This window comes from Leuconostoc garlicum (assembly GCF_001998805.1).
GTDB classification, from domain to species: Bacteria; Bacillota; Bacilli; order Lactobacillales; family Lactobacillaceae; genus Leuconostoc; species Leuconostoc lactis.
The window spans coordinates 625,001-855,686 of record NZ_CP016329.1 but is presented as its reverse complement, the minus strand read 5'-3'; the positions used below and the strand labels follow the sequence as shown (position 1 = coordinate 855,686).

The 230,686-nt window shown below is 44.0% G+C and carries 231 protein-coding genes, 11 tRNA genes, 1 other RNA gene, 3 pseudogenes, 2 riboswitches and 1 other annotated feature (1 of these 249 only partly in view); of the genes and pseudogenes, 47 read left to right on the top strand and 199 right to left on the bottom strand.

All coding sequences use genetic code 11. The annotated features are described in order from the left end of the window. Together A9176_RS04415 and A9176_RS04410 are read left to right on the top strand one after the other, a co-directional pair. Positions 1–921, top strand: the 3' portion of a protein-coding gene (locus A9176_RS04415) for a thymidylate synthase (protein ID WP_077282231.1). Its footprint begins 48 nt before the window's first position; the window shows 921 of its 969 coding nt (coding positions 49–969); the start codon falls outside the window, past its left edge; the stop codon is at positions 919–921. Positions 922–952: 31 nt separating this feature from the next. Then, positions 953–1,453, top strand: a complete 501-nt coding sequence (locus A9176_RS04410; RefSeq protein ID WP_029509617.1) for a GNAT family N-acetyltransferase — start codon at positions 953–955, stop codon at positions 1,451–1,453. A 206-nt stretch (positions 1,454–1,659) separates the two neighbouring features. Here the strand turns inward: A9176_RS04410 and alsS are convergent, their stop codons facing one another. The 9 genes from alsS to gatC form a co-directional block, all read right to left on the bottom strand. Beyond that, positions 1,660–3,345 carry an acetolactate synthase AlsS gene (alsS, locus tag A9176_RS04405; RefSeq protein WP_029509616.1) on the bottom strand — a complete coding sequence of 562 codons (1,686 nt, stop codon included), beginning with the start codon at positions 3,343–3,345 and terminating at the stop codon, positions 1,660–1,662. Between the two features lie 223 nt (positions 3,346–3,568). Beyond that, the gene (gene obgE / locus A9176_RS04400; RefSeq protein WP_077283238.1) at positions 3,569–4,888 is read right to left on the bottom strand and encodes a GTPase ObgE; all 1,320 of its coding nucleotides are present in this window, start codon (positions 4,886–4,888) and stop codon (positions 3,569–3,571) included. Between the two features lie 174 nt (positions 4,889–5,062). Further along, positions 5,063–6,856, bottom strand: coding sequence for an excinuclease ABC subunit UvrC (gene uvrC, locus A9176_RS04395; RefSeq protein WP_077283236.1), 1,794 nt, complete (start codon positions 6,854–6,856; stop codon positions 5,063–5,065). Between the two features lie 74 nt (positions 6,857–6,930). Beyond that, entirely contained in the window at positions 6,931–8,547 is a 1,617-nt protein-coding gene (locus A9176_RS04390; RefSeq protein ID WP_077282229.1) for a CTP synthase, read from the bottom strand. 185 nt (positions 8,548–8,732) lie between these two features. After that, positions 8,733–10,127 (bottom strand): 23S rRNA (uracil(1939)-C(5))-methyltransferase RlmD, encoded by a 1,395-nt coding sequence (rlmD, locus tag A9176_RS04385; protein WP_077282227.1) that lies wholly within the window; start codon positions 10,125–10,127, stop codon positions 8,733–8,735. A 53-nt stretch (positions 10,128–10,180) separates the two neighbouring features. Then, positions 10,181–11,170 (bottom strand): diacylglycerol kinase family lipid kinase, encoded by a 990-nt coding sequence (locus tag A9176_RS04380; RefSeq protein ID WP_077282225.1) that lies wholly within the window; start codon positions 11,168–11,170, stop codon positions 10,181–10,183. A gap of 137 nt (positions 11,171–11,307) precedes the next feature. Then, positions 11,308–12,747 carry an Asp-tRNA(Asn)/Glu-tRNA(Gln) amidotransferase subunit GatB gene (gene gatB, locus A9176_RS04375; RefSeq protein ID WP_029509611.1) on the bottom strand — a complete coding sequence of 480 codons (1,440 nt, stop codon included), beginning with the start codon at positions 12,745–12,747 and terminating at the stop codon, positions 11,308–11,310. Between the two features lie 53 nt (positions 12,748–12,800). After that, entirely contained in the window at positions 12,801–14,273 is a 1,473-nt protein-coding gene (gatA, locus tag A9176_RS04370; RefSeq protein ID WP_077282223.1) for an Asp-tRNA(Asn)/Glu-tRNA(Gln) amidotransferase subunit GatA, read from the bottom strand. Positions 14,274–14,275: 2 nt separating this feature from the next. Further along, positions 14,276–14,584, bottom strand: a complete 309-nt coding sequence (gatC, locus tag A9176_RS04365; protein WP_029509609.1) for an Asp-tRNA(Asn)/Glu-tRNA(Gln) amidotransferase subunit GatC — start codon at positions 14,582–14,584, stop codon at positions 14,276–14,278. Between the two features lie 229 nt (positions 14,585–14,813). On the opposite strand from gatC, the gene rpsO reads away from it, so the two are divergent. Beyond that, complete coding sequence (gene rpsO / locus A9176_RS04360) at positions 14,814–15,083, top strand: 30S ribosomal protein S15 (RefSeq protein WP_010000131.1); 270 nt, start codon at positions 14,814–14,816, stop codon at positions 15,081–15,083. Positions 15,084–15,134: 51 nt separating this feature from the next. Then, positions 15,135–15,386: a 30S ribosomal protein S20 gene (rpsT, locus tag A9176_RS04355; protein ID WP_010000129.1), complete on the top strand. Its 252-nt coding sequence runs from the start codon at positions 15,135–15,137 to the stop codon at positions 15,384–15,386. 40 nt (positions 15,387–15,426) lie between these two features. On the opposite strand, the gene holA is transcribed toward rpsT, so the two are convergent. From holA to A9176_RS04340, 3 genes are all read right to left on the bottom strand, one after another. Further along, positions 15,427–16,425: a DNA polymerase III subunit delta gene (holA, locus tag A9176_RS04350; protein ID WP_077282221.1), complete on the bottom strand. Its 999-nt coding sequence runs from the start codon at positions 16,423–16,425 to the stop codon at positions 15,427–15,429. Then, positions 16,388–18,499: a DNA internalization-related competence protein ComEC/Rec2 gene (locus A9176_RS04345; protein WP_242943196.1), complete on the bottom strand. Its 2,112-nt coding sequence runs from the start codon at positions 18,497–18,499 to the stop codon at positions 16,388–16,390. The genes holA and A9176_RS04345 overlap by 38 nt, the downstream gene beginning before the upstream one ends. 181 nt (positions 18,500–18,680) lie before the next feature. Further along, positions 18,681–19,325 (bottom strand): helix-hairpin-helix domain-containing protein, encoded by a 645-nt coding sequence (locus A9176_RS04340; protein WP_077282219.1) that lies wholly within the window; start codon positions 19,323–19,325, stop codon positions 18,681–18,683. Between the two features lie 374 nt (positions 19,326–19,699). Between A9176_RS04340 and A9176_RS04335 the strand changes: the two genes are divergently transcribed. Continuing rightward, entirely contained in the window at positions 19,700–19,960 is a 261-nt protein-coding gene (locus tag A9176_RS04335; RefSeq protein WP_048700752.1) for a hypothetical protein, read from the top strand. Here the strand turns inward: A9176_RS04335 and A9176_RS04330 are convergent. From A9176_RS04330 to A9176_RS04260, 15 genes are all read right to left on the bottom strand, one after another. After that, positions 19,957–20,436: a hypothetical protein gene (locus tag A9176_RS04330; RefSeq protein WP_077282217.1), complete on the bottom strand. Its 480-nt coding sequence runs from the start codon at positions 20,434–20,436 to the stop codon at positions 19,957–19,959. The genes A9176_RS04335 and A9176_RS04330 overlap by 4 nt on opposite strands. Positions 20,437–20,534: 98 nt before the next feature. Then, entirely contained in the window at positions 20,535–21,908 is a 1,374-nt protein-coding gene (gene glmU, locus A9176_RS04325) for a bifunctional UDP-N-acetylglucosamine diphosphorylase/glucosamine-1-phosphate N-acetyltransferase GlmU (protein ID WP_077282215.1), read from the bottom strand. A 6-nt stretch (positions 21,909–21,914) separates the two neighbouring features. Then, entirely contained in the window at positions 21,915–22,748 is an 834-nt protein-coding gene (purR, locus tag A9176_RS04320; protein WP_029509603.1) for a pur operon repressor, read from the bottom strand. A gap of 95 nt (positions 22,749–22,843) precedes the next feature. Further along, entirely contained in the window at positions 22,844–23,635 is a 792-nt protein-coding gene (locus A9176_RS04315; protein ID WP_077282213.1) for a metal ABC transporter permease, read from the bottom strand. After that, positions 23,622–24,344: an ATP-binding cassette domain-containing protein gene (locus tag A9176_RS04310; RefSeq protein WP_029509601.1), complete on the bottom strand. Its 723-nt coding sequence runs from the start codon at positions 24,342–24,344 to the stop codon at positions 23,622–23,624. Before A9176_RS04310 ends, A9176_RS04315 begins: the two co-directional genes overlap by 14 nt. Further along, positions 24,344–25,198: a metal ABC transporter solute-binding protein, Zn/Mn family gene (locus tag A9176_RS04305; protein WP_077282211.1), complete on the bottom strand. Its 855-nt coding sequence runs from the start codon at positions 25,196–25,198 to the stop codon at positions 24,344–24,346. Before A9176_RS04305 ends, A9176_RS04310 begins: the two co-directional genes overlap by 1 nt. Before the next feature lie 48 nt (positions 25,199–25,246). Further along, positions 25,247–25,480 carry a Veg family protein gene (locus A9176_RS04300; protein WP_029509599.1) on the bottom strand — a complete coding sequence of 78 codons (234 nt, stop codon included), beginning with the start codon at positions 25,478–25,480 and terminating at the stop codon, positions 25,247–25,249. 103 nt (positions 25,481–25,583) lie between these two features. Continuing rightward, positions 25,584–26,471: a 16S rRNA (adenine(1518)-N(6)/adenine(1519)-N(6))-dimethyltransferase RsmA gene (gene rsmA, locus A9176_RS04295; RefSeq protein ID WP_077282209.1), complete on the bottom strand. Its 888-nt coding sequence runs from the start codon at positions 26,469–26,471 to the stop codon at positions 25,584–25,586. After that, positions 26,455–27,036, bottom strand: coding sequence for a ribonuclease M5 (rnmV, locus tag A9176_RS04290; protein ID WP_077282207.1), 582 nt, complete (start codon positions 27,034–27,036; stop codon positions 26,455–26,457). The genes rsmA and rnmV overlap by 17 nt, the downstream gene beginning before the upstream one ends. Beyond that, entirely contained in the window at positions 27,029–27,826 is a 798-nt protein-coding gene (locus A9176_RS04285) for a TatD family hydrolase (protein WP_077282205.1), read from the bottom strand. The genes rnmV and A9176_RS04285 overlap by 8 nt, the downstream gene beginning before the upstream one ends. 119 nt (positions 27,827–27,945) lie before the next feature. Further along, a complete protein-coding gene (gene nusB / locus A9176_RS04280) occupies positions 27,946–28,362 on the bottom strand; it encodes a transcription antitermination factor NusB (protein ID WP_077282203.1) in 417 nt (138 codons plus the stop codon). Beyond that, the gene (locus tag A9176_RS04275) at positions 28,362–28,823 is read right to left on the bottom strand and encodes an Asp23/Gls24 family envelope stress response protein (RefSeq protein WP_010005610.1); all 462 of its coding nucleotides are present in this window, start codon (positions 28,821–28,823) and stop codon (positions 28,362–28,364) included. The genes nusB and A9176_RS04275 overlap by 1 nt, the downstream gene beginning before the upstream one ends. Before the next feature lie 148 nt (positions 28,824–28,971). Next, positions 28,972–29,532 carry an elongation factor P gene (efp, locus tag A9176_RS04270; RefSeq protein ID WP_010000108.1) on the bottom strand — a complete coding sequence of 187 codons (561 nt, stop codon included), beginning with the start codon at positions 29,530–29,532 and terminating at the stop codon, positions 28,972–28,974. Between the two features lie 94 nt (positions 29,533–29,626). Then, positions 29,627–30,094 (bottom strand): MarR family winged helix-turn-helix transcriptional regulator, encoded by a 468-nt coding sequence (locus A9176_RS04265; RefSeq protein ID WP_077282202.1) that lies wholly within the window; start codon positions 30,092–30,094, stop codon positions 29,627–29,629. 24 nt (positions 30,095–30,118) lie between these two features. Continuing rightward, complete coding sequence (locus tag A9176_RS04260) at positions 30,119–30,664, bottom strand: TIGR00730 family Rossman fold protein (RefSeq protein WP_077282201.1); 546 nt, start codon at positions 30,662–30,664, stop codon at positions 30,119–30,121. 153 nt (positions 30,665–30,817) lie between these two features. On the opposite strand from A9176_RS04260, the gene A9176_RS04255 reads away from it, so the two are divergent. From A9176_RS04255 to A9176_RS04240, 4 genes are all read left to right on the top strand, one after another. Next, positions 30,818–31,030, top strand: coding sequence for a DNA-directed RNA polymerase subunit epsilon (locus A9176_RS04255; RefSeq protein WP_010000105.1), 213 nt, complete (start codon positions 30,818–30,820; stop codon positions 31,028–31,030). A gap of 3 nt (positions 31,031–31,033) precedes the next feature. Then, a complete protein-coding gene (gene rnjA, locus A9176_RS04250; RefSeq protein ID WP_077282200.1) occupies positions 31,034–32,716 on the top strand; it encodes a ribonuclease J1 in 1,683 nt (560 codons plus the stop codon). 162 nt (positions 32,717–32,878) lie between these two features. After that, complete coding sequence (gene ppcA, locus A9176_RS04245) at positions 32,879–34,396, top strand: phosphoenolpyruvate carboxylase (protein WP_077282199.1); 1,518 nt, start codon at positions 32,879–32,881, stop codon at positions 34,394–34,396. A 70-nt stretch (positions 34,397–34,466) separates the two neighbouring features. Further along, positions 34,467–35,396 (top strand): diacylglycerol/lipid kinase family protein, encoded by a 930-nt coding sequence (locus tag A9176_RS04240; protein ID WP_077282198.1) that lies wholly within the window; start codon positions 34,467–34,469, stop codon positions 35,394–35,396. Positions 35,397–35,437: 41 nt separating this feature from the next. Here the strand turns inward: A9176_RS04240 and A9176_RS04235 are convergent, their stop codons facing one another. Continuing rightward, on the bottom strand, positions 35,438–36,376 hold the full coding sequence (locus tag A9176_RS04235) for an ADP-ribosylglycohydrolase family protein (RefSeq protein WP_077282197.1): 939 nt from the start codon (positions 36,374–36,376) through the stop codon (positions 35,438–35,440). A 32-nt stretch (positions 36,377–36,408) separates the two neighbouring features. Then, positions 36,409–37,566: a methionine adenosyltransferase gene (metK, locus tag A9176_RS04230; RefSeq protein WP_077282196.1), complete on the bottom strand. Its 1,158-nt coding sequence runs from the start codon at positions 37,564–37,566 to the stop codon at positions 36,409–36,411. A 96-nt stretch (positions 37,567–37,662) separates the two neighbouring features. Continuing rightward, positions 37,663–37,765: riboswitch (SAM riboswitch) on the bottom strand. Between the two features lie 99 nt (positions 37,766–37,864). Here metK and A9176_RS04225 point away from each other — a divergent pair. Continuing rightward, a complete protein-coding gene (locus tag A9176_RS04225; RefSeq protein WP_077282195.1) occupies positions 37,865–38,686 on the top strand; it encodes a hypothetical protein in 822 nt (273 codons plus the stop codon). A 34-nt stretch (positions 38,687–38,720) separates the two neighbouring features. On the opposite strand, the gene A9176_RS04220 is transcribed toward A9176_RS04225, so the two are convergent. Further along, entirely contained in the window at positions 38,721–39,320 is a 600-nt protein-coding gene (locus A9176_RS04220; protein WP_077282194.1) for a DUF1054 family protein, read from the bottom strand. Next, on the bottom strand, positions 39,313–40,182 hold the full coding sequence (locus A9176_RS04215) for a YihY/virulence factor BrkB family protein (RefSeq protein WP_077282193.1): 870 nt from the start codon (positions 40,180–40,182) through the stop codon (positions 39,313–39,315). The genes A9176_RS04220 and A9176_RS04215 overlap by 8 nt, the downstream gene beginning before the upstream one ends. A 146-nt stretch (positions 40,183–40,328) precedes the next feature. On the opposite strand from A9176_RS04215, the gene A9176_RS04210 reads away from it, so the two are divergent. After that, positions 40,329–40,736, top strand: coding sequence for a Fur family transcriptional regulator (locus A9176_RS04210; protein WP_029509585.1), 408 nt, complete (start codon positions 40,329–40,331; stop codon positions 40,734–40,736). Positions 40,737–40,776: 40 nt separating this feature from the next. On the opposite strand, the gene A9176_RS04205 is transcribed toward A9176_RS04210, so the two are convergent. From A9176_RS04205 to A9176_RS04195, 4 genes are all read right to left on the bottom strand, one after another. Then, a complete protein-coding gene (locus A9176_RS04205) occupies positions 40,777–41,982 on the bottom strand; it encodes an FAD-dependent oxidoreductase (RefSeq protein WP_077282192.1) in 1,206 nt (401 codons plus the stop codon). Beyond that, positions 41,961–42,113 carry an NAD(P)-binding protein gene (locus A9176_RS08725; protein ID WP_157093695.1) on the bottom strand — a complete coding sequence of 51 codons (153 nt, stop codon included), beginning with the start codon at positions 42,111–42,113 and terminating at the stop codon, positions 41,961–41,963. The genes A9176_RS04205 and A9176_RS08725 overlap by 22 nt, the downstream gene beginning before the upstream one ends. A gap of 198 nt (positions 42,114–42,311) precedes the next feature. Further along, on the bottom strand, positions 42,312–45,530 hold the full coding sequence (locus A9176_RS04200) for a mucin-binding protein (protein ID WP_077282191.1): 3,219 nt from the start codon (positions 45,528–45,530) through the stop codon (positions 42,312–42,314). A 198-nt stretch (positions 45,531–45,728) separates the two neighbouring features. After that, on the bottom strand, positions 45,729–47,864 hold the full coding sequence (locus A9176_RS04195; protein ID WP_077282190.1) for a pectate lyase-like adhesive domain-containing protein: 2,136 nt from the start codon (positions 47,862–47,864) through the stop codon (positions 45,729–45,731). A gap of 267 nt (positions 47,865–48,131) precedes the next feature. Between A9176_RS04195 and A9176_RS04190 the strand changes: the two genes are divergently transcribed. After that, positions 48,132–49,325: a YSIRK-targeted surface antigen transcriptional regulator gene (locus tag A9176_RS04190; protein WP_077282189.1), complete on the top strand. Its 1,194-nt coding sequence runs from the start codon at positions 48,132–48,134 to the stop codon at positions 49,323–49,325. 151 nt (positions 49,326–49,476) lie between these two features. Here A9176_RS04190 and A9176_RS04185 read toward each other — a convergent pair whose 3' ends face one another. Both A9176_RS04185 and A9176_RS04180 read right to left on the bottom strand, forming a co-directional pair. After that, complete coding sequence (locus A9176_RS04185; protein ID WP_029509582.1) at positions 49,477–49,920, bottom strand: hypothetical protein; 444 nt, start codon at positions 49,918–49,920, stop codon at positions 49,477–49,479. Positions 49,921–49,926: 6 nt separating this feature from the next. After that, positions 49,927–52,590, bottom strand: coding sequence for a cation-translocating P-type ATPase (locus A9176_RS04180; protein ID WP_077282188.1), 2,664 nt, complete (start codon positions 52,588–52,590; stop codon positions 49,927–49,929). 394 nt (positions 52,591–52,984) lie between these two features. Between A9176_RS04180 and A9176_RS04175 the strand changes: the two genes are divergently transcribed. The 6 genes from A9176_RS04175 to A9176_RS04150 all read left to right on the top strand — a co-directional run bounded on the left by A9176_RS04175 (position 52,985) and on the right by A9176_RS04150 (position 59,067). Next, positions 52,985–53,668: a YoaK family protein gene (locus A9176_RS04175; protein WP_077283234.1), complete on the top strand. Its 684-nt coding sequence runs from the start codon at positions 52,985–52,987 to the stop codon at positions 53,666–53,668. 397 nt (positions 53,669–54,065) lie between these two features. Continuing rightward, positions 54,066–54,914: a MetQ/NlpA family ABC transporter substrate-binding protein gene (locus tag A9176_RS04170; RefSeq protein WP_077282187.1), complete on the top strand. Its 849-nt coding sequence runs from the start codon at positions 54,066–54,068 to the stop codon at positions 54,912–54,914. Between the two features lie 116 nt (positions 54,915–55,030). Further along, complete coding sequence (locus A9176_RS04165; protein WP_077282186.1) at positions 55,031–55,876, top strand: MetQ/NlpA family ABC transporter substrate-binding protein; 846 nt, start codon at positions 55,031–55,033, stop codon at positions 55,874–55,876. 62 nt (positions 55,877–55,938) lie between these two features. Then, entirely contained in the window at positions 55,939–57,285 is a 1,347-nt protein-coding gene (locus A9176_RS04160) for a M20/M25/M40 family metallo-hydrolase (protein ID WP_077282185.1), read from the top strand. A gap of 4 nt (positions 57,286–57,289) precedes the next feature. Continuing rightward, complete coding sequence (locus tag A9176_RS04155) at positions 57,290–58,369, top strand: methionine ABC transporter ATP-binding protein (RefSeq protein ID WP_077282184.1); 1,080 nt, start codon at positions 57,290–57,292, stop codon at positions 58,367–58,369. 2 nt (positions 58,370–58,371) lie between these two features. Further along, positions 58,372–59,067, top strand: a complete 696-nt coding sequence (locus tag A9176_RS04150; protein WP_077282183.1) for a methionine ABC transporter permease — start codon at positions 58,372–58,374, stop codon at positions 59,065–59,067. 159 nt (positions 59,068–59,226) lie between these two features. Here the strand turns inward: A9176_RS04150 and A9176_RS04145 are convergent, their stop codons facing one another. From A9176_RS04145 to A9176_RS04135, 3 genes are all read right to left on the bottom strand, one after another. Beyond that, entirely contained in the window at positions 59,227–59,934 is a 708-nt protein-coding gene (locus A9176_RS04145) for a GntR family transcriptional regulator (RefSeq protein ID WP_077282182.1), read from the bottom strand. Further along, a complete protein-coding gene (gene nagA, locus A9176_RS04140) occupies positions 59,934–61,079 on the bottom strand; it encodes an N-acetylglucosamine-6-phosphate deacetylase (protein WP_077283232.1) in 1,146 nt (381 codons plus the stop codon). The genes A9176_RS04145 and nagA overlap by 1 nt, the downstream gene beginning before the upstream one ends. Before the next feature lie 157 nt (positions 61,080–61,236). After that, the gene (locus tag A9176_RS04135) at positions 61,237–61,737 is read right to left on the bottom strand and encodes a phosphatidylglycerophosphatase A family protein (protein WP_019041383.1); all 501 of its coding nucleotides are present in this window, start codon (positions 61,735–61,737) and stop codon (positions 61,237–61,239) included. Between the two features lie 111 nt (positions 61,738–61,848). On the opposite strand from A9176_RS04135, the gene A9176_RS04130 reads away from it, so the two are divergent. Continuing rightward, positions 61,849–61,920, top strand: a tRNA-Gln gene (locus A9176_RS04130). A 98-nt stretch (positions 61,921–62,018) separates the two neighbouring features. On the opposite strand, the gene A9176_RS04125 is transcribed toward A9176_RS04130, so the two are convergent. Further along, positions 62,019–63,356, bottom strand: coding sequence for a dihydrolipoyl dehydrogenase family protein (locus A9176_RS04125; protein WP_068851741.1), 1,338 nt, complete (start codon positions 63,354–63,356; stop codon positions 62,019–62,021). Between the two features lie 127 nt (positions 63,357–63,483). Next, positions 63,484–63,573, top strand: a riboswitch (TPP riboswitch). Between the two features lie 140 nt (positions 63,574–63,713). Between A9176_RS04125 and A9176_RS04120 the strand changes: the two genes are divergently transcribed. Genes A9176_RS04120 through tenA form a run of 4 tightly spaced genes read left to right on the top strand, consistent with a single transcriptional unit; the run spans position 63,714 to position 67,038 of the window. Then, on the top strand, positions 63,714–64,295 hold the full coding sequence (locus tag A9176_RS04120) for an ECF transporter S component (RefSeq protein ID WP_029509570.1): 582 nt from the start codon (positions 63,714–63,716) through the stop codon (positions 64,293–64,295). Continuing rightward, entirely contained in the window at positions 64,288–65,697 is a 1,410-nt protein-coding gene (locus tag A9176_RS04115; protein WP_077282181.1) for an ABC transporter ATP-binding protein, read from the top strand. Before A9176_RS04120 ends, A9176_RS04115 begins: the two co-directional genes overlap by 8 nt. Beyond that, positions 65,694–66,356, top strand: coding sequence for an energy-coupling factor transporter transmembrane component T family protein (locus A9176_RS04110; protein WP_068851735.1), 663 nt, complete (start codon positions 65,694–65,696; stop codon positions 66,354–66,356). The genes A9176_RS04115 and A9176_RS04110 overlap by 4 nt, the downstream gene beginning before the upstream one ends. Before the next feature lie 10 nt (positions 66,357–66,366). After that, positions 66,367–67,038, top strand: coding sequence for a thiaminase II (tenA, locus tag A9176_RS04105; protein WP_068851732.1), 672 nt, complete (start codon positions 66,367–66,369; stop codon positions 67,036–67,038). 30 nt (positions 67,039–67,068) lie between these two features. Here tenA and A9176_RS04100 read toward each other — a convergent pair whose 3' ends face one another. Further along, positions 67,069–68,424 carry an MFS transporter gene (locus A9176_RS04100; protein WP_077282180.1) on the bottom strand — a complete coding sequence of 452 codons (1,356 nt, stop codon included), beginning with the start codon at positions 68,422–68,424 and terminating at the stop codon, positions 67,069–67,071. 153 nt (positions 68,425–68,577) lie between these two features. Between A9176_RS04100 and A9176_RS04095 the strand changes: the two genes are divergently transcribed. Next, positions 68,578–69,537 (top strand): Dyp-type peroxidase, encoded by a 960-nt coding sequence (locus A9176_RS04095; RefSeq protein ID WP_077282179.1) that lies wholly within the window; start codon positions 68,578–68,580, stop codon positions 69,535–69,537. Positions 69,538–69,559: 22 nt separating this feature from the next. On the opposite strand, the gene A9176_RS04090 is transcribed toward A9176_RS04095, so the two are convergent. Continuing rightward, entirely contained in the window at positions 69,560–71,644 is a 2,085-nt protein-coding gene (locus tag A9176_RS04090) for a DNA topoisomerase (protein ID WP_077282178.1), read from the bottom strand. A gap of 370 nt (positions 71,645–72,014) precedes the next feature. Here A9176_RS04090 and A9176_RS04085 point away from each other — a divergent pair, with 370 nt between their 5' ends. Then, entirely contained in the window at positions 72,015–72,338 is a 324-nt protein-coding gene (locus A9176_RS04085) for a hypothetical protein (RefSeq protein ID WP_068851720.1), read from the top strand. Between the two features lie 93 nt (positions 72,339–72,431). Further along, a tRNA-Glu gene (locus tag A9176_RS04080) sits at positions 72,432–72,503 on the top strand. 63 nt (positions 72,504–72,566) lie between these two features. Here the strand turns inward: A9176_RS04080 and A9176_RS04075 are convergent. From A9176_RS04075 to A9176_RS04060, 5 genes and pseudogenes are all read right to left on the bottom strand, one after another. Further along, a complete protein-coding gene (locus A9176_RS04075; RefSeq protein ID WP_077282177.1) occupies positions 72,567–72,839 on the bottom strand; it encodes a hypothetical protein in 273 nt (90 codons plus the stop codon). Between the two features lie 175 nt (positions 72,840–73,014). Continuing rightward, positions 73,015–74,745: a DNA/RNA helicase domain-containing protein gene (locus A9176_RS04070; protein ID WP_242943243.1), complete on the bottom strand. Its 1,731-nt coding sequence runs from the start codon at positions 74,743–74,745 to the stop codon at positions 73,015–73,017. 66 nt (positions 74,746–74,811) lie between these two features. Beyond that, positions 74,812–74,964 (bottom strand): annotated as a pseudogene (locus tag A9176_RS09045) (helix-turn-helix transcriptional regulator); the annotation flags it as partial. Between the two features lie 96 nt (positions 74,965–75,060). Then, positions 75,061–76,452, bottom strand: coding sequence for a DUF2130 domain-containing protein (locus tag A9176_RS04065; protein WP_077282175.1), 1,392 nt, complete (start codon positions 76,450–76,452; stop codon positions 75,061–75,063). A 131-nt stretch (positions 76,453–76,583) separates the two neighbouring features. After that, a complete protein-coding gene (locus tag A9176_RS04060; protein WP_029509556.1) occupies positions 76,584–77,906 on the bottom strand; it encodes an APC family permease in 1,323 nt (440 codons plus the stop codon). Between the two features lie 290 nt (positions 77,907–78,196). On the opposite strand from A9176_RS04060, the gene A9176_RS04055 reads away from it, so the two are divergent. Then, positions 78,197–79,378 carry an MFS transporter gene (locus tag A9176_RS04055; protein ID WP_077282174.1) on the top strand — a complete coding sequence of 394 codons (1,182 nt, stop codon included), beginning with the start codon at positions 78,197–78,199 and terminating at the stop codon, positions 79,376–79,378. Positions 79,379–79,455: 77 nt separating this feature from the next. On the opposite strand, the gene A9176_RS04050 is transcribed toward A9176_RS04055, so the two are convergent. The 12 genes from A9176_RS04050 to pth form a co-directional block, all read right to left on the bottom strand. Next, positions 79,456–79,528, bottom strand: a tRNA-Thr gene (locus tag A9176_RS04050). Between the two features lie 27 nt (positions 79,529–79,555). Then, positions 79,556–79,628: transfer RNA gene (locus A9176_RS04045), tRNA-Asn, on the bottom strand. 127 nt (positions 79,629–79,755) lie between these two features. Beyond that, positions 79,756–79,828, bottom strand: a tRNA-Asn gene (locus tag A9176_RS04040). Between the two features lie 83 nt (positions 79,829–79,911). Continuing rightward, positions 79,912–81,393 (bottom strand): lysine--tRNA ligase, encoded by a 1,482-nt coding sequence (gene lysS / locus A9176_RS04035; protein WP_029509554.1) that lies wholly within the window; start codon positions 81,391–81,393, stop codon positions 79,912–79,914. 116 nt (positions 81,394–81,509) lie between these two features. After that, entirely contained in the window at positions 81,510–82,406 is an 897-nt protein-coding gene (gene hslO, locus A9176_RS04030) for an Hsp33 family molecular chaperone HslO (RefSeq protein ID WP_010003864.1), read from the bottom strand. A 101-nt stretch (positions 82,407–82,507) separates the two neighbouring features. Next, positions 82,508–84,583 carry an ATP-dependent zinc metalloprotease FtsH gene (gene ftsH, locus A9176_RS04025; RefSeq protein ID WP_077282173.1) on the bottom strand — a complete coding sequence of 692 codons (2,076 nt, stop codon included), beginning with the start codon at positions 84,581–84,583 and terminating at the stop codon, positions 82,508–82,510. A 23-nt stretch (positions 84,584–84,606) separates the two neighbouring features. Beyond that, positions 84,607–85,146: a hypoxanthine phosphoribosyltransferase gene (gene hpt / locus A9176_RS04020; RefSeq protein WP_077282172.1), complete on the bottom strand. Its 540-nt coding sequence runs from the start codon at positions 85,144–85,146 to the stop codon at positions 84,607–84,609. Next, on the bottom strand, positions 85,146–86,453 hold the full coding sequence (gene tilS, locus A9176_RS04015; RefSeq protein WP_077282171.1) for a tRNA lysidine(34) synthetase TilS: 1,308 nt from the start codon (positions 86,451–86,453) through the stop codon (positions 85,146–85,148). Before tilS ends, hpt begins: the two co-directional genes overlap by 1 nt. Positions 86,454–86,481: 28 nt before the next feature. Beyond that, positions 86,482–86,877 carry an FtsB family cell division protein gene (locus A9176_RS04010; protein WP_029509550.1) on the bottom strand — a complete coding sequence of 132 codons (396 nt, stop codon included), beginning with the start codon at positions 86,875–86,877 and terminating at the stop codon, positions 86,482–86,484. Positions 86,878–86,958: 81 nt separating this feature from the next. Then, positions 86,959–87,249: an RNA-binding S4 domain-containing protein gene (locus A9176_RS04005; RefSeq protein ID WP_077282170.1), complete on the bottom strand. Its 291-nt coding sequence runs from the start codon at positions 87,247–87,249 to the stop codon at positions 86,959–86,961. Positions 87,250–87,276: 27 nt separating this feature from the next. Next, positions 87,277–90,807 (bottom strand): transcription-repair coupling factor, encoded by a 3,531-nt coding sequence (gene mfd / locus A9176_RS04000; RefSeq protein ID WP_198150939.1) that lies wholly within the window; start codon positions 90,805–90,807, stop codon positions 87,277–87,279. A 38-nt stretch (positions 90,808–90,845) separates the two neighbouring features. Then, entirely contained in the window at positions 90,846–91,415 is a 570-nt protein-coding gene (gene pth / locus A9176_RS03995) for an aminoacyl-tRNA hydrolase (RefSeq protein ID WP_010000053.1), read from the bottom strand. A gap of 119 nt (positions 91,416–91,534) precedes the next feature. Here pth and cbpA point away from each other — a divergent pair, with 119 nt between their 5' ends. Next, a complete protein-coding gene (gene cbpA, locus A9176_RS03990; protein ID WP_055307429.1) occupies positions 91,535–92,182 on the top strand; it encodes a cyclic di-AMP binding protein CbpA in 648 nt (215 codons plus the stop codon). A 28-nt stretch (positions 92,183–92,210) separates the two neighbouring features. Here the strand turns inward: cbpA and A9176_RS03985 are convergent, their stop codons facing one another. The 10 genes from A9176_RS03985 to A9176_RS03940 form a co-directional block, all read right to left on the bottom strand. Beyond that, positions 92,211–93,098: a prenyltransferase gene (locus tag A9176_RS03985; RefSeq protein WP_077282169.1), complete on the bottom strand. Its 888-nt coding sequence runs from the start codon at positions 93,096–93,098 to the stop codon at positions 92,211–92,213. Between the two features lie 123 nt (positions 93,099–93,221). Further along, complete coding sequence (groL, locus tag A9176_RS03980; RefSeq protein ID WP_010004261.1) at positions 93,222–94,841, bottom strand: chaperonin GroEL; 1,620 nt, start codon at positions 94,839–94,841, stop codon at positions 93,222–93,224. A gap of 84 nt (positions 94,842–94,925) precedes the next feature. Beyond that, positions 94,926–95,210, bottom strand: coding sequence for a co-chaperone GroES (gene groES / locus A9176_RS03975; RefSeq protein ID WP_010000805.1), 285 nt, complete (start codon positions 95,208–95,210; stop codon positions 94,926–94,928). Between the two features lie 147 nt (positions 95,211–95,357). Beyond that, positions 95,358–96,191, bottom strand: a complete 834-nt coding sequence (locus tag A9176_RS03970) for a YitT family protein (RefSeq protein ID WP_077282168.1) — start codon at positions 96,189–96,191, stop codon at positions 95,358–95,360. Further along, positions 96,191–96,568: a DUF956 family protein gene (locus A9176_RS03965; protein WP_077282167.1), complete on the bottom strand. Its 378-nt coding sequence runs from the start codon at positions 96,566–96,568 to the stop codon at positions 96,191–96,193. The genes A9176_RS03970 and A9176_RS03965 overlap by 1 nt, the downstream gene beginning before the upstream one ends. Before the next feature lie 135 nt (positions 96,569–96,703). After that, the gene (locus A9176_RS03960; protein WP_029509539.1) at positions 96,704–97,615 is read right to left on the bottom strand and encodes a PTS system mannose/fructose/sorbose family transporter subunit IID; all 912 of its coding nucleotides are present in this window, start codon (positions 97,613–97,615) and stop codon (positions 96,704–96,706) included. Positions 97,616–97,629: 14 nt separating this feature from the next. Further along, positions 97,630–98,439 (bottom strand): PTS mannose/fructose/sorbose transporter subunit IIC, encoded by an 810-nt coding sequence (locus A9176_RS03955; protein ID WP_029509538.1) that lies wholly within the window; start codon positions 98,437–98,439, stop codon positions 97,630–97,632. A gap of 37 nt (positions 98,440–98,476) precedes the next feature. After that, the gene (locus tag A9176_RS03950) at positions 98,477–99,439 is read right to left on the bottom strand and encodes a mannose/fructose/sorbose PTS transporter subunit IIA (RefSeq protein ID WP_029509537.1); all 963 of its coding nucleotides are present in this window, start codon (positions 99,437–99,439) and stop codon (positions 98,477–98,479) included. A 194-nt stretch (positions 99,440–99,633) separates the two neighbouring features. Continuing rightward, positions 99,634–100,614 carry a type I phosphomannose isomerase catalytic subunit gene (locus tag A9176_RS03945; protein ID WP_077282166.1) on the bottom strand — a complete coding sequence of 327 codons (981 nt, stop codon included), beginning with the start codon at positions 100,612–100,614 and terminating at the stop codon, positions 99,634–99,636. A gap of 171 nt (positions 100,615–100,785) precedes the next feature. Beyond that, a complete protein-coding gene (locus A9176_RS03940; protein WP_077282165.1) occupies positions 100,786–101,526 on the bottom strand; it encodes a nitroreductase family protein in 741 nt (246 codons plus the stop codon). A 116-nt stretch (positions 101,527–101,642) separates the two neighbouring features. On the opposite strand from A9176_RS03940, the gene A9176_RS03935 reads away from it, so the two are divergent. After that, entirely contained in the window at positions 101,643–102,131 is a 489-nt protein-coding gene (locus tag A9176_RS03935; RefSeq protein ID WP_077282164.1) for an aromatic acid exporter family protein, read from the top strand. A 24-nt stretch (positions 102,132–102,155) separates the two neighbouring features. Here A9176_RS03935 and A9176_RS03930 read toward each other — a convergent pair whose 3' ends face one another. The 13 genes from A9176_RS03930 to A9176_RS03870 form a co-directional block, all read right to left on the bottom strand. Continuing rightward, the gene (locus A9176_RS03930; RefSeq protein WP_077282163.1) at positions 102,156–102,986 is read right to left on the bottom strand and encodes a Cof-type HAD-IIB family hydrolase; all 831 of its coding nucleotides are present in this window, start codon (positions 102,984–102,986) and stop codon (positions 102,156–102,158) included. Positions 102,987–103,142: 156 nt separating this feature from the next. Further along, positions 103,143–104,180 (bottom strand): lipid II:glycine glycyltransferase FemX, encoded by a 1,038-nt coding sequence (locus tag A9176_RS03925; RefSeq protein ID WP_077282162.1) that lies wholly within the window; start codon positions 104,178–104,180, stop codon positions 103,143–103,145. Positions 104,181–104,188: 8 nt separating this feature from the next. Further along, positions 104,189–104,836 (bottom strand): redox-sensing transcriptional repressor Rex, encoded by a 648-nt coding sequence (locus A9176_RS03920; protein ID WP_095653136.1) that lies wholly within the window; start codon positions 104,834–104,836, stop codon positions 104,189–104,191. Positions 104,837–105,005: 169 nt separating this feature from the next. Continuing rightward, positions 105,006–106,016 carry a tRNA (adenosine(37)-N6)-threonylcarbamoyltransferase complex transferase subunit TsaD gene (tsaD, locus tag A9176_RS03915; RefSeq protein ID WP_077282161.1) on the bottom strand — a complete coding sequence of 337 codons (1,011 nt, stop codon included), beginning with the start codon at positions 106,014–106,016 and terminating at the stop codon, positions 105,006–105,008. 34 nt (positions 106,017–106,050) lie between these two features. Next, complete coding sequence (gene rimI / locus A9176_RS03910) at positions 106,051–106,461, bottom strand: ribosomal protein S18-alanine N-acetyltransferase (protein WP_077282160.1); 411 nt, start codon at positions 106,459–106,461, stop codon at positions 106,051–106,053. Then, positions 106,436–106,993, bottom strand: coding sequence for a ribosomal protein S18-alanine N-acetyltransferase (gene rimI / locus A9176_RS03905; protein WP_077282159.1), 558 nt, complete (start codon positions 106,991–106,993; stop codon positions 106,436–106,438). Before rimI (A9176_RS03905) ends, rimI (A9176_RS03910) begins: the two co-directional genes overlap by 26 nt. Then, positions 106,977–107,687 (bottom strand): tRNA (adenosine(37)-N6)-threonylcarbamoyltransferase complex dimerization subunit type 1 TsaB, encoded by a 711-nt coding sequence (tsaB, locus tag A9176_RS03900; protein WP_077282158.1) that lies wholly within the window; start codon positions 107,685–107,687, stop codon positions 106,977–106,979. The genes rimI (A9176_RS03905) and tsaB overlap by 17 nt, the downstream gene beginning before the upstream one ends. Before the next feature lie 52 nt (positions 107,688–107,739). Beyond that, positions 107,740–109,455 (bottom strand): phosphoenolpyruvate--protein phosphotransferase, encoded by a 1,716-nt coding sequence (ptsP, locus tag A9176_RS03895; protein ID WP_077282157.1) that lies wholly within the window; start codon positions 109,453–109,455, stop codon positions 107,740–107,742. Between the two features lie 2 nt (positions 109,456–109,457). Further along, positions 109,458–109,727: a phosphocarrier protein HPr gene (locus A9176_RS03890; protein ID WP_010006425.1), complete on the bottom strand. Its 270-nt coding sequence runs from the start codon at positions 109,725–109,727 to the stop codon at positions 109,458–109,460. Between the two features lie 252 nt (positions 109,728–109,979). Continuing rightward, on the bottom strand, positions 109,980–110,987 hold the full coding sequence (locus A9176_RS03885) for an L-threonylcarbamoyladenylate synthase (protein WP_077282156.1): 1,008 nt from the start codon (positions 110,985–110,987) through the stop codon (positions 109,980–109,982). 38 nt (positions 110,988–111,025) lie between these two features. Further along, positions 111,026–112,033 carry a peptide chain release factor N(5)-glutamine methyltransferase gene (gene prmC / locus A9176_RS03880; protein WP_077282155.1) on the bottom strand — a complete coding sequence of 336 codons (1,008 nt, stop codon included), beginning with the start codon at positions 112,031–112,033 and terminating at the stop codon, positions 111,026–111,028. Positions 112,034–112,035: 2 nt separating this feature from the next. Then, a complete protein-coding gene (gene prfA, locus A9176_RS03875; RefSeq protein ID WP_077282154.1) occupies positions 112,036–113,109 on the bottom strand; it encodes a peptide chain release factor 1 in 1,074 nt (357 codons plus the stop codon). Positions 113,110–113,210: 101 nt separating this feature from the next. Continuing rightward, a complete protein-coding gene (locus tag A9176_RS03870; protein WP_055307443.1) occupies positions 113,211–113,816 on the bottom strand; it encodes a thymidine kinase in 606 nt (201 codons plus the stop codon). Positions 113,817–114,040: 224 nt separating this feature from the next. Between A9176_RS03870 and A9176_RS03865 the strand changes: the two genes are divergently transcribed. Together A9176_RS03865 and A9176_RS03860 are read left to right on the top strand one after the other, a co-directional pair. After that, a complete protein-coding gene (locus tag A9176_RS03865; RefSeq protein WP_077282153.1) occupies positions 114,041–115,399 on the top strand; it encodes a Mur ligase family protein in 1,359 nt (452 codons plus the stop codon). Next, positions 115,399–116,130, top strand: a complete 732-nt coding sequence (locus A9176_RS03860; RefSeq protein WP_068851648.1) for a type 1 glutamine amidotransferase — start codon at positions 115,399–115,401, stop codon at positions 116,128–116,130. Before A9176_RS03865 ends, A9176_RS03860 begins: the two co-directional genes overlap by 1 nt. 46 nt (positions 116,131–116,176) lie before the next feature. Here A9176_RS03860 and A9176_RS08805 read toward each other — a convergent pair whose 3' ends face one another. From A9176_RS08805 to A9176_RS03810, 11 genes are all read right to left on the bottom strand, one after another. Next, entirely contained in the window at positions 116,177–116,350 is a 174-nt protein-coding gene (locus tag A9176_RS08805) for a hypothetical protein (protein ID WP_198150938.1), read from the bottom strand. Positions 116,351–116,410: 60 nt separating this feature from the next. After that, positions 116,411–118,255, bottom strand: coding sequence for an APC family permease (locus A9176_RS03855; protein ID WP_029509519.1), 1,845 nt, complete (start codon positions 118,253–118,255; stop codon positions 116,411–116,413). A 192-nt stretch (positions 118,256–118,447) separates the two neighbouring features. Next, positions 118,448–119,170 (bottom strand): gamma-glutamyl-gamma-aminobutyrate hydrolase family protein, encoded by a 723-nt coding sequence (locus A9176_RS03850; protein ID WP_077282152.1) that lies wholly within the window; start codon positions 119,168–119,170, stop codon positions 118,448–118,450. An 18-nt stretch (positions 119,171–119,188) separates the two neighbouring features. Next, on the bottom strand, positions 119,189–120,793 hold the full coding sequence (locus A9176_RS03845; RefSeq protein ID WP_077282151.1) for a peptide ABC transporter substrate-binding protein: 1,605 nt from the start codon (positions 120,791–120,793) through the stop codon (positions 119,189–119,191). A gap of 123 nt (positions 120,794–120,916) precedes the next feature. After that, positions 120,917–122,050, bottom strand: coding sequence for a 5-methyltetrahydropteroyltriglutamate--homocysteine S-methyltransferase (locus tag A9176_RS03840; RefSeq protein WP_077282150.1), 1,134 nt, complete (start codon positions 122,048–122,050; stop codon positions 120,917–120,919). A gap of 187 nt (positions 122,051–122,237) precedes the next feature. Next, positions 122,238–122,714: an S-ribosylhomocysteine lyase gene (locus tag A9176_RS03835; protein WP_055307405.1), complete on the bottom strand. Its 477-nt coding sequence runs from the start codon at positions 122,712–122,714 to the stop codon at positions 122,238–122,240. After that, complete coding sequence (locus A9176_RS03830) at positions 122,714–123,568, bottom strand: MetQ/NlpA family ABC transporter substrate-binding protein (RefSeq protein WP_077282149.1); 855 nt, start codon at positions 123,566–123,568, stop codon at positions 122,714–122,716. The genes A9176_RS03835 and A9176_RS03830 overlap by 1 nt, the downstream gene beginning before the upstream one ends. Positions 123,569–123,601: 33 nt before the next feature. Next, on the bottom strand, positions 123,602–124,729 hold the full coding sequence (locus A9176_RS03825) for a vitamin B12 independent methionine synthase (protein WP_077282148.1): 1,128 nt from the start codon (positions 124,727–124,729) through the stop codon (positions 123,602–123,604). Beyond that, positions 124,726–125,889, bottom strand: coding sequence for a trans-sulfuration enzyme family protein (locus A9176_RS03820; RefSeq protein ID WP_077282147.1), 1,164 nt, complete (start codon positions 125,887–125,889; stop codon positions 124,726–124,728). Before A9176_RS03820 ends, A9176_RS03825 begins: the two co-directional genes overlap by 4 nt. After that, on the bottom strand, positions 125,886–126,995 hold the full coding sequence (locus tag A9176_RS03815; protein WP_077282146.1) for a trans-sulfuration enzyme family protein: 1,110 nt from the start codon (positions 126,993–126,995) through the stop codon (positions 125,886–125,888). The genes A9176_RS03820 and A9176_RS03815 overlap by 4 nt, the downstream gene beginning before the upstream one ends. 20 nt (positions 126,996–127,015) lie before the next feature. Further along, entirely contained in the window at positions 127,016–127,897 is an 882-nt protein-coding gene (locus A9176_RS03810) for a homoserine O-acetyltransferase/O-succinyltransferase family protein (RefSeq protein WP_077282145.1), read from the bottom strand. A gap of 519 nt (positions 127,898–128,416) precedes the next feature. Between A9176_RS03810 and A9176_RS03805 the strand changes: the two genes are divergently transcribed. Beyond that, positions 128,417–128,746 (top strand): thioredoxin family protein, encoded by a 330-nt coding sequence (locus tag A9176_RS03805; RefSeq protein WP_029509510.1) that lies wholly within the window; start codon positions 128,417–128,419, stop codon positions 128,744–128,746. Between the two features lie 35 nt (positions 128,747–128,781). On the opposite strand, the pseudogene A9176_RS03800 reads toward A9176_RS03805, so the two are convergent. The 5 genes and pseudogenes from A9176_RS03800 to A9176_RS03780 form a co-directional block, all read right to left on the bottom strand. Then, positions 128,782–129,173 (bottom strand): annotated as a pseudogene (locus A9176_RS03800) (VOC family protein). A gap of 11 nt (positions 129,174–129,184) precedes the next feature. Further along, positions 129,185–130,524 (bottom strand): annotated as a pseudogene (fucP, locus tag A9176_RS03795) (L-fucose:H+ symporter permease). Positions 130,525–130,692: 168 nt separating this feature from the next. Continuing rightward, positions 130,693–131,562 (bottom strand): S1C family serine protease, encoded by an 870-nt coding sequence (locus A9176_RS03790; protein ID WP_077282144.1) that lies wholly within the window; start codon positions 131,560–131,562, stop codon positions 130,693–130,695. Between the two features lie 54 nt (positions 131,563–131,616). After that, on the bottom strand, positions 131,617–132,900 hold the full coding sequence (locus A9176_RS03785; RefSeq protein ID WP_077282143.1) for a sensor histidine kinase: 1,284 nt from the start codon (positions 132,898–132,900) through the stop codon (positions 131,617–131,619). Next, positions 132,893–133,582: a response regulator transcription factor gene (locus A9176_RS03780; protein ID WP_029509505.1), complete on the bottom strand. Its 690-nt coding sequence runs from the start codon at positions 133,580–133,582 to the stop codon at positions 132,893–132,895. Before A9176_RS03780 ends, A9176_RS03785 begins: the two co-directional genes overlap by 8 nt. A gap of 205 nt (positions 133,583–133,787) precedes the next feature. On the opposite strand from A9176_RS03780, the gene A9176_RS03775 reads away from it, so the two are divergent. Continuing rightward, positions 133,788–134,243, top strand: coding sequence for a hypothetical protein (locus tag A9176_RS03775; RefSeq protein WP_068851608.1), 456 nt, complete (start codon positions 133,788–133,790; stop codon positions 134,241–134,243). A gap of 82 nt (positions 134,244–134,325) precedes the next feature. Continuing rightward, positions 134,326–135,615, top strand: a complete 1,290-nt coding sequence (locus tag A9176_RS03770; protein ID WP_077282142.1) for a hypothetical protein — start codon at positions 134,326–134,328, stop codon at positions 135,613–135,615. 58 nt (positions 135,616–135,673) lie between these two features. On the opposite strand, the gene A9176_RS03765 is transcribed toward A9176_RS03770, so the two are convergent. The 3 genes from A9176_RS03765 to A9176_RS03755 are packed head-to-tail and all read right to left on the bottom strand — an operon-like array spanning position 135,674 to position 138,732. Further along, a complete protein-coding gene (locus A9176_RS03765; protein ID WP_077282141.1) occupies positions 135,674–136,993 on the bottom strand; it encodes a DEAD/DEAH box helicase in 1,320 nt (439 codons plus the stop codon). Positions 136,994–136,996: 3 nt separating this feature from the next. Continuing rightward, entirely contained in the window at positions 136,997–137,998 is a 1,002-nt protein-coding gene (locus tag A9176_RS03760; protein WP_077282140.1) for a Gfo/Idh/MocA family protein, read from the bottom strand. After that, complete coding sequence (locus A9176_RS03755; RefSeq protein ID WP_077283228.1) at positions 137,995–138,732, bottom strand: GH25 family lysozyme; 738 nt, start codon at positions 138,730–138,732, stop codon at positions 137,995–137,997. The genes A9176_RS03760 and A9176_RS03755 overlap by 4 nt, the downstream gene beginning before the upstream one ends. A 179-nt stretch (positions 138,733–138,911) precedes the next feature. Between A9176_RS03755 and A9176_RS03750 the strand changes: the two genes are divergently transcribed. Beyond that, positions 138,912–140,141, top strand: coding sequence for an aminopeptidase (locus A9176_RS03750; RefSeq protein WP_029509499.1), 1,230 nt, complete (start codon positions 138,912–138,914; stop codon positions 140,139–140,141). 55 nt (positions 140,142–140,196) lie between these two features. Here the strand turns inward: A9176_RS03750 and proC are convergent, their stop codons facing one another. The 29 genes from proC to A9176_RS03610 all read right to left on the bottom strand — a co-directional run bounded on the left by proC (position 140,197) and on the right by A9176_RS03610 (position 159,918). After that, complete coding sequence (proC, locus tag A9176_RS03745; protein WP_077282139.1) at positions 140,197–140,964, bottom strand: pyrroline-5-carboxylate reductase; 768 nt, start codon at positions 140,962–140,964, stop codon at positions 140,197–140,199. Between the two features lie 46 nt (positions 140,965–141,010). Continuing rightward, positions 141,011–141,655, bottom strand: coding sequence for a deoxynucleoside kinase (locus A9176_RS03740; RefSeq protein ID WP_019041830.1), 645 nt, complete (start codon positions 141,653–141,655; stop codon positions 141,011–141,013). A 225-nt stretch (positions 141,656–141,880) separates the two neighbouring features. Beyond that, a tRNA-Lys gene (locus A9176_RS03735) sits at positions 141,881–141,953 on the bottom strand. A 131-nt stretch (positions 141,954–142,084) separates the two neighbouring features. Next, positions 142,085–143,077, bottom strand: a complete 993-nt coding sequence (galE, locus tag A9176_RS03730) for a UDP-glucose 4-epimerase GalE (protein ID WP_077282138.1) — start codon at positions 143,075–143,077, stop codon at positions 142,085–142,087. Between the two features lie 45 nt (positions 143,078–143,122). Next, positions 143,123–143,854 (bottom strand): acyl-[acyl-carrier-protein] thioesterase, encoded by a 732-nt coding sequence (locus tag A9176_RS03725; protein ID WP_077282137.1) that lies wholly within the window; start codon positions 143,852–143,854, stop codon positions 143,123–143,125. Positions 143,855–143,894: 40 nt separating this feature from the next. Then, positions 143,895–144,770 carry a 16S rRNA (cytidine(1402)-2'-O)-methyltransferase gene (gene rsmI, locus A9176_RS03720; protein WP_077282136.1) on the bottom strand — a complete coding sequence of 292 codons (876 nt, stop codon included), beginning with the start codon at positions 144,768–144,770 and terminating at the stop codon, positions 143,895–143,897. A gap of 1 nt (position 144,771) precedes the next feature. Further along, a complete protein-coding gene (locus A9176_RS03715; protein WP_077282135.1) occupies positions 144,772–145,692 on the bottom strand; it encodes a DNA polymerase III subunit delta in 921 nt (306 codons plus the stop codon). Then, positions 145,692–146,021, bottom strand: a complete 330-nt coding sequence (locus A9176_RS03710; protein ID WP_077282134.1) for a cyclic-di-AMP receptor — start codon at positions 146,019–146,021, stop codon at positions 145,692–145,694. The genes A9176_RS03715 and A9176_RS03710 overlap by 1 nt, the downstream gene beginning before the upstream one ends. Then, positions 146,018–146,671: a dTMP kinase gene (gene tmk, locus A9176_RS03705; RefSeq protein WP_010004629.1), complete on the bottom strand. Its 654-nt coding sequence runs from the start codon at positions 146,669–146,671 to the stop codon at positions 146,018–146,020. The genes A9176_RS03710 and tmk overlap by 4 nt, the downstream gene beginning before the upstream one ends. Before the next feature lie 47 nt (positions 146,672–146,718). Further along, positions 146,719–146,979, bottom strand: coding sequence for a YaaL family protein (locus A9176_RS03700; protein ID WP_010004630.1), 261 nt, complete (start codon positions 146,977–146,979; stop codon positions 146,719–146,721). Next, positions 146,976–147,581, bottom strand: coding sequence for a recombination mediator RecR (gene recR / locus A9176_RS03695; protein ID WP_010004631.1), 606 nt, complete (start codon positions 147,579–147,581; stop codon positions 146,976–146,978). The genes A9176_RS03700 and recR overlap by 4 nt, the downstream gene beginning before the upstream one ends. Positions 147,582–147,617: 36 nt before the next feature. Then, the gene (gene dnaX / locus A9176_RS03690; RefSeq protein WP_077282133.1) at positions 147,618–149,396 is read right to left on the bottom strand and encodes a DNA polymerase III subunit gamma/tau; all 1,779 of its coding nucleotides are present in this window, start codon (positions 149,394–149,396) and stop codon (positions 147,618–147,620) included. A gap of 74 nt (positions 149,397–149,470) precedes the next feature. Next, positions 149,471–149,558, bottom strand: an RNA gene (gene ffs, locus A9176_RS03685) — signal recognition particle sRNA small type. Between the two features lie 23 nt (positions 149,559–149,581). Further along, the gene (locus A9176_RS03680; protein WP_029509491.1) at positions 149,582–150,100 is read right to left on the bottom strand and encodes an HD domain-containing protein; all 519 of its coding nucleotides are present in this window, start codon (positions 150,098–150,100) and stop codon (positions 149,582–149,584) included. A 62-nt stretch (positions 150,101–150,162) separates the two neighbouring features. Then, entirely contained in the window at positions 150,163–150,672 is a 510-nt protein-coding gene (gene tadA, locus A9176_RS03675) for a tRNA adenosine(34) deaminase TadA (RefSeq protein WP_029509490.1), read from the bottom strand. Continuing rightward, the gene (locus A9176_RS03670; RefSeq protein ID WP_077282132.1) at positions 150,650–151,291 is read right to left on the bottom strand and encodes a class I SAM-dependent methyltransferase; all 642 of its coding nucleotides are present in this window, start codon (positions 151,289–151,291) and stop codon (positions 150,650–150,652) included. The genes tadA and A9176_RS03670 overlap by 23 nt, the downstream gene beginning before the upstream one ends. Before the next feature lie 120 nt (positions 151,292–151,411). Continuing rightward, entirely contained in the window at positions 151,412–151,777 is a 366-nt protein-coding gene (gene rplL, locus A9176_RS03665; RefSeq protein ID WP_010001475.1) for a 50S ribosomal protein L7/L12, read from the bottom strand. Positions 151,778–151,833: 56 nt separating this feature from the next. Further along, a complete protein-coding gene (gene rplJ, locus A9176_RS03660) occupies positions 151,834–152,409 on the bottom strand; it encodes a 50S ribosomal protein L10 (protein ID WP_077282131.1) in 576 nt (191 codons plus the stop codon). 28 nt (positions 152,410–152,437) lie between these two features. After that, positions 152,438–152,556: a sequence feature (ribosomal protein L10 leader region), on the bottom strand. Positions 152,557–152,595: 39 nt separating this feature from the next. Then, complete coding sequence (gene rplA, locus A9176_RS03655; RefSeq protein WP_010001473.1) at positions 152,596–153,288, bottom strand: 50S ribosomal protein L1; 693 nt, start codon at positions 153,286–153,288, stop codon at positions 152,596–152,598. Next, positions 153,288–153,752, bottom strand: coding sequence for a 50S ribosomal protein L11 (gene rplK, locus A9176_RS03650; protein ID WP_010001472.1), 465 nt, complete (start codon positions 153,750–153,752; stop codon positions 153,288–153,290). Before rplK ends, rplA begins: the two co-directional genes overlap by 1 nt. A gap of 112 nt (positions 153,753–153,864) precedes the next feature. Beyond that, entirely contained in the window at positions 153,865–154,491 is a 627-nt protein-coding gene (gene nusG / locus A9176_RS03645) for a transcription termination/antitermination protein NusG (RefSeq protein WP_029509488.1), read from the bottom strand. A gap of 119 nt (positions 154,492–154,610) precedes the next feature. Continuing rightward, complete coding sequence (secE, locus tag A9176_RS03640; protein WP_029509487.1) at positions 154,611–154,784, bottom strand: preprotein translocase subunit SecE; 174 nt, start codon at positions 154,782–154,784, stop codon at positions 154,611–154,613. A gap of 15 nt (positions 154,785–154,799) precedes the next feature. Beyond that, complete coding sequence (gene rpmG, locus A9176_RS03635) at positions 154,800–154,949, bottom strand: 50S ribosomal protein L33 (protein WP_010001468.1); 150 nt, start codon at positions 154,947–154,949, stop codon at positions 154,800–154,802. 52 nt (positions 154,950–155,001) lie between these two features. Next, positions 155,002–155,592, bottom strand: a complete 591-nt coding sequence (locus A9176_RS03630; protein WP_077282130.1) for a TetR/AcrR family transcriptional regulator — start codon at positions 155,590–155,592, stop codon at positions 155,002–155,004. 71 nt (positions 155,593–155,663) lie between these two features. Further along, positions 155,664–157,211: an ABC transporter permease gene (locus tag A9176_RS03625; RefSeq protein WP_029509486.1), complete on the bottom strand. Its 1,548-nt coding sequence runs from the start codon at positions 157,209–157,211 to the stop codon at positions 155,664–155,666. Between the two features lie 132 nt (positions 157,212–157,343). Beyond that, a complete protein-coding gene (gene hpf / locus A9176_RS03620; protein WP_029509485.1) occupies positions 157,344–157,892 on the bottom strand; it encodes a ribosome hibernation-promoting factor, HPF/YfiA family in 549 nt (182 codons plus the stop codon). Positions 157,893–157,974: 82 nt separating this feature from the next. Continuing rightward, positions 157,975–158,112, bottom strand: a complete 138-nt coding sequence (locus A9176_RS08885; RefSeq protein ID WP_242943242.1) for a ComF family protein — start codon at positions 158,110–158,112, stop codon at positions 157,975–157,977. Further along, on the bottom strand, positions 158,093–158,644 hold the full coding sequence (locus A9176_RS03615) for a ComF family protein (RefSeq protein WP_242943241.1): 552 nt from the start codon (positions 158,642–158,644) through the stop codon (positions 158,093–158,095). Before A9176_RS03615 ends, A9176_RS08885 begins: the two co-directional genes overlap by 20 nt. Beyond that, positions 158,641–159,918, bottom strand: a complete 1,278-nt coding sequence (locus A9176_RS03610) for a DEAD/DEAH box helicase (RefSeq protein WP_077282129.1) — start codon at positions 159,916–159,918, stop codon at positions 158,641–158,643. Before A9176_RS03610 ends, A9176_RS03615 begins: the two co-directional genes overlap by 4 nt. A 17-nt stretch (positions 159,919–159,935) precedes the next feature. On the opposite strand from A9176_RS03610, the gene A9176_RS03605 reads away from it, so the two are divergent. Then, a complete protein-coding gene (locus A9176_RS03605) occupies positions 159,936–160,571 on the top strand; it encodes a YigZ family protein (RefSeq protein WP_029509482.1) in 636 nt (211 codons plus the stop codon). Positions 160,572–160,822: 251 nt separating this feature from the next. Here the strand turns inward: A9176_RS03605 and A9176_RS03600 are convergent, their stop codons facing one another. The 13 genes from A9176_RS03600 to A9176_RS03540 form a co-directional block, all read right to left on the bottom strand. Beyond that, positions 160,823–161,806: a Ppx/GppA family phosphatase gene (locus tag A9176_RS03600; RefSeq protein ID WP_029509481.1), complete on the bottom strand. Its 984-nt coding sequence runs from the start codon at positions 161,804–161,806 to the stop codon at positions 160,823–160,825. Beyond that, the gene (locus A9176_RS03595) at positions 161,803–163,947 is read right to left on the bottom strand and encodes an RNA degradosome polyphosphate kinase (RefSeq protein ID WP_242943240.1); all 2,145 of its coding nucleotides are present in this window, start codon (positions 163,945–163,947) and stop codon (positions 161,803–161,805) included. The genes A9176_RS03600 and A9176_RS03595 overlap by 4 nt, the downstream gene beginning before the upstream one ends. Further along, positions 163,947–165,440, bottom strand: coding sequence for an HD domain-containing protein (locus A9176_RS03590; protein ID WP_077282127.1), 1,494 nt, complete (start codon positions 165,438–165,440; stop codon positions 163,947–163,949). Before A9176_RS03590 ends, A9176_RS03595 begins: the two co-directional genes overlap by 1 nt. Before the next feature lie 104 nt (positions 165,441–165,544). Next, positions 165,545–166,129 carry a DNA-3-methyladenine glycosylase I gene (locus tag A9176_RS03585; RefSeq protein ID WP_029509478.1) on the bottom strand — a complete coding sequence of 195 codons (585 nt, stop codon included), beginning with the start codon at positions 166,127–166,129 and terminating at the stop codon, positions 165,545–165,547. Between the two features lie 204 nt (positions 166,130–166,333). Next, positions 166,334–167,659 carry a phosphopyruvate hydratase gene (gene eno, locus A9176_RS03580; RefSeq protein ID WP_010003319.1) on the bottom strand — a complete coding sequence of 442 codons (1,326 nt, stop codon included), beginning with the start codon at positions 167,657–167,659 and terminating at the stop codon, positions 166,334–166,336. Positions 167,660–167,754: 95 nt separating this feature from the next. Next, positions 167,755–168,309 (bottom strand): RNA polymerase sigma factor, encoded by a 555-nt coding sequence (locus A9176_RS03575; RefSeq protein ID WP_077282126.1) that lies wholly within the window; start codon positions 168,307–168,309, stop codon positions 167,755–167,757. A gap of 83 nt (positions 168,310–168,392) precedes the next feature. Beyond that, complete coding sequence (gene rlmB, locus A9176_RS03570; RefSeq protein WP_029509476.1) at positions 168,393–169,154, bottom strand: 23S rRNA (guanosine(2251)-2'-O)-methyltransferase RlmB; 762 nt, start codon at positions 169,152–169,154, stop codon at positions 168,393–168,395. Further along, positions 169,151–169,558 (bottom strand): Mini-ribonuclease 3, encoded by a 408-nt coding sequence (locus A9176_RS03565; RefSeq protein ID WP_010003348.1) that lies wholly within the window; start codon positions 169,556–169,558, stop codon positions 169,151–169,153. Before A9176_RS03565 ends, rlmB begins: the two co-directional genes overlap by 4 nt. 195 nt (positions 169,559–169,753) lie before the next feature. Further along, on the bottom strand, positions 169,754–173,416 hold the full coding sequence (gene rpoC / locus A9176_RS03560; RefSeq protein WP_029509474.1) for a DNA-directed RNA polymerase subunit beta': 3,663 nt from the start codon (positions 173,414–173,416) through the stop codon (positions 169,754–169,756). Between the two features lie 144 nt (positions 173,417–173,560). Then, the gene (locus tag A9176_RS03555; protein WP_029509473.1) at positions 173,561–177,175 is read right to left on the bottom strand and encodes a DNA-directed RNA polymerase subunit beta; all 3,615 of its coding nucleotides are present in this window, start codon (positions 177,173–177,175) and stop codon (positions 173,561–173,563) included. A 270-nt stretch (positions 177,176–177,445) separates the two neighbouring features. Continuing rightward, the gene (gene tpiA, locus A9176_RS03550; RefSeq protein WP_068853061.1) at positions 177,446–178,258 is read right to left on the bottom strand and encodes a triose-phosphate isomerase; all 813 of its coding nucleotides are present in this window, start codon (positions 178,256–178,258) and stop codon (positions 177,446–177,448) included. Continuing rightward, positions 178,258–178,599: a hypothetical protein gene (locus A9176_RS03545; RefSeq protein WP_029509471.1), complete on the bottom strand. Its 342-nt coding sequence runs from the start codon at positions 178,597–178,599 to the stop codon at positions 178,258–178,260. The genes tpiA and A9176_RS03545 overlap by 1 nt, the downstream gene beginning before the upstream one ends. Positions 178,600–178,702: 103 nt before the next feature. Continuing rightward, positions 178,703–178,787 (bottom strand) — tRNA-Leu (locus tag A9176_RS03540). Positions 178,788–179,135: 348 nt separating this feature from the next. Between A9176_RS03540 and A9176_RS03535 the strand changes: the two genes are divergently transcribed. Both A9176_RS03535 and gpmA read left to right on the top strand, forming a co-directional pair. Further along, a complete protein-coding gene (locus A9176_RS03535; RefSeq protein ID WP_010001709.1) occupies positions 179,136–179,336 on the top strand; it encodes a cold-shock protein in 201 nt (66 codons plus the stop codon). A gap of 108 nt (positions 179,337–179,444) precedes the next feature. Continuing rightward, positions 179,445–180,158: a 2,3-diphosphoglycerate-dependent phosphoglycerate mutase gene (gene gpmA, locus A9176_RS03530; RefSeq protein ID WP_029509470.1), complete on the top strand. Its 714-nt coding sequence runs from the start codon at positions 179,445–179,447 to the stop codon at positions 180,156–180,158. Positions 180,159–180,253: 95 nt separating this feature from the next. Here gpmA and A9176_RS03525 read toward each other — a convergent pair. Next, positions 180,254–180,325, bottom strand: a tRNA-Gln gene (locus tag A9176_RS03525). Positions 180,326–180,363: 38 nt separating this feature from the next. After that, positions 180,364–180,446, bottom strand: a tRNA-Tyr gene (locus tag A9176_RS03520). Positions 180,447–180,638: 192 nt separating this feature from the next. Here A9176_RS03520 and A9176_RS03515 point away from each other — a divergent pair. Beyond that, the gene (locus A9176_RS03515) at positions 180,639–181,307 is read left to right on the top strand and encodes a phosphatase PAP2 family protein (protein WP_077282125.1); all 669 of its coding nucleotides are present in this window, start codon (positions 180,639–180,641) and stop codon (positions 181,305–181,307) included. Positions 181,308–181,341: 34 nt separating this feature from the next. Here A9176_RS03515 and nrdF read toward each other — a convergent pair whose 3' ends face one another. From nrdF to nrdH, 4 genes are all read right to left on the bottom strand, one after another. Further along, a complete protein-coding gene (gene nrdF / locus A9176_RS03510) occupies positions 181,342–182,319 on the bottom strand; it encodes a class 1b ribonucleoside-diphosphate reductase subunit beta (protein ID WP_068851551.1) in 978 nt (325 codons plus the stop codon). Between the two features lie 2 nt (positions 182,320–182,321). Continuing rightward, positions 182,322–182,762: a class Ib ribonucleoside-diphosphate reductase assembly flavoprotein NrdI gene (locus A9176_RS03505; protein WP_029509467.1), complete on the bottom strand. Its 441-nt coding sequence runs from the start codon at positions 182,760–182,762 to the stop codon at positions 182,322–182,324. Positions 182,763–182,792: 30 nt separating this feature from the next. Next, the gene (gene nrdE, locus A9176_RS03500) at positions 182,793–184,964 is read right to left on the bottom strand and encodes a class 1b ribonucleoside-diphosphate reductase subunit alpha (protein WP_068851547.1); all 2,172 of its coding nucleotides are present in this window, start codon (positions 184,962–184,964) and stop codon (positions 182,793–182,795) included. Between the two features lie 103 nt (positions 184,965–185,067). Further along, positions 185,068–185,298 (bottom strand): glutaredoxin-like protein NrdH, encoded by a 231-nt coding sequence (nrdH, locus tag A9176_RS03495; protein ID WP_029508861.1) that lies wholly within the window; start codon positions 185,296–185,298, stop codon positions 185,068–185,070. 426 nt (positions 185,299–185,724) lie between these two features. On the opposite strand from nrdH, the gene A9176_RS03485 reads away from it, so the two are divergent. The 3 genes from A9176_RS03485 to hflX all read left to right on the top strand — a co-directional run bounded on the left by A9176_RS03485 (position 185,725) and on the right by hflX (position 189,413). Continuing rightward, positions 185,725–187,119 carry a hemolysin family protein gene (locus tag A9176_RS03485; protein WP_029509465.1) on the top strand — a complete coding sequence of 465 codons (1,395 nt, stop codon included), beginning with the start codon at positions 185,725–185,727 and terminating at the stop codon, positions 187,117–187,119. Positions 187,120–187,250: 131 nt separating this feature from the next. After that, positions 187,251–187,916 (top strand): histidine phosphatase family protein, encoded by a 666-nt coding sequence (locus tag A9176_RS03480; RefSeq protein ID WP_077282123.1) that lies wholly within the window; start codon positions 187,251–187,253, stop codon positions 187,914–187,916. Positions 187,917–188,114: 198 nt separating this feature from the next. Continuing rightward, positions 188,115–189,413 (top strand): GTPase HflX, encoded by a 1,299-nt coding sequence (gene hflX, locus A9176_RS03475; RefSeq protein ID WP_077282122.1) that lies wholly within the window; start codon positions 188,115–188,117, stop codon positions 189,411–189,413. Between the two features lie 82 nt (positions 189,414–189,495). Here the strand turns inward: hflX and A9176_RS03470 are convergent, their stop codons facing one another. After that, complete coding sequence (locus A9176_RS03470) at positions 189,496–189,690, bottom strand: hypothetical protein (protein ID WP_077282121.1); 195 nt, start codon at positions 189,688–189,690, stop codon at positions 189,496–189,498. Between the two features lie 326 nt (positions 189,691–190,016). On the opposite strand from A9176_RS03470, the gene A9176_RS03465 reads away from it, so the two are divergent. Next, positions 190,017–190,259 carry a transposase gene (locus tag A9176_RS03465; RefSeq protein WP_004912700.1) on the top strand — a complete coding sequence of 81 codons (243 nt, stop codon included), beginning with the start codon at positions 190,017–190,019 and terminating at the stop codon, positions 190,257–190,259. Positions 190,260–190,304: 45 nt separating this feature from the next. After that, positions 190,305–191,111 carry an IS3 family transposase gene (locus tag A9176_RS03460; RefSeq protein WP_198150937.1) on the top strand — a complete coding sequence of 269 codons (807 nt, stop codon included), beginning with the start codon at positions 190,305–190,307 and terminating at the stop codon, positions 191,109–191,111. 397 nt (positions 191,112–191,508) lie between these two features. Here A9176_RS03460 and rpsI read toward each other — a convergent pair whose 3' ends face one another. From rpsI to A9176_RS03430, 6 genes are all read right to left on the bottom strand, one after another. Continuing rightward, positions 191,509–191,904 carry a 30S ribosomal protein S9 gene (gene rpsI / locus A9176_RS03455; RefSeq protein WP_009999817.1) on the bottom strand — a complete coding sequence of 132 codons (396 nt, stop codon included), beginning with the start codon at positions 191,902–191,904 and terminating at the stop codon, positions 191,509–191,511. 18 nt (positions 191,905–191,922) lie between these two features. Continuing rightward, positions 191,923–192,366 carry a 50S ribosomal protein L13 gene (rplM, locus tag A9176_RS03450; RefSeq protein ID WP_009999818.1) on the bottom strand — a complete coding sequence of 148 codons (444 nt, stop codon included), beginning with the start codon at positions 192,364–192,366 and terminating at the stop codon, positions 191,923–191,925. Between the two features lie 194 nt (positions 192,367–192,560). After that, positions 192,561–193,346 (bottom strand): tRNA pseudouridine(38-40) synthase TruA, encoded by a 786-nt coding sequence (gene truA / locus A9176_RS03445; protein ID WP_077282119.1) that lies wholly within the window; start codon positions 193,344–193,346, stop codon positions 192,561–192,563. A 36-nt stretch (positions 193,347–193,382) separates the two neighbouring features. After that, positions 193,383–194,183, bottom strand: coding sequence for an energy-coupling factor transporter transmembrane component T family protein (locus A9176_RS03440; RefSeq protein ID WP_068851529.1), 801 nt, complete (start codon positions 194,181–194,183; stop codon positions 193,383–193,385). After that, the gene (locus tag A9176_RS03435; protein ID WP_068851526.1) at positions 194,176–195,033 is read right to left on the bottom strand and encodes an energy-coupling factor transporter ATPase; all 858 of its coding nucleotides are present in this window, start codon (positions 195,031–195,033) and stop codon (positions 194,176–194,178) included. Before A9176_RS03435 ends, A9176_RS03440 begins: the two co-directional genes overlap by 8 nt. Further along, the gene (locus tag A9176_RS03430; protein ID WP_068851522.1) at positions 195,009–195,830 is read right to left on the bottom strand and encodes an energy-coupling factor transporter ATPase; all 822 of its coding nucleotides are present in this window, start codon (positions 195,828–195,830) and stop codon (positions 195,009–195,011) included. Before A9176_RS03430 ends, A9176_RS03435 begins: the two co-directional genes overlap by 25 nt. 187 nt (positions 195,831–196,017) lie before the next feature. On the opposite strand from A9176_RS03430, the gene A9176_RS03425 reads away from it, so the two are divergent. Next, positions 196,018–197,688, top strand: a complete 1,671-nt coding sequence (locus tag A9176_RS03425) for an FAD-dependent oxidoreductase (RefSeq protein ID WP_077282118.1) — start codon at positions 196,018–196,020, stop codon at positions 197,686–197,688. A 100-nt stretch (positions 197,689–197,788) separates the two neighbouring features. Beyond that, the gene (locus A9176_RS03420; RefSeq protein WP_068851516.1) at positions 197,789–198,787 is read left to right on the top strand and encodes a polyprenyl synthetase family protein; all 999 of its coding nucleotides are present in this window, start codon (positions 197,789–197,791) and stop codon (positions 198,785–198,787) included. Between the two features lie 52 nt (positions 198,788–198,839). Here the strand turns inward: A9176_RS03420 and rplQ are convergent, their stop codons facing one another. From rplQ to rpsL, 36 genes are all read right to left on the bottom strand, one after another. Then, positions 198,840–199,223 (bottom strand): 50S ribosomal protein L17, encoded by a 384-nt coding sequence (gene rplQ, locus A9176_RS03415; RefSeq protein ID WP_009999828.1) that lies wholly within the window; start codon positions 199,221–199,223, stop codon positions 198,840–198,842. A 37-nt stretch (positions 199,224–199,260) separates the two neighbouring features. Continuing rightward, entirely contained in the window at positions 199,261–200,205 is a 945-nt protein-coding gene (locus tag A9176_RS03410; RefSeq protein WP_009999829.1) for a DNA-directed RNA polymerase subunit alpha, read from the bottom strand. 46 nt (positions 200,206–200,251) lie between these two features. Then, positions 200,252–200,638 carry a 30S ribosomal protein S11 gene (gene rpsK, locus A9176_RS03405; RefSeq protein ID WP_009999830.1) on the bottom strand — a complete coding sequence of 129 codons (387 nt, stop codon included), beginning with the start codon at positions 200,636–200,638 and terminating at the stop codon, positions 200,252–200,254. Between the two features lie 130 nt (positions 200,639–200,768). Then, on the bottom strand, positions 200,769–201,140 hold the full coding sequence (gene rpsM / locus A9176_RS03400) for a 30S ribosomal protein S13 (RefSeq protein WP_009999831.1): 372 nt from the start codon (positions 201,138–201,140) through the stop codon (positions 200,769–200,771). Between the two features lie 84 nt (positions 201,141–201,224). After that, positions 201,225–201,344, bottom strand: a complete 120-nt coding sequence (gene rpmJ, locus A9176_RS03395) for a 50S ribosomal protein L36 (RefSeq protein WP_009999832.1) — start codon at positions 201,342–201,344, stop codon at positions 201,225–201,227. Positions 201,345–201,389: 45 nt separating this feature from the next. Then, positions 201,390–201,605: a translation initiation factor IF-1 gene (gene infA, locus A9176_RS03390; RefSeq protein ID WP_002816015.1), complete on the bottom strand. Its 216-nt coding sequence runs from the start codon at positions 201,603–201,605 to the stop codon at positions 201,390–201,392. Positions 201,606–201,713: 108 nt separating this feature from the next. After that, a complete protein-coding gene (locus tag A9176_RS03385; RefSeq protein WP_077282117.1) occupies positions 201,714–202,277 on the bottom strand; it encodes an adenylate kinase in 564 nt (187 codons plus the stop codon). After that, positions 202,270–203,604 (bottom strand): preprotein translocase subunit SecY, encoded by a 1,335-nt coding sequence (secY, locus tag A9176_RS03380; protein WP_077282116.1) that lies wholly within the window; start codon positions 203,602–203,604, stop codon positions 202,270–202,272. The genes A9176_RS03385 and secY overlap by 8 nt, the downstream gene beginning before the upstream one ends. Next, entirely contained in the window at positions 203,604–204,038 is a 435-nt protein-coding gene (gene rplO / locus A9176_RS03375; RefSeq protein ID WP_009999848.1) for a 50S ribosomal protein L15, read from the bottom strand. The genes secY and rplO overlap by 1 nt, the downstream gene beginning before the upstream one ends. A gap of 28 nt (positions 204,039–204,066) precedes the next feature. Next, complete coding sequence (gene rpmD, locus A9176_RS03370; protein ID WP_029509449.1) at positions 204,067–204,249, bottom strand: 50S ribosomal protein L30; 183 nt, start codon at positions 204,247–204,249, stop codon at positions 204,067–204,069. Positions 204,250–204,260: 11 nt separating this feature from the next. After that, positions 204,261–204,767 (bottom strand): 30S ribosomal protein S5, encoded by a 507-nt coding sequence (rpsE, locus tag A9176_RS03365; protein ID WP_009999850.1) that lies wholly within the window; start codon positions 204,765–204,767, stop codon positions 204,261–204,263. Between the two features lie 18 nt (positions 204,768–204,785). Further along, positions 204,786–205,139 carry a 50S ribosomal protein L18 gene (gene rplR / locus A9176_RS03360; RefSeq protein WP_009999853.1) on the bottom strand — a complete coding sequence of 118 codons (354 nt, stop codon included), beginning with the start codon at positions 205,137–205,139 and terminating at the stop codon, positions 204,786–204,788. 99 nt (positions 205,140–205,238) lie between these two features. After that, complete coding sequence (rplF, locus tag A9176_RS03355) at positions 205,239–205,775, bottom strand: 50S ribosomal protein L6 (protein WP_009999854.1); 537 nt, start codon at positions 205,773–205,775, stop codon at positions 205,239–205,241. A 24-nt stretch (positions 205,776–205,799) separates the two neighbouring features. Then, complete coding sequence (gene rpsH, locus A9176_RS03350; protein ID WP_009999855.1) at positions 205,800–206,198, bottom strand: 30S ribosomal protein S8; 399 nt, start codon at positions 206,196–206,198, stop codon at positions 205,800–205,802. A 142-nt stretch (positions 206,199–206,340) separates the two neighbouring features. After that, the gene (gene rplE, locus A9176_RS03345; RefSeq protein WP_009999856.1) at positions 206,341–206,883 is read right to left on the bottom strand and encodes a 50S ribosomal protein L5; all 543 of its coding nucleotides are present in this window, start codon (positions 206,881–206,883) and stop codon (positions 206,341–206,343) included. Positions 206,884–206,906: 23 nt separating this feature from the next. Then, entirely contained in the window at positions 206,907–207,215 is a 309-nt protein-coding gene (gene rplX / locus A9176_RS03340) for a 50S ribosomal protein L24 (protein ID WP_009999857.1), read from the bottom strand. 23 nt (positions 207,216–207,238) lie between these two features. Continuing rightward, positions 207,239–207,607 (bottom strand): 50S ribosomal protein L14, encoded by a 369-nt coding sequence (rplN, locus tag A9176_RS03335; RefSeq protein ID WP_009999859.1) that lies wholly within the window; start codon positions 207,605–207,607, stop codon positions 207,239–207,241. 52 nt (positions 207,608–207,659) lie between these two features. After that, positions 207,660–207,926 (bottom strand): 30S ribosomal protein S17, encoded by a 267-nt coding sequence (gene rpsQ / locus A9176_RS03330; RefSeq protein ID WP_009999860.1) that lies wholly within the window; start codon positions 207,924–207,926, stop codon positions 207,660–207,662. A 22-nt stretch (positions 207,927–207,948) separates the two neighbouring features. Then, entirely contained in the window at positions 207,949–208,155 is a 207-nt protein-coding gene (gene rpmC, locus A9176_RS03325) for a 50S ribosomal protein L29 (protein WP_002816028.1), read from the bottom strand. After that, positions 208,155–208,568 carry a 50S ribosomal protein L16 gene (gene rplP, locus A9176_RS03320; RefSeq protein WP_009999861.1) on the bottom strand — a complete coding sequence of 138 codons (414 nt, stop codon included), beginning with the start codon at positions 208,566–208,568 and terminating at the stop codon, positions 208,155–208,157. The genes rpmC and rplP overlap by 1 nt, the downstream gene beginning before the upstream one ends. Positions 208,569–208,582: 14 nt before the next feature. Then, positions 208,583–209,254, bottom strand: coding sequence for a 30S ribosomal protein S3 (rpsC, locus tag A9176_RS03315; protein ID WP_009999864.1), 672 nt, complete (start codon positions 209,252–209,254; stop codon positions 208,583–208,585). Further along, positions 209,254–209,610 carry a 50S ribosomal protein L22 gene (rplV, locus tag A9176_RS03310; protein WP_004899456.1) on the bottom strand — a complete coding sequence of 119 codons (357 nt, stop codon included), beginning with the start codon at positions 209,608–209,610 and terminating at the stop codon, positions 209,254–209,256. Before rplV ends, rpsC begins: the two co-directional genes overlap by 1 nt. Positions 209,611–209,626: 16 nt before the next feature. Further along, positions 209,627–209,908 (bottom strand): 30S ribosomal protein S19, encoded by a 282-nt coding sequence (gene rpsS / locus A9176_RS03305; protein WP_004899458.1) that lies wholly within the window; start codon positions 209,906–209,908, stop codon positions 209,627–209,629. 17 nt (positions 209,909–209,925) lie between these two features. Next, complete coding sequence (gene rplB, locus A9176_RS03300) at positions 209,926–210,759, bottom strand: 50S ribosomal protein L2 (RefSeq protein WP_009999865.1); 834 nt, start codon at positions 210,757–210,759, stop codon at positions 209,926–209,928. Between the two features lie 22 nt (positions 210,760–210,781). Continuing rightward, on the bottom strand, positions 210,782–211,069 hold the full coding sequence (gene rplW / locus A9176_RS03295; protein ID WP_009999866.1) for a 50S ribosomal protein L23: 288 nt from the start codon (positions 211,067–211,069) through the stop codon (positions 210,782–210,784). After that, entirely contained in the window at positions 211,069–211,692 is a 624-nt protein-coding gene (gene rplD, locus A9176_RS03290; protein ID WP_009999867.1) for a 50S ribosomal protein L4, read from the bottom strand. Before rplD ends, rplW begins: the two co-directional genes overlap by 1 nt. Before the next feature lie 32 nt (positions 211,693–211,724). After that, positions 211,725–212,411, bottom strand: coding sequence for a 50S ribosomal protein L3 (gene rplC, locus A9176_RS03285; RefSeq protein WP_009999868.1), 687 nt, complete (start codon positions 212,409–212,411; stop codon positions 211,725–211,727). A gap of 69 nt (positions 212,412–212,480) precedes the next feature. Further along, positions 212,481–212,789, bottom strand: coding sequence for a 30S ribosomal protein S10 (gene rpsJ / locus A9176_RS03280; RefSeq protein ID WP_002816040.1), 309 nt, complete (start codon positions 212,787–212,789; stop codon positions 212,481–212,483). Positions 212,790–213,089: 300 nt separating this feature from the next. Then, complete coding sequence (locus A9176_RS03275) at positions 213,090–214,169, bottom strand: ABC transporter substrate-binding protein (protein ID WP_077282115.1); 1,080 nt, start codon at positions 214,167–214,169, stop codon at positions 213,090–213,092. 1 nt (position 214,170) lies between these two features. Then, positions 214,171–214,998: an ABC transporter permease gene (locus A9176_RS03270; RefSeq protein WP_048702189.1), complete on the bottom strand. Its 828-nt coding sequence runs from the start codon at positions 214,996–214,998 to the stop codon at positions 214,171–214,173. Between the two features lie 4 nt (positions 214,999–215,002). Then, entirely contained in the window at positions 215,003–215,830 is an 828-nt protein-coding gene (locus tag A9176_RS03265) for an ABC transporter permease (RefSeq protein ID WP_029509445.1), read from the bottom strand. Next, positions 215,817–216,932 carry an ABC transporter ATP-binding protein gene (locus A9176_RS03260; RefSeq protein ID WP_172412932.1) on the bottom strand — a complete coding sequence of 372 codons (1,116 nt, stop codon included), beginning with the start codon at positions 216,930–216,932 and terminating at the stop codon, positions 215,817–215,819. The genes A9176_RS03265 and A9176_RS03260 overlap by 14 nt, the downstream gene beginning before the upstream one ends. A 76-nt stretch (positions 216,933–217,008) precedes the next feature. Beyond that, the gene (locus A9176_RS03255) at positions 217,009–218,202 is read right to left on the bottom strand and encodes an MFS transporter (RefSeq protein WP_077282114.1); all 1,194 of its coding nucleotides are present in this window, start codon (positions 218,200–218,202) and stop codon (positions 217,009–217,011) included. Positions 218,203–218,326: 124 nt separating this feature from the next. Next, positions 218,327–220,441 carry an elongation factor G gene (gene fusA / locus A9176_RS03250; RefSeq protein ID WP_010004482.1) on the bottom strand — a complete coding sequence of 705 codons (2,115 nt, stop codon included), beginning with the start codon at positions 220,439–220,441 and terminating at the stop codon, positions 218,327–218,329. A gap of 201 nt (positions 220,442–220,642) precedes the next feature. After that, positions 220,643–221,113 carry a 30S ribosomal protein S7 gene (gene rpsG, locus A9176_RS03245; RefSeq protein ID WP_009999877.1) on the bottom strand — a complete coding sequence of 157 codons (471 nt, stop codon included), beginning with the start codon at positions 221,111–221,113 and terminating at the stop codon, positions 220,643–220,645. A gap of 15 nt (positions 221,114–221,128) precedes the next feature. Beyond that, the gene (rpsL, locus tag A9176_RS03240; RefSeq protein ID WP_009999878.1) at positions 221,129–221,542 is read right to left on the bottom strand and encodes a 30S ribosomal protein S12; all 414 of its coding nucleotides are present in this window, start codon (positions 221,540–221,542) and stop codon (positions 221,129–221,131) included. A 275-nt stretch (positions 221,543–221,817) separates the two neighbouring features. Here rpsL and A9176_RS03235 point away from each other — a divergent pair, with 275 nt between their 5' ends. Further along, positions 221,818–222,486: a prepilin peptidase gene (locus A9176_RS03235; RefSeq protein WP_077282113.1), complete on the top strand. Its 669-nt coding sequence runs from the start codon at positions 221,818–221,820 to the stop codon at positions 222,484–222,486. Between the two features lie 9 nt (positions 222,487–222,495). Here the strand turns inward: A9176_RS03235 and A9176_RS03230 are convergent, their stop codons facing one another. The 6 genes from A9176_RS03230 to A9176_RS03205 all read right to left on the bottom strand — a co-directional run bounded on the left by A9176_RS03230 (position 222,496) and on the right by A9176_RS03205 (position 230,658). After that, positions 222,496–224,970: an ATP-dependent Clp protease ATP-binding subunit gene (locus tag A9176_RS03230; protein ID WP_077282112.1), complete on the bottom strand. Its 2,475-nt coding sequence runs from the start codon at positions 224,968–224,970 to the stop codon at positions 222,496–222,498. A 129-nt stretch (positions 224,971–225,099) separates the two neighbouring features. Beyond that, positions 225,100–226,218 carry a peptide chain release factor 2 gene (gene prfB, locus A9176_RS03225; protein ID WP_029509440.1) on the bottom strand — a complete coding sequence of 373 codons (1,119 nt, stop codon included), beginning with the start codon at positions 226,216–226,218 and terminating at the stop codon, positions 225,100–225,102. Between the two features lie 79 nt (positions 226,219–226,297). Continuing rightward, entirely contained in the window at positions 226,298–228,712 is a 2,415-nt protein-coding gene (gene secA, locus A9176_RS03220) for a preprotein translocase subunit SecA (protein WP_048702205.1), read from the bottom strand. Between the two features lie 129 nt (positions 228,713–228,841). Further along, on the bottom strand, positions 228,842–230,152 hold the full coding sequence (gene serS, locus A9176_RS03215) for a serine--tRNA ligase (protein WP_029509438.1): 1,311 nt from the start codon (positions 230,150–230,152) through the stop codon (positions 228,842–228,844). 336 nt (positions 230,153–230,488) lie between these two features. After that, positions 230,489–230,562 (bottom strand) — tRNA-Ile (locus A9176_RS03210). Between the two features lie 25 nt (positions 230,563–230,587). After that, positions 230,588–230,658: transfer RNA gene (locus A9176_RS03205), tRNA-Gly, on the bottom strand. Positions 230,659–230,686 lie beyond the last annotated feature (28 nt).

The window sequence follows — 230,686 nt, the reverse complement described above, 5'->3', positions numbered from 1 at the left end:
GCTGAAGGTAACCTCAAAGGCGACCGTACTGGAACGGGTACGCACTCCCTCTTTGGTACGCAAATGCGCTTTGACTTACAAGAAGGCTTTCCCCTTCTCACAACCAAGAAAGTTTTCTTTGGGTTAATCAAATCCGAACTACTCTGGTTTTTGCGCGGTGATAACAACATTCGTTTCCTACTACAACATAACAACCATATTTGGGACGAATGGGCCTTTAAAAACTGGGTAGAATCAAGCGATTATACCGGTCCTGATATGACCAACTTTGGTCATCGCGCAGAAACTGATCCTGAATTTGCAGCCGTCTATCAAACGCAAAAAGCGATTTTTGTCGACAAGATTTTAAACGACGATGCCTTCATGGAAAAATTTGGTTACGTGGGTGACGTCTATGGCAAGCTCTGGCGTGGTTGGGAAACGAGCAGTGTGACAGCTGGTACCGAGACTGTTGATCAAGTTGCGCGCTTAGTTGAAGAGATTAAAACAACGCCTGACTCTCGTCGCCTTATTTTGACAGCCTGGAATGCTGATACAACGCCGCAAGCCCCCTTGCCTTCATGCCACGTCTTAAGTCAATTCTATGTCGCTGATGGCAAATTAAGCCTTCAGTTGTATCAACGTTCGGGTGATTTCTTCTTGGGTGTGCCGTTCAACATTGCGTCATATTCACTTTTGTTGCATATGATGGCCGCACAAACAGGTTACGAGGTCGGTGACTTTGTGCATACAATCGGTGACACGCACATTTATAACAACCACGTGGCTCAAATCACAGAACAACTCTCACGCCCGATGCATCCCCTACCAAAATTATGGTTAAATCCGGATGTTAAATCTATTTTTGATTACACCATGGCTGACATTAAGGTGCTTGATTATGAAAGTGAAGCTCCAATTAAGGCACCGGTCGCTGTTTAAGGCGTTATCGACCAACTGAAAGGACCTCATCATGAAAATTAGACCGTTGGAAAAAAGGGATTTACCTTATATTTATCAACAGGAAAATTCCCGAAAAGTCATGGCGCTGTGGTTTCAAGAAGCTTATACATCATTTGAAGAACTGCAACTGCTCTATGAACGCCATATCCTAGATCAGACTGAGCGTCGGTTTGTTGTGGAAGATGACGACCAATTTATCGGCGTCGTCGAGTTAATGTATATCGACATGTTACACCGACATACAGAAATTCAAATTATTATTCACCCCGACCATCAAGGCCTTGGCTTTGCGCAAGCAGCTATTCGGGCGGGCGTTGAATATGCTTTCCAAGTGTTGAACATGCACAAGGTCTATCTGTACGTTGATGTAGATAATGCCGCAGCCATCCACATCTACAAGAAGGTTGGTTTCAAAGAAGAAGGTATTTTACGCGAACACTTCTTTGCCGAAGGTCAATATCACGACAGTATGATGATGGGTATTTTAGCAACAGAATTTACCACTAATTAGCAAAAAGACTGAACACCAATATGGTGTTCAGTCTTTTTTTGTCAATCTTTACGGTAGCCTATCCCAATAAAAAAAACTTGTTTCTCAGGAAACAAGTTTGAGATTCAGAACTTCTCGGCGAACTGAATAATCGTAAACACTGAAAGCGTTTACAATACTATTATATCAATTTTTAATAAATGGTCAACCCGCTAAATACGATTCGTTTAGCCTTGGGCATCAATCATTTGTGACCCTAATTCAAAGTTATGTGAGTAGTCAACTGGGATGTCCACCACTACTGGGCCTTCAGATGCAAAGGCTTCATCAAGTACCGCATTCAATTCATCTGGTGTGTTGACACGCAATCCCTTTGCGCCAAAACTTTCAGCATACTTCACCAAGTCGATGTTCCCAAAATCAACACCGGCTGAGCGACCGTCATACTTCATTTCTTCTTGGAACTTGACCATGTCATAGTGGGCGTTGTCATTCCACACAATATGCACGGTGTTCAACTTCAAACGAACAGCTGTTTCTAATTCCATTGATGAGAAGAAGAAACCACCATCACCAGAAACCGACACTGCCTTGGCATTTGGACGCAACATCGCTGCTGTCATTGCCCATGGCAAACCAACACCAAGCGTTTGCATACCATTTGAAATCAAGAAGTGACGGGCAACGTATGACTTGAAGTGACGCGCCATCCAGATGTAGTGTGAGCCAATATCAGTTGCCACAGTCATATCATCCGTCACATGCGCTTGAATCGCTTTGATGATGTTTAATGGGTGGTTCAAATGACCTTGCGCTGGCGTGTAAGTTGGTTCGTCTGACGCGCGCAAATCCGCCTTCAATGTCTTCAAAACGGCTCGACTATCCACAGGTAATTCATAACCAGCCACACGTTCTGTTAATAAGTCTAAGCTTTGACCCAAGTCACCCACAAGTTGACGCTTTGGCACAAAGTTATTGTCGATTTGGACTGGTGTTGTATCCAACGCCACAATGTTCAAATCATTTTCTTTATTCCAGTTACGTGGTTCGTATTCAATCGCATCATAACCAACCGTGATGACCAAGTCAGATTGCTTCAACAACTTGTCCCCTGTTTGGTTACGGAAGAAGCCAATACGGCCAAAGAATGTTTCTGGTTCCAATTCACGAGAAATAACGCCTGAACCTTGGAATGTTTCTACGACTGGCAGTGTCGTTTGCTTCAACAACTTGTGCAAAGCGGCAACCGTATCATCGTCAGAACCACGCGCGCCAACCAACAAAACTGGCAACTTAGCTTGCTTGATTTGTTCAGCTAACCAATCCAAATCAGCTAAGGCTGCTGCCCCTTGCTTGGCATAAGGCATTGGTGGCAAAGCTTCAACTGACACGGGGGCATCATCCACATCTTGTGGCAATGAAACAAAGGCTGCCCCTTTTTTAGCGCCATTAGCAGCCGCAAAAGCGTTCGCAATAATTTCTGAAATGTTATTTGGATCTTGAATTTCCGAACTATAATTCGTAATTGGGGCAAACAGTGCCACTGAATTCGTTGATTGGTGCGTCAAACGATACAAGTCTTTACGTGGTACTTGACCACCAATCGCAACTACAGGGTCGCTTTCAGCACTTGCTGTCATCAAACCACTCACCAAGTTACCCACACCAGGACCTGATGTGACAATTGTGACACCTGGCTTACCGGTAATACGCGCAAAAGCTTGTGCCATAAAGACCGCATTTTGTTCGTGACGCGTCACAATTAATTTTGGCACTTTTTGACCAGGGGCTGGATGTTCCAACGTCGTAAAGAGACGATCAATCTTGGCACCGGGAATCCCGAAAACCAAATCAATTCCATGGTTCGTCAAGCTATCTGCAACAATATCTGCACCGTACTTTTGATCTGACATTTGATATCAAGGGTTGTTAACGCGCTGACCGACACTTAAGCAAGACAAGCCGATCATTAACTACCCATTCCTCCATTTTTTTCAATAAGCCTATCATAGCACTTTTTAGCTGGTAATGGTCAAAAAAACTTTGTGAAATTCATCGCTATATCAGTGTTCTTTCCTTCACAAACTCATAATTAGACCAAATAAAAAAGTTATCCGAATTGGATAACTTTTACGTTTAATCACTAAATTCAAAGACAAAGTCTGAGTTATTGATGCGGACATCATCCCCATCTTTGGCCCCAGCAGCACGTAAGGCATCATCGACACCCATGTGACGCAATTGGCGACCAAAACGCATAATCGTGGCATCACGCTGAATGTTGGTCATCAAGAACAACTTTTCAACTTCAGCACCACCAACAACCCATTGCTCAGAATCTTCATCCCATTCAATTGTAAAGTCATGCTTTTCTGGCTTAAATTCATACGTCTTTTCAGTCGGTGTGGCTTCAACGACTGGCCGATAGCTTTCTGGTGCTGGTGCAGTCGCCAAAGTATCGGCCGTGACACGCATCAACTCCTGGACGCCATCACGCGTCAAAGCTGAGATTGGCATAATGTTTGGTTGTGTTGGTAAGCCTGAATCAGCAGCTACTTGTTCCCGGAATTTCACCAAATTGTCGGCTGAATCCGGCATATCCATTTTAGTTGGCACAATAATGTGTGGTCGTGCCAAAATGGTTTCATCATATTGTTGTAATTCGTCAAGAATCTTACGGTATTGCGTATACGGATCTGTGCCTTCAATTCCTGACATGTCAACCAAGTGCAAGATGACCTTCGTCCGTTCAACGTGACGTAAGAATTGGAAACCTAACCCAACACCTTGAGCTGCACCTTCAATCAATCCTGGTAAGTCCGCCATGACAAAGTCACGTTCATCTGGCAAACGAACCATCCCAATGTTGGGGGCTAACGTCGTAAAGTGATATGCGGCCACTTTTGGCTTTGCATTCGACACCACAGAAAGCAACGTTGACTTACCCGCTGATGGGAAACCAACTAGCCCAACATCTGCCAAAACTCTTAATTCGAGCTTCAAATTCCGAATTTCACCTGGTTCACCGTTTTCTGATAATTCCGGTGCGGGGTTGGCTGGGGTCGCAAAATGAATATTCCCACGGCCACCACGACCACCCTTGGCAACAACCAGTTCTTGTCCGTTTTCAAGCATATCGCCCAAAACTTCACCTGTATCGGCGTCTTTCACGATTGTGCCTTGTGGCACTTTAATATAGCGATCATCGGATGACGCACCTGTCATCCCCTTTGTGCCACCATTACCACCTGGTTGTGCTTTAAAATGTCGGTTATAACGGAAGTCCATCAGCGTACGTAACCCTTCATCGACTTTCAAAATGATTGAGCCACCATGCCCACCATCACCACCAAAAGGCCCGCCCATTGCGACGAACTTTTCGTGACGGAAAGACACAATACCGTCTCCCCCTTTACCGGCTTTTACTTCAATTTCTGCTTGATCTACGAATGCCATAGTTTGATTGCGCGCAACTTGTTGCCTCACGCACGATCGTCCAGCTGCAAAAGCCTGATTCGTGCGTGTCGCTGCGCCCCCCTTCTCCTTGTCTGCTTACCGAGGTAAGCTTGCGATATTTTAATACTCTAGTTTACCATAAAAAACAACTTCATGCGACTATTACGCCGTGACTCAAGCGCCTGACTGCAAACTGAGGTGAATGACTCGTGCCAGTTTTTCATTAATACCAATAGCCTGTAGGTCGGCGATTGAAGCCGCGGCAATTTTTGGTAGCGATCCAAATTCACGCAAAAGTTTTTGTCGGGTCTTAGGCCCGACACCATCAATCCTATCAAGTCGTGACGCTAACGTGTTTTTACTGCGTAACTGTCGATGGAAACTGACGGCAAAACGGTGCACCTCTTCTTGTACCCGCTGAATTAAGAAGAACCCTTCAGATTGTTTGTCAAAGGTCACCACTTTTCCAGTATGGCCATCAATGAGATCAGCAGTCTTATGCTTATCATTTTTAACCATGGCCGCAATTGGAACGTGCGTGAGACCCAATTCATCCACCAGTACTTCTTTAGCGGCATTGAGCTGAATCTCGCCCCCATCCATTAAAATCAAATCAGGCATCTCGCCACCTTCTTTTAACAAACGGGAATAGCGCCGACGAATGACTTCTTGCGTTTCCGCCCATTCATCCGCATGATCAACAGACTTAATTTTATACTTCCGGTAGAGGTCCTTATTCGGCACGCCATCTTCAAACACCACCATCGCACTTACAATTTCAACCCCTTGGGTATGTGAGTGGTCAAAAGCTTCAATCCGATGGCCCATGGGAATATGCAAGGCATCGGTAATCTCGCGCATGGCACCCGTGGTTTTCTTTTCATTAAGTTGCATCAAGCGGAACTTTTCTTCTAGCGCAATGCGGGCATTTTTTTGCGCTAAATCCAGCAAATCACGCTTTTCACCCCGCACCGGGATTCGCACGGGGACGCCCAATGCTTCAGTCAATGCGGCGGTATCAATCCCTTTTGGTACTAAGACTTCGTTTGGCTTTTGAATGTTGCGCTGCGCATAAAATTGTTGAATAAAATTCATCATTTCTTCATCAGCGGAACCAATGACCGAAAATGTTTGTTTAAATTGCCGAATGAGACGGGCTTGCCGAAGGAAAAAGACCTCAACAGTCATCCAACCTTTATCCAGATGATAATTGAATAAATCACGCGGCGTGGTATCTTTTGACAGCACCCGTTGACTTTCAACCGTTTCGTCAATATATTTCAATTGATCGCGTAAGTCAGCTGCTTGTTCAAAAGCTAACGCCTCTGCTGCGGCTGTCATTTTCTCAGCAATGACCTTTTTAACGGTAGCCGTATCCCCATCCAAAAAACGCTTAATCTGGTCAACTTGGGCTGCGTATTCAGCCTCTGGTACTTCATGCCAACAAGCACCCAAACATTGCCCCATATTGTAATACAGGCAAGGTCGGCCCTGAAAACCGTTACAGCGGCGCAAGGGATAGTTTTTTTCCAAAAAGCGCAACGTTTCTTGAGCTGCAAACACGTTAGGATAGGGGCCAAAATAAAACCCACCGTCTTTTTTAACTTCGTTAACCATGGCCATTTTGGGATCACGTTCTTTAGTAATTTTAATGTACGGATAGCCCGTGCCATATTTCAATCGAATGTTGTAGTACGGCTTGTATTTCTTGATTAACTCATTTTCCAACAAAAAGGCTTCTTTGTCAGAATTCGTCACGATATAATCAAAATCCACAATATTTTGGACCAATTCAGCGGTTTTACCTGTATGATCTTGCTTAAAGTAAGACCGAACGCGGTTTTTAAGGTTTTTGGCCTTCCCCACGTAGATAATTTTGCCGCTCTGGTCTTTCATTTGATATGACCCAGGTTCTGCTGGCAGTAACGCGAGTTTTTGTTCAATGTGTTGTGATGGATTTGCTAACATAGTTTTATTATACCAAGCCACGCAAGCATTTTGGTCGAAAATAAAAACACGCGTTCGCGTGTTTCTCATTTTAATTATGCTTCATGTTGTAAGGCTGCACCAATAAAGTCATGGTACAAACCTTCTGGACGATCCGGACGTGAGAGGAATTCTGGATGGTACTGTGCTGCAACGAAGAAATCATTCTTTGGATATTCAATCACTTCCATCAAACGATTGTCTGGTGACGTTGCCGCAAAGACCATACCAGCCTTTTCAAATTCATCACGGAACTTTGTGTTAAATTCATAACGGTGACGGTGACGTTGTTCAACTTCTTCAACATCGCCATAAGCCTTGGCTGTTAATGTGCCTTGCTTTAACATCGCTGGGTAAAGACCCAAACGCAATGTGCCACCAAGGTTTTCCACGTTTTCTTGATCCTTCATCAAATCAATAATTGGTGCTTGCGTTTCTGGATTAAGTTCGGTTGAGTTCGCATCTTCATAGCCTAGAACGTGACGTGCAAATTCAACGGAAGCCAACTGCATCCCCAAGCAAACACCCAAGAACGGCGTGTTTGTTTCACGAGCAAAGCGAATCGCTTGAATTTTACCTTCAGTACCACGGGCACCAAAGCCACCAGGTACCATCACGCCATCGGCATCAGCTAACAATTCTTGCACGTTTTCAGCTGTCACAGTTTCTGACTTAATGTGATTAATGTTCACTTCAGCATCTTGAGCGTAACCCGCATGCTTTAAGGCTTCATTAACTGAAATATACGCATCTGGCAAATCCGTATACTTACCAACTAAGGCAATGTTGACTGTTTTCTTTGGGTGCTTGATGTGATCAACCATCGCTGTCCAAGCTGTCATGTCAGCCTTTGGCGCGTCAATCTTCAACTTTTCCAAAACGACGTCATCCATGCCTTGTGCTTGTAAGTTCATTGGAATGTCATACAATGATTCCACGTCACGTGATTCAATCACCGCATTCGCACTAACATCCGTAAAGGTTGAAATCTTTTGCTTCAAGCTATCTTCTAGTGGTTCAGAAGTACGCAAGACGATCATATCAGGTTGAATACCCAATGAACGCAACTGTGCCACAGAATGTTGCGTTGGCTTAGTTTTGGCTTCACCAGCCGCCGTCAAGTAAACAATCAAGCTTGTGTGAATGTAAAAGACGTTGTCGTTACCAAGATCTGACTTCATTTGACGCAAAGTTTCGATAAATGGCAAACTTTCAATATCACCAACTGTGCCACCAACTTCAACAATCACCACATCAGCGTCTGTTGATTCCGCAGCTTTTTTCATCTTATCTTTAATGGCATCGGTAATGTGCGGAATGACTTGCACTGTCCCACCATTATAGTCACCGCGACGTTCCTTGGCCAAGACTTCTGAATAAATACGGCCTGTCGTCACGTTTGAATACATGTTCGTGTTAATATCCATGAAACGTTCATAGTGCCCCATGTCCAAATCAGTTTCAAGACCATCACCCGTCACAAAGGTTTCACCGTGTTGGTAAGGTGACATTGTCCCTGGATCAATGTTGATGTATGGGTCCAACTTTTGAATCGCTAATTTCAACCCACGATTCTTCAATAAACGGCCAAGTGATGCCGCGACAATACCCTTCCCCAAAGATGACACAACACCACCTGTGACGAAAATGTACTTTACTTGTTTATCTGCCATGATGCCTCCTCATGATATAGCGCTAGGCGCTTGCAACGATTCAGGGGGTAAAAATAAAATAGAAAAGCCCCAAGTTGAACTTGGGAGCTTTTAACGTCTGTCCCAATAAATGGGAGCCCTAATATATAATACAGAGTTCGGTTATATTTGTCAAACATTAACCTACTTTTTTAAAACATATTTGCTTATGCTTTAACACGCTTGAAAACTGTGATGGTTTCCACATGGGTGGTTTGTGGGAATTGATCCAATGGTTGGACTGGGCCATCAATCTCAAACCCTTCAGCTAAAATTTGAACGGCATCACGCGCCAAAGTCGCTGGGTTGCAGCTAATATAGACAAACGTTTCCGGTGCCATAGCGGCTACGGCAGAAATCAGTTCCACTGTTAACCCTTTACGTGGTGGATCTACAAAGACAACATTAGGCTTCAAGCCATCAGCTGCCCAAGCCACCATTTGTTCTGGGGCATCAGCCGTGACAAAAGTCACGTTATCAATTTGGTTGTTGCGCGCATTTTGTTCCGCATCGGCCACTGCATTTTCAACAACTTCCACACCATAAACATGCTTCACCTTGTCTGCAATTGACAACGTAATCGTCCCAATACCAGAATAGGCATCGACAGCAATATCCGTTTTTTTCAAGCCAGCTTTTTCAGCTGCCAACGTGTACAACGTGGCAGTTGTTTGTGGATTTACTTGATAAAATGAGTTCGGTCCAATGACAAAATCTTTGCCCATCAATTGGTCGTGGATATCATCAGCGCCCCAAATGGTTTCATTCCATTGTCCCATGATCACATTGGTATCATCATGGTTAATGTTGTGGATAAAGCTCTTTAATTCAGGAAGTTTTGCCTGCAAACGTGTCGCAATTTCATCAGCTTGTGGCAAACGCTTGGTGTTGGTCACAATCACGACCATTAATTCGTGTGAATAGTATCCGCGACGTACCATAATATGGCGCACAACACCTTTTTTAGTTGTTTCGTCATAGGCTGATAAGCCAAGATCACGTAAGATATCCCGCGTTACCGTCACCGCTTCATCAACCTTTGGATCTTGAATGTAAAAGTCTTCCACAGGGACTAAGTTGTGTGACCCACGACGATAAAAACCAGTTTCCAAGCGGCCATTGATTTCTTGCACAGGGACTTGGGCCTTGTTACGATACTTGGTCGGATCAGCCATCCCAATGGTTGGGCTGACATCAACGTCAATATTGACTTTTTTAAATAATTGTTCAACTTGACGTTGCTTGAATTCAAGTTGTGCCTCATATTTCAAATTTGCCAACGGGGCAATTCCCGTTGTAATCGCAATTTGATTGGCATTTTGCACGCGATTTGGTGATTCTTGCAGACGCTTGATCACACGACCAAAGGCAAAATTCTTTTGCACTTTCGTGATACCCAGACGCACAATTTCTCCTGGAATTGCATCGACAACAAAGATGGGAAAGTTATCAATTTTAACCACACCCATGCCTTGATAAGTAATGTCAACAACTTCCCCTTCAACTTCTTGGTTCTTGGTTACAGGGGCTTTTTGGGGGTAAACCCGATTGGCTTTTGCCATAGCATTTCGCTCACTTTCTTGTTGCGCCTTTTGATACGCACTTTAATGTCACATTATTTAACGTCGAGTTTTTCGACGTCCGCCATAAACTGTTGCTTTGTTTTGTCGGAAATAGTGGCCGCTTCCGGCATGCCAGAACGGTTGGCCACAAACTCAATGTGTTGTTGCAGATCTGTGAATAACATCGGCGCATCCCCGCCATATTCACCATCCAGGTTAACCTTCAATTGATCATCATCTAATGGCGTGATTTCAACTTTATTGGTCTTTTTATAAATCATTTGGGGATTATCCACATGCTTGCCACCATTTAACATTTGGGCAACCATTTGCAAAATTTGGCCCAAGTTAGATTCTTTAATAATCAATAACGTGAACTTACCGTCGTCTAACTTCGCATCCGGCACAATCGATTCAAACCCACCAACAGAATTGGTTAGGGCTAAGAAAATCATTGAAATCTTACCAGAATATTCACCGTCATCATAGGTCACGCGGGCATTAACTGGCTTAATTCGGGTAATAAGCTCTGTCCCTTTTACCAAATAGGCTAAGTAACCATACAAGGACTTCATCAATGATGGGACCGCGTAAGTCACTTCACTAATTGTGCCCAAAGCGGCAATATTCATGAAATATTTGGTCTGACCAGCTTGGTCAATTTCCCCAATATCCATCTTAATGGTTTCATGCTGTAAAATCACTTTCGCAGCTTCCAAAGGTTCGTCACGTGGTAACTTCAACGCACGGGCGTAATCATTGGTTGTTCCCGCTGGAATCACCGCCATCATCGGCCGCTTTTCTAAAGGCGCCAAACCATTGACCACTTCATTAATCGTCCCATCGCCACCGGCCGCAACAATTAAATCAAACCCCGCTTCAGCCGCACGCTTAGCTTCTTTGGCTGCTGACATAGGTTCTGGCGTCGTGGCAAAGGCTGACGTTTCATACCCTGCTGATTCATAAACTTGCAAAATATCCAACATTTCACGTTTGATAGCCTCACGCCCAGATGTTGGGTTGTAGATAATTCTTGCTCTCATGTTCGCTTGTGCGTAAGTGTTATGAACACGTTACGTGACACGTTGCCGTGCTAACACAATCCTTTCTTAAAAACTTATGTACACAGGCAAAAGCCTGTTCTGACTGACGACCATCATCGCCAGTTAACTATTAGAAATTAACGCTTGGCTAACTCTTCCAACAATAGTTTATTCATGACAGTTGGATTTGCTTGCCCCTTAGACATCTTCATCAGTTGCCCAATCAAGAAGCCAGTTGCGCGGTCTTTACCGCCCTTGAAGTCCTCAATTGACTGTGGGTTGGCATCCAAAACAGTTGTAATCCATTCTAATAGGACAGCTGGATCACTAATTTGAACCAAACCATGCTTCTTGGCAAATGCTTCTGGTTCTTCACCAACCATAATCGCTTCAAACACTTGCTTAGCTTGCTTCGTTGAAATTGTCCCATCTTCAATCAAGCGAATCATACCTGCCAAATGTTCTGGGGTTAATTGCGTTTCTGACAATTCTACTTGATGCTTGTTCATGTAGGCATTCACATCACCAATTAAGTAGTTCGCCGCACGCTTAGCGTCAGCGCCTGCTGCCACTGTCGCATCATAGAAATTGGCCATCGCCAACGTTTGCGTCAACACTTCAGCATCATAAGGTTCAATACCCAAGTTTGTCACATAATCATGTTGCCGTTCAGCCGCAGATTTTGGCAATTCAGCTGCCACCTTGTCAATCCAAGCTTGGTCAATCACCACTGGTGCCAAATCAGGTTCTGGGAAGTAACGGTAATCGTCGGCCCCTTCCTTGACACGCATCAAGATTGTTGACTTAGTTGGTTCGTTATAACGTCGGGTTTCTTGTTGAATCACACCACCGGCACGCAACACTTCTGCTTGACGCTTTTCTTCAAAGTATAAGGCATTACGCACGTAGTTGAATGAATTGATGTTCTTCATTTCGACTTTAGTCCCATAAGTATCAGAACCATATGGTCGCAATGAAATGTTGACATCGGCACGCATCTGTCCTTCTTGCATCTTGGCTTCAGAGATGCCCGTAAACAAAATTGTTTGGCGGAGTTGTTCCAAATAGGCATACGCTTCTTCAGGTGATGCAATGTCTGCTTCTGACACGATTTCAATCAAAGGTGTGCCTTGACGATTCAAATCGACATAAGAATAGCCATCCGTACCGTGGGTATTTTTACCGGCATCTTCTTCGACGTGTAATTCCTTGATACGAACACGCTTAACACTGCCGTCTTCAAGTTTCACATCCAAGTAACCATTCGTGCCCAAAGGTGTTTGTGATTGGGTTGTCTGATAGGCCTTTGGATTATCCGGATAAAAGTAGTTCTTACGATCCCAACGAATAAATGGTGAAATTGTCGCGTGGAGTGCCAAAGCCGCCCGCATCCCAAATTCTAATGCCCCTTTGTTGGCCACTGGCAAAACACCTGGATAACCAAAGTCAATCACGTTGGTGTTTTCATTGGGTTCATCACCATAGTGCACTGGTGATGGTGACATCAGCTTTGAGTTTGTCTGCATTTCAACGTGGACTTCAAGACCAATCGTTGTTTCAAAATTTCCTGTTCCCATAATTGTCATCCGTTCATCTGCTCTGCTAATCAGGTGAACGTTATTCCTCCCGCTTAGCTTAGTATGTCCTTTGCAATTGCTGGCTTTTGTTCAAACAAACGACTCGCTTGTTCAAAGGCATAACCAGTCTGGTAAACTGTTGCTTCATCAAATGGTCGGCCAATAATTTGCAAGCCAACCGGTAGGCCATCAACAAAACCAGCATTGACAGACATCCCAGGTAGCCCAGCCAAGTTCACTGGAATAGTCAAGACGTCCGCCAAATACATCGCTGTTGGATCATCCACTTCTTCGCCCAAACCATAAGCGACTGTTGGTGCCGTTGGCCCAACAATCACATCGTAATCGGCAAAGACCTTGTTAAAGTCTTCAATTAACAATGTCCGAATTTTCGCTGCCTTCTTAAAGAACGCATCATACGCACCAGCTGACAGTGAGAATGTTCCAAGCATGATTCGACGCTTGACTTCATCCCCGAAGCCTTCTGAACGTGTCTTAATGTAAAGTTCTTCCAAGTTTTTCACGTCATCGGCACGGAAGCCATAACGCACACCATCATAACGTTGCAAGTTTGATGAGGCTTCAGAAGACATGATGATATAGTAAGCCGCAACACCATACTTTGTATGTGGCAAGCTGACTTCATCCACTGTTGCACCGAGTGCCTCAAGTTGGGCAATCGCTGCTTTAACGGTGCTAGCAACCTTTGGATCAATCCCGTCACCAAAGTATTCCTTTGGTACGGCAATTTTCAGGCCCTTGACATCACCCGTTAATTGCGCTGTGAAATCCGGTACTTCACGTTCTGATGACGTTGAGTCCTTCGCATCAAAACCAGAGATGGCATTTAAGACCAACGCATTATCTTTCACAGTACGTGTAAATGGTCCGATTTGGTCAAGTGATGACGCCATGGCAAACAAGCCCCAACGTGATACACGACCATAAGTTGGCTTTAAGCCAACAATCCCGTTAAACGCCGCTGGTTGGCGGATTGATCCACCAGTATCTGATCCCAAAGCAAATGGTACCAAACCAGCCGCAACCGCAGCTGCTGAACCACCAGATGAACCACCTGGCACTTTCGTTTGGTCCCATGCATTAGTTGTTGTCTTATAGTATGACGTTTCTGTTGAGCCACCCATGGCAAATTCGTCCATGTTGGTCTTACCAACTGAGACCGCCCCAACAGTCTTTAACTTATCCACAACGGTTGCGTTATAAACTGGCTTGAACCCTTCTAAGATATGTGACGCACTGGTCGTTTGAATACCTTCCGTTGCCAAGTTATCCTTCAATGCAAATGGGATACCAGCTAATGTTTGCGTGAAATCTTGTTTATCATCCTCTACTTGCGCTTGAGCTAACGCTGCTTCCGGATTTGTCATGATAAAGGCTTCAAGTTTGTCATCAACTTTGGCAATATTATCCAAAGCCCCTTGCACCAATTCGACCGCTGTCACGTCTTGCTTAACCAATTTGTCATGTAACGTGGTTAAGTCATTATCAAAAAAGTTAAAAGTCATGATTATTCTCCTTCGCCATCCAAAATTGCGGGCACCTTAATCAAACCGGCTGCAGATTCTGGTGCATTATCTAACAAGGCTTGCTTTTGATGCCAATTATCAGCCACATCTTGGCGCAAATGATTGACATTTTCTGTCACTGAATAAGTTGGTTCAACATCTGTTGTATCTACTTCTCCCAGTGTGTCAAAAATATTTAAGATATCTCCCAATTGTGTTGTAAATTGTTCTAATTCAGCATCATCAAATGCTAATTTAGCCAAATTAGCCACGTGAGCAACTTCTTCTTTTGAAATCGTTGTTTCAGACATTTACTTACTCCTTTAAACATGCGTCATGCTTTTCATTACGCTGCACAATCAACACTTCATATATACTTATTTATTCTACCATAACTCACGCTTTCCCTACGCTTGCATTTTAATAATATAGGCGTATAATTAAATTTGTTGTATAAACAACATGACCAATCACTTTGTTTAACGTCTCACCGTCGTTTTACACAGTTATTGGCGACATTTTAGAAAGGTGGATATGATTATGGCCCTTACACAAGAACGTAAGAACGAAATCATCAAAGAATATGCTCGTCACGAAGGCGATACAGGTTCAGCTGAAGTACAAATCGCAGTTTTGACTGCTGATATTAACGAGTTGAATGCACACATGGCAGCTCACAAGCATGATTTCCACTCACAACGTGGTTTGATGAAGAAGATCGGTCGCCGTCGTAACTTACTACGTTACCTCCGCAACACTGATATTCAACGTTATCGTGAATTGATCCAACGCTTAGGTTTGCGTCGTTAATCTTTTTAGATTACATGAAAACCTCGTATCAAATTTAAGGAGAAAAGACATATGCCTGTTATTGAATCAGCAATTCAACGTGTTCGTCTTACGAAAAAGCAACACGATCGTAACGAACCACAAATCAGTGCTTACCGTACAGCTGTTAAGCGTTTTGAAAAAGCTGCTGCTGCCGGTCAAGACAATTTGGCAGAATTATACAAGACTGCTTCTTCTGCAATTGACCACGCCTACTCAAAGGGTTTGATCAAGAAGAACAAGGCTTCACGTGAAAAGTCACGTTTGGCAAAGTACGTCAAGTAATCAATAAAAAAACACCTTGGAAAATTTCCAAGGTGTTTTTTTATGCTGTTTTTAAGATAAATCGTTCAAATAACATTTCCGGATCTTGTGTGGTTGATTTTAATTTAATTTCAATCGCCACCATTCCCAGATAACCAGCGCGTAATGCCGGCAACGCATATTTTTTGAGCATGCCTTTAGCCAGTTTGACACGATAAGGATGCACACCTAGAGCCTTACCAATATCTTGATCTGTCCCCGTCATCCCCGCAATCTGTAATAACAATCTAAATTGTCCTGTCAAGACAGCATTAATCCGCAGCGCTGGCTCACCATTCTGCAATAAGGCACGATAAATTGTCAACGCCTGTTTAACACGTTGTGTCATCACAGCATCAACTAAATCAAACACCGTCGCTGTTAATGTTTTGGGCACCAGTGCTAAGACGGCTTCTAAAGAAATGTGCTTATGCTGGGTGGCATAAGCGACCAACTTAGGTAGCTCATTTTGCATTGCTGAATACTGGGCATTCGTCCGAACTAAAAGTTCCTGCATCGCGTCCGCATCAATTTGATAAGCACGCTGTTGTAATTGTTGGGTGATCGCTTGCCGGGCTTGCTGTTCATTCAAAGCAGGCACATCAACCGTTTCTGCGGCTTGTAAAATGGCTTTGGTCACTTTTTTGCGTTTATCTATTTTTAAATCATTAATCAAAAAGACCACAATATTTTCAGTCACCGGCTGTGCTAATAGCTGTAGTAAACCTTTTTGGTCGTGATCTGAAATTTTCCCTTTGGCCGTTAAAAATTCCGGATTTTGAACAATAATCACCCGTCGATTACCGAAAAACGGCATCGACATTGCGTCATTAAGCAGCTCATCTACACCCTGAACAGCCAAATCAAATTGACTATAATTCATCTCGACATCTTCTGGCTGAATGAGCGCTTTAAACGCACTATGGGCACGTTGACTTAATGCCGGTTCGTCACCGATGACAACATAAAAATTGGCTAAGGCATCATTTTGTATTTGTTGTTGTAATTGTTGCAGATTCATTTGGAAATTTAACCTCGAAACGCCCTTTTTCTCCGACATAACTGTATCTAATCATACCATTTGTTTGCGTGTTATAAATCGTTAGCCCGTTTTCTTGAATGGTTTTTAATGTTTCTAAATGCGGGTGATGATAACGATTTTCTCGTCCAGCAGAAATCAAAGCAATTTTAGGCTGCCAGTGGTTAATAGCCATTGGATTGGTCGCCGTTTTTGAGCCATGATGGCCTAACTTTAGCATATCAACCCGCATATCGGGGTACCGTGCGACAAGTTCGGCCTCGCCAGCTTGACCAAGATCACCAGCCGTCAAAATATTTTGACCACCAATCCGACTCCATATCGCAATACTATCGTCATTTTCAGCATGACCACTGTGAAATGGATGTAAAATTTGACCTGGAAAATGGGGTAATGATGTGCCAGCGGTAACTTCAACAACTTTAGCACGCCCTAGAAATGGTTGAATCTCTTGTTGAAAAGCAGTTTGTTGTGCCATACCAGCTGGTACGACCACGTATTTGACCACCATTTTTTGTAAGATCACTTTGGCGTAACCAATATGATCTAAATCATGATGAGTCAAGACCAAATAATCCACTCGCCCAATACTTAAACTATGAAGATAGTTGACAATGACTGTTTCACCAGCTGATCGTTGCCCCGACACTTGTTGCCACGGTTGTTGTTGCCCAAATTGTGGCGCACCGCCCGTATCAATTAATGTCACCACCCGATTACCAGGTGTCCGAAGTAACGCGGCATCCCCTTGCCCAATATCAAATGTTGTAAATTCACCACGCAGCGGATACTTCATACTCATGATGCCCATCACCAGTAAAATAGCCCACGCCCAGCGCACGACATAGGCTATTTTTTTATGGGTCACAAAACTCACAACAGCCAATATCAAGAGACAGATAATCAGCCACCACGGTAGTTTCCCAATAATGAGTTGTCCAGGTAACTGCGCTAAACCGTCTAACGTCCGTGCAAAAAACGCAATCACGCTGTTCATACACCTCACGACCTCAACTAAAGGTTGCCCTAACCAGCCAATCAAGACACACGGCACAATCACAAGACTAAAAAGCGGAATAGCGGCCCAATTAGCCAATGTTTGCAGGAGATGCCAGGTATATTGCTCTGGCGTGATTAACACAAAACTGACCATACTGAGCCATAAATTCGTTTGCCAAAAAGTTAACTGTCGGGTAAATAAGAGACAAAAGGTCAACGCAAAAGAAAGTTGCCCGCCCAAAGTCAATAAAATTGCCGGTTGGTAAAGGAGACTCCCAAGTAAACTCATCGACCAGACAACCGGTTGTGCTAAGGCACGGTACCCAAATAAGCGACTCAAACTAAAAAATCCCGCAATCACAGCACGCATCAATATGCCTGGTGCGCCCGCAAAAACAAAGTATGCCAATAACACACCGGCTCCAAATACCGCTGTTAACTCTTGTGGGCACCATAAACGACGCAACACGATCACTAATAGGGCCAAAAGATACGTCACTTGAAAGCCAGATACACTAAAGAGATGAATCAACCCCAATGTTTGTACACCAGGATTGCGCTCATAAAGCGTTCGCGATGCTGTGCCCATAATCAACGCCTGGGCATATTCACCTAATGGCTGGGGTAAGCGTTGCGCCGAAGCAATCCCTTGCGCGTGCCAGCCGTGCAGTTGATCTGCCAACTTTTGCCAGATTGATCGGGCTGTGGACTGGGTTACAGTACACTGTGATAATGTGATTTGATGCGTAATGTGCTGCGTAGCATAAAAGTCTTGCGCATCAAATTGATTAAAATTGGTTGCGGGCAGCAAACGTTTCATCGAGCCTTGACCAGTCAGATGAACCGGTTGTCGAATAGTTAGCCAGCGCTGTTTTGCTTGCTCAGATTTGACCTGATAGAAAAAAATAACGGTTTCGCCACTGTCATCAAGTTGACATTGCCCACGTACCGTTGCCCCATTAACCGTTATGTCATCTGGTAAAATCCGACCAGAAACGTGTGTCATGGCTGACGTCTCTTTGTTGGCTTGCTGGCTTAACATCTGCGCATCCCACATGAAATAACACAAAAAGGTAACCCAATACCGATAAATAACCCAAGGCGGTACACACTGACACGGCGCCAGAATATAAACATCGCTAACAGCCACAACGTCATTGTCACCGCACTAAAGCGATAAACGCAGCCACTTATCGCTGCAATATTGAGACTAACAATTAGAAAATCACGGTTTCTCATCAGACGGTTAAACTGTCCTTTAACGCTTCAAACCGTTTTTCGCCAATCCCAGAAACAGCCTTTAAGTCTGAAATTTGTTTAAAACCACCATTTGCTTCACGATAAGCAATAATTTGTTCGGCTTTCTTTTCACCAATACCTTCTAACGTTTGAAGTTCAGCCACCGTGGCCGTATTTAAATTAACCTTATCTTTTTGCGCTTGCGATGCTGATGGCGCTTGTTCACTTAAATGTTCCCCTTTTGTGGGAATATAAACCATTTGACCATCGGTTAATTTTTGGGCCAGATTGATCGTTAATATTTCTGCTTGATCAGTCAAACCACCAGCTTTAGCTACTGCCGCTTGTAGTCGTGGTTGTTGACTGACATCATAAACACCTGGCTGTTTTACCGCACCTTTAATATCAATTAATACTTTGGTCTCAGTATGTTCAGCACGGTTACCTTGTTTTTGATCAACTTGTTTCTGATCAGCCGCATGGTTTGATACATGACTTGGCATTGTCTTGCCTGCTGAATCATGGCCAACTGGCAACTGGCTGGCAAAAAACAACAGTAGGCTACCCACAATGATCAAGATAAGTAGTAACCAGCGTTTTCCACGACTTAAAATAACCTTCACTTGTTCAAATTGTTCTAACATACCACGCCCCCCTGATACATCATACGATGTATCATTTGAGAGCACTAAAAAACACCTAACCGAAGTTAGGTGTTAGTTTGGCATGTAAGATTCGCTCTTACGGGCGACTACTGGTGGTGACACCAATAGCAAAGTCGCGTCACCTCAGTGCAAGCACTGTTAGTCATGGTGAGAAAATGGGGTTCCACAACCACCATTAACACCTGCATCTATCCGAGATTTGTGATTTAACACAGCAGGCCGCCTTCGGCGCTAATTTTTCAAGCGCTTCGACTCATCGCATATAATTATCATACCAGAGTATCAACATAATATCAACACTTTTTCAAAAAAATTGAAAATTTTCGACACAAATAACCTGTTATAATACCCTTATGATTAAATTAACGAAACTTGAAAAGCACATCATTATGACACAAGCAAACCCAACACATCACAGCTTGTCAGATATTTTAGTCCCCGACTTTGCTGGCGACACCAAACACGCACTGGCCCAATATGTGATTGATACCTACGATTTAGGGCATTTTGATGGTGTCAAAAATACGAGTGCTCCACATATGCTAGATTTCACTTGCCGATCAGAAAACCAGCAATTAATACGAATTACCGGTCGCATTACTTACCAGGCTTAATCCTCAGTAATTTCTGCATCGGCCACAGTTTGCTGTTCAACAATCACTTGCAGTTGCGCCGTAAACCATTGGGCAATTTTACTTTTCACACTATCTGGATCATCTTGATAAGCTGTCACCGAACTCGCCAAAGCAATTTTTAACTGTGACTGGCTCACCAGCGGATTTTCCACAATCATATAAAGATTCACATCGTTATCTGGTTTCTCTGGCCAGATTAATTTTTTGAGCTGATTCGTATAACGTTGCGGCAAGTTAATGACATTCGTTTCTAACGTTAAGGTTGTGCCACCCGCTACAATACCACCATTGATTGTGAGGGCTAAATGGATAAAGTTCGGATCAGCAATATGCGTATCGAGCGCCTCAAATAGCGCATCTAACGCAATATCGTCCTGATCTGGCTGTGCCACGACCAAAGTGAAAGCTTGTGATGCGGTAATATTTTCTAATGCCCGTTCACCGGTGATTTCCATATTTTTGCTCCCAGAATTTTAATACTCATATCTTAACATAAAAAACGTCCTGGCTTGTGTCACCACAATTCTCCAGGACGTTTTTGTGTGATCACTGCTCACTTATGTGGCATGCGATCCCAGAAATCGGCTTTATTGACTTGGCGCGACCGGGCAATGCCCATAGCATGAGTCGGTACATCCGCCGTAATCGTTGAGCCAGCAGCCGTGATGGCTTCATCAGCAATTGTCACAGGTGCCACCAACTTCGTATTTGACCCAATAAAGGCACGATCACCAACTGTGGTGTTAAACTTATTCACCCCATCATAATTCACAAAAATGGTACCAGCACCAATGTTAACTGATTCGCCAACATCGGCATTCCCGATATAAGTGAGGTGACCTGCTTTAGTGTTAGCCGCTAGTTTGGCTTGTTTAACTTCCACGAAGTTACCAACGTGAACCGCATCACCTAGTTCAGCCTTTGGTCGTAGGTGAGCATAAGGTCCGATTGTCGTACGATCTGCCAAAACGGCTGACTCAATATGTGATGCTGTAATCACGTTGTCATCGCCAATTTGACTATCTTCAATCCGTGAACCTTGAGTAATCACATTATTGTGACCAATCGTCGTGTGCCCTAAAATCGTCACACCACCTTCAACAATTGTATCTGCCCCGATGGTCACGTCAGCATCAATATAAGTGTTAGCAGGATCAATTAACTCAACACCCGCCACCATTAAGCGATGATTAATCCGTTCATGCATCACCCGATTGGCAACAGCTAAGGCCACACGATCGTTAACACCCAGTGATTCTGTGAAATCACGCAACGTGTGTGCACCGATTTGGTGACCAGATTGGCGCAAAATATCTAACGTATCCGGCAAGTAATATTCACCTTGCGCGTTGTTGTTTTTTACTTGTGATAACGCTTCAAACAGCAACTGATTATCAAACACATAAACACCCGTATTAATTTCTTGAATACGACGTTCTGTGACACTAGCGTCCTTTTGCTCAACAATCTTTAAAACCGTGTCGTCATCTGCACGTACAATACGCCCATAGCCAGTCGGATCATCAGCAATGGCGGTAAGTACGGTCACAGCATTTTTAGAGTTTTGGTGTGTTTGAACAAATTCAGCCAACGTTTCTGGTCGAAACATTGGTGTATCACCTGACATAATCAAGGTCACGCCATGGTTATCACCAAGCTTTGCTTGCGCTTGCTGTACCGCATGTCCTGTCCCAAGTTGTTCTGTTTGTAGGACAAAATCACTGCGATCACCAACATGTGCCTGGACACTCTCTGCACCCACACCAATTACTGTAATCGGCTTACTTTGCGTTAACGGTGCCACTGCATCTAAGACCCAGTCAATCATCGCTTTTCCAGCTACCCGATGCAATACTTTCGGTGTGGTTGACCGCATCCGTGAGCCGTGACCGGCTGCCAAAACTAATACATTTACGTCATCATTCATGAAAAATTAAGCCTCGTGTTTATATATTTCTTCTAAATAGTTACCAGCAGTCACCAAAATTGGTGCCCCATTCTTCAGGTTCGTATCCACATGCAACAATGAGGTGAAGCGATCCAACAACCGTGTGGCTGAACGCCCTTCAGCAAAGACCGCTGTTCCAACGACAGTCCCGTCAAACTCGCTGACCAACGTCTGCATTCCTTGAATCGTGCCGCCTGCCTTCATGAAGTCATCCACAATCAGCACCCGTGAACCCGTCCGTAATGAACGTCGTGACAATTCCATCTTTTCAACACGCTTAGATGAACCCGTCAAATAGTTAACTGATACAGTTGGCCCTTCGGTTACTTTCGCATCATCACGCACAATCACAAACGGTACATTGAGTTGTTCAGCGACCGCCTGAGCTAACGGCACCCCTTTAGTGGCAGCAGTCATGACAGCATCAATATTTTCGCGTAAGTATTGCGTTGCAATTAAACGACCGGCTTGTCTTAAAATATCTGGCCGACCCAACAAATCAGACAAATAGACATAGCCACCTGGTAAAACACGCGTTTCATCATCGACATCTTGCCGAATTTGTTCAATAAATTCCTTGGCTTCCTCTTCCGTCATATAAGGGACAAAGCGTGCCCCACCAGCTGCACCAGGAACAGTTTCTAATAAGCCAGTGCCCCGTTCTTGGAACGTCCGCTTGATAATTGAAAGATCCTCAGAAATGGAAGATTTTGCTGAATCATAACGTTTGGCAAAATAAGACAAAGAAATCAATGTCCGTGGGCGTTCAAGCATGTAACGTGCCATGTCAACCAGTCGATCAGAGCGGCGTGTTTTCATAATATATCGTTGTGCTAAAACAAACTTAGCACATATTCTCCTTTATTAATATTTAACAATAATTATAACATCAAAAGCGATCCAATGTTCGGTATTTAGGCATTCTTTTTGAATTGCCACACGGAGGTCAAATAAATGATCACCTCAATCATGGCAATAAAGAAGCTCGTCGGCAAATTGGTAAGATACGCCAACGTCAAGCCTGACCAAGTGCCAAACAACGCAAACACAATCGCCAGCCCAATCAAGCGTACTGTCGTTGTCACATAATACTTGGCACTCGCAGCTGGTAGCGTGACCAAAACAAAAATCAAAAGTGACCCGACGAGTTGTGATGAAATGCTGACAGACAGCGCAATCGTAATCAGAAAAATATAACGGACTACTTTTTGACGACGCGTTTGCAAAAACATGCCCGCTTCGTCAAAAGCGAGTTGTCGTAAGGCGCGGTAATTAAACAATAAGACCACGATGACAAAAACAGCCAACGCCAGCAATAACCACAAATCTTGCCGACTAATACCTAGCACTGAGCCAAATAAAATACCTGTCGCGGCCGTTGTACTGGTATGCCCTAAGGCTAAAAAGAGAATCCCCAAGCCAATGGCTAATGCCGATATGGCACTAGTGACATTATCCCGCTTAGTGTACCCGGACTCCAAGGCCCCAATGGCTAATGATGAAACACTGGTTGCAGCCATCATCCCTAACAACGCTGGCCAACCAATAAACAAACCAAAGGCCGCACCCGCAAAGGCAATTTCACTTAAACTATGTGTCAGAAAGGCATAATTTCGTGCCACGACAAACGTGCCAACGATTCCAGCAACAATACTAACGACTGTGCCAGCCATAAACGCATTTTGCATAAAATCATAATTGAACATCATGTACCTCATTTTCTTCATGCACGTGTGCTTCATGCATATGCGTCATTTGCTTCGTCAAGGCTTGCAAGGCTACTTTATCGCCCTGCGTCACCCGGCCATTTTCAAACAACAGATAGCCATCAGCAAACTGTGAAATTAACTTCAATTCATGCGTAATAAATAGAATAGTCAATTGCTGCTCTTTTTGTAATTGTTGCACGGTTTTAAGCAATTGTACCTTGTGTTCGTGATCCAGACTCGCTGTTGACTCATCAAGGATTAATAAATCAGGTTGTTGGACTAACGCTTGGGCCACAAAAGCGCGTTGCTTTTGGCCACCTGAAACCAACCCCAATCGTTGGTCAGCAATTGCCAACAAATCCATCCGCGACAGCGCTGCCTGAATGGCTTGTTTTTCTTTGGTATTCCACCACAAACGCCAACCACGGTTAAAAGTCAGACCAACGAATTCAGAAATTTGCAAAGGATAGTCACGGGTAATATCTCGAAACTGCGGGACAAAACCAATCCGCTTTACTTGTCGTGATAATTGCCCAACAGTTTGGACATTTTGACCAATGAGTGCTTTCACAAAACTGGTCTTGCCCGCACCATTTTCGCCCAAAATGGCAAAAAAACGACCGGCCGGAATGTCGATATTTGCGTCTGAAAAAATAACTTTTTCACCATAACGCACGCCAAAATCTTTTGTTTCAATGATGCCCATTATTTTCCACCCTCTACTGGTTTTAGTACTGCTTGTAATTGGTTCACAAAATCGAGTTGCCAATCCCACACTTTTTCGCCTGCTGGCAAAACTTGATTAAAAGTAACGATCGGCACTTGATATTGCGTCGCTAGCTGCATGACGCGTTGATCTTGCTCAGATTGATCTTGACTGGCGGTCAAAACAAAGCGAATGGTATGGTCCTGCATTTTTTTCGCTAACGTATCGAAATCAGCCGTCGTAGCAGATGCCAAATCTTGCTGTACTGGCTGATAACCCAGTTGGGTCATAAAGACCTGCTGCGCGTGATTTGTGGCTAAATACTGAACATTTTTTTCCGCCTGTAAACGCGCAATCCCATCGGCTAACGGTTGTGTTTGTGCCAATAACTGCTGACTTTGTCGAATATAAAAATCCCGATTTTGTGGATCCAAATCACTTAAAAGATCCGATAGGCGGGAAATGGTTTGCAAAATAACTTGGGGACTCAACCAGTAATTGTTAGCGTCTGGTCCTTGAAAACTATCACTGGCGACTAAAATTTTAGAACGTAAATGTAATTTCTGCCGTTGGGTGAGTAGTGGGCTAGCATGATTATCAGTTAGGACAACCTCTGCACCCTTAAATTGTTTTTGTTGTTGCAACGTTGTCAATTTACCATCTAAAACGGTCACGCGACCATCATCTGCAACAATGGCTTTAGCCAACTGTTGGTAAGCAATTCGATCGGTAACAATCTGAACTGGACTATGTTTGGGTCCCGATGACGGCACCGTCATTTTTAAAATAATTAAACAGATCCCCAGTGGAATCAGTAATAAGGTCAAAATGGCATAAAATGCTTGTTTGTTCATCGTAATATTTTCTCATCACTACAAAAAAAGCCCATACGGGCATTTTGTTTAATCGGCAAATGTAATGTTAATGTTATTGGTTAAGATGTCGGTATAACTATAAGATGCGCGTTCAAAATTCGCATCTTCATCTAATTCCACGACAAACAGTGATGGAAAAGTCGACCGTAACACACCACTACGCTCAGTGATTTTCTTACGGCCAGCTTGAGCCACAACCGTCACTTCTTCTCCGACATGGGCATCAAGCTCAGTTTTGATGTCTTGTAAACTACTTGGCATTTTTATACCACCTTTCGTGAAAAACTTAACTCATTTTAGCACGAAACACGCGCAATTGCAAATTATACTGTATATTACACGTAATAATCGAAAAAATATACGTTTATTGTGTTAACCCAACAGCACGCAACGCCAAATACAACTGTGTAAACTGAGTTAAATCAAGCCGTTCGGCACGAACAGATGGTGCAATGTCGGCTGCCGTCAAGGCTGCTGTTATTTTTTCTTTTGCTTCAGCGTCTTTGCCGTAAGTTTGCAGCATATTGTTCCAAAGACTCTTACGTCGGTGTGAAAAGCTCCCTTTGATCACACCGAAAAGGCGTTCTGGCTGATCAACTACTATTTCTGGTGTGTGTGGTGTGAGCTTCACGACAGCTGAATCGACATTTGGTGATGGGTTAAATGATGTCGCCGGCACATTAATGGCTAGGGTTGCTTGGGCAAAATAAGCGACCGTCAAAGTCAACACACCATATGCCTTTGTCCCGACCGCCGCGTTTAAGCGATCGGCAACCTCGCGTTGCATCATCACGACAATATTATCCCACGCAATGTTAGACCGCAGTAACTGCATCAAAATTGGCGTGGTGATGTAATAAGGTAAGTTTGCGACAACTTTCACCCGCGCCCCGACACCAAATTCAGTTGCAATCATTTGCGCGAGATCAACTTTTAAAATATCTTGTTCGACGACCGTCACATTGTGATAGGGTTGCAACGTTTCCGCTAATACCGCCACCATTTGTGGGTCAATTTCAAACGCCAGAACGCGTTTTGCACGACGGGCAAGTTGTTCCGTCAGTGCCCCAATCCCTGGCCCGATTTCAATCACATAATCATCGGCTGTAATTTCAGCAGTATCGACGATACCATGTAATACCGATAAATCCGTTAAAAAATTCTGTCCAAACTTTTTCTTAGCATGGAGCCCATATTGTGTCAAAATCGCTTGGGTACGGGTTGGGTTTGCAATATCAATTGTCTCTGCCATGTTCTTGTGTCCTTTGTAGTGCTGCGCGTATTTGGTCTTGTGTAATGCCAAATTGGTGCAAGCGTTTCATGAGTTGTTTACCGTTAGTATAGCCAATATGTAGGGCTTCACCAAGTTTTTGCCGCTGTAACCGTGCCTGCTGACCACTTAATAACCCGTGTTGTAACAGAAAATGTTGATCCACATCACTGGTTTGTGCCACTTTCGGTGTCATCACTTGTGCCAAAGCGGCGCGTAACACTGCCGGTTCGGCATGCTCGACCCCAAGTGACTTATGCGGATTATCTTTTGCCGCCCGAGCTGCAGCTTGCGTAATATAAGCCTGCTTAGCGTCAGGGACATGCGCCGACATGATTTGTCGAATCCGCTGCCCATTATAATCTGGATCGGTCAAAATAATGACACCACGGGTTTTAGCCGCGTGTTTAGCGCGCATAATGGCATCGGGTGTCACGGCACTGCCACCCGTTTCAATGGTGTCAGCAATCACTGCCCGAGCCAAATTTTGTGTATCCGACCGCCCCTCAACCACAATCATTTCGTTGATTTTTGGTTTGTCAGTCATGATTTAAAAAGAGACGATGCGCATTGGTACGCGTGATTTCCGTCAATGCTTTAGGGGTCATATCAAGCGTTTCTGCTAATGAATCCAAGACATACTTAACGAAAGCAGGTTCGTTATCCTTACCTCGGAATGGCGTTGGTGCCAAATAAGGCGCATCTGTTTCAACAAGTAATCGTTCCAGTGGTACCGCTTTGGCCGCTTCACGCACTTCTTCTGCTTTTTTGAAGGTCACAACCCCACTAAATGAGATATGCATCCCCAAGTCAACAAACGCTAGCGCTTGTTCAGGCGTACCAGAAAAACTATGCATCACACCTTTTGTCACGCCGCTAGCCTTTAACATGGCATACACGTCATCAAACGCCTCACGGTTGTGGATAATAACGGGTAAATCATACTTTTTTGCCAAAGCAAGATGCGTTTCAAATGCTTGCTTTTGGACATCATGGGGCGCTGTTTCCCAGTAGTAATCTAGCCCTGTTTCCCCAACACCAACCACTTTGTCTGCTTGTAATTGCGCTTCAAGCGTTTGTGCAGCTGCTGCGTCAAAGTCAACCGTATCTTCCGGTTGGAAACCTAATACCGCATAAATATTATCATGCGCTTGGGCAATTTCTAAGGCACGGGCGTTACCCACTGCATCATAACCCACAATGTTCATTTCCATAACCCGGAATTCGTTGGCACGGCCAATATAAGCAGGCACATCGTGAAACAACTTGTCATCATTGAGATGCGTGTGTGTATCGTAACTGTCAGCCGGCGTTTTGGTTAAATCATAAATTGCCATTTTCTATTTGGACATTGTCCCGAAAGGATAACATCCTTTCCTCCATTCTTTTGTCGTCTCGTCATCGTGACCCAATAATTGTTTTTAAGAAAAAAAGCCGCCAAGCGACTTTTAACGATCTAATCGACCTTGGGTGTATCAGTTGGCGCAAAATGCTTTAACAATCCGTTAACAAACTTACGGTCGTCTTCATCAGCAAACGTTTTAGCCAAAATTAATGCTTCATCAATCGCTACCTTATAAGGTACCAGTTGATTGTTTAATTCATAAATGGCCAAGCGCAAAATCACAAGATCTGCTTTGTTGATACGATTAATTGCCCAACCAGTAGCCAAATGGGCCGTAATATGCGCATCAAGATCTGCTTTTGTCCCCAAAACACCATTAACAAGGCGTGGCAAATAATCATCGTAGTCCTTACCATCTAAGACGATATCGTAAAGATTGTCAATGTTATTACTCTTAGGATCTTTTTCAAGGGCAAACAGCACCTGAAAAGCTGCTTGACGTGACTCATGTCGTGATAACTTCGCCATTAATCGGCCACCTCAGTTGTTTCTGTTTCACCAAATAGATTATCTGGATCAAATTGATTGGATACTTTTTCTGGCACAATCCCACTCACGTGGACATTTGTTTGTACAACATTTAAGTCTGTCATGGATGTGATTTGAGATTGAATGGCATTTTGAATGTCAAGCGCAACCTTTGGCACAGCCACACCATATTGCAAAAACACATAAGCATCAATCATCAAACCGGCGTCAGTTTGTGTTAATTCGACACCCTTACCACGTGCATTTGAACCAAAGGCGTTCGTAAAGTGATCTGACAACTTACCACGCATTGAGTAAACACCTGGTACTTCTTGCGTTGCAATTTGTGCAATCACTTCAATGACTTCTGGCGTCACTTGTGTTGTCCCCGCAACAGTATGTTGCGTTGCTAAAATAATATTCTTTGTAGCTTGCTTGCTACGCTTAATTTCTCTGGCCATGATGTCATCCTCGAAAATATTTTTTAAAATAAAAAGTTCCCCTAGGGAACTTTTTATCTGTGTTCCCTACAACACGCAGCCACTGGATAACATGACAACAATTGTGCCGTGTTAGCACCATCAGCTTGTGTTAGTTCACACTTTGTAATTAGGCACGGCCCTTATATGAACCGTCTTCAGTATTAACGATGATTGTTTCACCTTCGTTAATAAAGTCAGGCACAGTAATTGTTGCCCCAGTTTCAACTGTTGCTGGCTTACCTGAACCAGTTGCTGTCGCACCCTTGATGCCTGGTTGTGTTTCCGTTACCTTCAAAGCAACTGTTGATGGTAATTCAGCACCCAAAATTTCGTTACCAAACATTGTGATCTTAACTTCCATACCTTCAAGTAAGAACTTCAAAGCAGCTTCGATCTTGTCATCTGGCAAGTTAATTTGTTCGTAAGTTTCAACATCCATGAAGACACGACCATTGTTTTCAGCAAACAAGTAAGACATTGGACGTGTTGTGATATCAGCTTGTTCGAACTTATCACCAGGACGGAAAGTCACTTCGTTCACAGCGCCTGTACGCAAGTTCTTCAACTTTGAGCGGACAAATGCGCCACCCTTTCCTGGCTTAACGTGCTGGAAATCCAAAACGCGCCAAATTGAGTTTGAATACTCAATTGTCAAACCATTCTTTAAATCATTCATGCCAATTGCCATGATCAATATCCTCTTTTATAAATAATTTAGTTTATTATACCAGAAAACCGCCTATGATGCAGTCTTCATACAAAATAAAATTTTACCACAACCCTCACGATTTCTCAATGTTTTTCCCATTGAGCGCCGGTTTCATGATCAACTCATCAAAACGATGAATATCCTTTAATAAATCACGTGATTCTTCAAGACCAAATGCCTCAATCCAGGCCTTCCCACGGGCGCGTACGCGCTTCGTCAACTCCGCCTCAATGCGCTGCCCTTCTGGTGTCAAGGAAAGGAGGATGCGCCGTCGATCGTTTTCATCTGGCGTTTGCACCACAAAATATAACGCCAGCATCGGCTTTAATTGGCGGCCAACGGCGCCTTTGGTTACGTCACGTTCAGCCGCAATTTCTGTTAATGTCAACGGCGTTTCGCTGCGCGCAATAGATGCCATAATCAACCACTGCTCAAAAGACAGCCCATATTCACGCATTGGCTGTGAGAGCATGGTTTCCATGTGTTTTAGTGATGACATGTAAACCCGAATAAAATCGGCTAACATTGTGTATTCTGGCATATGATTTCCCCTGTTCTCATACCTTCAAATGGTAGCAAGATAGCGCAACGCGTCGTCAACACTTTGGTATAACCGCACCGCTGCTAAGTCCGTTGGTACGGCAAAATCAGCCGTTACACTATCTGCTATCCAATCCCACAAATGGTCATAGTAACCATTCACATTTAATAGTACGAGTGGTTTGTGATGTAAGCCAATTCTTGCCCAACTCAACACTTGGGCTAATTCCTCAAGTGTGCCAAATCCACCCGGTAAAACAATAAACGCATCACCAAGTGACATCAGTAATTCTTTGCGTTCAGACATCGTCTCAACGGTAATCAACTTTGTAATGTCAGCTGCCGGTATCGTCTCTTCTGCTAAATTGTGTGGCGACACACCAATGACTTGCCCACCATGGGCCATCACGGCTCGCGCCGTAACACCCATGAGCCCGTCTCGCCCACCCCCATAAACAAGTGTGAGCTGCCGTTGGGCGAGTGCTTCACCCAACGCTGTAGCAATTGTTGTAAATTCTGGATCTGCGCCGAGTTGCGATCCCATAAAAACTGTAATCGATTTGACTGCCATTTCTTTGCTCCCCTACATCAATTTAACAATGATAATGGGAATAATCAAGTAATAAGGCCGACAACATTCCCGTTTTTGCATGCTATGTGGTACACTATAATATAGGTTTTCGTTCGTGACAAATTAAAAAATTAACGATATTTTGGAGGCATTATGATTTACAAAGTTTATTACCAGGAACATCCTGAACGCAATCCCAAGCGTGAAACAACCCTTTCACTCTACTTGTCGGCAGAAAGCTTGCCACAAGCACGGGAAATTATTGAAGACAACACCAACTACAACGTTGAATTTATCGAAGAACTTTCAGATAAGGCATTGACTTACGAAAAAGCTAACCCAAACTTCGAAATCACAACATTCTAAACTATGACATATTCTGTAGATATTAAACCAAACGAAGTCGGCGTTTATGCGCTAGGCGGTTTAGGCGAGATCGGTAAGAATACGTATGGTATTGAGTATCAAGATGAAATCATCGTTGTTGACGCGGGTATTAAGTTCCCCGAAGATGAACTACTTGGTATCGATTACGTTATTCCCGACTATACTTATTTAGTCGATAATATCGATCGCGTGAAAGCACTGGTTATCACCCACGGACACGAAGACCATATCGGTGCAATCGCCTACTTTTTACAAGCTGTTAACGTCCCAGTTTATGCTGGACCACTAGCAATGGCGTTAATTAAGAACAAAATCGAAGAAAAACAACTCCTCAATCGCGTTGAATTACACGAGATTACGGATGGGACTGTCCTTGAATTTGATAAATTAAGTGTTGAATTCTTCCGGACAACCCACTCAATTCCTGATGTATTTGGTGTTGCGGTGCACACCCCAGTTGGGACAATTGTTGAAACTGGTGATTTCAAGTTCGATCTCACACCAACAACAAAGCAGCCACCTAACTTGTGGTCAATGGCGCGTCTTGGTGAAAAAGGTGTCTTGCTCATGATGAGTGATTCAACCAACGCTGAACGTGCTGAATGGACCAAGTCAGAAGCCTGGGTGGCCAATTCGGTTAACCGAATTTTTGACAAAATTACAAAGGGTCGTATCATTTTTGCGACTTTCGCTTCAAACATGAACCGTGTCCGCATGGCGACTGATGCTGCGATTGCTCATGGGCGTAAGATCGCTGTCTTTGGTCGTTCAATGGAATCAGCTGTTAACAATGGTCGTGCTTTAGGGTACTTGAACATTCCAGATGACATGCTGGTTGAACAATCTGAGATTAAGCATATCCCTGATGATGAACTGTTGATTTTATCAACTGGTTCACAAGGTGAACCGATGGCCGCTTTGGCTCGCATTGCTGAAGGAACGCACAAGCAAATTCGCTTGAAGCCAAATGACAACGTTATTTTCTCATCATCTCCTATTCCAGGTAACACCGCTTCAGTCAATGAAGTGATTAACAAACTGGAAGAAGGCGGTGCTAATGTCATTTATGGTAAGGTCAACAACATTCATACTTCTGGTCACGGTGGCCAAGAAGAAGAAAAGTTGATGTTAGCCCTCATGAAGCCAAAGTTCTTCATGCCCGTGCACGGGGAATACCGGATGTTGAAAGTTCATGCCTCATTGGCACACGAACTCGATATCCCTGAAGACCATACTTTTATTTTGGAAAATGGTGATGTCTTAGCGCTTGATGGCGAAAATGCCCGTATTGCGGGACATTTCCCTGGCGAAGACACTTACATTGATGGTTCAGGTATCGGTGATATCGGATCAGTTGTCCTGCACGATCGTCAAAAGCTCTCACAAGATGGCTTGGTCGTAGTGACGGCAACTATTGACTTAAAGAAAAAAGAAATTCTTTCTGGCCCAGATATTTTGTCACGTGGTTTTGTTTACATGCGTGAGTCTGGTGATTTAATTAATGAAGGTCGTCGGATTATTTTTGGCACGATGCGTCGTGTGATGAATAACGCTAACGCCACTGAAGCTGATATTCGTCAAGCCGTTATTGATGACTTATCACGTTTCTTGTATCGTGAAACAGCACGTAAGCCAATGATCTTACCAATGTTGATCATGGTCTAACGACAAAACACCCGCTTGTGGGTGTTTTTTGTTGCCTTGAATCGATAAATACCGAACATTATTTTCTTTTATGCAGAGGTCAACGTATAAAACTTGACATTAACATTTTTAAACCGAGCCCAATATGCTACAATAGTAGAAGTACAATATGAAGGAGCCATCATGACACAACGAAAAATCCCTACGATTATGGGTACGCAACACCCCGATAATGCGAATGCACCTTTCTGGGATGCATCCCAACAACCTTTTATCAGCGCCTATCGCGAAATGAACGAAGCTTTTGAAAATTTCAGTGAATTAAATGTTGATGAATACATGTGGGATTGGGAAGGTAAGCACGCCGATGCTGCCGTCATTGATCGCCTATTTAGCACCGAATATGATTACTTTAAAGACCAACAAATTGGTCGTGATAAATTCTTGACGTTCCGCTTCCCAAACATTTGGGAAGAAAAAGGCTATAACTTGATGCAAGCGATGACTGCCATTTTAAGTTCAGAAGATTTCGCGCATGATTTAGGCTTTGAACAACGGCCACTATTTGAAGCCATTTTGCCAATGGCACAACGCGCTGATCAGTTGCTAAAGATGCAAGTTTTGTTTGAAAAGCTAGCCAACTTTAAGTCAGTTGAGTTTACCCGTTCAGATAAAAACACCCCTTATATTGAAATTATTCCCCTATTTGAGGATTTTGACACCCAACTTCACGCACCAGAAATTTTGAAAGACTACCTCAAGTTGCATGAAGAACATTTTGGATTCCGACCAAAGTATATGCGTGTTTTCCTGGCTGGATCTGATTCAGCGTTGACAGCTGGCTTCATGAGCTCAATTACGGGTAACAAGTTAGCCATTGCGCGCTTACATGAATTTGCCCGTGAAGAAAACATTGAAATTTATCCAATTTCAGGGACTGGTTCAGCGATTTTCCGTGGTGGCTTGTCACCACACCGTATTGATCGTTACGTCAAAGAATTCCCTGGTGTTCGTACGGCAACAGTTCAGTCTGCTTTCCGCTATGATTTCCCAATTGCTGATGTCCAACAAGCGATTGCCGAACTAAAGGAAAAGTTACCAACCGCTGAACCATTAAAGATTTCAGCTGCTGACCAAAAGATCTTAGCCGAAGTCGCTGAAGAATCAGCTGAATTTTATGCGCACACACTAGACCAATTGGTGCCTGATATGCAACCGATTTTCAAGGCCTTCCCAAAGCGTCGTGACCGTCGCCAACACGTTGGTGTCTTAGGTTACTCACGTTCTGTTGACGGTATTGAATTACCACGTGCCATCAACTTCACCGGTGCCTTTTATTCAATCGGTGTGCCACCAGAATTCATCGGCTTTGGCCGTACCCTTGAAAACTTAAATGCTGATCATCTGTCAGCGTTTGTCCGGAATTACCCAAGTATGAAGGATGACTTCCGTGAACTCGCCCGCTTTGTCAATCTCGATGCACTCGCAATCTTGAAGACACAAAGTCCTGCTTGGGCTGATGTTGAACGCGACATTATGATTGTCAAAGATATTTTCGACCTTGAAATTGGTCCTAAAACCCGTGAAGAACAACAGCATGCCGAAATCGCTTTGCAAGTTGTGCAAATTAAAGAAGGTGCGCCAATTGCCATTACGGCTTTAATTAACCGCATGGCGCAGCTCCGCCACTTCTTAGGATAATCACCACACATAGCCCTTTGGGGCTTTTTTTGTTACAATGAAATTAGTTTCTATCGAAAGAATAACCATCATGCCGAATTTTTACGTGATTCACAATCCTCAGGCTGGTAACCAAGCACACGGCGATATTATCAGTCAAATTAAACACTTACGCACAATCGTGCGCTGGTCCGATACCCAATATGCTGGCCACGCAGTCAAATTGGCAAAAAATATCGCTAATACGGTCACAGACCCCGAGGCGGTTGTTTTAGCAATCGGTGGGGACGGCACCTTAAACGAAGTATTAAATGGCCTATTACAAACCCAACGTGAAGCCCCCATTCCCTTAGCCTATATCCCACTTGGTTCGGGTAATGACTTTGCCCGAGCAGCGCACCTAGGGACGGCCAGCGAGGCGCTGTATCATCTTAAACAGACAACCCAGCCCCAGCAACTCAATGTCGGTCGGATGACAGATGATGGGCTGTATCAGACAACGCGATACTTCATTAACAATTTGGGCATTGGGTTTGATGCGTTAGTGGTTGATCACACCAACCAATCACCTTGGAAAAAACGGCTGAACCGTCTAGGGTTAGGACACTTCAGTTATCTAGCCACAACTTTAGCTGCTTTTTTCCAACAACAAGCCTTCCAAATGACTGTCATGACTGGCGATCAGTACCAACAGTTTACTCAGGCGTTTTTGGTGACGATTACCAACCAACCCTTTTTCGGTGGCGGCATTGCGCTACTCCCAACGGCTGACTTAACTCAGGAAGGTCTCGATCTCGTCATCGCCAAAAAGATGACATTTCTCCAGTTTCTAAAATTATTTATGGCCTTAAAAAAGGATGGTAGTCATCTTGCTCACCCAAATGTGACAACTATCCCGCTCCAACACGGCACACAAATTTACGTTCGTGACATGCAACCAGGCCAAGTTGATGGTGAAACATTGCAACCTAGTACTTTTGGTTTGACCATTGATTATCAATCCTATCCATTTTGGCTCTAAAAAAGCGTTATCTCTATTAACAATAGAGATAACGCTTTTTCTTAATTAAAACGGCCTAAACGTTCTGCTTGGTTGGTCACACTGACAATCAACTTCCGTGATGTCAAATGTTCACTAGCTTGAATGACCAAATCTTCTTGGTAAATAATAGCTGCAATGGCACTAACAACCGTTGGCACAATACTATTGGCGTGGCCGTGCATAAAGGCATTTTTCATCGCTTCAGTATAGTTCTGACTATTTAATAACGACCAAATAATCGCTTCTAATGTGCTGGCACTGCGACCATCTAACACGATGTTACCAACCGGAATATTAGCAAAGTCCGGCAAGTTAAGTTCCTCAAATGCGTTTAATTCTGATTCAAAAACCTTATGGCGAGAATAATATTCAAAGCCAAAGGCCAAGCCGTTTTCCACGGCATCCCGAATGGGTTGTTTTTCAAGAATCTGGCTCACAATAAGGCTTAACATCCCCACGCTCACCAAGGCACCTTCTGCATTATGCGTTAAGCCTGCAATGCGATGTAGGGTCAACATGGCGGATTCATCATTAATAAACGACACGCCATATTCATGATGCAAATATAATGCAACGGGTAACATCCGAACTAAAATATCTTCACTATCCGCCACGTCTTCTAAAATACCAGAAGCCAACGTGTCCCGATTTTTACTATAATTATCCATCGCCTTTTTAGTAACGACATCAATGCGTTGACGCGTTCGTTCGGGTGCAAATTGGTGCTTTTTATACCAATTTTGGAAATGATTCATCACGTCAGTTAACTGATAACCACGTGACAAACTCGCAACGGTCGTCAATGACAAACTCGTATGTGACCCCCAGCGTAGCTCTTGCTTAAAATGGGTTGGATCGGACAGTAAGGCCCTTTGTTCACTGTTGGATAGCACGGTCATACTCTCACCGACCGCAATACCAAACATTAAAAATTGAATTGTCGCTTGCTTTTTAGCCATACCCTATTCTAACATATTCAAAATACCAGCATTTACATCAATGCTTTAATCTTGTCGACTTGATCCAATGCTTCCCAAGGTAAATCGATATCTGTCCGGCCAAAGTGACCAAACGCGGCTGTTTGCTTGTAAATTGGGCGACGGAGATCTAAATGATTGATGATGGCCAAAGGTCGGAAATCAAAGAGTTGTGCCGTAATGTCACGAATCTTGTCTTCGTCAATTTTAGCTGTGCCAAAAGTTTCAATGTTTAATGACACAGGTTGTGCCACACCTATTGCGTAAGCAACTTGCAATTCTAACTTATCAGCAACACCGGCAGCCACCAGATTTTTAGCCACATAACGGGCAAAATAAGCCGCTGAGCGATCGACCTTGGTAGCATCCTTACCAGAAAATGCGCCACCACCGTGATGGGCCGCCCCACCATAAGTATCGACAATAATCTTACGACCTGTCAAACCAGAATCTGCTTGTGGACCACCAAGAACGAAACGACCAGATGGGTTAATGTAGTAAATCGTTTCATCGTCAACCAACTCTTGTGGCAAAACAGGATCAATCACTAACCGACGGACATCTTCTCGCAGTTGGTCCAAAGTGACTGTTTCATCGTGTTGCGTTGACAAAACGACTGCCGCAATCCGTGTCACTTGGTTGTTATCATCCAGTTCCACACTCACTTCTGCCTTAGCATCGGGACGCAAGTAATTTAATGTGCCAGCTTCTCGGACATCGCGAATTTGACGCATCAAACGATGTGATAAGGCCAATGTTAACGGTAAATAATTAGCCGTTTCGTTGGTGGCATAGCCAAAGACCATGCCTTGATCTCCAGCACCCAATTGTTCTGGATCATCATCTGCGCTGTCAACTGCTTGCGCAATGTCACCTGATTGCTCCACAATGCGGTTAGAAACGTTCACAGAATCTGCCGTAAAGCCAAGTTCCGCTTGGTTATAGCCAATTTCACGAATGGTATCCATCGCAATTTGGCGCACATTTACGTAAGCAGAGGTTGATAATTCGCCAAAAATCGAGACATCACCGGTTGATGTTGTCACTTCAACGGCAGAGCGCGCATAAGGGTCTTGTGCTAAAACAGCATCCAAAATGGCATCTGCAATTTGATCAGCAATCTTATCGGGATGACCAGCTGAAACGGATTCTGAGGTAAAATACTTTGTCATGATAAACATGACCTCCTTCAATTTTCAAAATAAAAAGCTACACGGTCGCAAATTAAAAGCGCCTCCCAACGGATAAGTCGGAACGCGCTAACGTGACGACTATCTGTACAGATGGACCACCGTGACAAAATATGCTGCCATATTTTGCCGGTTGGTGCAGGGTCAAAGTGCTGTATCACTCGCCTGCTCTTGATAGCTGTTTAAATTGTATCTTTAGCATAACAAAATCACCACTAGATTGCAAATTCTTGTGACCAAAACGCTACGCAGGCCCGGCAAATTAAGGTACAATAACAATATGACTTATCCAAATCATTTACAATCACATCAATTACCAGACGGTCGCCCCATGCCCCGACGCATCACGACTGATCCGCGCGAACGCCGTGCCTATGAAAACTTTCACCCAGTGAATTTTTTAGACTGGCGCCAATGGACCCCACTCGTGGTTATTATTTTGAGCTTAAATCTCATTTGGTGGCGTCAGCCACTGCTACATACCAAGACGTTAACCGAAACCACTGTGACTTGGCAGTTAGTGCCATTATTTGGCTACACCCTGGCCTTAGCCATTGGGATTACACTGCTGATTACCCAAAATTTACGTAGTTTGCTGAGTTATGCCTTCCTAGGCGTGAGCATTTTACTGACCTTTAGTTCGCTCATCCAGACACGACACGAGATTTTCTTGTTGTTACTCCTGCTTAGCGTGTTCTTTATCGTGCTACAACAACAGTGGTTAGGCTTACAAAATTGGTTAGGTTTAGTGCTTTTAAGTGTTTTGGCAACCTATGCCGTCCCTGTTACCATCTTTTACATTTCAAACGGCTTTGTCACGCATCGTTATCTCAATCAACTACTACCCATGCTGTTTGGTTTTGGCTTCTTCTTTACCCCCATCATTATGCCCAATCCTGATGGTCGGAAGTTAAGTATCCTAACCCTTGGCCTCTTTTGGGTCACGGTGTTTAGCCATGCGATTGGTATCGGGACGATTTTTGTCATCCTCTTTAGTCTACTGGCCTTTGTTTTACAATTTGTCAAAGCCAAAATCGGTAGCTGGCAACATATGGGGTATGTCTTAATGTTTGCTTTATCCCTACTTCTCATCTATCGTTAAAAAACCGTGATGGTATTAACCCATCACGGTTTTTTTATTTGAGGACTTGATAAATTGGTAATAAAGTTTTGATGGCAGTGCTAAGCACTTCAGTTGCCTGATCGCCTTGTAAACGGGCATCACCGCGCGGAATTGTTAAGCCAATTAGCACTTCACTATGCCGTACGTTAGCAAAACGGGCAACCAGGTCATCATAAGCCGCTAAGGTTAGCGGTTGCGTCGCGTTGACCATGTGATCAGCACTTAACACATATCCTGCAGGTAGTTGTGCCACTTGTTCACGTGCGCGTTGTAACTTAGCGACAATGTCAGGTGTTTGTTGCGGTTTCATATTCTCTTCAACTGCCAAATAAAGATAGAGATGATCAGCCCACAAGCCCAGTTCAAAGTGCGGCGTCATTTTGTAGCCACGTTTATTGGGCGCAAAAGCGACCCAGGTGTTGTCTGGCGCATTGGTTGTCCGCCGTAAATGCTTGGCAATGTGAGCAGTCCAGTGTTGCCCATCTGTCGCCAAAATTGGCAAAATGACTGCAGCAACCTGCTCAAACTTAGGGTCGATCACGTCCCGAATCGCCGTCATGCGGCCAGAGAGTGTCGGCTCGTTAAAAATATCAAAATCCTGCGCATTAAACATGTGAATCCTCCTGTCGTGCTTGTCGTTGTGCCGACAAGACGGTTAACCAATGAATCAAAACATAACCCGTGACCAAAATCGTGGCAATTAAGTTTAACCAAATCAACAAGACAATAATTGAACTCATTGACTGATAGAAATCATAACGCTTTAGCCCAAACCTGACATACCAAGTAAAGGCAACATTCAAAATCTCCAGCAATCCCAATTCAATGAGACTCCCTAACATGACTATTTTAAATGGCGCACGACCTGATTTGGTCGGTAAAAAGTAATTTAGCATCACCAGCGCTAACCACAGCCCCAACCAGATGAGCCAACGCGTCTGATGCAGGATAAACAGCGGTAACTGATTGCTTGGCAGGCGATTAACGACAAGGGTTAAAACATTGCCGCCAATCAACAACACGCCAAAACCAGCTAAAATGACCAACAGCCACAAAAACGACCAAAATCGCGTCAACATCGTACTAATCCGCTCGTCAGTATCCGCAATCCGATTAAACGACAACCGGAAAACCGCAATCACCCGTGACACGGTCCATAAAGTGAAGGGCACCGAAAAAGACAACAGCGACACTTGTTTGGACGCCATGACCGACTTGAAAATCGGTCGAACAATGGCGGCAACATCTTGTGGCAGCATACTATTAAACGTTGTCATTAAGGTGGCTTGACTCACATTAGCAATCGAGACAATCATAGCAATTGACATCAACATCGGAAAAACCGTTAACAAGGCGTAGTACGCAAAAGTTGGGCCGACATAATTAATTTGCGCACGCGAAAACAACTCCCCTAACGTTGCCAACTGCCAGCGATTATCTAATTTCTGCCAATAATATTTTACTTGATTTAACATATCTCTATTATGCCAAAAAAAATGACATATCACCTAAAAAGTGTTCAACTTATGCGTATGATACTGGTGCCCATGTGCGGGGTTTAACTCAGAAACAGATGATTTGGCATGGTATACTAAACATGACAAGCAAAGGAGTGGCTGTTATGACAGAGCTAATACACCGTGACATTTTAAAAAAACATGGGCTGAGAGTAACTGGCCAACGTCTCGCCATTCTAGACTACCTCATGACCCATGAAACTCACCCCACCGCGGAAATGATCCACCGTGATTTATCAGAGATTAGTTTAGCTACAATCTACAACACTTTAGAACGCCTAGTAGCGGCTGGCATCGTCATCGCAATTGATACCTTAAATGATGGTAAACGTCACTTTGATTACTACGGCCAGCCACACTATCATATTATCAATACCCAAACAAATGCCATTATTGATGCGGAAAACTTTGATGTCGGACCACTACTTGAAGCTGCCCGACAAGCTAGTGCCTTAAATATTACTGGTTTTCACATCGAAGTGTATGGTATTGCGCCTGAAGACGCCAAATAAAGCAAAACCCCCTAAGCTGAATCACTTAGGGGGTTTTGTCTTATTTGGCTAATCGTGCTGCCTCAATTATAAAATTCGTTGGTTGATTAAAGTACGGATAGAAGAAAAAGTCTGATACTTTTATTTCATCTATCGTCACTTCTTTCTGTATTGCCAAAGATAGCAAATATAATACACCAGCTTGATCCGCTTCAGAACAAACTTGTGCCCCGATCAGACGACGATTCTGAGCATGATAAACCAATCGTAATCGCACCCGATGGTTTTCTGGCATAAAAGTCGGTTTTTGCCAATCTTCATAGTCAACATACTGATAGTCGATACCGTACAGTTCAGCTTCATTAACCGTGACACCAGTTGAGAACAAATTAAGGCCGTAAACAGTCACGGCATTCGTCCTCTGTGTACCACTAGATGAGATCGGTTCGCCAATAATATTTTGCGCTGCAACATACGCACCACGCATAGCATCAGAAACCGAGAAATTGACAACAAGTTCGTGCAATACATTTGAATACGATGTCGCACAATCACCAACAGCATAAACATCAGGTTCTGAGGTTTGTTGTTTATCATTTACAATGTAAGCCCCATTTGTATAGAGATCTAAATGCTCACGCCCTAACGCTGTATTAGGTAAGAAGCCCATCGTTAAAATAACCATATCAGTCTCGTAAGTGTCGTATGGTGTTGTCAGTTGCTTCACTGCCCCATTTTCGCCACTGTAAGCAATCACTTCTTCATCCAAATGAATTTGAACTCCCACATCACGTAGACGCGCTTCAACACGTTCACCAAACGGTTCGTCGTAATGTGACATCATCATATGTGATTTCGCCTCAAAAATTCGAACGTTTTTGCCACGAGATCTAATGGCTTCAGCAATTTCAACCCCAATATAACCACCACCAATAATGGCTACGTCCTTAACATCATCAGAAGCTAAATGTCGCTCAACTTCTAAGCCCTCTTGCAAATTTTTAATTTGATAAATCCCTTGGAGTTCATGGCCAGCAATTCCTAAGCTAACCTGCTCGGCACCAGTTGCTAAAACTAATTTATCATACGTGAGCTGTTGTTGGCCTTGTGAATTGTTAATCAGCACTTGCTTGTGTTTAAAATCAATTTTTTCAACGGTTGTTTCGGCGTAAAGCCGGGTGAGATGTTGCTTAATTTCAGCAACGTCCTTATTGAAAAAGGCTTGATACGAACGACCTGGCTGGCTTAAAAAATGGGCGTGCCACAACCAAGATACCCGATATCTTTATTTTTATCGATTATGGTAATGTCAAAATCTTTACCACTTTGATATAAGTTTTGTGCAACTGTTAGACCAGCATTACTTGCACCAATGATCATAATCTTTTCTGTACACATTTCTTTATCCCCATTTTATATCGGTAGTAAACATACATATACGCAACTATTATATAAAAATATTGATATATCGTTGGCTAATTTGCACCTAAAATTATGCATAGTTTTTCATGAGATATTACCAAAAAATAATTAACCTATTATCACGCACACCAATAAAAAAAGAGTCTTTCGACTCTTCTTTCTTAAACCAAATGACTAGATTTCTTTGTCATCCTTCTTTTTCTTAGCAAAGGCAAAGATTCCTAATAGACCAGTCATAATAGATGCACCGACGGCAGTTAAGGCATTATTTTGCTTTTCACCAGTTTGTGGTAATTCTGGCGCCTTAACTTTTTCAACTTGAGGCGCAGTTTTAACTGGTGTTGCCTTTGGTGTTTCTGACGTAACGTCGACTGTTTTCGGCGTTTCTGGTGTCACATCTACTGTCTTTGGTGTTGGTGTTTCAACCTTGTTGTAAACAATTGGTGTATCTTCACCTGGATTTTCTGGTGTAACACTTGGTACTTCTGGTGTCATACCTGGAATTTCTGGCGTATTCGTTACGATAACCTTAGTTGGATCGTTAGGATCGTTTCTGTATTGTGGTGTTGGTGCATCTGGAATTGGGTTTCCTGATGGATCAACCGGTACAATCTTACCAATTTGCTTATAAACAACCGTATTCACAATATCTTGTTGTTGTGCTACTTCACCTGGTACACTCTTGCGGTCAGTATAGTAGCCCTTAATAGGGTCAACTTTGACATCAGAATACTTATCAATATCAGAATGCCATGCTTCATCTGGATTCAAGATTTCACCAGTAGCCTTATCGACAATCAATGTTCGTGTCCAAGTTGATGTTTGAACGTTATCATCGTGTAGTTTATTACCGTTTTCATCTACAAAATGAACCGTTGACGTATATTGTTTTGTGTAGCTATCCTTAGCTGGCCACTTTGGTCCATTTGGATCGTTTGGATTGATTGGTGTTCCTGGTTCATGTGGATCATTTGGCCCAACTGGTGCAGTATCATGATCCAATTTAACGATAAAGATTTGTTCGACATCATCATTATCATCATAAACCGGTGTGCCTGCTTCAGCGAAACCATCTTCAACTAAGCGATAACCCTTGTCACGCCATTCATCAATTCGAGGTGTTGTAGAGTAGTCAATCTTCTCACCAGACTTACCTGTAACTGTATCAGTTTCAAGTGTCTTACCAGTCTTTGTATCAACATAAACAATCTTAGCCGTTTGTAGTTGCTTTTCAGGTACTACTGGTACATAAGTAACTGGTGTATCTTCACCTGGTTGGTTTGGTGTAATAGCAGGTACTTCTGGATTCATACCTGGAATTGATGGTACTGGTTGGTTTGGTGTTGTCTTGGTTGGATCTGTTGGATCATTTGGATATTGTGGTGTTGGTGCATCTGGAATTGGGTTTCCTGATGGATCAACTGGGATGATCTTACCCAACTTTGCGTACGTGAATGTTACTGTCACGTCTTCATCACCAAATGTACCTTCGACATTTGATGGTACCGCTGTCAAGTAGTAACCTTCAATTACCTTAGCATCACCTGTGACATTATACTTGTCGTTCTTAACGTATTCTGTACCCTTCACAACTGGTGCTTCCAGTTCGTTACCAGCTTCATCAACGAAGCGTTCTGTCAAGCTGTGCTTGTTCATTTCGTAGACAACTGGTGTGTCCTTACCAGGGTTTTCTGGTGTAACACTTGGTACTTGTGGTGTCATACCTGGGATTTCTGGTACTGGTTGGTTTGGTGTTGTCTTAGTTGGGTTTGTTGGATCATTTGGATATTGTGGTGTTGGCGCATCTGGAATTGGGTTTCCTGATGGGTCAACTGGAATGATCTTACCCAACTTGGCGTACGTGAATGTTACTGTCACGTTGTCATCACCAAATGTTCCTTCGGCATTTGATGGTACTGCTGTCAAGTAGTAACCGTCAATCACCTTAGCATCACCTGTGACGTTGTACTTGTCGTTCTTAACGTATTCTGTACCCTTCACAACAGTTGAAGAAATTTCTTGACCTGCTTCGTCAACGAAACGTTCTGTCAAGCTGTGCTTGTTCATTTCGTAGACAACTGGTGTGTCCTTACCAGGGTTTTCTGGTGTCACCACTGGTGTTTGTGGTGTCATACCTGGGATTTCTGGTACTGGTTGATTTGGCGTTGTCTTCGTTGGATCTGTTGGATCATTTGGATATTGTGGTGTTGGTGCATCTGGAATTGGATTTCCTGATGGGTCAACTGGCACAATCTTACCCATTGGCTTATAAACAACTTTATCAGTGATGTTCTCTTGAACTGTTGGCTTTGCTGGTACTTCTGGTTGATCAGCATAGTATCCTGGCACAACAGGTACGTTTACCTCATCATAAGTTGGCTTATCCGGTGTCCAAGGTTCTGCTGGATTTAGAACATCGCCAGTCACCTTATCGACACTTAGTGTCCGTGTCCAAGTTGATGTTTGCACATCATCATCTAGACCAGGAATCTTATTACCTTGATCATCTACAAATTCAACTGTTGACGTATAATCCTTAGTGTATTGGTCTTGAGTTGGCCACTTTGGTCCATCAGGATCGTTAGGGTTAACCGGTGTACCTGGTTCATGTGGATTATTTGGTCCAACAGGTGCAATATCATGTTCAAGTGTCACATAGTATGTCTGTGGTTCATCACCAAACGTTGCATTGGTTGGCACACCATCGCTTACCAACTTGTAACCCTTATCAATAAAGCTTTGAATTTTATCAGCCGTTGAATAATCCAAAGCTGTACCAGGCTTACCTTCAAGATCATCAGTTGCTAAGATCTTGTTATTTTCTGACTTATCTTGATAAATGATTGTGACAGGTTGATTTTGAATTTCCTTCTGATAAACAACAACTGTCTCATAGTTTGCAGGCATCGTTACTGCCCCACCATTATTCAAGTAAGCTTCAGATAACTTGCCATTTGAAATAACGGCATCTTCAGGAATGTCCAATGTTGCGTGCACTGTTGCTGCATCACCACCAACAACAACCCCATTAGCAGTCGTTGATTGGATACTTGCTGTGTAACCCGCAATTTCTGGTGTCGTTACCGCATCATAAGCTGTTTGAGTATTAACCCCTTCAGCCACTTGCCAACCTGAATCTTGCGCAACCACATAAAGGTTCTTGATGTAGTTCAAAGTTTCATCTGCTGAATGAGTGGCCGCATAAGACTTAACCGTTTCAATTTGATCAGCCGTCAAATCAAGTGTGATATCACGTGTCATGTCAACAGTTTGTGTAACTGTTGGTGCCGCTTCTGTGCCATCTTCGTAAACATACTTGATGATGTTTTGGTGTTGTCCAGCAGCTTGGATTTCAGTGCTGTGTGGGAACCAGATTTGGTGGCTAGCACGCATCGTTGAAATACCATAGTATGGTACCGTACCCTTAGCGGTTGGTGATGTTTGGTTATCCTTAATATAATTTGCAAGAACATCGGCTGTTAAGCCAACACCTTCAATTGATGAATCACTGTTGGCACCGTTATTCCAAATATCTTTAGCAGCAAATCCTTCTTTGTCAAATTCGACTGCGTCAACATTTAACCAAATCTGTTATGCACCATCAGACTTGATTTGTTGATAAACCACGTAATTCGTACCACCAATCGTAAGCACATCCTTGGTGCCACCCATATAAATTAAGTTGGCAGTGTAGGCCGCACTTGTTGAATTAATATCCGTACCACCAACTGGCATCCAACCTGTTGTTGCACCGCCAGCTGAATAGCCTTGTAGGTTCAAATAAAGTGGATCTTGAATATCGATCACTGAATTAGGTGTTCCTAATGGGAAAGAAATCAATTCGGCATAGAAGTTCGTGTTATCGTCACGAATATCAACCACAGCACCCTTCTTAGACGTAAAGGCTGCATTAGTCTTTGAATTCCGTGAATCTAATGAAACAACATCATCCCAAGGATTGTCGCCACGACCCGTCAAAATCACACGGAACGTTGCATATTCATCAACTGTAATGTTACCACCTTCATTGACTCCGATATAGTTATAGCCATCATAACTACCAGACGTCCCCGTCTTACCGTTTGATTCAAACAACGTATTTGAGTGCTTAGAAATCACAATGTTAGAATTATTCGCCAGATCCAATGCTACACCACGACCTTGGTTTTGGAAGTGGACATTTGAGTATTCACCAGATGTAAAGTTGGCGTTATTTCCGAGAATAAAGCCATCACGACCAGTAAAGTTGAATTGTGAATAATCGCCAAACGTTACTGCTGTTGGGCCAGCATTACGTGATTGTGACGTACCATAGCCGCCAAAACGATCAGCAGCAGTTACACCGATACCTGGACGATCAGCGCCAATTGACACAGCTTGACCAATACTTGTATTCATGTTCACAACGGCGTTACGACCTGTTAAGAAGTTTCCACCACTTAACATGAAGATACCAGCATCGTGGTAACGGGCACTTTCTGTCCCATTATCGGTATTAAGGTTAACCGTCATTGTGGCATTGTCACCAACTTGAACAGTGGCACCATCTGGCAAGTTGATGCCATCCCCAATTGCTGAGCGGTTCAATGTAAAGTTAGCCCCGTTGGCAACTGTAACAGACTTGGCACCCCAAATGTTAGCCCCGTTACCGTTTGCACTGTAAGTCTTAGCTGTTGGCTTGCTTGAAGTTGAAACGGTTGATGTTGTTGTCCCATCAATTACAACTGCTGCATTACCGCTACCACCATATAGTGACGCACCTGAATGGGTCACATCTTTAAAGGTTACCGTACTTGTGTTTGAACTGTTGTTAAAAGTAACTGCACCATTGGCACTAGCTGTCTTCAAAATCAAGTTTTCAAACGCCAGTTGCATCGTGCCATTAACAGTTAATGGCGTTGAACCAAAATCAATACTTGCATTTTGATCTGCGCCCTTAATGACAACAGTGCGGTCATTCCCTTCAACTGTCCCAGTCCCCATTGCGTTGATTGTTCCATCAACAGTGATTGTTTGATAGTATGGGTTATTTAACGCATTAATCAAACCAGTCCAGTTGTTAACAGTTGTCGTCGTACTTGTATCCGCAGTTGCTGCGGCACGTAGCGTTGCAACTGGTGCAGCTGCTTGCGTGTTGGCAGCAGTACTTGCAGGCGTTGTTGTCTTTTCAGCTACTGCTTGAGTTGCTTGGTCAGCAGTATTTACTGTGTTATCAACTGTGGCTTGATTGGTCACAGTTGCTTGCTTTTCAGTTGCTGTTTGATCAGCAGTATTTGCATCGTCAGCTGCTGCTTGGTCAGCAACAGTTGATTGCATTTCAGTTGATTTTAAATCGTTATTATTGGATAATGTAGAATCGGTAATTGATTTTTTATCAAGATTATTAGCTACTGTTGCATTGTTGGCTGAATTGTCAGCTTGCGCAACGTTTGACATTTTGGCCGCACTAGAATCAGCATTATCCGTTGTGGCCGTTGACGTTGCATTGTCAAACTTTAATACCCGATCATTTGTGTTTGTTGCATTTTGATCAGTTTGTTGTGTGACCCCTGCCTGCTTATCAGCGAGTTGCTCATCAGAAGCACTTGCACTCGTTGTCGAACCAAGGAAGAAAGTGGCCCCCACCAGAACGGAGGCGACACCAACACTTAACTTTTTGATCTTATATTTGGAAACTTTTGTCGCAGATTTCCGTAAATGTAAGATCTTGTTATTTTTTGATACCATACGTACACTCCTTTTTCTAAATTGATATCGAACTTACGAAAAAAGTATAGTATAAAAAAAATTATGCTGAAATGTACATTTCAGCATAATTTGTATAAAACATTTAATAATAAATTTTATAATTTGGGTTTTTTCAAGTCCCCGTATTTTCAACACATTACGGCAAATAATATTGGAATTTTTCAAATCGATATAACAATTTATAAGGAGATGTTGCCATATTATATTTACTTTATTAGTTTATTGTCAAAGGAGTCTTAATCAATTATGAATGGCGTAAAAATGATTAAGTCTTTGCACATTACGCTTAGACTACCGATTATCATTTTCGATGAGAATCTAGAGATCGTTGAAGAATATCATTCAAATCGCACAACCGTCCTGTTTAGTGACTATGAAAATATTTTACATGATGCACTCGCATCACACGAACTATTTAACTTTATCAGCGGCAAACTAAACGATATGTTCTTACTCTATAATTTTGAGCAATACCATATTTTGTTCGGTCCATTCAAATGCAACTATATTGATAAAAAATTCTTTATCAGAAAAATGAAAAAGCTCAAAGTCAGTCCACGCGATCAAGACACGCTTTTTCAGTATCTAGAAGATCTCCCACTTTTTTCAACGAGTGAATTACGGGATATTTTGATGCTTGTTCATTACTTCTTTACGGGTGAAGTCAAAGATTTGATGACAGATAAAGTCCATCTTGATGTGAAACAATACACCACTGAAATTACTGATCAGCGCATTGAATACCTGATTTCACAAAATTTTGATGCCAATAAGTATCTTTATTTGTATGAACATAAAATACTTGATTACGTTCGGAATGGTGAAGTAAATAAATTACGAGATATGGTCTTTAAACTTAGTAATGGTGTTATTCCAACAGTCACCGGTGATACTTTACGTTCAGAAAAAAAATATTCAAACATCGTGTTCGAAAAACTATCGCAAACTGGTATTGAATGCGGAATGGATATTATCACAGCCTACAGTAGTCGTGATTTATTTATTAAAAAAACTGAATTAACGACCACTTTAGATGAAATTCTACAGGTTCGTGATGCAGCCATCGTGTATTATACAAATAAGATTCATGAGATCTCATCAAAACACTTGTCACCATTCATCACCTCTATCATTCAGTATATTAATGCAAATGTTTATCGTCCCATCAAAGTAAAAGAGTTAGCACGTCAGTTTAATATTAGTGAGTCCAAATTACGGACACTTTTTAAGTCCGAACTAGATTCAACAGTCCAAGATTTTATCACCAATCGCAAACTTGCGGAAGCCAAACTCATGATCAACTCCAATATTCCAACAGGCGAAATTGCCTATACGTTAGGCTTTACAGATGCTTCCCATTTTTCACGCGTCTTTAAAAAATTTGTGGGTCAGACCCCAAAACAGTACCAACAAGCACTGGCAGTAGCTGTAGTTGAATAGTTTTCGCTTGGTAGTGATTTAAGTGTTGTATTGCTTTTCAATCAACATGTCATATCATACTCAAACTTAATCATAACAAAAGCCCGTTAAGTTAAACGTTATCGTTAACTTAACGGGCTTTTGTTATATTTTTACATCGTCGGCTTTTTGATTACAAATTAGCGTTCATAATCTTGGCTACGGCTGCATGAATCTTTTCTAAATAAATACCTTGTTCTTCTTCAGATTGGGCATACTTATCAGCATCCACACTTTGATCAGCCACAACCACGGCATCAGCCATTAGTTGCGTCGCTTCGGCATACTTCGTGTACGCCGTTGCCAGTGACTTGTGCACGCCTAACAAACGTACCGGTGCTGAAGCAGCATTTAATTGTGCCGCATTGGCCTTGTAGTTTGCCACCGCATCTTCGAATTCGGCTTTAATTTCAGCAAATTCTGCAGCAGGAATATCAGCAATTTGACCTGCTTCCTTGGCATCATCTAACTTTGTAAAGAAAGGTGAAACGCGTGTTGCAGTATCTTCCGTATTCGTCAAAACATTTTGCAATGTTTGAATATAAATTTGGGCTTGTTTTGGATTAAATTTTGGCAATGTCTCTTATCCTTTTTTGAAAATTTTTCGCTGTACTAATTTTACCAGTTCAACGATCAGAATGATACTAATTCCAGCAACTAAGACAACTGCCCATTGGTAAGCATCCAAATGCGACACGTGGAAGATTGGGTTCAACGGTGGGATCACGACAACTGCCACCATCACAGCCAATGAGCCAACCAAGGCCCAGTTGAATAACTTATTGCGGAAAGCTTGTGGGCCTAACATTGAGCCATAAACTGACTTCACGTTAATCGCGTTAAACATTTGCATCAAACCAAGTGTCATAAATGACATGGTTAGGGCATCTTGGTGCGCCGCTGTTTCACCGGCATGAACAGGATAAGCCAATGAGAAGCCGTAAACTGATAACACGATTACAGCTTGTAAAATACCTTGCCAAATAATGGCTGGGCCAACACCACCCGACAAGAAGCTAGCACCACGACCACGTGGTTTTTTCGTCATCGCATCTTTTTGCGCTGGTTCAAGACCTAAGGCAATCGCTGGTAAGGTATCAGTCACCAAGTTAATCCACAAAATCATAATTGGTGCGAGAATTTCCCAGCCGAGCAACGTCATCACAAAGATTGAAATCACTTCGGCTAAGTTAGATGCCAACAAATACTGTAGCGCTTTTTGAATATTGGCAAAGACTTTACGGCCTTCTTCAACCGCATGCACAATTGTGGCAAAGTTATCATCAGCCAAGACCATATCCGAAGCGCCCTTAGACACTTCAGTTCCGGTAATCCCCATGGCAATACCGATATCAGCGGCTTTCAGTGCTGGGGCATCGTTGACACCATCCCCAGTCATGGCCACCACCTTGCCCTTCTTCTGCCAAGCCGTCACGATTCGAACCTTGTGTTCTGGTGCTACACGAGCATAAACACTATAACGGTCAACTTTATCCGCGAATTCAGCATCACTCATGTTATCCAAGTCAGAACCCGAGATAACGGCCTTATCCATATCCGCTTCATCTAAGATACCCAAACGCATCGCAATCGCTGCCGCTGTATCACGGTGATCACCCGTAATCATGATTGGGCGAATACCGGCCATTTTAGCTTCCGCCACGGCTTGAGACACTTCCGGACGTTCAGGGTCAATCATCCCCACAAAGCCTGTAAAGACAAGATCATTTTCGACAGCATCCGGATCCATCACCGGTGGAATCGTATCAGATAATTTATAAGCAAAACCTAAGACACGTAGGGCTTGCATGGCTAATTCAGAATTAATCGCCAACAATTTTTCACGAATTGCTGGTGTCAATGGGACAATTTCACCATGCATTTCAATTTGTGTTGCACGCTTTAGTAATTCATCCGGTGCACCCTTAACCGTAATAATGTAACCTTGTGGTGCAGGATGTATGGTTGTCATAAGCTTACGTTCCGAATCAAACGGAATTTCAGCAACACGCGGCATTTTGGCAAACAACTTATCCAAATCACGCTGATGATTCTCATTAAACGCAATTAATGCCGTTTCAGTTGGGTCACCAACATAACCATTATCCGTACGTTTTGTATCATTATTTAACGCTAAAATATCAGCTAGTCGTGCGTAAGTGCCTGTTAGTTCTTCTGTCGTTGCCGCATCGGAAATTTCAGCATTCACAACCAACTTTTCAACTGTCATCTTGTTTTGCGTTAACGTACCCGTTTTGTCAGAACCAATAATATCAGTTGATCCCAGTGTTTCCACTGCTGGCAACTTACGAATTAAGGCTTGACGGGTTGCCATTCGGGTCGTTCCCAACGCCAACGTAATCGTCACAATCGCTGGTAGCCCTTCCGGAATCGCCGCAACTGCCAATGAAATTGACGTGAGCAGCATGTTTAGAATTGTTTCTTTACCACGCAACAGTCCCACAACAAACGTGATGGCTGCAATTGCCAAAATCAAATAGGTCAAGACACGACCAAGTTGGATCAAATTATCTTGCAAAGGCGTGCGTGTTTCTGCAGCTGCGTCTAACATCCCAGCAATATGACCAATTTCAGTCTGCATACCGGTGTGCACGACAATCCCAACACCACGACCATACGTGACGTTAGTGTTCATGAAAGCTAAGTTTTTGCGATCACCTAATGGCAAGTCAGTCGCCTTTAAAGTAGCCGCAATTTTATCAACTGGTACAGACTCACCAGTCAATGAGGCTTCTTCAATTTGCAATGAGGCTGATTCCATCAACCGCAGATCAGCCGGTACAATATCGCCGGCTTCCAAACGCACAATGTCACCAACTACCAAGTCTGTTGACTTGATAACCATGTCTTTGCCGTCACGAATAACATTCGCATTCGGCGTCGACATTTCTTTTAACGCATTAATCGCGTCTTCAGCCTTCGCTTCTTGAAAAACACCAAAAACGGCGTTAATAATCACGATTGCCAAAATGAAACTCGCATCAACCATTTCGCCAGTAAAGCCAGCAACAATCGCTGCAATTAACAAAATGGCAATCATCAAATCTTTAAATTGATTGATAAATTTTTGTAGCAATGACGTGCTGGTCGCTTCTTTTAACTGATTTGGACCATTTTCAGCCAAACGCTTGGCAGCCTCTTGTGTGCTTAACCCTTGCTGCCCATCCGTATTCAACTCGGCAATGATGGTCGTCACCTCTTGGTTATATAGTGGCTTATCTGCCATATTTCTCCTCCTAGGCTTTGTGCCTTCATCCCTGCGTCTCACCTAAAAAAGAAGACCCACATAAACAACACTATGCACCGGCACGAGTTGTTTACATGAGTCTCACCATTTAAGACAATACCGGAACGACTTGTTCGATATAAGTAAGATCTTTAACCTTACTCGCTTTGACGGTATTGTCGCGGAAAATCCGCCAGTTACTCCCTCAGGAATGATTATACCTTTATTCTAACAAAGGGACGCCTATGACGCAAGTTACCGACGGTGCACTATGAGACAGAATTTAATGTCTTTTACCCTGAAAATAGCGTAAAATAGAATGATAAAAATCATTGGAAGGATGCACGCAACGATCACTGTCATTGGCAGTTATAATTGCGTGCCGCTTTATTTTATGTCAAAAAAACCGACTCATCCGATTCATGAGCGTCTCTATATCGCACTCCTTTTAGCAGCTAATTCTGGCTTTGTCGATGCCTATACCTTTCAATATCACGGCGAGCGTTTTGCCAGCTTACAAACAGGTAATATTATTCAAGCCGGCTTCTTACTGGCCAAAGGGCAATTTACTGCCGCACAAAGCTTTATTTTACCCATTATTTTTTTCGTATTAGGCGCTGCTTTTAACGGTATTCTCAAACGGGAATTCAAGATTGGGAAACTCTCGCAACAACAACACAGCCTACTTGTCGAAACTTTTGGCGTCTTGCTCGTTGTGTGCTTGAGTCCTTATATCTCAAGTACCCTTTATATCACGTTACTGTCCTTCTTTTTAGCTATCCAATTAGACGCTTTTCCTAAGGTTAAAGGTTTGCCCTTTACCAGTGTGATGTCAACTGGTAATCTCCGCAATGTTGGCGCTAACCTGATGACTTTCTTTTACACCAAAGACCGGCAAGCCCGGCACGACGCGTGGTTGTTTGCCCTCATTGTCTTAGCCTTTTTGGTTGGCGCGTTTGTCTCAACTTGCTTTGTGTACCTCTTTGATCATTACACGTTGATTGGCTCTAGCGTGATTTTACTCACGATTTTCACATTACTTTTTGATTTTTCAAAAAAAGGTGTTGACAAATATTAAACCAGTGCGTATTATAAAACTTAACGATTTTAGAAATAAACAAGTTGAACAGAAAAGTAGCACTTGAGCAAAGCCCAGAAAGCTAATGGTTGATGAAAATTAGCGTGCGTGAGATTGTGAAAATGACCTGTGATTGGTGTCGGCGAATTGGTTTACCATTTAGTCGGCAACGGTTTGGCCCTCGTTACTGGGCACACCATTCGGCTAGGATCATCTCCCGATGCCCGATGGTTAGTGAGCAAGTCAATAGTAATATTGACCGACAACTCAGAATGGTAACGCGCTTTTTTAGCCGCTTCTGTATTTAGGTATACAGAGGCGGTTTTTTTGTCCCTATTAGACTGATCTGTCTTTTCTAAAATCACATCATTCATGACAACATTTGGGAGAATAACACATGAGTAAAGTAAAAAATTGGTTAATTGGTGGTGCCGCAATTGTGGCCATTGGCGGCATTGGCTACGCCAGTTTTGGTAAGCCAGCCCAACAGACTGACGGCAAAGTGGTCACTGTCGGTATTATGTCTGGTTCCAAGCAAGATAGCCAAATTTGGCAATCAGTGGCTAAAACAGCCAAAAAGGATTACGGCATTACCTTGAAATTCAAAGAATTTTCAGATTATAACCAACCAAACAAAGCCCTTGCCAATGGCGACATTGATATTAACGCCTTTCAACATTATGCATTCCTTGATGCTTCTAACAAAGCAACGGGTAACAAGATCGTCGCACTTGGTGACACGGTTATTTCACCAATTCGTTTGTATAGTAATACCTATAAAAATGTCTCAGATTTCAAATCTGGCGATACGATTGTCGTGCCTAACGATGCGTCAAATGAAAGTCGTGCCCTCTACATTTTGAAGGCCGCCGGCCTCATTGATTTGAAGCCAGGTCTGAAAACAGCAACTGTCAAGGACATTACTAAGAATCCAAAAGACTTAAAAATTAAGGAATTAGCCGCTGACCAAACAGCGCGTGCGTTATCAGATGTGCAAGGTGCCGTGGTTAACGGGACTTACGCTGATACTGCTGGTCTGGATTATAAGAAGGCCATTTTCGTTGAACCCATCAACAAAGATTCTCATCAATGGGTCAACATTATCGCCGTTAATGCAAAAGATAAGAACAAACAAGCCCTCAAAGATGTTGTTAAGGCTTACCAAACACAAACCACAAAAGCTGTTATCGATAAGGTTTATGACGGCGCCGAACTCGCCGCTTGGGGAAAAGATTTCTCTAAGTAAAGTTTGATCAGTAACGATTGGTTTACTGATCTGAGCGTCACATCAGTTAGCATGGGACGTTCAGATCAGCGAATAATTCGCTAACCATCCACCCCCGTTATAAAGGAGATTGTCACATGAGTCAAAAAAAGAATTGGATTATTGGCGGTGTTGCTGTTGCAGCCATTGCCGTAGGTGCTTACTTTAGTTTTGGTGGTCACAGCAAAGAAACGGCCAACAAAACGGTCACAATTGGTGTCATGGCTGGTGACAAGAACGAGGACGAAATTTGGCAATCGGTCAAGGAAACCGCCAAGAAGAAGTACGGTATCACCTTAAAGACCAAGAAGTTCACGGATTATCTCCAACCTAACAAGGCCTTGTCTGCTGGAGAAATTGACTTGAACGCTTTCCAAAACTACCCTTACTTGGCAAACTGGAATAAGCAATATAAAACAGATATTGTCGCAATTGGTGACACTTGGACGACACCACTGCGCATTTATTCAGATAAGTATAAGCAAGTTAGTGATATTCAAGATGGTGACCAAATCACCATTGCCAACGATCCAACAAACGAAAACCGTGGTCTCCATTTGTTGGCCGATGCTGGTCTTATCAAGCTCAAAGATACGACCCAAGCCACACCAAAAGACATTATTTCAAATCCAAAGCATTTGAAGATCACCCCAGTTGATGGCTCACAAACAGCAGCATCCCTAAAAGATCCTCAAGTTGGCGCTGCGGTCGTCAACACCAACTATGCCAAGTCAGCACACTTGAACATTGATTCAGCCATTTTCGTTGAAAGTTTGAATAAGAATTCTGAACAATACTTCAACTTTATCGCGGCCAACAAAAAGGATAAAGATAAGCAAATCCTCAAGGACGTGGTCAAGTCATTGCAAACTGAGAAAACAAAAGAATTAGTGAAAAAGTACTACGGTAATGCCGAAATTACCGTTTGGGATTACAAGAAGTAACCACAAATCATCACCATCTGTAAGCTTGCTTACAGGTACATATGTTTAACGGGAGAACACATATGACAATCCGACAAGACTACCTCACTTTACTTGAAGAACTTGTGGCCATTCCGAGTGTTTCCGCTCAGGCAGCGTCACTACCCGAAGCAGCCACAACGATTGCCAACGCTTTTCGCCAACTTGGTGCTAAAGTAACCTACGATGACACCTATTTTGCCCCCTTTGTACTGGCTGAATTCACCAGTGACCAACCCGATGCCAAGACCCTTGTGATTTATAACCACTATGATGTCCAACCCGCCGAACCACTTGACCTGTGGACGACGGCGCCTTGGACATTGTCAGCACGGGATGGTAAACTATATGGCCGCGGTGTTGACGACGATAAAGGCAATTTAACTGCGCGTCTAGCGGCAGTTGCCGAGTATTTAAAAGAAAATGACCAAACCTTACCGGTTAATATCATCTTTATCGTCGAAGGCGCCGAAGAAACTGCCTCACAACACTTACCAGAATATTTGGCAAAACATGCCAACACCATCGCGGCTGATTTAGTGCTTTGGGAATCTGGTGGTAAAAATGCGGACGACATTGTCGAAATTTATGGCGGGAATAAAGGCATTGTGACCTTTGAATTAACCGCTAACACAGCAGATAGCGACTTACACTCATCATTGTCGGCTGTTGTTGACTCGGCCCCTATCCGCTTATCACAAGCCATTGCCGCTTTATTTGACCAACAAGGCAATATTGCCGTACCGCATTTTTATGATGAAGTCATCGCACCAAACGCACGTGAAAAGGCTTTAATTGGCCAGTTACCTTTAACACGAGAAGATTTAGTGGCACAACACGGCTTAAAAGTGCCACTTTATACAGACCGTAACGGCCAAGATTTAAAAGAAACCTTGTATTTCCAACCAACCCTTAATGTCCAAGGCATCATCTCAGGGTATAATGATAAAGGTGTTAAAACTGTCTTACCTGCGACTGCCACAGCTAAATTAGAAGCGCGCTTAGTCCCCAATATGTCGCCTGACATCACGTTACAACGCATTGCTGATCATTTGACTGCACAAGGTTTTGCGGATATTGCCGTTACCAAAACACTAGGGTTAGCTGGTTATCGCAGCGATATGTCTGACCCAGAAATTCAACGGGTCATCTCTGTGGCCAAAGCTTATTATCAGGTAGAACCCGTGGTCATGCCGACATCACCTGGCACGGGTCCAATGGCAACGATTTATGCGGCTTTGCAGGCCCCAATTGCCAGCCTTGGCGTTGGTTATGCCAATAACCTCGACCATGCGCCAAACGAGCATATTCGTTTGGTTGATTATGACCAACATATTGATGCCGTCAAAGCTTTAATTAAGAGTTATCAAGCATCTCAACTAAAGGAGTAAATGAATGAGTCAACCCATTATTGCATTAGACAATATTACTGTCGCTTTCCATCAAAAAAAACGGACGATTACTGCGGTAAACAACGTCTCTGTCCATGTTGAACGGGGGGACGTTTACGGCATTGTTGGTTATTCAGGTGCTGGTAAATCAACATTAGTACGTGTCATTAACCTTCTACAAGAACCAACCAGTGGTTCTGTGGTCGTCAACGGTGAAGTTTTCTTTCAAAGTGATGATAAGACCGGTAAAATTACCCGTATTTCTAGCCAAAAACTCCGTGATCGCCGACGCAAAATTGGCATGATTTTCCAACATTTCAACTTGCTAAACGAACGCACGGTAACAGAAAACGTGGCGTTTGCCCTCCAACACAGCCCACTATCTGAAAAAGAAAAAGCTAAAAAAGTGGCTGAGCTCCTTGAATTGGTTGACTTATCTGATCGCGCGCAACAATATCCATCACAATTGTCTGGTGGTCAAAAGCAACGTGTGGCCATCGCCCGCGCTTTGGCCAATGATCCTGAAATTTTAATTTCCGATGAAGCCACTTCGGCACTGGATCCCAAGACAACGAATCAAATTTTGGCCTTGCTCAAAAAGCTCAACCAAGAATTTGGTTTGACAATTGTGCTCATCACCCACGAAATGCAGGCCGTCAAAGAAATCGCCAATAAAGTCGCGGTCATGCAAAATGGTGAAATCATTGAACATGGCTCACTGTTAGATATCTTTGCCCAACCAAAGGAACAATTAACAAAAGAATTCATCGAAACGGCGACGAACATTGATAAGGCGATTGAGACAGTTACAGCTCAACCCATGGTACAAAACTTACAACCCAACGAAATCTTTGTCCGCTTGTCCTATGTCGGCGAGACAACCGATGAACCACTTATCGCTGGGCTTTTCCGTGATTTCAATGTGACGGCCAATATTTTGTACGGTAACATCGAAGTCTTACAAGATACACCGGTTGGCTCACTACTGGTGATTCTATCAGGAACCTCTGAACAAATTAAAGCATCGATTTCAACCTTAGCTGATCATCACGTTGAAGTCGAAATCCTTAAAGGAGGGCAATAATCATGCAGACATGGTTCGCACAGACATTTCCAAATGTGGTTTATCAAGGCTGGACTGGTGATACTGGTTGGCTAACGGCTATTAACGAAACACTCTTTATGACCTTCTGGTCTGCGCTATTTGGCGGTTTGCTTGGCCTGATTTTTGGGGTTGGCTTGGTGATTACAGCACCTAACGGGATCACCCCAAATCGCACGCTCTTTTGGCTGCTAGATAAAATCGTCTCAATCTTCCGTGCCGTACCGTTTATTATCTTGCTGGCCGCCATTGCGCCGTTTACGAAGCTCTTGGTTGGCACACAAATCGGGACAACCGCAGCGTTGGTACCGTTGTCACTTGGTGTCTTTCCTTTCTATGCGCGCCAAGTGCAAGTCGCTTTATCAGAAGTCGACGGCGGTATTGTTGAAGCCGCACAATCTGTAGGCGCCTCATTTTGGGATATCATCTTCGGCGTTTACTTGCGTGAAGGCCGTTCAGAAATCATTCGTGTCTCAACTGTCACACTCATTAGTTTAATTGGTTTGACGGCCATGGCGGGTGCCATTGGTGCTGGTGGTTTGGGTAACATGGCCATTTCTTATGGTTATAACCGTTTTGCCACAGATACGACCTGGTTTGCCACAATTCTTGTTTTGATTCTTGTCTTGATTGTCCAAGTGGTGGGGGATTACCTCGCTAAAAAGTTAAGCCATAAATAAGCACGCTTATCCAATATAGTCGCTTATAAAAAATGCTAATACCTCGCGTATTAGCATTTTTATTATTTTTGCAATAAATCCGTTACCTTTTATGAGTGCTGCACTCATCCTGATTTTTCTACCCACTAAAAAAGACTAGCATCAGCTAGTCTTTTGACGTTATCGCGTCAATGTAAATTCAAAACGTTCGCCCACATAATAGGAACGGACATATTCAAACGGTCGATCATTTTGGTCAAAAGAGACTTGACGAACCGTCAGCATCGCATCCCCACGCTTAATTTGTAACAATTCTGCCAGGCGTTCATTGGCCAAACTGGCTGAAATCGTTTGTTCTGCGTGACCTGGTTGCACGCCAGCCTTGCCTAACGTCACATATAATGATTCGGTCAGGTCATGCTTAGAAAAATTCGTCACGAGCTTGGCTGGCACCGTTGTCCGTTCAAGCAAAATGGGTTCGTCATCCCCCATACGCAACCGCTCCATCACAATGACTTCATCGTTTTGTGTCAGTTGTAAATGGGTCATTTCAGAGGCTGATGGTGATGTGACTTTATAACTCACCGTTTTCGTACGCGCCACGCGTCCTGTTGCCGCCATCAATTCCGTAAAACTGGTCATGCCTAAGGCACGTTCTGAAACTTTTTGCTCTGCGACATACGTCCCAGACCCAACTTTACGTTCCAATAAACCTTCGTCAACGAGTGTTTGTACAGCTTGCCGTAGTGTCATTCGTGACACATTAAAAGCTGCCGCCAATTCACGTTCGGCTGGTAGTCGCTTATGTGACTGCCATTCCCCTGCCTCGATGCGGGCTTTAATTTGATTATGAATTTGGATGTAACGTGGTGTCGCAGGTTTTGTCATTAATTCTTCCGTGCAAATCGACGACCCAATGAATACGTCGCCAATAATTGCATATCTTCCTTATTAAATAAATTAAAATCAGCATCCTTGCCAATCGCAAGTTCGCCCTTTTGGGTCAACCCAAATTCACGGGCTTGATTTACTGAACTCATTTGAACAGCAGCTTGGATATCAGCAGATGTCATTTCTTGGATGTTACGGAATGCATCATCATAAGCTAACACCGAACCCGCGAGATGGCCATTTTCAAGACGGGCTTGCTTATCTTTCACGATTACTTTTTGACCACCAAGTTCAGAAACACCGTCACCAAGGCCTTCAGCCCGCATGGAATCCGTAATGAGTTCTAACTGTTCAGGCCCCTTCAAACGAAAGGCCAATTCTAGCATATCAGGGGCGATGTGGAAACCATCAGCGATTAATTCCGCCGTGATTGATGATTCAAGCATCGCATGGCCCGTCACGCCTGGTTCCCGATGGTGGAGTGGTCGTTGCGCATTGTACAGGTGCGTCACGTGAGTCGCGCGTGAATGGGTCAATTGTTCACGTGTTGCATTGGAGTGCCCGACTGATGGGCGAATATTATGTGCCAACATAAAGGCTTCAAAATCAGGTATGCCACCGTTTTCGGGCGCATACGTCACTAAGCGAATCCGTTCACCAGATAAAGCATACCACTTTTTGAGCAATTCAGTATCCGGATCAACAATGTATTCTTCTGGCTGAGCGCCCATGAAGACCTTGTTAATGAATGGACCTTCCAAATGAATCCCCTGAATCACGGGGTTCGTCTTCGTCACTTGATCAATCGTCACCAAAGCGCGCTCAATATTTTCTGGGGATTGCGTCATGGTTGTGGGAAAGAGTGACGTAATCCCTTCGGTCACCATCAAGTTGACCATTTCATTAAGCTTCTCGGGATCCCCGTCCATCGTATCGAAACCATAGCCACCGTGCTTATGCACATCGATAAAACCGGGTACCACTAATCGGCCACTGGCCTCCTCAATGACTGTATCTTCAGCATCAGGGACAAAATCTGCCATATAACCGACATCTAAAATCGTATCAGAAAAACGGATATACGCATCTGGCATGTGCTTGTATCCTGTGTAAAGATCAATATTTTTCAATAATTTTACCATGATTATACGTGTCACAGTATCATCATTATTCAAATACACACATTGAATAATTTATCTGCTTAGACACTGCCTCCTTTTTCTAACTACCCTCATTATAATTGGTATAGACCGATTTTGCAAATCAAAATAAAACGCCGTAGCGTTAAATGGTGTGTGCCTAGTTCGTCACAATATTTCTCGCATAGTTATGCGCAATTTTTGAGGCCGCAGCAGCTGCTAAAGCGCCAGCAATATCATCTGCAAAAGTGGTGACGGCTGGCGTTGTTTTCCCCAAGCGATCCAATTCGCCTACTAACCCAACTTTTGTTTTGTCAATGTAACCATAATTGGTCACACCAATGGTGTCATAAGACATCGCAATGGCTGTCCCCAACGTTTCATCCACGCCAAAAAGTGAATCGTCCCCTTCAACTAAATCTTGCAAAGGTGATTCCAGCAAATGCGCTTCGGCCAAGCGATCCAATTCCAAAGCCACCCAAATTTGATGTTGCACGACACGCTTATGCAAAATACTAACCACCGCTTCTTCGACTTGTTCTAACGTCAAGTCAGGTTGATAGCGGTGTTGGTTTTCATACCCAATCAACGCAATCCCGCGAATCGTGATGCGGTGCTTTTTGAGTTTTTCGACAGTATTTTCATAAGTTGCGTATGCCATGATTGTTCTCCCTTTATTATGTCCCTAGTATAAACAATAAATCATGATTTGACAAAGCCCGTTTTGAGGCTTGCAAAATCTGTGTGAAGTCTGTAAAATATATAGAGTAATTGCCCCTTGGCCAAGCGGTAAGGCGGTGGCTTCTGGTGCCACTATGCGTTGGTTCGAATCCAACAGGGGCAATGTTAGCAGCAGTCTTCGGACTGCTTTTTTTGTGCCCTTTTTTACGTCAAAATGCGATCAAAATGAGCGAAAAAAGCCATCGTCTTAGACGATGGCTTTTAATAAAACGTTGCAAATTCTGATCCTAATGACGGATACGCATATAAGTTAGCTTGGGTTTCAGCCAACGTCCGCCGTTCATTAATGGCTGTGACAAAATAATTAATCACTTCTTCGGCTTCAGCAGCAATCACGCTCGCCCCAACGATATGGCCAGCATCATCGAGCACTGTTCGTACCCGCGCTGTATCATTGTAACGATAAAATGGCATGACTTGACTCATATCAATATCAGTTACCCGATACCCATTTGCCAGCCCTGCTTCAACGGATAAGCCAACTTGAGCAATATGTTGGGTACCAAATACTACAACTGGGATGGCTGGATAAGTAATGGGTGCAGTGGTTAACCCAGCAATGGCTTGCGCTACGTACCGGCCTTCATGGTTCCCAGTTGGTACTAACTTAGGGACTGGTGAACCGCCGACATCCCCAATGGCATAGATATGTGGGTTTGACGTACGCAAATGATCATCAACCGGAATTTCCGTCGTATCCCAGACCACACCGGCATTTTCAAGTTGTAATTGATCTGCATTGGCCACCCGACCAGCCGTTACAAAAACACGACCTGTCTCAAATTGTGTCCCATCGGTCAATGTCACTAGTAGACGTTCAGTTGGCATTTTCTCAATTTGTTGGACCGTTGCATTAAAGTACCAGGAAATGCCCGTTTCTTGCATGTCCGTGATCAATTGACGGACTAACGTTTGATCAAACGCCCGCAGTGCTGTCGGTCCGGCGGTCACAATCCGTGTGTGGGCGCCAGCAGCCTGCGTAATGTTGGCAAACTCCATTCCAATATACCCAGCGCCAATAAACGTGACGTCATCTGGCATCATTGGCAAGTTCAAAAAGGCTTCTGAATCTTGCGTCAATTCTGCCCCAGGAAACGTTAATGTTTTTGGGCGCTGTCCAGTAGCAATAACCCAATCAAGCGCTTTAATACGGTCACCTGTGTCACCAACTGTGACCGTATCGGCATTCACAAAAGCTACCCGACCATAAAAACGGGTAATGTCTGCCGTATCAAGTCCGCGTATTTTACGGGGTTCAACAGCATCAACATAACGCTGTTTGTGCGCCATCAAAGCTGACCAATCAATCGTTGACAAGCCTCGCAAGCCAAGATTTTGCAGGGCTGATTGCCGATGAATCCCTTCAACAGCCGCCAGCAAGATTTTCTTTGGATCGCAGCCGTAATTAGGGCACGTCCCACCCCATAAATAATCTTCTAAAATGACGACATTTTTGCCTAAAGCGCGCGCAGCATACGCCGCTGCAAGACCAGCTGGTCCGGCGCCAATGACCCCAACTTCAAATTCATATTCTGTCATGATTCACCTCGTTGCTCATATTATACCAGTATTTCTCAAACAAGATATGACATGACGGCATCCGCACGCTCATGAAAGTGTTTGCATAAACGATTGACTTATGTTAAATTTAACGTGTAGTTGAATATTTAACAATCTGGGGTGCCATTTGGCTGAGAAACACCCATTGAACCTGATCTGGTTAGTACCAGCGAAGGGAGCATTGCGCTTTAGTGTGTCTTTAAGTAAACGCATGGTTCATAAAAAGCCAGGCGTTTTTTTGTTGGCCAAAATTTGGCCGTTATCCGACACATCAAAACTGCACCATGCCAGACATAAGATACAAAACTACAAAAATTTTATGGAGGCATATTCATTATGCAAACGATTTCAAATTCTAAACGGCCACACTGGGCGTTACGCGATGTGTTACTGCTGGCTTTTGTCGCAGTCTTCATCGGCTTTATTTTCTGGATACTTGGTCCCGTCTATAATATCCTTGCGGCTGCTTTGACACCGTTAGGGTTGGCCCCCTTTGCCAATGATCTGTTGATTGGTGGCTGGATGATGGCAGCACCTTTGGCGAGTGTGTTAATCCGTCAGGCCGGTGCGGGTGTATTGGGTGAATTATTTGCGGCTACCGTTGAAATGTTAATTGGTGGCCAATGGGGCGTGTCCACACTACTTTCAGGCCTTGTTCAAGGTGTTGGTAGTGAAGCTGGTTTTGCGCTTCTCGGTTATAAAGATTGGCATTGGCGCGGTATTTTCGCTTCTGCCGTTACCGGCACCATTGTGACTTTCATTTGGTCACTCTTCCGTGACGGTTATGCCTCATACCATATTGGCCTACTTGTAGCCTTGTTCTTGACACGTTTTGTGTCACTCCTCTTCTTTGGTGGTGTCTTAGTCGTTGCCATCCAAAAACTGATTGAAAAAGCTGGTGTCTTACGTCGTGACTAATCTCGTTGTCCAACAAGTTAATTTTGCCTACGCTGATGTACCGGTTCTTAAGGACGTGTCGTTAACGTTACAACCTGGTAGCTTGAATTTACTTGTCGGCCCAAGTGGTAGTGGTAAATCAACCCTGCTTAAACTCCTGGCCGGTCTTTATCCAACCTTTAGTGGCGGTGAATTGACGGGCACATTGATTTTGGACGGCTATGCTGTACATGATATTGTGCCTTTTCAGCGGGTAGCACATATTGGTTATCTCTTCCAAAATCCCACCCGCCAATTTGTCATGAAGACACCGTTTGAAGAACTGCGTTTTAGCCTAGAAAATCTCCAGGTTGCACCTGAAGACATCACGCCACGCATCGAAGATGCCCTGACCCGCGTGGGCATGCGTGACTTCATGTGGCATGACTTGATGACCTTGTCCGGTGGTGAAAAACAAAAGGTGGCATTGGCCGCAGTCCTCGCAGCAGACAGCCATTTCTTACTCCTTGATGAGCCATTTGCTAACGTGGATCCCACGTCGCGACTGCAATTGATTCAGTTGATCAAAGCCTATCAACAAGCTGGCAAAACAATTTTAATTGCGGATCATGATTGGAGCGGTTACGCTGACGTTATCGATGATGTTTTCGTGATGGCTGATGGGGGATTGCACACCGCATCAGCTGACGAAAAAACAACGATTTTGTCCCAATTGCCCATCCAACCCACCGTTCACACCACCCAACCAGACGCTGTGATTGGCGACTTGGTGTTAGATCAAGTCACCCTCACCAATGGTGATCGCCTCTTACTTTCTGAAACATCACTCGCGATTCCCAAGGCCAAACGCACACTGATTACTGGGCCAAATGGTGTTGGTAAGTCAACGTTATTTTCGGCTTTGGTGAAGCTTTACCCTTACGGTGGTGATATATTGTACCAAAACCAATCACTCGCTAAACGCCGCATTGCACAACACGTTCGCGATGTCGCCCTTGTTTTCCAAAATGCCGAGCAGCAATTTGTCGCAATGACAATGGCAGAAGAATTGGCACAAGCACAGCAAATGAGCCGTTTCCCAGAAATTTGGACAGCCGATTTGCTCAATGACATCTTGGTACAGCTTAATTTGAGTCATGTGCGTGAGCACATCGTTTACCAATTATCTGGTGGGCAACAAAAAAAACTGCAAGTATTGCTCATGCTCATGACTGGCACGCCGGTTTTGTTATTTGATGAACCCTTGGCTGGCTTGGACAGTGCGTCACAGGCACAACTGTTAGCTGTCATCGCTGACATGACCACCAAGCAAAACCAAACCGTGGTGATGATTAGCCATCAATTACACGCAGTAACGGATTGGTTTGACTACCACTTAGTGTTTGAAGACCAGCAACTAACTTTTCGAGGTGACGCATCATGAACCCACTGATAAAATTTGGCGTGATTATGGTCATTGCTTTGGAATTAACCTTCATTAAAAGTGTGACAGTTAATCTCATCGTCATCGGTGTGAGTGCCTTGTTATACCTGATTTTGCATTTACGTTGGCGACAATGGTTATGGCTGTGCTTACTACCTGCCCTGCCAGGTCTTGGCTCTTGGTTCTCTCTGATGTACTTTGGTACCAGTGATCATGTCCACATGGCTTGGGTAATGCTATCCCGTGTGTACGCTTATCTCTGGCTGGGTGGTTTGTTCACGCTAAAGCTCAATGATGAACGCGATCTTTTCTTAGCCACCCTTGAGCAACGTGCGCACTTAAGCCCCACCTTTGTTTATGCCTTGGTTGGTGTATTGAATTTTATGCCTGCGGTGAAGCAACAAATTAACACAATTCGCGTGGCCGCTCAAATGCGTGGCATGACATTGCACGTTTGGGATCCTCAACTGTATTTTAAAGCCATTTTGTCTGCCATTCGTTGGTCACAGAGTTTGGCTGAGGGGATGGTCAGTCACGGTTTCACTGAAGGGGCGCAACGTACCCATCTGGAAACCGTCACGATTAACCGACGCGATTGGCTCATTGCTTTATGCATTCTGATCATTTTCCAACTACTATTGTTACCCCGTTGGTATTAAGGAGATTGTTATGACCTTTTCACAAGCGCTCTTAGGACGCGCCCAACCCATGATGAATGCCATTATGGTACACCCATTCGTTCAAGCCATCGCAGCTGGTACCGTACCAAATGACGTATTGAATTATTATGTGGAACAAGACGAGCATTATCTGAAAGATTATTTGCAAGTGACCGCCTTGACGATTACCAAAACCGATAATGTTGACGATATTAATCAGCTGTTGACCACTGCCCAATTTGTTCAAAATGAATCGCGCGCACATCAAGTGATGCTGGAAATTACCGGCCATACCATTGAAAATTGGCGACGCGAACCAGAAACAAAGCGTTATACGGATCATATGTATGCTTCGGCTTACCATGGTACTTACGCTGATGCCCTGGCAGCCCTTCTCCCTTGCGCGTGGAGTTATGCGGTCATTGGTGAGCAACTCGTTGACCAAGGTGCCAATAACGCCGACAACCCACTTAAAGAGTGGATCGAATTATATGCACCGCAGATGGCACCAGATACACCGGATTACAACGCTTGGCGTTTTGAAGCGTTAGATCGAGCGGTGGCGTCACTCACACCAACACAGCTTGAACACGTTGCCCAAACGTTCCTGTTCAGTTTAGAAATGGAATGGCGCTTCTGGGAAGCAGCCTGGCAACAAACCCACTGGCAATTCGAATTTTAATCAAAAAGCAGATCAATTGATTTGCTTTTTTTAGTCACCTTCATGACGTTTTAATTGTGTTGCCAATAACACACCAGCCACTGGTACCAAGATAAACCAGGCGGATGTGCGCGATAAGGCTTGCCCAATCGTCACCGTGGTGTTGAAATGACTAATCAACAATGTCGCCACAACCACGCTAGCTGCACCAATGACTTGACGCATGGTCGTAATTAGCGCAGTGCCATGACTCACCAATGACTCAGGGAGAACATTGTTAGCCGCCGTCACCGCCGGCATCATAACAAAGGCATTCCCACCTTCCAGCAATAAGGCTGCCAATAAGCCGACAACCCACGATTGTGTTCCAAATAACGCTAAGCCAGCATAGCCGACCATCATCATGGCCATGCCAATGTACACCAACTTTTTCAAACCAATTTGGTTCAGTAACCGACCAGTACGTGGATTCAACTGACTTAAAAATACCGCAGCGGGCACCATCAACAACCCCGACCACATCGGTGTGATGTTGAAAACGCGTTGATAGAATAAGGGCATGATCACCGTGGCGATAATCAAGCCAGAATATGAAATACCCGTTAGCAATAAGCCTGGGATATATCCGCGATAACGGAGTACTGATAAGTCTAAAAAGGGTTGTGCTAATTGACGTTGCCGAACAACAAACAATGTCAGCAGGCAAAGACTTCCCAGCAAAATAGCCCACCATAGCCAATTCATGCCCAGCGTTTCAATACTTGAAATCGCATACAAAACCCCACCAAAACCAATTAAACTCAGCGCTGACAGCCAGTCGAAGCGTGACGGTTGCATAACATGGGTATTTTGAATCAAGGGTTGTCCAAACGCAATCAAGCCTAATAAAATGACAAAAAAGAGCACAAATAACGCACGCCAAGAAACCCATTGGAGGACGACACCGGAAATAATTGGCCCCACGGCCAAAGCTGATCCCATGACTAAGCCGACAACCCCCATGGTCACGCCACGCTGAGCCGTTGCAGTATTTTCCAAAATGACACTTTGAAAAGTTGGAAACAACGCACCGACAGCTAACCCTTCTAGCAAGCGTCCAATAATAATGCCTTCAAACCGTGTAGCCAACATGGCCACCGCTGTCCCCGCCAAAAAAACAGCGACAATCCCATTTAACAACGTCCGCAACGTGACATTATTCAACAACCACGGACTCACCGGCATGACGAGGGTCATTGCTACCATAAATCCCGTCGTTAACCACTGAACCGTCCCCGCATCAACTTGAAAATTACGCATTAAAACGGGATATGCCGTCGTCATCGTTGATTGACTAATTGACATAGTAAAGGCAATTGCCAGTAATATGATGGCAAAAGGTGTTAATTGTCGGATGTTTTTAAACATATATCCTACCTCATTTTTCAACTGTCGCTTGTGTTGTTCTCATACTAAACTTTTTACCAAATTTAATCAAGTAAATTAGAATGATTCTTGATTAAGACGTTGAAAAGGTGTATGCTGACTGTGAACATAAAGTCATTAATGGAGGACGCACACATGCCTATTACCCCAACCAAAGCCCAAGATGTCTGGAAAGATGCTGGTGAACACGTACAATTCACTGTTTTAAAGCTCACGCGTGCCGATCAAAAACAGGCCCAAGCAGCGATTGCCGCATTTGCGGATCGCTCGCAAGCCATTATTCGCTCATTGCGAATTCGTGATTCGCATTTATCAGCTGCTTCTGGTTTAAAAGTCGCCTTTGGCTTTAGCCGTGAAGCGTGGGTTTATCTTTTCCCAAATGCACCAATCCCAGCCGAATTGGAAACTTATCAGACTTTAACTGGCCCAAATTATAGTATGCCAGCGAGTGAAGGTGATTTATTCTTCCACATTCGCGCCAGCAACGAAGCGGTTGTTTATGAAGCACAGACCCAATTTATGCGTTTCTTAAAGGACTTTACCACTGTCGTCGATGAAACCAAGGGATTCCGTTACTTTGAAGGTCGTGCTATTATTGGCTTTATCGACGGCACTGAAGCCCCTGCGGTCGAAGATGCAGCCGAATATGCCATTATTGGTGATGAAGATCCGCAATTTATCAATGGTTCCTACGCCTTTGCACAAAAGTGGCGGCATAATATGGACTTTTGGCACCACCTAACCACTGAAGAACAAGAAAAAGCGGTCGGTCGGGAAAAGTTTTCTGATATTGAATTAGAGGACGACGAAAAATATCCAAACGCACATAACGTTGCCTCAAAGTTTGAACCTGATGGGGTTGAACAAAAGATTATTCGGATGAATGTCCCTTACTCTGACCCTGCTTCGGACAATACCGGCACTTATTTTATGGGCTATGCCCGTCATTGGACTGTGACAAAAGGCATGTTACAAAATATGCTCGACAAGTCGGACTATTTGCTACAGTTTTCTGACATTCTGTCTGGCCAACTCTTCTTCATTCCGTCACGTGATTTATTAGCAGCCATCGCCGATGGTGAATTCCAAGACTAAAAAAAGCCTGATCATCATGAGATCAGGCTTTTTTGGGATTTGGCTTTAATTTAAAGCCGTAAAATGTGCTGCCTTTATAGGTTTGTTTTGCCAATTTACCGGTGGCTGTGTACAACTTACCGCGCTTTGACTTGGCTTCAAAGCTAATTTCTGCCCCGCTCAACAGCTTGGTCAGTTCATCATCTGTAAAGACATGCCCACTCCATTCTTTGGCAAACGTGATTTCTTCACCTTTGAACGTGGCAGTCATTTTCTCGCTGACTTTGCGCTTTGGTGTTGGTTTAGGCTGCCCAAGTTGCGCCGTTAATTGTTCCGCATTGGCTAACATGATTGGCATATCATGGGTCACCACTTGGGTCACGGATTCGAGTAACTTTGGCATGGTCATCTCAAATTGGCCCACTTGATCCATCATTTCAAATAACCGTTTGGTGATTTTCGGTGACGCAATCCAAGTATCTTTCACCATCACCGCAGACACGTTGCCTGTTTCGGTGAGGGTCAATTTCCCACGTGTTTCTTTAATCATAGCTTTGGTGCCTTTGCTCATGTCAGATAAAGTTGAGACGCGGGTCGCCCCTGTCCCCACGTTATGCTTCTCCAAAAAAGCCATGATCCATTTCGTCGTTGGCGCTTGCGGCTTCTTGTTCGCACCTTCGTGCAAATAAGGTTGCGCCAGTGGCCCTAACTGGCCACTCGCCACGTCTTCTTCGGCATCCTCTTCAACTTTTGTAGCACGTTGGGCATCATAGACTGCTTTGAAATTTAACGCAATCGGCACGTTATACGCCGTTTTAAAGTCTGGGTAGTCCGCCAGATTGGCAGTTACATGATCATAGACATAATCTTCGGCTAACATGGCCAAATAGTTCTTGGCAATCACTTCATAAATGGCTGAGGCACTAGGCCCAAATTTGGCCAAACTGGCTAACGTTGTCGGGACGTTTTCCCCTGGTCGGTTGGCCCCGTGGGCGCCTTTGGCTTTCACATGGGTTGGCCGTGGTTGCCGATGGGTGAGTAACCCTGTATCGACTTGGACCACCTGGGCAATTTGATCAATTTTTGGCAACAATTCATTAAATTGCTCTGGTGTGACCGTCTTGTCTTCCGTTCGTGGATAAGACACCACTTGGGCTTCATACATCTTTTGATACGTGCCCAGCACCTCTTGGGCAGAAAAGCCACGCGGTGCCAAAATGGCGGCTAAGCCAGCCAAATCTAACAATTTTCCTGGGGCTTGCGTTCGTGTCTGGTGGTTTTCATTGACGACCGCACTCTCATGATATTGGGCCAAATCTTGTTGCGCAGCCGCTTTTGTTGGAAAGCGCCAAGGGATCACATCCCCTTCTGGGGTGACTCGACCAAACACGTGGCCGGCGGGATCTTTGAACTTCACCTCAAAATACGGCTTTTTAACATAATTTTTAATCGCTTCTAGTTGCGCATAGATTTGCCAGACAATGACTGACTTTAGTCGCCCCTCACGTGCGACCACCTTAAAACCTTGTTTTTTAGCCGCGGTGGTCGCGATACGAGTGAGTTGCATCGAGGCAAAATCCCAACGGTTGCGACTTTCCCCTTTAATATAGTCGCCATCTTGTTGCTTATCGGACACGTCGCGAAGCTGCGTCATCGCGGCTTGAATGCCTTTGACGGACTCATCCATAAAGTTCGCCCGCAGGACTTGACCGCGCCACTTGATGGCGTCCAACGCTTCCCAAGCCAACAACTCGCCTTCACCCGACGGGTCCGTGTCGGTGGCGATGACAATGGCATCATAGCCGTTTTTAGTTTCTTTTTTTAAATCATCGACCAATTGTTTCGTCGACTCGATTTTCCCCGTGCGGAAATTGCGTTGCCGAATGTAGGTGTGTTCCCATGAAAAGTCAGCCAGATCCCAAGGTAAATGCTTAATGAGCCAGGACTTGTAGCGTGGCTTCAGCGCATCAGCGACCATTTCTTCAGGGTCTTTTAAGGTCATCACATGACCCCGTAAATTGGTAATTTTATAGTTAAATTGGTTAAATGTGCCAGTTTGGCCACCAAGTGCTTTCACAAAGTTGGCGGCAGCGGATGGCTTTTCCGTGAGTATCAGGTAATTGGGCATGCGTTGTCAGTTGCCTTTCATTTACTTACCTTACTATTTTACCAGATTTAACTTCAGCGTTAGTTATGTTGTGGTGGCTAGCTTGCTAACAACGCACGTAACAGAAACGGACTAAATGCAAACAAAGAAACGTCATACTATTCCCTTTGTTGACAATATCTTTTTGCTTGTGATACACTACTTGCAACAATTAAATCACGTGTTATATCGAGAGCTAGTGAGTGATTACACACTTTGACCTAGCAGCAACCTACCTTTTGGCAAGGTGCTCCACTGTAATTGGATATACGTCACTTTTAAACGTGTTCGTATATCGAGCACGTTTTTTATTTGTTTAATTAGTCCTTTTGACGTTAAACAGGAGCAATACATGACAACACTAACCTTAGACGCAGCGCTTCGCCAGCAAGCCTTGACCCAACTTGAAATTGCGCAAGTCCTGACGCTGCCCGATGTCACCCCAACTGATCTCGTGCTGATGGCCCAAGCCAAGCAAGATCCTAAATTACTAGCCCAAATCCAACAGGTTGCCGAGTCACAAGCAAATGACTACCTCACCCGTTATCAAGCGATACAACATGCCAACGGTTTCGCCGCTTTTCGTGGCCGTCAGCAGTTCAAAGCACAATTAAGCGAACTCCTGCCACTCCTCCCCGAGACGCAACAACAGGCTATTCAAAAAATTTGTCATTAATTCAAAAAAATCGCAAAAAACGCTTGACGCCTGCCGTGAAACTTGTTATGATATTATATGTTGTTTGATAGTAATTCAGACATCACTGACCATGGCTCGTTGGTCAAGTGGCTAAGACGCTGCCCTTTCACGGCGGAATCGAGAGTTCGATTCTCTCACGAGCTATATCAAGTCGCAACTTCGGTTGCGGCTTTTTATGTTGTTTTAAACGTCATAAAAACGCCAAACCTAATTTTTCAGGTTTGGCGTTTTTTCATATTTTCTATCTTTACTTAACGTCAGTAAGCCTAAAATGATAAATGACATCGGGAATATCAAAACCGGTAGTGCAAAAGGATGCCTCATCATCAACAATGTATAACCAAATAACATAATCCCAATGCCAACAATCAGCCACCCGCGATAGGGATAAATCACCCGCATCGGTTTCGTATGCTTAAGTCGTTTGCCCAAAATTGTTGCGAAAGCAAATAATATTAGTGGCCATACTAACTGCGTCATCACAACTCCCCGTCAATAGCAACGATAAAAGCTAATCGTTTTTGCGTGTCAATATTGGTTATATTATAACATTTGTAATCGTTTTAACAAGCGGTGGCGCATTATTATAATATTTCGCATTACTCCTCTAAAATTGCATCATAGCACCGATATTTCATACCGTCTTTTTACTGATTTAGTCTATCGTTGCCTGATTTAGCGTAACCAATTTTCTTCTCAAGTCATCATTTACAGCATAAATATAAAGGCCATGTACACCGCGTGTCAGCAAAACATTGACAACATTTTTTAGAAATGCTTTATTTTCGGCAGTATTATACGTCCCGTTTTGTTTTCGCATTTTAGAATGATCAAACGAATAATCAGCGTCAATATCTAACGCGTTTGTTGCTTCGTTCCAAATAACTGACGGGCCTAAAATCACACCAACATAATTCAAATCAATCCCTTGAACTGTAAAATCACTACCAACTTCGCCGATACTTTCGGCAATTTCTTGCCACGGTATCTGCTTATTTTGCGCTACTTTAACTTGCGGTAATTCAAGATTCCAGGGAACAACTTCACCACCAAAATTTACTGTCCAATATTGTCCATCTTTTGGTCTTGACTGTTGCGAATATTGCCAATCGTATGTCGCTACAAGTCTGCTTAATCCAACTGCTGCGTTTTGTTTTTCAATAGCAGTTTTAAAATTTTTCGCACTATCAAAAAATTTAATTTGATATGTCTCATCAGTTGGTGGCAGAATCAACGAATTTTTTTCAAAATGGGCTAAATTTTCAATCCATTGTTGCGTTTCTTGGTTGGCTTGTATCCGCCACTGATTTTTCAAGTAAAGGGTTGTCGTTTCTGGCCCATTAACCAACTGCCATAGTGTATCATTATCACTAATATTGTTTCTCACCGATGTTACCTGTTTTGGATCATAAACCAATACCATTGTACGCGCTAATTCATGTAGGGCCTGTAAATCTGGTTGCCATTTGGCTTTGTTAACACGCCCGTAATTACCACTCCATAAGAGATGTGCCTCATCTACCAAAAGAACATCAACCGGTTCGCCTCTATTAATAAATGTCGGTACATCCATCACAACATCTTTACCCATATTTAATTTACGCGCAATTTGTTCATAGGTGCGCCGTTGTTGTTCATGACGCACTAGTAGCACAACCGTAGCATCATGTTTGGTTTTTTTATCCAGATTTAATACCGGATACGGGTTTTGCCAAATTTCATAAAAAAGTTGCGACATCAGCACAGTCTTTCCAGAACCCGCAAGCCCCTGTATCTTAATAATCTTGTTATCCCAACCATTGACTAAGGTCTCTGCTATTGTTAAACCAATGCGATTTTTTGCCTTTTCTTGTTCTGGACTTAATGATTTAAAGGGACTATTAGCAAAAAGGGCTGAATTTTTGACAGATTCTAAACTTGATACAATATTTTCCTGACGTAGCCGCTCCCATATTTCAGGAAAAATGCCAGACCGATAGGCTTCTCGTTGATAAAAATCATTAGATAAACCATTGTTACGACCATTATAAATTTTTTCAAACTTGTCATCACCTAACAAGTAGTCCATGAACATTTGTTCAATTTCTAATGTCGCTGATTTATTGAATTTTGAATGCCCAATAATGTGTAATGATTCGTTGTGCTCGTCGGAAACAGCCTTAATCTCATTAAGCTTATCTTCCTGTGCACCCAAGTGTTCAATTGTTCGACGCACAATCGCAATCGCCTCGCCTACATAAACTAGCTGTTTAGTCCGCTTGGTATGTTCATTTGTTCGTTTTCCGATCCCTAAATAAACTGTTGGATAGTTGGTTAAGGTCGTATTTTGAGCAGTCATTGCAAAATTTTTAATAGCGTCTTTCGAGTAATCAATCGTCTTGATCATTAAATTACCGCTATCAATAAAGCCAAATACGGATAATATTTCATGCGCATTAAAACCAAGAAACCCAAAATAATCTGCTAGTAGGTCATTTGGAATCGCACGTTTATTTTTCTCCCAATTTTGAACAGCTTGTCGTGTGACATTCAAAAAACGTGCGACATCATCTTGTGTGTAGCCTTTATTTTCTCTTTTTTGCTTAATTAACTCATACAATTTCATAGCCTAATTATCTCAAAACAGGCCAAAACAAAAAGCAACGATTTGTTGCTTTTTGTTTTGCTATTTTACCAAATTTACTGATGGTTAACTTTTAGCCTACTCCCCCAAAAGCGCGTCAAACTTCGCTTTCATCGTTGGGTTGTTTTTCGTTAATTTCTTAACGCTGACGTCTTCTAGCTTGTTGTTCGCCAAGCGGAGTTGGTTTTCTGATGTCGTGAGGGCTTTTTTAACAGCTTCCATCCGCGCAATTGACTTGTCAATTTCTTCAATCGCCTTTTTAAAGTTATTTGAGGCACTTTGATAATTCTTACCGAAAGCATTTTTGAAGTTCATCAGATCACTTTCAAAATGCGTGATATCAATGTTTTGTTCACGGACTTGTGCAAGTTCCTGCTTGTACGCAACCGTGTTCAGAGCAGCATTACGTAACACCCCGATGAACTGAATAAAGAATTGCGGGCGAATGACATACATTTTCTCATAGTTTGGTACTTGTACAATACCGGTATTATACAGGTCACTATCCGCTTCCAGCATTGATACCAATACGGCATACTCGGTCTTCTTTTCGCGGCGATCTTTATCTAGCTCCTTGAAAAAGTCAGCATTCTTATGCTTGGTTGCCGTCGTATCGGCTTCGTTTTTCATATCAAACATGATGCTGATAAATTCCAACCCATCTTGATAATCACGGAAAATAAAGTCACCCTTAGAGTTGGTTTCCGATAACGTATTATCCTTTTCAAAATAGGCATTAGGAAAGGCATAAGACCGAATCTTGCTAAATTCAGTCATCGCGTATTGTTCCAAACTTTCGCCAATTTCCTTGGTCGATTGCCGTGCCTTAAAATCCTTATAGAATTCAATTTGTTCTTGGGCGACTTTTAACTGCGCTTCAAATTGGTTCTGCACGTTCGTTAGTTCTAACTGTTGTTTTTGTTCTGTCAATTCCAACTGCGACGTCAATTCCGCCAGCTTCTTATCCTTCGTTGCCAATTCGGCTTGCACGGCTGCATCCTTTTTAACCAATGCGGTTTCCAATTCGGCTTGCCCTTGTTGTTTGGCCGCGTCGATTTTAGCCGTTAATTGCGCGATTTCTGCGTCTTTTTTAGCTAGGGTGTCTTGGACAGCCAACTCCTTTTGCACGAGCTGAGACTGCAATTCTGCGGCGTTCTGCTGCATTAAATTATCTAACTTGGTCTCTAACGCGACAATTTGTTGCGCCTTCTCGTTCAACTCAGCTTGCATGGTCTGTTTTTGTGCTTGCAAGTGATTTTCCAGCTCAACGGCAGCTTGCTTTTCTTGTTGTTTAAGCCATTCTGTCCGTGCTTGCGTTAATTTATCTTCTAAAATGTCAGCAATTTTCCCGTTGACAATACTTGTATCGATATTTTGTTCATCCGTGAGATCAATCACATCCCCAGCATGGGCGTCTTGGTCAAGAACGAGTTCGGTTTGCGATGCAATATGAAATTTAACTTTTGTCATGATGATCTACCTCTATCAAATGCACATCTCAATCGATGGGCTACTGCTTTCATTATAGCAAACCTGACGCTTGTTCCGAGTTGTCGGGTGTAACAAAAAAGCACCTGACAACTCAGGTGCTTTGCTTAATCTCATTTTTGATGCCGTTTCCGGTAGAAATAGAGTGGTAGCCCAACCAATGTGGCTAACACACCGCTCATGGCCAATTGGAACTGCGTCAACAACGTCATGACAATAATGAATACCCCACCCAAAATAGCAATAATTGGAATAACAGGGTAAAGTGGCACACGGTATGGTCGTGGCAAGTCCGGCTCATCGCGACGGAGCTTAATGACCGCCACTAGGACTAACGTGTAGAAAATCCAGATGACAAAGATTAACATATCCGTTAACATGTCAAAGCCACCGACAAACATTAAGCCAATTGACACAATCAATTCAAAGATTCCCGCCACATACGGAATCTTAAAGCGGTTCAATTTGAGTAATTGATTTGAAAATGGCAGACTGTTTTCCAAGGCCATCGCATATGGCAAACGCATACCCGTCATCGTAAAGCCGTTCAACGTGCCATAAATTGAAATCAAAATACCGATGGTAATTAACTTCCCACCAAAGCCACCAAAAATGACTTGGGCAGCATCCATCGCCGTGTTTTCATTACCTTGAATGTCTTGGAATGGCAAGGCATGCAAGAAGGCATAGTTCACCAGCAAATAGATAATCATGATACCAAACAAACCACCTGCAATTGCGCGTGGCAAGTCGCGTGAAGGATGCTTCATTTCACCGGCAATGTTACCGACGTGAATCCAACCATCATAGGCATACATCGTGGCCAACAAACCACCACCCAAAGCAGCAGCCCAACCACCAACTTCATGTCCTGGTGTCACGGGGAACAACGACACATCGACGCCCCCTGGCTGCAACAACCCAAAGATAATAATCAAGGCCAATGGAATCAGCTTACAGAACAAAGTCACCGCTTGGAACTGGCCGGCCACCTTTGAACCAAGCATGTTAATTAGCGCAACTGAGACCAGTGCGGCAACGCCTGAAGGAATAATCGCGCCCGCGCCCAAATGCAATAGATTGGCGACTTGTGTCCCAAAGATGACCCCTTTAGCCGCAATACTCGCTGGGAAATAAATAATGATTTGCGCCCAACCGAGCAAATAACTCGCCAACTTACCGTATGCGCGCTCGATATAAACAAGCATTCCACCGGTCTGTGGTAAAGCCGCTGCCAATTCAGCGCCAGTTAAACCAGCCGCTAAACTAATCAAGCCACCAAGCAACCAAACAAATAACGACATGCTAGTTGAACCTGTAGCTGACGCCACACTTGAGGCTTTGTAAAATACGCCGGCCCCAATCACTGTGCCCATCACAGTCGAGATTGCCGGTACTAACGTCATGGTGCGATTAAGTTTTTGATCCGTCGCCATGTTTATTCCCCTGTTTCACTCTAAAAATAGCATTACATCTTTCAATCATACCAGTTTAAGAATGACAAACCCATAACATTTTTAAATATTTAAACGTTTTTAAACAACCCAACGGCTCATGACCACTGCCATAGTTTGACAACCGCCCCACCAATTGATAAGGTAAAGACAATAGGTTGATGACAGGCTTGGTCTGCGTCAACACCGCATCGTTAGCAAAGTTTGGACGTCTATCTCATGGCGTCCACTTTTTTATACAGATGCTAGTACAACACAAGAAAGGATGGTTTATGACAAGTATTCAAAAACGTGCACTTTATTTACTCGTGGGTTCGCAATTATTGATTATGTTAGGGATCGGCTTGGTCATCCCAGTTGAACCTTATATTAAAACAGAAATGGGCCTCACGGCAATGGATATGGGAATTATGGCGGCCTTATTTGCCGCTGTGCAATTTATCGCCTCGCCCATTATTGGACGATTATCCGACAAGTTTGCCCGCATCCCCATCATTGCGGCTGGCCTGTTGCTTTTTGCCATCTCTGAAGCTGTTTTTGCCATCGGTATCGGCCAATCACTCTGGTATCTAAATTTTGCCCGTGTGCTTGGTGGTTTAGCCGCCGCCTTATCGATGCCATCCATTACCGCGTTAGCCGCTGATATGACTACCCTGAAAAATCGCGCTCGCGTGATTGGTTGGTTATCCGCTTCTTTTAGTGGCGGGATTATTTTGGGGCCCGGCATTGGTGGTGTGTTAGCCAATATTAACCTCACCTTCCCCTTTTATGGATCTGCTGTTATGGGATTGATTGCCTTTATTGTCTTCATCTGCTTCATGCCAGCTGAATCACAACTACGCTTACACCAAGATCCAACAAAGCCCGAGGCTGAGCTCGCAGCGCCAGCGTCTAACTTTTGGTCAGTGGCCTTAGTGATGTTGCTTCTGATGATTTTGGTGGCTTCCTTTGGTCTGGCAGCCTTTGATAATATGTTCTCACTTTATTTCCATGATGTCCGTGGTTTTGATTTAGCGGAAATCGCTTGGTTCTTAATCGTCAATGGTGTCATGTCACTGATCTTCCAAGTGGTCTTCTTTGATGCGTTAGTCCGCCACCTCGGTGAATTACGAGTAATTCGGTTAAGCTTCATTGCCGGCTTTGTCGCCATTATTTGGATTTTATTTGCCCAAAGCAAATGGGAAGTCTTTATCGCTACCCTAATTGTCTTTGTCGGCTTTGACGTCTTACGGCCTGCCATTACCACGCTGCTCTCTCACGTCAACGAAGCACAACAAGGCTTAATTAACGGCCTTAATATGTCCCTGACGAGTATCGGTAACATTGTCGGTCCCATTCTAGGTGGTGCCTTACTTGATATCGACGGTAGTTTACCGTATGCCTTTGTGGCCGTTATTTTAGCCATTTCCAGTGTGTTAACCTTAACCGTTCGCTTTAAACCTAAAACCGTCTAACCAGTTGATAGACAACTGGTTTTTTTGCGACAAAAAAGCATGATCACTTGGATAACAGTGATCATGCTTTGACGGGATGCCGACGAGAGGATTCGAACCTCCGACCCCAGGTTTACGATACCCGTGCTCTACCAACTGAGCTACATCGGCAAGTCGATAACTTTAAGTTATCGGATACTCCGACTGCCGGGCTCGAACCGGCGACAACCTGATTAACAGTCAGGTGCTCTACCAACTGAGCTAAGTCGGAATAATTGCTTAACACAACTATTTAATTATGCCAGCTTTGCCATATTTTGTCAACACTTTTTGACGAAAAAATGCGCTAAAAAATGACACAAAAAAAGCAAACCATTTAAGGTTTGCTTCTCATAAAACTCCGACTGCCGGGCTCGAACCGGCGACAACCTGATTAACAGTCAGGTGCTCTACCAACTGAGCTAAGTCGGAATAATTGCTTAACACAACTTAATTATTATATCTAATAATCCATCGTTATGTCAAGCCTTTTTATCATTTAAATTGAAAATATTTTAACGCATTGTTGGGAACAACAAAACATCACGAATCGTGTCAGAGTCTGTTAGCAACATCACCAAACGATCAATTCCGATACCCAAACCACCTGTTGGTGGCATACCGTATTCCAAAGCTTCGATGAAGTCTTCATCAATGTTTTCGGCTTCATCGTTACCATTTTCGCGTTCGGCCACTTGGGCTTCAAAACGGGCACGTTGGTCGATTGGATCGTTCAATTCTGTAAAGGCGTTACCATATTCGCTACCCATAATGAATAATTCAAAACGGTCCGTAAAGCGTGGGTCTTCTGCATTACGCTTAGCCAATGGTGACACTTCAACTGGGTGACCATAGACAAATGTTGGTTGTACCAACGTGTCTTCAACGAATTCTTCAAAGAATGCATTGATAATGTGACCAACACCCCAATACTTTTCGTACTTCACGTGATGTTCATCAGCCAACTTTTGAGCGTCTTCAACAGACATGTCTTGCCAGAAATCAACCCCTGTTTGTTCCTTAATTAAGTCAACCATGTGCTTACGGGCAAACTTTGAGCCAAGATCAATTTCTGTCCCTTGGTAAGTAACCTTCAAGTCATCGGAAACAACAGCGGCCGCTGCCTTGAAAATACCTTCCGTTTCATCCATCACATCGGTAAAGTCCATGTACGCCGCATAAGTTTCCATGGTTGTAAACTCAGGGTTGTGCTTAGGGTCCATGCCTTCGTTACGGAAGATACGGCCAATTTCATACACACGTTCATAACCACCAACAACCAAACGCTTCAAGTACAATTCTGTGGCAATACGCATGTACATATCAATATTAAGCGCGTTGTGGTGCGTGATAAATGGTCGTGCCGCAGCACCACCAGCTTCAGTTTGCAAAATTGGTGTTTCCACTTCCATGAAGTCTTGTGAATCCATGTAAGCGCGAATAGCTGAAATAATCTTTGAACGCAATTGGAACTTCTTGAATGAGTCTTCATTGGCAATCAAATCCAAATAGCGCTTGCGGTAACGTGTTTCCACATCGGCAATACCATGGAACTTATCTGGCATTGGACGCAAAGCCTTCGTCAAATGTGTCAATTCAGTCACCAAAACCGTTAATTCACCGGCTTCAGTCTTCATCATAATCCCCTTAACACCAAGGAAATCACCAAGATCTGCCCGCTTAATGATTGGGTAGTTATCACCCAAATCGTCACGCTTAGCATAAATTTGAATCTTACCAGAAACATCACGCAAGTCAGCAAAGATGATCTTACCAGCGCCACGCTTAGCAATCATCCGACCAGCAATCACAACTTCATGTGGTTCAGCTTCTAATTCTTCTAATGTACTGTTATCATACAAGTCATGCAATTCTTGCGCCTTTGCTGTGCGCTCAAATCGCTTACCAAATGGATCCAAATGTAAATCGTCAACAAGCGTTGCCAACTTCTGGCGACGGGCCAACATTTGATCGTTGAGGGCTTTTTCTTCTGCCATATGTTTAGAGTGCTCAAATTGAGCACGTTTCCTCCATTATATTCTGGCGATACTCACCAGTTGTCAAAGTTTTCACTAACATTAACTATACCAAAAATTAGAGACAACCTCAAAGGTTAGTCACGATTATTCTGGTTGATTTCAGCGACAATCTCACGCAATTCATCAGCTGTGAAGAAGTAACGCTTACCTGAGAACTTCCCCACAATTTCCGCGCCGCCATCTTCATCAATCATGGCTTGGACTTCTTCAGCTGGCAACGTTGTCAACATCTCACGATAGGCTGCCTTCGTTGGTTCTGCTGCCAGACCAACCCCAGCGACTTGCAAAACGTCAACTTCGCCTTTGCCAAAAATTTCTTCTAACATTTCAAGCGGCGTGTAGCCTTCAACCAACATTTCAGTCAACGGCTTCATGACCTTGAGCGCCGCTTCTAATTCATTAATCGCCTCATCAGTTGCATCCGGCAAAGCTTGTACAAGGAAGCCACCAGCAGCCCCGACCGTGTCGTCTTGATTCATGTAAACCGAAACGCCGACAACGGAAGGAATTTGTTCTGATTGTGCCAAATAGTACGTGAAGTCATCCCCAATTTCACCGGAAACCAGCTGACTTTGGCCAATGTAAGGATTAGCGTAAGGCGCAAACTTAGTGATTTGCAAGAAACCATTTGTGCCAACTGCTTTGGCCACATCGAGTTGTCCCGCATCATCAAAGATAGGTTCAAGTTGTGGATTCGTCACATACCCCCGCACACTCCCCTTTGCGTCAGCTTCGACCACCACATTACCGATTGGCCCGCGACCATTAATTTGAATGGCTAATCGTTCTTCCCCCTTCAACATTGATTGTGCCGTCAACGTTGTGGCCAACAAGCTACGGCCTAATACAACGGATGCTAAGCGACTTGTATCATGGATTTCGGCCGCTTCACGCACCATATTTGTGCCGTTTAAAGCATAAGCACGGAAAAACTTATTCTTGGTCACTGTTTTAATGAATTGATCTGACATGTTATACCCTCTATATTTACTGTGAACGTCGTCACACCCTAGTTAAAAACTGATTTCAAATAAAAAAGTTGACGTAACCGTCAACCTCTATTTTACTTATTTTAATCGCGCTTGTCATCTATTGGCGCATCATCTAAAGTTTCCGCTTCTGATTCATCATCAGGTTTTGGTTCTTCATGATGTTCATAGCGTGCTTCAGCCTCTGAATCCTTTGCATCGGCAGCTGCCTTTGCTTCTTCAAACGACTTTGCTATCGCAACTTCGTCATCATCTTGCACATCTTTACGGGTAAAGTGCCCTGTTTCATAGATGTCCTTGATTTGACGTTCGTCCAACGTTTCGACTTCAAGCAAAGCTTCGGCAATCGCTACCAGCTTATCCTTATGTTCAGCAATCACTGAGGTTGCATCATCATAAGCTTCTTGCGCCAAACGACGAACTTCTTCATCAATCAAACGTGCTGTTTCTTCAGAATAAGCATGGTTACCAGCTTGTTCAGTATAACCAACACTGGCATTACCTTCTAGTTGCACCATGCCGACCTTCGTTGACATCCCAAAGGCTGTAACCATTTGGCGTGACAAGTTAGTCGCTTGTTGGAAATCATTTGATGCGCCTGAGCTGGCTTCATTAAACATAAACATTTCCGCAGCACGGCCACCCATCAAACCAGCCAATTGTTCCTTGGCTTCTGAGTAACGCAAGTTGTAGCGGTCATTCTTTGGCGTCATCAATGCATAACCACCAATACGACCACGTGGGACAATGGTTACCTTACGCACAACTGATGCTTCAGAACGTACCAAACCAACCAAGGCGTGTCCGGCTTCGTGGTAAGCCGTTGTCCGACGTTCTTGTTCAGACATGCCACGGTTTGTCTTTGCTGGTCCTTGGAAAATACGATCTTCAGCTTCATCAATATCCGCTGCATCAATTTCTTTCTTGTTGCGACGGGCGGCCAACAAGGCAGCTTCGTTTAACAAGTTTTCCAAATCGGCACCAACGTAACCTGGTGTCTGTTGCGCAATCGCTTTCAAATCAACGTTCTTAGCCAAAGGCTTGTTGCGAGCGTGAACATTCAAGATTGCTTCACGTCCCTTAACGTCAGGTGCCCCAACCAAAATCTTACGGTCAAAACGGCCTGAACGGAGCAAAGCTGGATCCAACACGTCTGAACGGTTCGTTGAAGCCAAAATGATCACACCTTCTGACCCTTCAAATCCGTCCATTTCAATCAAGATTTGGTTCAATGTTTGTTCACGTTCATCGTTTCCGCCACCCATACCGGTACCACGACGACGACCAACCGCATCAATTTCATCAATGAAAATGATTGCTGGTGCAGCCTTCTTGGCGTTTTCAAACAAATCACGGACACGAGAAGCCCCAACACCGACGAACATTTCGACGAAGTCAGAACCAGACATTGAGAAGAACGGTACACTAGCTTCACCAGCAACCGCCTTGGCAAGCAATGTCTTACCTGTTCCCGGAGGGCCTTCAAGCAAAACACCCTTTGGAATGCGAGCACCTAAGCTCACAAATTTCTTAGGTGACTTCAAGAACTCAACCACTTCAACTAATTCTTGCTTTTCTTCTTCAGCACCAGCCACGTCAGAGAAGCGTACTTTGTTATCCTTCGGATCAGATGGCTTAGCTTTTGACTTACCAAAGCTCATCATGCCACCTTGGCCACCCTTACCACCAGCTTGGCTCATCATCATGTAGAAGACACCAATGATCAGCAAGACTGGCAAGAATGACACGAGTAAGTTCAACCAGAAACCAGATGATTCTTGTTGTTTCGCAACTAATTCTGTCTTAGTGTCAGCTGCAGCACGAGAAACGGTTTGTAATGACGCATCATTTGGCAACAAAGTTGACGTGAACTTTGTCACCTTTTGTGACTGCTGCAAAATATTCAAGCCCTTGTCAGCGGTCACTTCTTGCGGCTTACGGTATTCCCCAGTAATGTTGTAAATACCATTACCTTGCTGCACTGTAATTGATTTAAGTTCCTTATCGTTCAGCGCCTTTATAAATTCACTTGACGTTAATGTCTTAGATGTTGACTTATCGTTTCCGAACAAGCCATAAATCATCCCAACAACTGCAAGGAAAATAAAAATGTAGAAAATCGAACTTTTTAAGAAACCATCTTTTGGATTATTTTTCATTAATTTTCCCCAATTTCTAGAAGTTAGTCAGAATAGACTTCTTTTTTCAAGATACCAACGTACGGCAAATTGCGGTACATTTCTTTGTAATCCAATCCATACCCAACAACGAATTCGTTACGGACGCCAAACCCAATATAATCCGCATCAATTTCAACTTTGCGGCCGCCCTTTTTATCAAGCAAGGTCGCAACTTTGATTGAACGCGCACCACGGTCAGCCAGCAACTCTTTCATAAAGAGTAATGATTGGCCAGTATCCACGATGTCTTCTAAAATAATGACGTCACGGTTGGCCACATCAGAACGAATATCCGTCACTAATGTGATTTCATCTGTGCTGGCAACACCGCCATGGTAACTTGAGACGTTAATAAATTCTAAATCAACGTATAAGTCAACTTCGCGCAACAAATCAGCTGTCCAAAGGTATGCCCCCTTTAAAACTGATAGTACCACTGGCTTTTCGCCAGCATAATCTTGTGTAATTTGCTTGCCTAGACGTACTGCAGCATCATGAATGCTTGCTTGGTCAAACAAAATTTCTTGTATATCGTTATCCACTATTTTTCCTCAATTCGCCATGCTAGCCAATTTGGCATTGCATCTTGTTTGATGGCAAAATCTTCGCTAACGCGCCAACGTTGGCGAATCTTCACCGCAATCACCTCATTTTCAGGGGTCGCCAAGACTAGCATGTCTTGCCGTTCAGCAGGTGATAATTTCTCGTCAATCGCTAGTCGTCGCAACCTTTTGTGCCCATGTATGAGAGCAAGTTTATCACTAGTTCTCACTGGGCGCAAGTCCAAATGTGTCGTGGGTTGCTTTAAGGTAAATGCAACACTGAATGCGGTTTCATTTGGGGACTGATTCGTCCATCGAAGGGCGCCATCAGTGAATTTTTGCCATTGATTTAATTTTAACATAGTTGGCGGCAAAACTTGCACCGGATTTGCCGTTTCTATTATGTTTTCTAACTGTAATTGTTGGTAAGATTTCACAATTTGCGTTTGTTGTGACAAACGCACCGTGCCCGTTGGTTTTTTGTCGTTATGCAACAATTTGACGACTTGTGCCAGCTGCGCTTGTTTAATCCGGTAAATGCCCTGTTGTTGCAAAAAAACGGTGAGTGTCGGTACGAGCCAACGTGACGGAACAGCCGGCCAATTCGAGGTGAGTAACGGCACATAATCGGCAGCCGTTTGGGTAATCAAATCAGATTGCGCCTGAATTTGTACCGCCATCGCATTAATATGTGTCACAGCCTGTGGATTAATCTGTTGCAAGGCCGGCATGACCACATGGCGTAACCGATTGCGCGCGGTATAATCGGGATCATCATTGGTCTGATCATGACGCCACGTTAACCCATGCGCCTGTGCATAACTCATTAACGTTTGCTTTGTTATCCCCAGAAAAGGCCGGCGGATTTTAGCCCGACTAGTGGCCATCCCCGCCAGTTGCGTCACTTGACCACCACGCACTAACTTTAACAAGACCGTTTCGGCTTGATCGTTGGCATGATGTGCGACAGCAATGGTCTGCGTTTGGTATTTGGCACCCAATGCCTCAAAAAATCGATAACGCAATGCGCGCGCCTGCGCTTCAACACCCGTTGTTGGAATATCATCCCATTCACATAGCTCAAATTGCGCCTGATATTGTTGTGCCAATTTGGCCACAAAAGCCGCATCCCCGTCACTCTCAGCACGCAAATGATAATTGACATGCGCGACAACGAGTTGGGCTGTGGGTAAGTGCTGGCGCAAAGCGTGTAGCAAAACGACAGAATCAACGCCACCAGACACGGCAACGATAACGGTCGGTTCCCAAGTTTGCGCTTGTAATTGTTGTTGGATTTTTTCAATCATGATAGAAAAAGCACCCTTAAGGTGCTTGTTAGTTATGGTCTGACGGTAGATTATAAACAATCTCACCTGATTTCGTATAGCCATACTTATCTCGCAAAATCTGTTGTAGATAAGTTGGATCGTTTAAACGCTTCTGATCAGCTTTTAACTCGCTGTTCGCTTTTTTAACCGCAATTAACCGTGATTGCGTTGTCGTCAACGTTGCGTTGGCAGCATGTAGCTTAACTTGACTAATCAATAATTGTACCGCAAAAATTGTCGCAAAAATGGCGCCAAAGAACAGGATTCTTTTTTCACGGTTAGCGTGCGCCTTTTGATAATGACGCTTCGCCTGCATGTTAGCTGGTTCAGAATTCCGAATAATTTGTTGTATTTCTGGATGAACACGCTGCTTATTCAATTGTCTTCTGTTGTAAGTCGACATGAATTTCACCTAATGCTAGTTTGTCACGTTCTTAGGATTTTTTCAATATTCTTTAAACTTACTTAAAAATTAAGCGTGCTTTTAAGCGTTTGCATCGTCGCTATCCGTGCGGAAATCTTGCGCAAATGTTTCACTCACAATTTCATACATATCAGCGGCTTCATCTTTTTTGGTTGTTTCAACGATTTTTAAGACCTTAACCGTCAACGTTTTATTGCCAAAACGGATTTCCAATTCGTCATTAGTTGACACATCAGATGATGATTTGGCCACTTTACCATTAATTGAAATACGGCCTTGATCTGAAATTTCTTTGGCTACCATCCGACGCTTAATGAGTCGTGACACTTTTAAATATTTATCTAATCGCATAATGTTCTCTTTTCTGGATAACAGTCGTTATCCCTGACTTTCTTGTTGTTTTGCAATGACGACACGTAAATAATCCTTCAGGATATGGAGCCAAATGCTACTTTCGGCGACGTCATTAACAGTCATAATGACTTGTAATTGCCCTGACTCCGACCGGACTGCAACCTTTAACGGCACATCAACCAAAGTTGCAAATACCGCTTCCCCTGCCAAATTGGCTGTCGCTTCTGGGCTAAAGGTCATCACCAGTTGTTGGCGTTGTCGGCGAATATTGGTCACTTGGGCTTGATCAGCTAGCTGTTTGATCTGCCCTACCAAAAGCAAACGCGCGACCTCATCCGGCATATCGCCAAAACGATCCAGCATATCCGCTTCAATATCTGCAAAGTCGTCATCTGTACGCGCTTGTCGAATACGGGTATATAATTCAATTTTTTGCGCATTATCCGCCACGTAATCTTCTGGCAAATAGGCCGAGACACCCAAAATCAATTCCGCATCGGTTTCTTGTGGTGCCGGTGTGGCGTCATGGTGGCCTTGTTTCTTGGCTACAGCTTCTTTAAGCAGTTGGGTATACATGTCATAACCCACCGAATCAATAAAGCCGTGTTGTTGTTTCCCTAATAAATCACCAGCGCCACGAATACTCAAATCACGCATGGCAATCCGGAAACCGGAACCTAATTCCGTAAAATCACGAATCGCTGCTAAGCGCTTTTCTGCTTCTTCACTGGGTGTCCGTGAAAAAGGATAAGTGAAGTAGGCATAGGCCAAACGGGTTGAACGACCGACACGACCACGTAACTGATAGAGTTGCGATAAGCCCATGTGATCCGCATTTTCAACAATGAGTGTGTTGGCATTCGGAATATCCACACCGGTTTCAATAATGGTAGTGGTCACCAAAACATCATAATTCCCATTCAAAAAATCAAATAGGATGCTTTCCAATTGCGTTTCAGACATTTGCCCGTGAATCGCCGCCACGCGTGCGGATGGGACTAATTCTTCAATTTGACTGACCACACGGTCCAAGTCAGCCACCCGATTATGCAAATAAAACACCTGGCCATCACGTGCCAGCTCTTTTTCAATCGCATTACGCACAATGGTCCAGTCCGCTTCCAATACATAGGTTTGGATCGGGAAACGATTAGCTGGTGGCGTTTCAATCACTGATAAATCACGCGCACCAACCATCGCCATATTTAACGTTCTTGGAATTGGCGTTGCAGTCAATGTCAGGACGTCAACACTGTGACGCAACTGCTTCAACCGCTCCTTATGCTTCACCCCAAAGCGTTGTTCTTCATCAATAACTAAGAGGCCTAAATCAGCAAACGTCACATCTTGGCTTAACAAACGATGCGTGCCCACCACGATGTCAATTTCATGTGCCTTTAGTTTAGCAATCACCGCTTTATTTTGTGCCGGCGTTTGAAAGCGGCTTAACACACCAATTTTCAATTCAGGAAATGCACTAAAGCGCGCCAACATTGTCTCATAGTGTTGTTGAACTAAGATTGTTGTTGGTGCCAGAAAGGCAACTTGCTTCCCCGCATGCGCTGCTTTGAAAATCGCCCGCAAGGCCACTTCCGTTTTACCAAAACCAACATCGCCAACCAACAGCCGGTCCATTGGCCGTGGTTTTTGCATGTCCGCTTTGATTTCTTCAATCGATCGCATCTGGTCAGGTGTTTCCGGATAACCAAAGGCCGTATCAAACTTCAGTTGCGCCATATCATCTGGTGGAAAAGCATATCCAGCCTCCGCTTCCCGTTGGGCGTATAACTCGAGCAGGTCATCCGCAATGTCTTCTATTTTAGCTGCGACTTGGCGCTTGGTCTTCGCCCACTCGGTACCACCCAACTTATTTAACTTGGGTGCCTTAGCGGCATCAGAAGCCCCAATATATTTTTGAATCAAATTTAATTGGGTAACGGGAATAAAAATCTTGGCATTTTTTTGATAAGCAATCGTGAGGTAATCTTGCTTGCCACCATCAACCGTCATGGTCTGTAAGCCTTCATAACGGCCAATACCATGGTTAACGTGGACAACATAATCACCAACATTTAACTCATTATATGACTTCAACCGTTCAGCATTCGCCATTTGTCGTGGACGGGATGTTGTCCGGCGTGACTTAGCAAACAGTTCGTGAGCCGTTAACACCGTAAGGTGCAGCTGAGGCCATTCAAAACCGGCTGACAAGTCCCCGGCCATCATTTGGACATGATGAGGCTGAACCGTGCGGGTCTCCAGTACAGGCTGTTCTAAATCAGTCAACGACGTTTGCAAATTTTGCCGTTGTTTGGAATCATCAAGCAACAAAATGGTAGTGGTCCCCGCCCCTTGGGCCTGATCAAGATCCGTCATTAACGCTGGCATTTGACCATAATATTGATTTGCCGGTCGCGTGGTCACTTCAACGAGATTTGTCCATTTCATTTGACTTAGGCCACGTTTAAAATTCGCCAAATACAAGGTTGCCCGCTTGTCTTGATGCAATAACGCCGTCAAATCAGCACGAAAAGTCTGCCGTGGTAGTAATTGGTAGCTTGAAATTTGCTGTTCAACCCAGTCTTGTGCTTGTTTATGTTGGGTAAGACCAGTTTCTTTAATCCGTGTATACTCATCTAATATCAACAAGTGATCTGGTTGAAAATAAGCCAGTAGCGTCGTTTCACCACCGAAAAAGTGGGTCGCATACGGCAACAAGCGATTTTCACGCACACGTGTTTCTAACAACTGCTGCGTTACCGCAAAACCAGTCGTGGCATGCTTTTTTTCCACGCCAACAAGCTCACGTCGGTAGTCATTAAAAGCAGCCTCAATACTAGCAGCAGCAGCCGTATAATCCGTTTCTGACACAATAAAATCCGTCACCGGTTCAATGGTAGCCGTTTCAAAATTGCCTGTTCGCTTTTGCGTACTCACATCAAAACTTTTAATTTGATCTAATTCATCATCAAAAAAGTCCAATCGCACGGGTTCCTCACCAGTGAACGGATAAATATCAATAATGGAGCCGCGTTGCGCAAATTCACCAGGGGTTTGCACCAACTTCGTTGGCGTATACCCCATCATCATCAAAGTCGCTTTGATATTGTCCAGCGCATACGTCTCTCCGACAGCTAAGTTCAAGTTGGCCTGATCCAACGTTTCTGGCTTTGGCAACAGGCGTTCAACGCCCGCCAAACTTGTCACGACAATCACTTTTTCTTGGCGTCGCAAGGCCAACAGTGTGGCCACCCGTTGCATACGCAATTCAGGTGAACTAATGGCTATTTCCGTGGCTAACGATTCTTCCGCCGGAAAACCCATGGCCGCTGTTGTCAGCTGGGATAAATCGGCCAAAAGTTGATCAGCATGAACCTGTGTATCAGTCACCACTAACATTTGGCGTGGCTGGGCTTGATAAAGCGCCGCAATACTGGCAGCACGCGCGCTGCCATGTACCCCTAACAGGAGTTGCGTCGAATCCTCAGTGGCGTGAGTCGTAATATTTTGAATTGTTTCTGATTGTGCTAGAAAATCCGTTAACATATAATCCATACTCCCCTTGCCCACAAATCACTAATCGGTGACACATGTTAACCGTTATACTGGTTACTCAATTGTGCCACGTCAGCCCCTTTAATCCAGTCAGTCATCGCTGCGACGCTGCGATCTAGCATTTGTTCAACCGCTGGCATCTCAGCTGGTGTAAACTTTCCTAACACGTAGTTAATCACTGCTTGCTTGTCACGTTCTGGATGACCAAGTCCAAACTTCAAACGTAGAAATGTCTGGGAATCAGTATGCGCCATAATGGACTTCAAGCCATTATGGCCACCGGCTGACCCTTTTCCGCGAAAGCGTAATTTACCAAATGGCAAATCCATATCGTCCACCAGCACAAGGACATCATCATCAATTGCCCCACCAAAATAGTCTAAAACAGCGCGTACCGCTTTGCCTGAATCGTTCATATAAGTTGTTGGTTTGACCAACATGACTTGCTCACCAGCCACGGTCACTTTGGCCGTTAAGGCAAAGTGTTTACTTGGTGAAAAGGCGACTTGGTGCGCCGCTGCAAAGGCATCAACGGCCATAAAACCAATGTTATGGCGTGTTTGTTCATATTTTGAGCCAATGTTTCCGAGTCCAATAATATATTTCATGTCAGCTTTTTATCTATCCTTACTAAAATTCTCAATCTTATCTATCAGTATAACAGAATTCTGTGTTATCATGGTATATGGCTATTTCATGATAAAAAATTTAATTTTAGGACACGCATATGCTCCACGAATCTCTCATCACCCCAAAGTCTGAATTGACAACAGTTACAGAAAATACGACAATTGCGCAAGTGAATGATTTGTTTAATTCAGCTGCGGAGGCGCATACGCGCACAATGCCAATTTTGGATGAATCTGGCAAACTCTTTCGCGGTAATGTTTATAAACAACATGTTTACGAACACATTGCCAAAAACGGCGACATGAATTTGCCCGTAACGGCTATCATGCGCAATTCAACCAAGTTTATTTATACCACAAGTCAATTTTACGAGGTCTTTTTTGCGATCCGTGATTTGCCTTTTATCGCTGTACTCGATGAGCAGCACCATTTTGCCGGCATCTTCACCCATGATGCCCTGATGGACCTTTTGTCACAGAGTTGGTCCGTACGTACTGGTGGTGTTGCCATTTCGGTTACCTCACATAATACGCAAGGTGACTTGAAAAAAATAGCGAGCATTATCGCCCGCTATTCCAACATCGAATCCGTTTTAAGCATTCAACCACAACAAGCAACACCTACATCACTCATGTTCACGTTGCCCCTCGCAATTGACAGCGAACAATTACAAAAACTGGTGACACGCCTTGAAAAGAAAGGCTTTACTGTCACAAGTATTGAAGATTTACAACGCTTTAACTAAAAGACGACCGCAATTGCGGTCGTCTTTTTTATAACAGTATCCCTGCCACAATGGCGACAGTCATCCCCAACATGACAATGACTAGATTTTTAATGGCTAAAATAAAGGTTTCCCGTTTAATCGGACGCGCAATAAAATCGCGAACATGGCGGATGACGATTGGCAACAATACAATCATCGCATAACTTGTAATTGGCAACCAACCGACCAACGTCACCAAGATCATTTCCGCAAACGCAATAATTGCCAAAACCAGATAGAGTTGCTTGGCCGCTGATACGCCAATATAGTGTACCAAGGTGTGGCGATTGTTTTCTTCATCTTCATCATGATCCGCAATATTATTGGCCAACATAATTTCTGCAATAAACACTGTCAACGGGAAGCTGACCACAAACCATTGGAGTAAGACACTCGGCATAGGGGTCATGTGCGTGTTGACGTACACTTGTGCGACAAAGATAAAGTAACCCATCGTCAAACCAGAGACAAGTTCACCAAATGGCGTGTTCGTAATTGGCTTTGGCCCTGCTGAATAAAGATAACCAATTAAAAAACTGACAATCCCAATAATCCAAGTCACATAACCAGTACGTAATGCTACAGCGACGCCAGCCAATGCTGCAATCACACCTAACACGAGCGCAACATTTCGCACTTGATGGTTAGAAATTTCTTCGCCGGCCGCTTCTTCACGTAAAAAGGCGTTGTTCTTTTGCCGTTTCGCATCTTCATAACGATTAAATGTATTAACTGCTAAATGCACGCTAATCGTTGCGATGATGAGCAACGTTGCATTCAACCAACTTAACCGTGCATATTGCCATTGACTATAAGCTAACCCCACCAGCAATGGTGCAACACTGGGGATTACCACCCGAATTTCAACTAAATCTAAAAACTGTTTTGGTGTCATTGTTGTATTAACCTCTAGTAACCTATTCTACCAGAAAAATGCAATCGACGACATGCCCGCTCATGCGTTCACAACACAAAAAAACACGACCTTAAGTCGTGTTTTTAAATTCAATTTACCAGATTACATCATACCTGGCATACCACCTTGTGGCATTGCAGGCATAGCATCATCTTTTGGTAATTCAGCAACCACTGCTTCAGTTGTCAACAACAAAGCTGAGACTGAGGCGGCATTTTGCAATGCTGAACGTGTTACCTTTGTTGGGTCCACGATACCAGCGGCAATCATGTCAACCCATTCACCAGTTGCAGCATTGAAACCAAAGCCTTCTGGTTGTTCCTTCAACTTGTTAACAATAACTGAACCTTCAAGACCAGCGTTTTCAGCGATTTGACGAACAGGTGCTTCCAATGCCTTCATCACAGTGTTCACACCAGTTTGAATGTCGCCTTCTTCTGACAATTCAGCAACAGCTGAAATAGCATTCACAAGAGCTGTACCACCACCGGCAACGAAGCCTTCTTGAACGGCAGCGCGTGTTGCGTTCAAGGCGTCTTCGATACGGTACTTACGTTCCTTCAATTCAGTTTCAGTTGCCGCACCAACGTTAATCACAGCAACACCACCAGACAACTTTGCCAAACGTTCTTGCAACTTTTCACGGTCAAAGTCAGATGTTGTTTCAGCAATTTGTTGCTTGATTGTTTCAACGCGAGCAGCTACAGCAGCCTTATCACCGGCACCTTCAACGATTGTTGTGTTGTCCTTTGTGACGTTAACCTTGCTTGCTTGACCAAGTTGATCAATTGTCACGTCCTTCAAGTTCAAACCAAGGTCTTCAGCAATTACTGTACCACCAGTCAAAATAGCGATATCTTCAAGTTGTGCCTTACGACGGTCACCAAAGCCTGGTGCCTTAACGGCAACAACATTAAACGTACCACGCATCTTGTTCAAAACAAGTGTTGGCAAAGCTTCCCCAGTAATGTCGTCAGCAATGATCAACATCGCACGACCTTGTTCAACCACTTGTTGTAATACTGGCAAAATTTCTTGAATGTTGGCAATCTTCTTGTCTGTGATCAAGATGTAAGGGTTGTCCAAGTTAGCTTCCATCTTTTCACTGTCTGTGACCATGTATTGTGACATGTAACCACGATCAAATTGCATCCCTTCAACAACATCCAAAGTTGTTTCGATACCCTTTGATTCTTCAATTGTGATAACACCGTCGTTACCAACCTTTTCCATCGCTTCCGCAATCAAAGCACCAACTTCTTCGTTAGCAGCTGAGATTGAGGCGATTTGAGCGATTTCAGCCTTCGTATTAACAGGGTGTGACATGTCGTGCAACTTTGCAACGGCTGCGGCTGTCGCACGTTCGATACCAGTACGGATACCTACAGGGTTCGCACCAGCAGTCACGTTCTTAAGTCCTTCACTCACGATAGCTTGTGTCAAAACTGTGGCTGTTGTTGTACCGTCTCCGGCAATGTCATTTGTCTTTGAAGCCACTTCGGCAACTAACTTAGCCCCCATGTTTTCAAAGTGATCTTCTAATTCGATTGCCTTAGCGATCGTCACACCATCATTTGTAATAGTTGGTGTGCCATATGATTGTTCCAACACAACGTTACGACCCTTTGGTCCAATTGTTGTCTTAACAGTGTCAGCTAACTTGTCGACACCGACCTTCATCTTAGCACGAGCATCTTCTGAAAACTTAATTTCTTTTGCCATGATTACATTCCCTCTCTAGTAATTCATTTTAAATATACAGTTTAAATATATAGTTGTTTGCGCCACATTCACTCGGCACAAAAATTACGCCACAATGGCAACGATATCCTTTTCATGTAGTGCAAGGTAGTCATTTCCTTCAAATGATACTTCTTGCCCCGCGTACTTATCAAAAAGTACTTCATCACCTGTCTTCACAGTTAATTCGCGGACTGTCCCATCGTTTAGGACGTATCCTGAACCTACGGCAACGACCTTACCTGTGACTGGCTTTTCCTTAGCATTTGTTGCTAAGAGAATGCCACCAACAGTTTCTTCCGCAGCTTCAGTTACTTCAATAATCACGCGATCACCCAATGGCTTCAACATGAGACATACCTCCAGTTTTTAGTTTTAGCACTCTTTTTACACGAGTGCTAATTACAACTATTATTATAGCACTGTCCGGACATTTGTCAATAAAAAAAGCCTACTTTTGTAGACTAATTTTGTCGTTCAAAGTAGACTCAGCTATCACTAAATAAATGTGCCACCGTGCGCTTCACTAATGTCGTAAGCAATCATGAAAGCCGTGGGGTCAACTTGATGCACACCGCGCACTAAATGATTGTAATCTTGATTTTCTAGAATCACCATCAACATGTCCCGATCGCTATCCGTGTATCCACCACGAACATTCATCAGTGTGTAGCTCGTATCATTTTCTTTCAAATAGGCTTTAACGGCTTCAATGTGATCATTACTCGTGATGTACACCATTTTACGTCGGTCAAGCCCTGTCTCAATATAGTTCATCACAACGGCCGTAATGATGAGCGAAAACACCGCTAAAATAAAGGCTTCCAGACCATCCGTCAACAGGTTACCTAATGAGACAAAGAGATCGATAACCAACAGCGATAGCGCTGGTGCAATGCGAAAATATTTCTTCAAAATCATCGGTGGCACAGCTGTACCACCACTAGACGCTTCCACACGATAAAGCATCGCCACACCAAACGCAAAGATTGCCCCACCAACCAAGACAGCAAACGTTCTATCGGTCAAAACTTGATGGCTAGGTGTTATTTTCAATAATATCGGCAATAACAGGCTGCCAAAGGTAATACGCACCGTTGTGCCACGATCTAAGAAAATTGCCGCCAGGATAATCATCAAAATATTAACCACTAAGACGGTCACTGCACGATCAATCCCAACTAATTCATTCAGCAAAATAGCAAACCCTGTCGCCCCACCAGCCGCAACTTTGGCTGGTGCGTAAAAAAAGTTAATGCTAATGGCAACGAATTCCAAAGCGACAACAATCGTTAAATAACGTAAAATCTGGTACTGCCGTAATATTTTCATTAAACGCCTTTCTTTTTATCCTTCTTTTTAAATAGTGCTTTCAAACGTGAGATTAAAGTTGGTTGTTTCAAGACCTTTTCATGACCAATCTGATCACGAATTGCCTTTAACACTTTGCCAGACTCCGGTGATGAAAAGGAAAAACTGCCACGATCTGTGTCAACTCGGAAACGCCGACTGACCCGATGACGGGCAACACTTGTATACACCGCCGTTACATTCGCCCAAGGAATTTGAATATAATCAGCGACGTTATTATCATTAAAAAATTCAAATGCGCGATCACCCACTAGAAATTTACCGTATTGCGCACCAATACCTAAATACGAAATCCCTTTAGCTGTTAACGCTACTTTAGTATTCAGTGATTGTACCATTATGATTACCCTCCTCACCTATCATACTTTAATCGTATCATTAAATGATAGGCATACTCAATAACTTTTCTTTTATGTACAAAGGCGCTCGTCGAAAATGACGGGCGCCCTTTATCGTAATAATTTAATTCATGCTTACATGATGTGCAAGGCATGCATGATGATTCCGAAGACGAAGATACCAACAATCATTGCAATTGGTGATACGTTCTTCTTCAACAACCACATAGCGAAGAATGTCAATGCCAATCCCATCAAACCAGGAACCAAACTATCCAAGTTTGCTTGCAATGTGTTTGGTGCCATCTTTGTCAATGACAAACCAGCAGCTTGATCACTCAAGATTTGTTGCAACTTACCACCAGTCACAGCGCCACTTGGGAAATCAATGTAAGCCCCTTCAGCCAACTTCTTAGCTGGTAGGTTAACGACAAACTTGATTGAAACCCAACGCTCAACCAGAACGGCCAAGATAAACATTCCCAGGATTGACGCACCCTTAGTGATGTCCTTCAAGAGACCACCTGACAAATCTTGTGTAATTGCAGAACCGGCCTTGTAACCGAATTCTTGGGTATACCAGATAAATGACATACGAATCAAGTTCCACAAAACGAAGAACAAGATTGGGCCAAGAATGTTACCAGAAAGGGCCAATGAGGCACCCAAAGCACCCAAGATTGGACGCAATGTGAACCAGAAGACCGGATCACCGATACCAGCCAAAGGTCCCATCATACCAATCTTCACACCTTGAATGGCTGTGTCATCAATTGCAGCCCCATTGGCACGTTCTTCTTCCAATGCCAATGTCACACCAATGATTGGTGATGCAACATAAGGGTGTGTGTTAAAGAATTCCAAGTGACGCTTCAAAGCGGCTACTCGATCTTCTTTTGTGGTATATAACTTCTTAATTGCTGGGATCAAGGCATAAGCCCAACCCACGTTTTGCATACGTTCGTAGTTCCATGAACCTTGTAAGAACTGTGATCGCCATGCAACAGATAGACGATCGTTACGTGATAATTCAATTTTTTCAGCCATCATGTTGCTCCTTCCTAGTATTGATCCAAAATGTCACCGACTGGGTCACCCGAGCCGTTACCATTTGAACCACCGCCACCGTTACCACCCATCTTTGATAGGTTAAGGTAGATGAAGGCCAATGCCACACCGATTGCACCAAGGGCGATCAATGTCAATTGGCTCACAGCGGCCAAGGCAAAACCAATTGCGAAGAATGGCCATACTTCGCGTGTTGCCATCATGTTGATAACCAATGCATAACCAACGGCGACAACCATACCACCACCGATAGCCATACCACCAGTCAACCATTCTGGCATTGCAGCCAAAGCGTTTTGAACGGCTGATGCGGGGATTGCAATCAACAAAGCAGCTGGGATCGCAATACGCAAACCTTGCAACAAGATACCAATCAAGTGGTAACGTTCAATTGCCCGATAGTTACCATCTTTAGCAGCCGCATCGGCACCGTGCGTCAAACCAACAGAAATGGTACGCACGATCATTGTCAAGAACAAACCAGCAACAGCCAAAGGAATAGCTGAAGCAACGGCCACAGAGATACCTGTTGGCGTGAAGTTGTTACCCTTAATCATGATAATTGCTGAAGCGACAGAAGCCAAGGCCACGTCCGGTGCCACAGCGGCACCGATGTTAGCCCAACCAAGGGCAATCATTTGCAGTGAACCACCAAGGATAATACCTGCAGTCAAATGACCAGTGACCAAACCAATTAATGTTGCCGAAACCAATGGTTGGTGAATTTGGAATTCATCCAAAATACCTTCCATACCTGCGAAGAAGGCAATGATTACGACTAAAACCATTGAGATAATAGACATATGTTAAACACCTTTCCTAATCAACGTTTCAAAAGTCTTATTGAACGTTAGCTTTTTTAATCAAATCAAACAAGTTGGCCTTGCTATCACTTGGCACCTTGCGGACGTCGAATTCAACACCCAAGTCGCGCAACTTTTCAAATGCTTCAACGTCTGCCTTGTCCATTGATAAGACCTTGTTGACCATCGTTTTACCTTCAGAATGCGCCATTGAACCGACATTAAGTGTCTTAATTGGCACACCGCCTTCAACGGCACGAAGCACGTCTTGCACAGTTTCAAACAACAAAAGTGCATCAACGCCACCGAAACGATCGTCCTTGGCTACTTCTTCCATCTTGCTGATCGGCACGATGTTAGCCTTCACACCGTTTGGCGCTGCTTGCTTGATTAAGTTCTTACGCAATTCATCATGGGCAACCGCGTCAGATACAACGATGATACGGTTAGCCTTTGAATATGGCGTCCAAGCTGTTGCCACTTGACCGTGCAACAAACGTGTATCCAAACGTGCCAAATTGATGTTGATGTGACCTGGCTTCAAACCATCAGTCGCGTCAGCTTTAGCTTCCGCCTTTTCTGGCGCTGCTGGCTTTGCTTCTTCTGCTTCTGGCACTGACTTAATACCGTCTTTTGAGACTGGTACCAAGTACTTCGCCAAATCAGCTGCTGAATTCATGCCTAGACGGCCGCCGTAAGCTTCAATCAACATTGGCAAGTTCAACCCAGATACGATCGCAACGTGTTCTGGATTTTGTTGTTGGATGAGGCTGGCACGGTTAAACGGTGAGCCACCCCATAAATCAACCAAGAACAATGTGTCATCGTCATTATCAAACTTTGCCAAGGCATCTTGATAATGCTTATCTAAATCGTCTGGTCCTTCAGTCGGCTGGAATGTCACGACTTCAACGTTTTCTTGTTCACCGAAAATCATTGAACCCGACATGATAATGCCTTTTGCAAAGTCACCATGACTAGCAACAATAAGATTAACCATCGATAATCTCCTTCTCAATAAATGTTTACTATACGATTATATAGGAATTTAATCGCGATGTAAACGCTTTCACAATATATTATTGCCGTTATTGTTTACAGTCAATAGTATACATCTTTTGTCCTGAAAAGTAAACGCTTTCATTGCATTTTTTCAATTTTTTTACACCATCTTTTCTGAAAACAGATCTATCTTTAATTATCGAGATATGAGAGTTCTTGTTCACGATAACTTGTTGGCGTGACAAAGCTGACAATCACTTCACCTTGGCCCGATAATATATAGTTGCCAGTATCCTTTAACATGATAAAATTATCGCCTTTTTTAAGGTGATAGGTCGTCCCTTCAGCCGTCAAAGTTAAGTCACCAGCAATCACATTAAACAATTCGTAATCATGGTGCTGGTTGAAATGACTTTCCCCACGAACGGACAACTTATCAATGGTGAACTTAGGCGATGTCAATAAACGCGTTAAAATCGTTTGATCTTGCAACCGCGTTCTCTGGTTCAAAATCGGATCCACGTGAGGTGCTTTGGTCACACTGAGTGCGGCATCAATTTGTAATGGCCGTGGTTGCTGCGTTGTCGCATCCACACGATCAAAGTCATAGAAACGATAAGTTGAATCAGAACTTTGTTGAATTTCTAAGGCTAATACACCAGCACCCAAGGCATGAAAAGTCCCAGCCGGCACATAAAAGAAATCCCCTTTTTGTACCGGAATTGTGCGCAGTAGCTGTGACCATTCACGTTCGTCAACCATTGTTTTTAACGCTGCTTTAGTCGGCGCGTGATGCCCGTAATATAACTTGGCGTCAGGTGTGGCATCTAAGATATACCAACTTTCCGTCTTGCCAAAGTTCTCGGATGATTGCTTATCATTCGGGTGTACCTGAATCGATAGGTTTTCCTGGGCATCTAAAATTTTGGCTAATAGCGGAAATGCCTGTTCTGGATCATGCCCACCAAATAATTCTGGTCGTTCTGTCCACAACTGAGCTAAATCTTGCCCGGCAAACTCACCTTGCGTAATCTTTGAGACCCCATTGTCATGTGCGGAAATTACCCAGGCCTCGCCCACGTGGTTGGATGGCAACTGGTAGCCAAACGTCGCTAGTTTTGTCCCACCCCAAATTTTTTCCTGTAAAGCTGGTGCTAACATCAGGATTGTCATAATAGCGTTTTAATCTCCTTTTTGATGATTTTATATACAATGATAATAAAATTGTATGCGCTTTCATTTTATCATATTTTGGCTGTTTTTGGCGGTATCTTCCTATTTGTCTTGTCCACATAAAAAGACTAAACACTGCTACGTGTTTAGTCTTTTTACTGTCGTGTAACATTATGATAGGCGAAAGCCTTTTTGTTTTGGATAGTTGTTCAAACCCGTATAGTCACGTGGTCGTGTCAAAAGTTTCGTATTATTTTGCACCCAAGAACTAGCCACACCCCGATCGGCATAATAGGTTGTCATCGTTTGATCATATGCCGTAACGGCTGCCACCATTTGGTCTTGATCGTAATGATCTTTCATCCACATCCCAGCCATTGGCAACTTTGGCTTAATGCCAGGCTCTTGTGCTGGGTAACCAATTGAAAAGCCCATGACTGCTTTCACGAACTTTGGTAATTGTAAATGTCGTTCATATAATTCAAAGGCGCCCAGTGCCCCAGCCATGGTGACACTGCCCAAACCAAGCGCTTCTGCAGCCACTTGAGCGCGTCCCAAAGCAACACCAGCCGACACAATACCACCTTCTAACATGGCATACGTCGATAGCCGTTCTTCAGCTAACGCACGGACTTCCGGCGTTAAACCAATCAAGTCTTTATTAAAGTCGACGGCCACCACAAAATAACGGGCGGCACTTTCAATATAAGTCATCCCGACTTGTGCTGTAATTTCCGCCTTCAATGCTTGGTCCGTAATTTCAATAAAGGTGACCGGTTGGTAATTATTCATGTTTGGTCCGGCATTGGCGGCAGATAAAATCGTTGTCACAATGTCATCGGTGACCGGTTCATTCGTATAAGCACGAATTGAACGATGATTATTTAATAAATCTAAAACTGGATTTGACATGTGTTGTTGTCTTGCAACGCGCAACAAACCTGTGTTGCAAGATCCTTTCGTTTTGTGATACATAGATTTTACCATTTTTTTATGATAAAATGATAAGAATATTAGTGGAGGCAGTTATGCAATTTGGACGATTCCGGATCGGTTTACGGACGCTAAAAACAGCCGTGGCGGTTATGTTAATCATTGCCGTTTATTATTGCTTTAACCGTCCCCCTTTTGTCGCTGCTTTAGCGGCTGTCTTTGCCTTACGTGAAAGTTGGGATAAAACGCTGAGCTTTGCTAAGATCCGTTTAATTTCAAACACTGTTGGTGGCTTGCTCGCCTTGGTCTACTTTCTCATTTATACGCAAACCGACCATGCTGACTGGGTCGCAATTATCATCCTCCCACTGCTTGTGATCATCACCATTGTTTTCTTAGATGGTTTTAATTTTAATAGTGGGGTTATCGGTGCACTTGCTGCTTTATTGATGATTGCCTTAAATATTCCAGCCGGTGCAACGGTTGTCTACGTGATTGATCGTATTGCAGATACATTTGTGGGGGTTCTAGTGGCTATTGGTGTGAACCGATTTGCTTCACCGCAAACAAAAAAGAAGGCGTAAACCTTCTTTTTTGTTTGCGATCATTTATGACGTGCTAGCTAAACCAAAATAATCTTCGATCGTGGCTAACACCCCATCGTTAACATTCGTATTCAAAGCACGCTTATCGACGGCCTGCAACATAAATGGTTCGGCATTTGGCATCACATAGCCATGTTCATATTTTTGCAACATTTCTAAATCGTTCCCATTATCACCAAAGGTCATCACTTCACGATCTAAAATATCATAGTAGTCTTGCAAAACTTGCAACCCAGTTGCTTTGTCGACCCCTTTGCCCAACACATCAACAGAACCAAATCCTGACCCCGTTGCATGAAGTTCATCACCAAAGACTTGCCGCAATTCAGCAACGTGTTGTTGCACTTCATCATTGGGCCAAACAAATGTCACTTCTAAAATATGGTCATCAACTTCCATCAATTTTTCCACTTGCTTCACATTTGGATAAAACTGAAAGACCATATCAGCGACCGGACCTGTGGCATGGTTAGAGACATACGTTGCCTTATCACCCGTCATAATAATAATATTTTCAGCTGATTCAGGATTTTTGGCATTCCATTCAATGACTTGATGTAATTGTGCTGGTGACAAATGGACAGAATAGAGTTGCTCATCTGGTGTTGCTACCATCGCCCCATTTGATCCCACAAAATTGATTTCATAGCCTTTCGCAATCGTTGGGGCAAAAAGTTGTTGCAAGTTTTTAACTTGCCGGCCCGAAGCCGCTACAAAGCGGACATCCTTTTCTTGAAGCTGATCCAAGACACGTTCAAAACGATGACGATTATACGCATCATTTTCTGTCAAAAAAGTGCCGTCCATATCAGAAGCAATCATTTTGATGGTCATTCACAACACACTCCTTTTAAATATCCGTCGTTTACTAAAACAAATTTGTCGTGCACAAGCCCTACCTACATATCTTGTCAACCACGCCATGAATTAGCCCACAATGTTTTAATTATAGCATAGTCTTGAATAACTAAAAAAGCCGCCAACGGCGGGTTATTTAAATTGTTCAAGATACGTTTCGTAGGCTGTTTCATCCACAACCCAATCCAGTTCACCAATATATTCAGCTTGTGGATCATGATAAGCAAAGCCGTGCTTAAATTTATAGAGGCCATCTTCGGGCACAAATTCCCCAACACCACCAAAGTCGTATTCGACTTTGCCAAGTGCCAGACCCCATTTTAACATTTCCCATTGCACAGCATATGGGCCATAGTGCTTCGCATATTGCCGGTCAGAACCAGCATACATATACCAGATCTCATCACCATAACTAAAGCCAATGCCACTGGCAATCACGCGACCTTCAAAGTGTGCTAAGAACACTTTAAATAAGCCGGTACCAGCCCATAATTGTTGCATGCGCAAGAAATAATCAATTGGTCGGTGGGTAATCCCTTGTGCCGCAGCCATCATCACATAAGTTTCAAAAAAGGCGCGCACATCTGCTTCAGAATCACCAGCAGTCACGGTAACGCCATCTTTGGCCGCGCGACGGATTTGGTTACGATAATCACGCTTGAAGTGTAACATCAGTTCTTCTTCTGTCGTAATTGGTGTCGCACCCTCACCACGACCATCATAATACAACACCACATTTTTGCGTGGTTGAATATTGCCATGCATGTGGTGAATCTCACGATTACGTGTCACAAAGCCAGCCGCTTGATATTCGGCATTCAACGCATCGCTATAGGCCACTTCAGGGTCCAAACGAATGAGGAACACATTATCCGGCAAGGCTGCCAAAGCTTCTTGGATCATACTTTTAATCAACGCCACATTATGAATGTCGCCAATCGGTCCGCGACCAGCATATCCCAGCAGCTTACCCGGCACAGCTTCAACCGTTAACACCGTTAATACCGCATCAATTTGCCCTGCCGTTTCATGGTAAACATAAACATGGCCCCAATTCGCTTTGAGTTCACCCCATAGCGGGTCTTGGGTCACCTGCCCACGTGGATCTTCTCGAACAAAACGTTGATACGCCTGTACTTTTTCTTGATCATTTAAATCTAAAATCGGCATGTTAATTATTATCCTGTCGTAATTGAACCATAGTTTTCAATAAAGTAAACCAATGTTTGCAATTCATTGGTCAAATCCACATTTTGCACACGCACGCCGCTTGGCACCGTCACACGCAAAGGTGTAAAGTTCAAAATCCCTTTAATGCCAGCATCCACGAGTTCATTCGTGATTTCTTGGGCGACACCTTGTGGTACGGTCAAGATGGCAATATTAATCCGTTGCGCAGTAATCTGCTCTTTTAATTCAGTCATTGAATAAATCGGCACACCAGCCATAATCGTGCCTGCACGTGACTTATCCACGTCAAAAGCCGCTGAAATACGCATGTTAGAAGACTGGTGAAAGTTAAAGTTAAGCAAAGCTTGCCCCAAATTTCCAGCACCAATTAACGCCACATTAATGAGACTGTCTTGATCCAACACATTGGCAAAGAAATCCAGCAACGCCTTGACATCGTAGCCATAGCCACGCTTGCCTAAGGCACCAAAATAAGAAAAATCACGACGAATCGTGGCCGCATCAAACTTAATTGCATCACTTAATTCAGCAGAAGAAATGCGGTCAGTCCCCGCATCGTGTAAAAATGTTAAATAGCGGAAATAAATCGGCAAACGCTTTGCGGTCGCACGCGGGATTTTAGGTTGTGTCATAATTTTCTCCAGTGTTAATGTCGTTATTATCATGCTTGTTTCACCAAACGCAAACGTGATGGTCTGATGAAATCGGCACCTTAGATTACTTTGTGAACTTTTGCATAACTATTGTACCACAAAAATAAGGATCGCAACAAAAGATCGTGATAGATTCACAATCTTATTACGATTATATTAGTTCAAAATCTAAGCCTGGATCAGTATTTAAGTCTAAGCCCGCAAAAATACCTTGTTTGTAATTCCAGTAGCCTGCTGCCCCAATCATCGCGGCATTATCACCCGTATATTGCCGTGGCACAGGAATATACGTTGTTTCTGGAAATGATGCCAGCAATGCTTCTAATGTTTCTCGTAATTGTGAATTAGCCGCAACGCCACCAGCCAAGATAAAACTTTTAACCGGATAGTCTTGTAAGGCGCGTTTCGTTCGGCTAACCAGCGCATCCACAACCGCATTTTGAAAACTCGTTGCTAAGTCATATTGATCAATTGTTTCACCCTTTTGCTCGGCGTGATGGACATAATTAATGACCGCACTTTTTAAGCCAGAGAAACTAAAGTCATAATTATCTTCATGCGCCATAGCAGTGGGAAACTTAATCGTTGGTTGCCCTTTGTGCGCCATATCATCAATGGTTTTACCCGCTGGATAAGGTAACTTTAACAAACGGCCAACTTTATCGAAACTTTCTCCTGCCGCATCATCACGCGTTTCCCCTAACACGGCAAACTCATTTTCGTTTTGCATGAGGACCAGTTCGGTATGGCCGCCAGACACCATCAAAGCTAAGGCTGGATAGCGAATTGGCTGATTAAAGTTAGCCGCTGCAATGTGACCGGCCAAATGATTGACCGGCACTATTGGCAAGTTATGGGCCAACGCAAATGTTTTTGCGCCCATTAAACCAACCAGTAAAGAACCTACCAAGCCAGGCCCATAGGTCACCGCCACCGCATCAAGCTCTGCTGGTGACACGTTAGCTGTGGCCAACGCATCATCTAACACGCGTGTAATCCATTCAATATGGTGTCGACTGGCGACTTCCGGCACAATACCACCAAAACGTTGATGGGAATTGATTTGTGTCGCCACGGCGTTACTTAGGACAATATGGCCATCTTCCACAATGGCAACGCTGGTTTCATCAGCGCTGGATTCAAATGCTATGATTTTTGTCATATTTATGCGTGTAAGTGGTTACCTTGGTAACCACTTACATTTTCCTTTCCATCATGATCGCGGCATGACCATTTTTATAATATTTCTCACGGCGATGATAAGGTGAAAAGCCCATCTTGTCATACAGCCGAATCGCTTGATGATTTAACTCGTCGACTTCCAATAAAAATCGGGCAACATCCGGCAAAGCCAACACGGTTGTTAATAGTGCTTGCGCAATACCTTGCCGTTGATAATCTGGTTGGACCGCGATACTGCTAATTTCAACTTCATCTAATATCTGGGTAATCCCAATAAAACCACCAGTCGTTACAAAATAACGACTGCGAGGACTTGTGAGTTCATGTTCAAAGACTGTTTTTGGCCAAGGAGACGGTTGAAAGGCCGCTTGGGCAATACGATAGATGGTTTCACTGTCTTCAATTGTTGCTGGTTGAATTTTCAAGTTGTTTCACCATTGACACGGCATCTTCATGATCACCGAAATAATACCCTTTTTTGATACCTGTTTGTTTAAAGCCTAATCGTTGGTATAAGGCAATCGCCCCATGATTAGAAGCGCGTGCTTCTAACGTCATGGTTGCAACCCCGACTGCAGTCGCAAATTGATGAATCTCTGACAAAATGGTTGTGCCTAAACCATGACTTTGCCAAATTGGAACAACCGCAATATTGGTAATATGCATATCACGCTGATCTCTTTGATAGGCAACCCCAGCAAAGCCAATAACTTGCTGGTGACGCTCAATCACTAAGTAGAGGCGAATATGTGGCCGCGACAATTCGCTAAGAAAGTCACGCAATACCCACGGCGCGACACCAGCATAAACTGCTTCCTCAATTCTAACCAATGTGTCAATATCAGCGATTGTGGCGCGACGTAACACAAAGTCATATCCACTGACTGTCATCGTCTTGGTCACAAATCGCGGTAAGGCAATCGGTAATTTAGGTTGGTGATTAAACTTCAAAAACATAATTTTCGGGATTATCCTCACCAGGATGCGCAGCAAGCCAGTTCAACTCCGCCTGGGTTTTCCTTAAATAATTAGGATTAAAGTGCGCCACATCAGCGACAGGTTGCGCTTTGAGACCGAGTGTAACAATGCCATGCCCGTCAGGTAAGCTGTCAGCGGGTGTTAAAATCGTCGCTCGGTCACCAAATGCCGCCTGTAACGTGGGCACAAATTCTGTGGTTTCTCCCACAAAAGTAATTGGCTCATCACGTGTCTGCAGCCAAGTTACCAAATGATCGATTGGTTGATGTGCATCAGCTAATACAGCACTATCATTTAAATAAACGCCCGCAAAAACATTATTATTGCGCGCATTAAACAGTGGTACTACTAAACCAGGATTGGTCACTTGCGCAGCCAACACGGCTAAGCTAGAAACACCTACAAGCTCGGCTTGCAACGTGTTAGCTAACATTTTAGCAACAGTCACACCAATTCTAAGCCCAGTAAATGACCCTGGTCCTTGGGCAACCACAATGCGGTCAATATCACTGAGCGCCCATTGTTGTTCAGCCAGCGTTGTTTCAATGGCTGGCAATAACTGAATCGAATGATTCCGCGCTTCATTCGTTGTGAACACGCGTCGTACGTTATTATCTTCCGCCAAACTCACCGTGAGTGGTTGGTTACTTGTATCAAAGGCTAAAATCTTCATAGGTTATATTTTAACACAAAAAGACCGCCAATCGGCGGTCTTAAAACTTGTTCTAGTCAATTGCTGATTCAACTAATGCAATGACTTCGTCATTTGTTTCGGCATCCAAAGCTTTTTCAGCCAACAACTTCATATCAGCAGTATTCAACTGCTTCATTAATGCACGTGTTTGCAAAATAGATGGGGCACTCATTGAGAATTCATCCAAGCCCATACCCATCAACAATGGGACAGCGATTGGATCACCAGCCATTTCACCACACATTGCAACAAACTTACCTTCTTTATGAGCGGCAGTAATCACATTGTTGATCAAACGCAAAATCGATGGGTTATAAGGTTGATACAAATAAGCAACCTTATCGTTACCACGATCTGCAGCCATTGTATAACCAATCAAATCGTTGGTACCAATTGAGAAGAAGTCCAATTCCTTAGCAAACTTATCAGCCAACATGGCAGCAGCTGGAATTTCAATCATGATACCTAACTTGACATCACCCATTGCTACACCAGCTTCTTCAAGCTTGGCACGTTCTTCTGTATAAATTTGCTTTGCGGCACGGAACTCAGGCAATGTGGCAATCATTGGGAACATAATCCACAAATTACCAAAAGCTGAGGCACGTAGCAACGCACGGAGTTGTGTCCGGAAAATTTCTGTTTGATCCAAAGAAATACGGATCGCACGATAACCCAAGAATGGGTTTTCTTCTTCTGGTAACTTCCAGTAGCTCAAGTGCTTGTCGCCACCAATATCCATGGTACGTACTGTCACTGGCTTACCAGCCATCTTTTCGACAACAGTCTTATAAGCTTCAAACTGTTCTTCTTCAGTTGGCAAGTGATCTGATTCCATGTATAGGAATTCAGTACGATACAAACCAATGCCTTCAGCACCATTTTCCAAAACGGCAGGCATGTCTTTTGGTGAACCAATGTTGGCACCCACGACAAATGTCTTACCATCGGCACTAACTGATTGTTGATCTTTCAACAAGGCCCATTCAGCACGTTGTGCTTGATAATCAGCCGCCTTTTGTTGGTAACTGGCCAATGTGTCGGCATCTGGGTCGACAATCACATCGCCCGTCAAGCCATCAACAATCACCATGTCACCAGCTGCCACTTCTTTTGTGGCAATTTCAGTTCCCACGACAGCTGGAATTTCCAACGTCCGTGCCATGATTGACGCATGCGCTGTACGACCACCCAAGTCAGTTAAGATACCCTTAACAAAGTTGCGGTCAAGTTGTGCTGTATCTGAAGGTGTCAAGTCTCTTGCAACCAAGACCACTTCTTCATCAATCAATGCTGGATTAGGCAAAGCCACATTCAACAAGTGAGATAAGATACGCTTCGTCACATCACGAATATCTGCTGCACGTTCTTGCATGTAGGCGTTATCTGTCATGGCTTCAAACATGCTGATATACATATCTGTCACTTCTTTAACAGCTTGTTCAGCATTGACCTTGTCATCAGCAATCTTTTGCTTAAATGCGCCAGACATTTCAGGATCAGCCAAAACCATCAAATGCGCTTCAAACACTTGGGCTTCTTCTTCACCAAGGTTTTCAGCAGCTTTTGTCTTAATAAGTTCCACATCTGCACTAGCAGCCTTCAAAGCATCGTCGACACGAGCTTGTTCAGCTGTCACATCTGTAATTGTTGTCTTTGAGAAAGACAAATCTGGGTCAACTAACAAGTAGGCCTTTGCAATTGCAATACCATTACTTGCCGCGATTCCTTTGAAGTTCTTAGCCATTATTATTCAGCAAGTCCTTCTTTTTCCATTGCTTCAGTGATGGCAGCCATTGCTGCTTCTTCATCATCACCTTCAGTCTTGATTGTCACATCGGCACCTTGACCAACACCAAGTGACATCACACCCATGATTGACTTCAAGTTAACATCCTTGCCTTGGTATGACAAAGTAACGTCTGATGTGAACTTTGAAGCTGCTTGTACCAACAATGTTGCTGGACGTGCGTGGATACCTGTTTCTGCTACGATATGGAATTCTTTTGATTGTGTCATGATTATTTTCTCCTTTTTAGCTGTGAATCAGCTTCTGATAATAGTGTATCAAAGCGCTTACAAAATATCAAGTAAAATGCCCGGTTAAACCTTGATATATCAAGCCCAATCGCTAAAAATGCCGGTCTCATCGCGTTTGTGATGTAAACGTTTACATGTTTTCCGTGTGACTTTTCAGTAAACGTTAAGCATCTGGGTGACGTGCACGACATTTACCACAAGTTCAACACAAAAAGCACCGATCCGGTGCTTTTAAATCGTAAATTCTTGGTTGCCTGCTGCTTTAGCTAAGCGATTATTATACGCTTTACCAATCCCAATGGGTGGCATTTTTTCGACATAAATCGTCGCCACTTCTGGCGTCTCATCATAAAAACGTAATCCCGCAAAAAGCTGTTCGGTCGCACTTTCAAGTGTTTCCCCCAACGACCACGTTTGCGTCATTGGTAACTGCAATGTTGCCAACGTGTCATCTTGAGCCATGACAACATCTTGGGCTGTCAGGGTTGGTCGCAGCGCCAAAGCATCTAAACGATCAAACATGACCACTGTTTTATCCGGCGCATAGTGACGATACTTCATCCCCGGTGCTTTTGGTGTGACGTGACTCGCCACTGATGTCGTGCTAGTGGCATCAAACACTGGTTGTTGAAGAACGGCTTCTAATTGTTGTTGCGTCACGGCTCCTGGTCGTAAAATGGTTGGCGTGGCCGTTGACATATCAATCACCGTGGATTCAACGCCTACTTCAGTGGGGCCATCATCCACAATGGCTGCAATCCGACCTTGCATATCATGCCAAACATGTTGGGCCGTGGTTGGTGACGGTTTGCCGGACGTATTGGCACTGGGGCCAACAATCGGTACCCCGGCTGCACGAATCACAGCACGCGCTGTTTCATTGGCAGGCAAACGGAAAGCCACCGTTTGCAACCCGCCAGTCACCAACATCGATACCTGATCTGGTTTAATGGGCATGATAATTGTCAAAGACCCCGGCCAAAATGCGGTCATCAATTGCCGAGCTGCTTCAGAAATCGTGACAAAGGGTGTCAACTGTTCAACGTCTGCAACGGTCATAATAAGCGGATTATCTGCTGGCCGATTTTTCGCCAAAAAGACTTTTTTCACCGCCGCATCATTAGTAGCATCTGCTCCTAATCCGTAGACTGTTTCTGTTGGAAAAGCCACCACTTCACCGGCTTTTAATAACGCACCCGCCCGTTGCACATCTTGAGTTGTTAGTAATTCTGTCTCCATAATAATCCTACCGACGTCAGACACACGCGACGTCTATTTTATCCTTTCACCACACGCACCATACGATCTAAGCCTGCGAAATCTTTTTTCAAGGTTACCGTCGCATCAGGTAGCGCTTGTTGCATCATGGCTACTACCGCCGGGCCTTGTTTGTAGCCAATTTCAAAATAAGCACGCCCCTGTGCCGTCAAATGTTGTGCCAAACCAGCCGCAATCTTAGCATAAATGGCTAAACCATCTTGGTCGGCAAACAACGCCAGTTGTGGTTCAAACGCCAAGACACTGGCGTCCATTTCTGCTTCATCAGTCCGCGCAATATACGGCGGATTGCTGACGATAATATCAAAAGTTAAATTCGCAACGCCTTGGAAAACATCACTTTCCACGAAGTGTAACTGATGCAAGCCAAAGCGCTGCGCATTACTTTCAGCCACGGCCAAGGCATCAGGTGAAATATCGGCGGCAAACCCCTTAACGCGTGGATTTTCAAGCATTAACGTCTCAATAATTGCGCCTGAACCCGTCCCAATATCCAACACAGAAACTGGTGCACCTTGGGTGCCACTGGCATCTTGTAAAATCCATTCTACGAGTTGTTCAGTTTCTGGTCGGGGAATTAAAACACGTTCATCCACCATAAATTCCCGCCCATAAAAAGGTGCATGACCCAAAATATATTGTGGTGGTTTGTTTTGGGTTAATTGCGCCACCCACTTTGGCCAAACAGCTGCCAGCGCTGCTGGCATTTGCCGTGATAGATTGGCCCGTAAATAACCGTAATTAATGTCTAAGGCGCCCGTTAACAAAAAGTCCACGTTATCTTTAGCATCAGCTTCTGGCATCCCCGCCTGCGTGAGTTCTAAAACTGCCCATTTGCGTGCTTCGAGTAATGACAACTTCACTTGCGCTGGGGCAGTTGGTTTGACCTGATCATCCCACTCGTACCAACGTGGTTGGGTCAACTTAGCAGGTGAATTTGAGCGTTTGTGCGTGGTCTGATTAGGTTGTTGAAATTGTTTTGGGGTTTCAAATTTTTTTTCTGTCATTGTTAGGCGTTATTGAGTTCAGCGAGCTTAGCTGTTTGATCCGCAATGATTAACGCATCAATGACTTCCCCTAATTCACCGTTCATCACGCGATCCAACTTGTTTAATGTCAAACCAATGCGATGATCCGTGACGCGGTTTTGTGGATAATTGTATGTCCGGATACGTTCTGAACGGTCTCCAGTCCCAACGGCAGACTTACGCTGTTCGGCATAGGCGGCTTCATTTTGTTGTGCGTAAAAATCATACACACGACTGGCCAGCAACTTGCGCGCCTTATCACGGTTTTTAATTTGCGTCCGTTCTTCTTGCATTTTCACCATGATACCAGTTGGCTTGTGAACCAAACGAACTGCCGTTGACACTTTGTTGACGTTTTGACCACCAGCACCACCTGAACGGAAGAATTCTTCTTCCAAATCAGATTCAGCCAATTCAAAATCAATGTCTTCAAATTCAGGCATCACACCCACCGTCGCCGTTGATGTGTGAACACGCCCTTGCGTTTCGGTTGATGGGACACGCTGTACACGGTGCGCACCTGATTCAAACTTTAACTTCGAGTACACATTATCGCCAGTAATCATCACAGCGACTTCCTTGTAGCCGCCAACTTCAGTCGTAGATTCATCAATAATACTCAATGTCCAGCGTTGCTTTTCGGCGTAACGACGATACATGTCTAACAAGTCAGCGGCAAATAATGAGGATTCATCTCCACCAGCAGCCCCACGAATTTCCATGATAATGTTTTTATCATCATTGGGATCTTTCGGTAACATTAAAATTTTCAATTGGTCTTCCAATTGCGCTTTTTCTGGCTTTAAGTCGGCTAAATCTTCTTTCGCTAATGGTGCCATTTCGGCATCATCGAGTAATTCTTCTGCTTCTTGAATTTCTTGAATGACTTGTTGGTAACGGGTATAGACTTCAACCGTCTCACGCATTTCTCCCGCTTCTTTTGACAAGGCCATATATTTTTGGCCGTCACTTGCCACTTCTGGGTCGGCTAATTGTTCGTTAAGTTCATCATAACGATCAACAACCGTTTGTAATGATTGAAAAATTGGATTCATCGTTCACTCTCCTCTTCACAGTGGTACACCAACTGTTTAACTTAGCTACTGTACCCTGTCGTTATTGTGATAATTTATGTTGAAAAAATAGCGTTCCGGCTTTACTTATCCACAGGAAACATCTCGGCAATTTTAGCCAAATCGGGCACGTACCAATGATGACGGCAGGTTGGAATATAAGCTTCATCGCCACCAATAAAGAGCTGTTCCCCAGAACGTTGTGGCTTACCGTCAACAATCCGTAATTGCGTTGTCGCTTTTTTACCGCAAAACGAGCAAATCGTCTTCATTTCTTCCAGCTTATCAGCCATTTCGATGAGTCGTTTTGACCCTTCAAACAAGTGATTAAAGGCATCTTGTTTTAAACCAAATGCCATCACTGGGATATGGAGATGATCCACGACTTTGGCTAATTGATCCACTTGTGTTGCGGTTAAAAATTGCGCTTCATCAATCAAGGCCACGGCAAGGTTGTCGCTTTGCTTGGCCTTAATTAAGTCATACAAGTCATCCGTTGGCTTAATCGCTAAAGCTTCGCGCGACAAACCAATCCGACTGGCCACAACGCCCACACCGGCACGGGTATCCACAATCGGCGTCATTAACAACACTTGACGTCCCTGTGATTCATAATTATGCGCAACTTTCAGGATTTCAATTGATTTACCTGAACTCATTGCCCCATATTCAAAAAATAATTGTGCCATCATCATCCCGTGTCCCGAGTTGCCTCAGTTTATGACACGTCGCCTCCTGAAAAGTTTGTTTGCTGACTTATTTTGTCACTCCTTCCTATTATAACAAATGCCAAACGATAACAGGCGCTTTTTCACACCAGAACACAGGTCGATTAGCTTTTTTAACATTTCATCAAAAATTCCCATCTCAAGGCTACGCGTGGTAAAATGATAATCATGAAAGTGGGGACATTATGACACTTAAAAGTACAATTGCACGCGCGACTGCTAAAAGCGCCTATTGGTTTTTGCATGACGTGATGCACCGTGGTGGCACAAGTCTACCCGGCAAAATCGCGGTCGCAATCGACCCAGATATTCTCAAATCAATCCAACAGAATTTCGACCTTGTGGTGGTGACTGGTACAAACGGTAAAACGTTGACTACTGCCCTCATCACGCGCGTCTTACAAGCTGGTGGCTATGAAGTTATCACCAACCCATCCGGTTCTAACATGATTCAAGGGATTACCGGCACATTGGTGACGACACCAGTCAAGCCTTCTCCAAACGGTAAAAAGCCCGTGGCCGTCTTGGAAGTCGATGAAGCCAACGTTGAAAAAATCACCTCAGCAATCAAGCCAAAAATGTTTGTGCTCACAAACATTTTCCGAGACCAACTTGACCGCTACGGCGAAATCTATACAACGTATGATAAAATCATCGCCGGCATTCAGCATGCACCCGAAGCGACAGTATTAGCCAACGGTGATTCACCAATCTTTACCCGTGGTGATTTCCCAAACAAGCGCCAATATTTTGGCTTTAATCATATCCAACCGGCCGATTACCAACCACAAGTGGCGCCAATCAACACTGATGGGATCTTATCACCGACCGATCATTCTGTCTTACACTATGATTTCATCACGTACGCCAATCTTGGTCAGTATTTTAGTGTCACCGATGATTTCAAGCGCCCACCATTGGCCTATCAGGTGACCGAAATTGACGAATTGACCCCAACTTATTCAACTTTTAGCATTGACGGAACACCGCTTCGCATTGAAATTGGCGGGCTCTACAGTGTTTATAATGCCCTAGCTGCTTATGCTGTTGGCCGTGAATTTGGTGTAACGCCTGAACAAATCAAGACAGCTTTTGAATCAAATGCACAGATTTTTGGCCGTCAAGAAGCCATTCATGTTGATGGCAAGGATGTCACAATCGTCTTGATTAAAAATCCAGTTGGGACCAATTCTGTCATTGATATGATGCGGACCGAAACGGCTGATTTCTCACTATTGGCGCTGTTGAACGCCAATTATGCGGACGGTATTGATACCAGTTGGATTTGGGATGCCGAGTTTGAAAAGCTGCATGACACCAAGCTCAAGGCCGTCGCTACTGGCGGTGAACGCTATCGTGATATTCGCGTGCGTTTGAAGATGGCTGGTTTTGCTGACCAAGCCGTCTATGAAGATTTGACCCAAGTGATTGATGCCATCAAAGCCTTACCAACCGATAAGGTCTACATTGCAGCGACTTATACGGCGATGCTACAACTTCGTGAACAACTTGGTGCAGCTGGCTATATTAAAGGAGGTTTCTAATGACCGAATACCAACTCAACGTTGCGCACCTTTATGGTAATCTGATGAACACTTACGGTGATTATGGTAACATCATTGCCCTCACCTACTATGCCAAGCAAATCGGCGTCGCTGTTGATTATCAATTGGTTTCACTTGGCGACGAATTTGATGACCAAGCCTTTGATTTTGTCTTGTTTGGTGGCGGACAAGATTACGAAGAAACGATTGTCGCCGAAGATTTACCTGCAAAAGCAACTGCCATCAAACACTACATCGAAAATGATGGGCCACTGCTGGCTGTTTGTGGTGGCTTCCAATTACTCGGTCATTATATGGTGATGGCCGACGGCACGCGTGTCGATGGCATTGGCGTCATGGATCATTATACGACCAATATGTATGATGACCAATTAACAGTATTATCCGGTAAGCGCCTCACTGGTAACATTGTGATTGAAAATAATGACACTGGTGAAAAATACCATGGGTTTGAAAACCACCAAGGTCGTACGTTCCTCGGCGAAGGTGAACGTGCCTTGGGTACTGTTATTTCTGGTAATGGTAATAATGGGATGGACAAAACTGAAGGTGTGATTTATCGCAATGTCTACGGCTCATATTTCCACGGCCCAATCTTTACACGTAATGGTAATTTAGCTAAGCGCGTTCTGGCAACGGCTTTGCAACGTAAATATCCTGACGTTGATTGGCAAGCCCGATTGGACGCAGTCCCAACTGAAAGTTTCTAATACAAAAAACTGCGGCAAACTGATGATGATCAGTTTGCCGCAGTTTTTATTTTTGCTTCGTTGTGGGCGTTTCCCTGTTTTGTGACGCCTTTTGTTGTTTTTTTACCCGATCGACTTCACGATGATACCAACGCATAATCAGAATTAAGCCACCCGTTGATATCATCATCGCAATGACGACCCAAATGAAAAACAGTATTAACTTCGTATCTTGTGTCATGATTGTTATCGGCATGCCAGCTCAAGCACATGCCACTCCTTATTGTTGCGCTATCTACCACTATTCTGATAGGTGATAATAATAGGTTGAGACTGAAATATCCGTCCGTGCGGCAAACGCCGTGCGCAGACGTAACGAGTTCTGGTTATGCAAAATATTTTGCCAAGGTTTTTTTGGCACGAATTGTGGTACCAAAACCGTGACTGAATGATTGCGCTTTTCCGCTTGTTTCACCACTGCATCCACGAAACTAGTGGCTGGCTTAACAATTGAGCGGTAAGACGAATGAATATCCACATAGCGGACATCAGGGAAATCCAACTTGAACTGCGTTGAGGTTTCCAATTCTTTTTTGGGATTTACATCAAAACTCACGTGCATCGCCACCACATAATCGCCAATGGATAGCGCATAATCGATCGCTTCGGTTGTCACTTTAGTGATATTTGATACCAAGACAATGACGGTCGCCCCATCATAATGATGCCGCACAGCATGTGAATTTTTCGCATAGGCTAAACGCAGTTGACGCGCAATGCTCGTATAGTGATGCTTAATTTTTAGGAACATGTACATGATAATGGGCATAATCAAAAGATATGGCCAAACATGTTCAATCCGCGTGGCAAACAACGTGACCACCAATACCGCTGAGATAAAGGCCCCAACAAAATTGATCAAGGCTTTCAGTACCCAGCGCGTTGGCTTCTGCCGCCACCAATGAATAATCATCCCCGACTGTGACAGGGTAAACGGTACAAACACACCGACCGCATACAACGGAATCAACGCATCTGTGGAACCATGGAAAATCAGCAACAAAATAATCGCGCCAAAAGCCAGTGATAAGATACCGTTAGAATAACCGAGGCGATCGCCTTTATCCATGTAGAGATGTGGCAAATATTTGTCGCGCGCCAAATTCAACGCCAACATGGGAAAAGCCGAAAAGCCCGTATTGGCTGCCACAGCTAGGATCAAAGCCGTGGCCAATTGAATAATGTAAAAGCCCATATTATGCCCGCCAAATGTTTTGGCAGCAATTTGGGACAAAACTGTTGAATGACTGTTGGGCACAATGCCATACCAATAACTCAAAAACGTGATGCCACCAAAGAATGTCGCTAAAATCAGTGCCATTAATGTGAGCGTTGTCGCCGCATGCCGTTCTTTTGGTGCCCGAAAGTTTGGTACCGCGTTAGAAATCGCTTCCACACCTGTCAAAGATGACGATCCACTTGAAAAGGCACGCATAAACAAGACCAATGATAGACCAGAAAAACTGGTTCCCACACGTGCCGCAGCATGATACGGCAATTGACCAGTGGCTGCCTGAAACACACCCCAGATAATCATGATTGCTAAGACAATGATGAAAAAGTAGACGGGAAACATCAGGAAATTCGCACTTTCCCGCAAACCACGCAAATTCATACCAGTCAGTAATACGACTACAAAAATCGAGAGCGGCACCACATAGGGATTTAACATTGGAATCGCTGCAGTGATGGCGTCAGATGCCGCCGATGCTGATACGGCAACCGTTAACATATAATCAACTAGTAACGATCCGCCGGCAACTAATCCCGCTTTCGCCCCCCAATTTTCACTAGCCACGGCATAAGCACCACCGCCTGAAGGGTATGCATGGATAATTTGTCGGTAACTCAAGACAATAGCTGCCAACAAAATCAAAACTAATAGCGCAATCGGCAGTTGCAACCACAGCGCTACAGCGCCCGCAGCGACCAAAGCAGCTGTAATGGATTCCGTCCCATAGGCCACTGATGATAAGGCATCAGATGACAGCAGCGCTAACGCTTTAGTTTTCGACAATGACTGGCCACCCTCATCTAACGTTTTGAGTGGTTTACCGATGATGATCTTTTTAATGTATTGAAACATGTTCTTCTCCAATGAACGTGATGTGCCAAAACGGCAACAATTAACACAACTAGCCAATGAGCGATCAGGTTCATCAACCTCATGTTTCACGCTAATGCCAGCAAGGTTTTAAAAACGCTGCAACATTACTCATCACATTTTACGCTATTTCATCGCGTAAAAAAAGCCGTTAATTTAACGACTTGCAAAATATTAGACGTTTTCAACTTTTGCAACAAAGGCATCAAAAACAGCTTGCACTGCATCGTCTGTCATACGGAGCATTTCCGGATGCCATTGCACAGCATAGATATGCCGTGTTTCATCTGAAAAGGCTTCAATAACACCATCCGAACTTGTCGCATCCAAAGTTAGCGATGGTGCCAATGTTTTCACTGCTTGATGATGAAAAGAGTTCACTAACGCATCAGGCGCTACGATCGGTGTTAACCAATTATCGCGTTGCCAAACCAAGCGATGTGTTGGCGTGGACCACTTCGTTGGGTATTGATCATGCTTTACACGAAGTTGTGCATATTGAGTGGCCAAATCTTGATAAAGCGTGCCACCAAGGCCCACATTGATCACCTGCGCCCCGCGGCAAATACCAAAGACGGGCTTGCCCACTCGCACGGCTTCGGCAAACAAGGCAAATTCAAACGCATCGCGATAACGATCAATTTCACCGATAGCTGGGATTGGTTCTTCACCGTAATAATCAGGGGTCACATCTTGCCCACCCGCTAACACCAAGGCATCGATACTTGCCACATAGTCAGCCGCCAGTTCTGGGGCACTAATTGGTAAAATCATGACCAATGCCCCTGCTTCTGTCAGGGCAGCGGTATAATTTTTTTGAATATAGTTCACATAATTCGTCCCAAATTTGGGGTTCGGATGAATGGCGTGGTTCCCAGTAATCCCAATCTTTTTCATAATAAACTCCTACGTCGGTTATTTTTCTGTTGCATATTGATAACTTTGGTATCCAATCACAGGATAGTTTAAGTTTTTAATCGTCTTTTTCTGCAAATGGACATTGGCTACTTGATATAACGGTGTGACCCCATTCAAGTCATTATTCAATTTAGCCGCTTGCTGCTCTAATTGATAACGCGCATCATTGGCTTCGGGCTGTTGATTAATTTTCTGAATCAAGGCGTCATATTGGGCATCATGCCATTTTGTAAAATTAATCGCGCCGTCTGAATAAGCGGTATCTAAGAAATCAATCGGATCATTATAATCAGTTGACCAACTCAATGTGCCAGCTTGAAAATTACGATTGTTAAAGGCTGAAATTTCCGCATTTAACGGCATCCGATTAAGATTAACGGTCACATCCGGCAATGTGCTTTCAATACTTTGCTTCAAATAAAGCCCAGCAGCGCGATAAGCATCCGTATCAGCCGTATTAAGTGTCAACGTCAGCTTTTTCTCGCCGATTTCTGCTTGTGCTTTTTTCAAATAGTCTTGCGCTTTTGCCTTATCATTTGGTAACGCCAATCCCGCATTAAAGTCTTGGCCGTGCACCTTAACTTCGCCACTTGGCACAATAGACTGCGCCGCAGTTGACCCATCAGCTAAAGCTTGATCGGCTAGCACACGTCGATCAATCGCATAACTCACCGCACGTTTGAAATTGGTATTCCCAGCTACTTTATCTTGCGCGTTCCAAACAATGAAGGCCATCCGGCCCTTTTTCTGAGACTTGATCTCGTCAGCATAATGTTTCTTCAAATTGGTTAAAATACCACCAGATATTTCTGCTTCATCAACATTACCTGACAAAAATTGTTTGCTGGCCAAAGTGGCATCGGTCACCAACGTTGTTTTGATCGTATTAAAATGGACTTTTTTGGCCTGCGCATAATACGGATTCTTCACATATTCCCAAGTTGTGGCCGATTGATTCCATTTTTTAATCATGTATGGCCCGTTAGAAACCGTTGTTTCAGCTGTTTGGCCATATTTATGCCCGTAAGCTTTGACCTTAGCGGGGTTAATCGGATAGAGCTGATTAGCCAAAATAAAATTAAAGTAAGGCACTGGCTGCGACAGCGTGATTTTAACTGTGCGGTTGTTAACAGCTTGAATCCCTAAGGTATCAATACTAGCACCCTGTTTCCTAATGGCGTCATAGTTAGCCAAATCTTTAAAATGATTGGCACGCGTTGATTTAGACGCTGGGTCGACCTGTCGTTTCACCGAAGACACAAAATCTTGTGCCGTCACCGTTGTCCCGTCAGACCATTTCTGGTTCTTTTTTAACGTCAACGTATAGACTGTGTGGTTGTTTGTTGGTTGCACAATCTTTTCGGCCATTCCCGGAATGATTTGGCCCGTAGCATCTGTCGTATACAAACCTTGCAGTGTTTGTACCTCAGCCAAATTGGACCCAATGTCATCGGCAAAATTTGGATCTAATGTCGTAATTGGATTTTGTACCGTGACCTTTAGCGTTGCTGGGGTTGGTTTTGCTGTACCCCGTTGGTACAACACAGCCCCACCAACCAGCAACACGGCGATCCCCGCACCGATTATTGTTTTTCGTTTCATACACTTCCCCCATAAACGACTTGCAGCCAACGCTACCCGCAACATTAGAACTTGTTTGGTAAAAAATGATCATCTTCAAATAAATAATTCGAGTATAGCGCAAGTCGTTTCAGCGGGCAACGATTATGCTTTATAGCCCCAGACTTGCGTTAAAATATCGTGCACAAGCGCTAATTTAGCCCATTGCTGGTCTTCTGTCAGCACGTTACCTTCCTCAGTTGACGCAAAGCCACATTGGGTCGATAACCACAAGCGCTCTAATGGTAAATACTGCGCTGCCTCATAAATGCGGTCAATAATCACCTGTCTATCTTCAAGTTTACCTGTTTTGGTCGTGATTAAACCCAGCACAACCCGTTTATCACCAGAAACCTTGGCTAGGGGTGCAAAACCACCTGCGCGGTCAGAATCATACTCTAAAAAGTAGCTCGCTACATTTTCCTGACCCAAAAGTTCATCAGCCACCAGATCATAGCCACCACTCGCCGCCCAGTCAGAATGATAGTTCCCCCGACAAACGTGCGTATTAATCACCAAATCATCCGGTAAATCGGCTAATGCCCCATTGTTAAGGGTTAAATAAAGTGTCTTTAACTCGGTCACACTAACGCCGTTACCAGCCATCAGCACGCCGAAATGTGGATCCACGAGCATCCCCCAAGTACAGTCATCGAGTTGAATGGTGCGCGCACCAGCATCATAAAGTGCTAAAATTTCGTCATGATATACCCGCTGAATGGCCGCATGAAAGTCAGCATCATTGGTATAAAACCGGTGGACACGTTCCGCATTTTGGCCACGCACTAATTCCGCAAAGAATTGCGCTGGCGACGGGAGCGTCACTTTAGCAGCGACACCATAACGATCAGCGATAGTTTTGAGAAACTTAAATTCACGAATAAGCGGATGCGCTGTCGCATCAAAACCCAACGGACGGGTGAGGTGGGCCGAATCGTCTCGCGTTTCTTCATGGGCAAATTGATACCCTTCGCCAAATTTAAACCGTTCAACGCCTTCAAATCCCCAAAAGTTATCAAGATGCCAATATGAGCGCCGGAATTCACCGTCTGTGACGACATCCAAACCGGCCGCCACTTGTTGGGCCACCAAAGTGGTGATCGCCGCGTCTTCAGCTGCGGTTAATTCGTCAGCCGTTACCTGGCCGTTGGCAAATGCTGCCCGCGCTTGTTTCAGTGCATCAGGCCGTAAAAACGACCCGACGTGTTGAAAACCAATTTTTTGTTGTGTTTGTGTCATGTGTTAGACTCCTCTTGTCTCGTGATTATTTAGTAACGTCACAAAACACGATCACATGACACTATCCACCGCCCCGCTACCCATCAAAAACACAGCCGTGGCGATTTTATTCGTATGCAAATAATAAACTTTCTGCGGGTTCACTGGCATCGCCTACTCCTCTAATTTGCCATATTGGTCGCTAACATTACACGACTTGTCGTTCAAAGGCATCACTTGAAATGCCTTGCTCAAGAATAATCGCTGCCCAAGCTTTGGCAGAATGTAGACTATGATCCTTAAAGTTCCCACAACTTTGAATTTCAGCTGCCGGCACCTCTGTCACGTCATCACTGACAATCTTTTCTAGGACCTTTTTAAAGACTTTAGCCAAGGTTTCGGCATCATAATCTACCCAAGAAATGACATGAAACCCTGTCCGGCAGCCAAATGGTGAGATGTCAATAATTCCATCAATTTCATCACGTACGAGTCCAGCAAAGAGGTGTTCTAGTGTGTGCAAACCACCGGTTTCAATCGCCGTTTCGTTTGGCTGGGTGAGCCGTAAATCATAATTCGTAATCTGACCACCTTGTGGGCCAGCTTGGGTTTCAATCACGCGCACGTAAGGGGCTTTGACCTTGGTGTGATCAAGCGTAAAACTTTCAACAACTGTTTCTGACATTATTTTTCTCCTTTAAAATAACTAATTGGTTTGTTCACTTCGGTTTTGGTGCCCTGATACTTAGCCGCAATATAGGCTTGCGAGGCTTTGTCATGATAAAGCGTTAAGAGCTTCCGATAAGTTGGGTTGTTTTGGTTTTTTGTAGCGGTGGCTAAAATGTTGATATTCGCCCGCGTATGGCCGTTGACATGTTCATAAGCCAGCGCATCTTTTAACACATTCAAGCCACTGGCTTGTGAAATAGAATTAGACATCAGGACGGCCGCAATTTTCGGATCTTTAACAACACGGCCGCCAGTGGTGTCATCAATTTCTTCAAACTTAAAATGCTTGGGGTTGCTGGTGACTTTTTCTAACCCATCTAACGCCCCAAACCCAGGTGCTAAGGTGATCAACCCATTATCAGCTAAGAGCTTTAACCCCCGCGCTTCATCCGCCAAATCCTTGGCAATGGCAATCGTTGCCCCATCTGGCAAATCTTTCAGCGCATGATAATGACTCGAATAAATCCCCATCGGTTCAAGATATGTCGTGCCTAGATTCGCTAGCTTCCCCACTTTACTGGCTTTGTTAAATGCGTCAAAGTAGCCATAACTTTGGAACGCATTCACATCAACTTGACCCTGTGCCGTGGCCACATTCAAAGCTTGCCCATCGGTAAATTCTTTCACTTGAATCTTAAGATGTAATTGTTTCGCCTGCTTGCTCTGCGCTAAATGGCGCCAAATATCGGCATCGCTGGTCACCGATCCCACCGTTATGACATTGGTTGGGCGCTGCTTAACGGTTGCCCAAGTGATCCCTACGACCAGTATACTCGCTAAAATAAGCCCAATCCAAGTTTTTTTACGCATCACATCTCCTATACACGCTTGTTAAAATTCTCCTTAAACAGTTGCCAGTTCTTGATCGGCAATCGTTTTAATCAACGCTAACTTACGCCACTGATCTGGAATCGTTAAGATATTGCCTTCTTCGGTTGACGAAAAACCACATTGTGTTGATAAGGCCAATTGTGCTTTGGGCACGTATTGCGCTGCTTCATTAATCCGAGCGATGACATCGTCAACGGCCTCTAAATCTGCTGATTTAGAGGTGAATAAGCCCAACACAATTTCAACATTTGGTCGCCCATTATAAATATCTGCCAACGGCCCAAAGTCACCGGAACGTTCATTGTCATATTCGAGGAAGAATGCATCGTAATTTAACTGTCCCAAATATTTGGCAACGGGTTCATAACCCCCTTCAAACAAATAGGTCGATTTAAAGTTACCGCGGCAAATATGGGTGGAAAGCTTCAAGTCGTCTGGTAACCCAGCCAAAGCTTGATTAATGACATAGACATCATCTTGGGCAGTTTGCTCAAACGGTGCTCGTGCAGCCGGATCATCTGCATTGGCATTCAATTGGGCAATGAGGTAAGCCCAAGTTGTATCATCCAATTGTATGTAACGTGCCCCCAAATCATAGAAATGTTGGAGCGTATCATGATAGGCTTGTGCCAAATCGTCCAAAAACGCTTGCCACGTTGGATAGTAATCCGCCCAGCCATCTGAGCGTTGATCGCGATTAATGATGAGACTTGGTGACGGAATCGTGACTTTCGGTTCCACACCTTCAGGTACAATCGATTGGAGGTATTTGAAATCATCAAAAAATGGATGATTCAAATTCGCATGCACTGGACCAGTTAAGCGAATATTTGTCGAACGTGTTTTTTCACCATGAAATTTATACGATGCTTCCTGATCATAAAATTCAAACCCACCGAGTTGTCCCAGAAAATCTAAATGCCACCATGACCGATTAAATTCACCATCTGTCACTGCCGACAAACCGGCTGCGACTTGTGCGTCGACCAAATCTTTAATCGCGGCGTGCTGCACCTGCAAAAGTGCTGCTTGCGTGATTTCACCCTTGGCGTATTGCTCGCGAGCTGTTTTCAACGCGTCTGGCCGTAAGTAAGACCCGACTTGATCAAAATGGTAGTGTAATTTCTGTGCTGTTGTCATCTTTTTTCTCCTCTTGATACTTCAATTTGTGCTAATGCGTGGTCGAGATCAGCTATGAGATCCGTCACATCTTCTAGTCCCACGGAAAACCGTAATAACCCTGGTGTAATCCCACTGGCTGATAGTTCCGCTTGATTCAATTCGGCGTGGCTCATCTTTGGTGGATAACTTACAATACTTTCCACAGCGCCTAAACTAACGGAAAACACCGGAATTTTTAAGGCTGTGACCACTTTTCTGGCGTTGTCTTGACTGCCAACATCAAAACTCAACACCGCGCCCCCACTGGTGGCTTGGCTGGTATGAATGGTATGGCCTGGATGAGTCGCCAGTCCTGGATACAGTACACGCGTAACGCTTGGATGTTGGGCTAAGTGTTGCGCCAGTTGCAATGCCGATTGGCTAGATTGCGCCATCCGCACCCCAAGCGTTTTAATCCCGCGCAATAATAACCAAGTATCTAACACACCTAATGTCGCCCCGACCGCGTTTTGAATAAAGTAAATCCGCTCGGCCAACTGCTTGTCCTTGACCACCACGGCACCCGCCAAAATATCAGAATGTCCGGCAAGAAACTTGGTTGCTGAATGCACCACGATATCCACGCCTAAGTCCAAAGGTTTTTGGAAAAATGGCGACATGAACGTGTTATCGGCAATCGTCAGCAACCCATGTTGTTTTGCCACAGCGACAATGGCCGCAATATCTGTGATTTGCAACACAGGGTTGGACGGCGTCTCAATATATAGTGCCTTGGTGGCTGGTGTGATCGCTGCGGTCACAGCGGCGACATCGCTAAAATCAACGAAAGTATGCGTAATTCCCCAGCGGGGCAAAATGTCTTCTAAGACACGAAACGTCCCGCCATAAACATGCTTGCTGACAACGATATGATCCCCTGCTGACAAGGTGAATAACACACTACTGATGGCGGCCATCCCCGTACTGAATAAAAAGCCTTGCGTGCCGTGTTCCAGTTTGGCAATGGCGGCTTCACCAACTTCACGCGTCGGATTACCAGAACGCGCATAATCAAAATGCCCAAACGTATCAAATGACGCTTGATGGAACGTCGAACTGAGCTGAATCGGGGTATTAATCGCCCCAGACAACGGGTCGTGTGCTGTTGTGGCTTGAATTAAATCTGTCCAATCACTCATTTTTTCGCTCCTTCAATGGCTTGGACTAAGTCTTGTAACAAGTCCGTTTTGTCCTCCAGCCCAGCACTTAACCGAACTAACTGATCCGAAATACCTAATGCATCCCGCTGCGCTTGGCTCATATCATGATGGGTTTGCACTGCGGGGATGGTAATCAATGTTTCTGGGCCACCCAGGCTTTCTGCAAACGAGCCAATTTTTAACCCTTTCAAAAAGCGATCGACATCATACCCATCTGCCAAATAAAAACTCACCATGCCACCCACGCCAGCGTATAAGACTTTGGTCACGCCTGGTACTGTCTTTAAGGCATCCGCCAGGAACTGACCATTTTCATGATGTCGCGCCATGCGTAAATGCAACGTTTTTAAGCTACGTAACAATAACCATGCACTGAAAGGATCTAATACCTGACCGCGGGTCACCAAACTGGCGGCTAATTGTTCGGCCAGCGCGGCTTGATTCGTCACAACCGCACCGGCCAAAATATCGTTGTGACCGCCCAAGTACTTCGTCGCAGAATGAACGACCACATCAGCGCCAAGTGTTAAAGGCTGTTGAAAAATCGGGGTTAAAAAGGTGTTGTCCACCGCAATGATAATGTCTGGTCGGACAGCTTTAACCGCCGTACTCAGTGCTTGAATATCGGTAATTTTCATGGTTGGATTAGAAGGTGTCTCCAGCCAGATGAGCTTGGTTTCGGGTCGAATTTGTGTCAGAAAGTCATCTAAATCACGACACGCGGTATAGCTCACCCCACTGTGAACCACTAAATCATCAAAGTAACGGAAAGTCCCACCATATAAATCATCACTGGTTAAAAAATGATCGCCCGTTTTCAACAAAGTCGCAAACACCAAATCAATGGCGGCCATCCCCGAACTGATCGCAAAACCTTGCACGCCGTGTTCTAAGCGCGCCAGCTGTTCTTCTAACACTTGTCGCGTTGGCGTGCTTAAGCGCGCATAGTCAAAACCCGTAGACTCGCCTAACCCTGGATGGCGATAGGCCGTGGAAAAGTAAAGTGGCGTAACCACTGCACCTGTTTGCGCATCGTCTGTCCCGTTGCCCCCTTGGGCGAGTAATGTATCAATCGTCGTTGTCATCGTTACTCCTCTAAAATCACTTATGCTTGTACTGCTGGGATAATATCAACGACCGCCGGTCGCTGAGCTTGACTGACCAGCAACTGGCCCCAATTTTTGAAAAACTGCACAGCAGATGTTGACCATGAATTTACCGGTTCGCCCGCGCGATAATAATTTTCTGGTGGTAACATGGCCTGCCCCGCGTGCTGGTCGCGTAAAAATTCATCATGTAACGTGTGCGTCGCATACTCTAAATGTCCCGTCACATAAGTCGTTCGTTTTGTATCATCGCGTAAAATGAATGCGCCGACGCGATCATCGCCAGCCACCTTTAATCGTTGGGCAACGGCGCGATTTGGAATGGTAAAATACCGTGAATGCGGCATCGCCAAGTCGGTCATTTTCGCTAATAGCGGATGCCCTTGACCAAGTGTTGGTTGGTTGTGGTAGACACCAAAGATTTTGTCGTCAACATGACGCACAGGGAAGTTGCGTTCGACATAGCCGGCCCCATAGGCTGCCCAGCAAGTCAGTAGGCTTTCTCTCACATGGGTTTGCCGCCATACCAGTAATTGTTGAAACTCGGCCCAATAGTCAATGGCCGTCACTTTTTCGCGGTCAACTGGTGCACCTGTCACGATTAAGCCATCAAATTGTTGGTGCCAAATATCGGCTAACGTTACATAATTTTTTTCAATCAGCTCACGGTCATGGCGAATGATATGCGTGGCGGGTACGGCAAACGTCACCCGCACATTGATCGGTAATTGGGCCAAGAGTTGGGCAAACTGCTGTTCCGTTTGCCGGCGATTTGGCATGAGATTCACCAATAAAATGCTAACCGTTGGCTGCAGGACACGATATTGGCCAATGACCAATTGATTATGTCGTAATAAGCCATTTTGTAATATGACACTCATCATTCACTCCTTTTAACATTATGTGAAAACAAAAAAATCCCGTAGTCTAAAATTAGACTACGGGACGCAAAAATAACGTGTTACCACCCGGTGTTTATGTAGGGCTCTCGCACCCACACCTCAAACGTACGCCCACCACATCTCGTCGAGAACATCTGTGAGATCTTTCGGGTTATACGTTGTGCGTTAACGAGCACCACCGACTTCAACTTACCGCGCCACACAGATGGGTGTCCGCTTGCTCGTCTCTGTAATCACTCCAAGACCATTTTCCAACAGCTATTTTATCGACTTACACCAACCGTCGACTCTCTGGGTAAAATGCCATGTTGTACTTATCTCTTCACCGTTTATATTGTCATTAACTATAACTTTTATTCTGTGAGTTGTCAACACTTATTTGTCATTTATTTTTTAATCTTCTCATTTTATAGTCATGATGGTGAACTAAGCAAAGTATTTAACGTCGCAAAATTTTTATGGTATACTGACTTCAAAATCAATTAGGAGTCTTAAAACATGTACGAACCTACTCATCATTCAGATGCTGTCGTTGAAGAAAATATTAACAAGCCTGGTCGCAATGTGATGTTTTTGTCAGCAGATTGGTGTGGTGATTGCCGCGCTATCAAGCCATTTGTACAAGACATTAAGGATACCATTAGTCAAACTGCTAACTGGTTCGATGCCGACCGTGACGAAAATTTAGCAGTTGCAACTAAGTACAATATGCGTGGTATCCCATCTTTTGTTTTGTTTGAAGATGGTCAAGAAGTGTCACGTATTGGTCACGGTGAACGCTTGACACCACAACAAGTGCTCGACTGGTATCAAAGTACACAAGCCTAATCAAAAGAGCCCTGTTTTTATCACCGGGTCCTTTTTTATTGGGCTAAAATTTCACAGAATTCAATAATTTCTTGGTTCGGACTAAGATATTAAAGTAGCGAATTCCATGCTGCCAGAAAGTCGGAATACTTTGAATGTCATGATCAATCAATTCAAAACCAGCTGCCTTGGCCGCTGCAAATGCTTTTTCAATATCCGTCGCATCTAATGAGACATGGTTAATCGCACCGGCATGCCCAACGGGCTCACCTTCCCAATTTTCAATCACAAGGTTGCCTAATTTTAGAAAGGCACAACGACTATTACCGTTAGGGAATAAGCCAGTTTGTTCAAAACCAAGTGCTTCGTAAAAAGCAATGGTTGCTGCTAGGTCTTTGGTTGGAATGCCGACGTGTTGCACACCGGTCACATAATCTTGAATCGCCATTATTTTCTCCTTTAACGTCCTGTCGCCATATCTTGTTTAACTTCTGTTGCAAAATAATAACTCACCAGTGCAAACGCAATCGTTGGCACCAGGAATGACAATTGCATCGATCCCACCGCATCAGACACGAGGCCTTGAACAGCCGGGATAACGGCACCGCCCACAATGGCCATAACCAAAATGGCACCTGCTGTTTCAGTGTAACGCTTATCTGTTACATGATCTAAGGTGTGCGCGTAAATCGTTGGCCATTGTGGGCCAAAGAAGAAGCTCGCCCCAACGGCCGCATACACAGCAATCATGCCTGGCGCAAATGTTGCGAGCAACAACGCCAAGGTGCCAAGTACTGAGTAAGCCGTCAAAACTTGGGTCGCTTTCAATTGTGTAAAGAGCCAAGTCGCCACAACCTTCCCCAAAAGAAGACCACATACGAATAGATCATGAAGTTTGAGGCCGCGGCATCTGTAATATGATGATTCACATCTAACGCCAGCCGGATAGTAAATGACCAAACAGCCGTCTGCATCCCCACATAAATGAATTGTGCCAATACACCCTTTTTGAAGCGATTGTTCTGTCTCAAATAGGCAATTGACTGACGAAAACTCACTTTAGCCATCTGGGTCCCCGTCACAATCGGCTTGGCACTTGGCATCTTCGTCACAGCTAAGATGAGCAACATCACAACTAAGACGGCCAAAATATATTTGTAAGGTTGGAGGGTTAATTGTAACATGCTTTCGCCGTAAGCCAGCCGTTCTGCGCCATGCAAGCTGGCCATTTTTTCAGACAGGTTCCCCACCGAACCAAAAATCAAATACTTACCCAACAAAATCCCAGCAATACTGCCCACTGGATTCAAGATTTGTGAAATATTTAAACGCAAATTGGCATATTTCTTGGGTCCCATCATCACACTGTAGGTGTCACTGGCTGTTTCTAAGAAGGATAACCCAATGGCGATGGCAAAAATAGCCACAAGGAACATCGAATAGGTCGCCACCCGCGACGCTGGGAAGAATAAACCGGCCCCTAAGATATAAGCGACCAACCCCGTCATAATGGTCACTTTATAAGAGACCTTGCGAATAACAAAACTGGCAGGAATAGCGACTAGAAAATACCCGCCGTAAAACGCTGACTGCACAAAGGCAGTTGCCGCATCATTTAAAGCAAAAACTGTTTTAAACTGCGTAATTAAAATATCATTTAAACTCGCCGCTGTTCCCCACAGCGGAAACATCAACGATACAATGATAAATTGGAAAATCGGTGTCTTTTTAAGATACCCATCAGCCAACTGACCAAAATCCTTGTGCTTTTTAGCAACAACCCCAACTGAATTAATCATGCCTGTTCTCCTCTGGCTGCAATTTGTTATTTTCCTGTAAGCGTTTTCAGAAACTAAGAATAGCACACTTCTGTTATTATTGAAAACCCTTTCATAAATTAAATGATTGTATTGTGATGCACAATCATTTAACACACAATAAAAAGAGCCACCAAATTGGTGACTCTTTTACTTTTCTGTTTGCTGGATAAAGGCTTCAACAACGTCTGACGGAATGGCAAATCCCATCCCTTCAACGTTAGTGCCATCAGTTGCAGCAGCAATTTTTGATGAATTAATCCCAACGACTTGCCCTGATAAGTTAATCAACGGGCCGCCAGAGTTACCTGGATTAATGGCAGCATCGGTTTGGATGACCGTTTCATCACTCGATCCTGTCTCTTCTGCCGTCAGTTGCCGCTGGGGTGATGAAATAATGCCACTCGTCATTGAAGTCGCATATTCAGACCCCAACGGTGATCCAATCGCTAAGACCTGTTCACCTGATTGAAGCTTACTGCTTGGTGCAAAGCTCGCCGCCGTTTTAATCAGGTCTGTTTTGGCCTTAATAAGGGCCAAATCCTTTTGTTCATTCGTCCCGACAATGGTTGCTTTAATCTTGTCGCCATTTGCCGTAATCACTTGTAGGGCATCCGAATTTGCCACCACATGATTGTTGGTGATGATATAGACATACCCATCCGCAATCTTATAGACGACACCAGATCCTTCTGAGGCAGTTTCAACTTGGCCATCATCGGCTTGATTTTGACGCCCTGATTGACCAAACAACCCCGCAAAACCATCTGGGGTTTGGGCCGCATTCTTTTGCAAGTTTTGCACGGTGACCACCGCATTTTTTACTTTGTTATAGGCCGAAATGGCCGCATCTTGGCTCACATAGGCGGTCGAAGCAATCGACGCTTGCCCGGCAATATTTACCACTTTTTTGGTTTCAGGTTGGCGCTGGAACCAAGAATTTGGTTGTGTACCAGAATAAACGACGCCACCACCAACTACGGCAGCGACTGCCGCCACTATTATAAGAGAATGTTTCATCACGTGCCCTCCATTTTAATCAACGTGGTCATGCTTCTTTCAATTTTTCGTATGTTATAGCGGTAACGTGATTTTGAAAATCGTCCCCTTTGGTTGATTATCTAACACCACAATTTTACCGCCATGCGCATGGACAATCCACTCCGCAATGGACAAGCCCAAGCCAGTCCCACCAGTTTCTCGATTGCCTGTCTTATCTTCTCGATAAAAACGGTCAAAGACATGCTTTTTGGCCTCATCACTGATACCACGCCCCGTATCGGCAACCGTTAAGACAAGTTTCCGCTTTTCAATCATGGCAGTGATTGATACGGTATCGCCGGCTTCAGAATATTTCAAGGCATTATCGACCAACAGCACAATCAACTGATGAATGCGCTTTTGATCAATCATCACACGCTGGCCAACACGTACGGACAAGAGGACTTGTTGGCCATCAAATTCTGCCATCTCTTGGTATGGCGCAACAATTTGCGAGAGGAAATCACTAATATCAGTCGATTCTTTTTCAAGGCGGGTCATATTCGAGCCTGACTTCGCCAGCGTTAACATATTATTCGTTAACGACGTTAACCGTCTCACTTCTGATAAGGACAAGATAATGGCATCCGATTGTTCACGTACTGTGGATTCTGGATGCGTTAACATATTTTCAAGTTTACCTTGAATGACGGCCATTGGTGTCCGTAATTCATGCGCCGCATTGTTCACAAAGTCTTGCTGCTGTTGCCACGATCGCAAAATCGGCTTCATGTTTTTTAAACTAATCCAGTAAGACACCATTAAAGCAAGCAACCCAAACGAGCCAAACGACCAAAGAATTACCTTTTTAAAGTGATTGAGGTTGTACATCGTATCATTAACATTGACTGTGATCACACCATATTTGACAGGATGCCCATCATTATTTTTGGCGCCTTTAATAAACGTGACACTGGCCACACGATAATAGTTATCCCCAATATGTACCGTTTGGGGTGTATCAGACTCAAAGCGCGAGGTGTATTTAAATTGCTTACTGAGTAATTCTTTGGTTGCCTCTGGTAAACGGGCATCTAAGACTAAGTTTTTATGACTGTCATAGAGCCAGACATTGGCTAAGGTATTGGTTTCTAATAACAGTGGGGCTTTTCGCTCCGTTGCGTCAGCATTATCCAAAGCGCCAGCTAATTCAAAATTACGAATTTGCTGGGTAATCGCCGCATCTGAATTACGAAAGACCGTGCGCGTGTAGGACCAATACATGACTCCACCTAAAATCGAGAAAATGACAAAGAAACTCGCAATTAGTAGCAAAAAGCCGCGAATTTGTTGTTGCTTATTGATGACATTAGGCATCGTCAACCTCTAAAATAAACCCAATATTGCGTAGCGTTTTAATCAGATCGTGTTGGCCAACCGCCTCTAACTTACGCCGGAGATTGTTCAAATAAATATTTACCACGTTAATCGTGGTGTCAGAGTCAATCCCCCAGACACGATCAAAGATTTGGTCACGCGTCACAATAATATTTTTATTTTGTGCCAAGTACGTCAAAATATCGAATTCTTTTCCGACTAATTTGACGGGTTGCCCATGGACTTGGACGCCACGATTCTCAAGGTTAATCAGCACATCCCCCACCGCGATTGTATTATCTTCAGAATAGACACCGGCACGACGTAATAAAGCCTTCACCCGTAACAATAACTCTTCACGATAGAACGGCTTCGTCAAATAATCATCCGCGCCGACATTAAAGCCTTCGATTTTATCATCTAAAGAACTTTTAGCCGTCAAAATTAACACTGGCGTCTCAATATTTTTTTCGCGCAAATTTTTGATCACTTCCAAGCCACTCTCGCCCGGCAACATCAAATCCGAAATAATGAGGTCATAGGGTGACTCCTGACCTTCAAATTCACCATCTAAGCCGTTATCAACCGCATGCACATCGGCAAAATCTTGCAAAAAGCCGACAATGTTATCTGCCAAGTTGACATCATCTTCGATTAATAATATTTTAATTGCTTTAGCCATTTTCATATCTCCATTGTACCGTTTTCTGCTTCTAATTGTAATGCCCCGTGATTAATAGGAGATTAAATCCTGCTTAAGAAATTCTTGACCTTGCACATCGTAAGTTTTATACTAGAGCTATCACATTATTGATATTATGAATATAATAGGTTGGTTCGTTTATAATCATCGGTTAGTGCGTCAAAAATAGACAAAGGAAAAGATTATGTTCAAGAAACACACACGCTCCAAAAAGTTTGTTCTCACCCTGTTACTCCTACCGGTTCTCTCATTTGCCGGTTTCGCCGCAACGACTTATTTCTTTGGGGTCCTAAGTCCCAGCACTAACATCGGTGCCTTGACAACAGCCAGTCAAGGTCTCAGTGGGAGCATGCAGGCCATTCAAGATGCGCTAACCGGCCTAACGAACAAGTTTAATACCGAGCAACAAAACCACCAAGATGACCTGGCGCAAGCACAAGCGCAAATTCAAAAAGCTAATGATAATATCAAGGCGGCTAATGCCGCCGTTGATGCTGCCAATACGGCCTTAAACGACCCCAAAACTGGCACTAACGTTACCACCCAACAAGCCATTGCTGCCAATGCCAATACCAGCGTCACCGATCGGACTGTCGATGTTGATCCCAATAATGCCAAAACATCAACAGCTAATCCTTAAGTATTGCGTAAAAAAAGCTATCAGTCGCTATCGACTGGTAGCTTTTTTGCACAGTGCACACAGAAAAAGGAGAAATAGCCCGATGTTCAAAAGTACGAAACTTGTTGTCCCCCTCATGACTGCCCTCGCGGTGCTGATTGGGACTGCCTCAGCTGCCTATTATTTTTTAGGGGTGAGTCCACTTAATACTGCCGGTATTGCGCAATTAAACGACAATATTACGCGGATGAAAAACTTATTAACCAGCAGTCAAGCAGACAACGCACAGCTCACATCAACCCTCACCACCGCGCAAGCGTCATTGTCACATAACGCCGCGACAATCACCAAATTAACGCACGATAATAGTGTCCTTGCTGCTATCACCGACCGCTACCAAGTTATTATGGCAACTACCACGGCGTTAAATATTCCTGATTTGTCGCAATATTACGTTACCCCACCAAATGATAATCCGTTCACGGACCAAAATGGGCAAGTGCTGGATAGCGATAAACTCAGCCCAGTGATTTTAAATGCCATTACAGCACTTAAAACCGCCAGCGCAACCAGTCAAGATTGGCAAAATAAATACACCGATCTCCAGTCGGCCATCCGCGCTGCCTATCTGGATGCAGGTGGGGATCCGACACAACAGCCAACGTTAGCCACGTTGATGCAACAATTGAAAGCACAAACAATTGCCCAATTTACCGCCCAAATTAATGCTGTCGGTATCGCCATTGCCTGGTTAAACGATGGGCCAACGTATCATTCACCGGCCAATCCTAATCTGATTTTTAAAAGTAACCATATCAGTTGGGGGACGACCACTGTGTCGATCCCCGATGACGCTGGCCAGCTCGCTTCAGTGACGCTACCCGTCATCTGGCAGGGGGCCACCAACGACCAGCTCATTTGGAATGGCTTTGGTTGGGTCATTTACAAAGATGGGCAAATTTATACCGACGCAACCGACGACAAAGGCCAAGCGATTGGCTTAGCCTTTGTGAATCTACGCGACATCGCAACTCGCATTAAAATGCCTGACGGCACGTATCGTATCGTCCTTTGGGGATCGACAGCACATATCTTTGCGAAAGCCTTTTTACCTGATCTCAATATGCTACCTGGTGGCGCGACCCGTTATCAATTCACTTTTGATGCCCAAAACAATTTCATCGCCACGCCCTATAACAGCATACAAAATCCTGGCCACTATCAATTCATCACCCCACCGAATGCGAAAGATGTCGATGCTGCCACTTTAAGTCAGAACTACTATCGTTACGATTACACCGTTAACACGACGAATAGCAATAATACCCCCATCACGTTGCATAAATCAATTGAAATTCCGAACACACCCCTTTTCCAACACCTCATCCCTTGAGTCATATTAAAAAAGGGTCACAGCTTGATGATTAGCTGTGACCCTTTTGATATGTGGCTTACTCGGCCGACTTTTTAGCCCATTTTGGCTTTCCCTTATCTTTGGATGCCTTTAAGCGTTTTTTCTTCTTAGGCTTTTCAACAACCGGTACTGTCTTCGCCTGAGTTGTCGGACGTTGCGTCACTGGTTTGGCCGCTTGGCCCGACGCTTGGTGTCCTGCCTGATCAGTTGGCGCAGTTGCGCGTGCAGCCTTGACCGCAGCGGTACTTTTTTGCGGTGTCGCCTGCTTCGCATCGGCAAACGTATTAGCGGCTTTCACCAAAACAAAATCATCCCCTAATTCGCGTTTCAAATCACGAATATCATGGTCATTACCCAAGTTTAACACGCGGCCTGGTTTACCCATTCGTCCTGTACGGCCAGCGCGATGAATATATGTTTTTTTCCGTTGTGGTAACTGTGCGTTCACGACTAATGGTAGATCTTCAATATCCAAGCCACGTGCGGCGACATCTGTCACCAAAAGCAGCGATACTTCGCCTTTTTTGAATAAACGTAACGCATCTGCACGCTGCACTTGTCGCTTGTCATTGCTGCCAATACTCATCACACTAGCATGCGCGTGACGTAGCGTCGCCTGCATATTAACCAAGCCACTAATCGTATTAAAGAACACCAAAGCTTGTTGCTTATTACGGGCTAGTTGAATCAACAAACTAGCCTTGGCCTTTTGGTCAACATATTGAAATTCATGCGTAATCGCTGCTGGCGCATCCGTGCCAACTGATACGGGTCGGACTTCTTGGCCAAAAGTGTCGGCGACATATTTCAAATCAACCCCAGAAGTTGCTGAAAACAGGCCAAGTTGAACGTCTGTTGGTAATTGCGCTGCTAATGCTTGCAAACTGTCACGCCGTTCATCTGACAACATAGCGTCTGCTTCATCGAAAATAACGGTTTGCAAGCCATTAAGTTTTAGGGCGCCACCATCAAGCATTGTCAATACACGACCTAATGTCCCCACCACAATATGTGGCTTATCTTTTTTGAGTTTATCTGCTTGACGGCGGCCATTGGCACCACCAATCAAACTCGTCACCGAGACATCGACCAAAGCGCCCCATTCCCGTGCAACAGCAGTCGTTTGCATGGCGAGTTCTTGACTTGGCGCCAAAATCAAGACTTGTGTCTGCTTAACTTTGGGATCAATTCGGCTAAGAATTGGCAGCAAAAAAGCTAACGTTTTCCCTGTTCCAGTTGGCGCTAGGCCGAAAATATTGTCGCCCTGCGCTAACTTCTCCCAAACAGCAGCTTGAATGGGTGTTTGGGCTTTAAATTGTTGTTCAAATTGCGCTTGTAGCGCTGGTTTAATTGGCATAAATTACATTTCTTTCTGGTCAGCTGGGAAAATAATTCCAGCCGACGAACGTAAGTCAAACAACGTTTGGTTGACTTGTTTAGCAAGTTGGAACCACTGCGTATACTGCAAATGGTGACCAACGGGGTCATTCATAATGGCCGCAAAGTCTTGTGCTTCACGTACCATCGGATTAGCATCAGGACGTTCCCCAATGTCGGTACTGTGTCCTTCGCCATCATGGAAAGTCACCGTATCGAGTTCAGCAATGTTATTTGTCGAGATGGTTTCTTTCAAGCCATAAACTTCACTTGATAGGTAAGAATTGGCATTTTTTCCAAAAATTGCGGTGACATTAAAGTCATCATAAAAGAGGTTGGCAACCCCACGGGCATCAGCACCGTTAGCCAAGAGGATTGGCAAATACTGCACAGCACGTGGTGCCCCGAACAAAGCAATCGCCGCATAGATCGGATAAACACCCAAATCATATAAAGCACCGGCGCTAAATTCACGCGTGAGAACGTTGGGTTCCTCACCCGCCAAGTAGGCATCAAAGCGTGAGGAGTACTTTTGATAAACCAACGTTGCGCCTTGTAACTGCGTTAAATCACCCATGGCCTGTTGGATAATCTTAAAGTTAGGTTGATGCACATGGCGGGCCGCTTCAAAATAACGCACATCTGGGTGGTTGGCCAATAACGCCTCAATTGTGGCAAATTCTGTTGGATTGCTCGTGGTTGGCTTTTCCACAATCACATGAACACCAGATTGGATGGCCACTTTCGCCTGTTCAAAATGCAAGGCATTTGGTGACGCAATATAGACCACGTCAAGGTCTGTGTAGAGGTCACTTAAAGTTGTGACAACATCGACATTTTCCAACCCCAGTTCGGCTACAAATGCTTCCCCACCGGCCTGGCGCCTTGAATAAACTTTCGTCAACTCATACTCACCAGTTTGAAGCGCCGCTTCAATAAACATTTTAGTAATCCAATTCGTCCCAATCGTTCCTAGTTTTATCATTTTATCGCCTCGAATTGCTTTCTGGTTCCGTTAAACACACTAGTTGGCATCTTGATAGCCTTTAAGCCTGTGCCAATTGTGTGATCTTCACTGTATTGAATAAATTGATTGTCGGCTGCCCGATCCCGCGTATTATCTTCAATGAGCCAATAATTGGCCTGATGGATCGTACCGGATAACTTCTTTTTCACGGCTGGCGTGGTATAAATCACAACGGACTTATCATAATGCGCCGCCAGTAACCGAATCACGCTGGCCAATCGTGACTGACTTGCTTGCGTGGCTACTTGATCGTTGGTCACATACACGGCAATTGGTAGTTCCCCGACATGACCCGCAACATGGCTAATAAAATATTGCGCTTGATCAGCCGCATCAATACTGTTATCAAAAACTTGAATGGCACCCACTTTTAATTTTGCCGCCTCGGCACGACTATAACTTGATTGATAGCCATCATCAAAAAATGATGTCCCTGTCGTCGCACGCAAATAGACAAAGTCAATGCCGTTACTGGCTAAATTACCATAATCAACATAACCTGACGTTTGGTTAATCGCAACGCCTTGCACGGCAAAGCCTTCCGGTGTTGCCTGAGTTTGCGTTGCCACTGGCTTAGCCAACAACCACACCGCAACCGTCGCTGAAATACCAGCGATAACAATCAGCCACGTTATCGTCATCAACCAGTTATTTGTTTTTATTTTTTGTTTCATTGCCGCATCATTCGTCATAATATCCATTATACAAAATTTATGCCTGTTGCGCCTGCCAATTACATTAAGCTTATATCACAAAGTCGCTATTGCACGGCTTTATCTTGTCGTGCGCCTTTTTTCATGAGATAATAATTATATTGTGAAATTTTATGGAGGAACGTGTTAGAATACCTGTCATCTAACACACTAAAACGATGTCATTAGAAACCAAACTCAACAAATATGCCGAATTGATTGTCAAGCGTGGCGTTAATGTCCAACCTGGCCAAACGATTATTTTATATGCGTCTGTTGAATCAGCTGACTTTGCACGTAAAATTGTTGCGGCCGCTTATGAAGCCGGCGCTCGCGAAGTGGTGATGGAATGGTCAGATCAAGCCATTACCAAGTCATTTTTGAGCCATGCCCCAATCGATCGACTTGAAAACGTCCCTGAATATGAGGTCCTTAAGGCCAACACCTTGATGGACAAGTACGCATCACGGATTTCACTCGTCTCACAAGATCCGGACGGTTTGGCTGGTGTTGATGCCGACCGCTTGCAAACTTATACAAAAGCAACGCAAAAAGCGCTGCATCGTGTCCGCGATGCTACGATGAAAGATGATATTTCTTGGCTCGTTGTTGCTGCTGCCGGTCAAGCCTGGGCAGAAAAAGTCTTCCCTGACCTTAAAGGTCAAGCAGCCGTTGAACGTCTTTGGGAAGAAATCTTAAAGGACGTTCGTGTTGATGACGACTCAGACGCCATCGCTAACTGGACAGATCACATTGAAACATTAAAAGCTAAAGCCGACTGGCTAAATGCCCAAAACTTTAAAGCACTACGCTATAAGAATGCCGTATCTGACTTTACAATTGGCCTTGCCGAAGGTCATATTTGGGAAGCAGCCTTGTCACAAGACAAGGCCGGTAACGTATTCATCCCGAACATGCCAACAGAAGAAGTGTTTACCGCTCCCGATAACCGTCACATTGATGGGCACGTTGCCGCTACAATGCCACTATCTTACCAAGGTAATGTCATCGAAAACATTGCCCTTGACTTTGAAAATGGTCGCATTGTGAAGGCCACTGCGACAAAGGGGCAAGACGTTTTGGAAAAGTTATTGGCTACTGACGATGGTGCCAAGTCACTTGGTGAAGTGTCATTGGTTCCAGATCCATCCCCTATTGCCCAAGGTGGTGTCTTATTCTACAATACCTTGTTCGATGAAAATGCATCAGACCATTTGGCCCTTGGTGCAGCCTATAATTCAAACATTACCGGTGGTAAGACTGAAGCACCTGAAGTCCTTGCTCAACGTGGTTGGAACATCTCAGATGTACACGTTGATTTCATGATTGGTTCTGCCGATATGAACATCGATGGTATCACCCAAGACGGCCAAACTGTGCCCGTCTTCCGAAACGGTGATTGGGCTTAACGTTATGTCATCGCAATAAAAAACCGCAAAAATATTTTGCGGTTTTTTTGTGCCATTATGCATGTTTATGGTTAACGGTTGCCTTGATAGCATGTGCTACAACAGCATCAAATTGTTGTTGCGCCAAATCATCTAACCCAGCACGTGTTGAACCGCCTGGTGACGCAACGGTATCTTGCATCGCTTGCGCTGATTGTCCAGAGACTGCTAACAGCCGTGCTGAACCAGCCACCGTTTGGGTGGCAATGGCGGTTGCTAATTCAGCTGACAGACCATTTGCAACCCCTGCTTTGGCCAAGGCATCAATGAATTTGAAAACGTAAGCTGGCCCTGAACCAGCTACGGCTGAGAAAGCCGCAAATTCCGCTTCAGGTACGGCAACAACTTGTCCGAGTTGGTCAGAAAACGCCTGAAAGGCGGTAGCGTTAGCCGCTGTCAATGACGCTTTGGCATAGGCTGTGATGCCTTGATTAATCGCCACGTTAATGTTCGGTAACGTCCGTACCACCTGCGTTGTCCCCGTCGCTGCGACCAGTTGGTCAACGGTTATCCCAGCTAACACAGAAACGACTAATTTATCCCCAAAGTCCAACGTGTTGACAACTGCTGCTAATTGATTCGGCAAGAAAGCTAAAACAACCACGTCACTTGCTTGAATTAGTTGCTGAGCCGGCAAAGCCTGTACACCCCATTCTTGGGCTAATTTTGCAGCTGTATGTGGTGATGATACGGCAATGTCTGCCGGTGCCACTTGGCGTGCTAATAGCCCTTTTATCATCGCTTGTGCCATGTTGCCCGTGCCAATAAATCCGTACTTTGCCATATACCTTCTCCTATTGAAAAACGACAAGCCAAATGGCCCATCGTCACTATTTGTCTTGAACTTCTGCTAACTTACTATCAATCATCTCTAAGACTTTAGCTCGTGCCTCAGCATCTGCTACAAAATCAAAACGGTCGCCATCGATTTGCACCTTTGGTGAACGATCATAGGCATCAAACCAATCATCATAGCGCTTATTCAACTCTTTGTAATAGTCATAAAGATCTGGATTTTCATCAATTTGTTCAAATGAACGGCCACGCTTTTTAATCCGTGCCAACATAGTATCAAAGCTGACGCGCACATGAATGAGCAAATCCGGATTCTTAACGTCTTCAACACCCGCAATTTCCGCCATCATATTATCCACCAAAGACTTATAGATATCGACTTCAGTTTGCGTTGCGCGGTCAAGATCAGCTGTTAATTGGAACAATAACGCATCTTCATAGATTGAACGATCCAAAATGTTTCTCATCCCCGTAGCACGTGCTGCTTTGATTTGGGCTAAACGCTTATTTAGAAAATAAATCTGTAAGAGGAAGCCGTACTTCTTTGGATTTTCATAAAATAATGGCAAAATCGGATTATCATCAACACTTTCATAAAATGCCTTTGACCCCAAGTGGTCAGCCAACATTTCTGTTAAACTTGTTTTGCCGGCGCCGATGGTGCCTGATAATACAATCATGCCAATTCTCCTAATTTCTTTCAGTTACGTACTAGTCTAGTATATCAAAAATCATGCGGTTGGGTCAGCAAAATTATAGTCATCATGCTGGCCAGTAAGAACCTGAAACATCGTCTAACCCGCGGTAAATCAGCACTTAAGCCCATATTCATTTTACTTTTTTTATGATCAACCCGACAATCACAATAAAAAAGGCGATACATTTCTGTATCGCCTTTTAATTAGTGGACAGTCAGGGGCTCGAACCCTGGACCCACGGATTAAGAGTCCGTTGCTCTACCAACTGAGCTAACTGTCCATATGTCGCTTTCACAACAAAGAATAGTATAGCATGTATTTTGATGTTGTGCAACACTTTTTCTAAAATTAATGGCACACTATTAAAAAAACAGCGTTAGTCATCACTAACGCTGTTTTGCATCCATTGCTTTATTTGTCGTTGTAACCAGTTGGATGGCTTTGGTGCCAGTTCCAAGCTGTCTTGATAATGTCTTGCACATTATCATATTTTGGTGCCCAACCCAACACATCACGTGCCTTATCTGAGTTGGCAATCAAAATATCAGGATCGCCAGCACGGCGTGGGCCAATTTTGGCTGGAATATCAACACCGGTTGCTTCACGCGCGGCTTCCACCATTTCCTTAACTGAGAAACCAGTTGCTGAGCCTAAGTTAAATTGGTTCGATTCATTACCATCAGCCAAATATTGCAAGGCCCGCATGTGAGCATCTGCCAAGTCTAACACGTGAACATAGTCGCGAACGTTGAACCCGTCTGGCGTGTTGTAGTCATCACCAAACATTTCAATGTAGTCGCGTTGACCCAAACCAGCTTGCAAAATAATTGGTACAAGGTGGGTTTCAGGTTGGTGATCTTCACCAATCGTACCATCTTCAGCAGCCCCAGCCACGTTGAAGTAACGCAATGCCACCCACTTCACACCATCCGCTTGCTCTGACCAAGCCATGATCTTTTCCATCATTAACTTTGATTCACCATAAGGGTTGATAGGGTTTTGTGGATCCGTTTCCTTAATTGGAATGTTGACTGGGTTACCATAAGTGGCTGCTGTTGATGAAAAGACGATCTGCTTCACATCATGATCCTTCATCACTTCCAGCAACGTTACCATGCCACTCGTATTGTTATCAAAATACTTCAATGGATTAGCAACCGATTCCGGCACAATTGAAAAAGCGGCAAAATGCACGACTTGTTCAATGTCTTCTTGATCAAAGACAGCTGATAAAGCGGCCTTATCGCGGATATCGACTTGATAAAACTTAGCGTCTGGGTGGACGGCATCACGATGCCCAGTAAACAGGGCATCAACAACAACGACGTCACGACCTGCTTCAACAAGTGTTTTTACCATGTGTGACCCGATATAGCCGGCGCCACCTAATACTAATACTGACATAATCGCCTCTTTATTCTAAATTGATACTTTCAGTTTACACCACTTTTAAGCATCACGCCACTTGAATTCCGCCTCGGCACTGACGACATCGCCCATCATAATGCGATGTTTGCTCTCGTGATCTTGGTGCACGACTTGTGATTGGATCGTATGCCCCAGCCGAATTTCATTTTCAAACCGGAGATTAATTGTGGTCACTTCATGGGTATTTAAAAATTCAGGTGCCATGACATCTTGCATCCACTCAAAATACTTTGAGTTATTCACATGTTGATTGGCATCAATATCTAAGTAGCGAACGTGATAATCTTTGGCCTCGTAAACCTCATCTGAGGCAAAGTGCGCCGGATTAGGAATACGTGGAATCTGTTTTACATATTCAGCTTGATAGGCATTGATAATATCTTCCGGTATGCGGGCCATGCGCCGGTTTTCAATGTCAATCATGGCCCAAATTGAATCGACGCGAATCACTTCTTCCCCTGTGGCATCAAAAAAAGCAAACGGCCGCCGCACAAAAAAAGGATTATATTTTGCCGCAAAAGTTTGGACTTTAACCGCCTCATTAATTTTGGGGCGCCGCTTCACCGTGAGCTCATATTGTAAAATAACCCAACCGAGGCCACGCGCTAAGTGCACGTCTTGCCCAACCCCCAAGGCATCCCCTTGCATTTTCGAGGCCAAAACGGCCCAATTTAAGATCATCGGCAAGGATAATTTCCCTGTCATATCCGCTTCATAGTATTCAACGTGTCGTTGCATCGCAAATGGTTGCATGTTCCCCCCTCATTCTGTACCAATGTATGACTATTAGTCGTTAATCAATGCCATGATAATCGGCATAGACCGCTTGCCGATCAAGCTGACGCGCTTTGGCCACTTGTTTAATGGCGGCATTAGGCTTTAAGCCTTTGGCGACCAACTTGGCCACGGCTTCTTGGACTGTTAACTCAGCCTCATCATTGTCAGTTGCTGCTGTTTCCTCACCAGTAAAGCCAGCAATCATCACAACAAATTCACCACGGATTTCGTGTGTTTTCGCCCAAGCTACTAATTCGGCCACTGTCCCACGCAAAAATTCTTCATATTTTTTCGTTAGTTCACGCGCCAAAACCACTTGTCGGTCAGCGCCCATCACCTTTTGAATATTTTCTAAGGTTTGTTTCAAGCGGTGCGGTGCCTCATAAAAAATCGTTGTATCACGCAACGTAGCAAGGCGTTCTAACTCGGCTAACTGGTCGCTATTTTTCCGCTGTAAGAAACCATAAAAATAAAATGGTTGCGGTACTAACCCACTGGCAATCAACGCCGTTACACCAGCGGTTGCGCCAGGAATTGGGACGACCGCAATCCCTTGCGCAATCGCTGCGGCCACTAATTCTTTTCCTGGATCAGAAATCGACGGCATCCCCGCATCACTCACTTGAGCAATGTTTTTGCCTTGTTGTAAATCCGCAATGATGCCTGGTATTTTAGCTTGCCAATTATGCTCATGAAAGCTCGTTTGCTTGGTTGTAATGTCAAAATGATTAAGGAGCTGTTGTGTGTGCCGCGTATCTTCAGCTGCAATTAAATCAACATCGGCCAAAACGGTAATGGCGCGCGGGGTCATATCTTGCAAGTTCCCAATCGGGGTTGGCACAAGATAGAGCGTACCGGTTTCGCTCTGTTCAAAACTCTTTTGTTGTTGCATATTATTCTCCTAATGCCATGGCTATTTCCAAGACCATTTTCTCAAATCGTGTTTGCAGTGACACGTTCGTTTGGCTTAATCGGTCATCAGCAAAAATAACGTCGCTCGCGCGCACTAACTGTTGTGGACTATAGTGCTGTCGCAAAGTTTTGTATAAGCCAACTAGTGTGGGGAAATGGAGCTGTGCGTCGGGTATTTGCCCGTAAACAACTGTGTCACGTGACAATTCATGTAACCAGGCCAAAAAAAGACGCTGCTGCGGTGCTTCTTTCAACGCATCGACAAGTTGCAATTGCACATACACAAACGCTTCCACCCGTCGTTGCATCATCAGTTCAAACCACTTAAATAAGACTGGTTGCATTGTTTTACGCCACTGCTCGGCTTCATCATCTGGCTGTGCCAAGGCAATTTCGGGGCGTAATTGAACAATTTGCGCCCGTGATCGAATAGTAGGCAGCACCTCATTGAGGTTTTCGGCCAACATGATCATGAGTTGCGGGCCAACCGGCTCTTCAATAAACTTAAGCAGCGCATTGCCAGACTCGGCTTGTAACGTTTCGATGGCGTCAAACACAAAAACTTTGCGTTGGCTTTCTTGCGCAACTGTGACAAATTCTGGTTTTAATGCCCGAATTTGGTCAACCTTCCACGTCCGCTTGGTCCCTGTCCCACTTTTGGGTAGGCTGGGTTGGGTAATTTTGACATCGGGATGATCATCCGCCATGATCCGGATGGCCTGACGTTCATCCGCGCCAGCCATAAGCCAAGCCAAATAACGCGAAAAAGCCAGCTTTTCTGGCTGGCTTGGGCCGACAAAGAGATACAGATGACTGAGCTGATTTGTCGCAATCAGTTGTTTAAAATGGGTGATCTGTTGCGGATACACCTTTTCTGCGGTTGTAATAAATTCCGGTGTCATTAGAACTGATGGAATGATTCAATGTTTTGCGTATAAACAGTCGCGCCACCGACTTCAACTTCAATCGGATAAATCCCGATTTGTTCACCACCAGCATCTAAATTCACTGGCGGTACCATAAATTGTTTCCGTGTTTGTGATACTTCTTGAATAATGTCCAACGTTTCTTGGACGCGTGCATCTTCAATGGCAATCAAGAAAGTGGTGTTGCCTGAACGGAGGAAACCACCCGTTGTCGTTAAGCGTGTCGCCCGAATATTGGCTTTGACGAAAGCGTTACTAAGCTTGGTTGCATCCTTGTCTTGAACAATAGCTGTCACTAATTTCATAATGATGACTCCTTTCGCGATGCTATGATGTCAAATAGCAATGTGCGTGTCTCTGCAATGACCTGTTCTAGCGGTTGTGTCGCATCAATTAATTTAATTCTATCAGAAAAATCACGTTGCAGGGCTAAATAAGTCTCTCGCACCGCTTGATGAAAGGCTAACGATTCCTTATCCAAACGATCAATCTTATCTTGACGATTGGCCATCACGCGTGCCAAACCAACTTCGGCCGGTACATCAAAATAAATCGTTAGATCAGGCATTAAGCCATCAATGGCAAACTGATTAATTTGCCAAATATGATCGACACCGAGGCCACGACCACCGCCTTGATAGGCCAACGAACTATCCACGTAACGATCAGAAATCACTACTTTACCTGCTTCAAGTGCTGGCAAAACGACGGATACCAAGTGTTGCCGGCGCGCTGCTGTATACAATAAGGCTTCTGTACGGTCATCCATGCCATTATCTTCTGCTGGTTGCAGAATCGCACGAATGGCTTCAGAAATTGGATTGCCACCAGGTTCTCGTGTCGTCACCAGTGCCTCACCAAGCTGCGGTTGTAATTCAGCCACCAGTGCCTGTAAGACGCTTGTCTTACCCGCACCTTCCGGTCCTTCAAAAGTAATAAATAGCGGTTTCGTCATGTGTCTTGTTGTCCTTTTTGTTTATAGTGGCAGTACCCTAACTGACACTAAATGCGATCAGTTTTCAGGACATGGGTTTGCATATGCCCAACTGTCTTGCGGCGGCGTGCTTCACGATAGAGATAATTAAATTTGGCCTTTGTTAGCGCAGTTTGCGCCTGAATTAACCGCACATTGACTTGGCCATCTAACAATGCTTCTTCCGAATTTTGGGCCGTATCCCAGTCAATCTTGGCTTTATCAATTTGAAAAACGAGGGCCTGGTCATAAGTTTGTCGCAGATTTACTTTCTTTTTACGAAATATCATAATTCTGTTCGTCCTTGTACTGCTTTAATCAACGTCAATTGGTCCGCATAATCAATATCTGATCCCACTGCCAAACCGTGTGCCAAACGGGTTACTTTAATCCCCGCGGGCTTTAGCAACCGTGCGAGATACATCGCTGTGGCTTCACCTTCGGCGTTGACATTTGTACCGACAATCACTTCGTTAATTTCTTGGTGTTCGGATAATCGCCGAATTAAACTCGGCAAGTTAATGTCTTCTGGTCCTGTGCCGGAACTCGGTGAAATCACACCATTGAGCACGTGATACAAGCCGTGATAATCACGCGTATTTTCCATCGCCATCACATCACGCGCATGCTCAACCACAAAAACAGTTGTTTGGTCACGCGACGGATCCTGACAAATCACGCACGGATTGATTGATTTTTCCGTAATATTGCCACACACCTCACAGAAGGTCAAATCATTTTTAGCAGAAGCGAGCGCCTTAGAGAAATCAATCACATCATCTTCTGCCATACCTAAGGTATAAAAAGCCAGACGTGTGGCTGTTTTTTGCCCAATACCTGGTAATTTTGTATAGCTTGCTATTAATTTTGCAATCGGTTCTGGATATTCCATAATGGTACAAGGCTATCACAGCCAATCCTTTCTCTATTAATCAATCACTTGCACAATATCGTCGCCAAACAATTTCTTAGCTTCAGCGACGATCGCTGGTTCTACAAGCCCCGTTTGCTCTGGTGTTGGTGCACTTTGCGACTGGGTCGTGGCTGTTTGGCTCACTCTCGGTATATCCGCCAAATTCAAAGGTTGAGTCGTCCCCGCCTTTAACTGCGCGACATAATCAGAGCGTTCTTGTTGCCAGCTATCTTGGGTAATCAACACCATTTCTGTTGGCAATTGTTGTGCAGCCAGCGCTGTTCGTAATTGCGTTTGCAAGGCGGCATCTTGTAAAGCTTGTGCCAATAAAGGTGGAAAATCAAACGCTAAAACAAGCCCTTCCTCACTTGCAGCTACCGGGGCGGCAATCGTCAGTAAGGCCTGTTCAGCAACACCAAATTGACTAATCAAGTCTGACCAAGCAGCCTTCACGCGACTAAGCGTCTCCCGCTTCGCTTGTTGTAAAACGGCAAAGACCGCATTTTTCCCCGTACGCGCCCACAACTGGTTGGCAACGGCTGCTTCTTCAGTTGGCGCAGCAGTTACCACTGGTTGTGCAACTGGTGGCGTTGCCAATGTTGGTGGCACTGGCGTAGGCGTTGATGGTACAGTCTCAACTGTTACCGTTGGTGTTGGTGTTGACGTTGGTTGCGCTGCAACCACTTGTGGTGCAACTTTGACGGGTTGTGCAGGTGTTACTGTTTCACTTGGCTGGACTGACGCTGGTGCTTGCGGTGCAGCCGTCATCGCCAGTTTAACCGTGAGCAATTCTAAATACACATCACTTTGCATCGTTTGCATGAGCTGTTGCTGAATGTCATCTAGAATTACCATCATCTGTTGAATGCGTTCAGCCGATAACTGTTGGGCCAATGCCGTAAGATCAGTCACAGCAATCGCTGTTTTAATCAAATCAGGCGCGACATTTGTCATCATCACATCGCGCAATAAGCCTAACACATCAACCACAAAACGTTGGGCATCTTTGCCGGCAAGTAGAATATCATGTAAAATCTGGAGCCCTTTTGGCGTATCCCCTTGACTAACAGCGACCATATAGGCCAATAGTTGGGCTGTTGTTGTCGAACCAGTGACCTGTAAGGCGTTATCGACCGTCACCCGATCTGTGCCATACGCCATCACCTGATCTAAAATCGACAAGGCATCTCGCATGCCACCTTCCGCCACGTTGGCAATAATGCGTAACGCATCGTCATCATAAGCGACCTGACGTTGCGTTAAAATATCGGCTAACCGTGCCTGAATGGCATCGGTCGCAATCCGTTTAAATTCAAAACGCTGTGTCCGTGACAAAATCGTCACGGGTACTTTTTGCGGTTCAGTGGTTGCCAAAATGAACTTCACATTTGCCGGTGGTTCCTCAAGCGTCTTCAGGAGGGCATTAAAGGCACTGTTTGACAACATATGCACTTCATCAATGATGTAAACTTTGTATTTCGCTTCAATTGGTGCATAATCCACGTTCGCCAAAATATCGCGCATATCTTCAACGCGACTATTAGACGCCGCATCAAATTCCACAATATCGGGAATCTGGGCATCATCCGTTTGCGGATCAATCCCATTGACTTCACGCGCAAATATTTTAGCCGCGGATGTCTTCCCTGTTCCACGTGGCCCAGAAAAAAGATAGGCATGGCCCGTCTGCTCTGTTTCAATCGCATTCTTAAGTGTTTGTGTGATAACTTCTTGACCAATCATGTCATCAAACGTCCGTGGTCGGTAAACCCGATATAATGCTTGATATGCCACTGTTACCACCTCCTGAGGAACTTTTTTTTGCAAATTACAACGCTAACTTACAAAAAAAGACCGCTATGCGGTCAATATGTACACAAGCACAACATCGAACAACCTTAGGGCTGCTACATTCCTGTCCTGACCCGGTTCGAGAGTCGACGCTTGCCTGCTTTTCTATTATATCTAATTTTTTTGCTTTAAGCAAACACTTCAGCCACTTTCTTCGTCACCTTGGCTTGCCACTTAAAGTAAGTTAAGTAAGCCTTGGGTACCAAATATTCGTTGACCGCTGCGAAATCATCGACGATTGAAACAATCCAGCTTTCGCGGTACTTTGGTAGCGCAATAGTGGCACCAAACATGTGTTTAACAATGATATCCGCTTCTTTATCACTAATAGCCGTTAGCTTTTTGGCATTTTGAAGCGCAATACGTGGGTGAACATAAGCATGTGAACCCGCTTCAAACTTCGTCACACGCCAATCATAGTAAAAAAGATCATGTAACAATCCGGCACGTGCCGTCGCCGTTGCATCAGCGCCAATTTTTTTAGCAATCACGTAAGATTGATAAGAAACTGAGATAGAATGCCGTAACCGGTTAGAAAAATGGTGTTGTGTATATTGTGCGAGTTGTTGCACTTCTTCGTGTTGTAATAAATCGTCAACAATTGCTAAATACTCTTGGTCGAGACGCCAAGCATTAGGATTTTGCATGTAAATTTTGCCTCTTTTAATAAGTCTGATGCTATTATACTACGAAATCATTAATATGGGCGTTACAATGTTTGCGATTTTTTATTGCGTTTCCGTTGCGCCCTAATTTGGCCAAAGAAATCTTGTAACAGCGCCCCACCCTCATCACCGCGAACCTGCGGATGGACAACAACCCGATGATTCAAGCGTTCATCTTCCAACAACTGATACAACGAACGTGTCGCACCACCTTTGGCGTCATCGGCACCATAATAGACCACTGGGACGCGTGCATTAATGATCGCCCCAGCGCACATAATACAAGGCTCAAGCGTGACAAATAACGCCGTATCTTCTAAACGCCAAGATTGTAACGCATCGTTAGCCGCTTCAATCGCGAGTAACTCGGCATGCGCTGTGGCAAGCTGGTGGGCTTCACGATGATTATGCGCCCGTGCCACAATTTGATTATCTTTCACAATCACCGCGCCAATCGGTACTTCGCCTTCATTAGCGGCTAGTTTGGCCTCGTTTAGAGCCACCTGCATAAAATAATCAATCTGCGCATCACTAAATGTGGGTATCTGGCTCATAAGTGCTCTCCAAAATATAGTAACCTTTGTTTTTCGCAATAATTTTTGCATTACCAAAGGCTGCCAACATATTTTTTTGTGCTGAAGGCGCCCCTTGCTTTTTCTGTAAAACAGCAATTAATTTACCACCTGGTACTAAATGGTGTACAGCATCTTGTAACATCGCCGTGACCACCTCTTTACCGGCACGAATCGGTGGATTCGTTAAAATCAAGGCATATTGATCCGTGATTTGTTGATAAATATCTGATTGGAAAACAGATACCAACTGGTCAACCCCATTTTGCTTGGCGTTTTGTTGCGCTAAAGCCAACGCCCGTTCATTGACATCAACCATGTCCACTGGCCGTTGATATTTTTTCGCAATAGCAACCCCCACTGGACCATAACCAGTACCGAGATCTAGTACCTTCCCGTCCGTTAGGGTTGTTTTATCTAGGGCATCCAACATCGTACGCGTCCCAAAATCAACCGTTGACTTAGAAAAAACGCCGCTATCGGTTGTAAAGTGTAAGGTATTCCCCAACAGGTCAAAATCAAAATTTTGGAAATGATGCTCAGAATTCGGATTCGCAGTGAAATACATTTCACCGCCAATTTTTTCATTTGATGTGGTCATAACGACTCCTTAAGTTTATGTACAAAAAAAGAAGTACCGAAGCACCTCTTTTAATATTGCGAATCATATCCCACACCGACTGGTGTGATGATAACCAATCCGTTATTTCATCAAATGAAATTACTTCAAAGTTACTGATGCGCCAGATTCTTCCAAAGCTGCCTTCAATTCGTTAGCGGCTGCTTCGTCAAGACCTTCCTTAACGATTGAAGGTGCGTTGTCAACTAAGTCCTTAGCTTCCTTCAATCCAAGACCAGTTGCTTCACGAACTGCCTTGATAACCTTAACCTTAGCAGAACCTGCTGAAGTTAATTCTACGTCGAAGTCTGTCTTTGCTGCGGCTGCGCCGTCAGCTGCACCAGCTGCTGCTACAGGAGCTGCTGCTGAAACGTTAAATTCTTCTTCGATTGCTGAAACCAATTCAGCCAAATCCAAGATTGTTGCATCCTTCAATGATGCGATAATCGCGTCTTTATCAAAAGCCATGATTAAATCCTCCAAATTTTTGTTTTGATGTTGTCGTTAGTAAAACTTGTTGCTGATTATTCAGCAGATGGTGTTTCTTCGGCTGCAGCTTCCGCAACTGGTGCTTCTTCAGCAGCAGGTGCAGCAGCTTCGCCACCTTCTTCTTCCAACTTCTCTTGCACAGCCTTAACAGCATATGCAAATGAACGGATTGAGAATTGGAATTCGGCCATCAATTGACCAAGCAAACCTTCGCGTGATGGCAAAGATGCATACTTGTTGATGTCGTCCAAGTTAGCGATGTTGCCGTCAACAACACCACCCTTGATTTCCAACTTTTCGTTGGCGTCAGCAAACTTCTTCAAGATACGTGATGGCGCAATAGCATCTTCACTTGAGAAGGCTACGGCTGAAGGACCGACAAAGATGTCGTTCAATTCAGCAAAACCAGCTTTTTCAGCAGCACGTGTCAAAATCTTGTTCTTGATCACTTCAAGAGACACGCCTTCTTCACGTAATTGTTGACGCAATTCTGTTGATTGCGCAACTGTCAATCCACGAGAATCGACCACAACTACTGAAGCAGCCTTCTTGAATTGTTCAGCAACTTCTTCAACCTTTTGTGCCTTAAGCGCAATAGCTTTTTCACTCATGATATGTGATTCTCCTTCCTTAATATTATTTTGCAAAAGAAATCCCGTGCACCAAAAGACGCACGGGAAAAGTTTTTTTAAAACTTCCTCGGCAGGATATTAAGGTACAAGTACCACCTGAGTCTTAGGCAAAATGATTTAATTCACTTAAATGATTATATCAAACCAAGTTGATATCGTCAAATTTTACAATGTGTTGATGTCCAATGTTACTGATGGGCCAAATGTTGAGGCAATTGATACGTGTTGTACGTATGTGCCCTTAACAGCAGCTGGACGAGCCTTCAAAACAGTTTCAGCAATTGTCTTGATGTTTTCAGCCAACTTACCGTCTTCAAATGAAACACGACCAACAGGTACAGCAACGTTTCCGTCACGGTCTGTACGGTATGTCACTTGACCACCCTTGGCATCTGAAACAGCCTTAGTCACGTCCATTGTCACAGTACCAGTCTTAGGGTTTGGCATCAAACCCTTAGGTCCCAATACACGGGCAACACGACCAACTTGGGCCATCATGTCAGGTGTCGCAATAGCTGTGTCAAAGTCTAACCAGCCACCTTGGATTTGTGCAACCAAGTCAGCAGCACCAACAACATCGGCACCGGCAGCTTCCGCTTCCTTAGCCTTGTCGCCTTGTGCAAAGACGATAACCTTCTTGTCCTTACCTGTACCGTTTGGCAACACAACAGCGCCACGCAATTGTTGGTCGGCTTGACGTGTGTCAACGTTCAAGTTGAAGACAACTTCAACTGATGCGTCGAAGTTAGCGTAATCAATTTCCTTAACCAATGCCACGGCATCGTTCAAGGCGTAGTTCTTTTCAGCGTCAACCTTTGCTAAGGCTGCGGCGTACTTCTTACCATGCTTTTGAGTCATTATTCTGCGTCCTCCTTGATTGCTGTACCTTCAACAGTCAAGTCAACACCATCAACAGTAACACCCATTGAACGTGCTGTACCTTCGATCATACGCATAGCAGCTGTCAAGTCGTTGGCGTTCAAGTCAGCCATCTTGTTTTCAGCAATTGCACGGATTTGATCCAAAGTAACGTTTCCGACCTTCTTAGTGTTAGGTTCACCTGAACCCTTACCAACGATCTTACGCAATTGATCAGCAGCAGGTGGTGTCTTTGTCACGAATTCGAATGAACGATCATCGAAAACAGAGATTTCAACCGGAATAATTGAACCTGCTTGGTCTGCAGTACGCGCGTTAAATTCCTTTGTGAATTGCGCGATGTTAATGCCGGCTTGTCCCAAAGCTGGACCAACAGGTGGTGCTGGTGTTGCTTTAGCAGCGGCAATTTGTAGCTTAACTACTTGTGTAACTTTTTTAGCCACGATTTTTTCCTCCTCGTGTTGTGGTAGACGTAGCTTGAGTGCTACTCCCACGTATGCCGATGGCATACCAATACATTATATTAAAAAATAAAGCAAATTGCAATACTTTTATTTAGGCTTCGTCCAAGACCGTGTCGACATCGGCAAAGTCCAATTCTGTTGGTGTTTCACGACCAAAGACTTCCACCGTTGCTTCAAGTGTTTGCTTTTCCGCATCCACACTGACAACTGTGCCTTCCATGCCTGCAAATGGGCCAGCAATAATTTTAACGATTTGCCCAACTTCAACGTCAAGGTCAACCACTTCACGTGTGACCATCCCCATCCGCTTCATCAACAAATCAACTTCTTCAGGCAACAAAGAATTTGGCTTTGATCCGGCACCGTGAGAACCCAAGAAACCAGTAACACCTGGCGTGTTACGGACAACGTACCAAGCTTCATCTGTCATGTTGTAGTCTTGTGGCGTAGCCATTTCAACCAACACATACCCTGGGAAGTCATTTTCAACTGAAGTCTTGGCTTCACCATCTTGAATCGTTGTGACTTCTTGTTCTGGCACCAAAATACGGAAAATTTGTTCCGTCATCCCCATTGTTTGTGTACGTGATTCCAAGTTAGCCTTCACTTTGTGTTCATAACCTGAATACGTGTGCACAACGAACCATGACTTTTCAATGTCGTCTGTGTTTGGTGTTGGTACAACATTTTCTTCTGGTAATTCGTTATTTTCTGTCATTTTAATTGTCGGTACCCTTACGGGTACACCGCCCTTTCTTTCATTCGATATAAAAAAGAACCTCTTTTAAGAAGTCCTTGCGTTAGTTACAGTATACTATATTTTCTGTTTTTGAGCTATTACTTCATGACGAAGTTAATACCTTGTTGTAAGAGCCAGTCCACACCGCCCAAGAAAACAGCAAAGATGATTGACACGGTAATCACCGTCACAGTTTCCTTTGAGGCTTGCGCTTCGGACAACCATGTTACATTCTTCATTTCATTTGCAACATTTTTAAAGTATCTCACCATGGTTGACTGCCTCCTTTACTTTGTTTGTTGATGCAATGTGTGCTTGCCACAAAAGGCACAGAACTTATTCACTGCTAAGCGTTCTGTCCGATCTTTTGACAATGCTACTGTGTAATTGCGTGAGCCACATACTGTGCACGCGAGTGATACTTTTTGACTAGCCATAATAGGTCTCCGTTAAATTTCATTTCTAGCATAACACTTACACGCGTAAAACTCAACGGTGCGCAACGCCGTATAAAATCAGATCGAGTAGATTTTGGACGCGTGTGGTCAAATCACGGCCATCAGTGAGCGCATGGAAGTCACTAAACAACGGTGCCAAACTCGTCATATAAAATGCACTCGCCATTTTGGCATCAACATGTTGTCTTAATTGCATCGCCTCTTGATCAAAAAAATGTGCAATGGGACCAACGTAGTACCGACCAAAAACCATGCCCAACGTTTGTTTGCTATCGGGTGAAAGCACATCAAAACTACCGTGAATTAAAGTGAAAACATCACGCGGATGCCGGTTTACAATCACCTTAGTCATGTCGACTAACTGATCAACTGGCTGCGGATAAGGCTGTGCCAAGATGGCAAGCATCTCATCAGCAACCTGTTGTCCAACGACCTTAATCACCTCAACAAATAAGGTTTCTTTGTCGCCAAAGTAGTGATACAAAGCCGGTTGGGTAATGTTTAACGCTTTGGCAATATCACGTGTTGTTGTTTGTTCAAACCCGTGCGCCAAAAATTGGTCTGTCGCAGCGGCTATAATGCGATCGCGCGTCGCTGTATTTGTCTGTGATTTGGTTTCCATATTGTTAGTTTACACCATTTCAAATAAAATGCAGCATGACTTTCGTCACCCTGCACTGATTTTTTTAGATTTTACGACTGGCTTAATTCATTTTTGAAACTTTGCCGCTGCTTCATTCGGTAGTATGAGACTAATAAAATCGTCAAGACCAGCCACCACAACGCTAAGATTAACAAATCTTGCTGGACTGCCCCGCCAAAAATAATTGCCGTCGTCACACGATACAAAGCTGCTAGCGGCCAGACCATATCACTCATATGCACAACCGTCGGTATCGTCTGGGCTGGACTAATGCTTAACACAAAGACTGCCTGCAAAATCAACAAGATAACGCTTAACCACCAGCCAGCTTGACCAAGCCACTGCTTCAAATACCAGACAAGACTCATCATGACCCAAGCCGCTAACAACGTAGCCCCAACCATTAGCCAAATATTACCAATCGTCACATGCCAAAATGGCGCACTACCGACCATCAAGCCAACAGCTAACAAGCTGAATACGCCCGCTAGTTGGAAGTTTTCCCACCACTGTTCTAAGGCTAACGCCTCTTGACGCGTTGACTTCACAGGGAGGAGTAACCCAAATAATACAGCCAGCACCGTCACAGCCACAACCAATAATTGTGGTAATAAGGTTTGTCCGGTTTGCTTAATAGGTTGCAAATCAATTGTCTGATAGCGCATCATCTGTGTCAATGGTGACGCATCGTGCTGATCCGCCTGCTCACCTAACATACTGTTAAGCTGGCCGGCCACGTCAGCCTGGCCTTGCTGTAGCGCATTGGCGCCAGCTTGAATTGTCCCTGATTGCTCACTTAGCGCTTTAGCTTGTGATAAATTAGCACTGATTGTGCCAATGCCACCAACAATCGTGGTTTGCATCGTATAAGATAGATTATTAATCGCCACTGCCATAGCCTGAATTTTTGCTGTGTCACCAGCATTAACGGCATCATTTAGTTGTGCCGAATAATTTGCCAATTTCGCCACCGCATCATTGGCGTTATCCTTTAAATCACTGGCAGATTGCGCATCAATACGATTCCCAACAACTTGCAAATTCACTTGCAAATCGTCTGCTTGCTGCGAGAGTTGTTGACTTTGTTGTGCGATCTTTTTCAACGCTGTGTTATTAGCCGGACCAACCAACAATGTGTTATTCTGACGGGTCAACGCCGCTGATAATGCCTGTGTGAGATACTGGGCAGCAAATGGACTTTGGCCACTCGCTAGCCACTGTGAAATCGGCGCAACTTGACCAGTTTGTTTAAAATCAGCCAGTTGCTGCGTCAACGTTGCTGGCATCATCACGACACTGTTGACCTTACCAGCGCGCAAAGCCGCTTTGGCTTGTGCTACGCTGCGATAATCAACCGCGGTCAACGCTGTATCTTGATGCAATAACTTACTGAAATCAGCCCCAATGTTACGCTGTTGATCTTGATATTGACCACCACGATCTTGATTGACAACCGCAACGCGTAGTTTAGTTGCCTGTTGGTTCTGATGTCCTAAAACACCCAGCATACCGGCCACCAAGATGACCGGTGTGATCGTGGCCACTAGCCACTTCACGAGCTGTCGCTTATTTTTAAATAGGGATTGCCAACTGAACATAAAAAAACCTCTTTTATCTATTATTACTAGCATAACGATAAAAAGGCTTTTTGGGGTTATCTTTATAAAGTTTTATGACTTTTACAACATTTTTGCGCGTTGGTCATACTGACGCAACCACACAATACGCCATTATTCGCCTGCAGTCTCCAACAAACCATAACGGCCATCCTTACGCTTGTAAATGACAGCATCGGTGTTGGTTTCTGCATCCTTGAAGATGAAGAAATTGTGCGCTAACAAATCCATTTGTAGGGCAGCTTCTTCAGGTGACATTGGCTTCAGATCCACATGCTTTGTTCGTACGACTTGGATGGCATCGTCGTCCACTTCTGTTTCAGGAATTTCACCTTCTGCATCAATGCCCTTGAAGCCAGTTGCACGTGACTTACGATTAATCTTCGTCTTATACTTACGTACTTGACGTTCCAGCTTATCAGAAACCGCATCAATCGCTGCATACATGTCAGGGTCAATAGCTTCCGCGCGCAAGACAACGTACGGTAGCACAATGGTAACTTCGGCCTTATCAGACTTATCAGAATGGTAAGTTCTCAAATTGACGTTAGCAGTCGCTTTTTCGCCGATGTAACGGTTCAACTTTGTCAGACGCTTCTCCACATACTCACGAAGGGCATCTGTTACCTCGATATTCTCGCCTCGTACATTAAAATCTAACATAATCAATTCCTCCATCTAAGTTACTACATTCATTATACCATAGCTGTAAGCGTTTTCTGTAAAAATATTCATTTTCTCATCATTAACGTGCCAATGACAAACTTTTGACCTCTTTTGCGCCTAATTGATATAACAATGTTGCTGCATGATATAACGTGTTACCCGTTGTATAGACATCATCAACAAGTAACACGCGCTGATCAACCAAATCTTTGGTCACCGCAATGGAAAATGGCTGTTTTCGGTGTAAACGGGCCGCCCGATCTCGCTGTGACTGATGCGCCTTTTGTTGTTGCGTCTTGCAATAATGCCTGATAAGGGACCCCTTCAAATAGGCCTAGTGTTTGATTAAATCCCCGTCGTAACATCGTATCATGACTAACCGGCACCGGAACAACCATATCCATAGCCATAGTATGCACTTTTTGAATTAACTCATGATTAAATACGGTTCGCAGCAGATAATCCCCGTTAAATTTATACGCCTTCATATACTGTCGCATCGCCTCATTGTATTGATATAACGCACAATGCGCCAATAATTGCTGCCCTTGTTGTTGCCAACGGCGGCACTCTTGACACAGTGTGTCATCTGCTTGTTGGCGACCACATCCAGCACACGCAGTTGTAATACTTTGAAACTGTTGCCGACATGGCTCACAAATTACCGCGTTGTCCAGTGTCATCACGCCGAGTGCTTGCAACAAATTCAGTTCGTCATGTAGTGGTTGTTGACATAGCAAACACATCATGGCACACCGCCTAACTTTTGGCCACGCCGATTCATTTGCCTAATTTGATATCGGGCAGCTAAAACGCGGTAATTAACGTGAGTCACATAGGCGATGACTAAACCACTCGGATAGTCAGGATGCCGGCCGACACGGCCTGCCATTTGGACCAAAGCATGCTCACTAAATACCGACTCTTCCGCGCCCAGAATTAACACATCTAATGCCGGAAACGTCACCCCACGTTCCAAAATCGTGGTCGTCACAAGAAATTGCACAGCCCCATCTCGCATGCGTTGCACTTTTGCTTGACGATGGGCATCATCTGCGGACACATAGTCTCCCAATTGTTCAGGAAATCGCTGGCTTAAGGCCGTATAAATTGGTTTAAGGTCTGCAATATGTGGCACAAAAATCAATAAACGCCGTTTGGCCAGCAAGCATTGTTTAACCTGCTGGTAAAAGTGCATTGGAAGTTTGTGCCGCCAATTGTTCACCAACCGCAGTCGGATGTCGGGTAATAAATGTTGATGAAAGCGTAATGGAAGATAGGAAACGGCTAGTTGTTGCCGCTTGACCCGTTGCCGTAATTGCTTTGTCGGCGTTGCCGTCAGATAAATCACCGTACTTTTGGTTTTTTTGGCTTTGTTCACAGCAAAGTTAAGCATGGCATCCCCAGCAAAGGGAAAGCTGTCGACTTCATCAATAATTAGTAAGTCAAAAGCCGCTAAAAAACGTAACATTTGGTGCGTTGTCGCTAAAACCAACTGAGTATAGGCATAGGGTTGCGGCTGTTCGCCATACAAAACGACCAGCGGTGTCTGTTGAAAGGCTGCTTGTAAGCGTGGTGCCAGTTCCAAAATCACATCAATGCGCGGTGACACAATGGCAACGCGTTGTTTTGCTTGCAGCGCGCGATGAATGACTGGGAAGAGCATTTCTGTTTTACCCGCACCCGTTACTGCCCAAACTAAGTGTTCCCGTTTTTGAGCTAACGTTGCCAATAAGGCATGACTGACCTGTCGTTGTTGCGCTGTCAATTGCCCAGTCCATGTTAATGTTGTGTCACCGTTAAATTGGTTGGGTTCTGGCAACGATACCAATACATCCAACGTACTCACACGTCCTAATGCTAAACACGCCCGACAATAAAACTGTTTGTTAGGGAGTGCCGCGCGTTGGCTTTGCCCACAACGCTGACAGATCGTGTGATGAAAGGCTGGGACAACCTGACAAGTAGTTGGGATAGGCGCAATCTTTGCTTGCACAATTTGTCGACCATAATATTTTTCCATACGCTATAATACGATATATGGACAAGTACATCACAATCGCCCCAGATCAGTTTGTCTGGGAACAAGACATTAAAAAATCACGTTTTATTCTAAATATTGCCCGCATCTCGTCAGAAGAAGATGCCCGTGCGTTTATCGAAAAAATTAATAAACAGCACTACAAGGCCACCCATAATGTGTTTGCCTATTTATTGGGTGATAATGACCAAATCCAACGTTATTCCGACAACGGCGAACCGAGTGGCACCGCAGGCGTGCCGATGCTTGAAGTGCTACAAAAAAACGGCATCCATGATGTCGTTGCTGTCGTCACGCGCTATTTTGGTGGCATTAAGTTAGGCGCTGGCGGGCTCATTCGGGCGTATGCCGGCACGACCGCCGAAGGCGTCAAAGCCGCTGGTCTGGTGGAACGGTTGACGCGGACCAAAGTCACCCTCACCGTCGACTACAAACAAGCCGAGACGTTACAATACTGGTTAACCGCACATGATTATCAAATTATGACGACCACTTACGACACGGCAGTCCATCTGGTCGTGCCAGTTGCCGAAGTGGAACTACCCGAATTTCAAGCGACATTGACTGATTTTCTGGCCGGTAACATTAAATTTCAAATTGGTGAAAAAACTTTCTTTGAAATTTCGACAAAATAGGCTATAATTGAATAGTTATGATCCGCTAGTGTAATGGATCGCACGCAAGATTCCGGTTCTTGAAATCCGGGTTCGACTCCCGGGTGGATCATCATAACGCTGACTATACAAGCGTTTACAGGCAATTTGTAGCACTGTTGTAACATCACAACCATTTAAAACACAACTCAAGCAGTTGTGTTTTTTATTTAAAAAATAAAAAAAAGTGCCAATCTCTAATCGAGATTGGCACTTTTTTGATACAAGACAACTTACAAATCTTCTTTATCCACCGTCATGGCAGCTGGTTCTGGTGAGACCACTTGATGGCCAGTTTTGGTCATAATTTGCTCAAACAAGAAGCCTTCACGTAGCCCACTTTGTGAAAAGATCACTTGTCGACTCTCTGTAAAGAGCAGGATTTCAACTAATGGCAACAACCCACCAACGATGATATCCGCACGTTCCTTGGCTAAACCAGGGATCTTTTTACGCCCGTCTAGCCCTTCGCTCAAAATATTGTCATAAATTGCCGCGACTTCACCAATGCTCATGTGATAGCCGTGAATGGGCATATCTTGGACTTTATTTTTTTTACGACTAATTTTGGCCAACGTTCGGTTGCTCCCGCCAAGGGCAATCAAAGGCATATTCACCGATTCCCGCAACCAGGAAATATCACCAAACAATTGCCGTAACGACAAAATCGCCCGGAACAATGCCGCGGCAGATACCTTATCGCGTTCAAGGTAAGCTTCCGAAATGTTCACCGCTCCCACTGGCAAGCTCACCGCATGCACAGCCTGACGATTACGCACCAGTACCAATTCTGAGGAGGCGCCACCAGTATCTAGAATCAAGGCATCATTGACTGAAAACGTATTAATAATACCGACATAGTCAAAATGCGCTTCTTCCTCACCAGATAGAATACGCAATGGAAAGCCCATGGTTTTCTCAAACTGTTCTAAAAATGCAGCTTGATTACTAGCCTGACGCACCGCTGCCGTCGCAACTGCGTAAGTTTCAAGCTTGGTTTGGTCGTAGTCTTTTAAGGCTTTTTTGAATTTTTCTAACGCGGTAATGGTCCGTTTAATCGCCTCTTCTTGTAAGACTTTATCCGGTCCCATCCCCGCCGACAACCGCACCATTTCTTGAAAGCGCGCTAAGACTTCGTATGAGCCGTCACTATGGTAGCGACTCACTGTCATACGGACTGAGTTTGATCCTAAATCAATCACTGCAATTACTGTCATATGTCCCCTCGACCTTCTTCATTTACAAACGGGTTATTCAACGGTTCAAAACGTCGCGTCACTTCAGTTGCAGCCACCCGATCTTGGCTATTTTTCTGCGCTGTTAACGATTCTGCAATAAACATTTCTTGTGCATTGTAGGTCATGACACCACGACGATCTTTCTTCAAAAATGTGCCGTCCGGTTGTAACACTCGGGTTTTGACATTATCTTGCCACATCGTCTGGAAAATGTCACGTACTTGATCGCGTAAACGATCATCTTTAAGTGGAAAGAGTAATTCCACGCGACGATCAAGGTTACGTGTCATTAAATCGGCAGATGACAAATAAACTTTTGGTTGGCCACCATTTTCAAAACTATAAATCCGGCTATGTTCCAAAAAACGCCCAACAATCGAATGTACTTCAATCGTATCACTAACTTCTGGAATGCCCACTTTTAAAATCGTAATACCGCGAATAATGAGCTGAATGGGCACCCCTGCACGACTCGCCTCATAAAGGTGGCGCACGATCCGTTCATCAGATAGTGAATTGAACTTCATTTTAATCCCGGCAGGGCGTCCCGCTTTGGCATTGGCAATTTCATTATCGATTTGTTCATATAAAAAGTCACGAATACCATCTGGTGACATGTGTAATTGATGGAAAAATCCTGGATCTGAATAACCTGTCAAAATGTTAAAAATCGAGGCAACATCAGCCCCAAGTTCTGGATCACTGGTTAACAGCCCCATATCCGTATAGAAATTTGCCGTGACATCATTATAATTACCCGTACCAAGATGGACATAACGTCGAATAGCATCATCTTCTCGTCTGACGATTAAAGCAACTTTAGCGTGGGTCTTTAATCCCCGTAGGCCGTAAACGACGTGGACGCCTTGTTGCTCTAACTCACGCGCCCAATGAACGTTATTTTCTTCATCAAAACGCGCCTTAATTTCCACTAGTACCGTGACTTGCTTACCACGTCGTGCGGCTTCACCCAACGCCTTAATAATGGGTGATTTCCCCGAAACACGATACAGTGTCATTTTAATCGCTAGCACTTGATCATCTTGTGCTGCCGTTTGAATCAAACGTACCACTGGTTTAAACGCATCATAAGGATGATGCAGTAGAAAATCCTGTTGGCGAATACTCTCAAACAGTTTTTCTGGTGCTAATGCCGGATTGTCAAACCCCTTAAAAGTCGGAAAACGCAATGTCGGGGCATCAAGTAGTTTCAACCAAGCCGTTAAAAAGGTCAAATCAACGGGGCCATTGACCAAATAAGTCCGGGCATCGTCAACTTGTAAGAGTTTAACCAGCTTGTTCTTCAGCGTCTTACTGGCCTCATGCGATAAGATCACCCGCATGATCCGCCCCCGTTCCCGTTCCTGCAGCTTTGACTGTACTTCTTGCAAAATATTGGGGGTGTCTTCGTCATCACTCACATCCAATTCCATATCCCGCAAGACATGAAAAACAGTCGATTCTTTAATCGTATAACCAGGAAAAAGTGAAGCCAAAAACAGCTGTACCACTACTTCTATCAGGACAAATTGATTCGTTTCCGGCAAGGCAATCACGCGCCCAGAAGTTTCCGGCACTTGGAGTACCGCCAAATACTTCTCAGATTTTTCATTGTCTTTTTGAAGACGTACCCCAATGTTCAACGTATCATTAGCTAGGACTGGAAATGGTCGTGTTGAGTCGATTGCCATCGGTGTTAAAACGGGCAGCAGCTCTTGTTCAAAAAAACTTTTCAAAAATATTTTTTGTTCCGTGGATAGATCTTCTGCAGATAGCAGTTCAAATCCTTGGCGTTTCAGTGCTGGTAATAATCGGCGATTTAACACCTGATACTGATCTTTAATTTGTTGCCCAACAACTTGCGCGACGTGATCTAACTGTGCCTTAGGTGTCTCACCGGTCGCGTCAACCCGATTATGCCCCAACATCACCTGCTGTTGTAAGCTCGCCACACGCACCATGAACCATTCGTCCATGTTCTTTTGCGTAATCGCTAAAAAATTGGCACGTTCCAGCAAAGGATTTTGCGGATCCCGTGCCTCAGCCAAAACGCGATCATTAAAAGCCAACCAGCTGATTTCACGATTGACATAAAATTTTGAGTGTTTCAAATCAACCATCAACTTCTCTTTCCTTTTCGTTTTAACACAATGGGTAAACCAAATACTGCCTCAAAAAAGCGCGCCTTCTGCGTAAAGACAAAAATTTCTAATTGCAGATCGGCTAATGTTTGGGCCGTAATCGTAATTTGATTCTCCCCAACTGAGACCGTTAACTGGGTAATTTTCTGCAAACGACTATCATCTAACGCGTCGGCTAATCGTAACAACGCGGCCAATTTTGCAATACGTAGGCGTTGCTGGGGTGAAAAGTCAGCAACTGTTCGTAAAGCGCTGTCCGGCGTTTCTGCACTATGATAGCGTGCAATTGCTGCAATCATGCGTTGTTCTACCGTCGACAAGCCATAAAAGTCAACACCAGTTAAAATATCTTCAGAATACTGATAATGTTTTTGTGAATTAATAAAACTCCCAACATCATGCACAAGGGCCGCAACCATTAATAGCAAGCGGTCACGCGCTGTAAGATGATGGACTTTTTTGAGACGGTCAAATAATTGCGTCGCAAAAGTTAACACAATTTCACGATGCACTGGTTCAACCAAATAACGATCCGCAATACCACGTGCCGCCGTCACGATATCCGCTTCCGCTTGTGCATCATTAACCGATAAACCATCTAAAACGGTAATATCACTAATCTGCAACGTGGACACCTGCAGCGCTGACATGACATGCAAAAGCAGTAACATTTCTGTGAGAATAAATGGCACATCATTAAAATCAACCGCATATTTTTCAATAATGGCTTGATCATTTAAATTAGCCAAATCGTCCGCTAACGTTTGAATGACCGCCTTTGACACACGAACACAATGTTCATGTTCCGGCAAGAATATCTGTTGCGCGGCACCAGCACCCAGTAAGATTAATGACTCTGCTGGCTGATAAGGTGGTAACATATGCCAAAAATCAGCTAATTTACTATTAATCAATTCTCTGGCAAAAGCCGTTTCCTGTGCTACCCCGATAGCCATATCATGAATGGTTTGCGCCAATCGAATCGGCCCAACTGCTGAATGTTGCGAAAACACAAACCGTGCGTTGTTAAAATAACTCAGATCAAGTCGCGCAGAGCTCATGCCCAAAACAAAAAATTGACCGTCTGTCGCACTGACCTTTTGCTGCTGATAAGCTTGCCGTAGCGCTAATTGGCGATAAAAACTTTCTTGATTACCATTCAACCACTGTATTTTAAGACCAGTTGCTGTTTCAATTTGATCAGCAAAATAAACCGCATTTTTCATTTGTGACAATGTTTCACTACCATATAATGTCACTTCTTTGACGGCATAATCGCGTAATAATTGTTGAAATTTATGCACTTGCGCTAACGCACGTCGCATAATTTCCGTTGTGAAAATAGGTGCGTTAATATCAGTTTCACCAAAATCACGCGTTACTTTTTCAATTTTTTCCCCAGTTTTCTGATTAAAGATCTGCAAGGCAGCCGAACTAGAATTTAATAAGATAATCCCCTGAATTGTTGCCATGTCCACCTCAAATGCTATCAATGTGATATTATCAGTTTATCACATAATATTCTCTTTTAATTCACGAAAAATATCATAATTCTAATTAATTTAAAATTTTTAAATTATTGATGGTATTTGAATGTACAGCTTTCCTCATGATCATTAATGACCCCCATCCCCTGTAAAAATGAATAAATAGTCACTGGGCCCGCAAATTTAAACCCCCGCTGCTTCATATCCTTAGCAACACTTTGTGATAACTCATTTTGCGCTGGAATCAGAGCGACATCAGTCACATGATGGTCAATCACCTGACCATTCGTAAACTGCCACATGTAGTTTGAAAAGCTTCCAAATGCTGCTTGTACACGTTTAATGGCATGTGCATTATTAACCGTGGCTGCAATCTTCAACCGATTTCGAATAATTGTTGCATCATTACGTAACATTGCTTCATCTTGCGCGGTCATTTGGCTGACTTGTGTCAGATCAAAATTTTTAAAGGCTTGTTTCAGACCCGCTCGCTTGTTTAAAGCAATTTCCCAGCTGAGCCCGGCTTGAAAAATTTCTAACGTTAGCAGTTCAAACAATAACCGATCGTCTTGTCTAATGGGATGTCCCCATTCAACATCATGGTAGGCAACCATCGTCTCTGACGGCCGATAATGCGTCACCCACTGACATCTCGTCACTTGTTTTTCAACCATGTCAGCACCTTTCTTACGGGATCTTGGGCTCTTTTTTCTGCTGGACGGGTTTCCCAGTAAATAACATGCGCCACTGTCGCAACCGCAATCACACTAACGCCTAGCGCCAATATCGTTTTATTTGTCATCGTAAATAGCTACCTCTTCTTTTTTTTGGTAAAAAAAAATCACACCAAAAGGTATGATTTTAAGTCAAGTCACTGATTACTTTGCTTGGATAGCATCGCGTGCAGCAACTGACAAGTTATAGAATGATTGGATACCCTTGTATTGTCCTGTTGAACCCAACAATTCTTCAATACGGATCAATTGGTTGTACTTAGCGATACGGTCAGTACGTGACAATGAACCTGTCTTGATTTGACCAGCGTTTGTTGCAACAACCAAGTCAGAAATTGTTGTGTCTTCTGTTTCACCTGAACGGTGTGACACAATAGCAGTGTAACCAGCTTCCTTAGCCATTTCGATAGCTTCGAAAGTTTCTGTCAAAGTACCAATTTGGTTAACCTTGATCAAGATTGAGTTAGCGGCACCCATGTTAATACCCTTTTGTAGGTATTGTGTGTTTGTAACGAAGAAGTCGTCACCAACCAATTGGACCTTCTTACCCAATTCAGCAGTGATTGTTGCCCAGTCTTCCCATTCGTTTTCATCGATAGGATCTTCGATTGAGATAATTGGGTAACGTTCTGTCAAATCTTCAAGGTACTTGATGAATTCAGGTGTTGTGAATTCTTCACCTGTTGACCAACGCAACTTGTATGTCTTAGTTTCAGCATCATACAATTCTGATGAGGCAACGTCGACAGCAATAGCGATATCTTGACCTGGCTTGTACCCAGCAGCTTCAATCGCACGGATCAAGTACTTCAAAGGTTCTTCGTTGTCAGCAAAGTCAGGCGCGAAGCCACCTTCATCACCAACTGATGTTGCCTTACCATCAGCTTCCAACAACTTCTTCAAAGCGTGGAAAGTTTCGGCACCATAACGGATAGCTTCCTTAACTGTTGGGGCACCAACAGGCATGATCATGAATTCTTGGAAGTCAACCTTGTTAGCTGAGTGTGCACCACCGTTAATAACGTTCATCATTGGTGTAGGCAAAACGTATGAGTTAACGCCACCCAAGTATGAGAACAAAGGCACACCTAATTCATCCGCAGCTGCACGGGCAACAGCGATTGACACAGCCAAAATAGCGTTTGCGCCTAACTTACCCTTGTTTTCTGTACCGTCGAGTTCGATCATAGCTTGATCGATTGCACGTTGGTCAGTTACGTCGAACTTACCAACCAAAGCCTTAGCGATAGCATCGTTAACATTGGCAACGGCCTTTGTTGTTCCCTTGCCACCAAAGCGTGACTTGTCGCCATCACGCAATTCAACAGCTTCGTGTTCACCAGTTGAGGCACCTGAAGGTACCATACCGCGACCGAAACCACCTAATTCTGTGATAACTTCTGCTTCAAGTGTAGGGTTTCCACGTGAGTCAAGAACTTCACGTGCGATAATATCAGTGATTAAAGACATCTGTCTGTTTCTCCTTTGGTTTATGGTTTTCTACCATGTATATTATATCACAGGCCAGTGGTTGAAACATAATTTGTGTACAAAATTCATGATCATTAAGAAGATATGGCCTGTTGGATCGCCTTTTTTAAACGGTATTGCATCTGTTCAAAACGCCGTGTCGTGCCCGGCATTGCGCCACTTTCAGCTCCTAACAACTGCAAAACAGTTTGTCGAAATTCTGGTGTTTTCGCAACCAGCGTTGTGTTCAACATTTCGCGTAATACGACAAGCTGTTCTGGATTATACGTATCGGTTCCGCAATCAATAACAGTTTCTGCAACATCATTTGTATCTGAAATCATTTGTTTTTCGAATTCAGATTTTGCGGTGTAATATGACCGAATTAAATCCGTTGCATGATTGGATAAGGCCGTCATAAAGTAAGTTGAAAATTTTGCTCTTGGCTGAATCGTGTCAAACCGTTGCACACAACGTAGTAAAATTTCTAACCCATCTGCATACCAGTCGTCAGCCGAGATGCGGCTACTCACTTTACGTCGATGAATGTCAAACATCGCACCTTTTAAATGTTTAATTAAAACATTGTACGCAATATCATGGCCATTTTGTGCTGCACGAACGGCAGCAAGTAATCTATCTTTCCCCAACACTAATCCCCCACACTACAAGTGGCAGTAGTTAGTATTCAGGTCATCAATCGATTAACGCTGCAACAACTACTCGTACACCATTACAGTGGGTTACGTGAGCTAAATCCTTGATAAATCAACAAACTTGCGGCAACACTGGCATTCAGACTTTGGACATGACCAACCATTGGAATCGTAAGCATGCCATCAACCTTTTTCTTCAACAGAGGTGAAATTCCCTTGCCTTCATTACCAATCACCAACGCCGTTGCACCTTTAGCATCCCAACGGCGATAGTCTTCCCCAGCCATATCGGTCCCAAAAATCCAAACACCACGGTCTTTAAGTTCATTAACCGTATTCACCAAATTTGTCACACGCGCAACTGGTACATATTCAATCGCACCGGTTGAAATTTTCGCTACTGTCGCCGTAAGCTGGACTGCCCGTCGCTTTGGAATGATAATGCCATGCACACCGGCTGCATCCGCTGTACGTAAAATCGACCCCAAATTATGGGGATCTTCAATCCCATCTAAAATTAAGAAAAATGGTGCTTCTTGGCGTTCTTCTGCCCGGGCAAAAAGATCATCAATTGTGGCGTAGGTAAAGGCTGCGACACTCAAAACGACACCTTGATGATTACCACCATCAGTCAATTCATCCAGCTTTGATTTTGGCGCTTGTTGAATAACTAAACCTCTTTTTTTAGCCAGCTGCGTCACTTCATTGCGAATTTTATCTTGCAAGCCAGTCTGTAGCCATACTTTATTGATTTCTTGCGTCCCTTTTAGTGCGGCAACACTGGCATAGTGGCCATAGACAAATTCGGCTTGGTTAGGCGTTTCTTGTTCACGTTTCATTTTACTGTTCTCCCTGATTCAACTTGTTCAAAAATCCATGTCATAAGTGATTGAATACGATCATGTTGCTGCGATAGATATAAGAAACCAAAAAGGGCTTCTACCCCCGTTGAAACACGGTAGCTCACAACATCCGTATTTTTCGCTTTCGTATGCGATTTTGCATTCCGACCACGTTTGAAATAACTTAGTTCGGTATCGGTTAGCAGATTGTCTGTTATCATCAAGTCAAACAAAGCGGCATGCGCCTTGGCTGAAACATAGTGTTTACTGCGCTTTTGTAAGTCATTCACCTTAGTTAAACCAAGTGATAACAAATGCTGGCGCACTTCAAGTTCATAGATTGCATCGCCGATATAAGCCAACGATAACCCGTTCATTTGTTCATATTGTAAATTAGTCATACTCCTATTATACGCGAGATAACGTTTGTGCGTACGAGTTTCCTGACTAAAGCAAGAACTTCTTTAGTGTAACCGGCGTCAGGCAGTGCGCCTATATTTTTGGCCTAATTGGTACTTTTTGTGGCCTAATTGGTATGACAGGCGTTAATGGCACAAAAAAACGCTCACATCACTGTGAACGTTTTTGATGATGAATTAGGCGTCAAATGACTTAGCCACATCATCTAACTTTGGAATATCAGCAGATGCATCAGCTTCAGCGTCAGGTTGTGCAATCACATCCCCAACCACCTTGCTCTTAATCTTACGATATTCAGCCATCCCTGTTCCGGCAGGAATAATCTTACCAATGATAACGTTTTCTTTCAAACCAACCAATGGATCGTTCTTTCCGCGGATTGCGGCATCAGTCAAGACACGTGTTGTTTCTTGGAATGATGCGGCAGACAAGAATGAGTTTGTTTCCAAGGCAGCCTTAGTAATACCAAGCAACACTGGACGTGCCGTTGCTGGCACCTGACCAGCAAACAAGGCTGGTTCGTTGGCGCGTTGGAAATCAGCAATATCCATCAACATACCTGGCAAAAGATTCGTTTCACCTGGATCCATGACACGTACTTTACGCAACATTTGACGGATCATGACTTCGATATGCTTATCTGACACTTCGATACCTTGCAAACGGTAAACCTTTTGGATTTCCGTTAACATGTATGATTCAGTCGTCAAAGTATCCGTTACAGCCAACAATTCCTTTGGATCGATTGGTCCTTCGTTAATGGCATCACCACGCTTAATGGCATCACCTTCAGCAAAGCGCATACGTGCAGCCAATGGCAATGTGTATGTCCGTGTGTCTGTTTCACCTTCGATTGTCACAGCCTTTGTACGTTCGGCTGGATTTTCTTCGATTGAAACAACTGTACCAGTCACTTCAGAAATTTCGGCACGTCCCTTAGGAATACGTGCTTCAACAATTTCTTGCACACGAGGCAAACCTTGTGTGATATCGTTTCCACCAGCAACACCACCCGTGTGGAAGTTACGCATCGTCAATTGGGTACCTGGTTCACCGATTGATTGGGCAGCCACTGTTCCAACAGCTTCACCGACTTCAACTTCTTCACCAGTTGCCAAGTTACGACCATAATCCAACACAGAAACACCGTGTTCAGTTGTTGATGTAAAGACTGAACGAATTGTCACTTCTTCGATACCAGCAGCCACAATACGCTTAGCGATATCTTCATCAATCATTTCGTTGCGGGCAACAATCTTTTCACCAGTTTCTGGATCAAAGACTGACTTCATGGCATAACGACCCAAGATACGGTCGTACAATGGCTCAACAACAGATGTGCCGTCCATGATAGCGCGAACAGCCACACCACGATCAGAATTGTTGTTCCATTCACGCACGATAACGTCTTGCGCCACATCGACAAGTCGACGTGTCAAGTAACCAGAGTTGGCCGTCTTCAAGGCCGTATCTGACATTCCCTTACGGGCACCGTGGGTTGAAATAAACATTTCCATCACAGTCAAACCTTCACGGAAGTTCGCTGTAACTGGCAATTCAATAATCTTACCACCAGGACCCGCCATCAAACCACGCATACCGGCCAACTGCACGAAGTTAGAAATGTTACCACGCGCACCTGAGTCCTGCATCATGAAGATTGGGTTGGTTGGTTCGAAGGAAGCAATCAACTTTTCTTGGATAACATCCTTAGCCTTAGTCCAGATTTCAATGACACGTTGGTAACGTTCGTCATCTGTAATCAAACCACGACGGAACTGCTTTGTCACAGTTGCGACTTGCTTATGGGCATCTTCCAAGATGGCTGGCTTATCTGGCAATTCAGTCACATCAGTCATAGATACAGTCAAACCTGATTCTGTTGACTTTTCATAACCAAGATCCTTCATGCGATCCAACAACAATGATGTTTCCGTTACCTTATAACGCTTGTAGACTTCAGCAATGATGTCTGACAAGAAGCCCTTCTTGAAGGAACCAACAACTGGTGTTTCCGCCAAGTAGTCATGAATGTTTTCACCAGCTTCAATGAAGAAGCGGTCATCAACACCCTTGAAGTTTTCTTCAGATGGTTCGTTAATATAAGGGAAATCAACTGGCAAAATTTCGTTGAACAACAACTTACCAACAGAAGTTACCATAATCTTTGAACGTTGTTCGTCCGTAAATGGCTTTTCCGCTGGGAATGATGATGTTTGGATACCCACACGTGTATGATAGTGGACAACCTTACTTGCAAAGGCCATTTTTGCTTCTTCAACAGAAGAGAAAATCATACCTTCACCTTCACGACCAGCTTCTTCAGTCGTCAAGTAGTAGTTTCCAATCACCATATCCTGAGATGGGGCAACAATTGGCTTTCCATCCTTTGGTGCCAAAATGTGGCCTGCGGCAAGCATCAACAAACGTGCTTCAGCTTGCGCTTCATCAGACAATGGCACGTGAATGGCCATCTGATCACCATCGAAATCGGCGTTATAGGCTTCAGTAACCAATGGATGCAAACGCATGGCCTTACCAGAAACCAACACAGGTTCAAAGGCTTGGATTCCCAAACGGTGCAACGTAGGGGCGCGGTTCAAAAGAACTGGGTGTTCCTTGATCACGTCTTCCAATACGTCCATCACATCTTCATCAGCCTTGTCAATCTTACGCTTAGCAGACTTGACGTTACCGGCTAACTTACGTGTTGTCAATTCCTTCATGATGAATGGGCGGAACAATTCGATCGCCATTGGACGTGGCAAGCCCATTTGGTTCATCTTCAAGAATGGTCCAACATCGATAACCGAACGACCTGAATAGTCGACACGCTTACCCAACAAGTTTTGACGGAAGCGACCTTGCTTACCCTTCAACATGTGAGACAAAGACTTCAATGGTCGGTTACCAGGACCAGCCACTGGACGGCCACGACGACCGTTATCAATCAAGGCGTCGACGGCTTCTTGCAACATACGCTTTTCGTTTTGCACAATGATGCCTGGGGCATTCAAATCAAGCAAACGCTTCAAACGGTTGTTACGGTTAATGACACGACGGTACAAATCGTTCAAATCAGATGTGGCAAAACGGCCACCTTCCAATTGCACCATTGGTCGTAAGTCTGGTGGGATAACTGGAATAACATCCATGACCATCCATTCAGGCTTGTTTTCTGATTGCAAGAAGGCTTCAATAATGTCCAAACGACGTACGGCACGTACACGCTTTTGACCAGTTGCTTCTTGTAATTCACGCTTTAATTGATCTGCTTCGGCAGCCAAATCAACGCTTGCCAACAAATCTTTAATTGCTTCAGCACCCATGCCAGCCTTAAAGCTAGCACCATATTCGCGCTTCAATTCACGGTATTCACGTTCAGTCAACAATTGCTTCTTTTCAACTGGTGCATCACCAGGTTCAATGACAACATATGACGCAAAGTAAATAATTTCTTCAAGTGAACGTGGTGACATGTCAAGGACAAGTCCCATACGTGATGGGATACCTTTGAAGTACCAAATGTGTGTAACAGGTGCAGCTAATTCGATGTGCCCCATGCGTTCACGACGAACTTTTGATGATGTCACTTCAACACCACAGCGGTCACAAACAATTCCCTTATATCGGATTCGCTTGTACTTACCGCAGGCGCATTCATAATCCTTTGTAGGTCCGAAGATGCGTTCATCGAACAAGCCGTCTTTTTCTGGCTTAAGTGTTCGATAGTTGATCGTTTCTGGCTTCTTTACTTCACCATAAGACCATGAACGGATCTTATCAGGCGAAGCCAAACCGATTTGCATGCTCTCGAACTTGTTAACATCGATTGCCATCTATTTGCTGTTACCTTTCGTTATTTATTAAGTTAACGTTGCCAGCCAGTCCCGACACGTTTGCTATAAGCTAAGTTCAATATGGCATTCAACCTACCTTATAACAAACGTGCCACAAACTGTGTGCACGTTAATTGTATATGATTAAGCTTCGTCAGTTGTGTCTGTCATTTCTTGGGCCTCTACCTTAGAGAATGCAGCCGCAACTTCTTCATCTTCTTTGTTTAAGAGATCAGGATTTGAGCGTACCAACTTTTCAAGCGCATCAACTGGCAAGATTGAGTCATCTTCATCCATTTGACGAAGTTCAACTTCATCGCCTGCGCCATCCAAGACTTGCATATCCAAGCCAAGGGCTTGCAATTCCTTCACCAATACTCGGAATGATTCTGGCACGCCTGGACGTGGGATTGGTTCACCCTTAATAATTGACTCATAGACCTTCACACGACCTGCAACGTCATCTGACTTGTAAGTCAAAATTTCTTGCAACGTGTAAGCAGCACCATAAGCTTCAAGGGCCCAAACTTCCATTTCACCGAAACGCTGACCACCGAATTGGGCTTTACCACCCAACGGCTGTTGCGTTACTAATGAGTATGGTCCGATTGAACGGGCGTGAATCTTATCATCAACCATGTGGGCCAGCTTCATATAATGCATGACACCAACACCAACACGCTTGTCGAAGGCTTCACCAGTACGACCATCATAAACAACTGACTTACCATCACGTGGCAAACCAGCTTCACGCAAAGCTGCTTCGATTTCATCATCGCTAGCACCGTCAAAGACTGGTGAGGCAACGTGGATACCAAGTTCCTTAGCTGCATAACCAAGATGCAATTCAAGCACTTGTCCAATGTTCATACGTGAAGGCACACCCATGGGTGACAACAAGATGTCAATTGGCGTACCATCTGGCATGTATGGCATGTCTTCTTCAGGGACAACAACGGAAACCGTTCCCTTGTTACCGTGACGACCGGCCATCTTATCACCGACTTGAATCTTACGCTTTTGCGCGATGTACACACGTACCATCATGTTCACACCTGGGGCAAGTTCATCACCGTTTTCTGGTGTGTAAATGCGGACGTTTTGCACAACACCGCCACCACCGTGTGGCACACGCAATGAAGTATCACGTACTTCGCGGGCCTTTTCACCAAAGATGGCATGGAGCAAACGTTCTTCGGCTGATAATTCAGTCACACCCTTAGGCGTTACCTTACCAACCAAGATATCACCGTCATGCACTTCGGCACCGATACGGATAATACCGTTCGCATCCAAATCCTTCAACTGATCTTCACCAGTGTTTGGAATTTCACGTGTGATTTCTTCCGGTCCGAGCTTTGTATCACGGGCTTCTGAATCATATTCTTCGATGTGAATTGACGTATAAACATCTTCACGGACCAAACGTTCGTTTAAAACGATGGCATCTTCGAAGTTATAACCTTGCCAAGTCATAAAGGCGATCAATGGGTTTTGTCCCAAAGCTAGTTCACCCTTTTCCATTGAAGGGCCATCCGCCAAAACTTCATCAGCTTCGACATGTTCACCTTCACGAACAATTGGCTTTTGGTTATAGTTCTTACCACCGTTAGAACGGCGGAACTTCATCAATTCATACGTATCTAATTGACCGTCTTCACGACGAACACGAATTTCGCGACCATCAACATATTCAACGACACCAGCGGCACGAGAAATCATGGCAACCCCTGAGTCGTGCGCAGCCTTATATTCGATCCCTGTCCCAACAAGTGGTGCATGAGGATCAAGCAAAGGTACCGCTTGACGTTGCATGTTGGCACCCATCAAGGCACGGTTGGAATCATCGTTTTCCAAGAACGGAATCGCAGCTGTTCCAACAGAAACAACTTGCTTAGGCGAAACGTCCATGTAGTCAATGCGGTCAATTGGTGTTTCAATGTTTTCTTCACCGAAACGGGCCATCACTGTATCGTGAACGAAGCTACCATCTTCATTTAATGGTGAGTTCGCTTGTGCCACGATGTAGTTATCTTCTTCATCGGCAGTCAAGTAATCGATCTTGTCAGTTACCTTGTGCGTTGTCCAGTCAACACGACGGTATGGTGTTTCAATGAAGCCATACTTGTTAATGCGACCATACGTTGCCAAAGAGTTGATCAAACCGATGTTAGGACCTTCGGGCGTTTCGATTGGGTCAATACGGCCATAATGCGTGTAGTGCACATCTCGCACTTCAACGCCGGCACGATCACGTGTCAAACCACCAGGTCCAAGGGCTGACAAACGACGCTTGTGGTTCATTTCACCCAATGGGTTTGTCTGATCCATGAACTGTGACAATTGTGATGAACCAAAGAATTCCTTCACGGCTGCCACAACTGGTCGAATGTTAATCAATTGTTGTGGTGTCACAGTGTTAGCGTCTTGGATTGACATCCGTTCGCGAACCACACGTTCCATACGTGTCAAACCAATACGGAATTGGTTTTGCAACAATTCACCAACAGAACGAATACGACGGTTACCCAAGTGATCGATATCGTCAACGTTACCAACACCTTCTTGCAAGTTCAAGAAGTAGTTCATGCCTGCCAAAATATCGGCTGGACGCACTGTGCGGTCGTCTTCCCCGATGTGACCATTACCAATCAAAAGCAATGTCTTTTCAGGGTTTTCAGGTGATTCGATCTTAATCTTTTGAAGCGTTACTGGTTCGTTCAACACAGCATCACCAGATGGTGTATACGTTGTTGTCTTGAAGTCTGGACGATCCAAGTATGGGCTAAGCTTTGACATCACTGTCTTATCAACTAATGTACCCTTTTCGGCGATGATTTCACCTGAATCAGGATCAGCCAATGTTTCAGCCAATGTTTGGTTCAACAAACGTGTCTTCAATGACAACTTCTTGTTGATCTTGTAACGCCCAACTGATGCTAAATCATAACGCTTTGGATCAAAGAAACGCGCAACCAACAAGGCACGTGATGAATCAGCTGTCTTTGGTTCACCCGGACGTAGTCGTTCGTAAATGTCCTTCAGCGCTTCTTCAACACGTGAATCTGACATATCTTTGTGCACGTCTTTTTCCAAAGTCATGTTCAAAGCGTCATATTGGTCTGAGAAGATGTCGATAATATCAGAATCCGAACCGAAACCAAGGGCACGGACCAATTCTGTCATTAACAACTTACGTGTCCGGTCAATACGCACGTTAGCGATACCCTTAGCATCTGTTTCGTATTCCAACCAAGCACCACGGTTTGGGATAACCGTTGTGCCATAGCGTGGGCGACCGTTCTTGTCGTTTTCTTGGTTGTAATAGATACCAGGAGAACGCACAAGTTGTGAAACGATAACACGTTCAGCACCATTGATAATGAACGTGCCTTGTTCTGTCATCAATGGGAAATCACCAAAGAACACGTCTTGTGACTTGATTTCACCAGTTTCATGGTTCGTCAAACGCAAAGTAACGTGTAATGGTGCTGAGTAGTTGGCGTCGTGTTCACGCGCCTCATCAATGTTGTACTTTGGTTCCATCAACTTGTAATCGACGTATTCCAATGACAAGTTGCCTTGGAAATCATCGATTGGCATGATGTCGCCAAACATTTCTTTAATACCTTCATCCAAGAACCATTGATATGACGCCGTTTGAATTTCAATCAAATTTGGCACATCAAGCACTTCTTTGATGCTAGCATATGAACGACGAGTACGGTGCTTACCGTACTTTACTAAATGTCCTGCCACATTTATCACCTCGTTTGTTTTTCGCTGCGTTTTGTTTGTTACAATTCAGTTACAAGATGGTGATTCCCACCGAACTTGACCCCGAATAGGCACAAAAAAAGCAATCGCCGCTGTTTCCGCAGACAACGTTTGCTTCAATATAAAGGTATTGCGGACAATATTTCGCAAAAAGCCATATTTATTCACAGTATTACTAAGAATAATTATACGCCTTTTGCAATCATTTGCAAGCCCTTTGCGGGAGACGCACAGTGGTGCTGCCCCTTTTAATTAAACATGTTCAACATCAAATTCTGGGACATCTGGATCACGCGCAATATCAACTAATTGTAAGAAATTATCTGGATCAAGTGCCGCTGTCCCAACCAGCACGCCATCAATATCTTTTTGTCGCATAATTTCGCGGGCATTATGCGGCGTCACTGAACCCCCATATAAAATACGGACTTGTTCAGCAATCACCGGTGAATACAACTTCGCCAAAGTTTGGCGAATCAAATGCGCAGCCTTTTGCGCTTGATCCGCACTGGCTGCTTCACCTGAGCCAATGGCCCACGTTGGTTCATAAGCAATCGTCACATTCCGAATTTGATCAACTGAGACACCAGCAAGCGCCGCTGCCACTTGCGCCACAGAGGGTTCAGCATCCATAAACTGCGCGTACGTACTCATATCTTCATCTACGTCAATAATTGGTCGCAAGCCGTTACGTAAAGCGGCCGTGACTTTCAAGTTCACCGTCGAATCCGTTTCGTTGAAGAACTTCCGACGTTCAAAATGACCAATCAAGACATAAGTTGCCCCAATATCTTTTAACGCTTTGGGTGATGTTTCGCCAGTATAGGCCCCACTGTCTTCCCAGTGCACATTTTCCGCGACAACATGAACGGGTGTTTCTTTCGTTGCGCGCACCATATCTGCCAAAAACAAATCTTGCGCTGCAATGCCCGTTTCAACAACATGTTGATCCGGCACCTTGCCATTAACTTGCGCCAAAAAGTCCGTGACGTCGGCCTGCAACTTATTAATCTTCCAGTTTGCGACCACAAACGGCACGCGTTTTGACTTGTGCATCTTCGCCATCATTTATCATCTCCTCGCAACATGACAAACATGAAGATTGCTTCAATTAGTAGCAACATCGCTGTATATTGCGCTTCTTCATTCACTAGACGTAATAAAATGTAACTCACAACCAGCACACCTAATCCCATCCCCGTTTTCACGAGTGATCGTTGATGCTTACTCCGTGCCAACAACTCTGATAAGTGTTGGTTTTCTGATTGTAACTCCGACACATCCAGTTTCAATGCTTCAATCTGATCGAGCATTTTATCATTTTCTTGCTGCATTAAATCAAAATCTGATTGTGATAAGACATCTTCAGTTTTTGGTTCACGCTTTGTTCGTTTGAAAAGTAACATTATTATTCTCCATTACCACTATTTTACCACAAGAAAAATCAGCATTGCGTGCCTGACATAACAAAAAAGCTATTTTATCAGTCATCTGATAAAATAGCTTGGATGCAGCCGGCGGGAGTCGAACCCGCACGCCCTAAACGGGCACAGGATCCTTAATCCTGCGCGTCTGCCAATTCCGCCACGGCTGCGATGTTGTTTGTATTGACAACTCTATTAGTTTAGCTTACTCAACACAAGATGTCAATATTTTTTATCAAAAATCCTAAAAATGATAGCTTAATAAAACACCATTTAGCCCCTGCGCCGCCCCTCTTTCCACCCCAAATCCGCAAAAAAGTCTTCTACTTCATATAGAAGACTTTTATTAACGCAAAAATTCTTTGATATTTTTATCTTGCTTATTTCTCTCAGTGTGGTACACTGGTCTTGTAATAAAAGTTATTGATTTTGATTTGTTTTTCTCGGAAGGCGCTCAAGTACCAATTATTTAAGTTACAAAATATAACATTGGTGAGCACACCAAGGAGAAACATATCATGGAAAAAGGCACAGTAAAGTGGTTTAACGGCGAAAAGGGTTACGGTTTCGTAACTCGCGAAAATGGTGAAGATGTCTTTGCACACTTCTCAGCTATCCAAGGCGACGGCTTCAAGACTCTTGAAGAAGGCCAAGCTGTTGAATTTGAAGTTGAAACTTCAGACCGCGGTTTGCAAGCTGCAAACATCGTTAAGTTGTAATCTTAAACAACTAACACAAAAAACTCGCTTCGGCGAGTTTTTTTGTGTCCAAATTTCGTGGTATAATGAATATGTTAGATTAAACACAAATTAAGGAGTTTAGCACACATGGCTAAGTTAGTATTGATCCGTCACGGTCAAAGTGAATGGAACGCATTGAACTTGTTCAACGGTTGGGTTGACACAAAGTTGTCAGACAAGGGTATCGCCCAAGCCAAAGAAGCTGGTGAATTGTTGGCTGCTGAAGGCATCCAATTTGACCAAGCTTACACATCTGTTTTGACACGTGCCATCACAACATTGCACTACGCTTTGGAAGAAGCTGGTCAATTGTACATCCCTGAAGTGAAGTCATGGCGTTTGAACGAACGTCACTACGGCGCTTTGCAAGGACAAAACAAGGCCGAAGCTGCTGAAAAGTGGGGTGCTGAACAAGTCCACATCTGGCGTCGTTCATACGACGTTTTGCCACCATTGTTGGACAGCTACGACGAAGAAGTGACTGTACAAGGCAAGACATACCCTGCCTTTGACCGTCGTTACGCTGATGTACCTGAAGGTGAATTGCCATTGGGTGAAAACTTGAAGATTACTTTGGAACGCGTTTTGCCATTCTGGGAATCAGACATTGCCCCACAATTGAAGGCTGGCAAGAACGTTGTCATCGCTGCCCACGGTAACTCATTGCGTGCCTTGGTTAAGCACTTGGAAAACATTTCAGATGAAGACATCTTGAATGTTGAAATTGCTAACGGCCAACCATTGGTTTACGACCTTGCTGATGACTTGTCAGTTGTTTCTAAGAAGACTTTGACAAAGTAATGCATTAACCTAGTTATCTGATGATAACTAGGTTTTTTTGTGTCCTTTTTCGACAAAGAAAAACCGGCATACATGATGTATGCCGGTTTTTAAGATTGCCCCTGCTGGATTCGAACCAGCGCATAGCGGTACCAAAAACCGCTGCCTTACCGCTTGGCCAAGGGGCAATAGTTAATTTATTCAGCCGTTAACTATTAATCGGCTATGGGAGCGGTAGGATTCGAACCTACGAACCCGAAGGAACGGAGTTACAGTCCGTCGCGTTTAGCCAGACTTCGCTACACTCCCATGTCTCAAACAACTATATTATAATAACAAATATTTAAAACCTTGACAACCCCTTTTCGCGAATTTTTTTAATTTTTTGGCTGATGCTGATTCTGCTAACGCTGACTGGATTTCAAGTAAATTATCTTGTTTATATCGCAGGCATTCATTATACTAGAATAAGGTAAAAAACTGCATTTGGAGTTGTAACTCATGATTGTATCCGCCACCAATAAACAGCGCCGGCACGCTCTGATTTGCTTTCTGATCGCCTGTCTGCTCGGCCTACTCACTAAATTTAATATTATAGTGCCTGTCGCACTCGACCAACTGTTACACAGTCTGTTCAACACGGTACAGTCTAACTTTGGTGATACGGTTATGGCCATTGCGACTTTTTTAGGTAACCCTGTCGTCGACGTCATTTATGCCTTTATTTTGGCTGGCGTACTCGTTATTGCGCAATTGCGTGTCCCAGCGATTTGGACCGTTGTCAGCGTCTTGCTTGGTGACGTGGTGTTGAGTATCATCCGCTTCATTGTCAATCGGCCACGGCCAGTTGGTCATTTATTATCGGATACGGCCTCTTCATTTCCCAGCTCGCACGTCTTTGGCTTGTTCGTCGTCATTTTCATTATTGGTATCCTAGTGACGCCCAATATCAACAGCCACCGTGCGCAAATCATTATCACTTGGTTGACCCAGCTCATCGGTGCCCTAACCATTATGAGTCGTTTGTATTTCAACGCTAATTTTTTAAGTGATACGGTTGCAGCGATTCTATTCGCCTATGCTTGGGTGATTCTTTCAGCCACCCTTTATCCCAAGTTCGCTACTTTTCTCCAACGTCGCGTCCCATTGTTTGAACATGAAGAAATTTAAAAAGCGTGATTGCTGTTTGCAATCACGCTTTTTATTATTGTCCGATTGTGTAATCGTCTTCTTCCATCGCCTCAACAGCACCCAAGAGATACCCGTTCCCAACACCTGAGAAAAAGTCATGGTTAGCCGTTGACGTTGATAAACCATTCATGACCACCGGATTCACATCCTCGGCACCATCAGGAAACATTGGTTCCTGACCAAGATTCATCAATGCTTTATTGGCATTATAACGGAGGAAGGTCATGACTTGATCATACCAGCCCAAGTCATCGTACAATTCATGTGTGTAATTCTCTTCATTTTCATAAAGATCATAGAGCAAATCATACATCCAAGCTTGCAATTCTGCTTGTTCCGCTTCAGATAATTGGTTAAAGCCAATTTGGAACTTATAGCCAATATACGTACCGTGAACAGATTCATCCCGAATAATCAACTTGATGATTTCCGCCACGTTCAGCATTTTGTTGTGTCCCAAGAAATAAAGCGGCGTATAAAAACCAGAATAGAACAAGAACGTTTCCAAAAAGACAGAGGCAACTTTCTTTTGCAATGGTGTGCCTGTTTGGTACACATCATTGATACGGTTGGCCTTATATTGCAAGAATTCGTTGTTATCAGCCCATTCAAAAATCGCTTCAATTTCTGACTTTTCATTTAACGTCTCAAAAATTGATGAATAAGACTTCGCATGAATTGATTCCATAAATTGGATGTTATTCAAAACGGCTTCTTCTTTTTGGTTAAGGGCATCAAACTTCAGTTGGGCTAACCCATCTTGTGATTGCAAAGTATCCAACGTCGTGAGCCCACCAAAGACAAGGTTCATCGTTTTTTGTTCTTGCGGTGTCATGTTACCACGCCAATGCCGCAAATCATTTGAAATCGGGATACGCGTGTCGAGCCAAAATTGTTGGGTGAGCTTTTCCCACGTTGCCTTGTCCAACTCGTCTTCAATGTTGTTCCAGTTAATTGCTGTATATGAATTGTCTTTTAAATGTTGTACCACAGTTATTCTCCAAATATTGGTTTGATTAAGTGATAAGCTTTGTCTGCATCGAATGTGCTTCCGCGTAATTCGTAGGCATATAACATCGGTACGTTAAACCGTTCAGCATAACGTGTCGCTGTCAAATTGAATTGGACGTTAAAATTACGGTTCCCTGAGCCGATGACACCTTTGAGATACTGTTGATTCCGTCCAAAGGCGATATAGTCGCCCAAAGCGTTCGTAAAAATCTCGGTGACTTCTGGCCCAGTCCCTGTACCTCCTGTTAAATAGGTTGGTACAATAGCCACAAACGGCTCTGTCTCGTTAGCGTAATCCGTTTCATCCCCAATACAACGCGCGACGACCGTGTCGCCATGCGCTGCTGCCACTTCGCTTAACTTTGAGACAAATGATACTGTGTTACCTTCTGTTGACGCATATAAAATATTAATTTTGACCATGACCCTCTTATCCCTTGTAACGTGATGTGCTTAAATCGAGCAACTTTCACACTCGTTCACACCAGATTCTTGGTGATCATCCGTAAATGTGCGGACATAATACAATGACTTAATCCCCTTATTAAAGGCATAGTGACGCAAAATCGTCAAATCACGTGTTGTCATCTTTTCTGTCCGACCCTTTTTCCATTCATACAACGCCGTTGACAACGTTGAACGCATGAATAACGTTAAGGCCATCCCTTGGTCAATGTGTTCTTGTGCCGCGGCATAAACATCGATGACTTTGCGCATATCCGTATCATAGGCTGACACGTAATATGGCATCGTCTCGTTGTTTAAACCAGGCGCAGGATAGTACACTTTTCCGATCATCCCCTCTTGACGTTCTTCAATTTTATTGACAATTGGTAACAATGTTGCGGTGGTGTCATTCACATAAGAAATTGAACCGGTTGGCGCAATCGCATGACGATAGGCATGATACATCCCATACTTCATGACATTTTCCTTTAATTCTAACCAGTCACGTTGTGTTGGCACGTGGTGATTAGCAAAGGCAGCGGCAACTTTTGGTGTTTTTGGTGCCCAATCTTGCGTGAGATACTTATCAAAATAAGTCCCATCGGCGTACGCTGACTTGTCAAACTCAAAGAACTTTTCTTGGCGTTCCTTGGCCAACTTCATTGACGCTTTAATTGAATAATAATTCAACGTCATGAAGAATGTTGACGTAAAGTCAAGGGACGCTTCGTCACCATAATACATTTGGTTTTGTGCAAAATAAGCTGCCAAGCCCATTGCCCCAAGGCCAATGGCATGCTTTTCTTGGTTACCCTTGGCAATTGATGGGACCACATCCAAGTTTGACGTATCAGAAACAAACGTCAAGGCACGTACCATCGTATCAACAGATGTTTCAAAATCAGGCGTTGCCATCATGTTCACAATGTTGATTGATCCCAAGTTACAGCTGACATCTGATCCCAAACGTGTGTATTGTTGCCCATTATCAAGTTCCGATGGTGTCTGGACTTGCAAAATTTCTGAACACAAGTTTGATGACACAATCTTACCTGCAATGGGGTTAGCACGGTTGGTCACATCAATGTTAATAATGTAAGGGTAGCCAGATTCTTGCTGTAACTTTGAAATTTCTTCTTCAAGTGTCCGCGCATTGAGCCGATATTTTGTAATTTGATCATTGGCCACCATGTTGTCGTACTCAGCCGTGATGTCGACATAGTTAAATGGGACACCATACACCTTTTCCACGTCTGCTGGACTAAACAAGTACATGTCCTCGTTCTTGCGCACGAGTTCATAGAACTTGTCTGGCACAGTCAAGCCAAGTGACAATGTTTTCACACGGATCTTTTCATCCGCATTTTCCTTCTTCGTTGACAAGAAAGCCATAATGTCAGGATGGAACACTGACAAATAGACAACACCGGCCCCTTGTCGTGCCCCAACTTGTGATGAAAATGTGAAAGAGTCTTCCAACAACTTCATGATTGGCACAACGCCACCTGCTGAATTGGCGATCCCCATAACTGGAGCCCCTGCTTCACGCAAGTTCGACACGTTAATGCCGACACCACCACCCATTTTTGAAAGTTGCAACGCCGAATTAATCGTTCGTCCAATTGAATTCATGTCGTCCGACGTTTGAATAATGAAACATGACACCAATTCACCACGACGCGCCCGCCCAGCATTCAAGAAACTTGGTGTGGCTGGTTGGTAACGTTGGTGAATCATTTCATCGGCCAAACGCAAGGCCAACGCTTCATTACCCGCAGCATAATACAATGCATTCATCGCAACACGATCGATGTAAGTTTCAACGTAATATTGGCCATCATTTGTTTTCAGCGCATATTGGTTATAGAACTTGAACGCCGCCATAAATGACTTGAAGTTAAAGTTTTCGCCTTCAAGGTAAGCATACAATTCTTCAATAAACGCTAAGCGATACTGTTCGATAAAGGCGCGTTCCAAAAAGTTGTTCTCAAAAAGCCACTCAAAACGTTCTGACAAAGAGTCGAACTTTAAAACATTCGGCCAAACGTTTTCCGTCAGAAAAGCATCTAGCGCTTCTTGGTCTTTTTCAAGTTGAATTTGATTGTTTTTTGGAATGTTGACTTGGTTATTTAAGTCAAAATAAGTCACCTTATCTAAGTTAATCTCTTTTAATGGCATAATTACAATCCTTACTCTATTATTGTATTTGTTATAAAAGCGGAAATCAACAACTCATCGCCGTTGACTTCCGCCTTTGGTCTTCATTCATTAATGGCTTAAATTAAGCTGAAATCTTTTTGAGTACGTCTGGGCGGAAACCAGAAAACTTTGGCATGCCCTCAATGGCGACAACTGGTGTTTGTCGGAACCCGTCAGCCTTTAACGTTTCCACATACGCCACTTCTTCTTCAATATTGATTTCTTTAAAGGGGATACCTTGCGCTGACAAGAACTTCTTCGTCATTTTGCATTGTACGCAGTTATATTTTGTATAGACAGTTACTTTTTCCATAATCGTTGCCTCAATCTTTTGTCTTAATTGTTATTGCTAGTTTACCCTCTTTTGGAAATTAAACAAGGACAATATACGTCTTCACAAACAGTTGTTCGACACGAGACAATATTTGCAATTGTTTGCCGAGAAAAATGATTTTAAATTTCACAAACTTATTTTTTGTGCGTGAAAAACCCCGACATATCAACGATTATGCCAATTTCACCACAAATGAAACCATCACAAAAAACTTAGAAAACACGTCAAAAGTGCCAGTTTTCGCGCATCACGGTCTTTTGTACGCATCGACCCACTTGACAACAAGCGAAAATGTGTTCGTTTCTGATAACATGAGCCGCCCGCTCCGCCCGAGTCTCATTTTTATTTCATGGTGTTTTCTGGTATAATACCGTGTAGTATACATAAGAAAAGAGGTTTACGACTTTGGATTCTGGTCCGTCTATGCTCCTTAACTTTGTCATTATTGTTTTGGTGCTGTTACTTGCTATTTTGTTCACGTTAACAGAATACTCTTTGGTTAAAGTACGTTTGAGTGCGCTCCGCGATTTGCAAGAAAATCGTGAAAAGCCTTCACGTAATATTGAGCACGCCATTTATATGGCATCGCATTTAACTGAATATCTATCGACTGCACAAGTCGGTATTACACTTACGAGTTTGATTTTAGGTTGGATTGGTGAAGAGACAGTCGCCGAGATCATTCTAAAGACCGGTTTGATTCCAGCAGAATATTCTGGCGTTGTGTCGTCAGTCTCTGCCATGATTATTTTCACGGTCGTGCATGCGGTGTTTACCGATTTGGTACCGAAAAACATCGCGATTGAAGAACCCATTAAGGTCTTAATGCTAATCGTTCGTCCTGTGCGTTTCTTCCACATTCTGCTGTTCCCGTTGATTTGGACATTAGATCATCTATCAAATATGATCACCCACATGTTGGGCTTCCGTACGGATGGCGAAGAAGACATTTATTCACAAACTGAAATTCTCTCACTGTCACGTAATGCCGCCGCTGCTGGTGAGCTGGACGAAGAAGATTTGACGTTTATGAAGCGCGCCTTTGAGATGAACGATAAGGTTGCCGTGGATATCATGATTGATCGCACATCAATGACTGCTATTGATGTCACGACAACCATCGCTGATGCCATCAATCTTTACCTACAAGATCGTTACTCACGTTTCCCAGTCATTGCTGACAATGACAAAGATAAAGTGTTAGGTTATGTCTTTATCTATGACCTCTTGCGTCAATCTCGTATTAACGATCAAGATACGGTCGCTAAAATCATGCGTGATATTCCAGCCGTCCCTGAAAACATGGACTTGCATGATGTCATGGATGAAATGATTATCAAGCGTTCACCGATCGCCATTGTCGTGGACGAATACGGTGGTACCAGTGGTATGATCACAGATAAGGATATCTACGAAGAACTTTTCGGTACGGTCCGTGATGAAATCGATGATGTCTCAGACGATTACATCGAAAAGCTTGGTGATCACCGTTATAAAGTCTCTGGTAAGATGACCCTTTATGACTTTGAACGTTACTTCAACAAGAAGATTAAAGAACTTGAAGAAGACGAAGCGGTGACTTTGACCGGTTATGTCTTAAATCATGACCCTGAATTTAGAGCTGGTGACACAATGCAAGTGGCCAACTTCAAATTAACGGCCTTAGATTATGACAATGCCTACATTTCAGAATTTATTGTCCAAGAGTTGCCAACACCAAAACAAGACTTAAATCATAATGGCATCTTCGACGAAGATGAAAAAGATGACAAGTCAAATACAGCGGATTCACCCGCTTAATGACAAGACCGCGTTTGCGGTCTTTTTTGGTGTCTGACATTTTATGTTAGAATGGAGATAATAACCATTTAGGAGGCAATTGTAGCGTATTACGGAACGACCGTTCAAGATAATGCCCTACAACTATTACTATGTCAATTAACGTCTATATTGTCCGTCACGGCGAAACTTACTTTAACTTCTTACACCGTTTTCAAGGTTGGTCTGATGCTCCCCTCACCCCAAAAGGGATCGAACATGGCTTGAATGCCGGTAAGCGACTGGCTAACATTCATTTTGATGGCGCTTACTCATCTGATTTGACTCGTGCCATTCATACCGCACGCTACATTTTGAAAAATAATACGGCGGACTCACCAGAAGAACCAACGCAACTCTTTGATTTCCGTGAACAGTTCTTTGGGTCGTTTGAAGGTATTAACGGTGAAACCGTCACAACTACACTCACTGCTTTCAAAGACACACCCTTTGAGACTTACACAAACTTGATTACCATCTACGGCATGGCTGATGCGATGAACACGATTCGTCAAGCTGACCCTTATCACTTCGCCGAAGACGACGAACAATGGTGGACGCGCGTTTCACGTGGGTTTAATGATATTCGCTTCCGTCATAAAGACGGCGATAACGTCCTCATCGTGTCACACGGTACAACAATTCGTGGGATTGCCGAAAAGTTTGGCCGCCATGATTTCGCCAGTGAACCCGTTAAAAACGGGGCGGTCATGCAGCTCGAACTCGACCCCCATGACGCCAGAATCGTCCGTTTTAACGATGATACGACGGTCTTTTAATAGACAGTTTCGCAAAAAACTGTTACACTATCAGTAGTCTAAATAAAGGAAGTGCAATCAATTGTCAAACGAATTTTAAGATCCCGTAGATAAGAGTAGAGTCTCTATTTTTATGTGCACATCTTGAGATTGGTCAGCAATTTTGCCCTCGACACGTAAAATGCCCCCAGTCTCGCTATTCTCTGGAGGTATTTTTTTATGACAGAACAACACATTAACGCCCAAGACCCCCGCAAAGTCTTTCTGGTTGGCCTCACAACGAGCCAAGCGAATTTAACCTATGAACTCGAAGAGCTTGCCAATCTGGCAAAAGCCAATAATTTGGTACCAGTGGAAACGTTCACCCAAAAGCTGGAACGACCAAACCCTGCTACTTACTTTGGTAAGGGAAAAGTGGAAGAATTGGCGGAAGCCGCCAAGACTTACGAAGTGGATATGATCGTCGCCAACGATGAGTTATCCCCATCCCAAATTCGCAACTTAGAAAAGTTAACCAACACAACAGTGTTGGATCGCACGGGGCTGATTTTAGATATTTTCGCCCAACGCGCCCAAACTAAGGAAGCCAAGCTACAAGTCCAACTGGCCCGCTTGCAGTATCAACTCCCCCGCTTGCGGACAAGTATGTCTGTGAGCCTTGATCAGCAAACTGGTGCTGGTGGCGGTGGATTTACATCACGTGGTTCGGGTGAAACAAAGCTCGAAGAATCACGCCGTCGCATCACGTCACAAATGGTCCGTATTCGCCAGGAACTCGCCGAGTTATCCAAAGGGACGTCAACACGTTCGGCTAAGCGGACAACCAACGAATTGGCCAATGTGGCGTTGGTGGGTTATACCAACGCTGGTAAGTCCACGTTGATGAACCGCCTGCTCGCTCGCTTTGGTGTGGGTGCGGATACGGATGACACCAAGCAAGTCTTTGAAAAAGACATGTTGTTTGCCACGTTAACGACGACCGTTCGCCAATTGACTTTACCAGATAAGAAACAGTTCTTACTGAGTGATACGGTTGGGTTCGTTTCAAAGTTACCACACAATCTGGTGTCCGCCTTTAAATCAACCTTGCAAGAAGCTGCGAACGCTGATTTGCTGTTGCAAATTGTTGATGTGTCAGATGAACACTACAAAGACATGATGGCTACCACGGAAAAGACCTTAGCCGAAGTCGGCGTGACCGATGTGCCGATGATCACCGTCTATAACAAGGCCGATCGCACGGAACTCGTCTACCCTGATGTGTCTGGTGAAAACACGATCACCATCTCCGCCCTAGACCCAGCCTCACAAGATGCATTAATTGACTTAATCAAGAAGCAAATCTTCAACGACGTCCAAGAAGTCACGCTCCACATTCCCTTTGACCAAGGCGCTGTGCAAGCCAAGCTTGCCGCTAAGCATACCTTTAGCAAAGAAGACTATGATGAGACCGGTACATTGATTACCGTTGAATTGTCCGAGTTAGAACGCAAGTTGTACGTGGATTATATTGTCTAGTAAAAAAGTCCCTCACACGGATTAGCGTGTAAGGGGCTTTTATATTTGGCTGTGTGCTTATTTTGCTGGTACACAAGGCGCTTTACTTAAGTCCCTGATAACCGATAAAAACAAAACTGATCAACACTGCTAAAGCAATGCCCACAAGCCTTGCGCTTGCATAGCTTACACCAAACAGCATGATAAGACCAGTCAGAAGCCATCCAAATAAATAGACAATGCCAATCACGATGAACGGCGCGGCAATTATCAAAATAAACGTTAATAGTTTATCCATTAGTTACCCCTTTTAATTGTATATCTTGTATTTGAACTCATTAAAATGACAGACATCTGAAGCAGATCAATTGTTCGTAATCAACATATATTATCAAACATCTATTCGTTTTTGTGTCATCACTCAGGCGTTGAGAAAAATAATAAAAATTCTGTACTATAATTAATTTCTCTCTGATTAATTCTCGATCTCTTCTACCAACTCTTTGTACACCTCAGTAATTCGCACTGGTACATATTTTATCGTTGGCGTTTCTTCTTGCTCTTATACTAAAAAAATGGACTATTTTTATTCAGTCCGTAAAATGAAAGTATAGGAGTATTTTTATGTCAATTCGTTATTCACAAGATTTCAAAGATTCATTGGTTAAACTTCACCAAGAAGGCCGTTCACTCAAATCATTAGCAGAAGAATTTGGACCATCAAAAGATTCTATTGCTATTTGGGTTAAACAAGCTACCCCAATCATGATCAAGGGTCAGTCAAAGACTTTAAAAGACGTCAAGCAACTAGAGAAACGCCTCGCTATTTTGGAGGAAGAAAACGAAATTTTATCACGCATAGCCTGACAGGCATTGAGCGGCCATCTTACTAGCCAAAAAATAGTCCGTAATGTGGGATTGCCGCTAGTTAATCAATTTTTAGCACAAGGCTACGCGCTTGTGCGTATTTTAAGTGCACTTAAAATCAAACCTAGTACCTATTACAACTGGCGCCATTGGCAACCCAGTCGACAAGAAAAGCGTAGAGAATCCCTGAAACCTTATATTTTAGACATTTGGAAAACCTTTAAATTTTATGGTTATCGTCGTATTGCTGCTTATAGTCACCTAAACAATGACTGTCCAAAAATATCTGAATATATGACACTCAAATTGATGCGTGAATTAGGGATTAAATCCCGCATGCAAAAACATTATCGCAAACCCAAAACTGTTGTGACGGTTGATCAAAAACCCAATCTGATTAGACACTTGCATGATTTGAGCGGTGTCTGGCAAACAGATATCACTTATATTCAGTTGACTAATCACAGATGGGTCTATTTAGCGACCGTTTTGGATCCTGAGAAGAGAAAAGTATTGGGCTATAAAATTGGCGATACAATGACAGCCGAGCTAGCCACAAGTGCCTTACAGATGGCGTTAGATAAGCATCGAAAGCCACTCATTATTCATTCAGATATGGGGTCACAATACCCGAGTGCTGAGTTTAATATTAAATGCCAAAATTATGGCTTGATACATTCATATTCACTCAAAGGCCATCCGTACGATAATGGCCGTATGGAAGCGTTTCATTCAATATTGAAGCGTGAAGAGGTTTATTTGAAGGCATACCAAACATTAACTGAAGTCCAAGCAGCCATTGGTTGGTATATCAATTTTTATAATAGTAATCGTATCTCAAATGTTGCTTAATTAACTGAATAAAAATAGTCCAATTTATTGACTTCTGAGCATCATCAGCCAGTTTGTGGAACTCGCCACCATTCATTTGTTTTATTGCATTTTGAATCGTATTTATTCTTGTCATACTAATTCCTCTGTATTACTGATATTTAAACTTATTTATACTTGTTTAGATTATAATACATAGACAATAAAAATCTTACTATCATAGACATTTACATATTATCTGCATCATGATGTTGCCCAATATTCACACCACTAAACCGCTTACTATCAATAAACAACACAAAAAAAGCATCAGCAAACTGCTGATGCTTTTAAAATTGCTAGATTTGCTCTAACATTAATGATCGATACCACCAATTGCCACCATATATTAGCAACAACCGTTGTGGGAAAAAGAAGATTAACGCTTTGAGAATTGTGAAGCCTTACGAGCCTTCTTCAAACCTGGCTTCTTACGTTCCTTCATACGTGAGTCACGAGTCAACAAACCTGCTGCCTTCAATGCTTCACGGAAATCAGGATCTACTGTCAACAAGGCACGGGCGATACCGTGACGTGTTGCACCAGCTTGACCAGAATATCCACCACCAACGACGTTAACCAAAACATCGTAGTTTCCCAATGTTTCAGTAACGTTAAATGGTTGCAAAACAACTTCACGCAAGTTAGCGAAAGGAATATATTCTTCGATTGACTTGCCGTTCATTGTGATTTGGCCATTACCTGGAACCAAACGCACACGAGCAACTGAGTTCTTACGACGACCTGTGCCGGCATATTGTACTGCTGTAGCCATAATTTAGATTCTCCTTTCTTAAACTAACTTGTTGATGTCAAGTACTTCAGGCTTTTGTGCGGCGTGGGCATGTTCTGCACCAGCATACACGTGCAAGTTCAAGCCTTGCTTACGACCCAAAGTGTTCTTTGGCAACATACCGTGGATTGACAATTCAAGCAACTTTTCAGGGTTGAATTCACGATAGTTTCCAGCTGTGCGAGCCTTCAAACCACCTGGGTGATTTGAGTGGTGGTAATAAACCTTATCAGTGGCCTTCTTACCAGTCAACTTAACTTCGCCTGCATTGATGATGATTACATGGTCACCCATGTCAACGTTTGGTGTAAACGTTGGCTTGTTCTTACCACGCAAAATTGAAGCAACTACTGTTGACAAACGTCCCAAAACGACGTCCTTGGCATCAATAATATACCACTTCTTTTCGATTTCACCTGGTTTTGCTAAAAATGTTGTACGCATGTGTGCGCTCCTTTGATTAGTTGTTTACAAACGCGGCCGTTCCTTGCCACGCAATTACAATAAGTTTCCGGGGCTTATCGTGAGGTAAACAATACCGTGTATTATCTTACCTAAAATAATCCGTATTGTCAATGCTTGTCGCCAAATTCCTTCCGCGACAACCACTTCTTAAACACGCCATCCCCAACTGTTTATCATTTATCCATCACTGGTTCATCATAATAAATTTCATCCAGATACAACCCACTGGCTGGGGCGGTAAAGCGGGCTTGTTCACGATCTTTCACGGCAATTAAGCGGACGATATCATGCACGTCACGCCGACCGTTCCCAATTTCCAGCAACACCCCAACCATAATCCGAATCTGGTTATATAGAAAGGCATTCCCTTCAAACGTGAACATTAACTCTTGTTCATCTGGTTTCACTTCGACATCCGCACGCGTAATGGTCCGCACGGTCGTCGCCGTTTGATTCCCCGAAGCCGCAAAGCTGGCAAAATCATGTTCCCCAAGCAAATCAGGCAACGCTTCTTGAATCCGTGCAACATCTAAACGCCAGTGGAAATGGCCTGTATAACGGCGCTTAAAGGGATCAGTAAAGTCTTGGGTCGAAACACGGTAGATATAGCGTTTCGCATGCGTGTTAAAGCGGGCATGGAAGTCATCCGCCACTTTTTCCACCTGTTTGATCATAATATCGCGGGGTAGTAAGGTATTAAGACCCTTGCGAACCCCTTCCGGTTGGATGTCAAATGGTAAATCAAAATGGACCACTTGGCCAAAAGCATGCACCCCTGTATCCGTCCGTGAAGCGCCCACGACTTTAATAGCGGGCGTTGGCAACTTGGCCATTTGATTCACAGCGCGGCTAAGTTCACCCTGCACTGTCCGTTGGCGTTCCACGCCGTTTTTTGTTTGGACTTGAAATCCGAAAAATTCTGAGCCGTCATAAGCGACGACTGCTTTATATCGTGGCATAATTCCCCACTCTCTCATAACGTTTGACGCGTTAGCTTACAAATATAGGTTCACAATCGCAAAAATCACCACAAAAACACCTAAGCCCACAAAAGCCAACATGTCATTGTGCCCATAATGCAACACACGGTATTTTGTCCGTTGCACAGCGTCTTTAAACCCACGCACTTCCATCGCATTGGCTAAGTCCAAGGCGCGTTGTAGCGCCCCGACAAACAACGGAATCAGCAAGGGAATAATCGCCTTGGCCCGTTTAATCGGTCCACCCGTAGAAAAGCTCATCCCACGTGACTTTTGGGCGTTCATGATTTTTTGGGTTTCATCCATTAATAGCGGGACAAATCGCAGCGCAATGGACAACATCAACGCTAACTCCGCAACCGGCACCCGCAGCTTTTTTAACGGCCCTAACAGCATTTCCAAGGCATTTGCAATACTGGTTGGCGGTGTCGTCAATGTTAAAATTGTTGACATCAAGATGATGAGGATAAACCGCAGCATCACATAAACCGCATTAATTAATCCTGGGGTCGTGATTTTAACCGGCCCCAACTGGTAAAGGACGGGCGTTCCTGGCGTAAATATTAACTGCAAGATGACTGTAAATAAAATCAGCCAAAAAATCGGTTTTAACCCATCCCAATATAGCTTAAACGGCTGACCCGTTAAGCGGATCAAACCTAAGACAAAGATCGCTGCCCAAGCATACGTCGCCCAACTATTGGCCCACAGTAACACCAAAATATAGACAAACGTCCCAATCATTTTAGTCCGTGGATCGAGGCGATGAATAAAGGAATCTCCTGGCACAAAACGGCCGATCATAATGTTATTCATGGCCGACCTCCGCATTAATCGCTGTGGCTAAGCTCGGCAATGTTAGTGGTCGCTCTGGCAACACGACCCCAGCTGCCTTTAACTTTTCCGTAAATTGCCCTGCTTTTGGTAGATCTAACTTCATGGTTTTAAACCATGCCATATCGCGATTAAATAGTTGCGCCGGCGTTTCGTTGGCCACGACTTGACCATTGTGCATGACAACGACCTGATCTGCCACCGCCACCACATGATCCATATGGTGCGAAATAAAGATCACCGTTTTGCCCAGGTTCTTCAACTCTAATACCAATTGCAACAGTTCTGCTTGCCCTTTAGGATCTAAGCCCGCAGCAGGTTCATCTAACACCACCACACTCGGATCACTTGCCAACGTCCCGGCCATAGCAACACGACGCATTTGCCCACCAGAAAGCTCAAAGGGTGACTTTTCCCAAAGTGATTCATCGACACCAACACGACGCAAAGCCGCTTCAGCAGCGGCCTTGGCTGTCGCCTGATCGGCCCCAAAGTTTAACGGGGCATACATCACATCCGCCAACACGGTATTGGCAAACAACTGATTCTCTGGAAATTGGAAGACAATGCCCACTTTTTTCCGCAGTTGCATCAGTTGCTTTTCTTTTGTCCGTGGCGTGAGTTCAAACCCATCAATCAACACTCGGCCCTCAGTTGGCTTCAACAAGCCGTTAATGTGCTGCACAAGGGTTGATTTCCCTGAGCCGGTTTGGCCAACAATTGCGGTCACTTGGCCGGTTGGCATGGTCACGGTGACATCATGCAAAATAGCTTGGGCCAGGGTTGTGCCGGCACCATAACTAAAATTTACTTTTTCGAACGTGATAGCCACTGAATCAATTCTCTCTCATCTAAATACTGTTCAGGTGTTGGCGTCAATTGTGCCGCTAACTCACCTGCAAAAGGTAATTCTAACCCATTATCATGCATCACCTGTCGTTGACTAAAGACCGCTTCTGGCGTGCCGTCAAGGATGAGCTGCCCGTCATTAATCACCACAACACGATCAGCTAGTGCCGCTTCATCCATATCATGTGTAATCGTAATCAACGTTAACGCATCACCAAAACGGACCTTGAGGTCCTGTAAGGTTGCCATCACGGTCTCACGACCATCTGGATCAAGCATAGCCGTCGCCTCATCTAAAATAATAATTTTAGGTGTTAATGCCAGTACACTGGCTAAGGCGACCCGTTGCTTTTGACCACCAGAAAGCGTGTGGGGTTCGCGATCTTTAAATCCTTGCATCCCAACGACCGTCAATGCGTCATCAATTCGCTTTGGCATATCAGCACTGGGTAACTGTTGATTTTCCAAGCCAAAGGCCACATCATCGGCAACCGTTGCGCCAACAAATTGGTTATCAGGGTTCTGAAAGACCATGCCAATTTGGTCACGAATGTCATGCACCGTCTCTGCCGATAATGGCACACCAAAAACAGTGATGTCACCGGCATTGGCCTCAATTAAGCCCAAAATCAACTTCGCTAACGTTGATTTACCTGAGCCATTATGGCCCACTAGCGCAACCCATTGTCCAGCTTCAATCGTTAAGTCGAACCCATCAAATAATGTTTGGTCGTCGTCATATTGATAGTTTAAATTGTGAATTTCTATTGCTTGCGTCATTAGACCTTATTCTATCATAGGTTAGGGCCTGAATACTATATTGAGTTTCCCCCTGCTTTATTATAATCACTATTTTTTTCACAAAGGTTTTTTGGCCGAAATGCTTTTAAAGTAACGAAAATAGGTCTATAATAAAAAAGGTATTTCACAAGAATATTATATAATTCACAAAAGGAAGAAAAGAGTCATGGCAGAAAAAAACATTGTCATCGTTGGCGCTGGTTTCGGTGGTGTATTCGCAGCAAAAACTTTGTCAAAGAAATTAAAATCACACAAAGAATACAATATCATTTTGATTGATAAGCATTCTTACTTCACGTACATGACTGAGTTGCATGAAGTGGCTTCAAAGCGTGTGGCCCCAAAACACGTGCAAGAAGACTTGGAACATCTCTTCTACCAAAATAAAAATGTCAAGTTGTTGACAGCCGAAGTTAATGGCATCGATAAGGCCGCTAAAATCGTTAAAACAACTCACGGTGATGTGAGCTATGAAAAGTTGATTTTGGCCGTTGGTGGTCAATCAAACGATTTCGGCACACCAGGTGTGAAGGAACACGGCTTTGAATTGTGGTCAATGGAAGAATCATTGGCTATCCGTCATCATGTTGAAAGCATCATCGGTCAAGGTGCCGGTGAACTTGATCCAGCTAAGCGTGAACAAATGTTGACCATTGCGGTGGTTGGTTCTGGCTTTACTGGTGCGGAATTGATGGGTGAATTCATTGAACAACGTAAGGTCTTGGCTGACACTTACAAGTTGGATGAATCTGAAATCAAGTTGGTATTGCTTGAAGCAGCGCCAACAATTTTGAACATGCTACAAGACCGTCGTTTGGCTGACAAGGCCTTGAAGTACATGACTGACAACGGTGTTGATCTTCGCCTAGGTGCCATGGTCACTGGTGTTGACGAAAATGGTGTGATTTTCAAGGATGGCTCAACTTTGCCAACTAAGTCCCTCATTTGGACAGCTGGTGTGAAAGCTAAGTCATTTATCTCTGACTGGGGCTTCAAGTATGGTCGTGGTGCCCGTATCGAAGCCGACGACTACATGCACGCAACGCTTGAAGATGATCAACCAGCCGAAGACATTTATGTTGTGGGTGACACATTGTCTTACGTTGATGAAAAGACTGGTCCGGTTCCACAAACTGTTGAAGGTGCTGAAAGTGCTGCCCGCGCTGCCTCAAACAACATTTTGGCCGATCTTGGTTTTGCTAAGCCAAAGACATTTGGTGAAGTGGTAAGCTACCACGGTTACGCCGTTTCAATTGGTTCACACTACACAGTTGCCAGCTTGATGGGCTTGAACTTCTCTGGCTTCTTCGCTAGTTTAGCTAAGCACGGCATCAACCTTTTCTTCTATTCACAAATCCGTTCAATGTATTCAATTTTCCACTACATGTTGGACGAATTCTTCCGTACAGCCAACGGTCGTAACCCATTCCGTGGTGCTGTTTCTCGCCTTGGTAACGTCTTGTGGTCAACACCTTTGCGTATCTTCTTGGGTCTCTTCTGGATCCTGGCCGCGCTAGGTAAAGTTGGGCCGCTCAACGACCTCTTCTGGCAACATGGCCTTGCAAGCTTTATTGAAATTGTGACAGGTGCCGGTTTGATTGTTGGTTTGATGACTTGGCCATTAGCGCTAGTGTCAATTATTTTGACCATTGCTGCTTGGGCATCTAATGGCTTTGATCTCACACACTGGTTCTTGATCTTCTCAAGTATCGCGGTGATGAACGGCGCTGGTCGTGGCTTCGGTCTTGACTTCTACGTCGTGCCATTGCTACAAAAGGGTCTTGGTGGCCTTTGGTATGGTAAAGCAAAGTCACTCTACGATGATTTAGATAAATAAGTTATAATTAAAAAGTGCGAGAATGTGTATTCTCGCACTTTGTACATAAAATAAGCCATACTGCGCGTTCAGTTGGCCGAGAGAAATAGAGAAATTTAACATGGTAACCCCTACTCTTCCAAAAATGTGGGAACAATTTCCCGAATTATCCGAACCATTAGTCGCTGTTTTAAATCGTATGGCAACCAGCTGGCATATCGGCTTCGAAGACATTGATACAGCAATCCGCTCACAACTGAATGCCGGTAAACTCGTTCGCCCAGCATTAACCCTTATTTTCTCAAAACTCACGACAACACCTTATAACCAACAAGCGATTCAGCTCGGTGCCAGTGTCGAACTCTTACACTTGGCAACTTTAATTCATGATGACATTATTGATGAATCCAAATTACGTCGTGGTTATGAAAGTATTCAAAGTCGTTTTGGCAAAGATACTGCCGTCTATGCTGGCGATTACTTGCTGACTGGTATGTTTTCGTTACTTGAACAAACAAACCTACCACAAGCCAACCAACTTGCACTAACAGCCCTACAAGACATTTTATTCGGTGAATTAGTCCAAAAGCATCATCGCTTTAATGTGGATGCGACCTTTGACACTTACTTGTCGCAAATCAAAGGCAAAACAGCGGCCTTGTTCAAACTCAGTGTGACCTTTGGACTGATTAGTGGTCAAGCCATCGCAGACGACCTACAAGACACTGTGAGTCAGTTAGGTGAAAATTTGGGGATTACCTTCCAGTTATTGGATGACTACTTAGACTTCGAATCCATTACCCAACAATTATCTCTTGGTAAACCCATTGGTCAAGATATTCGCAATGGAATCTACACGGCCCCAGTCTTATTTGCCCTCACCGATCCCACTGTGCGTGATGATATTCGTGCCTTACTCATGCAACGCGATTTGATTAACGATGCTGACATGATTCGTTTACACGAACTCATTACACAAAGTCACGCGATGGCAAAACTGAATGCGTTACTCACAGACTACACTGAACAACTACAAGCCTTAATTGGCAACTTACCTGAACCAACCATTCAAACGCAACTTGAACAATTAAGTCAATTATTACTTAATCGTGATCATTAAAAAATACCCCTTGGAATTTAATTCCAAGGGGTATTTTTTAGATGTAACGTAATTAATCAACAAGTTCCAAGATGACCAATTGAGCGGCATCGCCACGACGTTGGACAGTCTTGAGAATTCGTGTGTAACCACCATTACGTTCAGCAAAGCGAGGTGCAACGTCATCAAACAACTTTTGCAAAGCTGATTGTACTTTCACGTTGTCGCCGTCTTCGATCACGTCAGCAACTTCGTTGCGGACAAAGGCAGCAGCTTGACGACGAGCCGCCAAGTCACCACGCTTACCTAATGTAATCATCTTATCAGTTGTCTTACGAACTTCCTTCGCACGGGCTTCAGTTGTCGTGATACGACCGTTGATCAAAAGATCAGTAGTCAAGTCACGCAACAAAGCTTTACGTTGTGAAGATGTACGACCCAATTTACGATATGGCATTGGTGAATCCTCCTTTTTAGTAGTTTAAAGACATGTGTTAATCTTCCTTACGGAATCCTAAGCCCATTTCAGTCAGCTTTTCTTGGATTTCGTCAAGTGATTTCCGACCGAGATTACGCACCTTCATCATGTCGGCTTCAGTGCGATCTGTCAACTCCACAATAGTGTTGATACCGGCCCGTTTGAGACAATTATAAGAACGAACTGATAAGTCCAAGTCTTCAATTGGCGCAGAATCTGACGCACTAACGGCAACAGGTTCCGCTTCCACCATAACATTGGCTTCAGCTGCCACTGGAGAAATATCCATAAACAAGTTCAAATGTTCCGCCAAGATTTTTGCACCTAGGCTCAAAGCATCACTAGGCTTGATTGAACCATTAGTCCAAATATCAAAAGTGAGCTTATCATAATCATCACGTGCACCGACACGTGTGTTTTCTACATGGTAGTTCACACGTTCGATAGGCGTATAAATTGAATCAACTGCCAAAACACCGATCGGCATTTCTTCACGCAATTGCTTATTCTCGTCAGCTGATGAGTAACCACGACCTTTAACTGCCGTGACTGTCATATGCAATGACTTACCTGCTGCCACAGTAGCGATATGCAAATCAGGGTTCAAAACTTCAACGTCTGCACCTGCTTGCAAATCTGCAGCAGTCACTTCAGCCGGACCTTGAACATCGATTTCAAGGCTGCGTTCATCATCCGAATCAATCGCCAACACAACCTTCTTGAGGTTCAAGATGATTTGTGTGACATCTTCAACGACACCATCCACGGTTGAAAACTCGTGAACAACGCCGTCAATTTGCACCGTGTTAACGGCTGCGCCCGGAAGCGATGACAATAAGATACGACGCAAAGAGTTCCCAAGCGTTGTACCATATCCGCGTTCAAGAGGCTCTACAACAAATTTGCCATAGCGGGCATCCTCTTCGATGTTATGAATATTTGGCTTTTCAAATTCAATCATCTGTAATTCTTACCCCTTCTTTCACAGCAAGAGCAATGAAAATCAATTAAACACGACGACGCTTTGGTGGGCGTGATCCGTTGTGGGGAACTGGTGTAACATCTTTGATTGATGTTACTTCCAGGCCAGCTGCAGCCAAAGCACGAATTGCTGATTCACGACCAGAACCTGGTCCCTTAACAGTAACTGCAACAGTGCGCATGTTCATTTCCATGGCACTCTTTGCGGCTGCTTCTGCTGCCATTTGAGCAGCGAATGGTGTTGACTTACGGCTTCCCTTGAAGCCAAGTGCACCGGCTGATGACCAAGCAACTGCGTTACCTTGAACATCTGTAATCATGACGATTGTGTTGTTGAATGTTGAGTGGATGTGAGCAACACCAGTTTCAATATTCTTCTTCACACGACGCTTACGCGTTGTACGACCTGCCATAATGTTTGCCTCCTTTTCAATACTTTTTATATAATTTCTCGGGTTAATTGCTTAACCAACATTACGTAACTATGGTTACGATAATCATGTGCCGTATCGATTAGGATACAACAGAAAAAATAATCAGAGATTACTTCTTCTTACCAGCAATTGCCTTAGCTGGGCCTTTACGTGTACGAGCGTTGTTCTTCGTGTTTTGTCCACGAACGGGCAAGCCCTTACGATGACGAATGCCACGGTATGAAGCGATTTCTTGCAACGCTTTGATATCAAGTGATACCTTACGACGCAAATCACCTTCAAGTTGCAAGTTCAACTTGTCAACTGTTGCACGGATGGCGTCTTCTTGATCTGCTGTGAGATCGCGAACACGGACGTCTTCTGAAACGCCTGCTTCAGCCAAAATCTTTTGTGCAGTAGTATTACCGATTCCGTAGATGTATGTTAAGCCAATGACAATACGCTTGTCACGTGGCAAATCAATACCTGCAATACGAGCCATAACAATTTACCTCCTGTTAGTATTTTGAAAATGACAGTTATGTCTATTTACAATAATTTTTTAAAATTGCCTAGTTCTGGAAAATTACTTTCCAGCACGTTGCTTGTGCTTAGGGTTAGCTGGGCAAATGATCATTGTGCGACCATTCCGCTTGATAACGCGGCAAGCATCACACATCTTTTTAACTGATGGGCGTACTTTCATAATCTATTCCTCCTATTCGGTTAACTGATTATTCCAAATCACTTCTTAACGGAAACGATAAGTAATACGACCTTTCGTTAAGTCGTATGGTGACATTTCGACTGTGACACGGTCACCTGGCAAGATTCGGATAAAGTTCTTACGAATTTTACCTGAAACGTGTGCCAAAATAACTGCGCCATTTTCGAGTTCTACTTGGAACATCGCATTTGGTAAAGTTTCTTTCACTTTACCTTCGATTTCAATGACATCGTTGGCCATGCACTTAACCTCCTGTGCTAATAATGTTCAACATTGTTGAGAAGTGCTTAACCTATCAAATTATACCAGATTTGCTAGTACTTCTCAATGTGATTTCAGAAACTTTGCTTACAAGTTGTCCAAAACCGCTTTCACATCATGATACACCTCGGCAAGTTCTTGTCCGCCATCGATTGTGTGCAAGACACCTGCCTTTTTATAGTAATCTACCAATGGCAAGTTCGCTGCTTTATTGACCGCCAAACGATTGTCAATAACTTCAGGTGTATCATCTGCGCGGCCACGTCCCAAAAGACGTTCGCGCAACAATGAATCAGAAACTTCAAAATAAAGTGTTGCAGAGACTGATGTCCCATTTTCCGCTAAATACTTATCCAAGAATGCCGCTTGCGCTTCATTACGAGGGTAACCATCTAACATGAAACCATCAGCTTGAACATCTGCTTGACTCAAACGATCAGCAACCATTGCGTTTGTGATTTCGTCAGGGACCAAGTTACCAGCGTCCATATATTCACGTGCTTGCTTTCCCAATTCTGTATCATTGGCCAAATTGGCACGGAAAATATCTCCAGTAGAGATGTGAACCGTTGGATAATCCTTAACAATAAGGTCTGCTTGTGTGCCTTTTCCAGCACCTGGCAAACCTAACAAAATCAAATTCTTAGCCATTAGCTGCCTCCCGATTTGCTAACTGATCTTTTGTGATAAACCCAATATAATTTCTCTTTTGCATCAAGCCATCAATTTGGCGAATCAAATCAAGCGCCACGCCAATTGTAATCAAAAGGCTTGTGCCACCTAGTCCAATTTTCTCGTTCAAACCCCAGACATCTGAGGCAATGAGTGGTACCAAGGCCACAAAACCTAAGAAGATTGAACCAACAAAGCTCAAATTCAAAAGTAATTGTGACACATAAGCCTTTGTCTCATTACCAGGACGTACACCGACGATGTAAGCCCCTTGCTTTTGCAAGTTTTCTGATAACTTCTCAGGGTTAACTTGGACAAAGGCATAGAAGTAGGTAAAGATGATAATCAAAACAGTGTAGAGAATTGCACCCGGTAGTGTTGTCAAGCTAAATAGATCTTGCATAACTTGATACCATTGCGCTGACGCATATTTACCTTGGAATGCCAACAAAATCGTTTGTGGTGTACTAATAAATGATGAGGCAAAAATGACCGGAATAACGCCAGAGACGTTAACCTTCAATGGTAAATAAGCTTCACTACCATATGATGTTGCAGAACGTGTGTACTGCATTTGTAAACGACGTGTGGCTTCATAGAACCATGTTGTGATGCCGATGACCAAGATCATGGCAGCTGTCAACACAGCCATAAAGACAACGCCGTTGACTAAATCACTTGAGTTGGCTTGTAAGATATTTTCTTTGAAAATGTCATACATGCCTGAAGGTGCTTGTGCAATGATTCCAGCAAAGATAATCATGGAAACACCGTTTCCTAATCCTTTTTCAGTAATCATTTCACCTAGCCACATGGCAAAAAATGTTCCGATGGTCATAACCGTGCCAATGACAAGGTATGACATCACATCATTTGTGTGGCTAACAAGTCCGTAGGCTGTCAGTGAATTAAATCCAGCTGTAATACCTACGGACTGAACAAATGCAAGCACGAGGGTTAACCAACGTGTGGCGTTGTTCAACTTTCGCCGACCAACTTCACCCTGCTTACTCCATTCAACAAAGCGAGGCACGATATCTAATTGCAAAAGTTGCACAACAATTTGTGCCGTCACGTAAGGTGAAACACCCATTGCGAACAATGAGTAGTTCATCAAACCGCCACCAGAAAAAATGTTCAGAATGTTCATTAATCCTGAATTGGCCATATCCGCCATTGCAGCAGGGTTAACACCAGGCACAGTAATGTGCGTTCCAATTCTGTAAATAAACAGAAGTAGGAAGGTCCACCCTAACTTTTTGCGAATATCCTTTTCACGTACTGCATTAAATAACGTGCGTAGCATTAAATTACCTCAGTCGTTCCACCGGCTTGTTCGATAGCCGCCTTAGCAGCGCCTGAGAACTTATGTGCCTTAACAGTCAACTTCTTGTCAAGTTGACCGACAGCCAAGACTTTGATACCTGACTTTTGATTTTTAACAACACCGCTTTCAATCAAAAGTGCTGGCGTGATTTCTGTGCCATCTGCGAATGCGTTCAACTTTTCCAAGTTAACCACAGCAAATTCCTTACGTGAAATGTTAGTAAATCCACGCTTTGGAATACGACGGTACAAAGGCATTTGACCACCTTCGAATCCCAAACGTACTTTGCCACGAGCCTTTTGACCCTTTTGACCACGTCCAGATGTCTTACCGTTTCCTGATGACGTACCGCGACCTACACGGTTACGCAACTTGCGTGAACCTGCAGCAGGTTGTAATTCGTTCAAGTTCATCTTTCGGTACCTCCTATTTTTATCGTTATTACTTTACTTCTTCAACGCTAATCAAGTGAGCAATGTGGAAAATTGCGCCACGAGTAGCTTCGTTGTTAGGCTTCACCACTGAGCTAGATACACGACCAAGTCCAAGTGACTTAACGATCGCGCGTTGCTTTGGTAAGCGATGAGCCGCACTCTTAATCAAAGTGATTTTCAAATCAGCCATTTTATCGCTCCTTATTCAGCCAAGTGTTCCAATGAAACACCACGCAAAGCTGCTACTTCTTCTGCATCCTTCAAGCTTGTCAAAGCTTCAAAAGTTGCGCGGACAACGTTAACTGGTGTTGATGAGCCAAGTGACTTTGCAGTCACATCGGCGATACCTGCTAATTCCATAACAGAACGTGCAGCACCACCGGCAGCAACACCAGAACCTTCTTCGGCTGGCTTGATCAAGATCTTACCACCGCCCCAAACGCCAAGGACGTCGTGAGGAATAGTTGTCCCTACTGTTGGTACAGTGATCATCTTACGCTTAGCATCTTCGATTGCCTTACGGATAGCTTCAGGAACTTCTTGTGCCTTACCAGTTCCAAAACCAACGTGGCCTTGCTTATCACCAACGACAACCAACGCTGCGAAACGCAAACGACGACCACCCTTGACAACTTTTGTGACACGGTTAATAGCAACAACGTTTTCTTCTAATTCACCAAGTGACTTAGGGTTAACGAATTCAACCATTTTTTATTCCTCCTTTCCTTAGAACTTCAAGCCGTTTTCACGGGCTGATTCTGCTAATGCTTGAACACGGCCGTGGTACAAGTAACCACCACGATCGAAGATAACTTCTTCTAATCCTGCGGCCTTACCACGTGTAGCGATCAATTCACCAACTTTAATAGCTTGTTCTGTCTTTGTACCTGATACTTCTGCATCATGGCTTGAGGCACTTGCTAGCGTTACACCCGCTACGTCATCAATTAATTGCGCGTAGATGTTTGCATTAGAACGGAAAACGTTCAAACGTGGGCGAGCAGCAGTACCAGAAATCTTGCCGCGAACGCGCTTGTGGCGCTTTAAGCGGAGCTTGTTTTTATCTGGTTTTGAAATCATAGCTGTGCTTTCCTTTTCTTGATGGCTTACGCCATGTTAAATTTATTGTGATTAATAATTGAAAATAATACGAGTAAGTTAAAAAATCTGACGATTTGATTACTTACCAGTCTTACCTTCCTTACGACGAACAACTTCACCTTCGTAACGAATACCCTTACCCTTATAAGGTTCTGGGGCACGTACGGCACGAATTTCAGCAGCGAAATCGCCGACTTTTTGCTTTGAAATACCTGAAATCTTGATTGTCAAAGCATCTGGTACTTCAACTGTCAAATCTTCGCGGTCTTCAAAGTCAACTGGGTGTGAGTAACCAACAGACAAAGTCAACTTTGAACCTGACTTTGCGGCACGGTAACCAACACCGACAAGCTTCAATGTCTTAGTGAATCCAGTAGAAACACCTTCGACCATGTTAGCAACGTTTGCACGTGTTGTACCGTGCAAAGCTTTTGTCTTGTTATCATCGCTTGCGCGTGTGAATGTTACTTCAGAACCTTCAACAGTCATTGTGATTTGCGGTGCAATTTCACGTGACAATGTTCCCTTAGGTCCCTTAACAGTAACAACTGTACCTTCTTGAGATACTTCAACATCTGCGGGCAATGTAATTACTTTATTTCCAATACGGCTCATGGTAAGTCTCCTTTCTTAGATATATTACCAAACGTAAGCGAGCACTTCGCCACCGATTTGCTTTGCGCGTGCTTCTTTGTCAGTGATCACACCAACAGAAGTTGAGATAATCGCAATACCCAAACCGTTCAAAACCTTTGGCAATGAATCAGCCTTGGCATACTTACGCAAACCTGGCTTTGAGATACGCTTAAGTCCTGTAATCACACGGTTACGGTCTTCGCCGTACTTAAGAAATACACGGATAACACCTTGCTTGTTATCTTCGATGTATTCTACGTCGCGAACGAAACCTTCTGATTTCAAGATCTCAACGATGCTCATTTTAATTTTTGATGCTGGAATTTCAACAACGTCACGGTGTGCCATGTTGGCGTTACGAATACGTGTTAACAAATCAGCGATTGGATCAGTCATAGACATCTATCGATATCCTCCTTTTATTTTTGAACGGACATAATGAAATGACACGCTCTTAACTATTATAGACCATTTCAGTCAATAACAGTTAAAAACGTGTCACTCTTTTAATTATAAGAGTAACGAACGTTTTTAATTTGCAAAATTACTTTGCAAATGGCATGCCCAAAAGTGTCAACAATGCGCGACCTTCTTCATCGTTTTGAGCTGTTGTAACCACAACAATGTCCAAGCCGCGAACGCGGTTAACTTGGTCAAAATCGATTTCAGGGAAGATCAATTGTTCACGAACACCCAAAGTGTAGTTACCACGACCATCGAAGGCCTTTGATGATACACCACGGAAGTCACGGACACGAGGCAATGAGATGTTGATCAACTTGTCTAAGAATTCATACATGCGTTCACCACGCAATGTAACCTTAGTTCCGATTGACATACCTTCACGCAAACGGAAACCAGCGATTGACTTCTTTGCCTTTGTGATAACTGGTTGTTGACCAGCAATCAACTTCAATTCTTCAACCGCTTCATCCAAGTTCTTTGAGTTTGACACCGCATCACCAACACCCATGTTAAGAACGATCTTTTCGATCTTTGGGGCTTGCATTGGTGATGAGAAGTTAAACTTTTCGATCAAAGCAGGTTGAACTTCATTAACATATTTTTCTTTTAATGCGTTAGCCATGAAAATGATTTCACCTTTCAATATTAGCCTAGTACGTTACCAGACTTTTTAGATACGCGAACTTTCTTGCCATCTTCAATCTTGAACGCAACCTTAGTTGGTTCGTTAGTTGAAGGGTCAAGCAATTGCACGTTTGATACATGGATTGGTGCTTCGATATCGATAACACCACCTTGTGGGTATTCGTTAGAAGGCTTTTGATGCTTCTTAACGATGTTCACGCCTTCGACAACAACGCGGTCCTTTGCAGCAACAGTCTTAGTGATTGTGCCTTCTTTTCCCTTGTCTTTGCCGGCAATGACGCGAACCTTATCACCTGTTTTTACAAACATGATTTGGCTCCTCCTTGTCAGTTTTAGAGCACTTCTGGTGCCAATGAAACGATACGCATAAAGTCTGCATCACGCAATTCACGTGCAACAGGGCCAAAGATACGCGTACCAACTGGTGACTTGTCGTCCTTTACGATAACAGCGGCATTTTCATCAAAGTTGATGTATGAACCGTCTGCACGACGAACGTCTGAAACAGTACGAACGATAACAGCCTTAACGACGTCACCCTTCTTTACGTTACCACCAGGGATAGCTTGCTTAACTGTGGCAACGATCACGTCACCAACACCAGCAAACTTACGGCCTGAACCACCGAGCACTTTAATCGTCAAGATTTCACGTGCGCCAGAGTTGTCAGCCACTTTTAAACGACTCTCTTGTTGAATCATGGTTCTTCCTCCTTAGTTAGCAATTAATTACGACGATTTGATAACGATCAAATTAAAGAATAACTGCCTCTTCAACGATCTTAACCAAACGGAAGTGCTTAGTTGCAGACAAAGGACGTGTTTCCATGATTTGGACAATATCGTTCATCTTAGCGCTATTGTTTTCATCATGGGCTTTAAACTTCTTTGTGTACTTAACACGCTTACCGTAAACGGCGTGGTTCACATAAGTATCAACAGCGACAGTGATTGTCTTGTCCATCTTATCTGAAACAACGCGGCCTTGGTAAACCTTACGAGCATTACGTTCTTCACTCATTTTTCAGCTTCTTCCTTTCGTCTTATTTGTTGGCGTTTGCCAATTCTTGCGCACGGATAACTGTCTTAACTCGTGCAATGTCCTTACGAACTTGTGCAATACGCGCCGTGTTTTCAAGTTGGCCAGTAGCCAATTGGAAACGTAGGTTGAATAATTCTTCCTTGAATTCGGCCTCGCGCTTTTGCAAATCCGCAAGTGACAATTCTTTCAATTCACTTGCTTTAGCCATTATTCAGCCTCCCGAGCAATAATCTTTGTACGTACAGGCAACTTGTGTTGTGCCAAACGCAATGCTTCACGTGCAGTTGCTTCAGGAACACCTGCAACTTCAAACATTACCTTACCACGCTTAACTGGTTCTACCCAACCTTCAGGTGAACCCTTACCGTTACCCATTCGAACACCGACACCTTTTGATGTATATGACTTGTGAGGGAAGATTTTGATCCAAACCTTACCACCACGCTTCATATAACGTGTCATTGCAATACGGGCAGCTTCAATTTGACGGTTTGTAATCCAGCTTGATGTTGTTGCTTGCAAGCCGAATTCACCGAACGTTACCGTCTTTCCACCTTTTGCTTCACCACGCATGTGGCCACGGTGTACACGACGGAATTTAACACGCTTTGGTACTAACATGTTCGCTTCCCTCCTTACTTACTGTTCTTCTTTTGTGGCAAAACATCGCCACGGTAAATCCAAGTCTTGATACCCAAGTTACCGTAAGCAGTCATTGCTTCGTCCCATGAGTAATCGATATCAGCGCGCAAAGTATGCAAAGGCACAGTACCTTCAGTGTATTGTTCAACACGGGCAATATCTGCACCGTTCAAACGACCTGAAACCATTACCTTGATACCCTTAGCACCTGAACGTGTTGCACGTTGGATAGCACCACGCATCGCACGACGGAAAGCCACACGGCGTTCCAAATCACCAGCGATTTGTTGTCCAACCAAGTGTGCTGACAAGTCAGGCTTCTTGATTTCAACAATGTTGATGAAGACACGCTTTGAGCGTCCCTTTTCATCGACATCAGTCAACTTAGCCAATTGTGTACGAAGCTTTTCAACTTCTGAACCACCCTTACCGATAACCATTCCTGGCTTAGCAGTGTGGATAGATACGTCAACACGTGACTTTGTGCTACGTTCAATTTCAACGCGATCAACTGCGGCATCCGCTAAGTTCTTTTCGATGTACTTACGAATACGCAAGTCTTCGTGAAGTTGGTTAGCATAATCAGCCTTGTCAGCAAACCACTTTGCATCCCAGTCGCGAATAACGCCGACACGGAATCCAGTAGGGTTAATCTTTTGACCCATTACTTTGCCTCCTTCTCAGCAACCACAATTGTGATGTGGCTTGTACGCTTGTTGATTGGTGAAGCAGAACCCTTGGCACGGGGACGGAAACGCTTAAGCGTAGGTCCTTCGTTAGCAAAGGCTTCCTTCACGATAAGATCTTCTCGGTCTAATGAGAAGTTGTTTTCAGCATTAGCAACTGCTGAGTTCAAAACCTTGTAAATATCTTCAGTAGAAGTGTTAGGTAGGAACTTCAAAATTGCGTATGCTTCGTTAACGCTCTTACGACGAATTGTGTCAAGAACTAGGCGTGCCTTACGTGGGGCAACGCGAACGATCTTGGCTGTCGCGCGAGCTGAAGTAATTTGTTCAGCCATTTTTCAATTTCCTCCTTTATTTTTTACCGGTCTTCTTATCATCAGCCTTGTGGCCTTTGAATGTACGTGTTGGTACGAATTCGCCCAACTTATGACCAACCATGTCTTCTTGTACAAAAACCGGAACGTGCTTGCGACCATCATAAACGGCAATTGTAAAGCCGATGAAGCTTGGGAAGATTGTTGAACGACGTGACCAAGTCTTGATCACTGACTTCTTTTCAGAATCCGCTTGCGCTTCAATCTTCTTAAGCAAGTGTGGGTCCGCAAATGGTCCCTTTTTTAAACTACGAGCCATTAGTTGTCTCCTTTCCCTTACTTACTCTTACGACCGCGAACGATGAACTTCGTTGAAGCCTTCTTCTTGTCGCGAGTCTTCTTACCAGCAGTCTTCTTACCCCATGGTGACATAGGACTTGGACGACCAACAGGTGCTTTACCTTCACCACCACCGTGTGGGTGATCGTTAGGGTTCATAACTGATCCACGAACGTGTGGACGCTTTCCACGCCAACGGTTACGACCAGCCTTACCCCAGTTAATCAATGAGTGTTCAGCGTTACCAACTTCACCGATTGTTGCACGGTTAGTTGCCAAGATCAAACGTACTTCGCCTGAAGTCAAACGAACGATGACATACTTGCCATCCTTACCCAAGATTTGTGCTGAAGTTCCAGCAGAACGTGCCAATTGACCACCCTTACCAGGCTTCAATTCGATGTTGTGAATCAAAGTACCTTCAGGAATATTGCTCAATGGCAAGGCATTGCCGGGCTTAATGTCGGCATCAGGACCAGATTGTACTTTATCGCCAACCTTCAATCCCTTTGGCGCCAAGATATATGACTTAATACCATCTTCATATACAAGCAAAGCGATGTTTGCTGTACGGTTTGGATCGTATTCGATAGCCTTTACAGTAGCTGTCTTGTTATCCTTGATACGCTTGAAGTCCACCAAACGGTAGGCTTGCTTGTGTCCACCAGCGTGGTGGCGCACTGTCATACGACCAGAGTTATTACGAGCACCAGTCTTTGACTTCTTTGCCAACAAGCTCTTTTCGGGCGTTGACTTCGTGATTTCAGCGAAATCTGAAGTCGTCATGTTACGACGTCCGTTAGAGGTTGGCTTATACTTCTTGATAGCCAATGTCTTTTCCTCCTATTTAGAATTAACCTTCGTTAAAGATTTGAATATCTTTTGAGTCTTTTGACAACGTTACGGTTGCCTTCTTCAACTTACGTGTGTAACCAACGTAACGACCTTGGCGCTTCTTCTTACCGCGAACGTTAGCTGTGTTCAAGCCAGATACTTGAACGTCGAAGATCTCTTCAATTGCCTTCTTGATTTCAGGCTTTGTGGCACGAACATCGACTTCGAAGACATAGCGCTTACGTTCTGTTTGCGCCATTGATGCTTCAGTAATGATCGGGCGACGGATAATATCGCGTGCATCCATTAGGCAAGACCTCCTTGGATTTCTTCGATTGATGATTGAACAATCACCAGCTTATCTGCATTAACAACGTCAAGTACGTTAATACCCTTTGTTGTCATAACTTGAACGTTAGCCAAGTTACGTGCTGACAAGATTGCGTTTTCGTTGTCTTCATCAACAACTACTAATGTCTTTGTGTCAACTGACAAGTTAGCCAAAACCTTCTTGAAGTCTTGTGTCTTTGGTGCTTCAAATGACAAAGCATCAACAACAACCAGCTTACCGTCAGCAAGCTTTTGTGACAAAACCGACTTCAAAGCCAATTGGTAAGACTTACGGTTAATACGGTAGGCATATGAACGAGGTGTTGGTCCGAAGACGATTCCACCACCACGGAATTGTGGTTCACGGATTGAACCGGCACGTGCACGACCAGTACCCTTTTGCTTCCAAGGCTTACGTCCACCACCAGAAACCGCTGAACGGTTCTTGACAGCATGAGTACCTTGACGCATTGATGCGCGTTGCATCAAAACTGCATCTGTGATAACGGCGTTGTTAGGTTCGATGGCGAAAACTGCATCGTTCAATTCGAGTTCAGCAGCTTGACTACCATCTTGCTTTAATACAGCAACTTTAGTCATGATTGATTGTTCTCCTTTCTATATAGTTTATATTAAGCTTCTTCAGCTGCGGCAGCAGGTGCTGAAACACCGGCCATCTTAACTTCAGGATGCTTTGCGTTAACCTTAACGGTTGACTTAATTGTCAATAGTGACTTGTTTGCGCCAGGTACGTTACCCTTCAACAACAACAAGTTGTTTTCAACGTCAACGTGGACGATAGCAACGTTTTGCATTGTGCGCTTGTGGTTTCCCATGCGTCCAGGCAAAAGCTTACCCTTGAAGACACGGTTGATGATAGCACCCATTGAACCTGGACGACGGTGGTAACGAGATCCGTGAGCCATTGGTCCACGTGATTGGCCATCCTTCTTAATGTTACCTTGGAAGCCATGTCCCTTCGTGATTCCAGTAACGTCGACGTATTCACCAGCTGCGAATGTATCAACCTTGATTTCATCCCCTGCGTTAAATTCGCCTTCCGCATTGCGGATTTCACGAACGTAGCGCTTAGGGGTCGTGTTTGCTTTTGAAGCGTGACCTTGTTCAGGTTTGTTTGACAAAACTGCGCGCTTGTCTTGGTAACCGAGTTGTACTGCATCATATCCGTCTGTTTCTACAGTTTTAACTTGCAAAACGACGTTTGGCGTAGCTTCAACAACAGTCACGGCGATCAATTCACCAGTTTCAGTGAAAACCTGAGTCATACCGACTTTGCGGCCTAAGATACCTTTAGTCATGACTAATCTCCTTAAATAATTTCTTGACTTATTTTTACCCTAACGGGTGCGAAGTTGTATTCGTTAAAATTACAACTTGATTTCGATTGCAACACCTGATGGCAATTCAAGCTTACGCAATGCGTCAACTGTCTTGTCAGTAGGGTTCACAATGTCGATCAAACGCTTGTGCGTGCGCATTTCGAATTGTTCGCGGCTATCCTTGTGCTTATGTGGTGAACGTAGAATTGTGTACAATGTACGTTCAGTTGGCAAAGGGATAGGACCAGCGATTTCTGCGCCCGTACGCTTGGCCGTTTCAACAATTTTTTCTGCTGATTGGTCCAAGATGCGGTGTTCGTATGCCTTCAAACGGATACGGATCTTCTTTTGTGCCATTATTTCGTGCCTCCTCGTTGATTTTGTAAATCAGCTAACTCCAATTAAAAACCGACAACACTGCTTGTGTTTTGCGCGCCCATGGCAACGCGGCCGCGCGTGTCGCAACCTTAATCATCATCGCTAAACATTGATACACCAGGCTTTCGGTAGGTTTATATGACTACTGTTCCAAAAGCGTACTTAACTACTATAACAGAAGAACCCTACATGCGCAAGGCTTTTATCAATTTAATTCTGCGACTTTTTCTTTTGACCAAAATTCTCTAAAAGAAAAAACCGACAAAAATTTGTCGGTTTTTAACGTTTTGACATCTTAAATTCCAAAAAGGCATCATTATATCTTTCAGTCCACTTCTGACCTAAATCATCATAGACTTGCAGATTCTTAATCGTTTCATTGCTTGGATAAAATTGCGGATCATTACGCACTGCCTTTGGCAATAAGGCCTTCGCCTTTGCGTTCGGCGTTGCGTAACCAATGTACTCCGCATTCTGGGCGGCATTCTTAGGCTCACTCATAAAGTTCAAGAAAGCATAAGCCGCTTCTTTATGCTTGGCCGTCTTTGGCATCACGATATTATCAAACCACAGGTTTGACCCTTCACTTGGCACAACATAGTGCAAATGCGGGTTATTATCGATAGCTTCAGCCGCCTCACCTGAATAGGTAACGGCAAGCCCTGCCTCATTTTGCGCCATATACATTTTAATTTCATCAGCAATGATGGCTTTGACGTTTGGCATCAGCGCTTCTAACTTCGCTTGCGCCGCAGCTAAATCAGCCACAGATTTCGTGTTAACTGATTTATGCTGGGTAATCAACGCAACCCCCAAGGCATCACGCGCTGAATCGACAAGCAAAATCTGATTGCGGAACTTTGGTGACCAGAGATCATCCCAATGTTGCACATCTTTCCCATCAACAATCTTATCGTTATAAATAATCCCTAACGTGCCCCAAAAGTAAGGCAATGAGTATTTATTCCCACGATCAAAGGATAGGTTCATAAAACGCGGATCGTAATTTTTAAGACCAGTCAACTTACTGTGATCCAATGGCAACAGCAAATTTTCACGTTTCATTTTCTGAATCATGTAATCCGATGGCACCGCCAAATCATATGACGTGCCACCTTGTTTAATTTTAGTATACATGGCTTCATTGGAATCAAACGTCTCATAACTAATCTGATAGCCCGTTTCTTTGGTGAACTTAGTCATCAAATCAGGATCAAGATAATCACCCCAGTTATACAGGTTTAACACCTTGTCAGAAGACGCATCTGACCCTGTTTTAGTCGCCAGATATTGCTGGGTGCCAAATAGTCCCCCGACAACTACCAAGATGGCGACAACGCCAAATAGCAACTTTTTCATATCACAGTCCCTCCGACGCTACCAACATCAGGTGCGTCGCACGCTTCTTATTTTTTTCAGCACGTGTTGAAATCGCATAATATACCAGTACCATGATTAATGACACGACAAACATAACGGCTGACAACGCGTTAATTTCAAGACTAACCCCTTGACGGGCACGAGAATAAATTTCAACAGACAACGTTGAGAAGCCATTACCCGTGACAAAGAACGTCACCGCAAAATCATCTAGCGAATACGTGAAAGCCATGAAGAAACCAGCCAAAATACCAGGTGAAATTACCGGCAAGACAACTCGCGTAAGCATTTGCCAATTATTGGCCCCAAGGTCTTTTGCTGCGGCAATCAATGATTGATTCATTTCCTGCAAACGTGGCAAAACCATCAACACAACAATCGGAATGGTAAACGCAATGTGTGATAGCAAGACCGATGTAAAGCCCAACGAGAAGCCCAGTACCGTGAAGAATACCAAGAATGATGCACCGATAATAACATCCGGCGACACCAACAAGACGTTATTCAACGATAAAAAGACATTCTTCATAACGCCGTTTCTTAAATTGTAGACATATAAAGCGCCTGCCGTACCAATGACACTTGATATCAATGAAGCAGAGATGGCCAGCAACAGCGTGCTGACAACAATTTCGGCAATTCGCGTATCAGCAAACAGTTCGCCATAATGTTTCCAAGAGAAGCCATCCCAGCCTTGCATGACATCCCCGGCATTAAATGAATAGACAATCAGGAAAAAGATGGGTAAGTACAACAAGATAAAGACGAACCAGAGATAGATGTTGGCCCACTTAATTTTTTTATGCATCTGCTTAACCCCGCTTTCTCGACGAACGACGTGCACGATCACGCGTCAGAATCATCGTAATGACCATCGCAACAATTAAAATTACACCAATTGTTGACCCCAAACGCCAGTTTTGCGTCACCAAGAAATGTTCTTCAATGGCCGTTCCCAAAGTAATCACCCGATTACCACCGATCAATCGTGTCACCATAAATAGTGACAGACTTGGAATAAAGACTGCTTGGATACCAGCTTTTACCCCAGGCATCGATAATGGCATAATCACCCGCCAAAGCGTTTGCCAGCGATTAGCACCCAAATCTCGACTGGCTTGTGCAAGACGTGGATTAATTTCGGCTAACGAATTAAAGATTGGCAGAATCATGAAGGGAATTTCAATGTAGGCCGCCACCAACAAGAAACTCCAGTTAGAAAACAAGAGTTGCTGTGGCACAATGCCCCATAAGCCCAAAAAGTTATTGACCGTACCAGATTTTGATAACAAACCAATAAATGCATAAGTTTTGAGCAATAAGTTAATCCACGTTGGCAAGATGATCAACAACAACCAAAATTGTTTATGCTTTAATTGGTTCAAGAGGTAGGCGGTTGGATAACTGATCACGACCGTAATGACCGTAATCAAAAACGCATACCACACCGAGTTAATCGTCATTAACAAGTACGTCCCACTACTAAAGTAGGTCTCATAGTTACGCAACGTAAAATGACCATCTTGGGTCGTTAATGATTGGAATAGCAACAAGACAAGTGGCACAATGACAAATAGCACCAACCAAGCACCATAGGGTACCAGGTAGAATAATTGTCGCTGCTGATTACGCTTTGCCATCATCGCTATCATCCTCATAACTTTCCAAACGCGCGTCAAAGTCATCTTCTGATTCGTTAAAGCGCATGATATGAATATCTTCTGGATCAAACGTCAAACCAACGCGTTCACCAATCGTTGATTTGTTTGTGGCTTGCACTTGCCATTCATTCCCATCATCATCAATGGCGGTGATTTCATAATAATCACCACGGAATGACTGATCATCAATCGTGACCACCAACTTACCGTTTTCAACACTCGTCAAATCCAAATCTTCAGGACGAATCACGACTTCAACCTTTTCATTTGGTCGCATACCGGCGTCGACGTTTTCAAAGTCTTTGCCTGTGAAGTGAACCAGATAATCTGCCTTCATAACGCCATCTAAAATATTAGATTCACCAATGAAATCCGCCACGAAATGGTTGATTGGTTCATCATAAATATCTTCTGGTGAGCCATTTTGTTGGATGACCCCGTCATTCATGACATAGATCCAATCAGACATGGCCAAAGCCTCTTCTTGATCATGCGTGACAAAGACGAAAGTAATTCCCAAACGTTGTTGAATTTCACGTAGTTCATATTGCATGTCCTTACGTAACTTATAATCCAACGCTGATAGTGGTTCATCCAACAACAAGACTTCAGGATCATTTGCTAAAGCACGCGCAATGGCGACACGTTGCTTTTGACCACCGGACAATTCATTAATTTCACGATCGGCATACGCTGACAATTTTACCAAGTCCAACATTTCCATCACTTTGGTCTTGATGTCAGCCTTGCTCATCCCTTTAATACTCGGACCAAAGGCAACATTGTCAAAAACATCCATATTAGGGAACAAGCCATAATCTTGGAAAACCGTGTTCATGTGGCGCTTTTCAACCGGCACATCGTTAATCACTTTTCCCTCAAACAAAATATCACCATGTGTCGGCGTTAATTGGCCTGAAATCAGATTAAGAATCGTTGTCTTCCCTGACCCCGAAGGCCCTAGCAACGTATAAAACTTCCCCGCTTCAAGCGCTAAGTCAATGTTCTTTAGAACTTGGTTATCATCATAAGACAAGCCAACGTTCTTAAATTCAATAATTGGTGTTGATGTGTTAGTCAATTCCCAACCCTCACTTTTAGTCAATAGAACTATTGTATCAAGAAAAGCACGCAAGTTCATTACTTGCGTGCTTTTTTTATGATAAGATTTTATGTTGTTTTTCCACTAAAACAATTGCAATCGTCATCAAAATGAACAAAATGATCATCACCACGATTTGTGGTACCCAACTATGGAACCAACCATAGCCATATCCAAATAACGCTGGCCCTAAGGCAGCAATGACATACCCACCACTTTGCGCCATACCAGATAATTCTGCGGTCTGGATTGGTGTGGTTGTTTTCAAACTAAAGGTTGTCATAAGATAAGGGAATAAAATCGACGTGCTCACCCCAATCAATAGATTGACACTTAACCAATAGCCAAAATGGTTATTGGGCACTAAGAGCAAAAGATAGCCCACAATCCCAACCACCGAAGACACACCAACCAACCATTGCCGACCGACAGACGATAAACGAGCAACAATCGTTGGAATTGTCAACGCAAACGGTAACCCGATCAAGGCATTAATACCGGCAAACACACTCGCGACTGATGCCGATAGCCCAGTTTGAATCGCCATTGTCGGTCCCCAAGCCATTAAAATGTAAAACATAGCCGATTGGACACCAGCAAAATACAACAACAACCAGGCATACCGGTTACGCCAAACATGGGCATCGGTCGGCCGCTTCACACCCGTCGGTGTGGTGGCTAACGACTGCGGATGCTTGGCAGCAAAACTCACATTGGGTAACCATACCAAAAAGGCAATCCCGATTACCGTTGTTAATAATAAAATAAACACGTGCCAATGCGTTGCTTCAGCAATCGGTGCCGATAACCCTGCCCCAACTGCGGTGGCTAACATCATACTAAAGGTAAACGTTGATGTCATCGGCCCAACTTTATTAGGGAAGTACAGCCGAATCACACTGGGCAGGAGGACATTCATATGGGCGATGCCAACCCCAATCAGTAATGTCCCAATATAAAGGAGCGGTGTATTAATAATCCGGATCCAAGAGCCGACGACCATCACAATCAGCATCACGGCAAAAGTTCGCTCTAAGCCTAATTTTTCTGCCGTCTTCGGCGCAATAGAGGAAAAAATCGCAAAGGCAATCAGTGGTATCGTCGTCAAAATACCTAACTGACCAACTGGAACGTGTTGTGTTTTGGCGATATGTGAAATAATCGGTGGAATCGACGTAAACGGAATACGTAAGACCATACCAATCACGATAATGCCCGGTATCAAAAACTTACTGTGCTTTTTCAGCATAAATTCTCCTCAATTTATCGACACAAAACGGCGTCACCCGATTGGGTGACGCCGTTTTAACTGGACCGTCTGTCAGTATTATCTACTGAATAAACTCATAATCTACGGTATCAGATTAATGATATTAATCTTCTTTGTTACCGCTGTTCTTGATAATTTCATCTTGGATGTTCTTTGGCACAGCTTCATAGTGATCAAAGACCATTTGGAATGTACCACGACCTTGCGTTGCTGAACGCAAAGTTGTTGCATAACCAAACATTTCTGACAAAGGCACCTTCGCCTTAACTGCCAAAACAGGACCACGAGATTCTTGACCTTCGATCATACCACGGCGTGCTGAAACGTGTCCCATCACATCACCAAGGTTATCTTCAGGGGCAACAATGTCAACCGCCATGATTGGTTCAAGAATAACGGCACCGGCTGTCTTTGAAGCTTCCTTCAAGGCCAATGACGCAGCAATCTTAAAGGCTGCTTCAGAAGAATCGACATCGTGGTATGAACCATCATACAACTTAGCCTTCAAGTCAACCAATGGGAATCCAGCCAAAGGACCAGCATTCAAAGCATCCTTCAAACCAGCTTCAACTGATGGAATATATTCACGAGGCACAACACCACCGACGATGGCGTCTTCGAATTCAAAGCCAGCACCTTCTTCGTTTGGTGAGAATTCGATGTAAACATCACCATATTGTCCCTTACCACCAGATTGACGCTTGAAGTATCCACGCGCTTGCACTGTTTGTGTAAAGGCTTCACGGTAAGCAACTTGTGGTGCACCAACTGTTGCTTCAACGTTGAATTCACGGCGCATACGATCAACCATAATATCCAATTGCAATTCACCCATACCAGCGATCAAAGTATCACCAGTTTCAGGGTTTGTTGTGGCACGGAATGATGGATCTTCTTCCGCCAACTTTTGGATGGCATTTGACAACTTGTCTTGGTCAGCCTTAGTCTTTGGTTCGATAGCCAATTCGATCACTGGTTCTGGGAATTCCATTGATTCAAGAATCAATTGGTGGTCCACAGCAGTCAAAGAATCACCAGTTGTTGTGTTCTTCAAACCGATTGCCGCAGCGATATCACCAGAGAAGACTTCTTCGATTTCTGTACGTGATGTCGCGTGCATTTGTAGCAAACGACCAACACGTTCACGTGTATCAGAAGATGTGTTTTGTACGTATGAACCTGATTGCAAAGTACCAGTATACACACGCATAAATGTCAAACGACCAACGAAAGGATCAGTCATGATCTTAAATGCCAAAGCAGCAAATGGCTTGCTGTCATCGGCAATCAAGTCAACTTCTTCACCAGTCTTTGGATCAGTCGCGATATATGGCTTAACATCCAAAGGTCCTGGCAAGTAGTCAACAACCGCATCCAACATCATTTGCACACCCTTATCCTTGTAGGCTGAACCTGCAAGCACTGGGTAGAATTGCAATGCCAAAGTGGCACGACGGATCGCTGCCTTCAATTCATCAACAGAAATGTCTTCACCTTCAAGGTACTTTTCCATCAATTCATCATCAACATCCGCAACAGCTTCGATCAACGTGTTACGCTTTTCTTCAGCTAGTTCCTTCAATTCGGCAGGAATTTCACGTGGTTCCCACTTTTCACCCAAGTCATCAACTGGGTAGTAAGCTTCTTGTGTAATCAAGTCAATGATCGCTTCGAAGTCATCTTCAGCACCAATTGGCCATTGGATAGCTTCAGCATTAACTTGCAAACGTTCATGAATTGAGTTAACTGACATTTCAAAGTCAGCACCCATCTTATCCATCTTGTTAACGAAGACAATACGTGGCACGTCATATGTTGTTGCTTGACGCCAAACAGTTTCTGTTTGTGGTTCAACACCGGCAGCACCATCAAGCACGGCTACGGCACCATCAAGCACACGCAAAGCACGTTCAACTTCGATTGTGAAGTCCACGTGACCTGGTGTATCGATGATGTTAACACGGTAAGGTGTCTTAGCGAATTGGTCAAAGAATCCACGCCATACCGCTGTTGTAGCGGCTGATTGGATTGTGATTCCACGTTCCTTTTCTTGTTCCATGAAATCCATTTGTGAAGCACCATCGTGTGTTTCACCAATCTTGTGAATTTTACCTGTGTAGTACAAGATACGTTCCGTAGTGGTTGTCTTACCCGCATCGATGTGGGCCATGATACCAATGTTACGTGTACGTTCTAGTGGGTATTCACGTTTTGCCATTGTGAGTTATCTCCTGGTTTTTGTTCTATATGCAACAAAAAGCGACACAGAATTGTGTTCGCTTTTTGACGGTAAAAGCCAATAGCGTTTTACCATCTACTGTCATTTTACACTATTTATTGTGACCGTGAACAATTAAATTCTAAGCAACAATAAATCAACGTAAGCAGTCATGACGCAAACTGAATTGCGCCACGCGTTTTACCAACGATAGTGCGCAAATGCACGGTTAGCTTCAGCCATCTTGTGTGTGTCTTCGCGCTTCTTTACAGATGCACCAGTGTCATTAGCGGCGTCCATGATTTCCTTAGCTAAACGTTCATCCATTGTGTGTTCGTTACGCAAACGTGAGTAGTTTACCAACCAACGCAATCCCAATGTTGTACGACGGTCTGGGCGTACTTCGATTGGCACTTGATAGTTAGATCCACCAACACGGCGAGCCTTAACTTCCAATACTGGCATGATGTTTTCCATAGCTTGTTCGAAAACTTCCAATGGATCGTTACCAGTTGCTTCCTTGATACGATCAAAAGCATCGTACAAGATAGTTGACGCAGTTCCACGCTTACCATCAAGCATCAACTTGTTGATCAAACGTGAAACGAGCTTTGAGTTGTAAATTGGGTCAGGCAAAACTTCCTGACGCTTAGTATAACCTTTACGTGGCATTTGTCAGTCTCCTTCTTACTTCTTTGGCGCCTTTGTGCCGTACTTTGAACGTGATGTCTTACGTCCATCAACACCAGCTGTATCCAATGCACCACGGATGATGTGGTAACGTACACCAGGCAAATCCTTAACACGACCACCACGGATCAAAACAACAGAGTGTTCTTGCAAGTTGTGACCAATACCTGGGATATATGCTGTAACTTCGTACAAGTTTGAAAGACGAACACGGGCGTACTTACGCAAAGCTGAGTTAGGCTTCTTTGGTGTCATTGTACCAACACGTGTTGCAACACCACGCTTTTGTGGTGCAACATTGTTTGTTGCTTTCTTCTTCATTGAGTTATAGCCGAAGTTCAAAGCTGGTGACTTTGACTTAGTCGCCTTTGACTTACGAGGCTTGCGAACCAATTGGTTAATTGTAGGCATGCTACGGTCTCCTTAAAATTTTATTAGTTACACAGTTCCAGGTGTGTCATTTCTGTCTTTAAACAAAAATGCTTACTGGAAATCTGCTGACAATTGCCTTTACAGCGCCGTTCAGCACGTTGTGAATAGCTCACAGAACAGATTACTTAAAAGCACGTCCAATATAATACCAGATTGACAGTGATTGTCAATAGGTTTAACAGCATCTCTTTAAAAATTGTGGAAAACAGTTGCTTTCAGCAAGTATTTTCCACAATGACTGCGTATGATATCTTATGACTATACTCGTTATTTTTCTACTCAATACTTGTCTTATCTCAAGTCTCATGTGTCTCAACGACCGCTTAACTCACAAGATACCCTTAACCACGCAACGCTCATTTTGTTGGCATTGCGGGCATGTTTTAGCCTGGTTTGATCTCATCCCTATCGTGTCGGCGCTGTTAACCAAAAGCCGCTGTCGCTATTGCCAACAGCCCTACGGTTATACCTACGTCTTATTTGAATGCCTTGGTGGTATTATTGGCACTTGGTTATTCCCTGAACCAGAACTGTGGCTAACAGCCCTGTGCCTCTTTTTCCTAGCTTTAGAAGACTGGGACCAACAAGCCATTCACGCCAATCTACTCTTCCCCTGGCTGGCTTACTTGGTATGGATTCGTTGGGAAACGCCACAACTGTTAGTCGTTGGGATGTTTGCCGTGATTTGCCTGTGGCTCATTTATGTGCGCCATGCCCTGGGTAGCGGTGACTTGCCTGTCCTGATGGTGATTGGTTTGGTATCATCCCCCATTATTTTGGCGCTGACGCTCCTTACCGCAGCACTCATCACTTATGGTTATCTCCAGTATTATACGCGACGATGCGCCCCGTTTGTACCCTTTTTACTCGTGAGTTGGCTAAGTGTCATCGCCATTGAAAAAGTGACCACATCCGTGATGTGATCACTTTTGTTAAGCATGTGTGATGACTTTTTTCTGCGGCTTAATGGTGATGTTAATATCGCCTTGTTTTGCCCCAATCGTCACAATACTATCGGTGGTAATATTGCCACGCAATAGTGCCTCACTTAATGCATCTTCAACTTTTGTTTGTAAGACACGACGAATTGGGCGTGCCCCATATTCTGGATCAAAGCCGGCATCAGCAATCACATCAATCGCAGCTGGTGTGATTTTAACTGAAATTCCCTGTTCAGCGACCCGTTGTAAGATATCCCGACTCATGAGCTTCACAATCGTATGAATTTCAGGCTTCGTCAACGGTTCAAAAACAACCGCCTCATCTAGTCGGTTAATAAATTCAGGTCGGAAAGTTTCTTTCAACGTTTCGCGAATTTTTTCAGCAACCGCGGCATTATCATTTTTCAAGTCAACGGCACCAAAGCCCATGGCTTTTTCATCACGTAATCTTGTTGCCCCAAGGTTTGACGTCATGATAATAATCGTATTCCGAAAATCAACCTTGCGCCCCTTAGAATCCGTTAGGAAACCATCATCAAATACTTGCAACATGAGGTTGAAAATATCCTGATGGGCCTTTTCAGCTTCATCTAACAAGATAACGGAATAAGGATGATTACGGACTTGCTCTGTGAGTTGACCACCCTCATCATAACCAACATAACCAGGTGCTGAGCCGATCAAACGTGACGCTGACCAACGTTCTTGGTATTCAGACATATCAATCCGAATCATATTATCTTCATTACCAAAGACAGCCTCTGCTAAAGCCTTGGCCAACTCTGTTTTCCCAACTCCTGTTGGCCCCAAAAACATAAAGGTTCCAATTGGACGACTTGGATCTTTCAAGCCAGAACGGGCACGACGAATGGCACGAGCAACCGCAGAAATTGCTTGCTTTTGTCCCACCACACGACGGCCCAACACTGCTTCCAAATTAACGAGTCGTTGCTTTTCGTTCTTTTCAAGTTGCGTTAGCGGCACACCAGTCTGCTGTGAAATCACTTCCTCGATGTCTTCCGCCGTCACGTGCAAATCGTATTGCGGGCGGTCAGCCGCCGTTTGGTTGGCCATTTTCGCGGCCAACTTATCTAACTTATTTTTGACTTTCATTTCTTCGGCACGTAGCTCGGCCGCCTTTTCAAAGTCAAGCGCCGTAATGGCTTGATCCTTCGCTTCTGTCAATTCAGCTAGACGTAACTGGTTTTTTTGCAGGGCATTTGGCTTATCAACCGCATCAATGCGTACCTTAGCACCAGCTTCATCCATCAAATCAATTGCCTTGTCAGGCAAGAAACGATCCGTAATATAACGTGACGATAGTTTCACAGCTGCTGCAATCGCTTCATCATCGATTTGCACTTGATGATGCGCTTCAAACTTTGGTCGAATGCCAGTCAAAATCGCCATCGCATCCGTTTGTGACGGTTCATTGACCGTCACTGGTGCAAAACGCCGTTCCAAAGCAGCATCTGACTCCACATACTTTTGGTACTCGTCAAAGGTCGTGGCGCCTAATGTTTGAATTTCACCACGTGCTAACGCTGGCTTTAAAATGTTAGAGGCATCAATCGCCCCCTCAGCACCACCAGCACCAATCAACGTGTGAAGTTCATCAATAAATAGAATGACTTGCCCATCATGATAAATTTCATCAATGATCTTTTTTAAGCGATCTTCAAATTCACCACGATACTTTGTCCCGGCAACTAGTGAACCCATATCCAATGCCATCAGGCGCTTGTTTTTAAGTGAATCAGGGACATCATTGGTCACAATACGTTGCGCTAAACCTTCGGCAATCGCGGTTTTTCCAACACCTGGTTCGCCAATCAAAACCGGATTATTCTTCGTCCGGCGTGACAAAATCTGTACGACACGTCGCACTTCACCTGAACGTCCGACAATCGGATCCATCTTGTTATCCTTGGCTAATTGTGTCAAATCACGTGCCAAACCGTCTAATGTTGGCGTACCCTGTGGTTGCTGGCGGTCATGTTGTTTCATTTGCTTGCGCACGTCTGTCACACCCAACTTACGTAGGATAGCACGCCGCATTTCTTGCAAGTTGGCATCCAAAGCTAGCAAAATCCGTGATGATAAAATACTTTCATCTTGTAACAGTGCTAAGAGAATATGCTCTGTACCCACTCGTGGTTGGGCTAACGCCCGTGATTCTTCGCCTGCTTGCCGTAAAATATCAGCCGCCTTTGGTGAATAAGGGAGATAACTATTTTTGTCATAACGTGATGTCATGCCATAGCCAGTAAAGTGTTCAATTTCTTCACGAATATCGTCATCCGTCACATTAAACTGGCCTAAAATTTTACTCGCGATACCTTCTTTTTCAATCGCTAAAGCAAGCAAGAGGTGTTCTGTACCAACAGCCTGATGCTTGAAATATTTTGCCTGTTCTTGTGCTAAAACGAGGACGTTTTGCGCACTAGGTGTGTATGTGTTATCCATATTATGCCCTCCATTTTTAAGGCAATCGCGTCTCAGATTGACTTATATTATAACGCACGTGACGGGGTTTAGAAACTAATCTGTTTCATAATGCAAAAAGCCGAAACAATCCGTTTCGACCTTTATGGGTTAATTTGGGTTTTTTAAACTCAATTGCCATTGCAAATAGGCATTAATGAACGGATCTAAGTCCCCATCAAGTACTTGTTGTGGCTGATTGGTTTCGTAGTTCGTCCGGTGATCTTTGACCATCTGATAAGGATGCAAAACATATGACCGAATTTGTGATCCCCAGCCGTTTTCCATCTTTTCACCCGTTAAGGCGGCACGTTCCGCTGCTTGCTTTTCTAATTCAAGCTGGTACAACTTTCCCTTCAACAAACGCATAGCATAGTCACGGTTACCGTACTGCGTCCGTTCAACAGTTGATGACACAACGATACCGGTTGGTTCGTGCGTCAACCGGACACCGGTTGACACCTTGTTGACGTTTTGTCCACCAGCACCACCTGAACGGAAAACATCCATCTTGATGTCATCATCACGGACTTCAACTTCAATCGTGTCATCCAATTCCGGCATCACATCAACACTGACGAAACTCGTATGACGACGACCCGCTGAGTCAAATGGCGAGATACGCACAAAGCGGTGCACACCTTTTTCACTCCGTAAGAAGCCATAAGCATTGTGCCCAGAAATCTTAATCGTCGCACTGTCAATCCCTGCTTCGTCACCAGCGTGATAATCTAACACTTCCACTTGGAAACCGTGCTGCTGGGCCCAACGCGTATACATCCGATACAAGTTGGCCCCCCAGTCAGTTGATTCTGTCCCACCAGATCCTGGATGCACTTCCAAAATGGCATTGTTGGCATCATAAGGTTCAGTTAACAGTTGTTCCAAATTGTAGGCTTCAACATCTTTTTGAACTTTTTCCACACTGGCCGCTAGTTCGGCTGCGGTATCCTCATCTTCCGGATCTTCAGACAACATTTCAATAAGTACAGCGATTTCTTCTGCCTGATTTGTCAAGTTTAAAAATGAATCCCGACGATTCTTCAAAATATTATTTTCTTCAATGACTTTTTGTGCCTTAACATTATCGTCCCAAAAACCTGGTTCTGTCATGCGGTTTTCAAAATCAGCAATTTCTTCTGTTAACGCTTCTAGATCCAGAGTGCCACGAAAACGGGCAATATTTTCTTCGATATCTGCTAAAGCATGTTTAGCATCAATAATTTCCATTCCAGTATCCCTTCAAAACAAAAACGAACACAAGGTTCGTTATAATTATGCAACCGTCAACCATCAGGCATGGTAACTCTTAAGCTTGTAAGTTTTGACGGATTTCTGCTTTCATAAAGGTGCGTGTCGCATCATATTCAACATCAGCAATCATTTTGTTGAAGTTGTCAAACGCTTCGTTTTGATATTCAATCAGTGGGTTCAATTGACCATAGCCACGCAGTCCAACACCTTGACGCAAACGATCCAAGGCATCGATGTGGTCTGTCCAATGTTGATCAATGGCACGAAGAATGACCACTTTTTCAAATTCTAACATTTGTGCCGGATCATAGAGTTGCCCCTGCTTAACCCGATAATTTTCTTTTGCTAAGTTTAATAGCAATGCCTTGATACCATCACGGTCTAACCCTTTTAACTGGGCAACCGAAATATCATTTTCATTCACCAAAACATTACCGGCGAAGGTAACGATTTGATCCAAATGCCATTCCGCCGGCTTCTTACCTTTGGTTTGTGCATCAACGACGCGATTAATTGTCCGTTCAACCATTGGCATAAGGACCCAATCCAATGATTTTGTTTCATCAATGACGATATCCCGTTGACGATACATTAATTCACGTTGTTCACGGACAACATCATCATATTGCAACACGTTTTTACGCGTATCGTAGTTGTTACCTTCAACACGCTTTTGGGCGGACTCAACAGAACGGGTGATCAAACGGTTCTTAATCACTGTCTCTTCTTCATCCAAATTCATGCGTTCCCAAATCAAGCGAATACGTTCGGCACCGAAACGAATCATCAAATCATCTTCCAATGACAAAAAGAATTGTGAGAAGCCTTCATCACCTTGACGACCAGCACGACCACGTAATTGGTTATCAATTCGGCGAGACTCATGACGTTCTGTGGCAATCACGGCTAGCCCACCTAATTCAGACACACCAGGGCCGAGCTTAATATCTGTTCCACGTCCCGCCATGTTAGTCGCAACGGTTACGGCACCGCGTTGTCCCGCGTTAGCAATAATTTCAGCTTCTTTGGCGTTATTTTTAGCATTCAACACGTTATGTGGGACATTTTGTGCCATCAGAATTTTCGACAACAATTCAGATGATTCAACAGACCCTGTCCCAATTAAAATTGGTTGCCCCTTGGCGTGTAATTCTTGAATTAATTTGACCACCGCATTGTACTTCGCACGCATCGATGGGTACAACAAATCCGGATAATCCACACGCTTAACTGGGCGGTTAGTTGGAATCGTAATAACTTCCATGTTGTAGATTTCGCGTAATTCTTCTTCTTCCGTCTTGGCTGTTCCCGTCATACCAGACAGCTTCTTGTACATCCGGAACAAATTCTGATAAGTAATTTGCGCCATTGACTTATTTTCTTCTTGAATTTCAACGCCTTCTTTGGCTTCAATCGCTTGATGCAAGCCATCTGACAAGCGTGTCCCTTCAGAAATACGACCCGTTGACTGGTCAATCAACTTGACTTCGCCATCTTGCACCACATAGTCTTTATCATTAATGTAGTTAAAGTTGGCCCGAAGTGCTTGGTCAATGTGGTGCGTTAAAGCTGTATCGCCAGCGGCATATAAATTATCCAAATTAAAGAAGACTTCTGCTTTATGAATCCCTTCATTGGTCATCATCGTTGTCTTGGCTTCTTCATCAATCTTATAATCTTCGTCACGTACCAGTGTTTTTACAAAACGATCAGCCCGTGCATATAATTGTGAGACACCTGATCCAGGTCCTGAAATGATCAACGGTGTCCGCGCCGTATCGATTAAAATTGAATCCGCTTCATCAATCAACGCAAAGTTTAAACCACGTTGCATCACGCGTTCATCGGCACGATGTACCATGTTATCCCGCAAATAATCAAACCCAATATTAAAGTTTGTTGAATAGGTGATGTCAGCATTATATGCCGCCCGCTTTTCATCAGCTGGCGCATCACCGACATTCACACCAACTGTTAGGCCAAGCCAGTTATAAAGCTGACCCATTTGTTCAGCATCTCGCGCTGACAAATAATCGTTGACGGTCACCACATGTACACCACGACCTGATAGGGCATTCAAATAAACCGCCATCGTTGCTGTTAGTGTCTTACCTTCACCGGTACGCATTTCCGCTAAATTACCGCCGTGTAACACCGCAGCACCCATAATTTGAACACGGAATGGGTACAATCCCAAGACACGCTTAGCGCCTTCACGTGCGACCGCAAAAGCTTCTGGCAATATCTCATCTAATACCTTTGATAGGGCTTTATTTTGTTTATCCTTATCTGTCGCTTCAGCTACCGCTGCTGCAATTTTTTCCTGGAAAAATGGCGTTTTAGCTTGTAATTGCGCGTCAGTTAACGCTGACATTTCATCAGCATAACTTTCAACTTGATCGGCAATATTGTTTAATTTTTTTAGTTGCTTTTTTGAATTATCAACTAATTTACGTATTGGATTTGCCATTGTTTTTAGCACACAACCCGAATCAGTTGCGTGTGTCTCCTCTGAAATATGAATTTGTGTGTTCTACCGCACAATAGTCTACTATAAATTGTAGCAAAAAAAGCCCAATAAATATAGGCTTTTCATCGATTAATAATGCGCTGTTGGCGACAAGGTCTCTTGCCCACCCATGTAAGGCCGTAGCACTTCAGGGATTGTTACTGTCCCATCTTCATTTTGATAGTTTTCCAAAATGGCTGCGACTGTCCGGCCAACGGCTAGACCTGATCCATTTAATGTGTGCACCAACTGCAATTTATCATTGTCATCGCGATACGTAATGTGCATACGACGTGCTTGGAAGTCCTCTGTGTTTGATACTGATGAAATCTCGCGGTAAACCTTTTGTTGTGGCATCCACACTTCAATATCATAAGTCTTTGCTGCTGAGAAGCCCATGTCCCCCGTTGATAGCATCACAACATGATAAGGAAGGCCGAGCTTTTGCAAAATGTTTTCCGCATTGGCTGTCATGCTTTCCAATTCGGCATATGATTGTTCCGGCTTGGTAAACTTCACCATTTCCACCTTATTGAATTGGTGCAAACGAATCAAACCACGCGTATCTTTCCCAGCTGCCCCAGCCTCCTTACGGAATGATGGTGACAACGCAGTAAATTTGATTGGCAAATCTTCACTCGGGATGGTTTCCCCAGCGTAATAGTTTGTCAGTGGGACTTCGGCTGTTGGAATGTAAGTTTGGGCCAACCCTTCTACCCGATAAGCATCGTCTTGGAACTTTGGATACTGACCTGTGCCAAACATCGCTGTATCATTCACCACAATTGGGGTAATCATTTCGGTATACCCTTCTTGTCGATGTTCATCAAGCATAAAGTTGTAAACAGCACGTTCCAAGCGTGCCCCGTCACCAACATAATACAAGAAACGTGCCCCAGAAACCTTAGCGCCACGTTCAAAGTCTAAAATACCAAGAGCTTCCCCAATCTCATAGTGCGCCTTCAACCAACTTGGTGTGTCCGCCAATGCCTGTGGTCGTGTCCCATAGTCAGCTGGTTCCCAAACGCGCTGCTCAACATTTGCTGTATCGTCTGGACCCACTGGTACTTCTGGCGCTGCTAAATTAGGCAAATGGGCTGCCAAATTCTTCACCGCCTCATCCAACTCTGATTGACGTGCATCTAGGGCTTTGATTTCCGCACCAACTTGTTGCATCGCCGCAATGGCTTCGCTTGCATCTTCTTTGTTACGCTTAGCATAGGCAATTTTATCCGACACGGCGTTACGTTGGGCCTTCAAATTTTCAACTTGTTGGATGGCTTCTCGCCGTTCTTGATCCAGGGCCAACAACTCTTGCAACTTTTCTGCTGGTACGCCCCGATCAAGCAACCGCTGCGTTGCCTCAGCTTCATTTTTGCGCAAATACTTCATGTCTAACATTATTCTGCTCCTTTAATTTTAAAGTCTAATATAAAAGCGCGTTGCCATCCCATCCAACAGGACAAGGGACGAAAACGCGCTTCCGTGGTACCACCCAGATTTTGTACACAAAAAGCGTACAACACTCATTTTCTGATAACGGAGAGTTCCGAGTGGCATTACCCACTAAACGAGACTTACTGGAGTTTCGGCGTATTGTTTCTCATCAACCAACAATTTTCTGAAAGTGCCTAATTATGGTAAGCTATTATCTCTATTGTAACGAAAAAAAAAATAAAAGGCAAGATTCATTTCCGCAAGAAAAAAGAGGCAGCTTTACGCTACCTCTCTTATTGATGGGCCTGACAGGACTCGAACCTGTGACCCCTGCGTTATCAACACAGTGCTCTAACCAACTGAGCTACAGGCCCCTCTTATGTCTATTCCTAAACATAAAGCGAATGACGGGAATCGAACCCGCATAGCCAGCTTGGAAGGCTGGAATTCTACCATTGAACTACATTCGCAAAGCTTTCTGTCTGATACCTCTGGTAT

Excerpts from the sequence above, each read along its gene's own strand:
- secY (WP_077282116.1), bottom strand. The coding sequence starts at position 203,604 with ATGCTACGCACGTTATTTAATGCAGTACGTGAAAAGGATATTCGCAAA.
- A9176_RS03275 (WP_077282115.1), bottom strand. The coding sequence starts at position 214,169 with ATGAAAAAGTTGCTATTTGGCGTTGTCGCCATCTTGGTAGTTGTCGGG.
- A9176_RS04005 (WP_077282170.1), bottom strand. The coding sequence starts at position 87,249 with ATGCGATTAGATAAATATTTAAAAGTGTCACGACTCATTAAGCGTCGG.
- A9176_RS04180 (WP_077282188.1), bottom strand. The coding sequence starts at position 52,590 with ATGGCAGATAAGCCACTATATAACCAAGAGGTGACGACCATCATTGCC.
- tsaB (WP_077282158.1), bottom strand. The coding sequence starts at position 107,687 with ATGAAGATTTTAGCCTTTGATACAAGTAACCAACCACTCACGGTGAGT.
- A9176_RS03850 (WP_077282152.1), bottom strand. The coding sequence starts at position 119,170 with ATGAAAAAGATTGGGATTACTGGGAACCACGCCATTCATCCGAACCCC.
- A9176_RS04255 (WP_010000105.1), top strand. The coding sequence starts at position 30,818 with ATGATTTACAAAGTTTATTACCAGGAACATCCTGAACGCAATCCCAAG.
- A9176_RS03925 (WP_077282162.1), bottom strand. The coding sequence starts at position 104,180 with ATGCCGATTTTAGATTTAAATGATCAAGAAAAAGTACAGGCGTATCAA.
- rpsK (WP_009999830.1), bottom strand. The coding sequence starts at position 200,638 with ATGGCAGGTCGTACAACGCGTAAGCGTCGTGTGAAGAAGAATATTGAA.
- pth (WP_010000053.1), bottom strand. The coding sequence starts at position 91,415 with ATGAAATATATTATTGGACTCGGAAACATTGGCTCAAAATATGAACAA.
- rplO (WP_009999848.1), bottom strand. The coding sequence starts at position 204,038 with ATGAACTTGAACGAATTACAACCTGCTGCAGGTTCACGCAAGTTGCGT.
- tilS (WP_077282171.1), bottom strand. The coding sequence starts at position 86,453 with ATGATTGAAAAAATCCAACAACAATTACAAGCGCAAACTTGGGAACCG.
- A9176_RS03565 (WP_010003348.1), bottom strand. The coding sequence starts at position 169,558 with ATGACTAATTTACAATATGAACAAATGAACGGGTTATCGTTGGCTTAT.
- A9176_RS03945 (WP_077282166.1), bottom strand. The coding sequence starts at position 100,614 with ATGACAATCCTGATGTTAGCACCAGCTTTACAGGAAAAAATTTGGGGT.
- rplP (WP_009999861.1), bottom strand. The coding sequence starts at position 208,568 with ATGTTAGTACCAAAGCGTGTTAAATTCCGTCGTGTACACCGTGGCCAC.
- ftsH (WP_077282173.1), bottom strand. The coding sequence starts at position 84,583 with ATGAAAAATAATCCAAAAGATGGTTTCTTAAAAAGTTCGATTTTCTAC.
- A9176_RS04085 (WP_068851720.1), top strand. The coding sequence starts at position 72,015 with ATGACAACACTAACCTTAGACGCAGCGCTTCGCCAGCAAGCCTTGACC.
- rplV (WP_004899456.1), bottom strand. The coding sequence starts at position 209,610 with ATGGCTGAACAAATTACTTCAGCTCGCGCGACAGCCAAGATCGTTCGC.
- hpf (WP_029509485.1), bottom strand. The coding sequence starts at position 157,892 with ATGTTAGATTTTAATGTACGAGGCGAGAATATCGAGGTAACAGATGCC.
- A9176_RS03600 (WP_029509481.1), bottom strand. The coding sequence starts at position 161,806 with ATGACAGTAATTGCAGTGATTGATTTAGGATCAAACTCAGTCCGTATG.
- A9176_RS03440 (WP_068851529.1), bottom strand. The coding sequence starts at position 194,183 with ATGAATAACATTATGATCGGCCGTTTTGTGCCAGGAGATTCCTTTATT.
- groL (WP_010004261.1), bottom strand. The coding sequence starts at position 94,841 with ATGGCAAAAGAAATTAAGTTTTCAGAAGATGCTCGTGCTAAGATGAAG.
- A9176_RS03950 (WP_029509537.1), bottom strand. The coding sequence starts at position 99,439 with ATGGTTAATCTTATTGTTGCTAGTCATGGTGACTTTGCAAAAGGCATT.
- A9176_RS03845 (WP_077282151.1), bottom strand. The coding sequence starts at position 120,793 with ATGAAACGAAAAACAATAATCGGTGCGGGGATCGCCGTGTTGCTGGTT.
- A9176_RS04155 (WP_077282184.1), top strand. The coding sequence starts at position 57,290 with ATGAGTCAACCCATTATTGCATTAGACAATATTACTGTCGCTTTCCAT.
- rplC (WP_009999868.1), bottom strand. The coding sequence starts at position 212,411 with ATGACTAAAGGTATCTTAGGCCGCAAAGTCGGTATGACTCAGGTTTTC.
- A9176_RS03940 (WP_077282165.1), bottom strand. The coding sequence starts at position 101,526 with ATGTCAAATCCAGTTTTAGATTTATTAAATAATCATCGTTCAATTCGT.
- rsmA (WP_077282209.1), bottom strand. The coding sequence starts at position 26,471 with ATGGCAGAGACAATTGATATTGCAAACCCAACCCGTACCCAAGCGATT.
- A9176_RS04260 (WP_077282201.1), bottom strand. The coding sequence starts at position 30,664 with ATGGCAGTCAAATCGATTACAGTTTTTATGGGATCGCAACTCGGCGCA.
- A9176_RS03740 (WP_019041830.1), bottom strand. The coding sequence starts at position 141,655 with ATGATTGTATTATCAGGCACCATCGGCGCCGGCAAAACAAGTTTAACA.
- A9176_RS03700 (WP_010004630.1), bottom strand. The coding sequence starts at position 146,979 with ATGATATTTCGTAAAAAGAAAGTAAATCTGCGACAAACTTATGACCAG.
- rpsS (WP_004899458.1), bottom strand. The coding sequence starts at position 209,908 with ATGGCTCGTAGTTTAAAAAAGGGACCATTTGCGGACCCACACTTGCTT.
- A9176_RS04170 (WP_077282187.1), top strand. The coding sequence starts at position 54,066 with ATGAGTAAAGTAAAAAATTGGTTAATTGGTGGTGCCGCAATTGTGGCC.
- A9176_RS03985 (WP_077282169.1), bottom strand. The coding sequence starts at position 93,098 with ATGACACCAAAACAGTTTTTAGATTTAGTTGAAATTCGGGTGGTAATC.
- A9176_RS08805 (WP_198150938.1), bottom strand. The coding sequence starts at position 116,350 with ATGACACAAGATACGAAGTTAATACTGTTTTTCATTTGGGTCGTCATT.
- A9176_RS04110 (WP_068851735.1), top strand. The coding sequence starts at position 65,694 with ATGAACCCACTGATAAAATTTGGCGTGATTATGGTCATTGCTTTGGAA.
- A9176_RS04120 (WP_029509570.1), top strand. The coding sequence starts at position 63,714 with ATGCAAACGATTTCAAATTCTAAACGGCCACACTGGGCGTTACGCGAT.
- A9176_RS04100 (WP_077282180.1), bottom strand. The coding sequence starts at position 68,424 with ATGTTTAAAAACATCCGACAATTAACACCTTTTGCCATCATATTACTG.
- metK (WP_077282196.1), bottom strand. The coding sequence starts at position 37,566 with ATGACAAAGTATTTTACCTCAGAATCCGTTTCAGCTGGTCATCCCGAT.
- rplR (WP_009999853.1), bottom strand. The coding sequence starts at position 205,139 with ATGATTTCAAAACCAGATAAAAACAAGCTCCGCTTAAAGCGCCACAAG.
- A9176_RS04220 (WP_077282194.1), bottom strand. The coding sequence starts at position 39,320 with ATGTTTAATGCGCAGGATTTTGATATTTTTAACGAGCCGACACTCTCT.
- nusB (WP_077282203.1), bottom strand. The coding sequence starts at position 28,362 with ATGGCGAAGTTATCACGACATGAGTCACGTCAAGCAGCTTTTCAGGTG.
- tenA (WP_068851732.1), top strand. The coding sequence starts at position 66,367 with ATGACCTTTTCACAAGCGCTCTTAGGACGCGCCCAACCCATGATGAAT.
- A9176_RS03750 (WP_029509499.1), top strand. The coding sequence starts at position 138,912 with ATGTCATTAGAAACCAAACTCAACAAATATGCCGAATTGATTGTCAAG.
- A9176_RS04215 (WP_077282193.1), bottom strand. The coding sequence starts at position 40,182 with ATGTTAAATCAAGTAAAATATTATTGGCAGAAATTAGATAATCGCTGG.
- A9176_RS03870 (WP_055307443.1), bottom strand. The coding sequence starts at position 113,816 with ATGGCACAATTATTTTTTGAATATGGGGCAATGAGTTCAGGTAAATCA.
- A9176_RS04315 (WP_077282213.1), bottom strand. The coding sequence starts at position 23,635 with ATGTTCAATTATGATTTTATGCAAAATGCGTTTATGGCTGGCACAGTC.
- rpsM (WP_009999831.1), bottom strand. The coding sequence starts at position 201,140 with ATGGCTCGTATTGCAGGTATTGATTTGCCACGTGACAAGCGTATTGTC.
- A9176_RS04150 (WP_077282183.1), top strand. The coding sequence starts at position 58,372 with ATGCAGACATGGTTCGCACAGACATTTCCAAATGTGGTTTATCAAGGC.
- A9176_RS03545 (WP_029509471.1), bottom strand. The coding sequence starts at position 178,599 with ATGTTACTTTTCAAACGAACAAAGCGTGAACCAAAAACTGAAGATGTC.
- rnjA (WP_077282200.1), top strand. The coding sequence starts at position 31,034 with ATGACATATTCTGTAGATATTAAACCAAACGAAGTCGGCGTTTATGCG.
- A9176_RS04265 (WP_077282202.1), bottom strand. The coding sequence starts at position 30,094 with ATGCCAGAATACACAATGTTAGCCGATTTTATTCGGGTTTACATGTCA.
- tpiA (WP_068853061.1), bottom strand. The coding sequence starts at position 178,258 with ATGGCGAAGATGCACAAGTCAAAACGCGTGCCGTTTGTGGTCGCAAAC.
- A9176_RS03955 (WP_029509538.1), bottom strand. The coding sequence starts at position 98,439 with ATGTCTATTATCTCAATGGTTTTAGTCGTAATCATTGCCTTCTTCGCA.
- A9176_RS03505 (WP_029509467.1), bottom strand. The coding sequence starts at position 182,762 with ATGGTCAAAATTAATATTTTATATGCGTCAACAGAAGGTAACACAGTA.
- rpsI (WP_009999817.1), bottom strand. The coding sequence starts at position 191,904 with ATGGCTACAGCAGTACAATATGCCGGCACAGGTCGTCGTAAGAACTCA.
- A9176_RS04060 (WP_029509556.1), bottom strand. The coding sequence starts at position 77,906 with ATGGCGACGGATCAAAAACTTAATCGCACCATGACGTTAGTACCGGCA.
- A9176_RS03960 (WP_029509539.1), bottom strand. The coding sequence starts at position 97,615 with ATGGCTGAAAAAATTGAATTATCACGTAACGATCGTCTATCTGTTGCA.
- A9176_RS04210 (WP_029509585.1), top strand. The coding sequence starts at position 40,329 with ATGACAGAGCTAATACACCGTGACATTTTAAAAAAACATGGGCTGAGA.
- rpsC (WP_009999864.1), bottom strand. The coding sequence starts at position 209,254 with ATGGGTCAAAAGATTAACCCTACTGGATTCCGTGTCGGCGTTATTCGC.
- gatB (WP_029509611.1), bottom strand. The coding sequence starts at position 12,747 with ATGGGAACAGGAAATTTTGAAACAACGATTGGTCTTGAAGTCCACGTT.
- A9176_RS03610 (WP_077282129.1), bottom strand. The coding sequence starts at position 159,918 with ATGGAAAAATATTATGGTCGACAAATTGTGCAAGCAAAGATTGCGCCT.
- rimI (WP_077282159.1), bottom strand. The coding sequence starts at position 106,993 with ATGTTTTTGAAGTTTAATCACCAACCTAAATTACCGATTGCCTTACCG.
- A9176_RS04240 (WP_077282198.1), top strand. The coding sequence starts at position 34,467 with ATGCCGAATTTTTACGTGATTCACAATCCTCAGGCTGGTAACCAAGCA.
- A9176_RS04335 (WP_048700752.1), top strand. The coding sequence starts at position 19,700 with ATGATTAAATTAACGAAACTTGAAAAGCACATCATTATGACACAAGCA.
- A9176_RS03790 (WP_077282144.1), bottom strand. The coding sequence starts at position 131,562 with ATGAAACATTCTCTTATAATAGTGGCGGCAGTCGCTGCCGTAGTTGGT.
- A9176_RS03965 (WP_077282167.1), bottom strand. The coding sequence starts at position 96,568 with ATGGTACAATCACTGAATACTAAAGTAGCGTTAACAGCTAAAGGGATT.
- rpsH (WP_009999855.1), bottom strand. The coding sequence starts at position 206,198 with ATGTCTATGACTGATCCAATCGCTGATTTGTTAACACGTATTCGTAAC.
- obgE (WP_077283238.1), bottom strand. The coding sequence starts at position 4,888 with ATGGCATTCGTAGATCAAGCAGAAATTGAAGTAAAAGCCGGTAAAGGG.
- A9176_RS03615 (WP_242943241.1), bottom strand. The coding sequence starts at position 158,644 with ATGATGTGTTTGCTATGTCAACAACCACTACATGACGAACTGAATTTG.
- hslO (WP_010003864.1), bottom strand. The coding sequence starts at position 82,406 with ATGTCAGATCAATTCATTAAAACAGTGACCAAGAATAAGTTTTTCCGT.
- rplA (WP_010001473.1), bottom strand. The coding sequence starts at position 153,288 with ATGACTCAAAAGCATGGTAAGAAGTACGCCGCAGCCTTAGCAAAGGTT.
- rpmJ (WP_009999832.1), bottom strand. The coding sequence starts at position 201,344 with ATGAAAGTACGCCCATCAGTTAAAAAGATGTGTGATGCTTGCCGCGTT.
- A9176_RS04095 (WP_077282179.1), top strand. The coding sequence starts at position 68,578 with ATGCCTATTACCCCAACCAAAGCCCAAGATGTCTGGAAAGATGCTGGT.
- gpmA (WP_029509470.1), top strand. The coding sequence starts at position 179,445 with ATGGCTAAGTTAGTATTGATCCGTCACGGTCAAAGTGAATGGAACGCA.
- groES (WP_010000805.1), bottom strand. The coding sequence starts at position 95,210 with ATGTTGAAGCCATTGGGTGATCGCGTGATTATTGAAGTAACTGAAGCT.
- rpsJ (WP_002816040.1), bottom strand. The coding sequence starts at position 212,789 with ATGGCACAAAAGAAGATCCGTATCCGTTTGAAGGCATACGAACACCGC.
- rpmD (WP_029509449.1), bottom strand. The coding sequence starts at position 204,249 with ATGGCTGATTTGAAAATCACTTTGATTAAGAGTGCGGCTCATCGCTTA.
- A9176_RS03710 (WP_077282134.1), bottom strand. The coding sequence starts at position 146,021 with ATGAAATTAGTGACAGCTATTGTTCAAGACAAGGATGCAACCAAGCTT.
- cbpA (WP_055307429.1), top strand. The coding sequence starts at position 91,535 with ATGCTCCACGAATCTCTCATCACCCCAAAGTCTGAATTGACAACAGTT.
- rplF (WP_009999854.1), bottom strand. The coding sequence starts at position 205,775 with ATGAGCCGTATTGGAAATAAAGTAATTACATTGCCCGCAGATGTTGAA.
- A9176_RS03885 (WP_077282156.1), bottom strand. The coding sequence starts at position 110,987 with ATGGAGACAGAATTACTAACAACTCAAGATGTGCAACGGGCGGGTGCG.
- rpsO (WP_010000131.1), top strand. The coding sequence starts at position 14,814 with ATGGCCCTTACACAAGAACGTAAGAACGAAATCATCAAAGAATATGCT.
- rnmV (WP_077282207.1), bottom strand. The coding sequence starts at position 27,036 with ATGACTGACAAACCAAAAATCAACGAAATGATTGTGGTTGAGGGGCGG.
- A9176_RS04200 (WP_077282191.1), bottom strand. The coding sequence starts at position 45,530 with ATGCGTGCTAGCCACCAAATCTGGTTCCCACACAGCACTGAAATCCAA.
- secA (WP_048702205.1), bottom strand. The coding sequence starts at position 228,712 with ATGGCAAATCCAATACGTAAATTAGTTGATAATTCAAAAAAGCAACTA.
- prfB (WP_029509440.1), bottom strand. The coding sequence starts at position 226,218 with ATGGAAATTATTGATGCTAAACATGCTTTAGCAGATATCGAAGAAAAT.
- rpoC (WP_029509474.1), bottom strand. The coding sequence starts at position 173,416 with ATGGCAATCGATGTTAACAAGTTCGAGAGCATGCAAATCGGTTTGGCT.
- rplE (WP_009999856.1), bottom strand. The coding sequence starts at position 206,883 with ATGGCTAACGCATTAAAAGAAAAATATGTTAATGAAGTTCAACCTGCT.
- A9176_RS04190 (WP_077282189.1), top strand. The coding sequence starts at position 48,132 with ATGAATGGCGTAAAAATGATTAAGTCTTTGCACATTACGCTTAGACTA.
- A9176_RS03425 (WP_077282118.1), top strand. The coding sequence starts at position 196,018 with ATGGCAGAAAAAAACATTGTCATCGTTGGCGCTGGTTTCGGTGGTGTA.
- mfd (WP_198150939.1), bottom strand. The coding sequence starts at position 90,807 with ATGGATTATATGTTAACGGATTTTCTAGCACAATCAGAAACAATTCAA.
- A9176_RS04330 (WP_077282217.1), bottom strand. The coding sequence starts at position 20,436 with ATGGAAATCACCGGTGAACGGGCATTAGAAAATATTACCGCATCACAA.
- A9176_RS03595 (WP_242943240.1), bottom strand. The coding sequence starts at position 163,947 with ATGGTTGATTTGAAACACTCAAAATTTTATGTCAATCGTGAAATCAGC.
- A9176_RS04075 (WP_077282177.1), bottom strand. The coding sequence starts at position 72,839 with ATGACGCAGTTAGTATGGCCACTAATATTATTTGCTTTCGCAACAATT.
- A9176_RS03590 (WP_077282127.1), bottom strand. The coding sequence starts at position 165,440 with ATGGCAACAATTCAGGGGATTATCTTATTAAATTCTAGTTCGGCTGCC.
- tmk (WP_010004629.1), bottom strand. The coding sequence starts at position 146,671 with ATGACGAAACCGCTATTTATTACTTTTGAAGGACCGGAAGGTGCGGGT.
- secE (WP_029509487.1), bottom strand. The coding sequence starts at position 154,784 with ATGGTGAGATACTTTAAAAATGTTGCAAATGAAATGAAGAATGTAACA.
- gatC (WP_029509609.1), bottom strand. The coding sequence starts at position 14,584 with ATGTCTGAAACAACGATTTCAAAAGAAGAAGTTGCTCACGTGGCTAAT.
- A9176_RS03480 (WP_077282123.1), top strand. The coding sequence starts at position 187,251 with ATGTCAATTAACGTCTATATTGTCCGTCACGGCGAAACTTACTTTAAC.
- A9176_RS03810 (WP_077282145.1), bottom strand. The coding sequence starts at position 127,897 with ATGAGTGTCATATTACAAAATGGCTTATTACGACATAATCAATTGGTC.
- nusG (WP_029509488.1), bottom strand. The coding sequence starts at position 154,491 with ATGACAGAAAATAACGAATTACCAGAAGAAAATGTTGTACCAACACCA.
- A9176_RS04055 (WP_077282174.1), top strand. The coding sequence starts at position 78,197 with ATGACAAGTATTCAAAAACGTGCACTTTATTTACTCGTGGGTTCGCAA.
- A9176_RS03270 (WP_048702189.1), bottom strand. The coding sequence starts at position 214,998 with ATGCATAAAAAAATTAAGTGGGCCAACATCTATCTCTGGTTCGTCTTT.
- A9176_RS03385 (WP_077282117.1), bottom strand. The coding sequence starts at position 202,277 with ATGGCTAAGAATTTGATTTTGTTAGGTTTGCCAGGTGCTGGAAAAGGC.
- A9176_RS04310 (WP_029509601.1), bottom strand. The coding sequence starts at position 24,344 with ATGGGCATCATTGAAACAAAAGATTTTGGCGTGCGTTATGGTGAAAAA.
- A9176_RS04380 (WP_077282225.1), bottom strand. The coding sequence starts at position 11,170 with ATGAGAGCAAGAATTATCTACAACCCAACATCTGGGCGTGAGGCTATC.
- A9176_RS03755 (WP_077283228.1), bottom strand. The coding sequence starts at position 138,732 with ATGACGAATGATGCGGCAATGAAACAAAAAATAAAAACAAATAACTGG.
- A9176_RS03835 (WP_055307405.1), bottom strand. The coding sequence starts at position 122,714 with ATGTCAGAAACAGTTGTTGAAAGTTTTACGCTTGATCACACCAAGGTC.
- A9176_RS03725 (WP_077282137.1), bottom strand. The coding sequence starts at position 143,854 with ATGCAACCATTTGCGATGCAACGACACGTTGAATACTATGAAGCGGAT.
- A9176_RS03935 (WP_077282164.1), top strand. The coding sequence starts at position 101,643 with ATGCAATTTGGACGATTCCGGATCGGTTTACGGACGCTAAAAACAGCC.
- A9176_RS03815 (WP_077282146.1), bottom strand. The coding sequence starts at position 126,995 with ATGACAACGACGATTGATACATTACTCGCCCAAGGGGGCAACGGGACA.
- rpsE (WP_009999850.1), bottom strand. The coding sequence starts at position 204,767 with ATGGTTGAATTCGTTAACCCTAAGTCACTTGGTGAATTAGAAGAAAAC.
- A9176_RS04090 (WP_077282178.1), bottom strand. The coding sequence starts at position 71,644 with ATGCCCAATTACCTGATACTCACGGAAAAGCCATCCGCTGCCGCCAAC.
- rpsQ (WP_009999860.1), bottom strand. The coding sequence starts at position 207,926 with ATGAGTGAAGAACGTAATGCTCGTAAGGTTTACCAAGGCCGCGTTGTT.
- A9176_RS03770 (WP_077282142.1), top strand. The coding sequence starts at position 134,326 with ATGTTCAAAAGTACGAAACTTGTTGTCCCCCTCATGACTGCCCTCGCG.
- A9176_RS03465 (WP_004912700.1), top strand. The coding sequence starts at position 190,017 with ATGTCAATTCGTTATTCACAAGATTTCAAAGATTCATTGGTTAAACTT.
- gatA (WP_077282223.1), bottom strand. The coding sequence starts at position 14,273 with ATGACTTTTAACTTTTTTGATAATGACTTAACCACGTTACATGACAAA.
- A9176_RS03825 (WP_077282148.1), bottom strand. The coding sequence starts at position 124,729 with ATGACAACAGCACAGAAATTACACTACCATTTTGATCAAGTCGGGTCT.
- rplL (WP_010001475.1), bottom strand. The coding sequence starts at position 151,777 with ATGGCTTTTGATAAAGACGCGATTATCGCATCATTGAAGGATGCAACA.
- A9176_RS03535 (WP_010001709.1), top strand. The coding sequence starts at position 179,136 with ATGGAAAAAGGCACAGTAAAGTGGTTTAACGGCGAAAAGGGTTACGGT.
- A9176_RS03820 (WP_077282147.1), bottom strand. The coding sequence starts at position 125,889 with ATGAGTGATTGGACAGATTTAATTCAAGCCACAACAGCACACGACCCG.
- A9176_RS04345 (WP_242943196.1), bottom strand. The coding sequence starts at position 18,499 with ATGTGGGATGCGCAGATGTTAAGCCAGCAAGCCAACAAAGAGACGTCA.
- A9176_RS04410 (WP_029509617.1), top strand. The coding sequence starts at position 953 with ATGAAAATTAGACCGTTGGAAAAAAGGGATTTACCTTATATTTATCAA.
- A9176_RS03230 (WP_077282112.1), bottom strand. The coding sequence starts at position 224,970 with ATGGATAACACATACACACCTAGTGCGCAAAACGTCCTCGTTTTAGCA.
- A9176_RS04225 (WP_077282195.1), top strand. The coding sequence starts at position 37,865 with ATGACTTATCCAAATCATTTACAATCACATCAATTACCAGACGGTCGC.
- A9176_RS04165 (WP_077282186.1), top strand. The coding sequence starts at position 55,031 with ATGAGTCAAAAAAAGAATTGGATTATTGGCGGTGTTGCTGTTGCAGCC.
- lysS (WP_029509554.1), bottom strand. The coding sequence starts at position 81,393 with ATGGCAGAAGAAAAAGCCCTCAACGATCAAATGTTGGCCCGTCGCCAG.
- rplD (WP_009999867.1), bottom strand. The coding sequence starts at position 211,692 with ATGACTAAAGTTGCTGTATTAAAGCAAGATGGTAGTCAAGCTGCTGAA.
- A9176_RS03840 (WP_077282150.1), bottom strand. The coding sequence starts at position 122,050 with ATGACACAAACACAACAAAAAATTGGTTTTCAACACGTCGGGTCGTTT.
- hflX (WP_077282122.1), top strand. The coding sequence starts at position 188,115 with ATGACAGAACAACACATTAACGCCCAAGACCCCCGCAAAGTCTTTCTG.
- nrdE (WP_068851547.1), bottom strand. The coding sequence starts at position 184,964 with ATGCCATTAAAAGAGATTAACTTAGATAAGGTGACTTATTTTGACTTA.
- rplM (WP_009999818.1), bottom strand. The coding sequence starts at position 192,366 with ATGCGTACAACATTTTTAGCAAAACCAGGTGAAATCGAAAAGAAGTGG.
- serS (WP_029509438.1), bottom strand. The coding sequence starts at position 230,152 with ATGTTAGACATGAAGTATTTGCGCAAAAATGAAGCTGAGGCAACGCAG.
- A9176_RS03235 (WP_077282113.1), top strand. The coding sequence starts at position 221,818 with ATGACTATACTCGTTATTTTTCTACTCAATACTTGTCTTATCTCAAGT.
- ppcA (WP_077282199.1), top strand. The coding sequence starts at position 32,879 with ATGACACAACGAAAAATCCCTACGATTATGGGTACGCAACACCCCGAT.
- A9176_RS04195 (WP_077282190.1), bottom strand. The coding sequence starts at position 47,864 with ATGGTATCAAAAAATAACAAGATCTTACATTTACGGAAATCTGCGACA.
- A9176_RS03255 (WP_077282114.1), bottom strand. The coding sequence starts at position 218,202 with ATGCTGAAAAAGCACAGTAAGTTTTTGATACCGGGCATTATCGTGATT.
- ptsP (WP_077282157.1), bottom strand. The coding sequence starts at position 109,455 with ATGGCTAAGAACTTCAAAGGAATCGCGGCAAGTAATGGTATTGCAATT.
- efp (WP_010000108.1), bottom strand. The coding sequence starts at position 29,532 with ATGGCAATTGGCATGAATGATTTAAAGAATGGTTTGACAATTGAGTAT.
- A9176_RS08725 (WP_157093695.1), bottom strand. The coding sequence starts at position 42,113 with ATGTGTACAGAAAAGATTATGATCATTGGTGCAAGTAATGCTGGTCTA.
- galE (WP_077282138.1), bottom strand. The coding sequence starts at position 143,077 with ATGTCAGTATTAGTATTAGGTGGCGCCGGCTATATCGGGTCACACATG.
- A9176_RS04275 (WP_010005610.1), bottom strand. The coding sequence starts at position 28,823 with ATGGCCAGAGAAATTAAGCGTAGCAAGCAAGCTACAAAGAATATTATT.
- rpsL (WP_009999878.1), bottom strand. The coding sequence starts at position 221,542 with ATGCCTACAATTAACCAATTGGTTCGCAAGCCTCGTAAGTCAAAGGCG.
- tadA (WP_029509490.1), bottom strand. The coding sequence starts at position 150,672 with ATGAGCCAGATACCCACATTTAGTGATGCGCAGATTGATTATTTTATG.
- A9176_RS03630 (WP_077282130.1), bottom strand. The coding sequence starts at position 155,592 with ATGGAAACCAAATCACAGACAAATACAGCGACGCGCGATCGCATTATA.
- A9176_RS03865 (WP_077282153.1), top strand. The coding sequence starts at position 114,041 with ATGACACTTAAAAGTACAATTGCACGCGCGACTGCTAAAAGCGCCTAT.
- A9176_RS04010 (WP_029509550.1), bottom strand. The coding sequence starts at position 86,877 with ATGTCGACTTACAACAGAAGACAATTGAATAAGCAGCGTGTTCATCCA.
- A9176_RS03775 (WP_068851608.1), top strand. The coding sequence starts at position 133,788 with ATGTTCAAGAAACACACACGCTCCAAAAAGTTTGTTCTCACCCTGTTA.
- A9176_RS04340 (WP_077282219.1), bottom strand. The coding sequence starts at position 19,325 with ATGTTAGAACAATTTGAACAAGTGAAGGTTATTTTAAGTCGTGGAAAA.
- infA (WP_002816015.1), bottom strand. The coding sequence starts at position 201,605 with ATGGCCAACGATGTCATTGAAATCGAAGGTAAAGTGAAAGAAACTTTA.
- A9176_RS04235 (WP_077282197.1), bottom strand. The coding sequence starts at position 36,376 with ATGGCTAAAAAGCAAGCGACAATTCAATTTTTAATGTTTGGTATTGCG.
- rpmC (WP_002816028.1), bottom strand. The coding sequence starts at position 208,155 with ATGGCTAAAGCAAGTGAATTGAAAGAATTGTCACTTGCGGATTTGCAA.
- A9176_RS03785 (WP_077282143.1), bottom strand. The coding sequence starts at position 132,900 with ATGCCTAATGTCATCAATAAGCAACAACAAATTCGCGGCTTTTTGCTA.
- A9176_RS03515 (WP_077282125.1), top strand. The coding sequence starts at position 180,639 with ATGATTGTATCCGCCACCAATAAACAGCGCCGGCACGCTCTGATTTGC.
- rplQ (WP_009999828.1), bottom strand. The coding sequence starts at position 199,223 with ATGCCATATCGTAAATTGGGTCGTACATCTTCACAACGTAAAGCTTTG.
- rpsT (WP_010000129.1), top strand. The coding sequence starts at position 15,135 with ATGCCTGTTATTGAATCAGCAATTCAACGTGTTCGTCTTACGAAAAAG.
- A9176_RS04065 (WP_077282175.1), bottom strand. The coding sequence starts at position 76,452 with ATGACAAAAGTTAAATTTCATATTGCATCGCAAACCGAACTCGTTCTT.
- proC (WP_077282139.1), bottom strand. The coding sequence starts at position 140,964 with ATGGCAAAGTACGGATTTATTGGCACGGGCAACATGGCACAAGCGATG.
- A9176_RS03830 (WP_077282149.1), bottom strand. The coding sequence starts at position 123,568 with ATGCGTAAAAAAACTTGGATTGGGCTTATTTTAGCGAGTATACTGGTC.
- recR (WP_010004631.1), bottom strand. The coding sequence starts at position 147,581 with ATGGAATATCCAGAACCGATTGCAAAATTAATAGCAAGCTATACAAAA.
- A9176_RS04070 (WP_242943243.1), bottom strand. The coding sequence starts at position 74,745 with ATGATCAAGACGATTGATTACTCGAAAGACGCTATTAAAAATTTTGCA.
- rlmD (WP_077282227.1), bottom strand. The coding sequence starts at position 10,127 with ATGGCAAAAGCCAATCGGGTTTACCCCCAAAAAGCCCCTGTAACCAAG.
- uvrC (WP_077283236.1), bottom strand. The coding sequence starts at position 6,856 with ATGTTAGCAAATCCATCACAACACATTGAACAAAAACTCGCGTTACTG.
- A9176_RS03855 (WP_029509519.1), bottom strand. The coding sequence starts at position 118,255 with ATGTTTCAATACATTAAAAAGATCATCATCGGTAAACCACTCAAAACG.
- A9176_RS04285 (WP_077282205.1), bottom strand. The coding sequence starts at position 27,826 with ATGGCAATTTATGATTTAACCAAAACGCCGGCTGACAGTTACGATACA.
- rlmB (WP_029509476.1), bottom strand. The coding sequence starts at position 169,154 with ATGAAACGTGAACAAGAAACGCCTAACCAAGCCGAATTTGTCTATGGC.
- A9176_RS04135 (WP_019041383.1), bottom strand. The coding sequence starts at position 61,737 with ATGGCATACGCAACTTATGAAAATACTGTCGAAAAACTCAAAAAGCAC.
- A9176_RS03420 (WP_068851516.1), top strand. The coding sequence starts at position 197,789 with ATGGTAACCCCTACTCTTCCAAAAATGTGGGAACAATTTCCCGAATTA.
- rsmI (WP_077282136.1), bottom strand. The coding sequence starts at position 144,770 with ATGCAACAACAAAAGAGTTTTGAACAGAGCGAAACCGGTACGCTCTAT.
- A9176_RS03860 (WP_068851648.1), top strand. The coding sequence starts at position 115,399 with ATGACCGAATACCAACTCAACGTTGCGCACCTTTATGGTAATCTGATG.
- prfA (WP_077282154.1), bottom strand. The coding sequence starts at position 113,109 with ATGAATCCAATTTTTCAATCATTACAAACGGTTGTTGATCGTTATGAT.
- rplW (WP_009999866.1), bottom strand. The coding sequence starts at position 211,069 with ATGGATGCACGCGATATTATCCGTCGCCCGATCATTACTGAAGCATCA.
- purR (WP_029509603.1), bottom strand. The coding sequence starts at position 22,748 with ATGAAAACACGCCGCTCTGATCGACTGGTTGACATGGCACGTTACATG.
- A9176_RS03605 (WP_029509482.1), top strand. The coding sequence starts at position 159,936 with ATGGACAAGTACATCACAATCGCCCCAGATCAGTTTGTCTGGGAACAA.
- fusA (WP_010004482.1), bottom strand. The coding sequence starts at position 220,441 with ATGGCAAAACGTGAATACCCACTAGAACGTACACGTAACATTGGTATC.
- A9176_RS03780 (WP_029509505.1), bottom strand. The coding sequence starts at position 133,582 with ATGGCTAAAGCAATTAAAATATTATTAATCGAAGATGATGTCAACTTG.
- A9176_RS03760 (WP_077282140.1), bottom strand. The coding sequence starts at position 137,998 with ATGATAAAACTAGGAACGATTGGGACGAATTGGATTACTAAAATGTTT.
- A9176_RS03670 (WP_077282132.1), bottom strand. The coding sequence starts at position 151,291 with ATGACCACATCAAATGAAAAAATTGGCGGTGAAATGTATTTCACTGCG.
- A9176_RS03470 (WP_077282121.1), bottom strand. The coding sequence starts at position 189,690 with ATGGATAAACTATTAACGTTTATTTTGATAATTGCCGCGCCGTTCATC.
- A9176_RS04390 (WP_077282229.1), bottom strand. The coding sequence starts at position 8,547 with ATGGCAGATAAACAAGTAAAGTACATTTTCGTCACAGGTGGTGTTGTG.
- A9176_RS04145 (WP_077282182.1), bottom strand. The coding sequence starts at position 59,934 with ATGACAAAACCTGCGACACCACGTTACATCCAAATTCATAATCAAATT.
- A9176_RS03585 (WP_029509478.1), bottom strand. The coding sequence starts at position 166,129 with ATGGTTGAAAAACAAGTGACGAGATGTCAGTGGGTGACGCATTATCGG.
- eno (WP_010003319.1), bottom strand. The coding sequence starts at position 167,659 with ATGTCTTTAATCACTGATATTATCGCACGTGAAGTTCTTGACTCACGT.
- A9176_RS04160 (WP_077282185.1), top strand. The coding sequence starts at position 55,939 with ATGACAATCCGACAAGACTACCTCACTTTACTTGAAGAACTTGTGGCC.
- A9176_RS03265 (WP_029509445.1), bottom strand. The coding sequence starts at position 215,830 with ATGGCAAAGCGTAATCAGCAGCGACAATTATTCTACCTGGTACCCTAT.
- rpsG (WP_009999877.1), bottom strand. The coding sequence starts at position 221,113 with ATGCCACGTAAAGGTTATACTAAGCGTCAGGAAGTTTTGCCTGACCCA.
- A9176_RS03805 (WP_029509510.1), top strand. The coding sequence starts at position 128,417 with ATGTACGAACCTACTCATCATTCAGATGCTGTCGTTGAAGAAAATATT.
- A9176_RS04175 (WP_077283234.1), top strand. The coding sequence starts at position 52,985 with ATGTCAAAAAAACCGACTCATCCGATTCATGAGCGTCTCTATATCGCA.
- A9176_RS03430 (WP_068851522.1), bottom strand. The coding sequence starts at position 195,830 with ATGACGCAAGCAATAGAAATTCACAATTTAAACTATCAATATGACGAC.
- A9176_RS03890 (WP_010006425.1), bottom strand. The coding sequence starts at position 109,727 with ATGACACAATCAAAAGAATTCCATATCGTAGCAGAAACAGGTATCCAC.
- A9176_RS04125 (WP_068851741.1), bottom strand. The coding sequence starts at position 63,356 with ATGACAGAATATGAATTTGAAGTTGGGGTCATTGGCGCCGGACCAGCT.
- prmC (WP_077282155.1), bottom strand. The coding sequence starts at position 112,033 with ATGACAGAAAAAAAATTTGAAACCCCAAAACAATTTCAACAACCTAAT.
- A9176_RS03680 (WP_029509491.1), bottom strand. The coding sequence starts at position 150,100 with ATGCAAAATCCTAATGCTTGGCGTCTCGACCAAGAGTATTTAGCAATT.
- A9176_RS03625 (WP_029509486.1), bottom strand. The coding sequence starts at position 157,211 with ATGTTCAGTTGGCAATCCCTATTTAAAAATAAGCGACAGCTCGTGAAG.
- A9176_RS03930 (WP_077282163.1), bottom strand. The coding sequence starts at position 102,986 with ATGACCATCAAAATGATTGCTTCTGATATGGACGGCACTTTTTTGACA.
- rplX (WP_009999857.1), bottom strand. The coding sequence starts at position 207,215 with ATGTTTGTAAAAACAGGTGATAAGGTTCGCGTCATTGCCGGCAAAGAC.
- alsS (WP_029509616.1), bottom strand. The coding sequence starts at position 3,345 with ATGTCAGATCAAAAGTACGGTGCAGATATTGTTGCAGATAGCTTGACG.
- rplN (WP_009999859.1), bottom strand. The coding sequence starts at position 207,607 with ATGATTCAACAAGAGAGTCGTTTAAAAGTGGCTGACAACTCTGGCGCA.
- nrdH (WP_029508861.1), bottom strand. The coding sequence starts at position 185,298 with ATGGAAAAAGTAACTGTCTATACAAAATATAACTGCGTACAATGCAAA.
- A9176_RS03970 (WP_077282168.1), bottom strand. The coding sequence starts at position 96,191 with ATGAAAATATTACGGCAGTACCAGATTTTACGTTATTTAACGATTGTT.
- rpmG (WP_010001468.1), bottom strand. The coding sequence starts at position 154,949 with ATGGCTAGTCAAAAAGTATCACTCGCGTGCACAGTATGTGGCTCACGC.
- nagA (WP_077283232.1), bottom strand. The coding sequence starts at position 61,079 with ATGGTAAAATTATTGAAAAATATTGATCTTTACACAGGATACAAGCAC.
- A9176_RS04300 (WP_029509599.1), bottom strand. The coding sequence starts at position 25,480 with ATGCCAAGTAGTTTACAAGACATCAAAACTGAGCTTGATGCCCATGTC.
- A9176_RS03715 (WP_077282135.1), bottom strand. The coding sequence starts at position 145,692 with ATGACACCGGAATTTATTACAACCGCAGAAAAGGTGTATCCGCAACAG.
- A9176_RS03410 (WP_009999829.1), bottom strand. The coding sequence starts at position 200,205 with ATGATTGAATTTGAAAAGCCAAATATTCATAACATCGAAGAGGATGCC.
- truA (WP_077282119.1), bottom strand. The coding sequence starts at position 193,346 with ATGCCACGATATAAAGCAGTCGTCGCTTATGACGGCTCAGAATTTTTC.
- A9176_RS04305 (WP_077282211.1), bottom strand. The coding sequence starts at position 25,198 with ATGAACAAACAAGCATTTTATGCCATTTTGACCTTATTACTGATTCCA.
- glmU (WP_077282215.1), bottom strand. The coding sequence starts at position 21,908 with ATGAATGATGACGTAAATGTATTAGTTTTGGCAGCCGGTCACGGCTCA.
- holA (WP_077282221.1), bottom strand. The coding sequence starts at position 16,425 with ATGAATCTGCAACAATTACAACAACAAATACAAAATGATGCCTTAGCC.
- rplJ (WP_077282131.1), bottom strand. The coding sequence starts at position 152,409 with ATGAGTGAAAAAGCTATTGCGCTTAAGGCACAAAAGGTTGAAGAAGTT.
- tsaD (WP_077282161.1), bottom strand. The coding sequence starts at position 106,016 with ATGACAAAAATCATAGCATTTGAATCCAGCGCTGATGAAACCAGCGTT.
- A9176_RS03765 (WP_077282141.1), bottom strand. The coding sequence starts at position 136,993 with ATGCCAATTAAACCAGCGCTACAAGCGCAATTTGAACAACAATTTAAA.